We start from the raw sequence: 230,686 nt of genomic DNA, 5'->3' as shown, positions 1-230,686 counted from the left end.
CAATTAGCTTGTTTGCGCCCTCAACACCAGAGTCAAAAGAGTACTTACCATCTAAAATCCATTCCTGATGTACATCAAGATTATTATTACTTAATGCGTGTTTAAAGCCTTGAAGTCGCTCTTTAGTGGATTCATGTTGTTGGTCTCCACTTAAAAAACCGATGTGCTTGTGACCCAAATCAATTAAATGTTGGGTAATTTCCACAGCGCCATGACGGTCATTAACCAATACAGTTAGGCCGTTGTTATTGGTGATTTCATCTCCTGCGATAATGCGAACATAGTTTGCATTTATGCGGTCAAGTGCGGCCAGTATTGCAGGGTTTTCAGACATGGGTGGCGTTAACACTAATCCGGCCAAACGTGAATGCTGAACCATAGTAGTGAGTTCATCACAAATAGTGGTTGATTTGGCGTTACAAGGGTGAATAAGTAATTCAAAGCCCTTTTCTTTACATGCAGACAAAATACCATTTTGCATATCAATTATGTAGTAGGCATTCGGGTTGTCATAAATAAAGCCAATAACATAGGAGCTTGTGCTTGCAAGATTGCGCGCAGCAACATTAGGTTGGTAGTTTAATGCAGCAATGGCTTGGTTAACCTTATCTATGGTTGCTTGTTTTACCGATGGCTCTTTATTGGTCACACGGGATACAGTTTTTATCGACACGCCAGCATATTTGGCTACGTCATTTATGGTTACTTTCATTTAAAAAGCTCTTTTCAGGCGAAACTACCTTAGATGATCCCCCAATTTGGATCATTTAAGGTGGCGATTTGTATGCTAATAGTGCGAGTTTTTCGTTTAATAGGCAATCATCAATTTAACAACAGGTAAGATGTGTGTGATTTTTAGATAAAATTAATATTTGTTTTATTTTTGTTAAATTAATTTAAGTTGTTGTTTTAGCATATTTTTATGAAGTGTTTGTTTTGGTTGAGAGAATATTTCGGTTAAAAATATCGCGTTATTAGTTATTTTGTTGTGGCGTCACTGTTAAATATTGTGTAATGTTTGTTCTAGACATGACAGCGTTGTCATTCCTTCTGGAATGGTTATGTAAACTAAAAACATAATAAAGTTATGAAAGGGAAACGAAGATGCGACCATCAACCTTTAAAAGAAATGTACTAGCGACTAACATCGCAATCCTACTTGGCAGTGTTGTTTCTGTTGGCGCTATCGCTGCAGATGAAGTTGTTGTTGACGACAACATTGAAAAAATTGAAGTTCGCGGTATGCGTGCGTCAATGAAAGCTTCTGTGAATGAGAAGCGTTTTTCAAACTCAGTTGTTGATGCAGTCACTGCAGAAGACATCGGTAAATTTCCTGATGGTGACGTTGGGGAGTCATTAGGCCGTATTCCTGGTGTTGCGGTAAGCCGTCAATTTGGCCAAGGTCAAGGTGTATCAATTCGTGGGGCTTCAAGCAGTCTAACGCGTACACTACTTAATGGCCACACAGTTGCATCTACCGGTTGGTATGATCAGCAAGCGATTGACCGCAGCTTTAACTACAGCTTATTACCATCTGAAATGGTTGGCGGTATTGAAATTTACAAGTCATCTCAAGCTGATCTTCCTGAAGGCGGCGTTGGCGGAACCGTGATTGTAAAAACACGTAAGCCACTTGATTTAGATGCTAACTCATTATTTTTAAGTGCTAAAGGCGACTATGGCACAATTTCAGAAGAGACTGATCCTGAGCTTTCTGGCTTATATAGCTGGAAAAATGAAGAAGAAAATTTTGGCTTCCTTCTTTCTGGTGCTTATTCAGAAACCGCTTACCAACGTAATGGCATTGAGTCATTAATTGGTTGGGGTGAAATTGTACCTACCACATTTGAACAAGAGCGTGAGCGCACAGCAATCAATGGCTCATTCCAATATAGCCCAACTGATAACTTAAGTTTTGGTCTAGACATTATGAGTCTAGATATGAAAGCGAACAATGCTAACACTTCTTTGTTTGTAATGTTCCCAGATGATAAAGACCAAGCGTGTGAAAAGCGTAACTCTTTAGGTACCTGTACTTTTTATCGTCGTGACGGAAATGGCGCTAACCCTGGTTGGGCACAAACTTGGGCTCGTCAAGCCAGCATGGACTCAAATACTTACGACTTCAATTTTGAATACGAAAACGACAACTTTACTCTTGAAGGTCGTGTAGGTAACACCAAGTCTGAAGGTGGTACAGATTTAACTGCTAACTATGGTTTCTGGTTAGGTACAGCTGCTGATTATGCTGGTACTTATGATGCAACTGGCAAAATCATTAAAATTGATATTGCTAATAAAAACTTCACTGCAGATGACTTTGGTGATCAATTATCACCAGCGGGTTGGGCATTGAAAAAGCAACCAAACTCTGATGAAGAAACTTATGCACAATTCGATTTCACCATTCCAGCAGATTTAGGCGCGATAACCTCATTTAAAACCGGTATCCGTTATGCTGATCATGACGTTAGCACCTTAACTCTGCCAGCTAATGTGAGATCAGATATTGTTGCTAAAGACGCATCAGCTTACTATGGCGGTCAAGTTTCATCTGGTGCAGGTTTTACACTACCTAAGCCTAAAATGGATGCCATGTTACGTGATGCTAAAGCGGCAATTGATGGTTTCTCTAAAGATGGAGCTGTTTACAAGTCTGGTTACGGCACCATCAATGAAGAAAACTTATCATTATATTTAATGGCGAATTTCGAAGCAGAAGGCATGCGTGGTAACTTCGGTTTGCGTTACATTTCAACAGATGCATCATCTGATTACTATGAATTACAAGCCGATGGCACTTATGCTGATGAGTTAAGTACTAAGAAAGCCAGTTACGATGATGTGTTACCAAGCATTAACATTGCCTTTGATGTTGCCCCTGATGTAATTATTCGTACTTCAGCTTCGCAAGTCATTTCACGCGCCAACTATGCTGATATGTTTGCTTCATCTGCACTTGTTGGTTACAGCGATGGCACAGCCGGTAACGAGGTTGTCAACACAGGTAACATTGCTCTTGAGCCATTTAAAGCCACTCAAGCAGATTTAGGGGTTGAATGGTACTTTAGCCCAGACGGATTAATGGGGATTTCTTACTTCATTAAAGATGTGAGCTCATTTGTAACATCTTCGCAAACCTTAAATGAAAGTATTGGTATTATTGACCCTGATTCAGGTGAAGATAACTGGACTGTTTCGGGTAAAAAGAATGGTACAGGTGGAAAAATACAAGGTTTCGAACTGCAAATTCAAGATGGTTTTGACAACGGTTTAGGTTACTCTGCTAACTACACCTTTGCTGATTCAGATGCGGCAGCAGAAAACTACCCAGATCAAGTAAGTGTTTTCTCAGATTCTTCTAAGCACACAGTTAACTTAGTAGGCTACTATGAGATGAATGATTTCTCAGCTCGTGTTGCTTATAACTGGCGTAGTGAGTACATGATGCGTGAGTTACCAGGCTTCTATGGTAACCGTCAACACCAAGATTTTGGTACCTTAGATTTAAGTGCTAGCTACAACATTACTGATTACTTAGGTATCACATTTGAAGTGGTTAACTTACTTGAAGAAGACAGCGTTCAATTAGGTGTTGCACCAGATGATGCTGAAGTTAAACCTGAGCTAAAAGGTGGCTACCCAGCTTGGAGCTTTGAAGGTGAGGCGCGTTACAAGTTAGGTGTTAACTTACGCTTCTAATCTGTTAGAGATAATTAAAGCCCAGCCTATGCTGGGCTTTTTTATATGGCAATAATTTTTACTACCAAGCATAGTCGGTATTTGGTCATAAAATTATTTTCGATAAGCGGATGTTATTAATAAAATAAGCTGCCATTTTCGAATTTTTTATAAACTAGCATGTCCTTCTATTTACTCAATTTGGTATAAGATAGGTAACCGTATGACAATTAAATCAATCGCAATTGTGGGCGGCGGCACGGCCGGATGGCTGGCTGCTAATCATTTAGGCAAACGTTTGGCGAATTGCGGCTTTCAAATTACTTTAATTGAATCACCTGACATTCCTACCATTGGCGTGGGTGAAGGTACGGTTCCCGCTATTCGTAAAACGCTGCAAAGTTTTGGCATTAGTGAAACAGAATTTATTAAGCGTTGTGATGTCACCTTTAAGCAGTCAATTCGATTTCAAAATTGGTTAGATAAAAATCGCCATGGCAAAGATAATTTTTATCACCACTTATTTGACCCACCATCTGCTTTTGGTGATGATTTAACCGACTACTGGTTGAACGACTCGACCTGCGCCTATGCTCAAATGGTGTCGAGCCAATTCTCTGTATGCGAAGCAGGACTTGCACCAAAACTTATCACCACACCAGAATATCAAGCCGTACAAGGTTATGCTTATCATCTAAATGCAGCCAAATTTGCTCTTCTTTTGGCTGATAATGCCCAAGACAAATTTCAAGTTAAACATATTAAAGCCAATGTTATCGATACCAAATTGCACCTTGATGGCAGTATTAAGTCGTTAGTGCTAGATACCTTGGGTGAGCAACAATATGATTTTTATATTGATTGTAGTGGCTTTGAGTCAATCTTATTAGCTAAGGCACTCAAGGTGCCGTTTGTTGATAAATCAAAGCAGCTATTTGTTGATAAAGCGATTGTGGTCCAAGTACCAACTGGGGTAGAGGCAGATATTCCGCCATTTACTAAAGCTACCGCCCATCAAGCGGGCTGGATTTGGGATATTGCATTAACTGAACGACGAGGTGTGGGGTTAGTCTATTCACATGCTCACATGGATGATAGCAGTGCTGAGCAAGAGCTTAATCAGTACCTTGGCGGGCAGTTAGACAAATATAATTATCGTCAAATTCCGATGAATGTCGGTTATCGTCAACAATTTTGGGCTAAAAATTGTGTTGGATTAGGTTTGGCTCAAGGTTTTTTAGAACCGATTGAAGCTACATCTATAATGCTTACCGACTTCGCAGCAGGCTTTTTGGCCAATCGTTTTCCGACGGATAGAAATCAATGTGAAAGCCTTGCTAAGCGCTTTAATCAAACCATGGCCTACGCATGGGAGCGAGTAGTCGAGTTCGCAAAGTTACATTATTGTGCATCTGACAGAAATGATTCTGATTTTTGGCATGATAACCGCAACCCTAATACCATTCCTGAAGGTCTACAAACTAAATTAGCGTTATGGCGGTCATACACTCCATTGTCAGAAGACTTGTTCTCTAAATTCGAAGTGTTTAATTTAGAAAACTATCTGTATGTTTTATATGGAATGAAATTTAATACAAAAGTGTTAAAACTCGATGCTCAATCACTAACTAATGCCAAACACCATGCCGACAAAATTAGCCAACGTGCAGACCAATTAATAGGCCATTTGCCAAAGCATCGTGAGTTATTAAATAAAATTTATCGCTATGGATTACAAAAGGTCTGATGAAGATAACTGCGACTTTTGCCTGTTATTTAGTCAAGTAGTCGCTAAAAGTGTAAAAAATGACACTTGCAGCTTGAAAAAGCTGACTAACTTGGTAGTTTCAGATATCAAAATAGTAAGAAACACGATATAACAATAACTATCAACTGAATTAACAGTTATCACATTGAAAGAGAAGCGCCTCAAGGAGCCCAAATGTCAAGCCAGATCACGCTATTAGAACAAGCTAAACACGGTCAATTAAAGATTAAAGCCAGCGATTTTTCTCATATAGCCGACCAACATATAGTACCAGTAACGTTGCACGAAATTGGCCGTGCAGCCACTGAATACCCAATTGTATTTGTTAAAAACAATGAAACCGGTGAGTTTCAATCTGTTGCTATGTTAGGCCTAAAACCAGGTCAAAACCTTAGCGTTAAAGATGGTAAATGGGTTGGTTTATATATTCCTGCTGTTGTGCGCGATTATCCATTAGGTTTAGTACTAAACCCAGAAGTGAAAGACAAAGTGTGGATTGGCATTCGTGAAGGAGCTAATGAAGTTAGCAAAGAAGAAGGTGAAGCCTTATTTGATGGTGAAAAAGAAACTCCATATTTAGAAGCGCGTAAAAAAGCGTTAATCACCAACTTTGAGCAAGATCAAGCAACCCGTGGCATTTTGGGCTTCTTAGCAGAAAAAGAGCTGTTGATCAGCCAAACATTAACCGTTGATGTAGCGGGTGAAAAACGTAATATCAATGGTCTATATATTATTGATGAGCAAAAGCTTAACGCCTTGTCTGACGAAGACTTTTTAGCGTTAAAACAACGCGGTTTACTCGGCCCAATTTTTGGACACTTAGGCTCGTTAAACCAAGTTAATCGTTTAGCTCGTATGGAAGTATTAGGGCGCTAGTGAGTCGCTTAAATACTAAAGCTAATGGCGCCTTTCGGCGCCATTTTTGTATTTGAGGTTTAATGTTCTGTCTGCGTTTGTGTAATCAATCAAAGTAAATAAATGAACAGAGATGGCGAAAAGGAAATGGACGGGATGAGGCAGCCTTTGCGATAAGTAATTATTTTACAAAAAATAATGCTGTTGACAGGTTTTCGTAAACTTAAATGATGAGTTATTTATTACCATAGCTAGTAGCATCAATGTCATTATTCAATCTGATGTATCAAGATATACACCCATCATGCTCATTAGTTAATCACCAGCATCACACTGCCGGTAAAGATAATCCAAAATGAGAAAAACAATTTAAGTTTGGTTACCGAAAACAGTAGGGCAATTCTTTTCGCAATTAAACCGCCAATTAAAGCACCCGGGCCTGCAAATAATAGTACTTCAAAGTTAGCTAGTGACTGCTCACTTAAGGTTATCGGTGTTGCTGACCAAACGGTAATTGCGCTGACAACAACACCTGTAGCGATAGATAATTTGGTGCAGTAGCCTCGCAGCATTAAGTAAATAACAATAATCTCACCCACACCTACAGATAGCCAAGCCGTGATAATCCCACCGATAAAACTGACTCCGCTTAATGCTAGACCATCGATGATTAAGTGTTTTTTTGTGGGTTGTCTAGTTTGATTTATAGATCTTAAACTATTGAAAATAATGACTAAGCCTAGACTAATAGAAAATAAACTAAAACTAAGATGTAACGATACAGGAGCTGTAAAGTGGTTGATGTGACTAAACCATAACCCTGCTATTGAGAAGAGTGCACAACACAATACGAAGGGCACAAAGCCATGCCACTCACGATTTTTATGATGTTGTTTACGGTAATAGTGTATCCACGTTAGCGAGCCTGCGGTCATGCCAAAACATTGGATTAAAAAAGAGGTACTAATCGCTTCTTGTGGACTAAAAGCCAATGCAGAAAACGCCGGAATAAAAATAACTCCTCCACCTGCACCCGATGAATTGGCAAAAATAGCGCCGATAACACCGAGTAAAATAAAGCCGCCATGGCTAAAAACCAGTTGGGAAAAGTTATCTGTTTTTAATGCCCATTGCAGCCAAAGTATAAAAAGTAGACTGATGGCAACAATAATGCCAGGAGGGAAACGGGTAAAAAAATGCTTAGTTAAGGCCAGCATAAAGAGTAGTCATCGCATAAAAACTGTAAGTGGTGATTATCCTACCAGTGACTTGTTGGCTTGTCATGAGCATATTGTTAGCAGGTTGCGACTAAATGTGCGTGTAATGTAAGTATTAAGTCAATGAAATTAAAAGGTAAAAAATTAAGTTGATTATATAAAGTACTAAAAATGTCAAAAAGTTATAGATCTTAGTTGAAAACTTAGGTAAGTTAACAGATGACAGCGTTGTCATTGCTTGTGGAAATGTTGTTGTTAAGGTCAGTATAATGTGGAAGAGGTCTCTGCATTATGCATTTATAGTGAATGTGCGGTCGGGCGTACATTGGCTATTTTATATACTTTTATTCTCTCCCCAGATATGAGTATAGGCTGGGCACATTTTTAATGGCCCAGCTTTTTTTTACTTAAAATCCACAGACTTTGGTAACAGACCTCTTAGTCGCACTACTATTTAGATTGCAAGACTTAAGGATGAAATCAGATCCGTTTGATATAAAATCTCAACTGGTTGTCACAGTACGCTAGGGAATGAACAAACAAGTAAACCAGAATTACAACCCATATAAAAATAACAATATAAAGCCACTTCACAACAAGACTGAAAAGGAATAAGAGGACGTTATGAAAACAACTTGGGCACTCAGTGCCATTATGATGTCATTAACCATGGCGGCATGTTCTCCGGTGGATTCAAATTCATCCAATGGCTCTGTTCAAGCTAATGAGGTGGCCACATCTGAACACTGGTATGCTGAAAGTGTAAAGAAGTTCGCTGATACTGTTTTAATCAAATACCGCTTAGTGACAAATCTTCCCCAAGAAGCTTGCCCTGAAAATGCTAAACCTGACGAACGCTGCTTTATTGCTGAAATCGACTTTACCAGTAACAACGATATGCTGCTGGGAAATTGGGAAATCTATTTTAGCCAGATGCGACCTGTTCAAACCGTTTTATCTGATGAATTCAATATTGAGCGGGTTCAAGGTGATTTACATCGCATAACTCCAAGCGATAAGTTCAAGGGCTTTAAAGCTGGTATCACTAAAACATTGCGTTTTCGTGGCGAGTTATGGCAATTATCTGAAACAGATGCCATGCCTAATTACTATATTGTGGCCAAAAATCAGTATGGTGAAGCGTTAGCTCCGCAAATTATTGCCAGTACTCAATTACAAATCGATGCTGAAACGGGTATGGAAGTGCGACCTTATGTTGAAGATTTTGTTGATGCTAAAAGACAATATCAGCGCAGTGAAACAGATAAGTTAGCGTGGGCTAAGTCTAGTGTGTTGTATGCTAACAATCAGTCAGTCTCTCCAAATGCCGAATTAGCCATTAATTCCATTTTACCTACACCAACAAAACAACTTATTGCAGCCGACGGAGCCGCAGTGTCGTTGCAAGCAGGTATAGATATTGATGATACCAATTTCAGCCAGTTGGGCCTTGATCAACTGGGCATTCAAGCGGCAGTTGATCGCTTAGCTAAAATAGGTGTTAGCCAGCAAAAGGGCGGTGTTAAAGTCAGTTTTAATTCACTCGGTGGATCACAAGTTAACAAAGCGGGTTCATATGAGTTAGCCATTGACCAGAAGGGAATTGAGGTTAAAGCCAATGATGTGAGTGGTTTTAGCTACGCTATTGCTTCATTAACTTCGCTTATCAACCCAACTACCTTAACGGTTAATTCAATGAAGATTGAAGATGAGCCAAGGTATGATTTTCGTGGTATGCATGTGGATGTGTCACGTAACTTTCACAGTAAACAGTTTATGTTGGACTTAATTGATCAAATGGCAGCCTATAAGCTGAATAAACTGCATTTGCATATGGGGGATGATGAAGGCTGGCGATTAGAAATTGATGGTCTGCCAGAATTAACCAATGTGGGCAGTAAGCGTTGTCATGATTTGGCTGAAAACAGTTGCCTCTTACCTCAGCTTGGCAGTGGGCCATTTGCAGATAGTAAGGTGAATGGTTATTACAGCAAAGCAGATTATATTGAAATTATTAAATTTGCTGACGCACGCCAAATTCAGGTCATCCCGTCGATGGATATGCCTGGGCATTCTCGTGCAGCCATTAAATCAATGGATGTTCGCTACCGCAGTTTGATGGCCAAAGGCGAGGTCGAAGCCGCCAATGAGTATTTACTTACCGATGCTAATGATCCGACCGAGTATTCTTCTGTTCAGTATTACAATGACAACACATTAAATGTCTGCATGGAGTCGACTTATCATTTTGTCGATAAAGTGATTAGCGAAATTGCAGCCCTGCATCAACAAGCGGGCCAGCCATTAACAACTTATCATATTGGCGCTGACGAAACCGCCGGTGCTTGGCTTGAATCACCCATTTGTAAAGCGTTTATTGCGAATAACACTTATGGTGTAACTGATATCAAGCAAGTGGGTGCTTACTTTATCGAACGTGTCGCCAATATGTTAGCTGAAAAAGGCATTCAACCCGCTGGCTGGAGTGACGGTATGAGCCACACCAATGTGGCCAATATGCCGAAAAACTCACAAAGCAACGTTTGGGATGTGATTTCTCATAAAGGTTATCAGCGAGCTCACCAGCAAGCCAATAATGGCTGGACCACCATTTTGTCTAATCCTGAAGTGCTGTATTTTGATTTTCCTTACGAGGCTGATCCTAAAGAGCATGGTTATTATTGGGCAACTAGGGCATTAAATAGTCAGCATATATTTAGCTTTATGCCGGGTAATTTACCCGCTAATGCTGAACAGTGGTTGGATATTGAAGGCAATCCATTTGAAGCCGATGATAGACCGAAACTGGATGACAAGGGGCAGTTAATTAGCGGCCCGTTGACAAATGGTGCGCAGTTTAGTGGTATTCAAGGCCAACTTTGGAGCGAAACCTTAAGAAGTGACGAGCTGGTGGAATATATGATCTATCCTCGGTTATTAATGCTTGCCGAACGTGCTTGGCACAAACCAAGTTGGGAAGTGCCATACCAAGCGCAAGGTGCGGTTTATAATCAAACAACTCAACACTTTAGTGCTTCAATGCGTCAACAACAAGCAGAGCAATGGCAGCGTATTGCTAATCATCTAGGCCACAAAGAACTACTCAAGCTAGATAAGGCCGAAATTGCATATCGTGTGCCTACCGTTGGCGCCAAAATTGAGAATGGTCAGTTGTTTGCCAATATTGCTTTTCCTGGGTTACAAATTGAATATCAACAACAAGGCAAAGGGTGGCAGCCTTATCTGCAACCCGTTGCGGTAGACGGTGAAGTGCATGTGCGTGCTGTTTCTGCCGACGGCAAGCGCAAAGGCAGAAGCTTATTGGTTCAGTAAGCAATTGAACAGTTAACGATTTAAACCGCTAATGAGAGATTGTTAGCGGTTTTTTCGTTAGATAGATGAAATTATGAATATTTTTTAGTTGCAAGCTTATGTTATAAAAGAAGAAATATACAAATATTATAGCTGGGCATACTTTTACAAAAAAAGTAATGACAACGCTGTCATTTTAGGTGTAACATGGTTGCAACTTATTCATAGGCTTAATTAGAATCAACAAAAAATAAGCTTCAAACTGAATACTGAGAGGGAAGTCATGGGTACCACTCAACCTAGCAATTCACAGCTTTATATTGGTATTGATGGCGGCGGCAGTAAGTGTCGTGCCACCATCTATACAGCAGAACATCAACAGCTTGGTACCGGTGTGGCTGGGCGTGCTAACCCGCTTCATGGGCTAGAGCAAACTTTCCAATCCATTACTGAATCAACTCACCTTGCTCTTGCTGATGCGGGGTTAAGTGCCGACGACAGCGTAAAACTTATCGCAGGTTTAGGTTTGGCTGGGGTTAATGTTGGTCATTTTTATGAGCAAATTGCCAGTTGGCAACATCCTTTTAAGGCCATGTACCTTACCACCGATTTGCATACTGCTTGTATTGGGGCGCATAACGGTGAAGATGGGGCGGTGATTATCACCGGAACAGGCTCTTGTGGTTATGCCCATGTTGGAGACAAAAGTGTTAGCCTGGGTGGTCATGGTTTTGCTTTAGGTGATAAAGGTAGCGGCGCATGGTTAGGCTTAAAAGCTGCCGAACATGTGCTACTGCATTTAGATGGATTCGCTTGTGCAACCGCACTGACGCAGCAATTACTTAATCATTTTCAAGTCAATAATGCCATAGGCATTGTTGAGCAATTGGCCGGTAAATCATCCAGTGTTTATGCCAAATTAGCGCGTATTGTGCTTTTAGCGGCGAATGAAGGAGATGAGGTTGCCATTGCCATTGTTAAAGAAGGATCGCAGTACATCAGCGAGCTTGCTAGAAAACTCTTTGCGATTAACCCAACTCGATTCTCAATGATAGGTGGTTTAGCTGAGCCACTATTACCTTGGCTAGATAGTGATGTAGCAAGCAAGATTTCGCCATCATTGTCTCCACCAGAATTTGGCGCCTGCTTATTTGCTCAAAAACAACATATAGGTTAGTCAGTGGCTTAAACAAAAGTGATAAAAATATTTAAGTGACTGTTTATTAATTAATTACATTGAATTAAAGGTTTATTATGACAACAAATACGATTATGGAACAAGAAGCGCGAACTGCACCGCAAAAAATTGCTGAGCAACTTGCTGCTAACCTAACGGTGACTGAATCTTTAGGCGCTGTTTTACGTGATTTTAAGCCGAAGTTTGTGATGATTGTTGGCCGCGGCTCATCAGACCATGCTGGTGTGTTTGCTAAGTATTTGTTTGAAATTGAAGCGGGTATTCCTACTTTTGCCGCAGCGCCGTCAGTGGCATCTGTTTACGGTAAAACATTGCAGTTAGAAGGCGCGTTAGTGATTGTGATTTCACAATCAGGTCGTAGCCCAGACATTCTTGCACAAGCAAAAATGGCTAAAGAAGCTGGCGCATTTTGTGTAGCCCTAGTCAATGATGAAACTGCGCCCATTAAAGACATTGTTGATGTGATTGTTCCGTTACGTGCTGGCGAAGAAAAAGCGGTTGCTGCCACTAAAAGTTATCTTGCTACCCTATCGGCATTACTGCAAATTGCCGCTAAGTGGACTCAAAATGAATCATTAGAACAAGCTGTTAGCAGCTTACCACAAGCATTACAAACTGCTGTGGATGCTGAACCACAATTAACTGCTGAAGCGCTAGGTGAGGTGAAAAACCTTGTGGTGTTAGGCCGTGGTTTAGGCTATGCCGTATCAAAAGAAATTGCCCTTAAAATGAAAGAGGTTTGCTCAATTCATGCTGAAGCATTCAGTAGCGCAGAATTTTTACATGGCCCAGTAACGCTAGTTGAAAAGAAACTGTCAATTGTTGATGTGTGTATTGGTGATGAGTCTTATGCTAGTCACATTGAGCAGATTGAAAATGTTAAACAGCGTGGCGCAGATTTAGTACATTTAAATCAAACCTCAACCGATATTCATCCGCGTGTAGCACCACTTGCACTTTTACAACGTTTTTATATCGATGTAGCAGCGGTAGCGATTGCGCGTGGTATTAACCCAGATCAACCAGCGGGCTTGAAAAAAGTTACCCAAACCCTGTAGTCCTTGAGTTAACTGTTAAAGAACGAGAATACTATGACACAAACCCTAATCGTTGAGCGTTTATTTGATGGTGAGCAGTTTCATACTGATATGGCTGTCACGATTGAAGCAGGCCAAATCATCGCAGTTGAACATGCAGCCAATTTTGTTGCAAACCCAACGGCTGAAGTGATTAAACTTGCTGGCACCTTAACGCCAGGGTTTGTTGATGTTCAGGTTAACGGCGGCGGTGGGGCATTGTTTAATGCAGATCCTAGTGTTGAATGTATTGAAACTATTGGTCGTGCCCATGCTCAGTTTGGCACCAGTGGTTTTTTACCTACACTAATCACCGATGATGTGGCTGTTATGGCCAAAGCTGCTGATGCAGTTGCTCTGGCCATTTCACAGAAAAAAGCGGGCGTACTAGGGGTTCATTTTGAAGGGCCTCATTTAAGCGTACCTAAAAAGGGCGTTCATCCTCAACAGTTTATTCGTGAGATCTCAGATGCCGAAATGGCGATATTTCGTCGTCAAGATTTAGGGATCAAGGTGGTGACATTAGCACCTGAAAATGTCTCAACAGAGTTGATTAATAGTTTAGTTGAAGCTGGGGTGAAAGTTTGTTTAGGTCATTCCAATGCCGATTACCAAACTGTCGTTGCGGCGCTCAATGCGGGGGCAACCGGTTTTACCCATTTATTTAATGCAATGTCGGCATTGGGCTCGCGCGAGCCGGGGATGGTTGGTGCAGCGCTAGAAAGCCAACAAGCCTGGTGTGGGTTAATTGTTGATGGCCATCATGTTCATTCAGCCGCGGCTAAAATAGCAATTAATGCCAAACCACGAGGTAAAATCATGCTAGTAACCGATGCGATGCCGCCAGTCGGCATGGCTGAAGATGCTAGTTTTGAATTATTTGGTACCCAAGTTATTCGCTCTGGTGATCGCCTGAATGCAACCACAGGTGAGCTAGCAGGGTGCGTATTAGACATGGTTGGCGCAGTAAATAATAGTGTCGCTATGCTGGGTGTCTCACACGATGAGGCAATCAGAATGGCATCACTTTATCCTGCTCAATATCTTGGTTTAGCTGATAAGTTAGGCTTAGTTAAAGTGGGATATCAAGCCGACTTTGTGTTGCTTAATGATGCAAATCAAGTGAGTCACACTTATATTGCTGGCAAGTTGGTTTTTGGTCAGTAATATAGATGGCATAGATTACATATCATTTGGTGTTATCGATATTAACGTGTAAACAATAAGGATATCTATGTCAGTTAATGCGGTAACCGATGTGGATCAGAATCAACAATCTGACACATCACAGCCCAAATCCAAGCAAAGATTAAAATCCTTAGATGCCTTACGCGGCTTTGATATGTTTTGGATTATTGGTGGTGAAGGGTTGTTTGCTGCTTTATTTACCTTAACCGGCTGGGCAGGGTGGCAAGTTGCCAGCGCTCAAATGCAACATAGCCAATGGCATGGTTTTACCTTATACGATTTAATTTTTCCGTTATTTATTTTCCTCTCAGGCGTGGCTTTAGGGCTCTCGCCAAAACGCTTAGATAAACTCCCTTTTGCTATTAGACAACCCATTTATGTTCATGCGCTAAAGCGCTTACTACTACTAATTGCCCTTGGTGTTTTGTATAACCACGGCTGGGGGACAGGTGTACCAGCAGATATAGAGCAGGTTAGGTTTTCCAGTGTATTAGCCCGTATTGGTTTTGCATGGTTTTTTGCGGCTATGCTGGTATGGCATACCCGTTTAGCAACTCAAATTTACACCGCTTTAGCTATTACCGTGATATATGCTGCTATTCAATTATGGCTACCATACCCTAATGGCCAAGCAGGGCTGTTTACCCTTGATGGCAGTATTAATACTTACGTTGATCAACTGCTTCGCCCTGGTATTGCTTATCAACATCGGCCATTAGATCCTGAAGGCGTGTTATCAACCCTACCTGCAGTCGTCAATGCCTTAATAGGCGTATTTGTTGGCCAGTTTATTGTTAAACCACATCACAAGGGACATTGGGCAAAAGTCGTTATTTTGGGATTGGTGGGCTTGATGCTGATTGCGCTTGGTTGGTTACTGAATCCGATAATTCCAATCAATAAAGATTTATGGACTTCAAGTTTTGTGTTAGTTACCTCTGGTTGGAGCTTATGTTTTCTAGCTGTTTTTTACGCCATTATTGACGTGCTTAAATGGCAAAAGTGGTCCTTTGTCTTTGTGGTCATTGGTACCAATGCCATTATTATTTACTTAGGATCTAGCATAGTCGGTTGGGATTATATTACTCAAAGTGTGTTTGGTGGCATTATTCAAGCTTTTCCTAAAGCCGCACAACAGTTGTTAACTGTGATCGGTTTTGTCAGCATTCAGTGGCTTTTGTTGTGGTGGATGTATCGCCGAAAAATATTTATCAGTATTTAATTCTTTTTAAATCAATATAAATACAAGTTGTAACTTTTAACTATAAATGACAGCGTTGTCTTAATGATAAAATTGTTCTACTATCGAAGGTACTTCTTCTGTTGTGACTCAATTCACATCAAGTAGATGAAAACCGCTAAGACAATAATGACAATTAAATAAAAAGAGCAGGTTTATGGAAATGACGACTACACCCTCACAGACACAATCTAAGAGCAGCTTTGTGCCAATGGCCATTGTGGCAATTTTGTTTTTTATTCTTGGTTTTGCGACATGGTTAAATGGCTCGTTAATGCCATACCTCAAGCAAATTTTACAACTTACCCCTTTTCAAGCTTCGCTGATTTTATTCTCGTTTTATATTGCCGTGACCTTTACTGCATTACCCTCAGCTTGGGTTATTCGAAAAGTAGGTTACAAAAACGGTATGGCGTTAGGTATGGGCGTCATGATGATAGCGGGATTATTATTTATTCCTGCTGCGCAAACCCAAATTTTTGTGCTGTTTTTATTAGCGCAATTAGTGATGGGTACCGGACAAACTTTATTACAAACGGCAGTTAACCCATATGTGGTGCGTTTAGGCCCTGAAGAATCAGCTGCGGCACGTGTAAGTGTGATGGGTATATTGAATAAAGGGGCTGGTGTGATTGCGCCTATGGTGTTTACGGCGTTAATTCTAGATAGCTTTAAAGATCGCGTTGGCACTGAATTGACACAAATTCAAATTGATGAAATGGCAAATAGCTTAATTTATCCTTATTTAGGTATGGCTATCTTTATTGGTATTTTAGCCATTGCGGTTAAAAAGTCGCCTTTGCCTGAGTTAGAAAAAGAAGCCGATGCCGATGAGTCTGAAAAAGGTCAAGTGAAACAAGCCTTATCGCACCCTAATCTTGCTTTAGGTGTTGTCGCCCTGTTTGTTTATGTGGCAGTAGAGGTAATTGCAGGTGATACCATTGGTACCTTTGCACTTACTTTAGGTGTGGAAAACTACGGCGTGATGACCTCATACACTATGCTTTGTATGGTATTGGGTTACACCTTAGGTATCATTTGTATTCCACGTTTTATCTCACAGCCTAATGCGTTAATGGTCAGTGCCATTCTTGGTTTAATCTTAACTGCGGGTATTGTGTTTGGTGATAGCCAGTCTTATGTGATTGCCAACGCGATATTAGTGCCATTTGGTGGTGCTCAATTACCTGATACTCTGTTAATGATTGCCTTTTTAGGGTTAGCCAACGCGATTGTATGGCCTGCAGTGTGGCCTCTTGCTTTGTCGGGTATGGGTAAGCTTACAAGCACTGGCTCAGCGTTATTAATTATGGGTATTGCTGGTGGTGCCTTCGGGCCACTATTTTGGGGCTTAACCAGCTCGGCAACCTCGCTAGGTATGCAAGGCGGCTATATGGTGATGTTCCCTTGTTACTTGTTCATTTTGTTTTATGCCGTAAAAGGTTACAAAATGACTAGCTGGAAGTTACGCTAGCTATTTTTAAACAGATATTAATAAAACGAAAGAGCGCTTAGGCGCTCTTTTTGCGTTTAGGTGAAGTGTTACCTTGATGTCATGTGATCAGTCTTGTTTCATGCTGAGCTCTGCATCCATTAGTTTTTTAATCACATTGGGTATTGCGATTTTGGCAACGGGTTGAGCATATGCATCTATCACTTCAGTAATAGGGACTACGCCCTTAGGCCCCAAAAATGTTATTTTTGTTATTCCTACGGCTGTTATTCTGCCGTTTCTTTCAAATTTATGTTCAGTCCAAACCCACTCATCATCCCAATAAATTATCTTTGATTTTAATTGATACTTCTGAAAAATTTTAAGTGGATACCGATACCGGATTGTGGCAACTCTAGCGACAGGTACCCATTTATTTTTTAAAAAAATATTTAACAAACCAGCTTGAAGAATAATATTTATGCGCCCAAGATCCATGATGGGCAGGTATCTATCGCTGCTCATTCTTTTCACATCAACATCATTAAGAAACACCCGAAAGTGCAGGGTGTTTTCATCCATAACGCCGATGAATCGTTTGAAATAATGTGCCAATATCAAATACAAAAAACGAAATCTTAAAACCATTATCTTCCCTTATATATGCGTTATAGCTGATTAGGTGCTTGATTGGTTAAGGTTGAAATGTGTTAAGAGACTTGTACGGCTATCATCATCTCTTATCGCAGCCAGTGTGCCTCATTTAATGCCTGAAGATTGTTGTTTCCCTTACATACGTTAAACGATTAACCACATTTGCTGTGATAGTGATGTTAATCTGAAAAAAACGAACATTCTGGCTTACGAGAATACCTGATAACAATGTTAGATTATTATGATTGTAGAATAACTACCTATTAAAAGTCTGCCTTGCTACACCTGCATTTACCTACACTATCTCAGCTCACATTATTCTTGTGATTAATGGTATTAATCATGATAAGTGTTTGTGAACTTTAACAATATACGCATTTTGTGCGGGTGACTAGTTTTAATGGCAGCGTCACTTGATACCAAGATTATGCTGATTGAGGATCTTGGAGTTATTGATGGGGGCGGTAACTATGATAGCCACAAATTACAGATACAAAAAAGCCACTCAGCGAGTGGCTTTTTTGTTTTTATGGTGCCGGCACCAAGAGTCGAACTCGGGACCTACTGATTACAAGTCAGTTGCTCTACCAACTGAGCTATGCCGGCTAAAAATGGTGCCCGAACCCGGAATCGAACCAGGGACACGAGGATTTTCAATCCTCTGCTCTACCGACTGAGCTATTCGGGCGACTAACTTATCGTTAGCTTAAAACTCACAAAAAAACCACTCATAGAGTGGTTTCTCTGAATATGGTGCCGGCACCAAGAGTCGAACTCGGGACCTACTGATTACAAGTCAGTTGCTCTACCAACTGAGCTATGCCGGCTAAATATGGTGCCCGAACCCGGAATCGAACCAGGGACACGAGGATTTTCAATCCTCTGCTCTACCGACTGAGCTATTCGGGCAATTAAACTAAGCGTTTAATCATCTACTTCATTTGAAACTGTCTTACTATGTAAGGCCTGTCTCGTTTGGAGTGCGCACATAATATAGGGATGATTTTTATCGTGCAAGTGCTTTTTTAAACTTTTTATTTATTCGCTCACATTGCGTTCAATCTGGCGATTTTTCAGCTAATGAGCAGCTTGCTTTACCTGTGTTGATTATGAGCATTGGGTCAGCTATCACGAATGGTTTTATTCCTTATCACTTTGCTTAAGCTTAAGATAGTTGCAAATGCTTCTAATTTATCGAAAGGTTTTGGCGATATTTACACGTATTAAGTTAAATAAATAGTAATTAGAATGTTGTTAATGAAATCAACTTGGCTGTTAAATATTAAAGGATGTATATGCTGCGTAATTCTCAAAGCCGTTATGGACTGGTCACTATTTTAATTCACTGGCTATCTGCATTTGCCGTGTTAGGTTTATTTGCACTGGGGTTTTGGATGGTTGATTTGACCTATTACAGCAGTTGGTACAGAACTGCACCGCATATTCATAAAAGTATCGGTATTTTATTACTGATTTTAACCGGCTTTCGTATTTTGTGGCGCTTGATGTCGGTAAAACCCGACGCAATAAAAAGTCATAAATCGTGGGAGAAGCAATCGGCACATTGGGCTCACCGACTCATCTACACATTATTAGTGGCAATTATGGTGTCAGGTATTTTGATATCCACAGCCGATGGCCGCTCTATTGAAGTATTTGATTGGTTTGCTGTGCCTGGTTTTGGTGAGTTATTTAACAATCAAGCGGATTTAGCAGGTTTGTTCCATCAATATGCAGCTTATAGCTTAATTGCACTAGTGGTTATTCACGCTTTCGGCGCAATCAAGCATCACATTATAGATAAAGACAACACATTAACTCGCATCTTGTGGGTTAAAAAATAATTAAACGTAAATAGGAAGGAAATACCAATGAAGAAACACTTAATCGCCGCAGCATTTAGCACTGCAATGTTAGCACCAGCGTTTGTTACCACATCAGTTAATGCCGCTGATTATGTTATTGATACTCAAGGGGCTCATGCTTCAATCAACTTTAAAGTTAACCATCTAGGTTATAGCTTTGTGGTAGGGCGCTTTAATGATTTTTCAGGTGATTTTAGCTTTGATGCGAACAAGTTAGCTGACGCTAAAGTGAATGTGACCATTAACACTAATAGTGTTGATTCAAACCATGCTGAGCGTGATAAGCATTTACGTAGCCCAGACTTTTTAAACACAGGTAAATACCCTCAAGCAAGCTTCACATCAACTTCTGTAGAAGATAAGGGTGATGGCAAGTTTGTGTTAAACGGTGATTTTACTTTTAATGGCGTAACTAAGCCGTTAGCGATAGATGCAGTTGTGATTGGTGAAGGCAATGATCCTTGGGGTTCTTACCGTGCGGGCTTTACCGGTAGTACTCGCTTTAAAATGAAAGATTTTGGTGTACAAATGGATTTAGGCCCAGCATCAGCTTATGTTGATCTTGATTTAGTCGTAGAAGGCATTAAAAAGTAAGCTTAATTCTTAAGCTTCAATGACGAATAAAAAGCCGTGTCAGTCAGTACTGTCACGGCTTTTTGTTTACTTATTTATAATAAATAAGTAACTGAATTGATTACTTTACTAATTTGATTTTGCCAAATACATCGGCAGTTTTATAGCCTAGATTTTTATCGCCATTAATAGGGCGAATATTGTGTGAGCCAACAAAGCTTTCACGTTGTTTTGAGAAGTCGTTATCGCAATAAGCCAACATAAACCCCATGATGTCGTTTGCGGCTAATACTATAGGCTTCACTTGTTTTGGGTGGTCGCTGGCTAGGTTGTCGTTATAAGTTGCTGGGTAGATGTTAATTGCTAATTCCCAGTAGATCACTTTAGGGTTTGATTCATCTCGCATCCAGCGACTTTGCAGGTGTTGATTAAAGGTCATGGCAGTTTGATTACTACCGTAATCAGCCACTTGATTGTCTATCGCAACATGATAAGCAAACGCATTATGATTAAACTGATGTTCGCCACCAGACGCATCTTGGTCAATAAATACCTCTAAACAATCATCATCCCAATAGCGAACTGTGGGGTCAGCTGTTTGATCTAATATCACATCGTCAATTATTTCAGCTAGCAGATAGAGTTTGTCTTCCCGCCAGAGCAGTTTATAGCGCCCGCTAAAATCTTCTGCTGTTGGCGCTACCCCCAATATCAGTTTATCAAGTGGTTGCCATTGAGCCTGTTGCCATATTGGGTCAACTTTACCATCGATGACAATAGAGCTTGATGTATAAGTCACTGGCAATGGAGCTGGTGAAGCTAAGTCTGGTTCTAGGCTGGTTTTGGCTAAACATGACCCTGTTAATAAAGTGAATAAAAGCGCCATTGTGGTGATGCGTGTTACTGACGCCTTAGTGCTTTTAATAGAAGTTATTGTCATCCTTAATTACCTTTAATATTGCAAAAATATAACGCAGGCGACTACATATCCAATGCGTCTTTACTATAGAGAGCCTGTTACATCGCAAACTTAACGCTTAGCTGATAGTGTTGTCCGGCTTGAATGTTCTCAATGCAATTACCAGATAGTAATTGGCCATCCTACCATACTTCAAGCTTAGCAATTTCATGATGCTTGGTCATACTTATTGCAAAAGTCGCCCTTCTAAATCGTCTCGTGACTTGCAGAGATTGCTAATGCTTTGGCAATTTAGGGGAGATAACTGAACCTTTGCTACAACCTTTTAAGTCGCACAGTTCTAAAATCACACAGCGGGAAAACCATGCCACTGTGGCCGTATTAAATAGTTGGCTAGATTTACCGGCAGTATCAGGGAATTGAAAATAAGTACCGCGATAATAATTAGGAATAAACACATGTAATTGACCATGTTTAATAGAATGTCCTTTATTACGCGAGAAATACTGTTCTTTTAGGTCGGGGAGAATGTCAAGGACTCGAATCACTTGGGCGTGGTGGCCAGTTGCAAACATATCGTGGCTATTGATATTAATGCGAACAGCGGGTTTGGTTTGCCTATAACTGTGTTCGACTACAATATTGTTGACGAGCAAGTACAAGGGCGAGCAGGTGATTTACCGTATAGCGAAAAAGAAGTTTAAACGGGAATTAAAACCCGTTTAAACAATCGTATTTCAAAACCTAGTGAACTAATATTTTCAAAATCAAACGAACGCTAACTTTCAAAACTAAACGCCACCATTTTCAAACCAAGCGGCGCGCTTCAGTAAATAGGCTTTTAAAAAATGCTTCTAGCAAGGGGAAAACTACAGCAGGTTACTCTTCGCTTGGCGGCACATAGCCTTCAATTTCAACGTCTTTACCTTCAAATAAAAAGTTAACCATTTGCTCTTCTAAAAACTTACGGTCATCCACATTCATCATATTGAGCTTTTTCTCATTGATTAACATGGTTTGCTTTTTTTGCCATAAGCCCCAAGCTTCTTTACTGATATTGTCAAAAATACGCTTACCAAGATCACCAGGATAAAGCTGTAAATCTAAGCCATCAGCAGACTTGTTTAAATGTACACAATTAACTGTGCGAGCCATGTTTACTCCTTAACGTATTATGAGATCAGCTTAAATCGGATTGATTAATGCTGGCAGCAAGATTGGCTAAAATCTTTTCGGTTGCTGCAGCCAATCCTACTTTGGCTGGATGTTTGATGTTATACCAGAGTCGCGGCGTTTGTTCCATGACACAGCTTGAATCAAGTACGTTACTGCTGGCATTTTGTGCGTTTAGTTCAATAAGCACGGGTTGAATATCAAGATGAAAATGACTAAATGTATGCCTAAATCCTGCTAGCTCTATGTCTGATTGTTTAAGTCCTGTTTGATGTAAATATTGTTGCAACAAGGCTTGGTTATCAAATTGTGGAAAACACCACAACCCACCCCAAATGCCTGCTGGTGGACGTTGTATTAGCTGAACTTGGTTATCGCTATCGAGTATGACCAACATCCACGCTTGTTTCTCGGGAATGGTTTTTTTGGGCTTTTTTCCGGGGTAATCTGTTTGTCTCCCCGACAGTTGGCCTTGGCAGTCAATTGCTACAGGGCAAGAGGCACAATTAGGTTTGCTCCTGGTACAAATGGTTGCGCCCATGTCCATCATGGCTTGGTTGTATTTTTGTACATCTTGTTTAGGTGTTAACTCATTGGTTAATTGCCACAGTTGCTGCTCAACGGCTTTTTGGCCGGGCCAACCATCAATAGCACCATGGCGGGCTAAAACCCGTTTCACGTTACCATCCAAAATCGCATGATGTTGACCAAGAGATAAGGATAAAACCGCACCAGCCGTCGAGCGGCCAATACCAGGCAGTGCCAGTACTTGATCAAAATCAGTTGGAAAATCGCCGTTATATTCCTCACGAATTTGAATTGCCGCTTTGTGAAGGTTTCTTGCTCTGGCGTAATAACCAAGCCCAGTCCACAAATGCAGTACTTCATCTTGTGGTGCGTTGGCTAAATCTACCACGGTTGGAAAGCGTTCAATGAACTTGTAGTAATAAGGGATAACGGTAGCAACTTGAGTTTGTTGCAGCATTATTTCACTTATCCAAACTCGATAAGGTGTTTTATCTATTTGCCACGGTAATGACTTACGACCATGGTTATCGTACCAAGCGATAATGCGCTCAGCGAAAGAGGATATTGTTTTCATCGGCGCAGTGTAGCGATAGCTAATTAATCAGACAAGGTTTTAATAAACAACTTGTCACAGATTAGGTATACTAGAGGGCTGAAAATAAATTTTTAAGATTAACGATTACAGCGGCGAGTGAAAACTTGAAAACTGATTGTAATTAAAGAGGCAGAAATGAGCGACGTTACTACCGCTGAATTTAATGAAGAAGGTAAATACCTTCGTAAGATCAGAAGCTTTGTATTACGTGAGGGCCGATTAACCAAAGGCCAACAACAAGCTATTGAATCTTATTGGCCAACAATGGGCCTTGACTATAGCCCTGAAAATATTGATTTAACAAAGGTATTTGGCCGTGATGCGGATACCGTGCTAGAAATTGGTTTTGGTATGGGGGCATCCTTGGTGCAAATGGCGCAAGCAGCCCCTGATGTAAACTATATTGGTATTGAAGTTCATAAGCCGGGTATTGGCACATGTTTATCTGATGCTGGTGCGGCGGGTATCACTAATTTACGTGTTTATCATCATGATGCGATGGAAGTGTTAGAGCACAGTATTGCTGATGGTTCATTGGCGCGCGTTCAGCTATTTTTTCCTGATCCTTGGCACAAAAAACGTCACCATAAGCGCCGTATTGTTCAGCCAGAATTTGCTCAGTTAATTCGACGTAAGCTTAAAGTTGGTGGTGTATTCCACATGGCGACCGACTGGGAAAATTATAGTGAGCACATGCTAGAAGTGATGAGTGCAGCGCAGGGCTATAAAAATCTATCTACTACTGGTACGGTAGTTGAAAGACCCGAATATCGTCCATTAACTAAGTTTGAAGCCCGTGGACATCGTTTAGGGCATGGTGTTTGGGACATTATGTTCGAGCGCACAGAATAATAAAATACAACTGTTTTAAAATAAGTCATTAAGTCACTAGGAGACATATCATGGCAAAAGAACGCAGCCGTCGTTTACGTAAAAAATTACGTGTAGATGAGTTTCAAGAGTTAGGCTTTGATGTTCAATGGACATTTGAAGATTCAGTATCTGAAGCGGATATTGATGCAATTGTTGATCAATTTATTGATGAAGTTATTGAACCTCGTCTAATCGGTTTCCATGGCGGCGGGCATAAAGAGTGGCAAGGCATTATTGCTACACAAAAAATTGGTAAGTGTACCGACGAAGATATCGCTGCAGTTAAAGCATTTTGGCAAGGTAAGCCTGTTAAAGATGTTAAAACCACAGAGTTATACGATATTTGGTGGGGTTAATAACAATTGCTAACAACAGCATTGTTACAAGAAGCGGTCGACATAGTTCGGCCGCTTTTAGGTCAGGGCAAAGTTGCAGACTATATTCCTGCCCTAGCTAATATTGATAGCTCTAAGCTTGCTATTGCGGTGACAACGGTAGATGGTACAACCATTGGTGCAGGTGATTATCTTGAGCCATTCTCTATCCAAAGTATTTCTAAAGTTTTTAGCCTAACATTGGCGTTAAATCTTTATCGAGAAGATGAGATTTGGAGTCGAGTCGGAAAAGAACCCTCAGGTCACTCTTTTAATTCACTTGTTCAAGTTGAGCTTGAGCGCGGTAAACCACGAAACCCCTTTATTAATGCCGGCGCATTAATTATTGCCGACTTACTTTATGCCCGAAGCGGTGCCCCCAAACAGCGAATGCTAGAAGTGGTTCGAAAACTCAGCCTTAACCCTCATATTAGTTACGACAAACAAGTGGCTGATTCTGAATTTGCCTTTAGCGCGCGTAATGCTGCAATTGCTTATTTAATGAAATCATTTGGCAACTTTAATGGTGACGTTGAGAAGGTGCTTAAAACTTACTTTCATTATTGTGCATTAAAGATGAACTGTGCTGATTTGTCCAAGGCCATGCTGTATTTAGCGAATCGTGGCAAAACCTTAGCTGGTGAGCAGTTAGTTTCTGCGGTACAAACTCGTCAATTAAATGCTTTGCTGGCTACCTCAGGTTTATATGACGGTGCAGGGGAGTTTGCATATCGAGTGGGCATGCCGGGCAAAAGTGGCGTTGGCGGAGGGATTATTGCCGTTATTCCTGGCGATATGTCTATTTGTGTATGGTCGCCTGAATTAGACTCAAATGGCAACTCGCTTGCGGGAACCGCCATGCTTGAGCACCTTTGTCAGCAACTCGGACGGTCAATTTTTTAACCTCTGTTGCGCCTTTCTTACTTCTTCTGTTAGTAAAATAAACCAATTAGTGGTTTATTTTACTATTTTGCTTTTCTATCAATTAATTTCAATAAAATAAAAATGCTATTATCATTATGATTTTAAATGATTTATTAAAGTTGGCATGCACTGTGCTCTGTAGTGTCTATCAATGAGTTAGTAATACTCAGTCATACAAACCGTGTTTAAAAAGGATTTATCTGATGACTTATAAAACGACTACAACACAGAAATTACTTAGCGGTATTGCATTATCAGGGATAGTGTTTGCTGCCGGAGCATTAACTCCAGCAACGGCTAAAATGTCATTTAATGATCAAAGTTGTAATGTCACCCTCAACTACGATGTGACGGTTGAGCCAAAATCATTGAAGGTGAGCGAAAATGGTGATGAGAAATATCGCATTGAAATGGGCAAGTTATTTGTTGAAGGCAAGCAAGTTGCGTTAACTGCTGAACAACAAGCGCTATTAACCCAATATACTGATGAAGTTTCACGTCAAGTCCCTGAAGTGATCGACTTAGTGGGCGATGTTGTCGGGATGGCAACTCAAGCGGTATCGATGGCATTAACGCCTTTATTTGGGGATTCTGCAGGCTCTCAAATAGATAAGTTAATGGCGGCTATTCAACAGCGAGTTGACTCTATGGCTTATCAGCAGGGCGATTTATTTTATCTAGGTTCTACAGAGTCATCTCTTGAGGAAACCTTCAATGAAGAGTTTGAGCAAGAGATGGAACAGATGATCAGCAACTCTTTAGGCTCAATTATGATGACCATGGGTAGCCATATCATGTCGTCAGAAGGCGGATCATTTGAAGATAAAATGAATGCATTTGCTAGTAAGATGGAAAATGTGGGTAAAGACATTGAGCTGCAAATGGAGTCTCAATCACAAGAAATTGAATCTCGGGCTATCGAAATATGTGGTGATTTTGAGCAGTTGATGGTTTTAGAGAACAAAGTAAGACAACAAATTCCACAAATTGCACCTTACGCGTTAGCAAATATTAAAGATAAGCCCCTTACTGAATAAAACGTTTTATTGTGTGTCACCTGACCTTCCCCTGCAATACCTATGTTGCAGGGGCTTTTTGTTGCCTATCTCTCATTCCTTGCGACCATTGTTGCAAACGTCAGTATTTGATGCCAAGTTTGTTCTGATAAAAAAATTGTCAATTATAAATATAGAGCTATATGACATTTTTTTGTTATACTCATAAAAATTATAAGAAAATTACATTTAATTCTAAATTTAGATACTTTTCGGATAATTAGCGTAATTTTGCTACATAAATTGATAATTCAAGCTGATGTGTTGTTTTATTAATTAACCGCACGGTATAAAGTTGACAAAATTGTACAGTGTAAAGTAGCAATGACTTTGCCGAAAATCGTTTTCAATGTCGTAAACAGCTTAAGGCGACTTTCATGTTAGAACTGTTAGAACCAATAGCCATTTTTACCCATGTAGCTCGCGCGGGTAGTTTCAGCGCTGCAGCAAGACGTCTTGGTATTTCCAAGTCAAAAGTGAGTACTCAGGTTGCTGATCTAGAACACAAACTAGGTGTACAGCTTATTCAGAGAACAACTCGAAGCCTCAGTTTGACAGAAGCGGGCAACCTGCTTTATTTGCAAGGTGAAGAGTTGTTAAGGGATGCAGAGCAAGCCGTAGCCAGCGTGCACAACCTTAATGACGCAACTCGTGGTGTGCTCAAAGTGGGTATATCACAGTCATTTGGTACTATGCATCTTATTCCTGCTTTGCCAGACTTTATGGCTAAACACCCTGAGTTAGAACTTCAGGTGAGTTTGCTTGATCATAAAGTGGATGTGGTCAGCGAAGGTTTAGACTTATTGCTTACTATGTCTGAGCAATTACCTTTAGGTATGGTTGCTCGTCCTTTAATGAAATGCCAATTTTTACTGGTGGCGGCTCCATCATATATTGCTCAACGTGGCAATATTTCCCGTCCTGAACAGCTAGTAGAGCATAACTGTTTAGTTTATCAGGGTGAATGGCATGAACACAGTATGTGGCAGTTTAAGAAAGGCGAGGATTACTGCGAAATTGGTGTTTCAGGTAACTTCCGTGTAGATAATGCGCCTGCATTAAAATCAGCCGCGGTAAGTGGTTTAGGTATCGCCTACCTTGCAAGTTATTTGCTAGAGGATGAGATTGAGCAGGGGACTTTAGTGCCATTGTTGCCTGATTGGCAGTTAACGAATAACTTGCCATTACAAGCAGTCTATCCGCGTCGTAAGCATTTAGCACCTAAAGTCAGTGCCTTTATTGAGTTCATCAAGGGTCATATTGGTACATCACCATACTGGGATGCTAAGTTCGAACATTTATACAAATTACGCAAGTAATTACGATTGATTATTAAGTAATCAGATAGAATATTGGAAACATTGTTCTGTATTTAAAATAAAGCCGCATTTAACCCTGCGGCTTTTTTATTAGTTGTTTTTTATCAGTGGTTTAGTTGTGTTGATGTTAAGTTAAGCTGAAGCTAAATAACAATGGCTTAGCATTTTTTTTACAGCAGTGTATTGAAGTCTGTTCTGTTATCAATACAATGGATGACAGTGGATTCGAAATGATTTGAACCTAGCATGTTAACAAGAAATGACCCCTTCTTATTGATGTGTGCAAATCAGCAACTTCGCAAGTTTTGAATCTCGGCTGGCAGAAGTTTTCAAACTAAAACAATGTCAGCTTTCAAACCATCATCCTAGTTTATTTGGTTTACCCCAGACTTTGTCTGGGGTTATTTTTTTGTGCTGAAAGGATAAGTAACAGCAGCCATCAGGCTGCCGTTTTGTTATTTCACGCTGGTAATCCATTGCTGTACTTTGGTTTCAAGAACGTCTAGTGGCAATGGTCCATTTTTAAGCAGTAAGGTGTGAAAATCGCGAATGTCGAACTTATCGCCTAATTGCGTTTTCGCGTATTCACGTAGCTCAAGTATCTTGATCATTCCCACTTTGTAAGCCGTTGCTTGTGACGGCATAACCACATGACGCTCGACCATTTTTATTGCGTCAGATTCAGCATTAGGTGTGTTTTCTACGTAATAGGCAATGCCTTGTTCACGAGTCCACTTTTTAGTATGAATACCGGTATCAACCACTAAACGGCAAGCACGCCACAACTCCATTGCCAGACGACCAAAATCTGAGTACGGATCTGCATATAATCCCATCTCTTTCGGGAAATATTCAGTATATAAACCCCAACCTTCAACATACGCAGTATAGCCACCAAATTTACGGAATTTGGGGATACCTTGTAATTCTTGTGCTATGGCAATTTGCATGTGATGACCTGGGATCCCTTCATGATACGCCAAAGCTTCCATTTGATATTTTGGCATGGCATCCATTTGATAAAGGTTAGCGTAATAGGTACCAGGACGAGATCCATCTGGCGCCGGTTGATCATAAAATGCTTTTCCTGCTGATTTTTCTCTAAAGGCTTCAACCTGACGTACCACTAAATTGGCTTTAGGTTTGATTTTAAATACTTCATCTAAACGAGACTCCATATTGTCAATTAATGCTTTCGCTTCAGTTAAATAGGCTTGTCGACCTTCGTCAGTATCGGGATAGTAAAACTGTTTATCGTCACGCATGAAGGCAAAGAACTCTTGTAAACTACCTTCAAAATTCACTTTTTGCATAATTTGGCTCATTTCGTTATGAATGCGAGCCACTTCAGATAAGCCAAGTTGGTGAATTTGCTCTGACGTCATGGCTGTTGTGGTGGTTCTGGCTAACGCATTATTATAAAACGCATCGCCATCTGGGAGTTTCCAAGCGCCATCTCGGTTATCAGCTAATTCTTCTAGGCTTTTGGTGTATCTGATCAAGCTTTCATAGCCCGGCTTAACACTGTTAAGTAGGGCTGATTTTGCCTCAGCTAATAGCTGGTTTTTCTCATCTTCAGTAATCGCTAATTGCGTTACTTTGCGCTGAAAGTCTGCCCATAAAGCACTGTCTTCGCTATTATCAAAAGGCGCGCCAGTGATGATATTTTGACTATCCGATATGACGTAAGGAAATACAAATTTGGGGGCAATAATCTTTTTTTCTGCACGAAGGGCTAATTCAGCCTCTAATTGAGCAAGTAACGGCTTAATACCTTCTAAACGGCTGATATAAGCTTTGGCATCGCTAATGTCAGTAATTTGATGCTGGTTTATTAGAAATGAGGCCACCATTGAATGTATGCCGTACATTTGGTTAATAGGGTAAGTATGGTAACGCCATTTATCATCTGCGATGCTTTGTTCTAAACGTGCTTTAAGCAACTGATAACTTAATAGGCTTTGCTCATCTAATTGAGTGACATCTAAGGTTAATAGTTTAGCTAGGTGGGCTTTAGTCATGGCAAGGTTATCATCTAAACCTTTATCTGAAATATCGCTCCATTTGTCGTAGTCTTTTTTTATCCCTAAATAGGTTTGGTTCACTGGGCTCGCCATCACGTTTTCCATGAAAATCGCGTCAAACAGTGCATTGGCTTTCTCTGATTCAGTTTGTGCCTGTGTGCCCACAGTTGTGCTAGAGCTTTGGCTAGAGGTTTGGCTGTTATCAGACATCGAGTTTGCATGGGCATAGGTTGCGCCCGATATGAGGCTAGACAGCGTTAACGCTAGAAGAGTTGTTTTTGTTTTTATTAACATTACACACATTCCAATCAGATTTGCAAAAACGCTATCCTAATAAAGCTGAACTGAAAAGTGTGAATAGAAATGTTAGCAATTGTTTCGCAACCTAGTTTTAGGTGGGTATTGACCTTAAAGCTTGAGCGATGGTGAAGGTTTTTTACTAAACCAAATCAATTAAATAGATTTTGTTGACAGGATTAAGGCAGTTAATGGATTAACTGCCTTGATGTTAAATAGTTAAATAAATTGTGATAGCAGATCGTTGACGAACATATGGCCCTTATTCGTTAACTGCCAATGGCTTGGGGTTTCTGTTATCAATCCGCGCTCGATAGACTGGGCAATGCCTTGAGCAACAAGGGTGGCACTTTGGCCTGTTCGTGCTTCAAATTCAGCTTTAGGTATGGGCGTCATTAAGCGTAAACGGTTCATCAAATATTCCAATGGTCTGTCTTCTGATGGCACATCTGTCGTTTCAAAAGTGTAATCCGTTGCGGCTAAATAACCTTTAGGGTGTTTTATTTTTACTGTGCGAACGATGCGGTCTTGTGCCGGTAGGGTAATTTTACCATGTGCCCCACAGCCAATTCCCAGATAGTCACCAAATTGCCAGTAGTTCAGGTTATGGCGGCATTGATAGCCAGGTTTGGCATAAGCTGATATTTCATATTGTTGATAACCTAAAGCGGCTAACTTTTTTTGACCTTGTTCATAGATATGCCACAGCTTTTCATCATCTGGAAGCTGTGGCGGTTTTGAATGAAACAGGGTATTGGGCTCAATGGTGAGTTGATACCAAGATAAATGTGGTGGCATTAACGCTGCTGCAGTATCGATATCATGCATCGCCTCAGCAAAACTTTGATTCGGTAAGCCATGCATTAAATCCAAATTAAAACTTAAATAATCAGCATCTTTGGCTTTTTTAGCAGCGGTTATGGCTTCATCTTGATCGTGTATCCGGCCTAATAAGTTCAGCTTTTCTTTCGAGAAACTTTGCACACCAATAGACAGGCGGGTGATACCAGCTGCGCGATAAGCCGCAAAATCATCATGTTCTAAGGTGCCTGGATTGGCCTCCATGGTGATTTCAATATCTTGCTCAAACGGAATTAATTGTTCAACACCGTTGAGTAAACGTTTTATTTGCTGGGCATCAAAGAGCGAAGGAGTGCCACCGCCGATAAAAATAGTATGAATATGCCTACCTTGAACATAGGCTAAATCATGGCTGAGATCGGCAAGTAAGGCATCTACATATTGTAGCTGTGGTAATTCACCATGTTGACCATGGGAGTTAAAATCACAATACGGGCATTTTTGTACACACCAAGGGATGTGAATATATAAACTCAGCGGTGGTAACGTCAGCATCAAAGTTAACCTTAAATAGCAGTGGAGGTAATAATACCTTTGGCTTTCAAGGCATCAACCAATAGTGCTAATGCTTTACCGCGATGGCTATTGGCATTTTTTTCATCACTGGTGAGTTGCGCCGCTGTTTTGTCAAAACCTTCAGGAATAAAGATGGGGTCGTACCCATGACCTTCAGTGCCTTGTGGGGCATCGCTTAGGCTGCCTTCCCATGCTGCTTGGCAAATAATGGGTGTTGGGTCTTTGGCATGACGCATAAATACCAATACACATTGAAAGCGAGCACTGCGACTAGGTTGATCTTTCATCGCATCAAGCAGTTTTTCATAATTACTGACTTCAGTTGCGTTGGCGCCAGAATAACGTGCTGAATAAATGCCGGGTTGACCATTTAACGCATCTAATTCTATGCCTGAGTCATCTGCTATGGCTGGCAGCCCTGTAATTTCTGCTGCATGGCGTGCTTTTATAATGGCATTTTCAACAAAGGTTGTACCGGTTTCTGCGACTTCAGGCACCTCAAACTGGCTTTGCGCTAATACTTGAATGTTAAATTGAGCGAGCATTTGATCAAACTCGTTGAGCTTGCCTTTATTACCACTGGCTAAGACGATTTGTTGTGAGGCGATAGATTGCATTGGCAGGCCTGTATATCAATAGTGTATGAACAGAAATGAGTGCGATTGTACCTTATCTGTTAAGCCTAGTGCTAGTCGGGTCAGGTTTGAGAATGCTGTGCTGAGTTGCTCAGCACAAGAAACAATGTCGTTTAACAATGTTGTTTAACAAGGGGGGTAGCCTCGTTATGTGGCTAACACCTTAGTAACCAAGGTATCTATTTAATCAACGTAAAACTTTTGCTTAAATTTGATGGTGGTATTGAGTTTTTTGCCGTGTTTGATGCCAATGGCAAAGTTGATCAGTTGATCATCACGATAAGGTACCTGAGCTATGTAATAAATGGCATTGCCTTCACGAATTTCTTTAAAGTTTAGATTCATTTTGGCATCAAGTAGGTTATTTGCAATCCCAGATATATCAACGGCAACGGCAGGGTTACCTTCTTGGCTGGTATCTAACACAGTAATATTAACAATACCGTTATAGCTGCTGCGTTCTATGCCATAAGTTTTGGCTATCGATGGGGTAATAAACGTACTGCCAAGGGCCATATAATGAATGTCATAATTACCAATGCTTTGTTTTTGCTCAGCGTGGGCCGAAGTCAGTACTAACATCAGTATGGCGGGAGTGACACAAAGTAATTTTACTAACTTGCGAAACATTTTAAATTCCTTATTTATTCTCTGGTCTAGTCGGATTGCCGGGCTTGTGAGTTGTTGTATTGATTGTATATTTGAGCAATGTGGTGGATCTCCGCGGGGATAAGTTTTGCTGCAGATACCTGCAACTGCTTATGTCGGCCAAAATCACCTTTAAGTAAACTCACATCCGATTTTGCTACTTTAAAAAGCTTAGCAATAAATTTAATCAAATGAGCATTGGCTTTGCCATCAACGGGCGGTGCAGTGATGGCTACTTTAAGCTCATCACCATGTATACCAATTACTTGATCACGGCTTGCTTTAGGTTGTACATACACATTTAAAATCACATCGGGCAAGCTATTAGCAGCTTGCCCAGTATTAATGATGACCGCTGGCACTAAATCATGGCCCAGAATGGTATGTATTGTGAAAACAAAATATTGATGAAGTTCATTGCTATAAATAGCACTAAAACTGACAAATCTAATCCGCCAATAGGAGGGATTATTCGGCGAAGTGGTGCTAATAAAGGCTCAGTTAATTGGCCCATGATCATCACCACAGGGTTATAACCTTGGTTAAACCAGCTTAAAATGGCGCGAATTAAAAGCATCCAGAATAATAACACACCGGCATTTTTAAACACGGCCACCACAGAGAATAGCAATAAGGTGACAATATCAATTGCTGCGCCAGCAATGAGAGTAAGCACTAACATTTTGACGAGTACCACAGTAAAAGCCAGAACCACGGATGCGGTGTCGATACTGCCGATAGAGGGTAAAATGCGGCGCATTGGGGCCACAATTGGTTGAGTCGCTTTAACCACAAATTGGCTGAACGGGTTGTAAAAATCAGCACGAACTAACTGTAACCAAAATCGTAAAATAACCACCATTAGATACAAATCAAATAGTGTGTTAACTAAAAAACTCATCGCATTCATGATGTTGCCTTAGTATTTCAAAAAAAGTAAATGAAACGGGTATTCAAATAAAAGCTGATCCTAGCATTCTAATGTTGAATTAGACTTAAGCTTAATCAAGTTTGTTAAAACAATTTAGCCATTTCTTCAGCGCGGTCGACACAATTATTCATCGCTTGGTCCACTAAACCGCGTAAATCGCCTTGCTCAAATGTGGCAATCGCTTGTGCTGTGGTGCCACCTTTTGATGTTACGTTATTACGCAGCGTAGCAAGTGATAAATCCTGATTTTCAATCACCATTTGTGCAGCACCCAGCGCTGCCTGTTCTGCTAAGGCTCGGGCGTTGGCTGCATCCATACCCATTTTGATACCTGATTCAATCATAGCTTCAATAAATAAGAAGAAATAAGCCGGAGAACTGCCCGCTAAAGCAATCACTTGATTGAGATCTTCTTCTTTATCTACCCAAAGGACTTTGCCACCGGTTTGCATCAGCGTTTGGCAAATCGCTTTATGCTCTGCCGAGATTGACGCATCAGCATATAAACCTGTCATGCCAACACCTAATTGTGTTGGGGTATTGGGCATGGTACGAATAAGCTTGATAGGCTGGTTAAAATAATCACTGTAGCGCGATGCTGTAATACCTGCGGCGATAGTGATGATTAACTTATTGCTCAAATCCAAGTGCTGCATTTGCTCACAAACTTGCTGCATTAATTGTGGCTTTACGCTAAGCACAATCACATCGGCCTCCGCTGCCGCTTGGGTATTTTCGTTAGACACCTCAATCCCAAAATCCGCTTTTAAGGCATCGAGTTTGGCCTGACTTGGATTGGTAGCATGCACTAAATGGCTAGGGTAGCCACTTTTAACGATGCCGCTCACGATACTGCGAGTCATATTGCCAGCGCCGATAAAGCAAATTTTTGCTTGAGTCATATTTTTATTTCCATTAGGTTTAATTTTTTACATCAATATATAGCTATATAAGGGTGATTTTGGCGATTTCAAACGATTAGGCCAGAATCCACAGCTCTTAAGTGCCACGCTCACCAAAAATCGCACTGCCAATGCGCACCATGGTTGAGCCATTGGCAATCGCTTGGTCTAGGTCGCCGCTCATTCCCATAGATAAGGTATCAATACCATCAAAGCGTTGTTGTAAATCATGGTAGATGCGAGCAAGTGCGCTAAATTCAGCTTGTTGCACACTAATATCATCGGTCGCGGTTGGAATCGCCATCACACCACGTAAGCTCAGGTTAGGCATTAATTGAATTTGCTCGGCAAGCGCCATAACCTCTGTTGCATGTATTCCCGATTTACTGTCTTCGTGACTAATATTAACTTGAATACACACTTGCAGTGGGGCTTTATTCGCTGGTCGTTGATCATTTAAACGCTTGGCAATTTTGTCGCGGCTCAGGGTATGTAGCCAATCAAAATGCTCAGCAACCACTTTGGTTTTATTTGATTGCAGTGGTCCAATAAAATGCCACTCAATATCAGCATAATCATTTTGCAGTTGAATAATCTTAGCTTCGCCTTCCTGAACGTAGTTTTCACCAAATAATCGCTGCCCAGCCTGATAAGCTTCTATAATGTCTGATACAGGTTTAGTTTTACTCACCGCAAGCAGCTTTATCTCGCTTGGCATGCGTGAACATTTTTGCGCCGCTTGGTTAATTCTACTCTGGGCGATTGATAATCTGTCTGCTATTGTTGTCATCATGTTGATAAAATGGATGTCTCTATAATGGAAATCACTGAATTACTGGCCTTTAGTGTAAAGCATAAAGCTTCAGATCTACATCTTTCTGCAGGTGTATCACCCATGATCCGTGTTGACGGTGAAGTCAGAAAAATTAATTTACCCGCGTTAGATCATCAAGGCGTACATAGCTTAGTGTACGATATTATGAATGATAAACAGCGTAAAGATTTTGAAGAACATCTTGAAATCGACTTCTCATTTGAAGTGCCCAATTTAGCACGTTTTCGTGTGAACGCATTCAACCAGTCACGTGGTGCCGGTGCAGTATTCCGTACGATTCCATCTGAAATTTTATCGCTTGAGCAGCTTGGTGCGCCTGAAATCTTCAAAAAAATCGCCAGTTTTCCGCGTGGGTTAGTGTTAGTTACCGGGCCGACAGGTTCGGGTAAGTCAACAACGCTGGCGGCAATGGTCGATTACGTCAACGAAAACCGACACGAACATATTTTAACCATTGAAGACCCTATCGAATTCGTTCACCAAAATAAGCAATGTTTGATTAACCAGCGTGAAGTACATAAACATACCCACAGCTTTAATGCCGCGCTTCGAAGCGCACTACGTGAAGACCCCGACGTTATTCTGGTGGGTGAGATGCGTGACTTAGAAACCATTCGCTTAGCCATGACAGCCGCAGAAACAGGTCACTTAGTATTTGGTACCTTGCATACCACCTCAGCTGCAAAAACCATTGACCGTGTGGTTGACGTATTCCCTGAAGGTGAAAAGAGTATGGTGCGTACCATGTTATCTGAATCATTACAGGCCGTTATTTCACAAACCCTGATTAAAAAAATTGGTGGCGGCCGTGTTGCTGCACATGAAATCATGATGGGAACCCCAGCAATTCGTAACCTTATTCGTGAAGATAAAGTCGCGCAAATGTATTCAGCTATTCAAACTGGTATGGCACACGGCATGCAGACGCTTGATCAATGTTTACAAAATTTGGTTAACCGTGGATTAATTTCTCGTGAAGATGCAATGTCAAAAAGCTCTAATAAGCAAGCTAACTTCTAAGGAACTGTTGTAATGGATGTGCGTCCGTTTTTAAAAATAATGGTGGATAAAAAGGCGTCTGATTTATTTATCACCGCAGGTTTCCCGCCTAGTGCCAAAATTGATGGTGAGCTGCGGCCATTATCTGAAAATCGTTTTACACCTGAACAATCATTAGAGTTTGTTGAGTCACTTATGACCGACATTCAAAAAAAAGAATTTCATGAAACCAGTGAGTGTAACTTTGCATTTGCGGCCAAAGAGTTGGGTCGATTCCGTGTGAGTGCATTTTGGCAACGTGAATCGGCTGGCTGTGTCATGCGTCGTATCGAAACCCGTATTCCAGAAGTTGAAGAGCTAAAACTTCCGCCAATTCTTAAAGACTTGGTGATGAGTAAGCGCGGGTTGATGATCATGGTCGGTGGTACCGGTACAGGTAAGTCAACCTCATTGGCAGCGCTGGTGGGTTATCGCAACGCCCATGCTCGCGGCCATATTTTGACCATCGAAGACCCGGTTGAATTTGTTCATAATCACCGTAAAAGTATTATTACCCAACGTGAAGTCGGTATCGATACTGAATCATTTGATGCAGCACTGAAAAGCTCGCTACGCCAAGCGCCTGATGTCATCTTAATTGGTGAGATCCGTACCCAAGAAACCATGGAGTTTGCCTTATCTTTTGCTGAAACTGGCCACCTTTGCTTAGCAACATTGCACGCCAACAACGCTAACCAAGCATTAGACCGTATTATGCATTTGGTGCCAGAAAGCAAACATAATCAATTATTGTTCGACTTATCGTTAAACTTACGCGGTATTGTGGCGCAGCAATTAGTACCTAAATCAGATGGAACCGGACGACGCGCTGCAATTGAGGTATTAATTAATACCCCTCGTGTTGCCAGTTTGATTGCTAAAAATGAACTGCATTTACTCAAAGAAACCATGGCCAAATCCAATGAGCAAGGTATGCAGACATTTGACCAAGCACTCTTGGCACTCTATCAAGAAGGTGAAATTAGTTATGCCGATGCACTGCATCATGCTGATTCACCAAATGATCTACGCTTAATGATCAAGCTAAAAAGCAGTGATACCTCAACTGCAGGCTCGATGGAAGGTGTCACTTTAGATTTAGGCTAAATGACGCTATTCCTATTATTAAAATAAACCGTAACAGTCAGTTGTTACGGTTTTTCTTTATCGATTGATCAAGCGTTGACTGGCTGACGTATGATAGAGTTAGTCATTAACCTTATAGGGAGCTATCATGTCTACCTTAGCCGAATTAACCACAACTCAAACCCAAAGCAGACCTAGCCGTAACTTTATGACTTATTTGTCACTTATTGGTCTAGTTATGGTAGGTGGTGCTATTTACAGCGCCAATGCCAATGCCGCTTCTTGCCCTGATTATTTAAATGTTGAAGCGCGTAAATTACATTCACAAGAGAACATTAATCTTTGTGAATTAACCGAAGGTAAAACAGTATTAATTGTCAATACGGCATCAAATTGTGGTTTTACTCCTCAGTTTGAAGCTTTAGAGTCTGTGCATCAACAATACAAAGATAAAGGCTTAGTGGTGATCGGTTTCCCATCGGATGATTTTTTCCAAGAAGAAAAAGATGAAGCGAAAACTGCTGATGTTTGCTTTATTAATTATGGGGTGACCTTTACCATGGTGGCGACATCGGCGGTAAGAGGCAGTGATGTTAATTCGGTCTTTGCCTACCTGAATGAAAAAAGCGCAGCACCAAAATGGAATTTTTATAAGTATTTAGTATCAGCTGATGGTGAAACTGTGACTCAGTTCAATTCTCGGGTAAAACCTGATAGCGAACAGCTTAAAGAAGCGATAGAAAAAGAGCTAAACTTATAAAATATTTTTGAAAATTAATCTAAAAATAATAACTTGGGAGCACACATTGGCACGATTTTCAGGGTTAGATAAGCAAACAGGCCACAGTGCCCGTGGCAAAACCGGGGTACTGTTGGTTAACTTAGGCACACCAGATGAGCCAACACCATCCGCAGTTAGGCGTTACTTAGCCGAGTTTTTGGCAGATCCTCGGGTCGTCGAAATTCCCAAATTAGTGTGGATGCTTATTTTACATGGGATTATTTTACGGGTGCGTCCGGCCAAATCTGCTGCATTATACAAGCAAATATGGACAGACAAAGGCTCACCTTTACTGGCCATTAGCGAACAACAACAAACTAAGTTATCTGCTGTGTTACAGCAACATGGTCATGATGCTACTGTTCATTTAGCGATGCGTTATGGCAATCCCTCTGTTCCTGATACCCTGCAAGCAATGCACAAGCAAGGCATCGATAAATTAGTGGTGTTACCTTTATATCCGCAGTATGCCGCGCCCACAACAGCATCGGCATTTGACGCCATCGCAAAAGAGTTATGCAAATGGCGTTACCTACCTGCACTGCACTTTATTAATACCTATCATGATCATCCCGATCTCATCACTGCATTAGCTAATTCAATCGAAGCCGATTTTGCTAAAAATGGTAAACCGCAAAAATTAGTCATGTCTTATCATGGCATGCCTGAGCGTAATTTACATTTAGGCGATCCCTATTATTGTTTTTGTATGAAAACAAGCCGCTTAGTGGTTGAAAAGCTAGGTTTGGAAAAAGACGATTATGTGATTACTTTCCAATCTCGTTTTGGTAAAGCAAAGTGGTTACAACCTTATACTGATGCCACCATTGAAAGCTTACCCGCGCAAGGCATTAAAGATATTGCCGTGATTTGCCCTGCATTTAGTGCTGATTGCTTAGAAACACTTGAAGAAATTCAAGGCGAAAACCGCCATGTGTTTGAAGGGGCCGGCGGTGAAACCTTCCGCTACATTGCCGCGCTTAACGATAATGATGATCATATTAAAATGATGGCGAATATCGTAAAACCTTATTTATAACTAATTAATGTTTGCTCATCATCTTGATTTAGCATTATTCAAGATGATGAGTTAAAGCAATCTTACCTGCCAAGATGTTTTAAAATCAGCTTTAGTGACTCGCCTGCCGTTTTCGTATTTGTTAAACTTAAATTCAGTGATGAATAAGATGAAGTAATCTAATGAGAATTGATCCAAATATCGCCTTGGTTTTTAGCACTGACAAAGGCCGCATTGAGCCAGAAAAACCAGTGGAAGCTCCGCCTGAAGGTGACGGTATTGTGCGTATTCATAAAGACAGCAAAGGCCGCAAAGGTAAAGGCGTGAGTGTGATTAAAGGCTTAGGCTTAGACCAAGCCGAGTTAAAAGCGTTAGCACAAAAATTAAAAAAACAATGCGGTTGCGGTGGCACAGTAAAAGATTTTACTATCGAAGTGCAAACCGATAATCGTGAGCAGCTTAAAACGTTATTAGAGAAAATGAATTACACCGTAAAATTAGCGGGTGGATAATGAGTTTTTAACCGTTAATAACTCAGATATTCTTACCTCACTAGTTCTTGTTCAATAGGGGGCGACAATGGACAGTTTACAAGGCCATTTACTTATTGCTATGCCATCGCTTGAAGAAACCTTTTTTGAGCGAAGCGTGATTTATTTATGTGAACATGATGATAAAGGCGCAATGGGGCTAATAATCAATCGCCCAATCGGCCTAGAACTTGAAGACTTACTTGAGCAGATGGGCTTAAATCCACCGGCTGAGTTGGCATTTCAAATTAACTCTCAAGTATTGGTTGGCGGTCCTGTGGCACCAGACCGAGGTTTTGTATTGCATACGCCACAATCAGATTGGATAAACAGTCATAAAGTGAGTGACGATTGCATGTTAACCACCTCCCGCGATGTGTTATCTGCTATTGGTACCAAAAACTCGCCGAGCAATTATCTAGTGGCATTAGGTTATGCGGGGTGGGGCAAAGATCAACTAGAGCAAGAGTTAGCTGAAAATACCTGGCTAACCATTAAAGCCACGCCTGATCTGCTATATAACAAGAACCCTGAGCACTTGTGGGAAATCGCCTCTAAACAATTAGGTTTTGATATGTGGCAACTTTCTAATCAAGTTGGTCATGCTTAATAAGCACTGAAAAACACAACCTAGCACTTTTTAATGAGAAAACTATGCAACCACAAACCGTTTTAGGTTTTGACTATGGCACCAAAAGTATCGGCATTGCGATTGGGCAAGCGATAACCGGCAGTGCCAATCCATTAACCTCAATTAAAGCGGTTGATGGTATTCCAAACTGGGATGAGATTGAAAAGTTACTTAAAGAGTGGCAACCGGATTTAGTTGTGGTTGGCTTGCCATTAAATATGGATGGCACAGAACAAGAAATGACGAAACGGGCGCAAAAGTTTGCCAATCGAATAAATGGTCGATTTGGTGTGAAAGTGACAACCCAAGATGAACGATTAACCACAACTGATGCCAAAGCGCGCCTATTTGAATTAGGTGGTTTTAAAGCCTTAACCAAGGGGCAAGTTGATGCCATATCAGCGGTACTGATTATTGAAAGCTATTTTGAAAATCAGTATGGTTAGCCCATAAGTACCGGTTTAAAGTCAGCAATATACCTTTGAACATCTGAGCAGAAATGACACACCAATGCACCACAATGGTGCGCTTTTTGTATTTATCAACTTGCACTTATTAAGTGCAATCCAAATCTTAATGAAAGTATCGCTTTTATGATTAATCAACTTTTGTTAATTAATTTATGTGGTTAATGCTTTTTAAAAATATAATGAAAGCGCTATTTAAATTTTTATTCAATTTGGCACGCATAGTGAAACGTTAAATTTATCTTAGAGAGTTAGGTAAATTTGAAAAGGGATCCACTATGGCGACGCTACCACTTATTTTTACTGATATGGACGGCACACTGTTAGATCATTTCGACTACAGCTTTTCAAGTGCGATCAACGTCATCGAAGCGTTAAACGAACGCAAAATCCCCATCATTGCCAATACCAGCAAAACCTTTGCTGAAATGGAATCTATTCAACAAACTATTGGCTTTAATACGCCATTTATTTGTGAGAATGGCGCGGCTATCTATATCCCCAAAGGCTATTTTAAAACCCAGCCAGAAGATACTTTCTCGGAAGGTTATTACTGGGTTAAAACCTTCTGTCAGCCTCGTGAATACTGGCTTAAATTACTTAAAGATGAAGCAAAAGCGTTTGCTGATGATTACCTTGGTTTTGCTGAACTAAGCGCTGAAGCCTTATGTGAAATTACCGATCTGTCGCCAGAAAAAGCCAAACTGGCATTAGTGCGTCACTATTCAGAACCCCTTTTATGGCAAGGTGATGCTAAAGCAAAACAAGCATTTATTACCTTAATGCAAGATTGTGGCGCCACCATTTTACAAGGTGGTCGCTTTATTCATGTTGGTGGCGACAACGATAAAGGCAAAGCCATGAACTGGTTGGCTCAGCTTTATGCCGATGAGTACAACATCGCCGTACAAACCATTGCATTAGGTGATAGCGGCAACGACAACGCAATGCTTGAAGCTGCCGATATCGCAGTGCAAATTAAATCGCCAGCACATACCTTTCCACAACTTTCGGCCAAAAACAGCTGCATGAAAAGCACTGAGTTTGGCCCAAAAGGCTGGGCAGAATGTTTGCAAAACTTAATATTGTCAACGCAATCCAATTTAGCCCAAGCCAAAGCATCAATTTCACCAAAAACCATTAAGGAGGGATAAGATGGCTGATTTTTATCAAAATGGCATTGTCACCACATTACATAATCTTACCCAACGCACCCATGATGAGATGGAAAAAGACTTAATCAAGTTTTCTCAAACGCGTCCTTTAGGGTTAATTCTGCCATCGCTTTACTCTGAGTTAGAAGGCGAAGCATTACCGCAAATTATCAATAAACTGAAAGAGGTCCCTTATCTAAGTGAAATTGTCATTGGGTTAGACAGAGCTGATAAAGACCAGTATCAACAAGCGTTAGGCTTTTTTAATCAATTGCCACAACATCATCGCGTGCTATGGAATGATGGCCCACGCTTAAAAGCCCTTGATGCAGAGCTTAGCGAATTAGGGTTAGCCCCCCAAGAAATGGGTAAAGGACGTAATGTTTGGTATTGCATGGGGTATATTTTGGCATCGGGTAAAACAGAGTCAGTTGCACTGCATGATTGCGATATCGTTACCTATGAAAAATCATTATTAGCCCGACTGATTTACCCGGTAGCCAATCCACAATTTAATTATGAGTTCAGCAAAGGTTTTTATGCCCGTATATCGGAAGGCAAAATTAACGGTCGTGTATCACGCTTATTAGTTACCCCATTAATTAAAGCCTTGCAACGAGTCGTTGGTCATAATGAATATTTAGAATACATGGACAGTTTTCGTTACCCATTAGCGGGGGAGTTTTCTTTTCGCCGTGACGTACTTAATGACTTGCGTATTCCAAGCGATTGGGGGCTTGAAATTGGCGTCCTCAGTGAGATGCACCGCAATTATGCTCATAATCGCATTTGCCAAGTAGATATTGCTGATAATTATGATCATAAGCATCAAGACTTATCATTAGACAATGCCGAAGCTGGTTTATCAAAAATGTCGATAGATATTACCAAAGCGTTTTATCGCAAGTTGGCCACTCAAGGTGAAACCTTTAGCACCGAGGCATTTCGTACCTTAAAAGCCACTTATTATCGTATCGCTCTCGATTATGTTGAAACCTATCATAATGATGCCTTAATGAATGGCTTAACAACCGATATTCATCTAGAAGAAAAAGCTGTCGAAATGTTTGCTCAAAACATTGTGACCGCAGGGCAGCGCTTTTTAGATAACCCAATGGAAACCCCATTTATGCCAACATGGAGTCGAGTTGTAAGCGCCATGCCAGATGTGCTCGAAAGATTGAAAGCCGCAGTTGAAGCGGATAATGCGGAATTTAACTAGGTTGATGAATAGTGATTGATGATTGAGTCGTGACAAAGTTAGGGATACCCAATGGCAACAGTGATTGAAGCGTTACAGCAAAAGCTAACTCAGCAGCTTGATTGTATCTATCAAGGCATTGATATTGATATGCAAACCAGCGAACTTGCTGCCCAGTTAATTGAAATAATGCGCATTACCGAATACTGCCAAGTGGTGGAGCCATTTGCTAATCATTGGTCTGAAAAAGATATCATTATGATTACTTACGGTGACAGTATTCTTAAATCTAACGAAGCGCCATTAACCACGTTAGCAAAATTTATTGATAGCTACTTTAACTGCATTAATGGCGTACACATATTACCGTTTTTTCCTTATAGCTCAGATGATGGTTTTGCGGTTATCGACTATTCAAGTGTCAACGAAGGTCTAGGCAGTTGGGCCGATATCAGTGCCATAGCAAGCAAAAGAAGATTAATGGCAGATTTAGTGATCAATCATTGTTCTAGCCGCAGCCTTTGGTTTGAAAACTTCATAAAAGGTGAGGGCGTTGGTCACGATTACTTTTTTTGCGCCCAGCCTGATGATGACTTATCCCAAGTTGTGCGCCCCAGAACCTCACCCCTATTAAGACCAACAGAAACCGCCAATGGCCTCAAACATGTTTGGTGTACCTTTAGCCATGATCAAGTGGATTTTGACTTTAGCAACCCTAAAGTATTGCAAGAATTTGTGACGATTATTCGCCAGTATTTAGATGCTGGGGTGAATATCTTTCGCTTAGATGCAGTAGCATTTTTATGGAAAATTGTTGGGAGTAAATCAATCAATTTAGCGCAAACTCACGAAGTAGTGCGCCTGCTGCGTACATTAATCGAACATGCACAGCATGATGCAGTCATCATTACTGAAACTAATATACCAAACACTCAAAACTTAACTTATTTTGGCAATGCCAACGAAGCCCATGCTATCTACAATTTTTCGTTGCCTCCCTTATTAATCAATACTCTTATTACAGGGAGCTGTTTATATTTAAAGCGTTGGCTAATGAGCATGCCGCCAGCACAAGACGGGACAACTTACTTTAACTTTATTGCCTCACACGATGGGGTGGGTTTACGCCCAGCTGAAGGTTTGTTAGAAGAGGAAGAAATCAAAACCCTTGTTGATACCATGGAAATGTTTGGCGGTAAAATCTCTTGTCGCACCACCGAAACCGGCGAGCAAAAGCCCTACGAGATGAACATTGCGCTATTTGATGCCTTGCAAGGCACGACAAAGGGAAAAGATACTTGGGGTTTACAACGGTTTTTATGTGCCCACAGCATCATGTTGGCACTAGAGGGAATACCCGGTATTTATATTCATAGTTTGCTTGGTACTCGTAATGACTATGAAAAACTGGCTAATACTTCCCACAACCGTTCTATTAATCGTCATCGATGGGATTTTGATCAAATAACCGCCGAGTTATCTAATCATGCCAGTGAACATGCGCAAGTATTAACTGAAATGACTAAGTTAATAAACCTGCGCACACAGCAAGTGGCATTTAGTCCCAATGCGACACAATTTACACTTCATTTAGGCTTGCAACTATTTGGCTTTTGGCGTCAAAGCCGTAATCGTAAACAAAGTATATTTTGCATCAGTAACATATCTGATCAGGTAATGGATTTACCTATAAGTGAACTGAATTTAATTATTACAGAAACCTGGACAGATCTAATATCCGGACAAGAAATTACCGACTTAACAGAAACCATTGCATTGCAACCTTACCAAACTGTGTGGATTAGTAATTGTTGAGTCGGCATTTTGTTAAAGGCGCAGCTTATAAGTAAACGACGGTATTAAATTTACAAACACTAACAGCCATAAACCTTGACAAGCCACTAGCTGTCTATAAGCTATTGTTAATCAAAGTTGTGTTTTCGGAGTTTCTATGAAAAAGCTATTAGTGATTATTTCAGCACTTGCCTTAACGGCTTGTAGCTCGCTTAAAACCAGTACAGATTTTGACCCTGCAATCTCGTTTGACCAATACAAAACCTTTGCATGGGTAGAAAAGAAAAATGATGATGCAACTTATCACCTTGATGGCTTAATGGATCAACGTGTACGTGCCGCAGTGAATAATGAATTAACACAAAAAGGGATGACGGCTGCAGATCCCGAATCAGCGGATTTGCTAGTAAACTACATCACTAAAGTGGATAAAAAAATCAATGTTGATACTTTCAACACCAGTTTTGGTTATAACCCTTATTACGGCCCTCGTTGGGGCGTAGGTTGGGGAACTGGAATGCAAACCCAAACCACAGTGCGTGAATACGACGTTGGCACCTTAATGATTGACTTAGTCGATAACAAAACTGATAAGCTAATTTGGCGTGGTACCGTTGCTGATACAATTCGTGACAAAAATACACCAGCAGAACGCGTAGCCATTATTAATGAAGCCATTGCAGCTGTTATGGTTAATTATCCACCTAAAATGGATAAATAATCATTAATAACTAATTTGTTGTAGTGATTTAAATAAAGTGGAATAAAAATATTTTGAGTAAACAAGACAAAATAGGGAAATAAATATATTTATTTTTAAGAGCCTATTGGGACTGTTTTAAGAAAAAACATGAAATCTAGGCTCTACGAGGGATAGTGATGATATCGCTGTCTCAAAATGGAGAAAAAGTGTCTCACTCTGTTATTAAAGGCTGAGATGTAAAAGTGTAAAAACTCACCTTTTAGTCACGCTATGATAGTTCCAAAGACAGTTAAACTAAGCTGTTGTTATCATAGCATGACGTGTTTTTAAGTGAAAATCTGCCTCTAATTAACTTGAAATAATAGATCCCATAATCAATTTTTATGCTGTGTTATGATTATTTCAATTATTAATGACTCTTAATTTTGTTTAATTTTTTTGTTTTTAAGATAGCTTTTCGCTGTTCATTTTTATTAAGAAGGTATTTATGAAAGTTGTTATCCCTGTTGCAGGTCTAGGAACGCGTATGCTACCTGCAACCAAGGCTATCCCGAAAGAGATGTTGCCAATTGTTGATAAACCACTCATTCAGTATATTGTCAATGAATGCGTTTTGGCCGGAGCGAAAGAAATCGTGTTAGTTACTCATGCTAGTAAAAATGCGATCGAAAACCACTTTGATAAATCATATGAATTAGAATCTCAACTAGAAAAACGTGTTAAACGTCAGCTATTGGAAGAGGTACAATCCATTTGCCCTAAAGATGTGACGATTATGCATGTTCGTCAAGGTGAAGCAAAAGGTCTTGGACATGCAGTGCTTTGTGCAAAACCATGTATCGGAAATAACCCATTTGCAGTTGTGTTGCCTGATGTCATTTTAGATGAATTTACAGCCAATCAAAAAACAGAAAACCTTGCAGCTATGATAAAGCGCTATAAGGAAACGCAAGCAAGCCAAATTATGGTTGCGCCGGTTCCTGAAAGTGATGTCAACAAGTATGGTATTGCTGATTGTAATGGCGTGGATATTGCCCCAGGTGAATCAGCAAAAATTAATGCCATGATCGAAAAGCCTGCTGTTGATGAAGCACCTTCCAACTTAGCCGTAGTTGGCCGTTATGTACTATCTGAAAAAATTTGGCCGTTATTGGCAAAAACGCCTGCTGGCGCCGGTGATGAAATACAGCTAACGGATGCGATTGATATGTTAATCGAGCGCGATACCGTAGAAGCGTTCAATATGACAGGAAAATCACATGATTGTGGTGATAAGTTAGGTTATATGACTGCTTTTGTAGAGTATGGTCTTCGTAATGAAAAGCTTGGCAAAGCATTTGCGCAAAAGATTAAAGCATTAGTCTAAGTTTTTATTTATAATGTGCCAACAAACCAACCTTAGGGTTGGTTTTTGCTTTTTTGATTATGGTTAATTAGGTTTTTATGATGACACGTAAGTATTTTGGTACTGATGGCGTACGCGGCAAAGTGGGGATATTCCCTATCACGCCGGATTTTGCGATGAAACTGGGTTGGGCTGCGGGTAAAGTATTGGCATCTGTGGGCACTAAAGAAGTGCTAATTGGAAAAGATACGCGCAGCAGTGGCTATATGTTTGAATCAGCTATCGAAGCAGGCTTGTCGGCAGCGGGAATAAATGTAGCACTTATTGGTCCAATGCCTACTCCCGCGGTAGCCTATCTTGCTTCTACATTTAGAGCTGATGCGGGTGTCGTGATTAGCGCATCACATAATCCTTTTTACGATAACGGGATCAAGTTTTTCTCTAATTCAGGGACTAAACTGAACGATGAGCAAGAACAACAAATTGAAACATTATTAGACCAAGCACTCAACCATAATGCTATGGAATGCGTGTCTTCGGAATTACTGGGTAAAGTGCGTCGTATTAACGATGCAGCTGGTCGTTATGTCGAATATTGTAAAGGCACTTTCCCTAAGCACTTATCACTTGCAGGCTTAAAAATTGTGGTAGACAGTGCAAATGGCGCTGCTTACCAAGTTGCCCCTAATGTTTATCGTGAGCTTGGCGCAGAAGTCATTAGTATTAATGATTCACCGAATGGCACTAACATTAATGACCACTGTGGTGCGACGCATTTAGATAGCTTACAAACGGCGGTAATGGTACACGAAGCACATCTTGGTATTGCTCTTGATGGTGATGCTGATCGGGTTATGTTTGTTGATCATCATGGTCATATCGTTGATGGTGACGAAATTTTATTTATTTTGGCACAAGCGGCTCACGCCAAAGGCGAAATGCAAGGTGGAGTTGTGGGCACATTAATGTCTAACTTAGGTTTAGAGTTAGCTTTAAAGAAAATGGATATTCCCTTTATTCGTGCGAAAGTGGGTGATCGCTATGTGGTTGAACAACTTAAATCCACTGGCTGGATGTTAGGTGGTGAGGGCTCTGGTCATATTCTTGATATGAACCATGCAACGACTGGTGATGGTATTGTAGCATCACTTCAGGTTCTCAAGGCTGTGATTGAGTCTGGTCAAACACTTGCTGAAGTTAAATCTGGCATGACCAAGCTGCCTCAAGTGTTACTCAATATTCGCTTAACCGCAGATAGTGCCGATGAAATTATTGCTTCGGATGCAGTTAAACAAGCCGTCTTAGAAGCTGAAGCGATTTTAGCTGACAATGGTCGCGTTTTACTGCGTAAATCGGGTACTGAACCACTTATTCGTATAATGGTTGAATCAATAGAACCAGAGATGTCGCAAGCACAAGCCGAATATATCGCAAATGCCGTACGTGGCTACAGTTAATTGCTGTTTAATAATTATATTAATCTGTTTTAGCTTGTTTAAATCAGTTAAACCCATTTTAAATTCATGAACATAAGCACAGTTCGATAATTAGGCGAGCTGTGCTTATGTTCATATCCAATTAAAAAAAGTAGTCTTATCACCTCTTAAAATTCACATCGATATATTTAAAATGTCACATGTTTTTAAAATCTGTTTTTTTGAAATGGCACGCTGGTAGATAACAATACAATCAGTACCCTTATATTCGCACGTCCTTCGCGCGCTGTGTTAAGATCATCTCGTTTGGTTGGTATACTAGGGTCAGTTTATCTTTTGATGGATAGACAATTTTCAGACAAGTTCATGATTGGGGTTAGTTTTTTAGCTGACAGAGCTGAAAACAGGGATCTCGCAAAAATCTTATAAAAAATTCCCTTCTTATAAAGATAATTTCTAACACTACCCCTTGGTTTTTTATTTTTTGACCTTAATATATTTTATGTGGTTAGGTTGTCTGTGACAGAGATTTAATCACCATTAATTGTCTTTATTTTATGTTGCTTCCTATGGAGGATATATTATGAACTCAGTTGATTTAAGCCCACTATACCGCAGCAGTATTGGTTTCGATCGCTTAGCGTCCTTGATTGACAGCGCGTTAGCATCTGATGCCTCTTCAAGTGCTTATCCACCTTATAATATTGAAGTGCTTGATGAATCCCGTTATGCAATTTCGGTTGCCGTAGCTGGTTTTTCTCAAGATGATCTCGAAATCCAAGTCGAGAAGGGGGTACTCAGTGTGAAAGGGCATCGAGGCCAAAGTGATGAGCGCACTTATCTCTATCAGGGGATAGCCAATCGCAGTTTCGAACGTAAGTTCAATTTAGCGGATTACGTTGAAGTGACTGGCGCGGATTTATCTAATGGTTTATTGACAATCTCTTTGGTTAAAGAGGTGCCAGAAGCCATGAAGCCAAAGTCGATCCCAATTAACCAAACACAAAAGGCTTTATCGCATCAATCACAAGAAAAAGAAGTGAAAAATGATAAAGCCGCTTGATGCGGTATTGAAGGAGGGTGCTGATCACACCCTCCACTCAATATCATATCGCCCCTCAAAAACCGATTTCACTAAGTAGACGTCCTATATACTTTAATAGAGGGTATTTCAACTGCTTGATCTAGAAGCATTAGAGAGCAGTCCGCTCTTTATCTGACTTCTATATTGAAACATAAACTCACGCCGGCACCTAAGAGCTTGGATCACATAGTCAGACGCTACAGAAAGTTTCTAAAGAGTACATGACGGGCCGAAAATAATTTAAGAAGGAATAGCTTCGCTGGCGAAAATTTTGTGGTGCAAAATACTCGCTTGGTTTGAGCCTCATTAAATCTGATACAGCCAATTTCAAAACGGTCAGGTTTATTTTAGTAGGTAATCTTTTAAACTATGTGATAGCTACAAAATGTCTCGTTATAAATTTCAATCACCCTTCTTTACTGAAGATGCCAGAGGCCGCTGGTATCTTAATGTCATTGTTGAGATTGAGCCTGTCCAATCCACTGGCTTAGCCAGTTTAGGTAGCCATTTAGGTTGTGAAAGATGCGGCCACTGACTAAAACGGTGAAAGTGTCTTTAGAGGCGATTACCGCACGTTAGGATCTCAAGTAGGACTGTACCAACAAGCCGCTATGAAGCTGCTAGTAAAGGCAACTCATGCGAAAAGGAGAACCAACGCAAAAATAAATTACACAAATACGATCGCAAACTCTTAAATAAGAATGCAGCTATCTTCATAGATGATGTATCAAGCACTAAGTTGGCTAAAACAAAGATGCCAAAATCGGTCATAGATGCAGGTCGGATATGCTGGAATGCAAATGTGATCTCGTAGGTATAATGAAGCCTATATCGCCCAAACCTGTTAGTTCTATGGCTCCGCTATAGCTGACCGATAAGGCAGAGCTGGACTTGTCATGATCGTGGTAAACATAATGACCGCGACATTAATGTCGCAAAGAGCAATATTGCGCAGGGGCATAAGCGTTTCACAGGAGGTTTCTCCTTCCCTTAGCGTGGGGAAGGGTCAACCTGAACTTTACCCTTGATATACATTTTGTTAAAATTTTTTGGTGATAAGGAATGTCACTAATTCTTTTAATAGTGAGTCAATATGAAATCTTGGTATCTGCTTTACTGTAAGCCTCGTGAAGAATTGCGAGCTCAGCAAAATTTAATGCTTCAACAAATCGAAAGCTACTTACCAATGATTAAGGAAATTAAAAAATCCAAATCCACTTCTAAATTGGTTGAAACGCCTTTGTTTCCTAATTATCTGTTTATTCGATTTGATCCGAATGAGATAAGTGTTAGTCGTATACATTCAACAAGAGGTGCAAGCAGAATAGTGGGATGCAAGGAGGTTATGACGCCCATTGATGATCGTATTATTGCAGCATTAAAAATTCGAGTAAATGCTATCGAACCGACATCGGAACAGCCATTCCAAAAGGGCGATAGGGTCGCATTTGTTGGTGGGCCCTTTGCAGAGTTGGAGGCAATTTTTGAAGAACGAAATGCTGATAAACGCTGCTTTGTATTATTCAATATTATGGGACAGCAAAAGAGAATTTTAGTAGATGAGTCAACTATCACTAAATTATAACTCTCAAATCTGTTTTTTAGACCATTTCTTACAAATTAGAATCGTTATTGAAGAGAATTTCTGATGAAAATAACATAAATTGTCAGTGGTATTTGATTGGGTGAAATATATACACAAATATGACTGTTCTTCAGTTATACTGCGGAACAATTTTGAGTGCATCCTCTAATGATTAGATGCTTTCGATTTGTTGATCCCAAATTTGATTTCGCTATGCGAAGGGCATTATGGAAGCCGTAATCTATGGGCGGTAGCGTGCTCAGATTATATTAGATTAAGTGTTTGTCAAAAGACCCAAGTAAATTCTCAGAGCGATAAAGAGTCAATGGTGTAATGGCAAACCATGTCCTAGCGAAACGCAATATGCGGTATCAAAAATATTTGCTTGAATTAAGAAAGTTATAAAAAAACACAAAAAACAATTGTTTAGAAATGTTATATACTATTGGAGATAACTGGTGCGACTTAAAACCATTAAATTGCTAATAGCTGGATTATCAGCTTTTATTATTCTGGGAAGCTCTGCACAAGCGATCACTCCCTCACCGCAAATGATCGAACAATTCAAGAAATTACCTCCATCAGAGCAGCAAAGAATTGCTCAGCAATATGGCATTGATCCTTCCGTACTGAGTGGTTCTTCGAAACCGCAGGAGACAATGACGAATCCAGATCTGGTTAATCGAAAAAGGGTTGAACAAGATGTATCAACCTTAAACAGACAAGAAGAGGATTTAGCATTTGAAGAGGAAAATGAAAAACTTGAATTGAAACGCTTTGGTTATGACATGTTTGCTGGTGAACCCTCAACTTTTGCACCTATGTCGGATGTTCCTGTACCAAGTAGTTATATGGTAGGCCCTGGGGATTCATTCAAAGTACAACTTTATGGCAAAGAACATAAAGAACTCACTCTCACAATAAATCGTGATGGTACGCTTCAATTTCCTGATTTAGGACCTATTTCGCTTACAGGCTTAAGTTTTTCTGAAGCAAGAGATTTATTGCAACAGCGCATTAAACAACAAATGATTGGTATTGAGTCAAACATTACCATGGGAGAATTACGATCAATTCGTATTTTTGTTGCTGGTGATGCTTACAAGCCGGGTTCGTATACAGTATCGAGTCTATCTACGGTTACTCAAGCGCTTTTCGTTGCTGGTGGTGTAAATGAAATAGGAAGCCTTAGAGGTATTCAAGTTAAACGCAATGGTAAGTTAGTTGGGAAGTTTGATCTTTACAACCTGTTACTTCGCGGCGATGCATCAGGTGATATCAGTTTGCGTTCAGGTGATGTGGTATTTATTCCTGCTGTGGGTAGTTTAGTCAGTATCGCTGGAGAAGTGCGTCGCCCCGCAATCTATGAATTGATGCCAGGGGAGACTATTAGTGATGTTATCGATATGGCAGCAGGCATTGATAAAGATGGTTATGCTAAGTTAACGAGTGTTGAACGATACAATTCAAACGGGCTTAAAACAATTATTAATGTTGATGTTACAACGAGTAAAGGAAAGTCGGTCAAGGCCAAAGCTGGTGATTTTATTCATGTTAAAAGTGCATCATCTCAGTTTGAAGATGCAGTGACTTTGATTGGTGCTGTTGTTCGACCTGGCAAGTATCAGTGGACTTTAGGTCAGAAGGTAAACGATTTAATCCCTTCAATCTGGGGGATATGTCTGCAAATGCAGACTTAGAATATGCATTAATCGTGAGAGAAATAAATCAATATGGTGATATTGAAGTTTTACAATTCTCTCCAGGGAAAGCAATTAATGAACCTTTTTCAAAAGATAACCTTGTCCTTGAGCCTCGAGATAAAGTTATTGTTTTTAATTTTGATGATAAGACGCTTAATCGTTATGAGCTAAATCGTTTGGTTAAAAGTAGAGTTGAAAAAATATCTTCCTTGAAAGGGGAAAAGCTGGTTGGTGCTGATGCTTTTGAATCAGGTTTTAATGCGTTAAATAATAATTCATCAGGAAAATATACAAGTTCAATCGCAGGTGTCGCAATAACAGGAGCAATTGAAGTAAAGGATGATTTACTTCGTAATGAAGTTGAAAAAATGTTAGCGAACCTTTTTGATGATAAAGATTTGATAAACCTTAGTGGTGCAATGAAACGTAGTGAGTTGCTTTACCCTGTTTTAGGGAAATTAACACAACAGGTCAAAGGTGGTAGGGATGTTGCCGTTGTAGGGATTTCAGGAAAAGTTCGTCACCCTGGTATTTACCCGCTGACTAAAAATGCATACATTGCTGAACTTTTGAAGGCATCTGGCGGGTTACAAGAAGGCGCTTATACTGAAAGGGCTGAATTAACCCGCACAAGAAATTCGTCTGAAACAGCAGATGTTATTCATAAAAATATTAGTATCAATGGTGTATATCAGAACAACTCTGAAGATAATATTCAACTTAAAAGCCGTGACATGTTAACCATCATGACGACTCCTGAATGGCAAGAAAGGAAGATGGTAGAAATTCGTGGAGAAGTAAAATTCCCTGGTACTTATACTATTCGACGTGGTGAGACGTTATCAAATGTACTCGAACGGGCGGGTGGATTTACTAATTATGCTTATCCCAATGCAGCCGTATTTGTTCGTGAGTCAATTAAAAATCAAGAACAACTTGAGATTCAAAAATTAGCAGATCAATTACGTCGGGATATCGCTTCTCGAGGAGTATCAAAAGACGGCACGGTGGTTAATTACTCGGATGCTCAGTTAATGCTCGAGGATCTAGAGAGTATTAAAGCTGTTGGACGTTTGGTAGTTGATCTTAATGCTATTAAATTGGGAATACCTGAAGCTGATCTTCAACTTGAAAATAGTGATGTTCTTTATGTTCCATCAATAAGACAGACGATAGCCGTAATGGGAGAAGTTCAACATCAAGCGACACATCGCTTTAAAGAGGGGCTGGATTTTGAACAGTATCTTGCGATGTCTGGTGGTCCAAGGGAGCGTGCGGATGCCAGTCGGACATATATCATAAAAGCAGATGGTTCAGTAATGTTACCTAATAGAAGCTTATGGTTTAACAGTCATGCACAACTCTCTCCAGGAGATACGATTATTGTTCCGCTTGATACTGAATATAAAGATAATTTGACACTTTGGACTCAGATTACTCAAATTGTGTATAACTCAGCTGTTGCGCTAGCGACTATTTCAGGCTTATAGATTTATTAGGATGTAAGTTGTATGTTTAAAATTTTAAAAGTTAAAAAAACTAAAGGTTTTACATTAATTGAACTATTGATTGTGATTGTGATTTTGGGGCTATTAATGTCGCTCGTCGCGCCAACAATGTTTTCTAAAGTCGATTCATCTAAAATTAAGACTGCTCAAGCACAGATGGAAATGTTACAAACATCGCTTGATACTTATCGTTTAGATATTGGTTCATATCCAGAGAGTCTATCTGAGCTGAGAACATCTAATAAGCCTGGTTGGGATGGACCATATTTACCAAGAGATGTGCCTTTAGACCCTTGGGGTAATCCATACAATTATTCTCGTACAACGAATAATGGTGAGCCGTTTACTTTGTTTTCATATGGCCGTGATGGTCAAGAAGGCGGTGAAGGCGATGATGCGGATATTATCCATCGATGAGCAGATTGAATGAGCTATTAAAACAGGCAAAAGTCTCAGAAGCTGATATTGAAAAAGCTACTGTTTACCAGAAAAAATATGGTGGACGATTAGAGCAGTTACTTGTCAATATGGGAGCATTATCTGAGGATTCTGTTGTCGATATTTACTCTCAGTTATTGAATATTAAGATATGTGCTGCTGATGAGATAGACGCGGCTATTTTAAAAACGGAAAAGTTCAATTGCGACAGTGAATTTTTAGAAGCTAAAAAATGGTTTATCTATAGTGATGAGCCTCAATTGTCATTTGTTACAGCGACTCCGTATGATTTAGAAGTTAGGCAGTATCTACAAAAGCAGAACTTTGAATACAGTGTATTGCTTACTCATAATTCAGAGATCCAGACGTTAAGTAATCGCATTGATATATCAATGAGTCATTCAATGGATGATTTGAATGAACTTACGGATATTGAAGAAGATAAACTTCGAGAGCTTGCCAGTGAAGCGCCGGTTGTAAACCTACTGAACTCACTCATTACGCGTGCAGTAAAGGCTGGTGCCTCTGATATGCATCTAGAACCTTGGCAGGGCAGATACCGAGCACGTTTTCGAATAGATGGTGTTCTACATGAAGTCGAATCAATTTCAAGTCGATTACAATTACCCTTAGTGTCTAGATTGAAAATCCTTTCTGGTATGGATATTGCCGAGAAGCGTCGTCCGCAAGACGGTAAAATTGAGATGCGAATAGCAAATTCGGATCTTGATATACGTGTTTCTGCATTACCGCTAAATGAGTCAGAAAGTATTGTGCTGCGCTTCCTTAGAAAAGACTCGGTTACATATGACATGTCCGTATTAGGATTGTCTGAAGATATCCAATCTTATATTCGAGAAGATCTATTAAATACCGCCGGTGTTATTTTATTAACAGGACCAACCGGTAGTGGTAAAACTACAAGTCTATATACTTTCTTGAATGAGTTGAATACGCCTGAAGTTAAGATCATAACCTTGGAAGATCCTGTGGAATACCAACTCGATGGGATTAACCAGGTTCAAGTTAAACCTGAAATCGGCTTTGATTTCTCTGCAGGTATTCGTAGTATTGTAAGGCAAGATCCAGACATCATTATGGTTGGTGAAATTCGAGATCAAGAAACTGCGCGTATTGCGATGCAATCTTCTTTAACAGGGCATTTAGTATTCAGTACGGTTCATACAAATGATGCACCAAGTGCCTACACTCGTTTAATGGACTTAGGTGTTGAAGAGTTTCTACTGAATGCGGCAATTGTATCTATTGTCGCTCAACGACTTGCGAGAAAACTTTGCGTTCACTGTGCAAGACCACATAGCAATGCCCCAGCCCTTATTGAAAAATATAATCTTAAGAAAATTGCACAACAATCCGGTGTTGAGAAGATCAATCTTTTTGAATCTGTCGGTTGTGACAAGTGTTCTGGCAGTGGATATAAGGGGCGAACTGCCGTCATCGAGTACTTACGTTGTGATGATGAACTCAAAGCTATCCCAAAAGATACGCAGTTTGTATTAAAAGCCAAAGAGCATAATCGTAAGCTAGGAAGAAGAACCTTAATGGAAGATGGTTTATACAAAGCAATTATTGGCATTTCAACCGTTGAAGAAGTCATAAGGGTAGCAGGTTAATGGCGTCTTACACATATATCGCGTATGACTCTCATGGAGCAAAAATTAATGGCGAGTTAGATGCTGATAATCTTGAAAAAGCAAAACGGTTGTTAATTGCACAAAAGCTTAAGCCAATATCTATTAGTGAGAAGAAGTCGACCAATACTGGGATCTCATTAAATAAGCGCTCTGTAAACCTTGACGATCTGGAGTTTGTCACTTCTGAGTTGGCGCTACTTTTAAAAAGTGGAGTGAGAATTGATAGGGCGATAGGGCTTTTAGCTAAGAATAAGAGCCGTGGAGCCTTATCTGTTCTGCTAACGCAAATGCATACAGATATAAAGCGTGGTGAAGGAATTGCTGCTGTTTGTAGTAAGCACCCTAAAATTTTTGATAATTTGTATGTCAGTATGGTGAAGCTGGGCGAAGCAAGTGGTACCTTGGATCGGGTTTTTGCAAAGTTGTCTGAAGATTTACGTTTCAGGCGGGATCTCAAACGTAGCCTTATTCAAGCGTTGACTTACCCTTCAGTTATTTTGGTAGTGTGTGTCAGCTGTATCTTATTTGTGTTCAATTACATTGTTCCTCAAATGAGTGGATTATTTGAAGGAATGAAAAACCTCCCTTTTTATACGCAGTTATTACTAGACGTAAGTGATTGGGTACAAAATTATCAAATCTATGTCGGAATTGCGCTAATTGGTTTTATTGCTTTCCTTTACTATCAACGCGAATCTGATAAAGCTAAGTTTGATCATCTCATTGCTAAAGCGCCGCTAGTTAAAAAAGTCGTGGTAATGGTTGAGCGTATTCGATTTAATGCGGCCATGTCTATGATGATGAATGCTGGGATTAGTGTTGATAAGGCAATTGAATTAGCCACCGAAAGTGTTGGTCATAGCGAGATACGCAGTGGCTTACAAAGTGCCGGTAATGCGATAAGAAAAGGTTCTGGATTAACTGAATCTCTTTCTAAAAGTGTCATCTATCCAGACTTCTATGTCTCTTTATTAGAAGTTGGAGAGGAAAGCGGGCAGTTATCTCCTGTATTTGACGAGATCGCAGAGCGTTCTAGAGATGACTTTCAAAGCTGGGCGACTAAATTTACATCTTTACTTGAGCCTCTTCTCATTCTAGTGATGGGCGGTATTGTTGGTGGGGTGGTTGTTGTTATGTTATTAAGTATTGTCTCTGTCAACGATATTAGTTTCTAAATGACAAATAATGTAGGTCATTCATCCAGAGGCTTTACACTAATTGAGTTATTGGTGATCTTAGTCATTGTGGGAGTGGTGATGTCATTGATGGCCCCACCGCTAGTCAAAACAATTGAATCTTCTCAAGCAAGAAATGAGCAATTTAGGCTCGAAAGTCGTTTAAAGCTTTATTCATCAAAGGCATTTATTAATGAAACTAATGTTTTTTTGGATTTTAATGGTTCAAATTTAAAGATAGAAATGGGTAAACAAACAACAACATACCAATTCGAATTTATAAGCTTTCCTAAGCAACGTCTTGTTTATGGTCCTTTAGGTTTGCCAAATATTTCACAGTTAGAGCTTTTAGCCGGTTCTCAAAAACGCGTTCTTAATTTAGTTAAAGCAAGTCATGAAAAATAGACAGTCGGGCTTTACATTACTAGAAGTGTTACTTGCCTCTTTTATTTTGTTTATCGTATTGAGTGCGATGACAATGGTATATCGTGGCGCTTTGAACTCTAGTCGAGTGGCTGAGAGAAGTATTCAAATTCATCAAGTTGTAGGTTTAATAAAGACCGATATACAAAAGCAATTTGATAGCGGCCCTTCACTCTCTGAAGAAGGGTATAGCGGACAAGGTAGCATTGACCAGATTAAATATCATTGGAAAGCGGAAAAGTTGGCCGAAAGTAAAGGGCAGATTATTCTTGGACCTGATGGTGATTTTATTCGTCCTGACACATTATACCAAAATTGGGGTATAGCATTAACTCTTCAAATGGGAAACTTTCAAAAAGTTTTCAATTACAGGTTATTTAGATGGCAGGAAAAATAGATAGAGGCTTTTCATTGGTGGAGCTTCTTGTAGCATTAACAATTATGTCTCTAACCGTGTTGATAGGAAGCTACGCTTACTCAACATTCAGTAACAAATGGGGCCAAGATCTTGGCCGATTTAACCAGTCTTTTTATAAAGCTAAGCAAAACGCACTAATGCCAAGACTCATGCGTGGTATTTTCCCTTATGTGGTGGAAAATACCACTGGAAATGCCCGTATTTATTTTGAAGGTAATAGTGATGGCTTTGTTGGTGTCGTGCAAAATGCGATGTTTGATGTTTCTACTCCAGCAGTAGTACGATTTTCAGTAAACCAAGATCCAAATTTTTCCTACTCATTAACTTATGAAGAATGGTTAATGTATAGGGAAGTGTTCATTAGTTTAGAACAGGATTTTGATTTTACACATCAATTTATTGTTTTAGATGGTTATTCTGATATTCAATTTGAATACTTTGGTTGGTATTCAAATGAAGTGAAAGCAAGAGAAATTTCCGCTCCTATTGGTGAAAAAGATCGTGGGTGGTATCGAAACTACAACAGTCTTGAAAAAGGACTTTTACCTGAGAAAATAAAAGTCATTTTATCAAATGGGGATAAGAAAACTCATTGGGAGTTTGCGTTAGTCGATCAGCATCCAAAGTGGTTATTATGGAATGACGGGAGAAATGATGATATCTAAGCAAAAAGGTATCGCATTGCTACAAGCGCTATTAATCACATTACTTATTACTGTTATGGCAATTGGTTTTAGTTACAATGCAAGAGATCAAGTCGAGATTGCTAAGGGTTTTTCTGAAAGAATTGAAGCTGATTTAAAGCTTGATTCAGCTAAATCTGAGATTATGTATCTGCTAAGTGTCAGCGATATGAGTTCATCAAGGGCAATTGGCTTACCCAAAGGTTGGAACCTTTATAGTCAACCTTTTAAGTTAAGAGATGGGATCACTGTTGAAATACAAGATGTAGCAGGTTTGTACCCTGTTAATCTCATGGGGGAAGCTAGCCATAGACGTTGGTTGTCAGCGATTGGAATGTCGGATGAATTGGCCAGAGATGTGGCTGAAAAAATAAATAAATTACAGTACAAAAGTTCTAAATCTACAGAGTGGGATTCTGGAACTGATAAAATTAAAAGAAATCTGCTGTTTTTACAGCATGAGTATAGTTCTCTTGGGGTTCCACCTAAGATGATCTCAAAAATGGTTGCAACATCAACCATATACCCAACAACATTTATGAATCCACTTACGATTCCAAATGACTTGCTTCCGATAATGTACGATGTCAATGTTGTTAATGCAATTATTGAGCAGAGATTGGTTGGGCCGATGAGCAGAACATTATTGACAGAGTTAACTGGTAGACAAGATTATGATAGCTTTTTATTAAATGTGCAGATGTCACCAATTGGAATTTTTAGAGTGGATATACGAACAAAAGTGAATCAAATCGAAGTCAATCGTAGTTTAGATATAATGTTACAACCAAGAAGCAAACCATACACCATGTTGTTGCAAGAGAGAAATATCTAACAATTCCTATACGAAATGCTTTCATTAATTAACCTTACTACTTTAATTAGCTTAACGGTATCAAATTTGAAACTTAATCTATTTAATAAGCTCCTATCAAGGTTCGCATACGTTAGTAATACTGTTCAGACTATAATAGTAGAAACTGATAATAAACAAATATCATTTTCTGATGTTGATTCTAAACAAGCATTATTTGTTGTGCTAGGTCGGCAACATTATTCCGAGAACCATTATATCTACCCAATTGCAGATGGAAAAGAAGCAATTAAAGCTGCAAAGTTTGAGTTAGATAACAACGATGCACTTCAGTTCTTTAATTCATATCCTTTGGATGAGCAATCTTGTTCAGTTTCGGTTTGGACTGTAGATAAAAATACAATCGAATTGATGTGCAATAATGCATTATTTGTTGTACCCGAATCATACATTTTGGCTAAACGTGAAAGTCTAGTTAAACTTCAGTCAGCGAATAAACCCAATATATTCATCGCTCATAGTCGTAAAGGCCCTGTGTCATATATTGCAGACGATTTTGTCGTTGATGAAGAGTCATTTTGTCAGCTCGCTGAAATAGCGATGCCAGATTACGTATCAGTTATCAATGAAGAAAATCTTGCTAAGTCACTTATCAAAGGGGCAAAAGAGACTCTAGCTACTTCATTTTTCCGATTTTTTGTTGGGACTAGAGCGTCTTCAAAAGCGAAAAGTATTCCTTATCTTAGAATATTATTGACTTTTTTTAGTGTGATTACTCTTTACAATGTGCTGTTTAGTGGTTTTTTAGTTTTTCAAGAAACAAGTGTGTCTAAAAAGTTTGAGGAGAATAAATCTCAAGTTGAAATAGCGCTAAATGCACAGAATGATCTAAAAAATCAACTTGAATTAAATCAAATTCTCTTAAATCAAATTATTGTTGATGATACTCCTTGGAATGCCTTTGATGTATTAGCTATGGCTATAAACTCGGGGATGCAAATAACTAATGTATCATTTCAATCAGGACAATATCGAATTACAGGCGTTGCAGATAAGGCTACTGTGATACTTAGCGCATTATCCTCCCATCCATCTGTTGCAGAAGCAAACTTTTCTGGGGCCGTAAGAGAGTCTCGAACAGGTGAGCGTTTCAGCATTAGTTTTAAAACGAAGGTTGTTTAATGAGCGAATTTTCAAATAAAAAAAATCTGTTGATTATCGTGGGAATATTAGTGTTCGCTAAGTTCGTCGCGCTTCCAGTATGGGAGTGGCAAGATAGTAAAGTAACTAAAATTCAGCAGCTAAAGGATCGATTAGATAAAGCTGACTCATTGTCGGAGCAAGGTTCTGACTTTCAAAAAATATTATCTGAAGCTAAAGACCATAATCAAAACCTACTGGCTTCTATAAATGTTACGCAAGACATATCATCTTTAAAACTCAAGAAAATGGAAGAGTTAGATAAATTACTTGGTATTCATGATGTCAAGGTGACAACCTCTTCTTGGATGGCTGAGTCAGGTACTGATTTAACTATTCTTAACTTAAAGCTTGGCATTCGAGGTAAAACAAAGAATGTTATAAAGGCTCTTCTGAATATAAGACAAATGACGGAAGTCATCACTTTACAAGACTTGTCATTACGACTGGTTAAAATGGATGATAAAACATTAGGTGAAGCTGGCGGTACTATCGGAATCAGCTTTTATGTTTTAGGCCCTCAACTCGCTCAGAAATACCAAGTGGAGGCGGCTAATGCTTCTGAATGATCGCTGGATACAAGGCGCGGCAATCAGCGCATTACTTCTTAGCTTAATTGATTTTAATCAGCGTTATGATGTTTCATCTAAAAATAGAGATGATAAAGTGATAGCACAGGTAGAGTTGCGAACCAATTATACTCCTTATACAGAAGAGGAAATTGGCAAAGTAATGGCTAGTTTTGCTAAATATGACGTGCCACCAAAAAAACAAGCACAAAACAAAGACAAACCTAAACCTAAGCCGAAACCAAACCCAAAGCTTTCTAAAGAGTATCAAGATAAACAAAGTGGAAGTTTAGAACAGGTTTTTATTGGTGATTATGCTTACAGTCTTTTGGGCGTATTTGATGATGGTAAACAATTTGCCTTGTTGGAACAAAGGAACGTAAAAAATGGTCAATCTAAGCGACTAAAGGTTGTTAATGACCAGAATATTGAAAAATATCGAATTGAAAAAATCGAGCTTAATAGTGTCGTGTTATCTGTTAATGAACGTACTATCGTTCTTAGATTATTTGAAATCAAACAAAAGCGAAATAAGTGATGAAACAATCCAGTGATATCAAAGGCTTTAATCATACAGTACTGTTTTTATGTGTATTCACAGCTCTAAGTGGTTGTGCTTCAAACGACACAGCAGTCGAGAGTTCAAAAGCCAAACCTAAAATGTTTCAAATTCCTGATTCTTATTTAAATGAAGATAACTATGAAGAAGGAGAGAAAAAATCATTTAGTGAGGATTCTAGTGTTGTCACTAAAACACAGCGAGAGTTAGTAGAACCGTTAAAAGCACTACCTAGTAATCAGGTTTCTTTCGATGCTGGTCAGCAGTTAGCTGCAAATTTTTCTGAGAAAGACTTGATAAAGGTTGCTGCAGAAGACATGACGTTAAAAGACTTTATACATTATTCTTTTGGCGAATTGTTGGGTGTTAACTATGTAATTGATGAGTCGATTAAGACAGATAGTGTGCCAGTTACACTTAATATCACAGATGCGGTATCTAAAAGACGCTTATTCGAACTAGTTAATACACTTCTAGAGCAACGTGAAGCAAGCTTGGTTTTCGAAAATAATATATATTTCGTGCAAAAAACACCCCAAGGTTCGACTAATAAAGTTGTAACAGGAATAGGAAGAACACCTGATTCAGTACCAAACACGAAAGGTGAAGTTCTTCAGGTTGTTCCGTTGTTATATGGCGTTAAGATTTCAATCGAGAGAACGTTAAATCAAATTATTGAGGCAAGAATAACTGCTGATTATGAGCAAAGTACGATATTTATAAGAGGTTCTAGAAGTGAGATTATTCGTGCTTTGGAATTAGTTAATTTACTCGATGCGCCGGCTAATCGCGGAAAGCATATTGGATTGATTAATTTAACATTTATTGAGATAGCTGACTTCATAAGTGATGTCACTGCTTTATTGGAAAATGAAGGCGTGCCAATTTCAGCCATCAAGCCTGATAATAAGAATGCGGTTCTAGTACCAATTTCACAGATAGGCTCTGTAGCTGCTTTTACTTCAGATGAAATTATTTTAAATAGAATAAGGTATTGGGCACGTATTCTTGATAAACCTAAGGCTGGATCTGGACTGCGTTACTATACCTATCAGCCACAGTATGCGCGTGCATCAGATGTTGGAGATAGCCTATCTTCTCTACTAGGGGCTAAATCCGGTGCAGATAACTCTGCCGCACAACAGCGTGATTCTTCTGCCGACACAAGTTCTGTTCGTCTGGTGAATGATTCTACAGGGAAGGCTCCCGCTAAAAGCAAATCTAAAGTAGGGGCAACGGGTGATAACATTAGCTTTGTTGTTGATGAGCGTTCGAACCAGCTAATATTTTATACCACAGGTACAGAGTATCAAAATATTCTGCCTTTAATTGAACAATTGGATATTTTACCGAAGCAGGTAATGCTAGATATTGTTATTGCTGAAGTAAAAATGGAAGGCACTTTTCAATACGGTGTTGAGTGGGCCTTAAGTCAGGGAGATTTATCCTTAGGCGGCACACTTGGTAATGGAGGAGAAGGTTTTAAATTCGCTTTAGGCGGTACAGATGGTTCATTAGATGTAAATTTCTTTAAAAAGAACCAATTGGTTAATGTATTGTCGAATCCAACGTTACTTGTTCGTGATGGTGTTTCTGCAAGTATTGTAGTGGGAGATGATATTTCAATTATCGGGTCTACCACGGATGATCCAACCGGCGGAAATGGTTCAAAAACAACTGCATCTGCTTATAGAAAAACCGGTATTGATGTTTCGGTTACTCCTACAGTGAATGCTAAAGGGGTCGTAATTATGGAAATTACGCAATCAATTTCTAATGCAACAGAGTCCAGTGGCTCTGGTGGTAACCCGAATATCTCCGAAAGAAGGTTAAAAACTGAAGTTGTTGCCGATAGCGGTTCAACAATTATTCTCGGTGGGTTAATTAGTGAAAATGTTGATAATTCAAGCGATGAAACACCATGGGTTGCAGATATCCCTATTATTGGAAAGCTGTTTAAAGGTGAGAGAGAGTTCTCCAGTCGTACAGAACTCGTGATGCTTGTGACACCTAGGGTTATTGAACGCTCAGATCGTTGGGCAGAGATAAAACAATCGTTTGAATCAGGATATCAAAATATTACTTTCCCTAGAACACCTTCTCAAAATGTAATTCAATCAAGTAATTGATTAGTTAAAGAGTCAGAAGAGTAAGGTTAAGGGATTTGGTTGCAGTTGTTTAAATTATTAGTTTTGTAAAAAATTAGTATATGTATAAGAAGTGTTGCAATGAATTGGGTTGTTTATTAAATGAACAACATTGATAAATATCATTTTTTTTATAAATCTAGTTTGCAAATTTTAGTGTGACTAATTATCATCGTATTGGTTGATGATGGTTATCAAACTAAAAAACTCGGGAATGAACTTCCAGGGATTGTTTTGCTCGGTTGGGTGTAGAATACAGAACGTAGGTTTTAGCACTCAAAATCTAGTTTTTTTGATTTTATGTGTTACTAACGCAAACAAAGATGATATTATACGCTTCAACTGTTGACATGGTTCAGACTGTGTTTTAGAGTTCGTAATGGGTGCGGAAGAAAACTGCATCTTACTATTTTTAGGATAAAAAAGTATATGCGGAACAATGGCAAGCAATGCTTGTATTTCGTTCCCAATTTCATGAAATTGGAGATAAGAATGTCTTTTAAAAAAACTACGCTGGCACTTGCGCTAGCTTCCGTATGTAGTGCAGCGCTAGCTACACCTACTGTAACTGTTCCAAACAGCACGTTCTCTAAGCAGGGTTTAGAGCTTAAAGTTGGTACTGTTGATGGTGCGACTGTTGAAATTAAACATGGCGCAGCACTTCAGGTCGGCGACCGTATGTTAGTAGAAATCAGCGGTAACACCAGTGTTACTTGGCCTGCTTCTGTTGACATGGAAACTGTTATTCCTTCAGGAACTCCAGGTGCAACAGCTACTGGTGTTTGGGGTTTATTAGACAGCAATGGCGCTTCAGCTACTTACCGTTTAACTAACTTAGATACAGGTTCTGATCAGTTAAACACAATCGGCTCTATTACCAAGTTCACTGGTTATGAAGTTGATGTAGCAGATATTTTAGCTGGCGGCGTTAATTTCTCTGTAGATTTCAAATTAGTTGACGGTACAAACGTTGACGGTGACAAAGTAACCAAGCCTGTTGCTACTTCTGCAAATCAGTTCGGTGGTTCTTCTATCGATGCTTCTGGTCGTGCAGATCAAGTAGTTGATATTGAGCAAGAGCGTAAAGCTTTCGTTACTGGTACTACTGATGTTGTTACAATTACAGCTGCTACAGAAACTCCAGGTATCACATGGGCTGCGTCAACTGTTGGTGCAGACCCTGAAATTGCTACTGTTGAGAACCAAGTATTCGTACTTAAAGGTGACTTCTCTAACACTACTGTTGTAGCTAACGGTGATTCATTGAATACAGTTGTTGCTGCTGACAAAATGTCTGCAACATATACTTATAACGCTGCAGGTACACTAACTACAGCTGCTACCTTCGTGATCACCCCTACTGGCGCAGCAGCACTAAAAGCACCACAAAGCTTCACTGCTGATGTAAGCTATGAATACTACAATGCTCCAATCATGGGTTCTATCTTAACTGGTGGTATTTTAGCTACTGGCACTTTAGGTGAATTCGATGCAGGTTCAAACCTAAATGCAGGTGAGTGGACTCTAAACGGTTCTATTGTACATGTTCCTTACATGCCATACGGCCCAGGAATTACACAAATCGTTTATGTAGATAACCGTGGTTCTCAAACTGGTTCAATCTTTGTTGACTGGTATGATGAAAACGGCATGAGCGGTACATGTGATCTTTCTAGCGATTATGGTGTTATGGCTACAGCTGGTACTGTAACCAAGTTCACTGGTGAGCTAAAAGAGTGTATCTTAGGTGATGTAGAATCTGATGCGAAAACTAAAGTAGCATTTACTGTTACAGTTAACTCTCCAGAAAATGATATCACTATCTACTCTGCATACAATGTTAACGGTTCAGACCGTGGCATGGTTAACAACAGCCAATACAAAGGCATTAAATAACTAATAGTTAGTTAATGTTTTAAAAGGGTGACTTAGGTCGCCCTTTTTTTTTGAAAGGAAATGGTAAGTGGAATCTAATAAAATAAGCTTAATCTCTTTAATCGTGGCCTTAATGCTATGTTTTATTTGTTATTATCCAGCACTTTTCGCACCGTTTTATATAGATGACTTTGGTTCTATCGTTAATAATCAAAAATTATTTCAACTGAACTTGATGGAGTTATTTCAGGTTTATGGGATGAGATTTGTTGGTTATTTGAGTTTCGCCCTGAATGGTAATTTATTCGAGCAATTAGAACCTAGTCACTTCAGAGTTGTTAATCTTATAATCCATTTTTTGGTAAGCACTTTTGTTTTTTTTGTGATAAGAAAGTTAATTAGAATAAATAAGCATTTATCTAATACCGGTAATCAACAATTAATATTGTTTTATCTGCCATTTGTGCTATCAATACTGTATTTAATTCATCCATTAAATACTCAAGCTGTTACCTATGTAGTTCAACGACTAGCATCATTGGTAGCATTATTTTACATAAGTTCATTCTACTTTTACTTGCTTGCAAGAACTGCAATATCTAAAAAATCTATCGTATTTTATACTTTATTATCTGTCATTATGTTTGTGTTTGCGATGTTTACCAAACAGAATGCTGTCACATTACCGTTAATCATTATTCTAAGTGAATTTATTTTTTTTAGGCAAGGAAATGTATTAAAGCTTTCAAAGATTTTTAAGATTGTTATTGTAATAACATCAGTACTTTTTCTTTTATTCTTCTTGAAAGATCAAATTATCCAATTATTAATTTCAATAGATAATTTCACCAGAGAAACACAATTAATCAGTCGCTCTGATTATGCTGCAACTCAAACGTTAATGCTTTGGGATTATATCTGTAAATTTTTTATTCCTGTGGGTTTACAACTTAACTATTCAAATCAACTTCTGGGTACGTTTACAGAGCCCAAAATCATCATTGCTTTAGTTGGTCATGTTACTATGATTTTGATTGCTTTTAAGTTGAGAAGTAAGTCTCCTCTTGCAGCATTTGGGATTTTATTCTATTACGTTGCACATTTGGTTGAGTCATCAATTATACCCATTACAGATTTAGGATTTGAGCATCGTGCCTATCTGCCAAACATTGGTTTTATTATTGCTATTGCTGGTTTTATTATGATGTTAGCAGAGTCTTTCACATTGAAAGCCATTAAGTATGCACTTGCTTTCCTGACATTTGTAATTGTCATTTTTAGTATTACGACCATAAATCGAAACTCTTTATGGTCTGATAAATTGGCTTTTTCCAAAAATGAAATATTAGTGTCCCCACAATCTGTTAGGGCACTTACAATGTTGGCTGCTGAGTATCTCAACAGAGATGAAAGAGGTAATGCTTTACAGTATTATCAAGAGGCTATTAATCTTAGTGTTGCGAATAAAACTGTTAGCTTTGATCTGTTAAGGGATTATATTAAAACACTTTATTCATTAGGGCAGTATGAATCAGCAGGTCCACTAACCACCTTAGTAATGAAATATACCAATGCCCATAAACGGAAAGATAGAAGTGAATTATTAGCACTGATTGCTGTCAGTCACCGTGAAGCGGGACGTTTAGGCTTTGCAAAGGGATTGCTGTTGCAGGCAACGAAGCTAGATCCTGACAATGGTTATGCACATCACCAGCTTGCAACTGTTTTATGGAATATGGGACAACGTGAAGAAGCGATGGGTATCTTACGCCGTTTCCAAATTAAGCACTCAGACGATCCGAAGATAAGTTCACTTCTTGATCAAATGTTAACTATTGAAAATTAGCTAGCAGTTTTACGCATGTTTATTAATTTTGGTCAGGCAATATTACAGAAAAAAGGTAATGTTTTTGATATTTTTGATATAATGTCACGTCTTAAATTAAAGGTACAATAATAACTAAATCCAAAAGGGCAGTTAAGTTGACGATAAAGCAAGCTATAGTGGTACCCGCTTATAATGAGAGTAAAACGGTTGCGAAAATTCTACGCTCTCTTCAGAACTTAAATGGATTTGATATCATTGTCGTTGATGATGGAAGTACCGACGGTACCGCAGAAGAAGTAAGAAAGTTTGCCAATGTTATCCTCTTGTCCCTCGCTACAAATCTGGGGGCTTGGAAGGCGATGCAAACAGGGATCCGCTATTGTTATATTAATGGTTATGAGCGCGTCATTACGTTTGATGCAGATGGTCAACATTTACCTGATGCTATTGAGCCAATGATAGAATACCAAAATATACAAGGATGTGACGTTGTGATTGGTTCATGTACCCAAAGAGGGAGTATAGCGCGTCATATTGCTTGGCGGTTATTTAGAGTCCTTTCTGGTATTAAAGTTTTTGATATTACCTCTGGTTTACGGGTTTATAACCGCGCGGCTATTTCGGTACTGAGCACAAGGGAAGCCACAATGCTTGAATATCAAGATGTCGGTGTACTGCTAATGCTCAAAAGCTTTGGTCTCAAATTTAGCGAGCTTCAAGTTACTATGAATCCTCGAGAGGATGGCATATCTAGGATTTTTCATTCTTGGTGGGCTGTGGCTTACTATATGGCGCATACAAGTTTACTTTGTATTAGCAAAGCAAAGAAAAGTAATGAACTCCAATATCAATCATCTTTAAGTCAAACTGATTAGTGAGTTTATTTTGCAATATTATCAAATTTTTTCTGCCTTTGTAGCGATAATCTTCTTTATAACTGCGTTTCTTTTAGTTAGACGAGATACGATCTTACCTGGTTCAGCTATCCGTTGGACTGTATTGTCTGTGCTAATCTTGTTACTTGGTATCTTTCCGCAACTTTCTGATTATGCTGCCAAACTGCTTGGTATTGGTTATCCGCCTATCTTGCCGGTTTTATTCGCCTGTATGATTTTATTAATGAAAGCATTGTTAAATGATATTGAGCGTACTAAGGACAGAGTTAAAATTGATCGACTGATACAGCGTGTTGCACTTTTAGAGCAAAAAATTGAATCGGGAACCAGAGTGATTAGCTGCAAGGATGATATTCGCCAAGGGAGTGAGGAATAGTGGCATTCTTTCAGTATTTCCCCTTAATTCATTTGATGGCAAGAATGAAATTAAAATCTAAAGCAAACACATTAGTTTTGAGTTATTTATGGTGGGTGCTTGAACCGCTTTTGTTCGTTGCAATGTTTTATTTTGTTTTTAAATTTTTGCTACACAGGGGGCAAGAGGATTTCTTAATTTTCTTGATAATAGGTAAGATCCCTTTCTTATGGTTTTCTAAAAGTATTACATCAGCAGCAAATTCGTTGATTGAAAACAAAGGATTGATAAATCAACGTCCTATTCCTAAATTTGTTTTCCCTTTAGTGAATATTCATGAAGCCGCCTATCAACAAGTCGTCACATTTGCTGTGTTGTTGTCATTTGTCACATTTAATGGTTATACCGCTTTCTCGCTTTGGTGGCAGCTTGTGCCCTTGATAATAATACAATATTTACTTATTTGTGGTCTTGGAAGCATTTTTGCTTTTTGTGTAACTTACCTACCAGACTTCAGAATGATTATACAAATGTTCACTATGGGAATGATGTTTACTTCAGGGATCTTCTGGAGCGTTAGCGATATAGCTGACCCACAGTTGCAGTATTTAATACTCACTTTCAATCCTTTGGCTGCATTAATAGATGGTTATCGGCAAGTGCTAATGTATGGGCAACATCTTGATTGGGGAGTATTTGTGCCTGCTTTGACTATATCATGTTTATTAATGGTGCTAGGTTTTACCGGTCTTAAAAAGTTCGATGGTTTGCTAACTCGCCGAGTGTTCATGTAATGAGTGAAACAATTTTATCAGTTAATAACCTTACACTTGAATATAGAACCCGTTCAGGGTTATTTAAAATGTTCACTCACAAGGCTCTCGATAACATCAGTTTTAAGATTGCGAAAGGCGAAGTTTTTGGTGTACTTGGTAAAAATGGCTCAGGTAAATCGTCATTACTGCAATTGCTAGCTGGCACATTACAACCTGATTCGGGTACGGTTGATTGCTCTAAGGATATAACAAGGGCACTTTTAGCGTTAGGACTTGGGTTTAATGTTAATCTTACTGGGCGGGATAATGCACTCATCAGTTGTATGCTTGATGGTTATACAAAGAAACAAGCGCTAATTTTGGTTGAGCAAATAAACGAATTTGCTGAACTAGGACATTTTTTCGATCAACCAGTCAAAACCTATTCTTCAGGTATGAAAAGCCGTTTAGGTTTTGCTACGGCAATGATAACAGAAGTAGATATTTTACTTATCGATGAAGTTCTTAGTGTTGGTGATAATACCTTCAAAAAAAAAGCAGAATCAGCTTTGCAGAATAAAATCAATGGAGAGCAGACTGTTATATTTGTTTCACATAGTATTGAGCAAATTAAAAAAATTTGTGACCGTTGTATTTGGTTAGAAGAGGGAAAAATTATCGCAGAAGGGAACACTAAGGAAGTGATGGAGCACTATATTAGTAAACGACGTTAAGGTTGTAAGGTTAAGTTGTTATTTTTTAATGATTAAAGAGAGAAGATGCATGAGTAATCGTAAAGGTATTATTTTAGCGGGCGGGACTGGTTCTCGCTTATACCCCCTCACTAAAGTGGTAAGCAAACAATTAATGCCTGTTTATGACAAGCCTATGATCTATTACCCAATTTCAACTTTAATGGTTGCAGGCATCAAAGAGATACTCATTATTGCAACACCAGAAGAATTGCCCCGATTTAAGGAATTGCTCGGGATGGACATGATTGGGGGATCTCTTTTGAATATGTTGTTCAACATAGTCCGGATGGTTTAGCTCAAGCGTTCTTATTAGCTGAAGACTTTTTAGCAGGAGAAGGGGCAGCTTTAGTGCTCGGCGATAATTTATTTTATGGTCACGATCTTACTTTATCCTTAAAAAATGCCTCAAGTCGTAAAATTGGAGCAACCGTATTTGGTTACCATGTATCTAACCCAAAGTCCTATGGTGTGGTCGAGTTTGATGGTTCTGGTAAAGCCATTTCTATTGAAGAAAAGCCAAAAGCACCAAAGTCAAATTATGCTGTTCCAGGGTTATACTTTTTCGATAATCGTGTAGTTGAATTTGCAAAAAATGTTAAGCCATCAGCTCGGGGAGAACTAGAGATTACTGATGTTATTGAGCAATATCTTGTAAGAGAAGAGCTTAGTGTTGAAATCATGGGCAGGGGAACGGCATGGTTAGATACAGGTACTTTAGATGATTTACTTGATGCGGCGAATTTTATTCGAGCAATTGAAAAACGCCAAGGTTTAAAAATTAATTGCCCAGAGGAAATCGCATTTCGGATGGGATATATTAATGAATTACAATTACGAGATTTAGCTTTACCGCTTAAAAAATCAGGTTATGGGCAGTATTTGCTCGATATATTAGACCAAAAAGTATTTTAATTTTGTTATCATCTTTTAGGCTAGCAAAATGGCATTAGACTATTCTTAATATCCACTTATGAAGATTTTAAACAAATGAAGTTCATCGATACCGTAATACCTGACGTAAAAATAATTGAACCACAAGTATTTGGTGACCAACGTGGTTTTTTTATGGAAACATTTCGAACTAAATTGTTCAACGAACATTGTGGTGAAAGGGATTTTGTGCAAGAAAACCATAGTAAGTCATCTCATGGGATCCTTCGAGGTTTACATTATCAAACTGAAAATACGCAAGGGAAGTTAGTTCGAGTTATTAATGGTGAAGTTTTTGATGTTGCCGTTGATATGCGAAAAACCTCCCCCACATTTGGTCACTGGGTGGGTGTGTTATTATCTGCCGATAACAAACGTCAACTGTGGGTACCAGAGGGGTTTGCTCATGGATTTTATGTGATCTCAGCCGCAGCTGAATTTGTTTATAAATGCACCGATATCTATAACCCCAGTGCTGAAGTGTCCTTGAAGTGGAATGATCCTACAGTGAACATCCAGTGGCCATTAGTGAATGATATTACGCCTTTACTGTCAGCTAAAGATGAAGTGGGTTTACCTTTTGCAGATGCGCCTAAATTTTAAATTCCAGTCACTAATTAAAAAAATGAATAAAACTTTATGAAAATATTAATTACTGGAAAAGGTGGTCAACTAGCATCTGAGCTACAGGATACATTACCATCTAGCTATCAAGCCGTTTTTTTAGATTCTAACGAATTAGATATCACACTTTTTGACCAAGTAGCTTTAATGGTTGAAACTCATAAACCTGTAATAATTATTAACGCTGCTGCTTATACAGCTGTAGATAAAGCAGAAACTGAGCAAAAAGCTGCCTATGCAGTGAATGACATAGGAACAAAAAATCTGGCCCAAGTAGCGTCTGATAAGGGCATTGGTCTTATTCATGTGTCCACAGATTTTGTGTTCAATGGCAACCATTTCAAACCTTACACGCCGGAAGATGTCCCTTCACCTATTAGTGTTTATGGTGACTCGAAGTTAAAAGGTGAACAGAAGTTATTAACCTGCATGCCGACAAACGCCGTAATAGTTAGGACCGCTTGGGTTTATTCAAAGTACGGTAATAACTTTGTGAAAACAATGCTCGGATTAATGAATGATCGCGATGAACTTGGTATTGTTTATGACCAAGTTGGTACGCCTACCTGGGCTAGAGGCCTTGCATTAATGATTTGGGGGATTATTGACGAGTATTTCGCTAATAGTTCAGGTACGACTAAAGCAAGCCAAATTGTGCATTGGACAGATGCTGGTGTGACTTCATGGTATGATTTCGCTGTAGCTATTCACGAATATGCACATAAGCATGGACTATTAAATAAAAATGTCGTGATTAAACCGATAGAAGCGAAATCTTATCCTACACCAGCAAGTCGTCCTTGTTATAGTGTGTTAAATAAAAGCTCTGCTGAAAGCTTGTGCAAGATAGAGTCAAAGCACTGGCAGCAGCAACTTGAGTTAATGATAAAGTCACTAGCAAAGATATCGTAAATAAGAGTTCACTTGGAGCTTACCTCGATTTGCTAACAATACAGTAAACAGATTTATAGGAAATTTGAATGAACAAGCGGAACATCCTCGTGACCGGCGGTGCTGGTTTTATTGGAGCAAACTTCGTACATTATTGGTTGAAAACACATTGCAATGACAATGTTGTTGTTTTAGATGCATTAACCTATGCTGGTAATCGTGCAAGCTTGGCTCTAGTTGAAAATAACCCTAACTTTACATTTGTGCATGGTGATATTTGCGATACCCCTTTGGTGGAAAAACTTCTTAAAGATTATAGTATTGATACATTAGTGCATTTTGCTGCTGAGTCACATGTTGACCGTTCAATTACCAGCCCAGATGCTTTTATCGAAACAAATATAATCGGTACTTACAGCTTATTAAAAGCTGCTAAAAAAGTTTGGATTGACGAGCCAAAAGCAAAAGGTGAAGCGCCACTAAAGCATCGTTTCCATCATGTTTCAACCGACGAGGTTTATGGTACTTTAGGTCCTAGTGATCCTGCTTTTACCGAAGTTACCGCATATGCACCCAACTCACCTTATTCAGCCTCTAAAGCGGCCTCAGATCATTTAGTCAGAGCTTATCACCATACCTACGGTTTAGAAGTGACAACCTCAAATTGTTCAAATAACTATGGACCATTTCATTTTCCTGAAAAGTTAATTCCTTTAATCATTACTAATATCCTAGAAGATAAGCCATTACCAATTTATGGTGATGGTAAGCAGATTCGTGATTGGTTATATGTTGAAGATCATGCAAGAGGTATCGAGTTAATACTTAACAAAGGTAAAGTTGGAGAAAATTACAATATAGGTGGTCATAACGAATGGGCAAATATAGATATCGTTAAAGTTGTCTGTAATTTGATGGATGAAGCATTTAAAAGCGATGTCAAGTTGGCTAAACACTTTACAAGTGCAAAATCTGCTATCCTTGCTAATTCTGAAGAGTTGATTACCTATGTGAACGATAGGGCTGGTCATGATAGACGTTATGCCATTGATGCTACTAAAACTCAAGTGGAATTAGGTTATAAACCTGTTGAGTCTTTTGAAACTGGAATACGAAAAACGGTTTATTGGTTTTTAAATAATGAGAAATGGTGGGCAGAATTAAAATAATACTCTCCATATGAATGTTTATTTAATAAAGTAAGGTTTATTACCAGTGATGAATGAAATTAAAGTTTGTGTTCTCGGGGCAACAGGATTTGTTGGTTCAGCCATAACCACTGAACTAGACAAACGAAACATAGATTGGATTGGTGTGTCAAGAAGTGTTAACAAAGACACTAGGATCAAAACTTTATCATTACATGAGACAGAAAAATTTACAGCAATAATTAATGAGTATCCGCACGTAATAAATGCGATGGGTTCGTTTAAACCTGCTGACTTTGAGTCAAATACTAAAACTGTTTTTCAAACATTTTGGGATAATTTGCAACTGTTAAATTTAATTTTAATCAAAGCAAAAACAGAGAGTTTGTTACATATTTCTTCAGGTGGCACAGTGTATGGCGATTATAATGGCAGACCTTCTTTAGAAAGCGACTGGCTCAAGCCGAAATCTTGGTATGGCAAAGCAAAAGTTATCGAAGAATCCATTTTAGAAAAGGCTTCAATCCAAGGAAACTTTAACTATATTTGTGCACGAGTTGCTAATCCATACGGTAATCTAAAATTCACTCATCATGGGTTCATTGATGTTCTAATCAGTACTATTCGAAATGGAGGTAAATTCCATACGTTTAATAATGATACATATTCAAGGGATTTTATCCATTGCAGTGATATGGCTTATATAATTATTGAGCTACTGAAGCACTCTTTAAGTTCAGAAGCAGGAAACAGCGTATTTAATGTTGCAAGTGGAAAAAGCGTTACACTTAAAGGAATAATGCAATACGTTAAATCAATATCCCCTACTTTTGAAGGACATTTTGATCGTCTTCCTACAGATTATGATGTCATCACTAATGAATTAGATATAAACGCAATTAAATCTATTGGCATTAAAGTTGATGATTTTTTTGATGTTAAACAGTATCTTGCCGCAAAAATAAATAATGGAAAGGAATCTTAAATGTTAAAGGTCTGGCTTAATCCGAAGTTACGAAAAGAGTTAAGAGAGATAAAAAAACTAGGTATTGATTGGACTGATTTTTATAAGTTTAACAACATAGATTCAAAGTTAGAGCCTGAAGTTTATTTTGTACTAAATGTCAGGAAATTACCTTTAGTTATTAATGGTGTATTTGATGTTTCTTTCTATTTGAATCAATATAAAGATGTAAGAAATAGCAAAGTAAACCCGCTCTTACACTATTTTAAGTGTGGGATTGATGAAAATAGACTGCCATTTAGTGTGCCCACTCAAATGGATGAAAAAGCCGAAATGTCTTTAGTAGAAGAATTATCTGATGGTGCTGAGGTAATAAATGATGAAATTGACTATGACTTCTGCTTGTTAAAAGATTCAGGAATTAACTTTGAAGACTATATTAAAAATAATGGTTTAACTTCTAGAGATGAAGCTATTGCACATTACGTTAGGTATTGGAGAAAATATAAACCTGTGATTGAAGGTGTCTTTGATACTGGTTTTTATTTATCTGAAAACCTTGATGTACGTAAGAGTAATAAAAACCCACTTGTGCATTATATTCTTCATGGTAAAAAGGAAGGGCGTACAGGGCTAAGAATAAAAAAAATATCCAAAGATATAGGTAATAATTTAACTAAAGCTCATGATAAAAACGCGGAATTTTCAGAACTTTTAAAAAAGGAGGAAATTGATTGGTCTTTGTACAATATTGAAAATCACCTTGCTAATACGAATGATGAACCAATTGCACATTATCTTAAAAATGAGAATATAATGCCTTTAAAAATTCCAGGTTTTTTTGATTCGTCTCTCTACTTAGAGTTATATCCCGACATTAAAAAAGCAAAAATTAGTCCTTTACGTCATTATGTTATGCATGGTAAGGCCGAAGGAAGAATGGCCTACTTCAAGGCAGATAAATATTTTAAAAAAGGTAAAGTCGAGTTCGACAAAGCAAAGCCCACTTACATTATAGCCAATCATGAATCTTCGTCGACGGGAGCACCTTTAGTTGGCTTTAATTTAGGGTGTGAAATACTCAGCGAATGTAACCTAATAAACTTCATTTTGAACAAAAAACAACTACATGAAGCTTTTGAAAAAAACTGTGTTGCGAGCATGTCTGGTTTTGGATTTGTCGGTGCAACATTGGTTAAAAAAGCGATAGAGCATATTAGTAATCATTTTGGAGTAATTGATGGCATTGTTTGTAACTCTGTTGAAACAGTTAATGTATTGGAAGCTGCTAACGACATGGGGATACCATCCGTTGCTTTAGTCCATGAATTTGCCGAGTATAGTAAGCCTGTAGGTAAAATAAGTAATACTGTACTATTTGCTGATAGAGTTGTAGTTCCTGCACAGGTGCTTAAAGAATCAATGCTAAAAGAATTTAGCTCTCGAGTTGTAAAAGCTACACCAAACAATATACTTATCCAGCCACAAGGTGCTTTACCATTTATTCCAGAAGGACATGGTAATATAGATTCTGTTGAACAACTAAAAAATATTATTAACTTGAATGGTGATGAACATCTATTAATCGGTGCGGGTTATGTACAAGTAAGAAAAGGTGTTGATTTATTTATATCTGCAGCAAAAAGAATTAAAGAACTAACCAGTAAACCTTGTAAATTTGTTTGGGTAGGTGAAGGCTATAATCCGGATACTGATTTGAATTACTCTAATTGGATTCAGACTCAAATATCGTTGCAAGGTCTTGAAGATGATATAGTATTTTTAGGTCATCAAAGGAATTTGGATAACATACTTAAACTCACTGATGTGTTTTGTATGACTTCAAGGCTGGATCCTTTTCCTAATGTGGTGATTGATGCGTTAAAAGCGGATGTTCATATTGCTTGCTTTGATAAAAGTACTGGGTGCGCGGAGTTTTTAAAACATAATAACGCCAATGCTACAATAAGCCCTTATCTTGATATTGAAGCATTTTCTCAAGATGTATCTAAATATTTAAATAATATTAACTGTTTAAAAGGGCGTAATGTTACAATTTCTAAAGAAAAATTATGTTTTTATGATTATAAAGAATTTATTTTAAACCAATTGCAGGAAGCTAAAAAATTTCAGTCTAAAGTTGTGGAACAAATAGAAAAGCTTAAGGCCACTGGTGCTTTTCAACCAAAATTCTACAATCCTTATGTAAAAGTTGAAAGAGCTATTAATGAATATGTAACACGAGCATGTAAGGGGATACATCAATATAATCCTGCACCAGGTTTTAATGAAAATACTTGGGTTAATGAATCAAATGAACTTCAATCTGCACCATTATTAGAAGCCTTTAAGCGAGGTGATACAATCACACATATGGTCGTTAATTTAGACAAAGGTGATGTTGCCTCTGTGGTAGATTTTGTATATGCAGTGCATATTCATCTTTACTATACTGATTTAGTAGATGAGTTTGCCAAGTACTTAAGTAATTTACCGGGGCATTTTGATGTTTTTATTACACACATAAATAAGTGTGATGAAGCGAGTATTAAATTAGCTTTAAAAAATTGTGGTTGTAGGAAGCTCTCTTTATTTCAAGTGCCTAATCTAGGTCGTGATATTGCACCGTTTATCAAGTTGTTAAAAGAAAATATCTTATCAAGTCATTATAAGGTTGTTGGACACTTTCATTCCAAAAAGTCATCCGCAGTGAATGGTGATATGGGAGAACGATGGCGAATGTTCCTTTTAAATACGCTTATTGGTAAAAAGGAACATGCTCTAAAAACTTTAAGTCAATTTAATAATGAAAATGTTGGTTTAGTATTTGCTGAAGACCGGCATTGTGTTGATAATGGAGCCAATACGAATTTTATCGAAGATTTGCTAATAGCGCTTAATGTTAGCGAGTCACCATATTGCTTTAATTATCCATTAGGTACGATGTTTTGGGCTAAAACTGATTCGTTAGAACCTTTAACAAGGCTTGAAGAACGATTTTATAAGATTCCTGAACCAGTACCCTATGATGGCAGTTATCTACATGCAATTGAAAGAGTATTACCTAAGATTCTGAGTGTTAATAATACTAAATTTGTCACTGTTTTTACTGAAGCTGCTAATTGGTAGTTAATCTTTTTTTTAATTTAGGAAGTAAAATGAAAAAGTGTATATTGCATATCGGGATGCACAAGACTGGGTCATCTTCAATCCAAAAATGCCTCTTTGAAGGACGTAATGATTTAGGCGAAGGTATTGTTTACGCTGACCTCGGGACAAGTAATCATTCTGGGGCTTTCAGTTATGCATTTAAATCTGATATTCATACTCATCCGTACTATACTAAGCGTGGCCACAGTGACGTAGATTTTAAGAATTATAGGGCTATAAATTTAGAGCGAATCGAATCAGAGCTTAGTCGTGAATATTCTGTGATTATTTTTTCTGCGGAAGATTTATCCGGTTTAGAAAGTAATGATTTAATTAAAGTAAAAGAACTAATCAATAAGTATGTAAAACATGTTGAAGTCATAGCATATGTTAGAGAACCAATTTCTTTTGCTGAATCAGCTTTTCAACAGAAGTTGAAAACAGATTATATTTCACCTAGTACTTTATCATTATTTCCCAAGTATCGTAGCAGATTTGAAAAATTTGAAGAGATCTTTGGTAATGTCGTGTATGTTGATTATACGAGTTTAATTGCCGATGGTAAGAGTGTTGTGGAGGATTTTTGCAATCGATATAATTTACCATATACAGAGTCAAAATCTGTTAATAAATCTTTGAGTAGTGTTGCTGTTAAATTTCTCCATTCTTATCAGGCTGCTAGGAAAGATATAAAAATTAACAATGCCTATACTCTAAAATTAGAAAGAATATTATCTAATTTAAAGGGTAATAAATTTAAATTAAGTAAAAATATTGTAAATGTTGGTATCGAAGCTATTCAAGAAGATATATGTTGGATGTCTCAACGCCTGCCTCAACTTAAAAGTGTTCAATTAAGTTATAATGATTCGTGTTGCCTTAAGTTTACGGTTGATGATATCATTTCTATGAATAAACTCGCAGATTATGATGAACTTAATGCTTTAGTCAATGAAGAGTGTGGGTTTAGTCTTGCACACTTAATGGAAATAAATAAAGTGAATAATAAGAGAAAAATTGTAATACATTGTGGTTCACCAAAAACTGGAAGTAGTTTTATACAACACAATTTGAATGGTAAATCTAGTCTTCTTACAAGATATGGTATTGTTTTCCCAGGAATCGAAAATAACAGATATGTTTCAAAATCAAATGTCGATATAAATGGTCAATTACTAATGAGAGTTTTTCGACAGGCAACAAAGCCATATTCTGAATTGAATTTTGAAGTTGAATCTATTTTTAACAACTTACTTGAATTAAAGTGTGATACGGTTTTAATTTCTGATGAATCGCTTGGTGTTTTACATCATTCTGTTTGGAATATGTTTCAGCAAATTAGTGTGAAATTAAATTTTCAATTAGTTGTTTTTGGTTACTTTAGAAGACCTAAAACATATTATCCTTCTCACTGGGCGCAAGTTGTACGAAAGCATGGTGAATTTCGAACTTTAGAGGTTTTTGCAAGTCAAGAGGACTTACCTGTTTGGCGGAATTTAATTTATATGGCTTCTGCCGTAGAAAGTAATTATATATTTTCATACGAAGCGGAAATGAAAGTAAATTTACTTGTTTCAGTTGCTAAGGTACTTAATATTCCTTCACAAGTACTTGTTGATCAAGTTTCGCAAAATCAGACTGTCAACTCTTCACTATCGTTAAAAGCATTAAATAGCCTTAGGATTATAAATGAAGTGTATGGTGCGGTTGTTGGTAATAAGGTAAACGATATTTTGACAAGCGAAAAGCCTTGTAAAGAGTTTTCAAAGCCAAGTTTATCTAAATTAGAAACTGATTTAGTAAAAATAAGGCATGCTAGTGAGTTGGTTCAATGTGAGAAATTATATATTGATTCACAAAGAGGTTTAAAAGTTTTAGGTTAAATATTAATATTTTTAAGTTGTAAAGTTAGAATGTACATATACAAGGTTTTATTGTTAAAATCGCCTAAAAGTTTTGACTGATGAGTTGTAGATTAATCCCGTTTACATAGAAAATTTTTAATTTGTGTAAAATGAGGTTTGTTATTTGGTTTTCGCACCCAAACAAGCAATATTCAGAATGGTTTAGATTTGTTTATTTTATTAGGGTTAGATATTGGTAACTATATTTAATTTTAAATTGGAATGGTAATTTAATTTTATTCAGGTTTGTTAATGTTTTTTAAAAAATATAAGTTAGCACAAAAGTCATTGTTTATACATATTCCCAAAACAGCTGGGACTAGCTTTAGAAGTGCCATATCAATGCATGGCGTATACTCAGATTACGGTATCAACTCTAAAAGTACTAATTTTGAGATTAAGCGATTAATATATGAACATAATGATTTTTACCAATATAAATGTAATTTCTTAAATTCTAGGCAGCAATGGCTTTGTGGACATGTGCCATTGGTAAAATACATTGACTTTGTATCGGTTAGGAATATATTTACCTTTCTAAGGAATCCCGTATCACATTTACTTTCCCACTATAACCACTTTGTTAATCATAAGGGGTATGAGGGGGACTTAGATTCTTTTATTTTAAGTCGAAATGACGTAAATATACAAACAATATACTTAAACTATTTGCCATTGCCTTTAATCGGTTGTGTTGGTATTACCGAATATTATGCCGATTCGATTGATTTGATAAATAAGTGCAATAATCTTAAATTAAGCGTAGACCGTGAAAACGTAAATGTTTCAAAAAAATTGACTGAAAGTAATATTTCTTCCGAGGATATAGTTAAGTATACACAACTATTAAATCGAGATATTGAGTATTATCAACAAGCCTTGTCTTTGTTTCTACAAAGGAAAGAGTATTTTAAAAATGGTAAGGAATGGGTTTATGCTTATGCTGTAGTAAATAATCACTCCATAACTGGATGTGCATATTTCAATCGTTCTGACGAATATGTCGTACTTGATTTAATCAGGAATGGTAAATCTATTGCGAAACTAAATGCTAATAGTTATTTTTCGAGTTTTCCTAAAGCCGTCTTTCCTCGGTCACGTTACATTGGTTTTACTTACCCTCTAGAAAATTCATCGTCAGAGGATATATTTGATATAATTGTTGTATCTACAGGGCAAAAGATAAATTTGGAACCACTAAAGCTTTTGAGTCACAACTAGAGAGTATATTAGATGCCTATCTATGTTAACAAGGAGGGGGAAGAAGTTTTATTCATTCATATCCCCAAAAATGCTGGAACATCGATTGAGACTGTTTTAAGAGAAAATTGCCAGTTTGAGTTCCTTTATTCACCTAATGCAGGAGGTTTACCATGTACTCCTCAGCACTTTCATCGCCCTTACTTATCTTCTATTATCAATTTTAAGCAAATAAGAAACTTTGCTGTTGTTAGACATCCACTTTCTAGATTAGTGAGTGAATATCGCTGGCGCATTAATAAAAATATTCTACCCACAAATATTATAAGTTTTGATCAATTTATTATTCATTCTTTGAAGACCTTTCTTGTAAATCCTTTTTATCTCGACAATCATTTAAGGCCTCAATGTGATTTTTTATTAGATAATACTAAGATATTCAAGCTTGAGGATGATATTTCAAAAATTGAGAATTATTTAAGCGATTTTTTGAATACTCCTGTCAATCTATGTCATGCTAATGTATCTTCCGGGCAAGATGGGTACTCTTTGTCTAAATATGCACTGCGTCTAATAAAGCGAATTTATCAATTAGATTTTGAAAGGTTTGATTATTCATGTACTGATCTGAAACGATTTGGCCTTAACTTAGTCGTTGATAGTAATGAGCGTCTTTTTTCTATATTTGAAATGCCTAAGGAATCTTTAAGTTATAAAGCACCAAAAGAAAATGTGATTTGGTTTTTCTGGCATACTAATATTTCTGAAGCCCCACAATTAATAAAAGAATGTTATAAAAGTTGGGTAGAGAAAAACCCTGATTACAATGTTCAGTTACTGGATTTAAGTAATCTTGAACTAATTACTGGTTTCAAAATGTGCTATTTTGATGTTGTATCTGTTGAATGCAATTGGTCTATTAAGACAGAAATTATTCGCTTGTTTTTACTTTACCATTTCGGTGGAGTTTGGGCTGATGCTAGTACTTTGTGTATTCAGCCATTGATAACATGGTTACCAGACTCTCAAAAAAGTTCACTTTTTTATTTTGAGCAACCATCAAGTGTAATTGATAAAACTGTAATTACTTGGTTTTTATCCGCTAGTAAAGGTTGCAAGTATATTGAATTTGTTTTGCAAGCTGCAGATGATTTTTTCACTAAAGAACGGATGCAGTCATTAAAAATTGACTTTAAAGTGCCTTTAGCCTGTCAGACTGATGATTATGTTATCAGTAAGCATAAAACAGGTATAAATTATTTGACTCACAAAGAGATTGAAAACGAAATTCCCATTTTCTGGCTGTCATATTTATTTAATGATGCCTTTCTAAACCTTGATGGACGTTACAATAATTCGAATGTTAATATTACTAATTATGCTGGGCCAAATCGGGAAATATCATTCTTTAAAGGCTGTTATATATCAAAACAAACCTTGCAGTATGATTTAAGTAAATACTACGATCGCTTTCTTTTTTTGCAAAATTCTTTTCAAGATGAGATTAAGAATGTCGGTGATAAATGCTTACCAAGTGATGATATAAATTTTTTACGTGATACGGCCCTTCAATTAGAAAACTATGATTTAAATATTGCTTATCAATTAATGTCATTTACACAAAAATTTCGCCCTAATGGAAAATTTATCTCAAATAAAGTATCAGAATATCAAGAACAACTCCAATCACACCAATCTCTTGTAAAAAGTTATATATCAACGGCCATAGAAAATGATGATACAGATTCATTTTTTTTCAATTCTGATGACTCTCGATCACGTATTCAAGCTAAAGGTCATAGAGGATATGTCGGTGCGCCAACGAGTGAACTTTGGTATAGTATTGGTAAGCTTCAATATTATTTCCTAATATCTGAGGGTTTAAAGCCATCTGACGTATTCCTCGATATAGCATGTGGTTCACTAAGACTTGGACAATATATAATACCTTTTTTAGATACTAGTAATTATTATGGGATTGAAGCAGAACCAGAATTAGTTCAATTGGGGTTGGAGCGAGAGTTGGGCCTTAAAATGATGGATTTAAAGAAGCCGAACTTTAGTTTTAATATTAAATTTGATTTTGACATTTTGAATGCATTTGATATTGCAATGGCACAATCTCTTTTTACTCATCTGACGATTGAAGATATTCAGTTGTGTTTCAAAAAAATTAGAATGAAATCTAAAGTTACCAGTCGTTTTTATTTTACCTTTTTTGAAGGAGACTCAGCTCTTAATAAGGCAGAATTTTCTCACGCCCACCACAATTTTTCATATTCACAAAGCGAATTAAACAGTTTAGCAATAAAGGAAAGGTGTCAATTTCATTACATTGGAGGATGGAACCATCCTAGAGGCCAAATGATGGCATATTTGACTTTTGCAAGATAATTGATGTATTGAGCCAGTTATAATTTAACTGGCTTAATCTTGAACATATTTATTTTTGGGATTCAAGTGCTGCAATACGCTTTTCTAATTCGGATATTTTCTTATCTTTTTCATCCGATGCAAGTTTTAGGGCTTTAATGGATGCTAATGCAACCCCACTTATATCAGAAATAGAAATTGTTCCTTTTTCATCACCATTTAACCCAAAAGCTTCATGAAAATCTTCCGCCATTGGACCAATATGCAAAACTGTATCCGAGTCTTGTATATAGTTCCATTTGGTAATAGCTAAGTTTGCCACTTTTGTTAAAATTTCTGTTGCTGATATCAACGAAAAGTTTTCTTTAAGGGTCTGTGAGGAGGTGAAGTCAGAGCTAGTTGCTTTTATCTTTCCTTTTATTGTTAAGTCTCCAGAGGCTGTTAACTCAAATGGAGAGTTATATGTAAGATTATTCGTATCATTATAATTCTGTTTCGAAATTCTAAAATTTCCTAATGTATTATTATGCATAAGCCATCTAGAATTATCATTAATATTATCTAGGCCAAGATACGAAGGGCCATCGTTTGCCAAATTCAGCATTAACTCAGGAGAACCAGCAGAATTACTATCAACAATATTTACCACTGGAGTAGTTACACTGGTTGCAGAGGAGGAACTTGTAATTGTTAATTTCCCCTCTGTATTAGTAGCAAATTCTGTAAAAGTTGTAGTATCTTTCGACAATCTAAATTCAGGCCCAGAACTATCACGCACTTCAAGGTTAACAAGTGGGTTTGTTCCTGCACCAATACCAACTTGATCATCTCCATCTATAACTAGTGATTCTGACGATGCTCCAGGAAGTATTCTAAAAGGTAATGTCGAACCATTAGTTGCATCCCTTATGAAAAAGCCTGCTTCATTGCCTGCAACATCCCATGTTTGAGCAGTAAAGCCTGAACTGCCGTTTTGTTCTAAACGCAATGTTGGGCTATCGCCATTAACTACGTGCAGCTCAACCAAAGGGGAAGATGTTCCTACACCAACTCTTCCTCCATCATCAACATATAGTGAATGATTAGGAGCTCCAGCTTCCAAGGTAAAGGGGGTTCTTCCGCCGCTAATGTCATCAATTGAAAATTTATTCAGACCACCGTTACTGCTGTCATTGGCTGTTATTTGCCAATCATTACTAGGAAAACTGCCAGAGTTACTCGTATCATCAAATTTAATTCGCAAGTTGTTTTCTTTAAGTCTTAACGTGTCAAAACCAAATGATTCACCATTGACACAATCTTGCCCGATACAACTGCTGCCATCTATAATTAAGTCATCCAATATCACTTGATCTGCGTATAAGCTCGTTGTTACTGCTAATGGTAGTATCGCCAGTAAGTATTTTGAGTAAAGTTTCATAATTTTTTCCTATGTTCAGTACGTACGACTTACTGCTCGTCTTTGAATTCAGATTCAGTTTCGATTGAATCACTTGTAACAAATTCACTTTCATAAACATTAAAAAAGCCCGAGATAGTTTTTATCTTGCCAGTGTTTCTCGGAACTCCCTCTCGTCCTGTCTTGTTATCATTTATGTATTCAGTTTTGCCATGTTGAATGTATTGTATTTGGTAGGTGTAATTCCCATCTGGTAACTCACCTAAATCATCAATATCGATTTGAGTGTTATCCCCGTACAAGGTTATTGTTTGGTTGAAGTCACCGGGACCTGAGATGAGCATCTCTGCTTGATCAAATTTACTACCAGTCTCAATATCCAAGACGGTCGAGCTGGATACGATACCACTGGCGCAATATGCAGTTAGGGGTAGCAATGCGCTTAATGCACATATTGATGTCACAAAAAAAAGTTTTGGGAAACTTCTCATAGGAAATTCTTCTTTAAAATAGTTATCTGTATTTATTTTAACCTTTTGTTTACACATAGCAACTATCTAAAGTACCTTGTTTAAAGGTCAGATGTCTTTTGAATCTTAGTTTTAAAACAAGTGCACTATTTTAAGTTGTTGTTATAAATAATTTTTGTTTTGTTTTTTCTTTATTGTTTTCGGAGTAGGGAAGCATTTGAGGGCTATTAATTTATTTTTAAGATAACACTTTTGGTGACAAGTGTTATCATTATGTTGGCGCTTCGGTTGTATTTGGGCGGTGTTCGATTATTAAAGGGATTCAATGGTGCTTTTATGCTAACCACATACAATAAAAAATCTTATATATTTTTATCTTTATTTTTCTTAACAACTTGGTTTATGCCGAGCTTTGCTGTGTGGTCTGCGGGGACGGATTTATCCATTAGTGGAGCAGCCAGTAGTACTTCAGTTTCTGTTGGTAACTCTACTTCAATTACTTATACTCTGGCCAATAACTCAGCAGATACCAATGCAATAAACATCGGTTTCCAGAGCCATCTCCCTTCAGATGTTGTTGTTGCAGAACAAATTAATTTTTCTTCGACTTGTGCAGGTGGTAGCTCTAATATTTCTGCTGGCGCATCTTCAATTACTTTCAATGTTGATGATTTAGATTTTGGTACCGATTGCCAAATAGTTTTTGATGTGACAGTGTCTTCTGCGACTAATCCATTGCTAGAGATCACCACCGATAATTTAGTATCGTCTTTGGGCAATGGCAATAATAGCTCATTAACGTTTAATGTCTCCGCAGAGACAGTGTCCTTGAGCCTTAATTTAGCTGATACACTTCTAAAGGTTAATGACTCAACAACACTTACGATTGTGTTGCAAAATAATTCGTCAGCTTTTGCCTATGCATTAAATGGGCAAGTTCACTTACCGACAGGTTTGGTTTTTACTTCAGATATTAGTCAATCTGGGTGTGGTACTTATTTAACTGTTAATAAGCAAAGTGACACTATTTTAAATTTAACCTCTTTGGATTTTAACATTCTCGCTGCTGAGTTTTTGACTGATTTAAATGATATTTGTACCATTACTGTTGGTGTTGATGCCTCAAATATCCCTGGTGCATACGACATTATTAGTACTGATTTCACTTACAAATCATCAGCAACACTTAAATCAATAGGCAAGGCGGGTGAATCGATCACCTTAACAGGAATTGGTTTTGCCGATGCTGTGTTTGAACCTAAAATTGTCCAACCTGGTCAATCAACTAATTTACAGGTGACTTTAACTAATTTTGACAGAGGAAATGATGCTGTTGATGTTAGTTTTACCAATGATTTAGGTGCTACGCTGTCTGGTATGGTTGCCGACGGCTTACCCATAAGTGACATTTGTGGTATAGGCTCCTCGTTAACAGGAACCGATGTTGTCACATTAAATAATGGTTTCATAGCAGCTGGTGAAAAGTGTACTTTTACAATTCCAGTATCAGTACCCACTAATGCGAGTAATGGAAGTTATGTAAATACTATCTCTAATACTTCATCTTCATTAAATGCAAACTATGGTGATTTTTCTAACAGTTTACGCATCACTAATGCCGCAACGTTAACTATGGAAGTTGTTGAAAGTGGATTGTCTGCCTCTGAAGCTCTTACATTACGATATACATTAACTAATATTGATACTATTAATGAAGCAACATCAGTTGGTTTCGATACGTTAATAGGTTCACAAACGCTTGCTACTATTTCTACTTTGCCTGCTGCTAATTATTGTAATGGTACAGGTTCAGCAACATCGTCAGTTGCTAATGAGCTTTGGTCAGTTAATTTTTCAAGTATTACATTGGCTGCAGGTGCTAGCTGTAGTTTTGATGTGGGGTTAACGTTAAATAATAGTGTGGTGCCAAATCGTTACTCGTTTAGTTCAGGCTCAATTAGTAGTGTGATAAATGGGGTGAATGTTATTGGCGTGTCTACTTCCGCCATAGCCTACTTTGATGTAGATGCTGCGCCTACTTTGAACTTTTATTTTGATGAGCAGGTGCTTTTGCCTGGGCAAGATACCCATATTACTTTTGAGCTTTCGCACCACATTAATTCAAGTACTTCTGCTACAGATATTGCTTTTACACTCGACCTAAATGCTGGATTATCAGGGCTTGTTGCAACGGGAGCTGAGCTGAATGATATTTGTGGTACAGGTTCATTAGTTAGCGGTACTTCTGAGTTAGTCTTTACTGGAGGGAGCTTAACTGCAGGAGAGTCATGTAGTTTTGATGTGCCTGTTAAATTACCTGATAATACTGTTGGAAGTAATATTGTTTTCAGCAGTTCAGCCATTTCTGCAATTGTAAATTCCGATACCGTTTCAAATATTGCTAATACCGCTTCAATTGATATTAGTGGCCTTCGTTTTAGTAAACGTTTCAATACTGACTCGATCAGACTTAGTGGTACTGATAAGACTGTTGAACTTACATACTTAATTACTAATCAAGCGGGGGCTGGTGAAGCAACAGCTGCAGCATTCAGTGATAATTTTTCAAGTGACTTTATCACTGGTGCTCAAGTTATAAGTGCCGGATTAGCTGATTTTTGTGGTGTTGGAAGCCTGGCTATAGGTACAACTTCTCTAACTGTATCTAATGTTACGATTGCTGATGGTGGAGAGTGCTCTTTCACTGTTACTGTTAAGATACCGGGTAGTTCTTCTGTTGGAAGTTATACCAGCTTATCCTCTAATTTGGCCGCAACTGTTAATGGTAATTTTCAAGTAATTGCACCAGCCAGCGATACCATTTCAATTGATCAATTAACAGTTAGTACTCAAGTGGATGTTTCTAGTCCTACTTCTGAAACTTTAATTAATATGGCTATTTATTTTTCATCGCCAGTGGTTGATTTTAATGCTGATGATATAAGTGTCACAAATGCCACAAAAGGTGCATTTACGGGTGCAGGTACTGATTTTACTCTTGAGATTATTCCTACGGCTCCGGGAACTGTAACATTGGGTTTAGCTAATGGTGTCGCAATAGATGCAGCTGACAATACAATAACTAATTTAGCTGCTGCTGATATCGTTTTTGATTACACAGCCACACCTCAAACCCCCATCCCGAGTTTAGTCATTGGTGAACCGTCAATAGTCAAAGCAGGGACGGGTTTAACGAAAAATGAAGTTACTTTCACAATAGCATACAGTGATGTTAACGAAGTAAACTTATTAGTTTCAGATATTATACTCAATGACAGCGGGACAGGTGCTTCTGCTGATATCAGCGTTATTGGTGGTCATACGAGTACGCCAGTTGTTAAATTAAACAATCTTAGTGGTAATGGAACGCTCGCTATTTCGGTTGCAGAGGGAACTGCGCGTTATGCGACTAACAATGCCCCTGCTGCCGGCCCTAGTAGTTCGTTTATTGTTGATACCGTAAAACCGATTCCGACTTTAACCGCAGCGACAAATCAACTAGATGATTTTAGAGTTAATATCACATTTACAGAGAGTGTAAGTGGATTTGATATTACTGATATTGATGTGACAAATGCAACACTGTCAGATTTTCAAATGGTTAATGCTAGCAGTTATAGTGTTTTGGTAAGTGCTACAGATGAAACCTCATTAAGTTTGGAGATTCCAGCTGATGTCGCATTGGATCATGTAGACAATGGCAATACAGCTTCTAATGTTTTGAACATAACTTATGATGAAATTAAACCAACAGCAATTATTAGTGGCCCCACAGGAAGCGTAGACATTGGATTTACTGCTACGATTGACTTTTCAGAATTAATCGAAAATTTTGTTGAGAGTGATATTCAAGCTACTAATGCAACACTTTCTAGTTTTAATAAAGTAAATGACACTAAATATACTGTTATTGTTAATCCTATTAGTCAAGGTAATGTAGGTTTAGTTATCAATGCTGATGTTGCAAACGATCCTGTAGGCAATGGCAATGTTGTTTCTAATAGTTATTCTGTTATTTATGACATTAATGATTTACCTACTATTTCAGGAACGCCAGCAACCACTGTTAACGAAGATTCTCCTTATAATTTCTCACCATCTTATTTTGATGCGGATAGCGGTGATAGCTTAACCTTCAGTATTAGTAATAAACCGACGTGGGCGACCTTTAATAGCAGCAATGGTCAATTAAGCGGCACACCAACCAATGCTGATGTGGGAACAACCTCAGGGATTGTGATTTCAGTTAACGATGGCACGGAAACCGTGAGTTTATCGGCCTTTGATATTACGGTCACCAATACCAATGATGCGCCAGTGATATCAGGTTCTCCGGCGACCAGCGTGAATGAAGATGCAGTCTACAGTTTCACCCCAAGCGTCAGTGATGATGATACTGGTGATACCTTAACCTTCAGTATTAGCAATAAACCGACGTGGGCGAGCTTTAATAGCAGCAATGGTCAATTAAGCGGCACACCAACCAATGCTGATGTGGGAACAACCTCAGGGATTGTGATTTCAGTTAACGATGGCACGGAAACCGTGAGTTTATCGGCCTTTGATATTACGGTCACCAATACCAATGATGCGCCAGTGATATCAGGTTCTCCGGCGACCAGCGTGAATGAAGATGCCGTCTACAGTTTCACCCCAAGCGTCAGTGATGATGATACTGGTGATACCTTAACCTTCAGTATTAGCAATAAACCGACGTGGGCGAGCTTTAATAGCAGCAATGGTCAATTAAGCGGCACACCAACCAATGCTGATGTGGGAACAACCTCAGGAATTGTGATTTCAGTTAACGATGGCACGGAAACCGTGAGTTTATCGGCCTTTGATATTACGGTCACCAATACCAATGATGCGCCAGTGATATCAGGTTCTCCGGCGACCAGCGTGAATGAAGATGCCGTCTACAGTTTCACCCCAAGCGTCAGTGATGATGATACTGGTGATACCTTAACCTTCAGTATTAGCAATAAACCGACGTGGGCGAGCTTTAATAGCAGCAATGGTCAATTAAGCGGCACACCAACCAATGCTGATGTGGGAACAACCTCAGGAATTGTGATTTCAGTTAACGATGGCACGGAAACCGTGAGTTTATCGGCCTTTGATATTACGGTCACCAATACCAATGATGCGCCAGTGATATCAGGTTCTCCGGCGACCAGCGTGAATGAAGATGCCGTCTACAGTTTCACCCCAAGCGTCAGTGATGATGATACTGGTGATACCTTAACCTTCAGTATTAGTAATAAACCGACGTGGGCGAGCTTTAATAGCAGCAATGGTCAATTAAGCGGCACACCAACCAATGCTGATGTGGGAACAACCTCAGGAATTGTGATTTCAGTTAACGATGGCACGGAAACCGTGAGTTTATCGGCCTTTGATATTACGGTCACCAATACCAATGATGCGCCAGTGATATCAGGTTCTCCGGCGACCAGCGTGAATGAAGATGCCGTCTACAGTTTCACCCCAAGCGTCAGTGATGATGATACTGGTGATACCTTAACCTTCAGTATTAGCAATAAACCGACGTGGGCGAGCTTTAATAGCAGCAATGGTCAATTAAGCGGCACACCAACCAATGCTGATGTGGGAACAACCTCAGGAATTGTGATTTCAGTTAACGATGGCACGGAAACCGTGAGTTTATCGGCCTTTGATATTACGGTCACCAATACCAATGATGCGCCAGTGATATCAGGTTCTCCGGCGACCAGCGTGAATGAAGATGCCGTCTACAGTTTCACCCCAAGCGTCAGTGATGATGATACTGGTGATACCTTAACCTTCAGTATTAGCAATAAACCGACGTGGGCGAGCTTTAATAGCAGCAATGGTCAATTAAGCGGCACACCAACCAATGCTGATGTGGGAACAACCTCAGGAATTGTGATTTCAGTTAACGATGGCACGGAAACCGTGAGTTTATCGGCCTTTGATATTACGGTCACCAATACCAATGATGCGCCAGTGATATCAGGTTCTCCGGCGACCAGCGTGAATGAAGATGCCGTCTACAGTTTCACCCCAAGCGTCAGTGATGATGATACTGGTGATACCTTAACCTTCAGTATTAGCAATAAACCGACGTGGGCGACCTTTAATAGCAGCAATGGTCAATTAAGCGGCACACCAACCAATGCTGATGTGGGAACAACCTCAGGGATTGTGATTTCAGTTAACGATGGCACGGAAACCGTGAGTTTATCGGCCTTTGATATTACGGTCACCAATACCAATGATGCGCCAGTAATTAGTTCAACTGCCATCACGGCTGCGATACAGGATGTGCTCTACAGCTACACCCTAGTGGCAACGGATGCGGATGCAGATGATGTCTTAACCTTGAGTGCGGTTACCAAACCAAGTTGGTTAAGCTTTGATGTAGGCAGTGGTGTATTAAGTGGTACACCAACCAATGCGGATGTGGGCAGTCATGCGGTGACGCTAAAAGTGACCGATAAAGCAGGATTGAACGCAGAGCAAAGCTTTACTATCACGGTGTCTAACTCCAATGATGCGCCAGTAATTAGTTCAACTGCCATCACGGCTGCGACACAGGATGTACTCTACAGCTATACCCTAGTGGCAACGGATGTGGACGCCGATGATATTTTAACCTTGAGTGCGGTTACCAAACCAAGTTGGTTAAGCTTTGATGTAGGCAGTGGTGTATTAAGTGGTACACCAACCAGTGCGGATGTGGGCAGTCATCCGGTGACGCTAAAAGTGACCGATAAAGCAGGCTTGAGCGCAGAGCAAAGCTTTACTATCACAGTCAGCAATGTAAATGATGCTCCTGACATTACAGGTACTCCTGCAACTACAGTGAATCAGGATGAGACATATAGCTTTACTCCAACAGTATTGGATGCTGACGAAGAAGATGTCTTGACATTTATCGTAGCGAACAAACCAACTTGGGCATTATTTAATACCACCAATGGTACGTTAAGTGGTACTCCTAGTAATGATGATGTAGGTATTTCCAAAGGCGTGATGATATCGGTTTCTGATGGTACTATTCAGGTAGATTTACCTGCATTTGATATTGAAGTTATTAATGTCAATGATGCGCCTGTCTTTGAATCCCTCCCGGTTTTAGAAGCAAATGTCTTTGTACCTTATCAATACAATGTTGTTGCTTCTGATGTCGATATTGACTCTGAGCTGATGATATCGATCGTTACAGCGCCAGATTGGCTGTCACTTAATAGTGCTAACCAGTTAGTGGGTATCCCTCCATTAGAGGCAAGCGGTATCAATGTGCTTGTTGAGTTAAGTGTCACTGACGGTATCGTAGATACTCCCGTGTTACAAAGCTTTAATATTGATGTGCAGCAACCTACTGAAACAGAGTTGGATGTGAGTATTTACTTTTCTCCAGCTCCTGCAATAGCTGAACAGACTGTAAATTTAGTTGTTGATGTTTTAAATAATGGTTACACAGCTGCAAAAGCTGTGAAATACAACATCACCTTTGACGACGCTCTTGTCTTAACAACTTTACCAACTGAGTGTGCAACAAGCAGTGAAACCACAATTGATTGTGCTTTCACTGAAGATCTCACTATTGAAGGTAAGTTCACTCGTATTTTTGAGTTTACCGTTGCTAATGTCGATACAGGCTTCAGCTCTGCTCATATTATTGCCAGAGCTGAGAATATTAATGATGAAGTGATCAATGAAAGTGCCAGTATCTTATTAGCTAGCACCTTGTCGGTGTTACCTGGTGAAGTATTAACCAGTGTTCCTGCCGAATTGGGATATGCGGTCGATATGAATAATGACATGCTTATTGATTTACTTGTTTATTTGCCTAATGAAATGTCGATTCAAGTGATGCTTAACAATGGATTCGGTCAATTACAACCTGCTGGTAAAATTGAACTTGAACAAATGGTGACGGCACTGACGGCAACAGATTTAAATCAAGATGGATTTGTGGATCTTGTTACTACTGGTGGCAGCTCCAGTGGAAATCGTGCATATATACTTGATGGTGATTATTCTCCTGTTAGCACTGAGTCATTAGATGATGTGCAAGCTGATCTCATTCTAATCGCTGACTTAGATTCAGATGGCAATCCAGAGGTGGCTTTAGCAGGTATTTATCAGCCTAAAATCGCTATTTATACAGGTATTGGCTCTGAACAAACTAGTGTCTCACTATTATCAATCCCTTCAGCGTTGCTTCCATTAGTCGATAATAAAGGAGCTAGTCATGTGACTGCTGTGATGAATGCCCCTGCTGGTGAGGATGCTGGAGTAACATCTCTCTCATCGATTACTGTTGATGGTATGACTTCATTGCTGGTTGGTTTGGATAATCAAGCTCCAGTGCTGTTTACCCTTGATAATGAAGTTTGGTTAGTAACTAGCGTTCCAGCTCTATCAAAGAGGACACAACAGGTCATCACTGGTGATGTTAACAATGATGGTTATATGGATGCGTTTATACGCCAAGATGACGGTTGGCATTTAGTGCTTAATGCATTCAATACTAATTTTATTAAAACCAGTATTGTATTCCCTCAAGTTGAAGACGTTATTATTACTGATTTAGAGTCTGACGGAATTGTTGAGTTGTTATTAGTGATGCCTCAAGGTGTAAGTATATGGCATTATTACAGCGTTGATGATGTCCGCCCAAATCAGTCTGCGATTCGTGCGAATATATTAGAATCGGTAATGGTTTTTGATGTTAATAATGATGGCTTATTAGATATTGTCACTTTTGATAGTCAAGACGGTATTTCAGTTTGGTTTGTAAGTGCAGGTGGGGCCATCGGGCCTCAAGATGTGGATTTATCATTGAAGGGTAACGTGCCAAGTTCCGTTCAATATAATCAACCTGCTTCAATGACTTGGTCTATTGTGAACCGCAGCCGATCTACTACAACTGAAGTTGTGTTTTCTGTCAGTTTTGATTCCAAATTGTCAATAACAGATACTCCTAATAATTGTATCGTTTCTGATCAAAGTATTACCTGTAATTTTGAGTCTTTAGCTGCGGAAGAAACAATCGAACTGGTGTTTTCTTTTATACCTGAGAATGCTGGCGTTACCGTATTATCCGGCTCTTTGACAAGTTATGAGTTCGATGTTGATATGACGAATAATCAAAGCGATGTAAGCTTTACCGTCATTGAGCCAGAAAAACCGAAAAAGAAAAGTAGCGGTGGTAGTCTTCCGTTATCGATTGTTTTACTGTTAATACTCTGTACATTCATTAGACTAAAAAGTTTGCGAAAACCTTATTAAGATTGTTAGTGAATGATATAAAAAGATGCTAGATTAAAAAACTAGCATCTTTTTTATATAGGTTATTGAACATCAATAATTTTTAACTTGATTATGTATTTTTAGGGATGATTTTGATGGTAAGTTTTCGTTTATCTCCATTGTTTTTAGGAACAAGTCTTCTAATTGGTTGTGGAATATTCAATCTTCATGCAGCAGAGCCTCAACTTGTACTTGATCCCTTACCGCAAAATGACGCTTTGCTTAAATTGATGGGGAATCTTGAATCGAAAAGAGATCCCAAATGCCATGCAACAGCCACTCGCCTAGAAGGTTTGATTTATGGAACGCCTTTAACAGACGATGCTCGATATTTGAAAGCAGAATTACAACAGACATTAATTCGTCAAATATGGGTAGAAGCCGCTGAAAAAAGTCCATCGCTGGAAACGTTATCACTCGAGCAGGTAAAACCTGTCACCGATAAACTATTCAAAACGGTGCAGCAAGATAACAGTTGGAGAGTTATAACCCCATCATCTTCAATTGATATCGATAAGCGTGATCAAGAGCATTATGGATCAATCGCATATAGTTTTAGGGCTATGTTAGCTGTTCAGCAAGAAGCGTTGTTAGATTTTGATGCTGACTTACCCATGTTAAGTGATGATGCCGCTCAATATATTATCAGCCAAATTGATTTGGTAACTTTATCCTTATTAAAGCAGGCTGATACTTTTGCAAGAGTGAACAACCAATACCAAGTTTCTAAAGCGACCTTGTCTGAAAGCTGGAAAAGCTTATTTACAGACTCAACTGTTCAACTCATTGCAGGTAATGAGAGAAAAGTTGGCAATCCGACAGTTTCAAAGGTGCAATCTACAGGTTTACTTGATAAGTTAATTGATCAAAAAATTACTGCTTTTGAACAATATAATCAAGTCAATCAGACCTTATTTGCAAGGAATCTTCAAGTCTATTTTGCTAAGTTAGCACTTCCCCAGAATGAAGAGCAGTCAGCGGAGTTTAAACGTTACTTTACTGAAGCGATGATTGCTTTTAGTGCTAACTTCTATTTGCAATCACAAGCTCAAGCGCAAATTCAACAAGGTACTGTGATTAAAGAAGCTGATGTCGCAATCGCGATGGATCACCTTTTACCACACAGTGTTAATGAATATGAAGATGTCATATTTTATCCAAAATATCCCCAGGATAAACAATTGGTTATTGAATCTTATGATATGGATTCGTTCAGAGATTCTGGACTGCACTGGCTTTATTTAAAAGAAGCACTATCAGATTTAGGTGAACGTGTAACATTAGAAGCAGACCCTTTTGCTGCCGAGTTACTGACTGAAGCTATTGCTCATTACGGTGTGTTGTTGCTTCGTACATCTGGTGAACAAGGAAAAGCAAAAAATCAACCCGAACTTTCTGCTTCATTAGTCACTAGTGCCTATGAAAAAATACATAATGAAATAAATGTTTATCATCAATATCAGCCTGAACCGATTTCAGCTCCGGTTATTGTTTCTGCAAATAATCAAGATAACCCAACAATCCGTTACTTTGATAATGTCACCGTTCAGCAAGGGGTTAACGTAGAACATCGCTCTTCAGACTGGTTAAGTCGTCAATTACGTAGTTACTTAAACAAGGATGCTAATACTGGTATTTCTACTATTCCACCGGCATTCGGCGGAAGTGGAGTGGCGACAGAAGATATCAATGGTGATGGCCTAGTTGATATTTTTATTCTTAGTGGGCTGGGTAATAAGCTTTATTTAAATCGTGGAAATGGTTTTGAAGATGTGACTGTAAAGTCGGGTTTAAATAATGTGAGTCAACGTAATGCGAAGGGCTCTACTCAAATGCTTGCTGGAGAGCCTCGTCAACCTCTTATTGCTGATTGGGATAATGATGGTGATCAAGATTTGATGATAACTTACGTGGATGAACCACATCGTATTTACAGTAATAATGGTGATGGCACATTTACAGAAGTAACGGCTAAAGCAAATCTTGGTGGAGCTAGTAAAGTTGGGGGGCCAGCAACAACGTTTGATTTTAATAATGATGGGCTGCTTGACATCTATATTGAATACTTTGGTAATTATCTTAAAGGTGACTTACCCACTCTTAAGCGTAGAAATGATAATGGTGGCGTGAATGAGCTTTATATTAACAAGGGCAATTTTGTTTTTGAGAAAGCTAAAGATGCACTAGGAGCTGATAATTCAGGTTGGGGACAAGCTGTCACGCATACCGATTTAAATATGGACGGTTGGCAAGATCTCATTGTTGGTAATGATTTTGGAATAAATGCCTATTACATAAACCAAAAAGGTAAAGGCTTTATTGACTACGCAGAAAGATTGGGTACCGCGAAACCCTCTTACACGATGAATATTGGCTTGAGTGACCTTAATCAAGATGGGATTGCTGATGTTTATATTTCTAACATTGTGACCATGAATAAAGATCAGAAATATGTATTACCTAGTGAAGATACGCCTGCACAATTTAACCCAGACAAACTTGCTAACATGCGCGTTGTGGAAGGTAATGATCTATTTATTAGTGGTTTTACAGCAAATGGTGCGTTGAAATATCAAGCGAGTGGCAAAGTGGGAAGGGGATATTCATCAACTGGTTGGGCGTGGGATGCTGACTTTTTTGATGTCGATAACGATGGTGACGATGATCTATATGTTTTAAATGGTATGAACGATTATTATGTTTACTCAACGAATAATCCTTACTATGCGGATCCAAATACTGGAGAAAGCATTAATGCCCATTTTCCAGATGCATCAAAGGCAAGTAATGTATTCTTTCTTAATAATGCAGGAAGATTAACTAATGCCTCTGCTCAAAGTGGACTCGATTTTGTAGGTAATTCTCGTTCAGCAAGCTATTTTGATTTAGATAATGATGGCGATTTAGATGTCATTGTGAATAACTATCATGATAAAGCGCAGCTATTTGAGAATAAAGCAGAAACGTTAAACAATAACTGGTTGAAGATCCGTTTACAGGGCTCGCCTAAAGATGGTGTTAACCTTGATGGCATCGGCGCACAAGTTATTATAGGTTTTGGTGAAGCGGGCTATGGCTGGCGTCAAGTTAGCGGAAGCCAAGGTTATATGTCTGTGCATCCAAAAGAGCAAGTTTTTGGCTTAGGCAAAGATAAAAAAGCTAAAGTTACCGTGATATGGCCCAATGGAAAGCGTCAATTTTTCGATGAAGTTGATGCTAATCGTAGTTACACAATTACATATCCACAATAGTACTTTCAATAGTGAGTGCTTTGCTTATTTTGGGGAGTGACTTAGAGCGATGAGAACCATTATTATTTTTTTCGCTTTACTAATCTTTAATGGTTCTGTTGTAAACGCTTTGCCTAGTTCATTTAAGGTAATCGATGAAAAACGTTTAAATGCTTTTGAAAGTCAGCGTGACTGGTTAATTCAGCAACAAGTGGTGTCTGAAAACATTATTGAGCCAGAGTATATTAACTCACTTATTTTTGCGACCTCGCCATATTTGATCAGTCATGCATTACAACCTATTGATTGGCAAGAATGGCAACATCAATATCAAGATGGTAGTGGTACTGATAAGTTATTATTTATTTCTATTGGTTATTCAACCTGTCATTGGTGTCATGTTATGGCACAAGAGAGCTTTAGTGATCCGGAAATTGGTAAATTACTCAATGCTGATTATGTGAGTGTTAAAGTAGATAGAGAGCAATGGCCGCTAGTGGATAATCGTTTTAAATCGGCATTAGAAATACTCAAAGGTGATGCTGGCTGGCCAATTAACGTCATATTAACTCCGAATGGACAGTTGATTTGGATTGATTCTTATTTATCGAAACAAGAGTTTGCAAAAGTATTGAGCGGATTTGCTAAGCGCTGGAAAATCAAACCAAAGGCAATAGAAGCTTTGGCTAACCAAATTGAGCAAAAGTTATTGCTCGACTCTGCTCCAATAAGTAGCCTCAAACATAAGCCATTGCCTCGCTCTACTTGGGATGCTTTGTTACCAGAGTTACAAACAGAAATTAAACAGACTTTAATTAAAGAGCAAACAGCAACTGGACCTCGTTTTTTTAGAGCTTATTGGGTATTGGGGTTGCTAGATGAGTATCTTCGTACTGATGACAGTTCGCTATTAGATGCAGTACAACAGCATGTCGATGATATTTTATTGAGTCCGACATATGATGCGATCGAAGGGGGCTTTCATCGCTATGCCGTTGATGGAAAATGGCAAATACCTCATTATGAAAAAATGCTTTATACCCAAGCGAATATGATCCAGGTGCTTGTAAAGCTGTATGCCATCACAAAAGAGCAAAGATACCTTGTGACAATAGAGCAAACTCATAAGTGGGTGAATGATTGGTTAACTCAACAGCAAGGAATCGGATCTGCGGTATCTGCGATGTCAGGTGGAGTTGAAGGAGGTTATTATCAGCTTGATGACCGTCATTCAGAGTTAGTAGATTTTAATCTCGATTGGACAAAATCATCAATTGTTAAACAAGCATTTCAAAATCGGAAAAAACTGACTAAACCCCTCGTCGATGAGAAAGTATTGCTTAACTGGAACAGTCTATACGTTGTATCGCTACTGGCATCATATTCTGTTACGAATGATGAGAGATATCTATTACAGTCTAATCAAATTTTGGATGGGCTATGGCACACGTTTGTTATTGATAATCGTGTTTACCGAAGTGCTTTTAATAAGCGAGTAAGCATAGATGCCGAAGCTGAAGATCTTGCATGGTTTGCTGTGGCTAATTTGATGAGGAGTTTTTACGAACCTTGGTTACACAGTGAAACAAAAGATCTAGTTAATAATAAAGCAGTTAGTGGATTAGAACAAAGTATATGGCTACTCGATAAACTAATCGAAAAATTAACTGATATGAATGAGTTAGATAAAGTTCTTAAGCTTAATCGTGATGGTGAACTGCCTTCTACTAGAGGCGTTGTATTTGCAGCATTATCTCTAGGTTATGACGTAACGGGAAATCGTAAATATCTTGAGTTTGCCAATAGACTAAATCATCTTGATGATACAAAAATAAATTCGCTCATAAATGAATACACTTTTGCAGCAGTTCAAGCTAAGCGAACAAAAAATATAGAAACAAATCATGCCTTATTTGCAAAGGGTAACGGTAAAGTCAGTGCAAGGTTAACGAATGGAAAGGTTGAGCTTATTTTTTCAATGCGTCCAGGCTGGCACATTAACGCAAATGAAGTATCTAATCAAAAGTTGATCCCCACTGTAGTCAAATTTCAAAACGTGGAGGCCGATATCACATATCCTCCTATGATAGAGAAAAAACTGGGATTTAATAACAGTGTATTAGAGCTCTATGAGGGTGATTTTCGTGTGCTCTTGCAAGCGAATATCCCCGATACTGATGGGCGAAAAGTGATAATTAATACGCAGGCCTGTTCGAATAAGTTATGTCTGTTGCCTGAATCTCTAACTATTTTCTTATCAGAAGGATAAATTTGTATTCGTTACATCGTTAAAACGATATTCGATAGAAATATCGATATTCGCTACAAATATCGATTTGATATCTCTTTTTGTTATATATTTTGCTTCTATTATAACTTTAAAATGAATCATAAGATGATATGATGTGAAGCGGATTTGAGGGAGCACCTCGAGAATTTATCTTTGTCTAGTTAGATACGGAACTCTATATGTCAGTTAACCTTACTCATTTGAAACAGTTAGAAGCAGAATCTATTCAGATTATGCGAGAAGTTGCCGCAGAATTTGATAATCCAGTGATGCTTTATTCGGTTGGTAAAGACTCATCAGTGTTACTTCACCTAGCAAGAAAAGCGTTTTATCCTGGTAAAATTCCATTTCCTTTAATGCACATCGACACGACTTGGAAATTTAAAGAGATGATTGCATTCCGAGATAAAATGGCTGAAAAATATGGTTTCGAGCTTATTGTTCATAAAAATCCTCGTGGTTTAGCGATGAATATTAGTCCATTTACTCATGGTAGTGCTAAACACACTGATATCATGAAGACGGAGGGCTTGAAGCAAGCTCTAGATAAGCATGGTTTTGATGCTGCTTTTGGTGGCGCGCGACGTGATGAAGAGAAATCTCGTGCAAAAGAACGTGTCTACTCTTTCCGTGACAGCAAACACCGCTGGGATCCTAAGAATCAACGTCCAGAATTATGGAATATCTATAACGGAAAAGTTGACAAGGGTGAAAGTATCCGTGTATTCCCGTTGTCAAACTGGACCGAGCTTGATATTTGGCAATATATTTATTTAGAGAACATCGAAATTCCATCGCTTTATTTTGCTAAACCTCGTCCTGTAGTTGAGCGTGACGGTACATTGATAATGGTTGATGATGAGCGCATGCCGCTTGATGAAAATGATGTAGTTGAAGATAAAATGGTTCGCTTCAGAACATTAGGCTGTTACCCATTGACTGGTGCGGTTGAATCCCAAGCCACTACATTGCCTGAAATTATTCAAGAAATGTTGCTTTGTACAACTTCTGAACGCCAGGGGCGTGTTATTGATAACGACTCCGCAGGCTCGATGGAGAAAAAGAAAATAGAAGGCTACTTCTAGGTCGTTTGTATTTTCTTTAACCGAACATAAGTCAATCTATATTAAAAGATAAAGTACGAGTTATTTATACAATAGCTTGAGCGATAGAGGAACAGACATGAGCGCGAGCGCTAATTTAATTGCTTCAGATATTGAAGCATATTTAAAAGTTCACGAAAACAAAGATATGTTACGCGTTTTGACATGCGGAAGCGTGGATGATGGTAAGTCAACGTTAATTGGACGTTTACTATACGATAGCAAAATGATTTTTGAAGATCAGATGGCTGCGATTGAAAAGGATTCAAAGCGTTTTAATACAACGGATGATGCTTTCGATTTAGCCTTATTAGTCGATGGTTTGCAGTCTGAGCGTGAGCAAGGCATTACTATCGATGTCGCTTACCGCTACTTTGCTACAGAGCAACGCAAATTTATTATTGCAGATACGCCCGGCCATGAGCAATATACTCGTAATATGGCAACGGGTGCTTCAACTTCTGATTTAGCCATTATTTTGATTGATGCAAGACATGGTGTACAAGTACAGACTCGTCGTCATAGTTTTATTTGTTCGCAATTAGGCATTAAGCATGTGGTTATTGCAATCAACAAAATGGACGCGGTTGATTATGACCAATCGGTATATCAAAAAATTAAACAAGATTACCGAGAGTTTGCTGAAGCTTTAGATTTTGAAGATGTTCGTTTTGTACCTATCTCAGCTCTTAAGGGAGATAATGTTGTCAATGAAAGTGACAACATGAAGTGGTACCCAGGTTCTACATTATTGAAACTTCTCAATACTGTATCTGTAGCTAAAGATGCAAATGCTTCTTTCCGTTTTCAGGTGCAATATGTCAATCGTCCAAACCTTGATTTTCGTGGTTTTTGCGGAACGGTTTCTTCGGGCGAAATTCGTGTTGGAGATACCGTCGTTTCTTTACCCTCAGGTAAAGAAAGTAAAATTAAGTCAATTGTAACTTTTGATGGTAATCTTGAAAAAGCTTCGGTAGGCATGGCTGTTACCCTAACACTTACAGATGAAATAGACGTGAGTCGTGGTGATATGCTCGTTAGACCGCATGATCAACCATCATCGTCAAGTCATTTAGAGGCCGATGTCGTTTGGATGGCAGAAGAGCCACTTCAATTGGATCGTGAATATGCGATTAAAGTGGGTAGTAAATCCGTTTATGGTTATGTCGATGCAATTAACTATAAAGTTGATGTAAATACTTTAGATAAGCATCCTGCACAACAATTAGCATTAAATGAAATGGGAAACTGTAACTTCACCGTTACTGCTCCTGTTCAGTTTGATGCCTATAATGTAAATCGAGCAACAGGTGCTTTTATCATTATAGATAGGTTAACTAATGTCACTGTTGGTGCAGGCATGATCCGCGGCGCTATTGATGGTGTTCAAAAGAAGACTCATGAATATTCAGAGTTTGAAATTGAAATGAATGCATTAGTTCGTAAACATTTCCCACACTGGGGTGCCAAAGATATTTCAAGGGGCTAATTTTTATTGTAAGGAAAGTTCACTTCTTTTCAATTTGAGTTGCACTATGAAAGTTGAAGTCGCTTATAGTAATCTTAGGATATATTATGTGCGGCTTCATTTTTATCTAAACCTATAAAGAATCTGCACCTTTTCAGGTTCATAAGAAATATATGCCATCAGAAACATTCTTAACGATAGTCATTTTTGTATTATCCATTGCTGGCCTGATACGTTTTCAGCGAAAACCTGCCGCGGTACTCGGGCTTGCATTATTGGCTTTATCTTTATTCGGGCTAGTTAGCCAGCAACAGCTGCTAAGCAGTATGGTCAATCCAGGATTGGTCACCCTCATTTTATTATTGTTATGCTCTTTCGCACTTGAAAAAACCCGTTTATTGCGAATTATTTCTGCAAAGGTCATTGTGTCTAAGTATGCTTCAACGTGGTTTCGTTTATTTGGCATTACAGCCCTTTGCTCAGCTTTTCTGAACAACACTGCGGTGGTCGCGACACTGATATCCCCAATTCGGAATAATCCACACCATAGTGCTAGTAAATTATTATTACCTTTATCATATGCTGCTATTTTAGGTGGCACACTCACGTTGGTTGGCACCTCAACAAATTTGATCGTCAATAGTTTATACATTGAGGCGACAGGCGAGAGCCTTGCATTCTTTTCATTTACACTTTTGGGTTTAGCATTAGTTGTTGGATGTGGGCTTACTTTAGCATTTACGTCCAGATGGCTGCCTGATGTAGATACTAAAGAGCTCGATTACAAAGGTTATTTTATTGATGCTAAAGTCAAGAAGGGCTCCGAGCTGATTGGGCGCTCTGTCGAATCAAATGGCCTGCGCCATCTAGAGTCACTTTTTTTGGTTGAAGTGGTCAGGAAGGGGCACCTTATTTCCCCTGTTAGTCCGAGTGAAGTTCTGCAAGAAGACGACCGTTTAGTCTTTAGTGGTGATATCACTAAAGTCATGCAGATAAGTCAATTTTCGGGTTTAGAGTTGTTTGCAGACAAAAACGGGCTGTTAGGGACAAATTTGAATGAGGTTGTTGTTAAAGATGAGAGTGTTTTAGTTGGGAAAACACTGAAGTCTGCAGGTTTTAGAGCTTTATTTGATGCAGCCGTTGTTGCAATTAGCAGAGATGGTTCGCAGATTTCGGGTAAATTGGGTGATGTAAAAATAAAAGCGGGTGATTTCTTGGTACTCGCCGTTGGGGATGATTTCAATACCAGACGAAATTTGGCTAAAAATTTTATTATTCTCAGTGGTGTTGAACCTGAGGTTAAAATAAGTGGACCTAAAGCTTGGTTATCAATATTGGGGTTTGTTACCGTCATAGGGTTGAGCGCTCTAGGTGTTATGAATATGCTGCTCGGTTTGCTTGCTTTATTTGGCGTGCTTATTTTTAGTTCTATTATAACGTCAAATGAAGTTATTAGACGTTTCCCTGTCGATATCTGGGTGGTTGTTACCTCAGCCATTTTGATGTCGCAAGCATTGGTGAATGCTGGGGTTGATGTCATGATTGCACAATGGGTGTCTGGCTTTACCAGTTTAGGTTATGTTTATTTTGCGTTAATTCTGATTTATTTTTTGACTTGGATTTTAACAGAGTTAGTCACTAATAATGCTGCAGCAGCGTTAATGTTTCCTATCGGGTATAGTGTCGCATTAGGCTTGGGTGTTGATGTAATGCCATTTGTTATGACCGTAGCATTTGCTGCCAGTGGCAGTTTTGTAAGTCCCTATGGATACCAAACAAATTTGATGGTTTTTAATGCGGGTCAATATAGGTTAATTGATTTTCTTAAAGTTGGTGTACCAGTCAGTGTTGTTTATGCTCTCATCGTTATCATTGGTGTACCTATTTTATTCCCTTTTTAGTTTGATTAAGGATTGTTATGTCTAATAGCCCTATATAGAAATGGACAGCGCAACAGCTAAGTCTTCAGATGTTGTGTGGCATAAAGCTGAAGTGACTTCAGAGGAACGAGCAAAGCTTAAAAAACAAAAGCCGGTTGTGTTGTGGTATACCGGATTAAGTGGTTCTGGTAAATCTACAGTCGCAAATGCAGTAGATAAAATGCTTTTTGAACAAGGTCGTCACACCTACGTATTAGATGGTGATAATGTTCGGCATGGTTTAAACAATGATTTAGGTTTTAGCGATATAGACCGAATTGAGAATATTCGTCGAATAGGGGAAGTCGCGAAATTATTTGTTGATGCTGGCTTGATTGTTTCTACTGCATTTATTTCTCCTTTCCTTGCTGATAGGGAAATGGTGAAAGCATTGTTGTCTGAAGGGCAGTTTATCGAAGTGTATATCGATACTCCACTCGAAGTGTGTGAAAGTCGCGATCCTAAGGGCTTATATAAAAAAGCAAGAGCGGGTGAAATTAAGCATTTTACTGGCATCGACTCTGCTTATGAAGCGCCGATAAAAGCAGATATCCACGTAGAAACTGCAAATAAAGACGTTAAAGATTGTGCAATTCAGATTGTTGAATTTTTAGCGCATAATAAATATATCTAATATTGATGAGTTTGATACAAAAGATATTCAAAGGAATTTAAATGATTTACGACGTGTTTAATGGTGATGCTGATGGCATTTTATCGCTTTTGCAATTAAGAAAAGCAAAACCTTCTGAGACGACATTAATCACTGGCGTGAAACGTGATATTGCATTGGTAAAAAATGTACCACTAAAGTCAGCAAAAAAAGTGAATGTGCTAGATATTTCCTTAGAAAAAAACATTGACCAAGTTAATCTATTACTCGCTGAAGGAGTCGATATTTTATATGCAGATCACCATCGTAGCGGTGATTTGCCAGATTCTAGATTTTTTTCTGCATTAATCGATACAGACCCCAATACGTGTACTGCACTTATCATTGACCAAATGCTGAACGGTCAATATCGTGAATGGGCAATAACGGCTGCTTTTGGCGATAATTTGAACGCACGGGCAAGCCAATTGGCTGAGCAACAAGGATTGAATACACAGCAGGCAGCAGAGTTAAAAGAGCTTGGTGTATTGATTAATTATAATGGTTACGGAGCGGCCATTGAAGATTTACATTATCATCCTGCTGATTTGTATAAACAACTTTTGCAATATGATTCCCCTTTTGATGTGATATCAGACAAGTCATCTCCTTTTAGTTACTTACAGAATGCTTATGCTGAAGACATATCAAAAGCGAAAGCTATACAACCCAGTTATATCTCAGATAGCCTTTTGGTCGTTGAACTACCAAATAGTGCTTGGTCGCGTCGAGTGAGTGGTGTGTTTGGTAATCTTTTGGCGAATGAGGCTCCAAATCGTGCTCATGCAGTGTTAACCACTAATCTTGATCAAATAACGTATACTTTGTCATTAAGAGCACCTATGTTAAATAAACAAGGTGCGGGTGATATTTGTGCTCAATTTGAGACTGGGGAGGAAGAGGCGCTGCAGCCGGAATTAACGCATTGCCTAAAAGTGAGTTAGCGCATTTTATTTCTATAGTTGAAGCAACTTATCAAACCAATGGTGATAAGCAAGTGGAAAGCGTTAATGTTAATTAGCGATGTTGAGGATGCACTATCTTCTATTGTTGAGTTGATGATAACTGCGCGTCGTCAAAGCTTAACTGAACCTGAGTTTGAAGAATTATTTAATGAAGTCGTTATCGAAAAACTCTCGCAGTTATCATATGAGTACCCGATTAACACAGCTCAAATTAGCAAATTAGAAAAGCAACGTTGGAGTGTCTATTGGGATATAATTTTAAATAAACCAATATTTGATGACATGTCATTTTCGATTAATTTATGTGCCGTTGATGGTGTCTTGCTTCAAGCAAGCTATTCTGAACCAGAGAATAAAATATTAGTAATAAAATTAAGATAACTATAAATGGAAAAAGTTCAGGTTTTACTTGCCTCTTATAATGGCGGCTCATTCATCGAAGAGCAGATAGAGAGTATTTTATCACAAGAAAACGTTATCATATCGTTGATGATTCGAGATGATGGTTCAAATGATGGTTCTATTGAACGTATACAGGATTTGTATAAGTCGGATGACCGTATAGTCGTAGTACAAAATAGAACAACTAAAAAAGGACATTTGAACAACTTCAGTGCTTTGTGTGATTTAGGTGTAGGATCAGATGCAGACTATTTTGCATTTAGTGATCAAGATGACCGTTGGCACGTAAATAAGCTCTCAAAATGTCTTAGCCGCTTAAAAGAAATAGAGTTAAAGCAATCTAAAGAAACTCCAGTGCTTATCCATTCGGACTTGAGGGTTGTTGATCAAGATTTAAAAGAAATAGCTCCCTCTTTCATTCGTTATCAAGGAATTCCAGAACCTGATAGACATCAACATGAAACATTTTTACATCAGAATGTCGCTACTGGATGTACCTTTTTATTTAATCGTGCTTTGTTATCGTTAGCTGCACCAGTGCCGTTCGATGCGGTAATACATGATTGGTGGTTCGCGTTGGTTGCTAAGTTTTACGGGGTAATTGAATTTATTGATACCCCCCTTATTGACTATCGGCAACATGAAAGTAATTCGATAGGAGCAATATCTGCCAGTGAACAGCGTAATTTATTCAATGGAAAATTAATTAAAGCGCTTTTAAAGTACCCATCTCATTTAGCTGCCTCAGTAGAACAAGCAAAACAGTTATTATCACTGTCGCAAGTTAAACCTAATATCGACATTGATACTCTTTATCTAAAGAAAATTTCACAGTTTAGTACTTTAAAGGAACAAAGTTTTATTGAACGAGTCAAGTATGTTAATGCCACCTTGGCAGGGCATAAACCGATTGAGGAAAGACTTTATTTCTATGTAGTTTTATTTATTATTCCTTGGATTAAGGACTAATTATAAGTCTATGATAATTTCAATATGCATCCCGCTTTATAAGTCAAATATGATTTATCTTAAAGCCGCAATAGAGAGTGTGCTAAATCAAACTTCAAATAGCTGGAAGCTGATTTTAGTCGATGGCAATGAATTACCAAGTAATGAAGTTAAGAGCTATATAGATAGTATTAATAATCCAAATATTCATTATGTTATCAACTCGGGAGACCGAAGTATCGCAGGTAATTGGAACTATTGCTTGCAGGTTGTTGATACCGACTTAGTGACTCTACTTCATGATGATGATTACTTAGCCTGTAATTACGTTGAAGAAATGCACATACTTTCGAGTCAATATCCCGATGCCGCTGCATTTTTTTCTAATGTCAAAACGATCAATTCTCAAGGCAAAACATGCTTAACTGTTGCGGATTTTGTAAAGACCTTATTTAGACCCAATAAAGTTCATCTAGATCTCTTTGGTGATAACGGATTAGCATCGCTTTTATTAGCTAATCATATTTTTTGCCCAACCCTATGTTATAGATTTAGTAAGCTGCCTGAAGGTCTCTTTGATACTCGATGGAAAATGGTTGTTGACTTTGATCTCTACTGGCGAATTTTAAAAGAAGGGCACCACCTTATTGGCACTAGCCATAAACTTTACGTTTACAGGCGGCATGCTGAAAATCAGACAAGTAAATTAACTCAATCTATGGTGAGATTTGAAGAAGAAAGGGATTTGTATAATGAAATATCCTGCTCCATAGACCCAATAAAGTGGCCGAAGGCAGTTAAAGCCGCCAACTCAAAGTTGATGATCAAACTTCATGTTATGTTTAAACTGTTGACTTCAATTTTCACATTAGACTTCGTTTATGCTAAATCACTATTTAAATTTTTTTTGTTAATGTGGCGATGAAATTGTCATTTACTTTTCGTGTTTCAAGTTAGCTCTATACCTCACGATTGCAAGGTTGTGAGTATAACCATTATTATTAACTTATCTTTTAAGTTACAATGTCCTACTCAATATTTTCTCTGTTAATTCAATGGTAACTAATAGACTTTCTAAAATCAGTGACTTTATAACAACATCTCAGGCTGTGCGGAACGTCGTTTGGTTGTTAATTGAAAAAGGATTGTTATTAGGGAGTAGCTTTTTATTTGCTATCGTATTAACTCGTTATTGGTCTGTCACCCAGCTAGGTGAATACCATTACATTATTGCTTTGTTAGCCTTATTGGCCCCTTTTTCCAATTTAGGCCTTAATTCACTTGTTAGTAGAGAACTCGTCAATCGCCCTGAGCATACTGCTGAAATTATAGGGACGGCCATTATTATGAGGCTAGGTGGAGCTTTCACCGGTGCGGTAATTTTCAGCATATTATCTTTTTGGCTTATTCTTCCTTCATTACAACCACTGTTTTTTGCTCTTCTATCCGCTCAAATAACTCATGCCTTAGGTGTTATCGATTATTATTTTGAGGCCAAAGTTCAATCAAAGGTTTCCGCAATCATTCGAACCACTGTAGGTTTGGGGTTTATGCTACTGAAACTGTTTTTTGTCATCAATGGGGCTAACTTGTCTACCGTGCTCGTTTTGACGATTATTGAGTGGGTATTATTAGCCGCTATGTGGCTATTGGTTTATCAAATTTATCATCGTGGTTTACTCCATTTAACTTGGAACACTAACCAAGCCCGATTTTATTTAAGACGTTGTGGTTGGCTTATAATGTCTAGTATTGCAGCCGTCGTATATTTAAAGATTGATCAAGTGATGTTAGGTATGATGGTCTCAATAGAACAGGTGGCTTTTTATAGTCTAGCAAGTCGGCTGTCTGAAGTTTGGTATTTAGTACCCGGAATAGTTGTTGCTTCATTTTATCCAGCGTTAATTAAACTTAAAAGCAGTGAGGAAAACGGTGCATATAGCACTATGCTACAACGTATGTGTGATTATTTGTGTTGGGGGCTGTTGTTATTGCGTTATTAATGACTTTAGTTGCTCCAGTATTGGTGCCCTTTCTGTTTGGTCATGATTATTTATCCGTGATTGCTATTTTACAAATCCACATTTGGGCTGGCGTGTTTATATTCATGAGGGCACTCTTCAGTAAATGGTTGTTGATCGAGGATATTCCCAAATACTCTTTAGTGACTCATGGTAGTGGCGCGGTGATAAATTTAGTGCTTAATATTTTACTAATCCCGAGTTTTGGTGCATTAGGTGCGGCATGGGCGACATTAATTTCTTATTCTATGGCGTCTTATTTGGGGTTGTTCATTTCACCTAAAACACGCTCTATGGGAATTTTGATGTCCCGCTCACTATTATTACCAATACGTAAATACTTAGGCTGATAACTGTGGCGGATGAAGTGGTATTTTTACCCCTGATCAAGTAACATTCTTCTTCTTTTTTAAATTCGCAAAATACCTTTTCATGAAGACTATCGCTCGTAAGCTTCTCCCAACCAATTTGAAAAATACAATCAGAAGCATATTGGAGAGCTTTGACGCTTTTTTATTGAATCTTCTTTCAATGCCATTTTTTCTTGCTCATCCTAGAATATCTAACAGTCTTTATCGGATTTTTAGCACGAAATTTGATCGTGAACAGCAAGCTGTTTTAGCTGGTAGATTAGCTTATCGAGCAAATGTTGGCATCGGATATAGAAGTAGTGCTTTACTGCGTCGTAACACTCACCGACTTGAAAAAGGCTTAAGCATGCAGCCACGAAGAGCGGTATTTGCAGAAGATTTTATCATTGAAACGGTAAGGTGCTATGCACAATGTGTTTCTGCCGAAAAAGTGTGTAACCAGGAGCTAAAGTGGGCAGGGGACGTGCTGAATTGCTATTTTAGTGTAGTGAGTCATACCACTAATATAGCCGATGCTTATCAAATATTTAGTCAGGCAAGTGGGTATTGCAAATCATCTGATATTAATAAAGCGGCACTCAGTATTCCTTATCAATACCAGCAGATAAATCAAGCTCAAATCAATACGGATTCTTTTACTGATCTATGTTTGCAGCGTCGTGCAGTTCGTTGGTTTACTCAGCAATTAGTGCAAGATAGTGATATTAACAGAGCGATTGAGATAGCATCGCTTGCACCAAGTGCATGTAATCGGCAACCATTTGAATTTTTTGTGGCTAATGATAAAACGCTTGCACCATCTATTGCGAAATATGCAGGCGGTACAGCGGGTTTTGCCGACAATATTCCTTGTGTCATTGTTGTAGTTGGTGATTTGAGTGCTTATCCTGAAGAGCGGGACCGCCATGTTATTTATATTGATGGCTCATTGGCGGCCATGCAGTTAATGCTCGCCTTAGAAACAATGGGGCTGAGTAGTTGCCCGATTAATTGGCCTGATTTAGATGTACCTGAGCAGAAAATGGCAAAGCGCCTAGGACTAAAGTCATACGAGCGTCCAATTATGTTAATCGCGGTGGGCTATGCCAAGCCTGATGGAATGATCCCTTTTTCACAGAAAAAACCTGCAAACGTATTACGAAAAGATATTAAATTATGATTATAGAAATTAAGGGGGTTCAGTTCGTCAATAAAGGCGCTGAATTGATGCTGTATGCCGTTTTACAGCAAATTGAAAAACTATGGCCCTATGCAGAAATCGCACTCAGAGCGTGTCCAAATTCTCCTTATCTTAAGCGTGCCCGACTGGGTGCCTGGCAAAAAGTCAGTATAAGAAAGCACATTATCGATCTAAATACTTTAACTTATTCACTTCCATATAGATTAAGTTCTTCATTAAAGCGCTTAGGCATTGTAACTGAGGCTGATATTGACTTAGTACTGGATGCGTCTGGCTTTGCTTATGGTGATCAATGGCCTATTAGACAGTTGACTCATGTGAGTCATGAAATAAGTCGTTATCATGTGAATAAAAAGCCTTATATATTTTTACCTCAAGCATTTGGCCCTTTTTCAAACAAAACCTTGCAATCATCAATAAAAGCACATTGGGGGAAATCAGCATTAATCTTCGCTCGAGATAAAGTTTCAGAGTCTCATTTAAGTGAGTGTTTGGGAAAGGACAACCAGACCGAGAAGAAATTACATCTAATGCCTGATTTTACGAATCTTGTAACAGGTAATCCAATTGGGCTAAAAAATGCAGATAAAACCGTGTTGTTCATTCCAAATGGCAAAATGATCAGTCATCGAAACGGTAGAAAATCTTGGATTTCAAACTACACCCAACTCATGTCGAGAATGTGTCGTGAAGTAAATGATGCAGGATTTACGCCTGTGCTACTGAATCATGACGGAGCCAAAGATGCGAAATTGTGTGAACAGATCATTGCCGGAAGTGGGTTGGAACTCCAAACAGTTACGTTGGATAACCCTTTAGATGTTAAAGGGGCAATAGGTGAAGTAGCAGCCGTTGTTAGCTCCCGTTTTCATGGGTGTGTGAGTGCTCTATGTCAAGGGATACCTTGTATTGGTACAAGTTGGAGTCATAAATATGAGGAGTTGTTTGCTGATTATGGGCAACAAAAAATGTTAATCACCACTCCTGAGAATGACAAATTAAGCACTAATATTAAATTACTGCTGAGTGACGATTATGCCAATGAATGTAGAGATAACCCTGCTATAGCACTGCAAAAAGCGCAATCTGAAAGAATGTGGTCGCTTGTTTTTGAAAAAGTGGGTGAGTTTTATGACTAGTGATAAAGTCATGATGACCGACTCAATTCAGAGTGTAGTAAACAGCTCACCATTAGTGAGCATTTACATGCCAACGCATAATCGTTTGCATTTGTTAAAACGTGCGATTGCTTCAGTTCAAAATCAGACCTATGAAAATTTTGAATTATTAATTGTGAATGATGCTTCCAGTGACGGTACAAAGGAATATTTAGAGGCTCTTGTTAAAAGTGACAAAAGGATCAGATGTTTTCACCATACAGCCTCTAAAGGCGCTTGTGTTGCTCGTAATTTGGCGATTTTTGAAGCCAAAGGTGAATACATCACAGGTTTAGATGATGATGATGAGTTTACCGCTGATAGGTTAAAGACATTGATAGCTGAGTATGATGATAGCTATGCCTTTATATGTCATGGTTTCTTTTGGCATTATGGTGCAAAGGTACGAAAAGTCGATTATAAACCTATGGTTATATCACTTGAATCTATCTTTGATTATAACTTTGCCACAAATCAAATTTTTACAAAAACGAGTAAGTTGCAAAAAATAGGTGGATTCAACCCAGAGTTTGTTGCCTGTCAAGATTATGATACCTGGACGCGAATGCTTATTGAGTATGGTGACGGTTTGCGAGTATCGGGTGCATCTTACATTATTCATCAAGGCCATGAAGGTCCGAGGGTTACAGCTCGTGAAAATAAGTTGCTAGGGTATGATTTGTTTTTTGTTAAGTATCAGAAATATATGTCTCCACGTAATATAGCTAATCAACAATTTCTTGTTTTGATGGCTGGGCGTAAACAGTTACCATTTTTAAAATTGTTATCACTTTTAAGATATGGTTTTTGGAAGCGTAAAATTAGATACTTTTTGTCAAGTCAACTTCGTACAGTAGCATTGTTACGTCAACAGTATTTAAAAGGTAGATGACAATCAGTATGTGTCAACATTGTTGGAGCTCACACTGCTTAAACCTAACTGAGGTAACTGTTCCGGTTTAGCTAATTATCAAGTCGATAATAGTAGCTCTCTGGTTAATAAATGGTTTTAAGGGGAGCTTGAACAATGAAACAGCGCAATCTCGGTACTTTAGTGCAGAGTAGTTTGCTTTTTCTAAGTCTTAGTCGCTACAGCCTTAAATGAATGTTCCTGTACGCCCTTGTAAATGTTAATATTATGAATGATTTACGAAATTTTATACTCAATGAGCGGTCATGAAAAATAAATTGATAATTGTAGCTACCCATAGTGTAAATAGCCGAGGTGGTATTAGTGCTGCATTAGAAGGGTTCGAACAGGGTTTTGAACAGTTAAATGTTGAGTTTATCAGGGTTAATTCTCATAGTGATGGACAAGGTAAGTTAGTCACATGGTTTTCTGCTTGGTGGCAAATATTGTTAATAGCAATTAGCGAACGCTCTAACGCAACTTTTTGGTTTCATTGTGGCCCATGGTTTTCTATGCTCCGTAAGTTTAGTTTTGCGCTAACTGCAAGATGTTTTGGTTGTAAAACTGTCGCACATATGCACTCACCAACGTTATATGATTATATAAATCATTCAGTTGGACGCCATATTTTAAAAATCTTTTTTCTTCCATTCTGCTCCGCTATTGCGCTCACTCCTTGGTGGCGTTCGCAGTTAGTTAACTTTGGTTTTAAAAAGCCAATTTCTGTTTGTCAAAATCCCGTATCTAAGCAAATCTTGCAAGCTGCTGAAGTGTCTATGGGGCAACAATCGCCCAAGACCAGCAACAATGAAAGTATCGTTACTATATTGTCTATGGCTAGGTTGGTAACAGGTAAGGGCATAGAAGATGTAATAAAGGCACTTGCATTTTTACCCGAGAAATTTGTTTTAAAAATTGCTGGAGAAGGTTCATTGAAAATGCAACTTATTGAGCAAGTAAAGCAACTAGGGCTGCAAGATAGAGTCGATTTTGTAGGTTGGGTTGATAGCGAAAAAAAGTGTACCTTACTTGAGCAAGCTGACATATTTTGTTTGCCCTCTAGATATGATTCTTTTGGGGTCGTATTTATTGAGGCAATGGCGTTTAATCTGCCTGTCATTGCTTGTGATTGGGGGCCAATAGCAGATGTCGTTACGCCTAATGTTGGAGAGTTGGTTGAGTATGGTCACAGCGAAAAAGTTGCGGAATTGATTGTACAGTTGATTAAAAATAAACAGCAATACTGGTCAGAAGGACCGGCTAAAGTAATTGCTAATTACTCTCCTAGTATCTGTGCTCAAACAGTTATAGATGCTTTACGTATTTAACGTAAGTATACTTTTTAAAGCCACACTTTACAGGCGTGGTTATGGTGATTTGGATTGTATTATATTACAATGCCGCTCCAATTTTAGGTGGTTTTTATGTTTTTTATTTGTGTAACTGGATGCGGTTGGCAGTATGTCTGAAAAAGTGATTTTGATTATATATGGCCGTGGTGGTCACCGTGAGCAGATGCGTCGATTATTAGAACAACTAAAAATCAAAGAGCCAGCATTAAAGTTTGTTTCCATCGCAGATGTTAAGGATGGTTTTGGTGCAATTGAGCACCTTTATTGTCCAGAGCCTAGGGATAAATTTTCTCGTATTAAAGGACCTTTCCAGTTAGCTTACTCTGGATTGGTGAGTTTAATACAGTGCATTAAACTAACGATTAAACATTCTCCATCTGGTATTTTATCTACAGGTCCTGGAATGGCAGTGGTCCCATCAATACTCTACCGTTTAATGGGAAAGAATGTGGTTTATATTGAATCGTGGTCCCGTTTTTATTCTGGTTCCTTAACGGGTCATGTAATGTACTATATTTCTAATAAATTTTATGTTCAGAATAAAAGTATGAAAGATATTTTTCCTAAAGCGAAATATGCAGGGCGCTTATGAATATCTTCGTTACTGTTGGGCATACAAGATTTGACTCTCTATTCAGATGCTTAGACTCATTCTGTCGAAATGATTGGCATTTTGTTTCACAAATGTCTGATGGCAAGTATTTACCAAAATCTGGCCCTTATTTTAATTACACATCTGATATTTCAAAATATTATACACAAGCGGATCTTGTTATATCCCATGCAGGTGCGGGGACGGTCTTTACACTTTTAGAAATGGCAAAACCAACAATCGTGGTAGCTAATACAGATCGTGTTGATACGCATCAGAATGATTTGCTTAAATTTGTTGAGCAAAATAAATTTGCTCAAGTTTGCAGAGATCTAAATCAAATGGAGTCAATGATTGCAAATGCTGCAAACTTCCAAGCGGCCCCTTATTGGAGTGACCCGTTTTTTGTTACAGATGAGATTGCAAGTTTTTTAAAGGTAACTCCTTAACTTTATTGATATTAATTGGCTTTGATGCCATTTAGCCGTTATAAGTGCAAAGCTAATAGTAAACTCTAGGAAAAGAGATGACAGTAGAAATAAAACAACTTGAAGATAATATTGATGTGATTTCAATTAAATCTATTCTGGAAATGCTATGGCGAGGTAAAGTATTTATTATTGCATTTACCGGTTTTTTTTCATTGTGTGCGCTACTTTATGCTCTCACTTTGCCTAATATTTACAAATCTTCAGCGATATATTTACCAGTGAGTGCTGAAAGCGGAGGTGGCGGACTCGCTAAATTGGCCTCACAATTCGGCGGGCTCGCAAGCATGGCAGGGATAAACATCGATGGTGCAAGTGAAGATAAAACTGAAGTCGTTTTAACTTATTTAAAATCGCGGGCATTTTTGCAGTATTTTATCGAAAAAAGAGACCTCCTAATTCCTTTAATGGCATCAGAGGGGTGGGATAAAGAAACAAATAAACTAATTATAGATCAGGATATTTTTGATGAAAAATCAGGTCAGTGGGTTAGGGATGCACCGCCAGGCTTCAATGTTATTCCTACTGCTTGGGAAGCATACGAAACGCTAAGAACGAGCATTAATGCTGCTTATATTTCTAAGCAAGGTTATGTTTCCATTGAAGTCTTTACCTATTCACCGGAAACGGCTGTACAGTGGCATAAATGGCTCATTGAAGACCTAAATCTATTTTGGAAGCAAAGAGAGTCTGATAAATTAACTAAGCGCATTGATTATTTATTAAAGCAAGCTCAAGAAGCACAGTTAAGTGAACTTAAGACCGTATACTTTCAATTAGCTGCAGATCAAATTAAAAATAATACCCTCGCTCAAGTCTCTGATGAGGTATTGCTAGAGTCACTTGGCACCATGGTTGTGCCAGAATATAAAGACTCTCCCTCAAGAGCTATACTCTGTATCGTTGCATTTTTGATCGCATTTGTTCTCTCGAGTTTGATATCACTAATCTATTTTACCTTATCAAAAAAACACCTAATTTCAGTGGGTAAATAACGATTGTGGCACTAGTAGATCATAATGGCAAGATGATAAGCCGAGGTGTTTATCTTCATAAGTTAGCTATGTGGATGATGGCTTTATATTTGCTTGCTGATATGGCTTCCGGCTTTTCGGTGATTTACATTGGCATGGATTTAAAAATATCACTGCTTTATAAAATGCCATTATTTATCCTTTTAATGATACTTATTGCGCGCTTTAATCTCGGTTCCTCACTGTTTATATTGGCCACGTTACTATTTTTTTTACTTGGTCCGTTAGTCATCTTTTTTAAGAAAGTAAATGTTGGACATCTGTTCTTAGATTTTGGTTACGCAGTCAAAATTATGATGCCAGCTGTTGTGATGACTTATTTTTTTCATTTGTATCAGCGTGCACCTAACTTGGCATTTCATTTTGGAAAGAAAATAATGCAGTTTTCTTTCCTTATTTTGTCTTTCAACTTTATATTGGCGGCATCTGGAGTTGGTAAAGCAACTTACCAACTAGTCGAAGATGACACGGCAGGTTCCACAGGGTTAATTTATGCTGGAAATGAGTTAGGCCCAGCATTTTTACTTGTTTTTGGTTATGTACTTCATCATGTGTGGAATGGTAACTCTCGAATTCAATACCTGTTGTTGAGTTTATTTACCTTACTTTGCGGTGTGACAGTTGCAACTAAAACTACCATGTTAGCTTCTATCTTGTTGGTGTTTTTCATTCCAATAATGAATGAAAGAAAGCATTTATTTAACTTAACTTGGCTTAAATTAAAGCTTTTTCTGCCTTTAATTGTCTTTTGCGTTGGTTTGGTTATCGTGATTGCTGACCTTCTTGAAACGCTTGGTTTATACGATAGAATTATGTGGTTTTATGAGCAGAAAGGGCTGATTGGGGTTATTTGGTCTGGGCGTAATGAGTTTATAGCGCAAATGTTTGTTATTTTTAAAGAGCAAACTACTCTATTTCATCAAGTTTTCGGACAAGGCTTCTTCATCGAAACATTACATCCACGCGGAAAAGGTGCGGTGGAAGTGGATGTTGTTGATACAATAATTTATTTTGGTTTTTTTGGTGCATTGGTGACTTCGCTTTTTTATTTGCTCACTTTTTATTTTGCACTTAAAAAGGTAAGGGAAATAAATACTTACCTGATACCTTGTATTGTTTTAGTTGACTTTTTATTGCTTATCTTAAGTGTTATGAGCGGCCATATTTGGATGTCGGGAACAGTAGGCATTCTTTTTGGTGTATTTAATAGTTTTTTATTTTATGAATATGCTGTCGGCAAGAATGGATCTACCGAAGCGCAACGGAGTTACCGATGAAAATAATGTTAGTTTTTGGAACAAGGCCGGAGGCAATAAAAATGGCGCCTTTGGTGTTGGCTATGAGGAAACATAAAGCTATTGAACTATCGGTATGCGTTACAGCACAACATAGGGAAATGTTGGATCAGGTGTTAAATTTATTCGAGATAGTACCTGATTTTGACTTAGATATTATGATGCCAGGTCAAGGGCTTACAGAGATTACTTCTCGTATTCTTACCGGTTTAAAGCCCATTTATGAACAAGTGAAACCTGACGTTGTTTTGGTGCATGGCGATACCTCTACAACCTTGGCTGCAACGCTTGGAGCCTTTTATCAACAGATACCAGTAGGGCACGTTGAGGCTGGTTTGCGAACTGGCAATATTTTATCACCATGGCCTGAAGAGGGAAATCGCAAACTCACAGGAGCCATTGCGAGTTATCACTTTGCGCCGACAGAAACCTCTGAGCGTAATTTATTAGATGAATCTATTCCCAGATCAAAAATTTGTGTTACTGGCAATACAGTTATTGACGCACTATTCACCGTCAAAGATAAAGTTGCTCAAGACAAAGCTTTGCAAGCTACCTTAAATACGCAGTTTGCATGGCGAAATCCTCAGCAGCGTATGGTGTTAATTACTGGACATCGTAGAGAGAGTTTTGGGGACGGTTTTGAACAAATTTGTCAAGCGATAGCTGCATCAGCGAATGAATTTCCAGATGTGCAATTTGTTTATCCTATGCATCTTAACCCTAATGTTCGTGGTCCAGTGAATCAACATTTATCCGATATAAACAATGTAATTCTAATAGAGCCTTTAGATTATCTTCCGTTTGTGTACTTAATGACACAAGCAGATATTATTTTAACTGACTCTGGCGGGATTCAAGAGGAGGCTCCCTCCCTTGGTATTCCTGTATTGGTTATGCGCGATACCACAGAAAGACCTGAAGCAGTTGCTGCGGGAACAGTTAAATTGGTGGGGACAAATGCTAAGGTTATCAGTAGCAGCATCTCAGACTTGCTTAGAGATAAAACTTTATATACTACAATGAGTACTGCTCATAACCCATATGGTGATGGTCAAGCTTGTGGAAGAATTATTGATTACTTGTTGAGAATAAAGTAATGAATAATATTGCTTCAGAAACAGTATTGGGCTTTCGTATTAACGCTTATCATTCGATTGAGCATGCGGTACAAGACATTATAAATAACCATTTAGAGCAGGGGCATATGGCCATTGCAATGAACCCTGAAAAAGTGATTGCTTCAATAGAAGACAAAGGGTTAGAGCAAACATTGAATGACGCAGATATATTGTATGCTGACGGTGTGGGTGTGACTAAAGTACTATCACGCAAATTAGCGCAGAAAGTTGCTCGTATTCCGGGCTGTGAACTCTGGGAAGCACTAATGAAAACAGCTGGTGCTAAGAAGTTGCCAGTGTTTATTCTTGGTGGTTCTGATGCCGTTAACCAAGAGACATGCAGTAAACTCAAAGCTCAATACGATGTAGTTATTGCAGGGGCGCACAATGGATATTTTGATGATGAGCAAGCAATCATACGAAATATGATTGAATCCGGTGCGCAAATTGTCACAGTTGCACTGGGTTCCCCCAAACAGGAGTTATTGATCAAAAAAGCCAAAGCCGCTGGATGTAACGCATTTTTTATGGGAGTCGGTGGCACATATGATGTATTCACCGGTAATGTACAGCGTGCTCCTGCTGGTTTTCGTCGCTTAGGTTTAGAGTGGTTATTTAGGTTGTTAAAACAGCCAAGTCGAGTTTTTCGGCAGCAAAGACTGGTGAAGTATACATTAATGGCGTTTTTCAATAAGTTGTAACATTTCATCAAAGGATAAACAATGTTTGGTTTTTTCTTGAATTGCTTGGATGATAAAGCGGTTAAATTACATGCTGGAGTAGGTTATCTAGAAATTCCGGCTCAGTATACTACTTCATCAAGTGCTGTTTTTTATCATGAACATGAATGGGCTAAAAAGCCTGAGTATAGTTCACTAGGTCACTATTTTTGTGTTTCGGGTTGGTTTATCTATAAGGGTAGCCGAAATAATTTAGCGCAATTGGCTGAAGACTTGATTTTGTTTGGCGAGTCGGTATTAGCTGAAATGAAAATGGGCTCATTTGTTATATACTGGTATAATAGTGATACTCAAGTTCCGAAGGTTATTAGTGATCCATTTGGCCTTTCAAGCCATTATATTGATACCACTTGTGAATATTTAAAATTGAGCCCTAGCGCTTTTTTTTTATATGATGAAACACGTCATAATATTAATCTGCTTCATCAGGAAATACTCAATCATAAACAACATTTGTTTGGTAATGTGACTCTATATGATGGCATAGTGCGATTAGATCCTGGTTGCATTATTGATATCTGCAAATCAGTAAAGTATCACCAAATACAACCTATTAAGCATAAAATTGAAGATATAGGTGAGGTGTTCATCGAGATTAATAGCTATTGGCCACAAAAATTAAAAATATTACCCATTAGTTCAGGTTTGGATTCGCGTTTTATTTTAGCGCATGGACAATTTGAGTACGGTTTTACTTATGGGCCACTAGATTCGCCAGAGATCCTTACCGGGGAAAGCTATAGCAAGGAATTTTCCCATTATTATAGCTATGATTTTTCTTCTGTATCAGTACACGAAGAGGAACGCGATATATTAGATATGCTTTCAACAGGGGTATTAGTTCCAATTAAATTGCTTTACTCTAATTACCGCCATGTTAGTGATCATTTTTCCCATGCAAAGGTATTTTTTGATGGCTATCTAGGCGACGTTTTGCAACGAGCTACTTACATAAATCCCAAAGGTGTGATCGGTGAATTATTTAAATTGTTTCCTATATGTTTTAAGTTGGTTAAATTCCGAGCTAAAACATTATTAAAACTTAAGTATAGATCTTTGTCATCTGCTGCCTTTGAACTTGTTTACCAAGACTTTTTAGCACGTACCCATGGCTTACCTTTGGATGACCTACAAAAGGTAACTTACTATGAGTTCATTTATGCACGAGGCGGACGTTATACTGTGTTTGGCAGTAATGTATTAGCAGCCCAGTTTTTTACGGTAGTATCACCATTTGCTCACATAGATGTATTTAATACATTTATTCAACAAGATTTTAGTGACGGAGCGCAATATAAAATAATGCGCTCTCTTTGGTCTAAGGTTGATAAACGTTTTTTAACCCGTGCAGTTGAGTCAGGGTATAAACCAACAACACCAATAATATTAATTCCTTTTATTCAACTGTGGTATAGGTTGTTATTTCATTTTATTCCTTCTAGAGCAAATTATGGTGTTAAGCTAAAGCGAGAATTGAAAAGCAATGACAGAAGGTGAGATAAAAAATAACGTTTTTTTGAGGATTGAAAATTTTAGGTTAAATAAATGTGATATTTATAAATATTTTTAATAAGGTTAGTTAATGAAAAAGATAATATTTGGTTTTTTATTTATAAGTCACTCCGTTTTCGGTGTCAATTTATCAAGCTATTGCACTAATGCAAATTTAGATTGTTCAGATGAATTCAATCAGGCAGTAGAAGACAGTATTAGTCGTAATGAAGTCCTGTTTGTTGATCTTCCAGAGGTGATCATTGAAAATGCCTATTTCTATGGTGATTCCTATGATGGTTTGTCAATTACAGGTAAAGATTCTAGTTTTGTCATAAAAACAAATGGTTTGAAGTTTGAAGAAGTTAATAATCTATCTATTTCTAATATTTCAATAGAAGGGCTGGATTATGACATTGGTTCAACAGAGCAAGGTTCTTCGTTGGTCTTTTTTGGCTCTAATCATGGTGAAGAGTCTGAGAATTTATCTTTAATGAATATCTCCGTGTCAAAAAGTGCAGCCGATTTAGTATCTATCTTCAATGTAAATAATGTAACTGTGACCAATTCACAATTTGAAAAATCTGGTCTAGCATTGAGAATCGAAGATCAGAGTTCACCAGATGACCCTAGACCAATTGGCAGTGGGATTGGTTTTAAGAATGTAAAGAACTTAAATTTTACTCACAATAAAGTTAGTGAGATAAAAAAGGTTGGTTTGTATTTTGCTTTATCAGATTCATTTTTAGGGGAAAGTAAACATAATTTATTTAAAAATGAATTTGATTTACAAAATTTTGAAAGACCGACCGAGCGTTATGGCTTATTAGGTGCAACAGCCATATATTATGATCAAGATGAACGTTTCTCTATAATTAATATATTGCACAATAGGATTAATAACTTTAAACAAGGTGCAATTAGAGCTAATGGTAGTAATTTTAACATAACATCAAATTACATAAATTCTTCTGGTTACACTTGTAAACGAGAGGCTCTGAAGGATTTTAATGGTCATAAATATGGAGTAGCTTTTAAATCTCATTACTTAAAAGATTCGGTTATTTCACAGAATTGTGCTTCTAGAGTTGGCTCAGGTATTCTTTTAGAAAGTTGGGAGCATATTGCAAATATTAAGTTAAATGATAACTTTATATTTGAGAGTATTAGCGGAATTGCTGTAGAAAATACAACGTCAGGAACATATGGTTCAATTTCTATTTTAAACAACTTAGTTATTGGCACAGAGAAGAGTGCGCTAGCACTGAGAACCCGGCAGACATCAGAAGATTTTCTTGTAGATAGTAATACATTCAGTAACGGAGATCCTTCTCGGCTAGATAAACAGTTTGATGAGCGTAAGTTTGGTTCTGGTTTTGTTGTCGTTAAAAATCAGAAATATTTAACTTTTACAAACAACTGGATTGAAGGAGAGGCTACAAGTATTAATTGGACTCACTTGTCATTATCTGCGATTGATAATTCCAACTTTTCAAGAAATGGAATACAAAGTAGAAATAAGCGAGATAGCAGTTTTGGCGGAATCACTTTCCATGGTGATGTAAGTAATAGCGTATTTCATAACTTTAATATTTATGGTTTAAATCCAGGCCTACATTATTTTGGCGGAGAGAGTATTAACAATGATCTTTCAAAATTAAATTTATATCCATAATAGATAAGTGTAATAGATAATATGGGCAGGTCATTATTTTTATGACCTGTCGTAACTTTATCGTTTTCTTATAAATTTTGCTGGATTTCCGCCTACAATACTATATTCAGGGACATCTTTGGTTACAATACTTCCTGCTGCAATGATAGATCCTTTGTTAATAGTTACTCCTGGCATGATCATAGCTCTCTGACCAATCCATACGTCATCATGAATCCGAACAGGCCTAGGCGCGAGATTTCCTTGTTTAATTAGTGGTATATCTGTTCTGTCATGTGCGTGATTTACAGAAAATATCACAACTTCAGGCGCCATCATCACGTTGTCGCCACACTCAAGGTCATTGGCTATTTGACAGTAGTTTCCAAAGCTGGAGTTTTCTCCTAGTTTTATATTAGCACCTGAACCAAAATCTACATATTTATTAATATTGATGTTTTTTTTAGTTTCTTTAAATATTTTTTTACAAGCAAAACCTCTGATTCTTCTACTTATTTTTCCAATTTTACCTCTATCATTATCTGGTAATTTATTGAGAATTGTATAATAAAGTACTAGGTATATTTTTTTCATTTTAACCTCTTTTTGATAGCATATTTTATCTCGGGTCTAAACAATATACTTAACCCTATATATGCAAACATACCAATTGTAATAGACATTATCAGTTTCAGTAGCTCCGAGTCCGTTAATGTTTGTATCTCTGTGCTGATGACGATAAGGCTCATACATGATGCAATTAAAAAAGGTTTAGCAATAGTGATTATCATCTCAATGAAACTTGTGTCGATGATTTTGTTCACAATTTGACGGTACCAAAGAAAAACTAAACCTAATTGTGTGATACACAAGCCTTGAGCTACGGTAAGTAAGTCACCAACTTGAGTTGCAATTAATACCGTAATAGTTGTTGTCACTGCTGTAATGATATTCCATCTGAATACAAGGTGTGATTGCCCTGACGCTATAACAAAACTGATACCTGAGAAGAAAATTGAATAAAAGAAAGCGTAAATACAGAGAGTTTGCAGTATTGGCGTTACTTGAAGCCACTGAGGACCAATTACTACAGGGATTAACATAGAAGCTGTAGCTAAAACGCCAAGAAACACAGGGGCATTAAAGCTGCAAATGATATCTAATAAGGTGAAATACCCTTGTTTTAAAGCTTGTTTGTCTGTACGCAGTTGCGACATGATAGGTAAAGCGACTCGAGTAATAATTGGGTTAAGTTTTAAAATAGGTTGGATTATAAGGTTAAATGCCATGCTGTAATAGCCTAAGGCTTGCGCACCCAGAAATAGGCCCACTAGCATTTGGTCAACTCGGGACGTCAAGAAATTTAATAAATTTCCTCCAAGTAAATTCAATGCAAATTTAAGTTGGTTTCTTATTGCTGCTAAACTAAATTCTGCAGAAATTTTGAACTGATTTTTAAACCCAAAAATAATTAAGGTTAGGCTTAACACGGTGCAACGCGCAATATAGGCAAGAATTAAAGACCAAATACCGTAGTCATTAATAGCTAAAGTAATTGCAGTAATAACACCTGTCACTGCACCAATTACCTCTGTTTGGGCATACTGCTTGAATTTAAAGTTTTTTTGTAGCTGAGCTGAAAACTGCCCGCCTAAAGGCAAGATGATGAACGCTAATGTTATGGTTTCCAAATAGCCATGAAGTTGAGGATCATAAAAGAATAACCCCCCGATGAAGTAGCCTACATTAATTATTATGTACATGATTATTCCAAGGGAGATGGAAAGCCAGTACAGAGAAGATGTTTGAGTTTGAGTTAAATGTTGGTCTTGGATGATGACTTGATGAAGTCCCAATTGGGTTTGGAGGTCGGCTAACCCTATTACTATCATTAAAAGAGCGATGGTGCCAAATGCTTCTGGAGTAAGAAGACGAGCTAACACTACCATTTGCGTCATTTGTAATGCAGTGACAATAACCATAGAAAGCGTCATCCACTTTGCACCACTAATGGCGTGTTTTTTATGAGACATAAATTTTTATAATCCTGTTAGGTGAGATGATTCATAACCTCACCTAACATTATATGATGTTTGTATTGTATTAACCCCATATACCTTTGGTATCAATAACCAAATTATGATTGAGTTTGTCAGTATGTATCGTTTTGAATTCATCATGATCAACCAGCATAACCAAAATATCTGCATTAAGTGCATCTTCCATTGTGCTTAATGTGAGTGCTGGCGCTTTTTTAGACGTAAATGATTCTACATTGGGCTCTACAGCAATTACTTTACTTGGTAATGTATTAGCCAATGTCTCAGTGATAAATAACGCAGGGCTTTCTCTCAGATCATCAATATTAGGTTTAAATGCTAAACCAAAACAGGCGACAGTGAGATCAGCTGCAGATTTGGATGGATTGTTGATCAAAAATTCACCCATTAGTTTTTTCACTTTTTCAATGACCCACAAAGGCTTGCTGTCATTGACTTCTCGAGCTGTGCGAATCAGTCGAGCAACGTCAGGGGTTTTGGAAACAATAAACCAAGGGTCAACGGCAATACAATGCCCACCCACACCTGGTCCTGGTTGCAAAATATTAACTCTTGGATGACGATTTGCTAAGGATATTAATTCCCAAACATTAATATCTAATTCGTCACAAATTAACGATAATTCATTAGCGAAAGCGATGCTAACATCGCGTGAAGAGTTTTCAGTCAATTTTGCCATTTCCGCAGTTCTGGCATTAGTAACAATACAATCACCTTCTACGAAAATTTTGTATAACTCAACACTTCTTTGAGAGCATTTATCGGTTAATCCACCAATAACTCTATCATTAGCAACTAATTCCCTTACCACATGGCCAGGAAGAACTCGTTCTGGACAATGTGCAATGTTAATATCACAAGACTCACCAGCCTGCTGTGGGAAAGATAAATCTGGTCTCAGTTCAGCTAACCATTCAGCCATTAATTCTGTTGCACCAACCGGTGAAGTTGATTCAAGTATAACCAAGTTGCCTTTTTGAAGAACGGGTCCGATAGATTCACACGCAGACTTTATGTATGTCAGATCGGGTTGATGTTCTTCTTTAAATGGAGTAGGTACAGCTACTAAAAATGCATCTGCAGGTTTTGCTTCGAGTGAAGCCGTTAAATATCCATCCTGTACAGCCTTGAAAACAATGGCATCTAATTCAGGTTCAATAATGTGAATTTTACCCTGATTAATGGTATTTACAGCATGCTGGTTAACATCTACACCAATTACATTTACTTTTCTTGAAGCAAACATTGCTGCGGTAGGTAAGCCTATGTAACCTAAACCAATAACTGAAACAGTTTTAAAAGACATCGGTAATCCTAATTAAGGTGTTCGTTGCTAAATTATGCAATAAATTTCATATGATGATCCGTGGAACACCTAGTGTATAAATTTAAGTGCCCGCATTTTAGCTAAATAGTAAATCTTCTACAATAGCGCGATGTCTAACTTCCATGATTACAGTAAGGGCTAATATCACTCATATAATATAAGGTTAATCTATTATTTAATTTTACATTTTAACGATATTTCACTGTAGAATGCAGTTTTATATTACGTAGTTCCAAGATGTTATTGATATGAAAATTACAGTTGTAGGCACAGGTTACGTAGGTTTGTCTAATGCTTTGCTGTTGGCACAGTTCAATGAGGTGATAGCTTTAGATATCATTCCAGAAAGAGTCAATCTGCTTCAAAGCAAAAAATCTCCCATTGTTGATGAGTATATTGAAGAGTATTTGATGAAGTCTTCAATACATTTTTCTGCAACATTAGATAAAAAGCATGCATATGAAAATGCAGACTTTGTTTTGATTGCAACTTCGACTGACTATGATGAAGATACTCAGTACTTTAATACTTCATCAGTTGAGTCGGTTATAAAAGATGTTATTGAGATTAACCCTGCTGCAGTCATGGTTATAAAATCAACTGTACCGGTCGGCTTTACTGCTCGCATCAAACAAGAACTTGATTGCAATAATATAATATTCTCACCTGAGTTTTTACGGGAAGGTCATGCGCTTTATGATAATTTATATCCATCACGGATCATAATTGGAGAGCGCTCATCTCGTGCGAAGGTGTTGGCAGAGCTCTTGCTGCAGGGTGCTCTTAAAGAAAATGTTGAGGTCTTGTTTACCAATTCAACAGAAGCCGAAGCGGTAAAGTTATTCTCTAATACTTATCTCGCTTTGCGTATTGCTTATTTTAATGAACTGGATACATATGCTGAAACACATGGCTTAGATACTCTGCAAATTATTCAAGGTGTCTGTTCTGATCCTCGAATTGGTTCTCATTACAATAATCCTTCATTCGGTTATGGGGGGTATTGTTTACCAAAAGATACTAAGCAGTTAAGAGCAAATTATAAAGATGTGCCCAATGACTTAATTAGCGCAATTGTTGATGCAAATGCAACGAGAAAAGATTTTATTGCTCAAGCAATTTTAAAGCGAAGGCCTAAGCGTGTTGGTATTTACCGCTTGATCATGAAGACTGGTTCTGATAATTTTCGCGCTTCGAGTATTCAAGGTATAATGAAGCGTATCAAGGCAAGTGGGGTTGAAGTTGTCGTTTATGAGCCGATATTGAAAGAAAATACATTTTTTCAATCACTTGTATATAGGGATCTTGAGAAGTTCAAATTAGATTGTGATGTAATTGTATCTAATCGGATGGTCAGCGAACTTCAAGATGTCGTTAATAAAGTATATACTCGAGATATTTTTGGAGCAGATTAACATTGAATCTTGCATCAAAGCGATGATTTGTGCATCCGTTACCAAACTATGATTGTTACGCTTTTTTGTTAAAATGAGAGTGACCACAAAGATCATTTTTTCAAATGGTTATGTCACTTTCTAAATGACATTATAAAATTGAGTATATATGTCTATTATTTTATTTGTTTTTTTCCTTTCATTTTTTAGCCTTTTCGTTTTTCGTAAAGTAGCTAAGCGAATTGGATTAGTCGATAAACCTAATGAGCGAAAGCAACATGTAGGTCAGATCCCTTTAATTGGAGGAATTTCAATTTTCTCTACTTTATTGATCACTTTGGCTATATTTTTCCCTGTCAGTGATTCTTTGCTATTGTATTGTTTTTGTTCATTTATTTTAGTTTTTGTTGGTGTGGTAGATGACAAAGTTGATTTAAGTTTTAAGTTACGCTTATTTATCCAAGTCGGTATCTCATTGACCATGATTATCATTGGCCACAAGAGTCTGAATTATCTAGGTTTTATTTTTTCTGGTGAGGCTCTACATCTTCCATTGTATATAAGTTATGTATTAACTGTTTTTGCTGTAATAGGTGCGATTAATGCGTTCAATATGGTTGACGGAATTGATGGACTATTAGGTGGATTATCATCTGTAACTTTTGCAGCTTTAGGCTACATGTTTTACCTTTCAGGAAAATCTGATTTAGCTATATTCTGTATGCTATTCATAGCAGCAATTGTACCTTATGTTTTATTAAACTTGGGTTTGCCTTTCGGGAAGCGTTTTAAAGTATTTATGGGAGATGCTGGAAGCATGTTTATTGGTTTTACTGTTATTTGGTTGCTGATTGAAGCAAGTCAAGACGACGTAAGTTTAACAATTAGCCCTGTGACTGCGCTTTGGTTTATCTCCATTCCATTAATGGACATGGTTAGCATTATGATTAGGCGGATTAAGAAAGGTCAGTCTCCATTTAAACCTGATAGAGAGCATTTGCATCATATTTGTCAACGTTTAGGAATGTCTTCAAGAGCTTCTCTATTTTTTATCTGCCTGATGTCTGCCATTATGGCTTGTGTGGGAATTTGGTCAGAACTGCATGGGATTGATGAGTCGATTATGTTCCTGATATTTATACTGATCTTTTCAGTGTATTTATATGTAATTAGTCATATTTGGCGTATTACTACTTTTTTACATAAGCACTTAAAATTTACATTGCCTTGATGTAATAAACTGGAACTTAGGCACTTCTTGCATAAATTGCATTTAAGGTTATGTCTTTATTTTGTCTCTTACTGTTAATTTTTTTGTCTTATTACATAAATTGACAGGTCTTCGTTTATTCTCATTCTTTCTGTAATCCACATGATCTTTGTTTAGTAAAAATACTACTTAATTGGCGGTAACGTGAGCAATGCTGTGGCGGTTACCTTTGCTCAGAGCTGAAACTCTGCTAGGAAGCTGCGTCTTGGATTTGATAGACCTATTTTGCTGAAAAATCACCATTAATTTCATCAGATATCTCGCCATTTCATAAAACAATGTTACTATTCATATCTATTGAAAGGTGTCGTTTTTTATGGCAAGGTATTGCCGTTCATTATTGGGCTCTTAAGGAAAAAGAGGATGGATTTTCTAATTCCGTTTTTAACTGCTTTTACTCTTAGTTTCGCGGCTATATTAGCCGTAAATCCATTAGCTGAAAAATTAGGTTTACTTGATTTACCTAACGAAAGGAAATGTCATGATGGCGCGGTACCACTGATTGGTGGCATTGCAATATTTGTAGGCGTTCTGTTTACCTCAAGTATTTTTGTTGAACATAGTCAAACACTTAATTTATATCTAATTTCATCTGCATTAATATTATTTATTGGTGTGCTGGATGACCGCTATGATTTATCAGTTAGAGTTCGTTTGGTAGCGCAAGTTATTACTGCTTCTATTCTAATATTTGGTGCGGAACTTTATCTTAAGTCGCTTGGTAGTATTTTTTATTTCTTTGAGTTCAATTTAGGGTATTTAGGGATAATTGTAACAATATTTGCTGTGATTGGTTGTATTAACGCTTTCAACATGGTTGATGGTATTGATGGATTAGCAGGTATGTTAAGTTTGGTTACGTTTAGCTCATTAACCATTCTATTTTACAGAGCTGGCAATAATTGGTACTTGATCCCGTTGTTATTTGATGCTGCAATTATTGCTTATCTGGTGTTCAATCTGCGTTGGCCTTTCGAAGATCTTAATAAAATATTCATGGGTGATGCTGGTAGTATGTTAATCGGTTTGACAGTCGTCTGGCTGTTGGTTTTAGGTACGCAAACATACAGTTTAGTTATGCCAATTGATGATCAAGCTATTGTATTTTCACCAGTTACTGCTCTATACCTTATCGCTATTCCATTAATGGATATGGCTGCGATTATGTACCGACGACTAAAGAAAGGGATATCGCCCTTTAAGCCTGACAGAGATCATTTACATCATATTTTTGAACGGGCAGGTTATAATCGGAAACAGACTCTGATTCGAATCACTGCATTTTCAGCTTTACTCGCTCTGATAGGACTAATAGGAGAGTTCAGTAACGTACCTGAATGGATTATGTTTATTGGGTTCATTATTATGTTTTTATGCTATAACTGGGCTTTAGCGCATGTATGGCAAATCATTACTTGGCTAAATAGTCGTTCTAACTAAGTAGTTAGCTATTTATTGAGTTGTTTTAATTTGACTTGTATCAATCTATCTATTCTTTATTACTTTGAAAATTAAATGCTAATAATAAATTAAAAATAAGCATGAGATGTATATCGTAATTTAATTTGCTTAATTTACTAATTTAAGAAGCAATTAAATGTAAGTAATGATAATGAAGTAACTCCAAAATGGTGAGTTCCTTTTAATTTGCTTATGCAAGATTTGAACAGTGTTATTATCAGAGATTTTAGACTCTATCTCAGAAGGTTTTATTACTTTATTATCGATATCTAATCTATAATTATTTTAAAATACGCAGCAACTCGCTTCGTAAATACTAAATCAAATGTTGTGTATTTAAGGACGAATGATGCTAAATATATTACTAAAGGTTCTAGGCTATATTCTTTTTACCGCTAGTTTGTTATTTAATTACTTTGCTTATGCACAAGCCCCACACCATGATCTTTTGTCAAAACTCAATACCCATGAAACCAAAGGTGCCGCTAGTGGCTTTGTTGATGATATAGCTTGTTCCACATGTCATAATCAGATTTATCAAAGTTATCAAAATGTTGGTATGGCACGTTCCTTTTCATCTCCAGCTAACACTGCCTTCATTGAACGATTCGGTGAAGAATTTTACCAAACTGAATCACAAAGGTATTACAGAATTGATCAACAAGGTACTGAACTCACATTTTTTCGATATCAAAAAGATAGTGATGGTAAAATCATTAATCAAATAAGCCTCAATATAGAATGGGTATTGGGATCAGGCTATCGAGCTAGAAGCTATTTATATCGAAACGATAGTGGTGAGTTATTTATGTTACCAATTGGCTGGTATTCTCAATCACAGGAGTGGGGAATGTCACCAGGATTTGAAGACGCTGAGCACTTTGGAATACAGAGGCAAATTAAACGTGAATGTTTATTTTGTCACAATGCTTATCCTGAGGTTCCAATTAACAGCGATCACCACCTAGCAGGCCATTATTTTCCAAAAGAACTCCCACAAGGAACGGGTTGTCAACGTTGCCATGGACCGGGTGCAGAACATGTCCGAACTGCTTTGTCGGTAGCGTCTAAAGCCGAGATTATTGCTAAAATCATTAACCCAAGAAAGTTACCACCTGAAGAAAGAGACAGTATTTGCTTTCAGTGCCATATGTTACCTGCGGTAAGTATGATTGGGATCCGTGATTTCAATCAATCTACTTACAGTTTCCGCGCTGGTCAAAAACTAACGAACTATATAAATCATGTAGAAGTCACACAAGAGAATGTCGAAAAAGATGAACAATTTGAAATAAATCACCATGGATATCGATTTTGGCAGAGTAAGTGCTATCAACAGAGTGAAGCAGAGCTTGCGTGCATTACCTGTCATAACCCCCATGAAAAGCCAAATTCAGCACAATTTAGAGCGAGTGTGTCGAATAAATGCCAAAATTGCCATTCTCAGATTGTAACCCTCCATCCTAACTTATCCTCCACAACACAAATGAATGAGGCTAATAAAGGAACTAAGTCTGATGTTGAGCCAATCACAGCTGATAGCGACTGCGTGACCTGCCATATGCCAACACGACGAACTCAGGATGTAATTAAAGTAACTATGACTGATCACCTTATTTCTCGTGGCCCTTTTGATTTAGACGCCATACTGAAACCGAGAGAAAGGGACGATCCCATCATAACTGACGTTAATCTGTTGCCTTGGGGAGAACTACCCAATGAACGTGATACAGAGCTGTTACGTGCAGTTACTGTTTTACGCACAAGAGCAAATAAAGATGCTACTAACGCGTTGAAAAATTTGTTAATAAATAATCCGATTAGGTCTCCTATTCCTTATATAGACTTATTAAATGCTGAAATAACACTCGGTAAATATGGAGATGCAGAAAATACTGCTCATCATGTGCTTAATCAACCTAATGCGCCAACATTCGAAGTGTTATCCCAGCTTGCTTTAGCGCAACTAGGGTTAAATAAAACACAATCTGCTATTGATACGTTGACCTATGCAATATCGTTAAGAAATAATCCCGTAAATAATTACAATTTGGGAGTGATTTTGTTCAATCAAGGTCAATTTGAACAAGCTGAGATTCAATTTGATCTAGCTATAAAGCTAAGACCCAATATGCACGCGGCTTGGTTGTATAGGGGGCGTATTCTAGCCCAAAATGCACAATTCGATGAAGCAATAGAGGCGATGAAACAGTCATTAGCCATAGCTCCAAGCTATGAAAATGCCTATGTGGATTTGATTAATTTACTTGAACAACAACAGCATCATGATGAAGCTCGGCGATATCTAGAAGTTGGCTTAAGAGTAGCTAGTTCAACAGGACAGTTAACTGCATTAGAAAGTAAACGGTAAATAAACCCCCACATACTCAATCAAAAAATATTTGTCATAGTACCTCACGAATTTAAGGAGATTCTATGAACACACAAGAAAAACACCAGTATTGGTCTTCATTAATCGAGCAGCAAAAACAAAGTGATATCAGTATCACTCAGTTTTGTGCTGAGCAGAACATAAGCTATCAAACCTTTTATACATGGGCCAAAAAACTTCGAACACAGCCAGAGCCTCAACGATTGCAACCCATTCTTGTGACAGATGCATCCGTCGAGAATGTAAATGTTGTCACGCTAGTCCTTGCAAATGGTTTGCGTGCTCACTTGCCAATTCATTTAAGCGCTAGCTAGCCAAATCCAGCATTGGGTTGCAGCACTACACAATGACACCATCGGCTCAAGTTTATCTCGTCACCGGTATCACCGATATGCGTAAATCTATCGATGGACTTTCACTTATCGTTGGACAACATCTTGAAATGGACCCGTTTAGCGAGGCCTGATTTATTTTTTGTAATCGTCATCGGGATAAACTCAAAATCTTGTTTTGGGACACTAATGGCTTTTGGTTTTATTATCGGCGGTTAGAAAAAGGCACATTTAAATAGCCAACACCCACGCAAGATGGCGCTGTCACAATAAAGAGAAATTAACACATTTCCCACTAGGGCGTGTTGCTCTTTGCTGTACACATTTTATTCAGCAATACATCGGCAGCCACATTATAGTAAACGCCAGTGATACCATGCTGCTCAAAAAGTCATCATGAAAGCTAAACACGCCCTAGAAACTGATAAAACTTTTATATCGTCGTACAAGCGCCAAGGAACTGGCTGCTTTCGCCTAAGAGAATACCTATCTAGCTAACAAGTATCTGGTACTTCGCCCACCCGCCTCAGACTTCACTAGACACCCACCATGGACCAGTGCCGATAAGTGTCTAGTGGCAGTTGCCTTACTTACCTTCGCAACTTTGTGATATTGACTAGTATTAATCCCATCTTCAAAATCTCCATCTAACATTCGGTTAAGCACTTTGACTTGCTCAGATGTTAATTTAGTCTGGTCAATTCTAAGCCAATAATTGGTTTTGAATAATGTTTCGTCTATTCCACAGAGAACATCTGCAAACGTTTCATTCAATATTTCAAGAAACCAAGACAACCAAGGGGTTATATCTAAACCTCCTTTTTGAGTTGTTTCTAGTACCTCGTAATAACGTTTACGGTTAGCTAATATACCCACTGACATAGCATAAAAACGGACTGATTGTTGTTCAGCCTGCGCCAATGCTAAGTCTGTTAATAAGCGTGTAATTCGACCGTTCCCATCATCTAAAGGGTGCAAGGTGACAAACCAAAGATGGCATATTGCTGCTCTAATTAACGGGTCAAGTGCCGTATCTTCTTTAGAGTCATTAAACCAAGTTATAAATGCGCCTAATTCTACATCGAGTATTTCCCTTCCTGGGGCTTCAAAGTGAATTACTGGCCTGTCTATTCGCCCCGAAACCACTTGCATTGGATGACTCCCCCTAAGTTGTCCTCCAATAACTGGATTTAATAAAGTATAACCATCAGGAAATAAGCAAGAATGCCAATGAAGTATCCGCTTTTGACTTAAGGGCTCCTCAAGGTTTTCAATCGCATCTAGCATTATTTCAGCAAGACCGTCAGTTTGTATGGTGGTGGGAAACGGCTTATCTTCTGACAACCCCAATTTATTAGCTAAAGATGAACGAACCGAAAAAGCGTCTAACTTCTCGCCTTCAATGGCACTTGAATGAACGATATTGGAAATCAGGGTATCTAGTAGACTTTGATTTTGGTCATTACATTGACTCGCCATTTTACCTAACAAAATACCTTGGTTTAGCCGAGTTTGCCTTACTAATGGTGCTATTATTTTTTGGTTCCATGTAAAAGCAGGCCAACTGTCCTGTTGCCATAACCACATAATTAGCCCCTTTGATTAGTTTATTCATCTAATCAGATTATGATTTATTTAGTGCCCTTATTCAACTCAACCCATGATGTGAATAAGGTTTTATTCACATCAAAGCATTGTTTTAAACAATATCTGGGTAAAGTGGGAATATAGTCCCTTTTGTTGGTGATATGGCTAAGCATGACTTACCCGATCTGAGCAAGCCATGAAAAAATCTGCGTTTAACGTTTAATGAGTCAGTGAAATTATATTTTCATTTTTCAGTGTATAAAGAAGTTGTAGTTTCACTTTTATCGAATCTGTGGATAAACACCCGTGATCAGAGCGGAGCGATGTCGCGGGGGACTTCATTTTAAATCAACTGTTAGCGTATGTTTTTGATGTGGTTTTTACTTTTACCCATCACTTTACCCGCCAGCTAAAACATTGATTAAGGGCTTGTTGCTTGATTAATCAAGCTTATTGCTCATAAAAGCTTTGTATATTTTCTATTCTAAAGTAGTATTTGAGTAACTTGTTACTCATTAGTGGTCTTTTTTGGGTTTAATGAGTAAAGTATTACTCATTATTTGTCCGGGAGCGATTATGGAGCATTTGACCATTCAAGCATTCATCAATGGCGAATGGAGAGATATTGCACAGCTTTCTTTTCCAGAGAGCGAACAAGGCAATTATCGACTTACCTCGCTAGATTACGAGCAAGATTATGCTGTAGCTGAGTTAGGTAAAGATGACATTCACGCAGTTTCTATAAACCACCCTGTCAGCTTATTTTTTGATACCCCTGCATGGCTGCACTTCCTTGATGACATCATGCCTAGTGGTGCAAGCCGCCGTTATTGGCTTAAGTATCTTGATATCGCTGATCTAAGTGTTGATGAGCAAAATTTTGTCTTGTTGAAATATGGCACTATTGCGCCCATTGGCAATTTGCGGGTAAAGGAATCATTACCAGAGCGCTTGGCTATTTCAGATGAGCTGATGTTCACCGTAGAGGACGTAAAAAATAGAGCGTCTGACTTCTTAGATTATGCACAGCATCGAGGTGCTGCCGCTGGCGGTGCTACTGGGGCAGGTGGAGAAGCGCCAAAGCTGCTGTTACGTTGCGACGATGAACAAAATATCTGGATTGATAGTTATCAAGACGAGCCACAAAACCAAGACCTTTATTATTTGGTGAAATATCCGCGAGGCTCTCGCTCACCTATTGATTGCGATATCCTGCGTGCTGAATACCACTTCTATCATGAGTTGGCCGAGATGGGGTTTGAGACAATCCCAATAGCCAATATGCTGCTTGAAGAAGGCCATTCCTACCCATCGTTATGGCTGCCTCGGTTTGATGTGTATTTCAATGAGCGAGGCCAGCAAAGGTATTCGATGGAATCTGTCTATTCGATGCTTGGCAAAGGTGCGGGCGTTACGCTAGACCACGAACAAACTATCAGAGCGCTGATAGACAAAATCACTCAAAGTTATATGGTGATAGAGCAAGGCTATCAGTTTGATTTGCGCGCGTTTGTGATTGAGTGGGTGCAGAGAGACTTACTCAATATCCTATTTGGAAACAGTGATAACCATGGGCGCAATACAGCATTTCTTAGAGGGGATGGTTGGATTAAGCTTGCGCCTATCTATGATTTTGCACCCATGAAAGCTGATCCTGAAGGAGTAGCCAGAACCACAAAATGGCAAGCGCCGCTAGAAGTGGGCGGTGTCTATGACTTTCCGGGCATCGCTGAGGCATTAGCTGATTTGGTGCCTGCTAAAGAGCTAATGACAGAATTAAAGCTGACTGCTCAGCAATGCCTCGATTTGAAGCAACGCTTAATTGCGCGGAGTGTGCCTAAGCAGATTATTAACATGCCTTCAATTGGTTTTACTTACATCGAAGACAAGCTAACACGTTGGGGATTACTATGAGTGATAAGTCAACTATTACTGAAACGGCCAAAGAAACCATTGCCCGTCTTAGAGCTAATCGCCAGCAAAGAAGCGAGCTTGAGAAGGAAAAGTCGCAGCCTCATCAAACTAGAGGTGTTGAAGAAGCTCAAACAAAGCAAGGTGCTAAACGAGCATCAAAGCAAGCCAGGGGCGTTAGCACGGTTCAGCGTAAAAAAGCGATTTCTGCAATCGCACAAAAGCTTCTTCATGGTGAGTTAACCCAAGGACAAGCGCTTAAAGCCCTGAGAGTTGAGGTGTTAGGGCTCACGCAGGATGAGTACGCAAGCTTAGCTAAAGTATCCCGCAAGACTCTATCTGACGTTGAGAATGACCGTGGTAGCTTTAAGACAGATATTCTTGATAGATTGTTTAAGCCTTTTGCCCTTAAGGTGGGGATAGTGCCAATCACAATTGGTGTGACAACTAGGATTCTATAATTTCTGACACTCCCCGCCCTAAGCAGCTACGCTGCCACAGGCGAGGGTTCTTGGCGGCTCTCTTGAGTGTTCGACAAGCGCACACTCAAGCCTCCCCGCAGATAATTTTAGCGCGAACGGCTCTCTTGAAAAACGCCGGGACGGAACTCAGTTCCTTTAGTCCCAAGGATGCGGGCATAGCCCGACAACTTGCCATTTCAATCGCCTGTATCACCGCAGCTTCAAGTGAGTGTCTGACACTTGACCAATGCTCAATGGCATCAGTTCGTGATACAAGGTGTTTTTTCTCATCAATACACATGGCCAAATACGCCGAATAAAGATCGCGTTGAACGATATCATCGTCTTTACCGCCGACTTTGTGCGTGCGCTCATTGAGAGATTTTTTGGTGTAGCTGTCCAGTACATGATCGTACTGACTCAGCCTGGCTTTCCATGTGTTAATCTCAATCAACTGTCCATCAGCATTTTCAGCTTTATGTTTAAGTGTTGCGATTAATTGACCTGGTGCAGACGCACCAATTGTCACCAAAGAGCGGCGAGAGTAGTGCATTTTGCAGCGATACCGCCGCAATGGTTGATGGACCGATATCGAGTCCAACTCGCTTGCCCTTGGCGGCTTTACGCTTTTCAAGGTTTTTCGCCTTAACAAACGCATTGCCAGCCATCACAATCTGCACATAAACCTTGGTCTTGCCATGTGCTTTGCGCGTAACAACGCGGGAGAATTTCCATTGCCCTTTTTCAATTAGAGTAAGAGCAGCCGCCTCAAAGCCGTGATTGTCCTTATCGCTCAGCACCAACGGCATTTCCAGTCCATTCCAGGTAAAGCGCGTCGGCTTCTTATCGTTTCCTAACAGCACGCGAAGACAGCTTTTTGCCTTGCCTTCGGCAGAGCGAATACCGCGTTTCCAGGACTTAAAGCGAGGCTTGCCGCCATTGCCATAGCGCCATTTAGCAAACGCCTCAAAAGCGCGTGTGGCTATCTTCTGAGTTGAATGCGCATCCAGATGATTGGTAAAGCAACAAGCGTTCTTGTTAGCCGTGGTGTAAGACTGAATGGATCCATCCGTCACGCCGTAGGCTTTATCGAATCTGTCGAGAAAACCCCATGATCCGAGCGAAGCGAAAGTCGCGGGGATGAATCGATAAACTAAACTTTCTCTTGGATATATTTTCGAATTGTTGAGTTTATGCATTTTTGGTCACTTGAGTTTTTGACTTCTCCCCCTTGCTTAAGCTGGGGAGAAGTCAAGTTAGATAATACCATCCGCTATTTGGGTGTAGAATTAGAAGACGCTTTAAATATTTCAGAGGATACTGATTCATAAAAGTAACTTGTGTAAATATGTAAAAAAAAGTATTTTAATTCCGTAAAAACAAGTATTTCAATTTCGTAAAAACAAGTTTTTAATGTATCAAATAAAACTATTTATAAGAAGTATTCAGGCATGGCAAAGACTGGTAATGCAAAATTAGTGGATGCACTTAGAGAAGCGGCGATGATAAGAGCTGGAAATATCGTCAATAGTCGGAACCTTAAACCAACGTCGCGAACGCTTTTGGTCAGAGAAGGTTATCTAAAACCAATTATTCGTGGATGGTACCTGTTCGACGCCGACGTCTCAGTGGTGAAAACAGGAGAATCCGCTTTATGGTATCAATCAATTTGGCAGTTTATTGGACAATATTTAAATGAGTCATACGGTGATGACTACTGGCTAAATCCCGAGGCTTCTATAGATATCCACACTGCCAACAATTCTTTGCCAAGACAATTGGTCGTGTTTACTAGTCAAGGAAAGACAAGGAACATTCTTTTACCGAATGATATGAGTTTGATGGTCATTAAAACCTCAGAAAAGCCGAGTGAAATTATGGAACTTAATGGCGTGCAGGTTCTAAAGCTAGAGTTTGCACTCGCAGGTCTGGCACCAAGTATATATCGTTCAAACCCGCTGGCCGTACAAATTGCACTCGGTCAATCTGATGTTAATACTGTGGCAAGTAGTTTGCTTATTACTAAAAATGTTCAATCGGCTAACCGCTTGGTTGGAGCCTACCTAGAAATTGGGCGTAAAGCTGATTCTCGAAATCTGACAAGTATGATTGATGCTGTTGGTTTAGGTCCGCTTAAAGGTGAGAATCCATTTGAAATACCAGTGGTTAAGATTGGTAATAAACGTCAAGAATCAGCGGCAGCAGTACGTGTAAAATTACTTTGGCAAAAGCTCCGTGGCGATGTTGAAGCAATATTTAACGACCATGTTGTTTTTGATTTTTTTCAACGATCACTTGATGATTTACTTGATTCTGTGGATAAGGTATACGTTTCTGATGCTTATCACTCTCTATCAATTGAAGGGTATGTTGTTACGGAAGATCTGATTAATCGTGTCGCGAGCGGAAAGTGGGATATCAATCAAATTGAATCGGACAAACAACAAAAGGACGCACTGGCTGCAAGAGGCTACTATGAAGCGTTTCAAGCGCTACGTGGGTTGATTAAAGAGGCGCATGATGAAGGTGCCACTAATTTGGATCTTGCCTATTTGCTTGATGTCAGCATCACGCAGATATATACATCGTTATTTAAGCCTTGTGTTAGTGCCGGCATCATTAAAGATCAAGATTTAGCTGGCTATCGTAAAGGCCCAATCATGATCAGAACATCAAGGCATATGCCACCACAGAGTGAGCACCTTGTGGACTGCATGGCAGCCTTAAAAGATCTCATTGTGAATGAACCTAATTTTGCAATTAAAGCTGTACTTGGGCATTTCTTTTTGGGTTATATTCATCCCTTCCCGGATGGAAATGGCAGGACGAGTCGATTTTTGATGAATTTTATGTTTCTGCTAGGTGGTTATAATTGGGTAGTAGTACCCGTTACAGAACGCACAACCTACCTTGATGGATTAGAACAAGCATCGATTGATGGTAACGTTATTCCATTTGCTAAGTTCATACATAAAACCATGCCAGTTTAAGCATATTTAAATTAGAGTCGTTGACTTCTTCCCCAGCTAAAGCAAGTGGATTCTGAGAGCTATTACAGCTCAGCGGGGAGAAGTCAGTGGGTACCTGATAATAATATTGGCGGCTTTTCTTGTGAAAGGGGATCTGTCATCTCACCCGATAGACGATGATTTTTCGATATCGCAGATCCTTGCCATGAGTACTAAAGGATCAAACGTTGATTCTTTGAAGCCAAATTTCTTGTAGAATATTTGCGCACTATTATCAATAGCATGGACTAAGATTCCTGCTCCACAGACAGCGTTCATCGCTTGCACTGAGCGAATGATACAATCTTTTAAAAGACCGGCTGCAATGCCTTGACCTTGATAGGCTTTATCCACCCCAAGCCTAGCTAGAATCACCATGGGAATGGGTTCAGGGCTATTTCTTCTTAATGAACTGAATGCATGCTCTCTGGAAACTGATCCCATGGCAATGGCATAATACCCAACCACTTGATGGGAGTCAGTGTCATTGACCACATACACTCTCGCGGTTCCCCGCTTTTGACTCTTTAACGCCTGTTTTCTTAACCAAGTATCGAGTTCTGCGATGCCACATTGAAAGGTGTCAATCTGGTGCTCATCAGTTAATAGGGTTGGTGCACTTATTCCCAAGGCGCTTTCCTTTTAAACAGATCTTTCATGCCCTTAAGGGGCTGTGGTTCTGCACGAAGTTCTTGATCAAACGCTTCAAAAGCCTTTGCTTCTAGAGCAAAATCCCGCTGCTCGGCCAGTATGCTATGCGCTTCATTGAGTGCTGCTTGCTGAATGAACACGGTTCTATCGACTTTTTTTAAGCTTGCAGCTGCATCGATAATGTCTCTTACCGATGGTAATACTCTCATGTTGATTGGCGCTGTTTTCGTAGCCATGACATTATCCTCTGTATATCTATTTAATACACAGTCTAAATGGTTTTTGTGTGTAGTCAATAGGTATACGAGATGTTGGGTGTGAAACTTTGAGAGTAGGTCAGTTGGATTTCGGCAGTATCTTCGGGCAAACTATTTGCTCTATATTTTGGCTGTATTTGGGCTGTATTTAGAAAATGGTGGAGTGGTTGACGTGCTTGCGAGCTAAAAAAAGCCCATTGAGCATACGCTAATGGGCAAAATGGTGAATGATATGGGTCACCGAGAGGCAAAGGAGTAAATCCTGTCAGTTAGCTAAGATTAGTATCGAATTTTGATTAGCAAGTCACCGTATCTTTATTCAGTATGAAATATTGTTAATATTCCAGAGTGAAAAATATGACATCATGTGACTTAACAAAATTTGACGTTATTCTATAAGAAATCACTTTCAGATTAACTTCTCATTACGCATTAGTTGGTCAAAGGCATTACCATCATTTCGTGCAGCGTTAGCCACATAGGGTGCATACACATCAAATAATAAACGAGTATCACTGTGACCCAGCATTTGAGAAATATAGATTGGGTTTTCTAATGCTGCGATATGCAGCACCGCTGCAGTATGGCGAGTTTCATAAGCGCGTCGACGTTTCAAGCCGGCTTTGATTAATGTTGGGTACCATATTTTTTTACTGACAAAATGGGTATCCAGTGGCAAACCATGCTTACCTGTAAATATAAAGCCAGTTCCAGCATCGGATGAGTCATAAAGGCGTTTAAAGGCGTCATAAACCGTGTCACACATTTTTAGATCGCGTCTGGATTTTGGGGTTTTTACATCACAGACCTCACCATTGACCCAGTTTTGACGAATACGAATTAAGCGATGTGCAAAATCAATATGACACCAATCAAGGCCATGCACCTCACAACTTCGCATGCCTGTCCAAAATCGAATGATGAAATAATCTTTCCATTCAGGCGCAACTTGAGAAAGAAATACTTTGACCTCTTTGATAGTCATGGGGTTTGATTCCGCTTTTTCTTCTTTGAGTGCCTTGTATCGCCTCAGTGGGTATTCAAATTTAAACTCTTCCGCAGCTAAGCTGAGGATTGAAATTAATGGCCAAAGCAAGCTATTAATACGACGATTGGATAGCTGACGTTGTTCATTATCTTTCATTATTTCCATTAAGTCCTGACGATAGTAATCAATTTGCGATAGGGTGATTTCATTGACCAAGGTATTACCGAATTCAGGGATAAGGTATTTGTCTAGTATGTTGCGGATGGTATCAGTGTAACTGTTTTTCCAGGTGCCTTTTTTGCGAGCAAACCATTGATTTGCAAAGTCGTTGAAAAATGGGTATTCACGATCTGGATGCTTTTCACGTTGCAGCATTTCAAATTGAGAGACTTTTTTGCTTTTCGGAAAATAGTCACGATATTGAAAGCTGCCCAAATCGATTTCAGCATTCATTTTTTTGAGTATGGTTTTGGCTTGGGCTAAGTTTTTAGGCGTGGCCATCATTTTGGTGCCTTCACGAAAGCGGCAGCCATAAAGATGCATGTCGAACTGAATGCGCCCGTTTGGACGTATGCGAATATGAGCCATAGTGGCCTCCATTGATTTGCGATCATTAAATAGATCTGTCCCTTACCAATGGAATTCGTTAGAATTTGGCCATCGGCTGGGGTGGTTTAATAGTCAATGCAGCCGGTACGGGGTAGGGTGGTTGCAGCCACTCTGCCCCAACTGCTTCTTTTTTCGGTTTCTTTAGGTTAACAAGGCTTTTAAAACGCGCAAGTTAACTCATTACTGTCTACTTTTTACTGCTTAGCTTACGTCTTAAATATTACCTTCCTATCTTTCATTTTGTATTTTCTCCCAATAGCATTCAATTGAGTACTATTGGTTAAAAATACACCTATCACTATAATCGATACTGGTTATTTGTCCAGTGCTTTATTGTTTAAGCTTTCGACTTTAACATTTTCACTAACTATGCGAGAACAATACAACGGGTGCTGAACACTAGCCCATTTGCGGCTCGTTTAAATATCATCAAACCCTAACATGTCGCCCTGTTGCTCAGGTCCCCCTCGATTCTTTTTCATTTTTGATTCGAGTGCTTTTTTAGCTTCTAGCACCTCGGCCATTTTCTCTGGTGCGAGCTCAATATCGTAAACACTTTCATAAGGATGTGTTGAATCTTTATCGTTATAGAAGCCCAGTTTTCGTTTACCATCTTGACCAAGTAGCAATTGCACCTTGATTTGATAGGCTGTTGTGACGTCTTTAACTTTTACCTTTGCAAGTGCACTTAAGTTAATGCGGTAAACCGCAGGCTGTGTTTCACTGATGTGATCTGCTGACAAAAATCGATTACCACCGGTTTCCTTTGTTAATCCGGCTAGCATCACGTTAGTATTATCGATGTATAGTAGTGCTTCGTTTGCTTTTTTTACGATGGCCATATTGCGATAACTTTCAATTTCGTCTTTTAAGGTATAGGTATTGATCACAAGCTTTTGCTCAACGGTATAAGACGTTTCCTTTTTATGAGCATAATCTCGTAAAGAAAGTAACGAACTTGACACGACGCGATTGCCATCACTAAATATCGCTCGTTCATCATCGGTATAGATAGACAGTGTGTCAGATCGAGTTGAATCGCATAGACGACTCAAGTTTTCGACGCTTTCTTTATTTAATAGCAAGTCGAATTCTGGGATTAATGCTTGGGGAAGTGCATATGGAATAATTTCATTGTCACGCTCAATACGAATTTTTGATTGTGCTTTATTAATTTCGAAAGCATCAAAAGGCGTGTGTGTTTCCGCAGCTTTGATAATTGATTTGATTGAGGTCGTCGATACTATGTGCTGTTTTGCTTGTTCTGAAAGCAGTAGAAAATCAAGGTGTTCTGTTACTGGCTCCTGGGCATAAATATAAATTCGTGACTCGCCATTAATCAAGGTATCAACATATGGAAAGGTTTTTTTGGAGTCATATTCGATGACGATTTCAAAGTCTTCTTTCTGGGAAGTGTACTCGTGCTGATGACACCAACATTGTTTAAAGCTACTTGCAGATAGGCTCCATTCTCCTTTTTTTAATCGCCAAGATTTTTCTAAATAAAGGCTGATGATCTGAATGTCATCACCTGATCCGTTAATTATTTTGCATGTTTCATCATTGATAATGAATGAGATCCGGGCTTCTGCATCTGATTTACTGACTTTTTCTAAAAGGTAGTTCATGGGTTGTCGATGTTCCGGCTTAAAAATTAATTTTGGCATAGTTAGTTATCCTTTTTGTGATATTAAATGTGTGAAATATTCTTCTAGGGCTTGCTGTAGCAGCGTGGACGGAATGAGGGTTTCTAACGTGATGGTTAATTGAGTATTTCCCGTAGGGATTATGTGTTGGCGAGCCTCATCACCTTTTCGCAAAAATTGCTGTTTAACCATATTTAATTTATTGCTTTTAAGGATTTTTCTGTTTTGTTCAAGTACAAAAATTGCTTTGTAACGCTTTAACGCACCTTCGTGACACAGGGTCTTAAAAGCTTGCAATATTTTTTGATTGCATGGGCATTTAAAATGAAGGTCAAGTGTTTCTATGCATGCTCTAGCCTTTGGTTTGTGGGGAATGATTCTTGGGACCCCTAGTGTTTTGAGTGCGGTTAGTTCTTTATTGGTAAAGTTTAAATATTGCCCTTGTGTCAATTGCCGCCATTGAGTACTGACGGTATTGAAGTCTAAGGTTTCATTATTCAGTGATATAAATGACTTTTTGCAAAAGTAATGAAATGAGGATGTATGTTTATCGACAAAGTCTTTAGGTAATGAACTTATCCAAAGAGATGCAAAATCATCATTGCCATAAGTGTGAGGTTGTTTATTGTTTGCAGAACTTTTTTCCCCCATAAAATGACTAAGTTTCATTTTTTTGAGAATTTGGCTTTCTGCCAATTGGGGTTGAAACTGCTTTTTATCCTTGTTGCTCAGTAATGAATACTCAGGGGAAAGTGAGCTTAAAATACGTGATATATCATTTGAACTGACGGGAATATTCAGTAAATAGCGCAGTTCTGCTCTTGAGTATTGGCGATAAGTTGGTTTGAGTATTTCAACGGTTTTATCCATGCCATGTAGGTAATGGCGCCGTGTAGTTGAATAGCTGGAGTGGCCTAATTGTTTTGAAATAATGTCGAGGAGTAACCCGACATTCAGTTCGTTAAGTGGGCGGCCTTCTAACCAAAAATCAAATCGCGCTATGCAACTTTCGTTACACAGCATTGCTTCTGTTGCTTCATCTTGAAGGATGCTGGATAGATGGCATCCTTGACGCTGATACGCAAGGTGCAATCCCTGTAAGTAAAGTAACTCTGCTCCGCCATGCCGTAAATGATGGAAACGTATTTGGGGGCCGAAAAGGGCTTTTAGCGCCTGAGTCGCAGGGTAAATGTAATGACTGGAACGGAAATGTATAGATTCGTGTTGAAACCCAAGAAAAGGCTGAGTTTCATCACTGCCAGCTTTGATTTTTAGTAATATTCGGATCAGTTTCGCTGCTGATTCAGGCATAAATGCACTGACGATTCTTGTCTTGCCGTTTTTGGTGCTCCCCTCAGGAGTTTTTGTTATCACGATATTGAAAAGCTGTTTGTTTTGAGGGCTTAACGATATGTGGCCAAGGCGCAGCCTTAACACTTCACCTCTTCGCATTGCTCCATAGTAACCAAGAATGACCGCTATGCTGGCAAATAGCCGTTGCATGGCATCACCATTTTGTGACGAGAGTAATAGTGCTACAGCATTATTGACTTGAGAAACATTGAGGCAAAATGGATCAACAAGAGAAGGGAGTTCAGGGCGCTCAAATTGACCTAAATCTAACTGGTCAGTGAGCTCTTGATGTGCTGCACTTCGAAGAAAATTATATAAATGCCAAGGTGTGGTTTTATCATCTAAACGCTCAAATTCTGTATGTGCCCAAAGATGCAACTTCTCTGAGTCGCAGGCATCATCAAAGCTCAATGGACTTAAACTCTTATAAAAGTTTGTGTAGCGGTCGATACTTTGTGGCGGCAGGGTTTTCTTTTTAACCCCACCCTCATTAAATAGTTCCTCAGTAAAGAGGAAGAACAGTTTTGGGAGTACATTTTGTTGCTCCCAAGCAGGCGTAACTGGCCTTAGATGTTTCTTGTTAGGTGATTGTTTATGAAATTTTATGAGCGCTTTATGGGGCCATTGTGGGTTTCTAGTGCCGAGTTCTTTATTTTCATCAACGAAATTTGTTTGCTTCAATGGTGGTATGAATAATGACTTTTCCTTTATGGCATCAACAAAGCTAGACTTTGTGGGTTCAAGTGTTGCGACATGACGCATAGGATCACTCAAGTCTCGCAATAAAACTGGCGGCACAACATAGTGATGATGCCAAAAAGATTGAAATGTGCGCAGCCACTTTGATGATGTCATTGGTGCGAAATAATAGGGTTTATTATCTACCCACCGATTAATCGCATCCAATAATGATTTAATAGTTAACCCATTTTCAGTGGTTGATTTGTAAAAATCTTGCAAAACCCTCAAAGGAAAAGCTGGCAGTGTATAACGGGTAAAGCTCATCGTTTTCTCATTAGCATATGAGGCAATAGGCTTAGAGTGGGGCACTTTGAGTGTAAATTGTCCTTCAAAAAACTCGATAGAAGTCGGCGTTGATAATATCTTTTGCCAGTATGATAAGTGTAGCGGGGCGACTTCAAAGTTCAGAACGAGTAATGTCCAACCTAAGTTATGCCATCGTTCATTCATAAATGATTCACGTTGCGACTTATATTTGGCAAAACATTCACCTGCCAGTTGATTATTTTTTAAAATACCAAGTAGCCACATCATCGATTCATCACGAAAAACTTGCTCTTTAACTTCAGGTAACCTCCAGTTACATATTTCTTTTAAGTAGAACAAGACTTGATTAAGTGCTTTGAATAATGTTCTTTGTCGACCAGTAGGAATGCTTCCAATGTGTTTATTGATCTCTAAAAGCTGCTGTTGAGATAATGCTCGTTCCTTAATATTTAATGAGTTAAGCATATTGCATACCCATTGAATATCTCTGCTTTGTTCACAATCCATGCCCTGATCTACACGGTAGTTGACAATCATCTGAGCTGTTAGTGTTCCCTTAGCCATGATGAGCCCCTTCTATTTTGGCTAAATTTAAAAACTCAGGGATTTTATTTAAAAAGGAAGTCAGTTTGTTTTGTGCGACAGGAAAGAGCATGTCACTACCCAGTTGCTCGCCCCAATTAGCATGCCCCATCAGTCTGTCTATGTCTTGTGAGGTGAGTGTAGGGGATGATGATGTTAACGCGTGCTGAGCAAAAAAATGGCGTAATTGATAGGGCACAGCAATTTCTCCTGAGTTAGCTTTAGCCCACCATTTCGCCGTAAATTGACGCAATGATTTTGCTGATAATGGTTTTACAGTTAGATGGTTATCAACTAAAAACCACATTAAGGGAGTATCAAATGTGGTTGATGAATGACGACGCAAGTTTTGCTGCAAAAATTCGTAGCGAGATAATGCGTGACGAAAATATTCACATAACCAAATAGATCGATAGCACCCTTTATCAAAGACGATGACAGACTGCTTATCAAAGCAATACTCTTTCAGAAATGTGATTTCGTGTGTGGGGCGTGTACTTGTTAATACGATAAACAACAGTGCGAGTTCAAATACTCTAAAGTTATAGAGCTCTAGCAAGGTTTCTTGAGTATGTTTACTTCGCTCAAGCTTTTGACCCTGAAGGTGAAGTTCGTGAAAAAAACGACGTACAGAGTCAACTTTGACTTGTCGTAGTGAACCTAGATAAATCGGTGGGGATTGAATATAGGTTCGCAAAGCTGTTGATACATCATAATGTAAGGAGGGGATTCTTCCAGGGGTGCATAAGTAATCTTGTTGTTTAGCTGAAAAGTGAATGATCTGAGAATCTGTATGAGTAATAGGTTTTGGGGCACTAAATAATGATATTAATGCTGGTTCTGTGATGGCTTGACGTAGTCGATCCAAGTAGTGTGTTTGTGCTTTGAAAATATCATATCTTATTTGTTCGCTATCTCGTCTTTGATAATTTAAAGCGCTAAAGTGATGTAACTTATTGACCCCAAGCAAAACTGCTTTTGCCGGTGTTGGCAGGTTAGGATCACATTGAGCCATTTTATTAAAGTAATTGAACAGTGCGTCCTTTCGAGTCAGATATTTACCTTTTAATGCTGTAGGAGTGCGCCATTTGTCATTGATAAAGGAAAAGAATTTTTCTTTTTCTTTTTTTTCCAATATCCAGCATTTCTCAGTTTGCTTTGTTTTTGTTATTGCGTCAGAGAACCAATGGTTTAACCCGTTTGGGATCGGTTGCCATTGCCAATTAACGCCATGTTTAGTTGGAACAGCGATAGCGTATTCGATCCAAGAAGGAGCACTCTTACGAATGCTTCTTAGGCTATTTGGCTGACAGGGGTGGCTACCACTGACTATAGTGATGTCTGGAATATCTTCGATTGATTTACATGATGCTAGTGATCCTGTTAACCATAGATATAAGAAGTTAAAAAGTGCTCGGTCAAATGGCGTTACAGTTTCTATGTGTAATGGAGGGTATCGTTTTTTCAACCTTAATAATGCTGCTATTAGCTTAAACCCGTAAAATTGAGCATTAGGAAATGGCGCCCCACTATTTTTGTATCGCTCTTTTGACTTTATGGCTTCATTATTCATCACTTACTCACTTCAGCTTTTTTTTTACGATATCAAAATAATTCAACTTAAAAGTTAAATAAGGAGGCTAATTTGGGCCCACTAATTATTATTTTTTGAGATATGGGTAATATTTAATCAATAAGGTCAGTTTATTGAATTAAGTTTTGCTCAAGGTTTATTTACTCTCTCTAATACAAGAAGGGGACATTTGAGCTAAATGACTAAGCTGTTTTTTGCTAGGTATGGCTAAGTTAAGTAATTTTGCTTTCCCTAGTCGACTGTGCAATCGCTGTGGTAAATATTTGAATTCAGGAATAAGTAATGCTGGCTTGATGAGCGCAAGAGTAGACATGATTGGTTCAGCTTCTTCATAAATAATGAGCGATGCATTTAACTTTAATGATGCATCATGGCTGAGAATACTTTCAATAATAGGCATTGCTGCCAATATAAAATACTGTCCTTCTTTTTCGTGTTTCAATACAGGTATGGGACATGAATCAAGCACACATTGAAGTTGTTCAACTGAAAGAAATTGAATATCTGGAAGTTTTGACTGCGTTAATCTGTCACCTGATAGTAAAGTAACCAGATTCGGATGGAGGTGCAATTGAAGCGAGTTTAGCGGCAACTTTTTTGTCTTTGGCATAACGATATTTTCCTAAATCATCCCATTTCCCTATTTATAGATGCGTGTATTTAGTCATTAATTTGCACTACTGTTTATTTGTACAGTTAATTGCTGTATAAATCAACGGTCATGGTTGTTTTTTCTTCTATTCAGCTTTTTAGTCAGTATGATTTTAGATGTTTAGTGATTACGTTTCTTTATTAAGATTATGATTTTAAATGTTTATTGTGGTTATTAGGAGGTTTGTATGGCGCTTACACAGAAAGAATTTAAAATTGGACTCAAGGGGGTTTTAAAGATTCTTGGTAAATGGGGGTGTAATGAAAATCAAATATCAGTCTTACTTTGCTTTAAGAATAAGGACGACTTGAGCACCGCTAATCAAAATGACTTAACTCAAGATCAAGTCAAACGTATAAATCTGCTTCCTATATTCTCTTAACTGCAGTTTTGTAAACATGATTGCGCTCGCGCTTTCCAACCGCAACAACCGAGATAACTAGCTCATTATCTCTAACCTGATATACAAGCCTGTATCCTGCGCTACGCAATTTAATCTTGTAACAATCTTCCATTCCGCTAAGTCGAGCTGATTCGACTCTGGGATTCTCTAGGCGCTCCAGCAGCTTCTTTTTAAACTGTTCCCGAATTGGGGAATCAAGCTTTCGCCATTCTTTCTCCGCATCGCGCTTGAAAACGAGCTTATAGGTCGTCAAGGCTTACCTCTACCTCATCTTGCTCAAGTCGTTCTTTAACGAGTTGAGTCAACTCAATATCTTCCAGTTTATCCAGCATCGCCTCATAAGCATCCGCTGGAACACAATAGAATTCAGGCTTATTTCTATTCAATACAGCTACCGGAAACCCATCGGCCTGCTCAACAACAGCCATTGGATTTTTCTTTAACTCGGAAATACTCGTTGTGTTATCAGCAAGTATCGGTCTTATGATTTGCATATATTCACCTTTAGTGACTTGTTTATAGTGCTTATGATAGGTCATTTAAAATTTTTGGCAAATAAAAAGACCTTAAAACGGACTTAGCCATTTTAGTCTTTAGCCATGCCTAAATAATTAACGTTACCAACGAAAATAGCCGCATTACTATCTACTAGATGGTGGCTGTGCTTGTGCAAATCATCAGACCTGCGATTTTTAATTTTGGCATGAATTGCCTTAACTCGGTGCTTATTTCTAGCCCGTTGAGCGATACCGAGCTTAGACTCCAACTTTCGGTATTGACGACCAACAACTCGACCACCATCGCTATCTGTAGCAGCCTCCTTGCAGCCTAAGTCAATACCGATAGCACTTGTGCCTTTGCTCTGTTCGACTTTTACCTCAACCACAACATTGAAGTACCAGCGACCGCGAGAATCTTCATTGAAAGAGCCTGATTTGAACTTATACTGTGATAAACCGTAACTATCCCATACCTTGAAATGCTGGCGATTAAAGTAAACCTGACCGTCTTTGAAGCTTGCCGCGCCTGTCTTAAAAGGTATCCAGCCCAGAGAGCGCTTTGCGCCCTGAGACTTACGCCAGTTTAAGCGACAACTACCTTGAAAAACGCTGCCTTACAAGGCAGGGCAAAAGCTCAGCCCTATGGTCTCGATCATACTTTGCTTGCACTGCTGGCGGTGCAACAATTGAAACATTAAAAGCCTATGTAGAGAGTCAATCGACTCCAGAATAAGACGCTATCGCGTCTTATTCCTTATATCCCCGCCCTCATCGGGCGAGGGTTTACGGCGAAATTGCTAAGGTTAAAAATTATCTATTTAAGGCGTGAGTGAGCGATATAAAAACTAATAGTCTATATTGAGTACTACTAACTGGGTATTTGAATGTCTATTTTCAAATATTCCGCACCTTAAAATTGGATGACATTTATGACGCAAAATTTCAATGGTTTATCCTTAAAATCAAAGCTTTTAGTTGGTTTCAGTTTGCCTGTCATTGCAATACTTCTTATCTCGATATTTGTCAATATCAATGTTAATGCTTTGAATCATGCTAATTTCTGGGTAGATCATACTCATAAGGTGATGGCAAGAGGTAAGTTATTAATGAGTAGTATGGTGGATATGGAAACTGGAATGAGAGGTTTTCTGGTTGCCGGCGATAAAATATATCTAGAACCATACTTTAAGGGGCAAGAATTATTTAATGATGAGATAGTGAAATTACGAGAATTGGTTAGTGATAATCCTGCGCAAGTTTCAAGATTACAAACTATCGATGGTATGAAACGTAAATGGATTGAAGAAGCGGCGGAACCCCAAATAAATATTCGAAAGGAAATAGTTAAGGGCGAACAAGCTGAAGCTGAGTTTAAGCGAGTATCAGCTCGATTAGTTGGTAAACAAAAATTTGATGCTTTTAGGAGTGTTGTTGCAGATTTAGATGCAACCATGAAACAAAACCGCGACTCATATGGGCAATTTTTAGTGCTTAATTTATTAAATGACATGATAAATCAAGAAACTGGTCAACGAGGTTTTTTGTTGTCGGGTAAAGAAGAATCATTAGAACCTTATAAACAGGGAAGAATAGATTTCGTTAAACGCCTTGAGTTATTTGAACAACATTTAGCAACGGTCACTTATTCGGTTGTAAATATTAAACAGCAGTTAGTAACAGCTAAACAATTTGCTGATGAATGGTCTACAGAAGCAGCACTGCCTGAAATTGAAGCACGCAGAAAAATGAATGAAGTCACCATGACTATGGCCGATATCACGGCATTCATTGAAAAAGGTTTAGGTAAAAAATATATGGATGCGATCCGAGGTGAAATCGCTGACTTTGTAAATGCAGAAGAAAAATTGATTGTTAGCAGATCGGCAGACGCGGAATCAACAGCAAAAAATACTATAACCATTTTATTTTTTAGTGCTGTTATTGGAATTATTCTGGCGATTATAGCCGCAATTTATATTGTTAAAGACGTGATGAAACTTGTTGGTTTGGAACCTTCAATACTCGCGAGTATTTCTCGTAAAATTGCAGACGGTGATTTAACTCAGTCATATTCGAATATTGGCAATGAAACAGGTGTCTATGCCGCAATGCTCGATATGTCACGCAACTTGAAGAGCTTGATTAAAAACGTGGCTGATTCATCTAGAGTTCAGCAAACATCTTCTCAGCGGTTGTTAACCGTGGCAGAGCAAACGTCTAAGAATGTTGCGTTACAAAACTCTTCAACAGATCAGATAGCGACAGCTATGGAAGAGTTACGAGCAACTGCAGCTGAGGTGGCATCAAATTCATCTTTTGCTGCAGACTCAGCCAGTGAAGCCCACAAATTAGTTAATCATGGCAATAAAGATGTCGCATCAGTGACTAAAGATATTCATCAATTAGCAGAAAGTTTGAGAGATACTAATCTAATGATCACTGATTTATCAAATAGTGCTGAAAATATTGCCAGTATTTTGGATGTTATAAAGAAAATTGCCGATCAAACTAATTTATTAGCTTTAAATGCTGCAATTGAAGCGGCAAGAGCGGGTGAATTAGGTAGAGGATTTGCTGTGGTTGCTGATGAAGTTAGGTCTTTGGCGCAAAATACGCAAAATTCTACAACAGAAATCGAGTCTATGATTAAGCAGGTCCAGCAAAGCGCAAGTGTATCTCAAAAGTCGATGAATAATGGTTTATCTAAAGTTGAGCAAATTGTTGGTCAGACTGAAAGTGTCACGGAAGTATTCAACAATATTCTGACTTCAGTATTAAAGATAACTGATATTAGTACTCAAATTGCTACAGCGGCAGAAGAACAAGCTTATACAACAGACGATATTAGTAAGCGTATTGTAGAAATTAGAGAGTTATCCAATCAAACGGCTAATGATTCTATTGAAATGAATGAAAGTGCTGAACAAATGGTTAAATTGTCTAATAACTTAAATAATGAACTGAATCGGTTTAGTTTATAATTTTATTTAGAAACGACAGAGATAATTTTTATTAATCAAAATTTTATTTATGGCACCCCTTGTTGTGTATGCGTTTTAAAATCATCGCTGATGAATAATTAAAATTCATGGAGGATGTTCTTTGTCCCAAATTTTGGAGTTACAGCATGTCAATTTTTTATGCGATATTAATCAAGATGCGAGAAAGTTTAACGATTATGAAAAATTTGGGATCGAAACATAAAGACTTCGCTCAGCTGAAAATTGACCTTTGCGGTTTCGGTCGGACTAGACAGTCTTGTAGAAGAAAAGGTAGCAGTTAAACACTAGACTTGTCTTTGTGCTGTAATAGCTCTTAGGATCCCCTTGCTTTAGCTGGGGGATAAGTCAATAAGTGATAAACATTATTCTTTTTCATTTCTTATGACTACATTAATTGGCGATGTAAAACAGTATTCCACTCGCTACCGCTAAAATCACAGACACTATATTACCGAGGATAACTTGTCGGCTAATTTCATCGTTAGATTTTTTGATATGTTGGAGGGTTCCAGGTTTAAGAGTTGAATAAATGAGCGGCTGTTCTAGATAGAGGTTTCTAAAAAATGCGTTACAAATGCAGTATATAGACAAACATACAAATATCGCTACGACCACGATTAGGTCGCTGCTCATCACTGCTATGAAATTCATTATCAATTGCATATAACCATTCCTTAGTTATTTGTTCGCATCTTAATAAGTTTAAAATATTTATGACAGCGTTATCAACTTATTTCTTTAATGTGAATACAAAGTCATTGTGATCAAAATCAATAATTAACTAAGATATATTTCCGCTAAAGGATAGTGTGAACATAATGGAAGCATTCGCATGTTGCCATCAATGAAAACGGTAGAAAGACTTTTAACCAATGAGCGAGTATTTTAATGAGTATTAGGCGCCAATGAGGTTAGTCGGTTTTTAAGAAGGAACAATAATGAAGCTCGGTCGTAACGATCCTTGCCACTGTGGTAGTGGTAAAAAGTTTAAACGTTGTTGTATGAGCAGTGTCTCCAAGCAACATGCGCAAATCTTTGATGATGCTGAAGGCATGTTGGCAATGAATCCTCATTTAAGTCTTGATGAACTTAACGTTGCTTTACAGCACAAAGTGCAGGCTCGAAATAATCAGCCTCATCCCGATTTTTGTGGTTTGTCGCCAACACAAATGACCAATTGGCTTTATGCTCCTTTTGATCAATTACAGTGGGTGAACATCAAAAGTCCAGACGAGTTGATAGCCTGTCCTGTCATGCGTTATTTAGCGTTAATTCTAGATGAGGCTATCACGCAAGATGGCTCATTTAAAGCCACGAGCAAAGGCAATTTGCCTACTAAGCTAGTCAAATCTGCGAGTGAATTACTACCTGAATTTGCCGTTTCACAGTTTAATGTCAATATCAGTATCAGTGAATTTGCGGGCAGTAACGAAGACAAATTCAATGCCTTGCACTACACCAGAGTACTAGCCGAAATGAGTGGTATTATTTATCAACATAGCGGGCGCTACCATGTAAAAAAAACAGCGCAAAAGCAGTATCACGCCTTAGGCATACAGGCATTTTTTAAACCTATGTTAGAAGCCGCAATTGGTAAATATAATTGGGGGTATTTGGACGGTTTTGAATACGATTTTGACCTGCGTACCTTTTGGGTGTTTATGTTGTGGCGTATCCAAATCCACGGCAATGTTGATCAGCTCGTTAAAGATGTGCAGACCGCTTTTCCCGATTTGCTGAAGCTATTGCCTATAGATGATTACTTTCCACCGGAAAAAAGCTTAAGCATGCTCATCGAAACTAGGTTTATTGAGCGATTTTTGCAGTTTTGGGGATTTGTGATCATCGATCCAAGGCGTTATATCAATGCTGAACCTGTCTCCAGAGTGGTTCAGGTGCAGCCTTTGTTAAACCAAACATTCCAATTCACCATTCACTCATAAACTGGCTGTCCACAGCTATCAACAACAAGGTGAATTTTAGCAATTTCGCCTTATATCCCCCCTTATCGGGCGAGGTTTTACGTAGAAGTGGCTAAGTCACACTTTTACGCGCATAAAAGTGCGTTTTTTTACATTTTTATGCGCATAAAAGTGTAATTTAGTGGCCTTAGACATTCAGGGATTCACATCATCGTGTTAATTTGCATTCAAATAGTCATCCGAATTTAGTACTCATTTGCATTTGAAAATGATCCATGATTATAGCGAATAATGATAAGACTATTAATTGGTTAAAATTGTTTCAGTGGGGCAAAAAATCATGCAATTAGTGGATCAAATATTTATGCAAATTCACAGCCATAGCATTGTATGCAGGTAATCGCTTGGTTAGAACTTAAAGTCATCAATAATGCCGCTTTAGCGACAATTTTTATGCGTAGAATTCACATTTTAGTCTCAGGAAAAGGCGAAGGTTAATTGTCTCAAATTGCCATTATCAGACAAAAAATGTCTCAGGGTTAGTAGGTTTTTGCTGTAAGTGATTGAATATATTGGTTAATAGTGAGTGTGATATAAAAACCGAATAGAGATAACTCTTCGCAAAACCTTGACAGGGTATCAATTGACTAGTTTACAGCGCAATTACCCCTGTGACAAACATGAGAAAAATGAACTTTATCAAGAGGATGCGTTAAAAAATAATTTTCATAAATACGGTCATATTCAGACGTGCGCTTGAAGGCTTTCAAGGTATCGGAAAACCGATTGACAAATTGTTCAGAAATACGTTGTTTATTAAAAATAACATATAATTCTGTCTTGTAAACAGGCTGAGTTAACAAGGGCATTAACTCATCACTTAGTCCCAGCTTTTTCAATATCGTTAACGCATTGGCATATTCTGCAATGACATAATCAATGCGTCCAGAGCGCAATTTGATAAAATTTTGCTCATCATTACTGACAGTTTCATAATTGTTTTCTTTTTTTAAAAACGCCCAGAACGCCGGAGTATAGGCATATTGCCTGACAACACCGATGGTTTTGCCTTTTAAGTCATCTAACGTGGAAAACCTTAGCCTATTTTTATCCTCCTGACGGATAAATAGGACCCATTTAGAATCAATTAAGGGTTCCGCTGGAAAATAACATTGTTTTTGTCGTTCTGTATTGGAACTCAGACTGAATGCTGCATCAATGTGACCGTGTAAAATATGATGCTCTAATCGTGCAAAGGGATAGAGCTGGATCTTGCCTTCGATCTGCATATTCATACGCTTTAAAACCGCTTCGACGACTTGAGTACTGAAACCATTGGTTACAAAATCCTTTTCGGCCAGTTCATAGGGCGGCCAATGATCGCTTCCGATAGTCAGTCTGATCTCCCCGGAAACAGAAGTCGGCATAAAAAGTAGCGTTATATTGCATGCTATTAATAAAATTGCATATTTCATCATTGCCTCTTAAAAAATACCTAAAAGGAAGTCGTAACATGTTGGTTATGATCACAATTTTGCTTACTGACGTTACTTGTCATATAGAACAGTTTGAGGAGATCTGCCAACTCAGGTGTTAGCTTAACTTGTGAGTGGACCTTATTCACAAAAGGTTAAGGTTGACGTTAACGCCTGGTCGTACCCTTGAACTCGCAAAGAAAAATGGTCAAGTAGAGATATGCTCATATCAGGGTTACTTTCATGCACTTTTCCCATCCAAGCCCAATATCGACAAGCTGTTATCTTGGAATGTTAACCACGAAGCGCAGCTACCTGACGGATATGCACAAACGAGTTAATTATCTTTTTGATGACTTTGATGCTTTTTTGAAATATTGAACTAAACTTATCGTTATTGGTGGAATTAACTCCTTTTTCCATCAACTTCTCAGTTTATCCAACCTTTTGCCTATTCAGCTGAAGCTAGATAGGCATTTTTTTACTTATTACAATCAATTGGTGTTCCTACCGAAGCCATCTGTATTGCGAACCTCGTAAGTTTGCACCGTTGAACGGAATTGGGTCACCCTAGATAAGCCCGTCAATCGACTTTGTTCAATGCCGGTGTAATACGGTCAAATTCATTCAACCGATGGAAGACCGAGACGCTGCTTTTTTGTCAAAACCTCGATGATTACCAAGCCACGATAGGTTCCCTTTGACAAATTCTTAGTTAGATAGTTGGCCAGCCAGCACAACCTGAATCGATTTCGGCTAAAACAAGAAAATGATTATCTATTAAATCATGGTCGAGATGATGTAAGAGCGATGGAGCGATAAGTTTCAAGTGTTCAAATATGGACATGGATTAAGTTCAGGAGAATTACATGATCAATCAAGTCATGCCGATACGCAAATCCGTACTGTTACATGTTAACAAAATATGAACTCGCCCTGTCTTTTAGGGCTAATTCAAGGCCATCTTCTTCAGCACCAGACCTCTTTATTGACGAATTGGTCTTTCTTTAATGTTATGTACTAAGCTTTATTTATGGTGTTAACGTAAAAGTTTGCTAGATAAAAAAGGAGTAAAGGTTTTGATCATCACGCCTCCTCAGCTACTTTCTTTTTTACATAAAATATTTTGTGTTGTCTTGATTTTATGTGGTCTGCTCATAAGCTCTCCTGCCATTTCAGCAATAGTGACAATTGATTTGTCTACATTAGGGATAACTACTCAAAATAATCGTATTAATAAAAATGCCTTTGACGAAGGTATAGATTCTCGAATGTACGAAAAAGAAGGATTTTTGATTTTTGGCGATGAGAATAATGATGGTTTTCCAGAAGTTCCTCACGACGAAGAAAGCGTTGATAGGAATATCATTTATATCAGTCCTGAACAATTGGGTATCGGAACACCATATGGGGGAGTGTACTATCAGGCTGATGGAGTTTTTTTCGGGACAGGTGTTCGTTTTATCGTTAAAAAAGCTGATGGTCAAGAGTTCGATTTTCAAAGTGTTATTGTGACTGAGTTAGGAGGCGATACTACTTCTTTATTTGTTGAGGGATTTAGAGATGGTGTCTCTGTTGCAACTCAAAGTATTCCTTTTAGTATTAATGAGCAAAAAGTTGTTGCACTAGATAACGGTTTTGATGATGTAGATGAAGTTCGTTTTTATTCTGTTATAGCTTTCAAGTATGGGGAACAATTTTTATTCGATAAATTCGTTTTTGAGGTCGCATCTGCAGGGATCCCATCAATTACTAGCGCCACTTACGATGCTGATACTGGCCTATTGTCAGTAACTGCAGAGAATATAACTTCTGGAGATGATATTGATGTTAGCAATCTAACTCTGACGGGAAACAATGGGGGCTTGTATGCACTAACAAGTGCTGATGTAAAGGCTAGCAGTGCCACAGCTTTTACTGTGATTTTAAATGCAGAAGACAAATTGGCTATCAATGGTTTATTAAATAAAAATGGCACAAGTTCCACCAATGCAACTACATATAACTTAGCTGCAGCTGCAAATTGGAATTCAACTGCTTCTGCACCAGAAGATTTAACGGGTAATGGAATTACGGTTTCAAATATCGCAGCACCGACCATAACATCAGCTGCTTATGATAGTAGTACACATACTTTGACTGTAACTGGAACTAACTTTGTTTCAGTACTAGGGGCTAATAATGATATTGATGTGAGTCAATTGACAATGACAGGAGAAGGTGGTTTCACTTATACCCTTACGTCACCTGATGTCGAAGTGTTGAGCCAAACTTCATTTTCAGTACCCCTTAACGCCACTGATTATGACATTATCGAGACTATTTTTAATAAAAATGGTAGCAGTTCAACCAGCGGCACGACTTATAACCTAGCTGCAGCGGATGATTGGAATTCTGACGTGACAGGCGCGGATATTGAGGATTTAACCAATACTCTTACTGTATCGAACGTTCCATCACCAGCGATATCGAGTGCAACGTATGATGCAATTTCGGGAGTGCTTGTGGTTTCGGGAACAGGCTTGCTTAAATACGCTGGGGGGATGAATGACATCAATGTGGCTAAATTCACTATAAGTGGTGATTCGAGTAGTTACACGCTGACGTCCCCTGACGTTGAAATCACATCTGGTACTAGCTTTTCAATCACACTAAATGCGACAGATAAAAGCGCCTTAATTAGTCGGCTCAATCAAAATGGTACGAGTTCGGTGGGCGCAACAACCTATAATTTCGCTGCTGCTGAAGATTGGAACCTTGGCGCAGATCCAAGCTTATCGATTGAAGATGTGACTGGAAATCCTATTACAGTAAGTAATATTGTTGCTCCTAGTGCCCCAACCATAGGCATTGCAACCGCTGGAGATGCACAAGCAAGCGTGACTTTTACTGCTTCTGCCAGTAATGGCGGCTCAGCGATTACAGGTTATACCGTGACAGCTAGTTTCGGTGACATAACCGCGACGGGCACCAGTTCGCCCATTACCGTGACAGGATTAACCAATGGCACGACCTATAGCTTCAGTGTCACCGCCACCAATGCCGCAGGGACAAGCAGTAGCTCAAGCGCATCCAATGAAGTGACGCCACAGGGCAGTCAAACCATTAGCTTTAATCATCCTGGCTCGCAAGATTTTGGAACATCACCGACATTATCTGCCACTGCTAGCTCAGGGTTAATCCCGGTATTTACGTCATCAACCCCCAGCGTCTGTACCATCACCAGTGGTGGCGCGGTAACCTTTGTCGCAACCGGCACGTGTACCATTAATGCCAATCAATCGGGTAATGCTGCTTATGCCGCTGCCTCCGAGGTGACCCAAAGCTTTGCCGTTAATGGGGTGAAGCCAGATGCGCCCACCATCGGCACGGCAACGGCAGGTGATGGTGAAGCGACAGTGACATTCAGCGCCCCGAGCAATAATGGCGGGGCGTCCATCAGCAGTTATACGGTGACCTCCAATCCCGGCGGCTTGACTGCCACCGGCACAGGTTCGCCATTGACCGTGACCGGATTAACCAACGGCACGACCTATACCTTCAGTGTCACCGCCACCAATGCCGCAGGGGAAAGTGATAGCTCAAGTGCATCAAACAGCGTGACGCCACAGGGCAGTCAAACCATTAGCTTTAATCATCCTGGCTCGCAAGATTTTGGTACATCACCGACATTATCTGCCACTGCTAGCTCAGGGTTAATCCCAGTATTTACCTCCACGACCACTGGGGTGTGTACTATCACCAGCGGTGGCGCGTTAACCTTTGTCGCAACCGGCACGTGTACCATTAATGCCAATCAAGCGGGTAATGCTGCTTATGCCGCTGCCCCCGAGGTGACCCAAAGCTTTGCCGTTAATGGCGTCGCAGCATCAGCCCCCACCATCGGCACGGCAACGGCAGGTGATGGTGAAGCGACAGTGACATTCAGCGCCCCGAGCAATAATGGCGGGGCGTCCATCAGCAGTTATACGGTGACCTCCAATCCCGGCGGCTTGACTGCCACCGGCACAGGTTCGCCATTGACCGTGACCGGATTAACCAACGGCACGACCTATACCTTCAGTGTCACCGCCACCAATGCCGCAGGGACAAGCAGTAGCTCAAGCGCATCCAATGAAGTGACGCCACAGGGCAGTCAAACCATTAGCTTTAATCATCCTGGCTCGCAAGATTTTGGAACATCACCGACATTATCTGCCACTGCTAGCTCAGGGTTAATCCCGGTATTTACGTCATCAACCCCCAGCGTCTGTACCATCACCAGTGGTGGCGCGGTAACCTTTGTCGCAACTGGTACGTGTACCATTAATGCCAATCAATCGGGTAATGCTGCTTATGCCGCTGCCCCCGAGGTGACCCAAAGCTTTGCCGTTAATGGGGTGAAGCCAGATGCGCCCACCATCGGCACGGCAACGGCAGGTGATGGTGAAGCGACAGTGACATTCAGCGCCCCGAGCAATAATGGCGGGGCGTCCATCAGCAGTTATACGGTGACCTCCAATCCCGGCGGCTTGACTGCCACCGGCACAGGTTCGCCATTGACCGTGACCGGATTAACCAACGGCACGACCTATACCTTCAGTGTCACCGCCACCAATGCCGCAGGGACAAGCAGTAGCTCAAGCGCATCCAATGAAGTGACGCCACAGGGCAGTCAAACCATTAGCTTTAATCATCCTGGCTCGCAAGATTTTGGAACATCACCGACATTATCTGCCACTGCTAGCTCAGGGTTAATCCCGGTATTTACGTCATCAACCCCCAGCGTCTGTACCATCACCAGTGGTGGCGCGGTAACCTTTGTCGCAACTGGTACGTGTACCATTAATGCCAATCAATCGGGTAATGCTGCTTATGCCGCTGCCCCCGAGGTGACCCAAAGCTTTGCCGTTAATGGCGTCGCAGCATCAGCCCCCACCATCGGCACGGCAACGGCAGGTGATGGTGAAGCGACAGTGACATTCAGCGCCCCGAGCAATAATGGCGGGGCGTCCATCAGCAGTTATACGGTGACCTCCAATCCCGGCGGCTTGACTGCCACCGGCACAGGTTCGCCATTGACCGTGACCGGATTAACCAACGGCACGACCTATACCTTCAGTGTCACCGCCACCAATGCCGCAGGGGAAAGTGATAGCTCAAGTGCATCAAACAGCGTGACGCCACAGGGCAGTCAAACCATTAGCTTTAATCATCCTGGCTCGCAAGATTTTGGTACATCACCGACATTATCTGCCACTGCTAGCTCAGGGTTAATCCCAGTATTTACCTCCACGACCACTGGGGTGTGTACTATCACCAGCGGTGGCGCGTTAACCTTTGTCGCAACCGGCACGTGTACCATTAATGCCAATCAATCGGGTAATACGGCTTATGCCGCTGCCCCCGAGGTGACCCAAAGCTTTGCCGTTAATGGCGTCGCAGCATCAGCCCCCACCATCGGCACGGCAACGGCAGGTGATGGTGAAGCGACAGTGACATTCAGCGCCCCGAGCAATAATGGCGGGGCGTCCATCAGCAGTTATACGGTGACCTCCAATCCCGGCGGCTTGACTGCCACCGGCACAGGTTCGCCATTGACCGTGACCGGATTAACCAACGGCACGACCTATACCTTCAGTGTCACCGCCACCAATGCCGCAGGGACAAGCAGTAGCTCAAGCGCATCCAATGAAGTGACGCCACAGGGCAGTCAAACCATTAGCTTTAATCATCCTGGCTCGCAAGATTTTGGAACATCACCGACATTATCTGCCACTGCTAGCTCAGGGTTAATCCCGGTATTTACGTCATCAACCCCCAGCGTCTGTACCATCACCAGTGGTGGCGCGTTAACCTTTGTCGCAACCGGCACGTGTACCATTAATGCCAATCAAGCGGGTAATGCTGCTTATGCCGCTGCCCCCGAGGTGACCCAAAGCTTTGCCGTTAATGGCGTCGCAGCATCAGCCCCCACCATCGGCACGGCAACGGCAGGTGATGGTGAAGCGACAGTGACATTCAGCGCCCCGAGCAATAATGGCGGGGCGTCCATCAGCAGTTATACGGTGACCTCCAATCCCGGCGGCTTGACTGCCACCGGCACAGGTTCGCCATTGACCGTGACCGGATTAACCAACGGCACGACCTATACCTTCAGTGTCACCGCCACCAATGCCGCAGGGACAAGCAGTAGCTCAAGCGCATCCAATGAAGTGACGCCACAGGGCAGTCAAACCATTAGCTTTAATCATCCTGGCTCGCAAGATTTTGGAACATCACCGACATTATCTGCCACTGCTAGCTCAGGGTTAATCCCGGTATTTACGTCATCAACCCCCAGCGTCTGTACCATCACCAGTGGTGGCGCGGTAACCTTTGTCGCAACTGGTACGTGTACCATTAATGCCAATCAATCGGGTAATGCTGCTTATGCCGCTGCCCCCGAGGTGACCCAAAGCTTTGCCGTTAATGGCGTCGCAGCATCAGCCCCCACCATCGGCACGGCAACGGCAGGTGATGGTGAAGCGACAGTGACATTCAGCGCCCCGAGCAATAATGGCGGGGCGTCCATCAGCAGTTATACGGTGACCTCCAATCCCGGCGGCTTGACTGCCACCGGCACAGGTTCGCCATTGACCGTGACCGGATTAACCAACGGCACGACCTATACCTTCAGTGTCACCGCCACCAATGCCGCAGGGACAAGCAGTAGCTCAAGCGCATCCAATGAAGTGACGCCACAGGGCAGTCAAACCATTAGCTTTAATCATCCTGGCTCGCAAGATTTTGGTACATCACCGACATTATCTGCCACTGCTAGCTCAGGGTTAATCCCAGTATTTACCTCCACGACCACTGGGGTGTGTACTATCACCAGCGGTGGCGCGTTAACCTTTGTCGCAACCGGCACGTGTACCATTAATGCCAATCAATCGGGTAATACGGCTTATGCCGCTGCCCCCGAGGTGACCCAAAGCTTTGCCGTTAATGGCGTCGCAGCATCAGCCCCCACCATCGGCACGGCAACGGCAGGTGATGGTGAAGCGACAGTGACATTCAGCGCCCCGAGCAATAATGGCGGGGCGTCCATCAGCAGTTATACGGTGACCTCCAATCCCGGCGGCTTGACTGCCACCGGCACAGGTTCGCCATTGACCGTGACCGGATTAACCAACGGCACGACCTATACCTTCAGTGTCACCGCCACCAATGCCGCAGGGACAAGCAGTAGCTCAAGCGCATCCAATGAAGTGACGCCACAGGGCAGTCAAACCATTAGCTTTAATCATCCTGGCTCGCAAGATTTTGGAACATCACCGACATTATCTGCCACTGCTAGCTCAGGGTTAATCCCGGTATTTACGTCATCAACCCCCAGCGTCTGTACCATCACCAGTGGTGGCGCGTTAACCTTTGTCGCAACCGGCACGTGTACCATTAATGCCAATCAAGCGGGTAATGCTGCTTATGCCGCTGCCCCCGAGGTGACCCAAAGCTTTGCCGTTAATGGCGTCGCAGCATCAGCCCCCACCATCGGCACGGCAACGGCAGGTGATGGTGAAGCGACAGTGACATTCAGCGCCCCGAGCAATAATGGCGGGGCGTCCATCAGCAGTTATACGGTGACCTCCAATCCCGGCGGCTTGACTGCCACCGGCACAGGTTCGCCATTGACCGTGACCGGATTAACCAACGGCACGACCTATACCTTCAGTGTCACCGCCACCAATGCCGCAGGGACAAGCAGTAGCTCAAGCGCATCCAATGAAGTGACGCCACAGGGCAGTCAAACCATTAGCTTTAATCATCCTGGCTCGCAAGATTTTGGAACATCACCGACATTATCTGCCACTGCTAGCTCAGGGTTAACCCCGGTATTTACGTCATCAACCCCCAGCGTCTGTACCATCACCAGTGGTGGCGCGTTAACCTTTGTCGCAACCGGCACGTGTACCATTAATGCCAATCAAGCGGGTAATGCTGCTTATGCCGCTGCCCCCGAGGTGACCCAAAGCTTTGCCGTTAATGGCGTCGCAGCATCAGCCCCCACCATCGGCACGGCAACGGCAGGTGATGGTGAAGCGACAGTGACATTCAGCGCCCCGAGCAATAATGGCGGGGCGTCCATCAGCAGTTATACGGTGACCTCCAATCCCGGCGGCTTGACTGCCACCGGCACAGGTTCGCCATTGACCGTGACCGGATTAACCAACGGCACGACCTATACCTTCAGTGTCACCGCCACCAATGCCGCAGGGGAAAGTGATAGCTCAAGTGCATCAAATGATGTGACGCCAAATGGTGCACCTGTAATAATTTCTACCCCTATATTAAATACTGAGCAGAATGCGAGTTACTTCTATACATTAAAGGCTAAAGATAATATTGGGGATACACTCACATACAGTGCTGAAAAGCATCCCAATTGGTTAATCTTTAATTCAGTGACTGGAGAGTTAACTGGTGTACCTAAACGCGAAAATGTTGGAGAGCATTATATTGAGTTAAGGGTTACTGATGAAGCTGGCTTATATGACACTCAAACATTCACGCTCACTGTTGTTGCAGTAAATTCGGCTCCTTTAGCTAGTGATGCCGTTATCACTTTAGAAGAAGATTCTTCTGCGCTAATTAGCTTTACTGCTTTAGATGAAGATGGCGATGAAGTTACTTTTGAAATAGTGGAAAAACCTGTATATGGAATATTAGAACAACATGGTTCAATGTGGTTATATACGCCAGATGCCAACTTTAATGGTAGTGATAGTGTCAGGTTTATTGCCAAGGATGCAGAGTTTAGCTCTAATGTTGGAGTGATTAGTATTCGAGTTACAGCAATTAATGATGCCCCAGAAGCGATAGATGATGAATACATTATGGAGGTATCTGAAAGTGGTTATAATTTTGCAGTACTAGATAATGATCTTGATGTCGATGGTGATCCTTTGCAGATTGAGGGGGTTGCTACCGAGCTTGGGGTAGTTCAAATAGAAGGTTCACTGATAAAGTATCTGGCTCCTAAGGGATTTGTGGGCCCCGTTGCTATGAGATATTCGATCTCAGACGGCCATAAAAGTAGAAGTCATGCCAGAGTGCAATTATTAATTACTGGTGTAAGCTCCAGTGATGCTCCAGTTATAACGGTTCCACCAGAAGTGATAGCAAATGCAACAGGACTTAAAACAAAGTTAAATCTTGGTGTTGCAACGGCTGTCGACAAAGACGGAAATCAACTTTCAGTTTCACTTATTAACCCGGATCAATTGTTTTCTCCGGGTCAGCATTTTGCTTATTGGAAAGCAACAGATAGCCAGGGACTTACTTCAATTAAGGCACAAAAGGTAACTGTTAACCCTTTAGTGTCAGTTATAAGCCGTGACGGCATTTTAGCCGAAGGCAATGAGGCTGAAATATCTGTTCTTTTAAATGGTGAAGCTCCTCAATATCCGTTGAGTATTCCATTTACTCTTGGGGGCTCTGCTGATGCTAATGATCATGATTTGGTTGAAGGGGAATTTATTATTGATACAGGGCTTACTGCTAGCCTAGTTTTCAATATTATTGATGAAGGGGCAGCTGAATCAGATGAGGAGTTGATCGTTAGTTTAGCTCCAACCCTAAACCTCGCTGCGAATAATGTTGCAAGATTTAAGATTACTGATACCAATATAGCGCCCAATGCCAAGATTTTAGTGACCCAAGCTGGTGAGGCGAGAAGTCAAATCAGTAAGCAAGATGGTAAAGTGTATATAGACGCACAAATCTATGATTTAAATGCTCAAGATAATCTTGATGAAGAGTGGTTGCTAAAACCTCTAGTTATGGAAACGGACGAGCAAGGTAATTATTTTGAACCACATCTTTTTGATGAAGGAAGTTATATAATTAACCTCATTGTAACCGATGATGGTGAACCACAATTATCCACATCTGTACAGATGACACTATTGTTAAAAGATGAGTTTTCTTCACTTACTGACAATGACTCTGATGGCGATTTAATTCCAGATATTGAAGAAGGTTTTGCCGATAACGGTGGTAATGGTATTCCCGATTATCTTGAAATTGCTAATACCTGTAATGTCATACAACTTAATCCTCCTATAAATGGTATGACAGCCATTTTAGCTGAAAGTGAACCAGGTACTTGTTTAGGGTTAGGGAATACTGCGATAAGAGAGGGGAATGACGGAATTGAAATTTCTTTAGATGCCGTCCCACATGATGAAGAAGTGATATTTTTAAAAGGACTCTTTGATTTCAATATAACCAGCTTGCCGAGTAAGGGCGAATCCGTTTCTGTCGTTCTTCCTCAGCAATTGCCCTTACCAACCAATGCTGTATATCGTAAATTCAATCAAGGAATATGGGCTACTTTTATTGAAAATAGCAACAACTTATTGAGTTCTAGTTTGGGATCTCTTGGCAATTGTCCACCACCATTATCTGCAGAATGGCAACCGGGATTAACTGAAGGTCACTGGTGTGTACAACTAACAATAGAGGATGGTGGTCCAAATGATGCTGACGGCTTGCTTAATGGGACTATTGTTGATTTAGGCGGTGTTGCTGTGATGCTTAATAACAATCATGCCCCCATAGCGATTGCTGATGCGGTAATTGTGCCGATGAATCAGTACACAGACATTGATGTATTAGCTAATGACATAGATGCTGATGATGACCCTCTATCAATTAAGCAAGTGATTAGTCAGTTTGGTAGCGTTATTGTGCAAGATAATCAGGTCATTACTTATATTCCTGCAGATGATTTTATTGGTGTAGATGAATTGTTTTATACCATCAGTGATAGTAATGGTGGTAGCTCCTTTACTGAACTTGTTGTAACTGTCGTCGGAAACCGTGCTCCTTTTGCTATAGATGATATTGCAAGCACAGATGATAAGACTGTTTTAATACTTGATGTGCTGAGTAATGATACAGATCCAGATCACCAAGAATTGACTTTGATTGAGGCGAGTGCTGAACAGGGGGACGTAATGATTCAAAATAATTTACTACATTATTCCCCTAAATCTGGTTTTGAAGGGGTAGACATTGTGAATTATACCATTACTGATGGTGAGGGCGGGGAAGCTACTGCGAATGTCACGATTAATGTGAAGGCATTTAAAACTCTTGTCTTGGACAACGGTTCTGGTGGTGGAAGTGTACATTGGTTATGGATATGTTTATTAATCCCTATCCTATTAGTACGTCACAAATTAAGTATGTTGGTTAATTTTGAATTTGCTCTACTACGCAGAACTTGGTTTACTATTTGTTCGTGTTTTCTCGTTCTACTTCTCGGGCTTAACTCCTCACAAGCAAAGGAAGTCGCTTCTCCTTGGTACTTAGATGTTAATATCAGTTTTAACAAAGCAGATATATCTAAAATGGATCTTCAGCAGCGGGTAACACAAGGATATATCAATAGCTTTGATAACTCAGACATCGGTTTTGGTATTCATGTTGGATATCGAGTTAATTCATTGTTCACATTTGAAATAGGATATTTAGATCTTGGCGAAGGAGAGGCAACAATAATTGGAGAAACCATAGATTCGGGTAAGTTTCATGAGTCCATGAAAACAGTGTCTCCAGTGTTACCTGACGGAGCTTCAATCGGTGCCAGATTAACTTTAACAGAATCTCAGAACTGGCGGTTTTCTTTACCTTTGGGTGTGATTTTTTGGGAGTCAGAGTTATATAGTGACTTGCAAGACGAAAGCTTAACTACTGAGCTTGATGGTATTGATTGGTACGCAGGTTTGCGCTTAGATTATAAAATTTTTGAAAATTGGTCGATGGGGCTAGAGTTTAATTATTACGCAATAGCACCTAACGATATCCTAAGCTACCAATTTCATTTTCTTTATCAGTTTTGATTTTTGACATCCTCAGGCAGGAGCTAACTGAGGATTACTCTTGAATATCAATGCACTACAACGTTAATGCCGCAATGTGACATCCGCGTCGCGCAGTATGGATTCTTTATCTTTGGGAGAAGAGGATGCCAAAATAGCATTTTCAAACTGTTCAATAGGAACAGGCTTGCCAAACAAGTATCCTTGAAACTTATTACAACCTTCTGTTTTCAATATCTCTAGTTGTTCATTCGTTTCGACACCTTCAGCAATAATGCCTATGTTAAAGTTATTAGCCATCGCGATGATTGTTCGCACAATTGTTCTGTCATTTTCATCTTCAACAATATCTCTTACAAATGATTGATCTATTTTGAGTTGATCGAGTGGTAGAATTTTGAGGTATTGTAATGAGGAATAGCCAGTTCCAAAATCATCCAAGGAGAACTTCACTCCTAGTTTTTTTATAGCGTTAATGATGTTAATTGTGCTTGCTAGATTATCCAGCAACATACTTTCTGTTAGTTCAAACTTCAGTAACTCAGGGTTAATATCAAACATCCGAATTAATGATTCAACCTTTTCAGCAAAATTAGCTTGATGTAGCTGTTTGGCACTGACGTTGATAGATAAAACAAAATCCTTTAGCTTTTCTTGTTGTTGCCATAACTTTAATTGAGAACAAGCTGAATGAATAACCCAATCCCCAATTGGAATTATAAGTCCTGATTTTTCTGCGACAGGTATAAATTTATTTGGCGAAATCAGGCCTTGTGTTGGGTGAATCCAACGGATCAGAGCTTCTGCAGCATATGGTTTTTTTGAATGATCAACTTGCATTTGGTAATACAATTGGAACTGTTTTTTTTCAAAGGCTCTGAGCAGTTCTTGTTCTAATTTCGAGTACTCATTGAGTTCATATTGCATTTGGGGATCAAAAATACATATTGAATTTCGTCCATTATTTTTAGCTTGATACATCGCGATATCGCCATGACTCAGTAATATATCTGGTGCGGTCTCATCATCAATGATGGTCATACCTATACTCGTACCGCATTGATATTTGTTTTTTCCTAATTGATAAGGCTTATTCAGAGCTGATAAAATTTTGTTTGCTATATTTTTTGAATCTTCAAGGGCCTCATTTTTATCTTTACTCAAGTTTTCTAACAAAACAACAAACTCATCACCACCGAATCGAGAAACAGTGTCATGTTCTCGCAAATTCTCTTTAATTCTTAAAGCGACTTGTTGTAATAATTGGTCACCAAATTGATGCCCAAGAGTATCATTCAGAGTTTTAAAGTGGTCGATATCAAGGAAGAATAACGCCCCTTTATTTTGTGTTCTTGCAATTAAATCAATTGCATGAGTTAGACGTTCCATGAATAAACTTCTGTTGGGTAATTTGGTTAGGGGATCATAAAATGCCAAGGAGTGTATTTCAGCTTCAGCTGCCTTTTTATTGGTGATATCAGTTAAGTTAGCTACATAATGCGTAATTGTTTCATTAGCATTCATTACTGCTGTGATTGTTAGCTGCTCTGGATATAGTTCACCATTCTTGCGCTTGTTCCATATTTCACCTTGCCAAGAACCGGTTTTATTTACTGACTTCCAAATCGAATCATAGAAGTTAGCATCATGTATTCCTGAACTTAAAATACGCGGGTTTTCCCCGATAACCTCATCGCTGGTGTAGCCAGTGATAAGCGTAAATGCATCGTTTACTCGCAGAATGTTACCGCTGGCATCGGTTACAAACATGCCATTTTGAGACTGAAAGGCAATTGCGGATATGCGCATTTCTTGCGCCATTTTTTCTCGCTCGGTGATATCAGCAAGAACACAATGCGCTTTTACTAAATTGTCTTCTGTGTCTTTTTGGATTCTGCCACTTAACAATACGATAATGAGTTTATTATCTTTCTTTTTTAGCGTGAGTTCGGTGTTTATCTGACCAACATCGTTAAATGCCTTAAATATACTTTCATATTCAGTTCTAGTTTCATCAAACCACACATCTGAAAAGTTCTGATGTAGCAATTCTTCTTGTGAATAACCTAACATTTCACAAAGCTGTTGATTAACATCAATAAACATTCCTTCTGGACTTAAGCAAAGATATGCAATTGGCGTATATTTGAATAACTCGCTAAAGCGTGCTTCACTTTCTACTAGTTGTTGATAGATTTTTTTACGTTCAGTAATGTCATGGGAGAATCCAATTGTTCCTCTGAGATTTCCGTAATGATCAAATAGTGGGCTTTTGTACGTTTCTGTAAATCGCAATTGATTTCCATCGAGTATTGGCTCTTCTGGAATATATTTTGTTGTTTTATACAATAAGACTTCTTGATCATCGCTAAAATAGCCTTCAGCGATTTCTCTTGGCCAAATATCAAAGTCTGTTTTATTTATGACCTTATTTATTCCCTGTGATGCTAGTGTATCTGCGTATTTTTTATTGATGTTGAGATAGCGTCCTTTCTGGTCCTTTTGCCATATCAAAAAAGGGGAGTTATCTAATATTGACTGCAAGTCAGATTCACTTTGTTCTAGAGCAGTCTTAGCGAGATAGTGTTGTCCAGTAATACCAAGTAATAGTATCTGCAACAAGCTAGTTATAATTAACCCTATTAACAATATTTGCCAGGCAAATAAAGGGATATAGGACTCGATATACTCGACATCGGGGAAAATGGCTAATTGCCAAGTTCTATTACCTAAATCAATATCAGTCTTCCATAGGAATTTATTATTATGATAAGGATTAGAAATATTCTTACGATATAGCGGTGTGCCAGTAGTGTTACCCTCTTTGTCCTGAAGTTCAAATCCAATGTCTTGCATTTCAATATGATCATTTAAATGATTCATCATTTTATCGATCTGCAGCATCGCTACCGCAAAGCCGGATATGTCATTATTTTGATTATTATCAGTTGTTTTTTTTATAGGGGATATGAATATTGTTGAAATACTGGAACCCCCTCCATCCTTTTGAAGTATGGGCGACGTGATTGACATTTCTCCAGTTTCAAGCACCTTTTTTATAGCATCAAACTGGAGAGTATTTGATGCAATGTCGAAACCCAATACATCGTTGTTATCGTTAAACGAAGAAATATATGCAACAGGAACGTAGTAATCACGTTTTTGTGCACGAATGAATCTATCCTGATGGCCCAGTTCTTTGATTTCATACTGGCCAAATATTTTAGCCATTTCTGATTCGAAGTGATTTCTTTCGGAGTTTGAAACGTAAGGATTCCAACTGACCAGATGTAAATCTGGACTTAAGGTTAATAAACTTTGAGTAAATTTATTAAATTGAGTGAAAGTAAGATCAGGAGAAATATTTATCAAATTACTGAGTGTTGTTAAGGCTGTAACATACTCTTTTAACTCTTTTTGAATATGGTGTTTTATCATTGAGCCTGTTTTTTCTAACTGTCTATTTATCTGAACATTTTCATTATGAGCAAAGTAAAAATAAGAAATAGAAACGACTATTAGCGCTAAGAGAGTAGGAAGTCCTACTGTTTTGATACGATATTGACCTAGAGAATGCTTTCTAAATAGTAGCAGTAGCGTAATAGGAGCAAATAAGATTACGCCAAGAGTATCCCCAATCCACCAACTGAACCAAACTGAAGGAATGAGGTTAGTATTTATAACATCAAATATGTAAAACGCCATATTTGACCAAGTTGCTGAGATCAGACTCGCGATAGGTCCTGCTAATAGAACGAATACAGTGATATCACGAAGCTTCGCTAGTTCTTTCCATTTTATTCCTGATCGTTTTACGAGGAGGTGGGCGATATAGGCTTGAGCTGTTGCACCGACAGCAATCACAAGTACAAGAAAAACAGATTTTAAATCGATAGTCTGTAATCTGTATGTTATCCAAAAATTAATTGCTATTGAACCCAAGAAAATTAAGGGAAGCAATCTTACTCCACCATACAAGACGAGTGCGACAGCGAGGCCAGCTGCAGGAAATATGACAGTTCCGTAACCAGCAGAAGTAGTAAGCTCTAGACCTGCAATACCTAATATTAGGTATACCGCAGCAAGGGCAACGATTTGATGAGAAGAATTCCAAAAATAACTGTGATTCATTTACCCCTAAACCCTAAACCCTAAAGGCTAAACCCTATAATAAATAGTATTGCATAATCCACAGTTAATATATTTACATTTTTATTATTGAATTTGAGCAACAATAAAAATAATCCTTAATGCTCTTTACCAAAACCATTAACTATAGAAAATTATTAACCTATTGTTTAAAATTTATTGACTCTGTAGAAATAGTCTAATAAATATAAATTTCATTACTTAAAGTTAGCATATAGGTTGGAATTGTTTAAAGGTTTTATCAATCTTTTAACCCTAAACTGGCGAAATACATAGCGAATGCCCCATAGCATGGATTTGCTATTAAGCTGGAGTAAAAAGCTAAGGTGCAAGGTAAGCACTTAGTGAAATTCGAACCGCTGTGCACCAAGTTGCTGACTTGTCGTAGTTGCTGTCATGAAAAGAAAAATATGCCTTTTTAGATTTGTGAGTTGGATTGTCTCTGTTGTCGCAGTAAAGATTTATGTCCGGCTCCAAACCCCGTCCGTGATAAAGATAAGTTATTAGGGCGGCTGGACGACGCCCTCTGCTAATGGGTGTTGAGGAGTCATTTCTGTTTTTTCAGTATACTTTTTTAACCTATGCAAACAGTATCATTAGTGTCAGCCTCTTGCTTACTCGATTCTTTTTGCAAAGAATATTATGTATTTTTTGACATCTTGAGCTAGGCTTAACTTTGTCGGTGGGGTTGACTCCTTTCCACATCGATTTTTCGCTAGTCCACATTTTTTGCCTGTCAGCCAGAGCTAGATAGGCATTTTTTTATGACAAGCTTTTTATTAGCTTGTATCGGTTTTATAATCCAACGTAAGTGAATATTATTAAAGGTGATAATCACGGTTAAACCTTGGGATAAGAGTTATCTATTTCTTTAAGCAAGACCAATAATCTTATCTTGCTCATCAATATCAACATCTAAATATCCCGGACGTAAACCAAGTCCTGGCATTGTCATGACTTTACCGGCTAATGCGGTAATAAAACCAGCACCGGCATTGAGTTTAAATTCTGAAATTGGAAAGTCATAACCTCTTGGAATACCTTTTAATTTTGGATCATGGCTTAATGACATAGGCGTTTTAGAGACGCAAATGGGTAAATGTTCATAGCCATGTTGTTTCAGCCAGCTTAATTGCTGTTGTGCTTTATCAGATAGCGTCATATTCGCCGCGCCATACATTAATTCTGTTAATGTCATCAGTTTTGATTCGATGCTGTCATCATTTGAATATAAAGGTTTAAAATGACTTTGCTGTTGCGTCGCCAAGTTAACAATCTCTGCTAAATGCGTTGCGCCAGCGGCGCCTTTTGCGAACGCTTCACTGATCGACGAACCAAATGCCTTTGTCTGAGTTATTTTCTGTTGCAGCCAAGTTAATTCGTCATCGGTATCTTCAGGGTAACGGTTAATGGCGACAACAACAGGGATCCCATAACGAGATACATTATCAATATGCCATTCAAGGTTCTTAAAACCGGCTTTGAGTCTTTTTAAATCTGGTTCATTGACGCATTTTTCTGATCCAATTCCGCTATTGGCTTTTAGGGCTTTTAAAGTAACAACCACAACACTCGCATCTGGCGTCACTCCTGAATTGTTAACTTTAATATTGCAGAATTTTTCAAATCCCATATCTGAACCAAATCCACCTTCGGTTATCACCACATCAGCCAATCTGAGTGCAATATCATCAGCAATTATTGATGAATTACCGTGAGCAATATTTGCAAAGGGACCAGCATGAATAAAACAAGGAGCTCCTGAAAGGGTTTGCATTAAGGTTGGCTCAATTGCGTCGTGCATGATCACGGCCATCGCACCTGCAACACCTAACTGCTCGGCTGTGATTGGCTGGCCATCTTTGTTTAAAGCCAATACAATCCGGCCAATACGAGACCTTAAATCTTTCATATTCTTGCTTAATGCAAGAATCGCCATTAACTCTGATGCCGCAGTAATATCAAATCCTGAGGTATGAATAGGTCCATTCATCTCGCCAAATCCAACTTCAATTTGCCGCAAGCTTCTTTCATTATGATCAACCACTCTTTTCCATAAAATATTCTGGGGATCAATATTGAGTGGTGCTAACCCTGATTGTTCGGCAAAGGCTTCAATGCCAAGTCGCTCTTCATGATAAAGTCTGGCATCAATCGCTGCAGCGGCTAGGTTGTGAGCGCTACTGACAGCATGGATATCACCTGTGAGATGTAAATTGAGTTCTTCCATTGGCACGACTTGGGCATATCCGCCCCCCGCAGCACCTCCTTTGGTGCCAAATACGGGCCCCATACTGGGTTGACGAATGCAGGCACAGCTATTTATCCCAATGGCTTTCATAGCTTGCGTTAGTCCAATTGTTGTGACGGTTTTACCTTCACCATAGGGCGTTGGTGTGACGGCGGTAACTATGACCAGTTTTGCATGTGTTTTTTTAGCTAGTCGATTAAGGATGGATAAAGATACTTTGGCTTTAGTGTTACCAAATAAGGTTAATTCACTCGCATTAATCCCTAGATCGGTAGCGATATTTGTAATGGGTAAGCAGAGATGTTGATTTGATATTTGAATGTCAGATTGCATTAACGTTATACCTACTTAATTTTAGTTTTATCGGCTTAATATGCATTTTATTGTTGAATACATAGTGGCAAATTTAATGATGTTGACCAAGATATGTGTCTATGAAAAAGGAAAGGTAGGAAAAAGTTTTTGGAAAGAATTTGTTCCAGAAAATTAATTTGTGAATGGTTGTCGCTTTAGTTTAGTTTTTCTAGCTATTTGCTTACTTTTATTATGAAAAATGATTAAAATACACAGTCATTTCCTCCCGAACAAAAGAGCTGTCTAATGAAATTCATACCAATCGCTGGGATTGCATTATTTGCGAGTTTTAGTGCTCAATCGGCCTGGTGGGTAGAGCCTACAGATCTTTCTTTACGCGCAGATATCCAGCATTTATCAGATATCGGTGTTATTGTACAACCTGTGAATACCTATCCATTAATGTGGGCGGGTCTCAAGCAAGACCTTGATAGCACAGAATTACAATCACTCACATTAGTACAACAACAAACTTATACTCGTGTGATCAATGCTTATGAAAAAGCTCACCAAAGAACTAATGTTTCATTAGAGGTTAATAGTGCAAATGAACAAGCACGTTTCATTGGTTTTGGTAACGATTATCGAGATAAGGCTGAATTGAAAGTCAGTGTAGAAATGACACAAGATTGGTTTAGTGGCAAAGTCAATGCTAGTTATCATTATGATGCTATTGATGGTAATGAATCTCGATTAGATAATAGTTTTGCAGCTTTTAAACTAGGTAATTGGATTGTTACCGGTGGTGCAGTGCAAAAATACTGGGGGCCAGGCTGGGACAGTAGTTTAATTCAAACGACTAATGCTAGGCCAATGCCTGGAGTCACATTTTCGCGCAATAATAGTTATGCTTTTGAAACGCCTTGGCTAAATTGGATTGGACCTTGGACTTTTACCACTAGCTTTAGCCAAATGGAAAGTGATCGATACGTTCCCGATACAAAACATTGGGGGGCAAGGGGAACACTTCGTCCGATACCTAAACTCGAAATTGGTTTTTCATGGACCATGCAATGGGGTGGGGAAGGTTACGGAAATAGTTTATCTGATTGGTGGAATGGTTTATTCAATGGTGGTGAAACTGAAGGTGAAGTTAAAAACGGTCAAGAGAATATGCTGGCGGGATACGATTTTAGATGGTCTGATACCGCATGGGGCGTACCATATGGAATATACTATGAACGAATTCATGAAGATTACCATAATGAAAAGCATAAACTGATTAACGCCTCGAATATGGGCGGGGTAGATGTGTTTATATCAAGTGTAAACACGCGGTTCTTTGCTGAGTATTCTGACACAGCTGCAGCTTGTGGCATTCAATCAGATGTTTACAATTGTATGTATGAACACGGTTTTTATAAAAGTGGTTATCGGTATTATGGACGCAGTTTAGGTAGTACATATGATAATGATTCTAGAGTGATTGTCATTGGTACAATTACTCAGTTGGGCGATGCTCAAAGCTTTAATAACAAAGTACGTATTGCAAAATTAAACTTTGATGGTAGTGATGTTAATGTTGGAATTGGTGGAAATCCAGTTTCGCCAGGACGCTTTGAGCAGCTATATCAATTTGATTCTAGTTATCACCGCCCATTATTTAACGGTATGTTAAAGCTAGGTGGCACTGTTGGTTATAGCGCCTATCCTGATACCAATGAAGATCATGATTGGGAAACGACGATTTATGCAGGCTGGAAAAGAGACTTCTAGTTTTTAATTCAGTTTAAGCGCTACTAAGTGCCATGTATTTCAGTTTAATTCGTAAGCGCCAAAATTGTTAGATAAATCTGAGAGTGATACAGCCTGTCATTACCATTCACTCTTATGTATTAATTTAATGATAATTAGACATTTACATCGAGGTTAGTGTTGAAAATACTGGTAACAGGTGGGGCAGGCTTTATTGGATCGGCGGTTATTCGTCATCTTATTCATCAAACTCACCATAGTGTGGTGAATGTGGATAAGTTAACCTATGCGGGTAATTTATTGTCATTAACGTCAGTTGAGCAAGATAGTCGCTACTGTTTTGAACGGCTTGATATATGTGAACAAGCGTTGTTACAACAAGTCTTTGAGCGGCATCAGCCTGATGCGGTGATGCATTTAGCCGCCGAAAGTCACGTTGACCGTTCAATCACTGGTCCGAGTGATTTTATTCAAACCAACATTGTGGGTACATATAGTTTATTAGAGGTTAGTCGTCAGTATTGGCAAAGATTATCCGATGAAAAGCAGAAGCAATTTCGATTGCATCATATTTCGACTGATGAAGTATATGGTGATTTAGCGCATCCAGATGATGTTGAGCAAGCAGTTTTGCCGCTGTTTACCGAACAAACTGCCTATGCCCCCAGTAGCCCTTATTCCGCATCAAAAGCGGCGAGTGATCATCTGGTACGTGCTTGGCATCGCACTTATGGGCTGCCAACCTTGGTGTCAAATTGTTCAAATAATTATGGCCCTTATCATTTTCCTGAAAAGCTTATTCCCTTGGTCATTTTAAATGCGCTGGAAGGTAAACCGTTACCCATTTATGGTAAGGGGGATCAGATCCGTGATTGGTTATATGTCGAGGACCATGCCCGTGCATTAGTGAAAGTGTTAACCGAGGGCGAGGTAGGGGAGACCTATAATATTGGTGGCCATAACGAAAGACGTAACATTGAAGTCGTGACTGAAATTTGTAATGTGCTGGATGAGCTCATGCCTAAATCAACATCCTATGCAGAACAAATTGATTATGTTACCGATAGACCGGGACATGACAGACGCTATGCAATTGATGCCGCTAAAATTGCCCGAACCCTTAATTGGTCGCCACAAGAGACCTTTGAGTCAGGTATACGCAAAACCGTTCAATGGTATTTAGCGAATACCCATTGGTGTAAACAGGTGCAAGATGGCAGTTATCAACGCGAACGCTTAGGTCTTTCGGTATAATAGCAAGCGGGATTGCGTTTTTGTTTTGATGGATTGAGGTTATATGAAAGGTATTATTCTTGCTGGCGGCTCAGGGACACGTCTTTACCCATTAACTCGGGGTGTATCGAAGCAGTTATTGCCTATTTATGATAAACCGATGATTTATTATCCGTTATCCGTATTGATGCTTGCTGGTATTCGTGATGTGTTGATTATTACTACCCCAGAAGACCAAGCAAGCTTTGTACGTTTATTGGGTGACGGCAGTGATTTTGGTATTTCGTTAACCTATTCAGTGCAAGCATCACCTGATGGTTTGGCGCAGGCTTTTATTATTGGCGAGCAATTTATTGCTGATAGTTCAGTGTGCTTAGTGTTAGGTGATAACATTTTTTATGGTCAATATTTTAGCCATTCATTATTTAGCGCAATGAATAAAGGTCATGGTGCGACAATTTTTGCCCATCAAGTCAAAGATCCACAGCGTTTTGGTGTTGTTGAATTTGATAAAGCGTTGAACGTATTATCCATTGAAGAAAAACCACTAAAACCTAAATCAAATTATGCGGTTACTGGATTATATTTTTATGATAATCGAGTGGTAGAGTTTGCCAAAGCGCTAACGCCCTCCTCTCGAGGTGAGCTTGAAATATCAGACATTAATAATCGCTATTTAGCTGAGAAGAGCTTAAATCTTGAGATATTAGGGCGAGGGTTTGCGTGGCTAGATACCGGCACCCATGAAAGTTTGCATGAGGCATCAGGCTTTGTGCAAACCATTGAAAATGTACAAGGTTTAAAAGTGGCCTGTTTAGAAGAGATTGCTTGGCGAAAAGGTTGGCTAACGAATGAACGATTATCCACAATCGCCCACTCGATGCAAAACAACGCTTATGGGCAATATTTGGCTAAGTTGCTTAACCAATGACAAATAAAGTTGTAAATCCTTGCTCAGAGCCAAATACATCTAGCAGCAGGTTTTATACCTCTATCAAAAGTAACAAGACTAGCAAGACGGTTAAAGTCCTGCTAACGGGCGCTGCTGGCGCAGTGGGTATATCGATTGCTCAGCACTTGGCTGAGCAGGTTAATTTATTTAGCTATACCCATGAACAACTTGATATTACTCATGCTGACTCAGTTTTTACTGTTATTGATAAACTTAAGCCGGATATCATTATCAATGCTGCGGGTTATACCGCAGTGGATAATGCACAAGTTGATGAAGCTCAAGCCAGATTGGTTAATTGTAATGGCGCTAAAAATCTCGCTTTAGCTGCTGAAAGAATCGATGCGATTTTGATCCACCTTTCCACCGATTACGTTTTTTCAGGCGAGTCTGACTCCGCCTATACCGAACAAGATTTACCTCATCCCATCAATGTTTATGGACACTCTAAGCTAGCGGGTGAATTAGCCATACAACAACATTGTGCCAAACACATTATTATCAGAACCGCTTGGGTTTTTGCTGAACATGGGCATAATTTTGTGAAAACCATTGTAGAGTTAATTAAAACTCACCCCGTGCTGACTATCGTCGACGATCAAATTGGCGGCCCAACGTATGCCGGTGATATTGCGAAAGTGATTGGCACTGTTGTTGATAGAATAACCCATACCGATTTTTCAGCTGATAATTATGGCGTATACCATTATTGCGGTATGCCTTATGTGAGCTGGAAAGGCTTTGCTGATTCGATCATCTTGGCGGCGAAGCAAGCTGAGCTTATCGCCGTATCCCCCAAGGTTAATGGTACAGTATCTGAAAATTACCCAAGACCGGCTAAAAGGCCGAAAAATTCACGTTTAGATTGTGGTAAAATACAGCAAATTTTTAATGTGTCACTTTCAGACTGGCAAACTGCATTAACCTTTGTAGTGGGTTCGAATAACAAGGATCTTGAGCCAAAATGAAAGTCATTAAAACCAGTATTCCTGATGTTAAAATTATCGAGCCAACCGTGTTTGCCGATGAGCGTGGTTTTTTTATGGAAAGCTGGAACCAACAACGCTTTGAGCAATGTGTGACGGGCCACTCAACGGTGTTTGTACAAGATAACCACTCTCGTTCGACTAAAGGCACCTTGCGTGGATTACATTATCAAGAGCAGCATACCCAAGGTAAGTTAGTTTGGGTGACCTCAGGTGAGGTATTTGATGTTGCGGTGGATATTCGTCAAGGTTCAGCCACTTATGGGCAATGGGTGGGAGAATATTTATCTGCAAAGAATAAACGTCAAATTTGGATCCCCGCGGGTTTTGCTCATGGATTTTATGTGTTGAGCGACCATGCCGATTTTGTTTATAAATGCACGGATTATTATGATGCATCATCTGAAAAAGCGATTTTATGGAATGATGCGGATTTGAATATCGACTGGCCATTAACTGCAGCACCGTTATTGTCCGATAAAGATCAGCAAGCTGGCGTTTTTGCAGAAATTAAACCCCTGGGTTGGTAAATTTTAGCAATTCAAGCATCATTAGTCATTGGTTTGCTTGCTCATTCCTTTACGTGAATGACACACTTTTACATTTACTAATTATTTTGCGCTAAGCGCCAAGAGTTAACTTACATGCCCATCGAATATAAAGAATTAGAAGCTTTAGCTGCAACTCAAAGTGAAGTAGTAACATTGTGGTTGTATGGTTCTCAAGCGAAAGGAACTGCGAGTGAGCATAGTGACTGGGATTTAGCGGTGGCCTTTGAGCCTGTAAAATTAGACGATACACTCGACAACCGTTTGAGAGCGGAATTGTTGGCGATGGATTGGCAACGAGCTCTAGGACTACCTGAAGGCAAACTTTCAATTATCGATATCAATTTAGCACCAATTCCACTTGCTTTTGGTATTATTGAGGCGAATAAAGTGTTGTATAGTCGAGATGAAGGGCGCAGGATGCGTGAAGAAGCGCGAATTATGTCGCAGATGGAACTTGATTATCAGTATCATCTTTAAATCTGAGGTATCTAATGTCTGATAATGCTTATATCACTTCCTTGCGTTTGAGTTTGAATCGCTATCAATCTGAAATATACGAGCTTAAAACATTACTTGGTCAGCGAGCTCTAACAAATCTTGAATATCGTGCAGCAGAACGAACCTTGCAGGTTTCTATTGAAGCTTGTATCGGGATTGCTAAACATTGGGCTAAGGCGTTAGTTGGACATACACCACAAGATGCGTACCAAGCCTTTGAGATCCTTTGTCAGCAAGGGTTACAACCGGTAGAAGAACTTGTTTCTTGGCGTAAAGTGGTCGGGCTTCGCAATGCACTTGTTCATGATTATCTTAATATTAATCCTGAAATTATTCGAAGTGTCATTTCACAAGGCTATAGTGATAATTTATTTATTTTTGCTGAGCAAGGTCTAAATTGGCTCGAGGTTGAGCTCCCCCGTTGTCAGCGCGGGAGCTGCAATTCCCAGTCTTAATCAATCCCTAAAAATCCACCTGTTTGATGTGCCCATAGCTGGCTATAGATACCATCGGATGCTATCAGTTGTTGGTGAGTGCCTTGCTCAATAATTCGGCCTTGGTCAAGAACGATTAATCTATCCATGGCGGCAATGGTCGATAAGCGGTGGGCAATTGCGATAACCGTTTTACCTTCCATCAATTCATATAACGACTCCTGAATAGCGGCTTCAACTTCAGAATCAAGTGCCGATGTGGCTTCATCTAAAATTAAAATTGGGGCATTTTTAAGTAGCACCCTAGCAATTGCTATTCGTTGTCTTTGTCCACCAGACAGTTTTACTCCGCGCTCGCCCACTTGGGCATCTAGACCAACATTGCCGTGGGGATCGGTGAGCGATTCAATAAAATCATAGGCTTGTGCTTGTTTAATGGCCGACATGAGTTGTTCTTCAGTGGCATGAGGATCGCCATACAAGATATTTTCACGAATAGAGCGATGTAGCAGGGAGGTATCTTGAGTGACCATACCAATATGCGCCCGAAGTGAGTCTTGGGTAACATCAGTTAATGGTTGATCATCAATTAATATCTGCCCTTTTTCGACATCGTGAAAACGCATCAACAGATTGACAAGTGTTGATTTGCCCGCGCCTGAGCGACCTACTAAACCCACTTTTTCACCTGGTTTGATGTGTAATGCCAGGTTATCAATCACGCCGGCTTTTTCGCCGTAATGAAAGCTCACTTGGTTAAAATCAATCTTGCCTTGGCTCACATTAAGGGCTTTTGCTTCAGGCTTGTCTTTAATCGCAATGGGTTTTGATAAGGTATTCATGCCATCGGCAACGGTGCCTATGTTTTCAAACAATGAACTAATTTCCCACATGATCCACTGTGACATGCCGTTTAAACGCAGTGCTAGACTCACTGCAATAGCAATCGCTCCTACGGTGATGGCGTTGTCAGCCCACAACCAAATAGAGACGGCGGCAATGGTGAATGCCAACAGGTAATTAATAATTTGTACTAGCACGCTGATCACCGTGACTAAACGCATCTGGCCATATACGGTTTTTAAAAAGGCCATCATGCTATCTTGGGCGTAATCGGCTTCTTGCTTGGTGTGTGAAAACAATTTAACGGTTGATATGTTGGTGTAACTATCAACAATTCTACCGGTCATGCTTGAACGGGCGTCGGCCTGCTCGGCAGAAATCGCTTTTAGTTTTGGCACTAACTTCCATTGAATGGTCACATATGCGACAAGCCAGATCAGCATAGGCAACATCAAGCGTACATCTGCGCTAGCAATCATGACTAACATTGAGGTGAAGTAAATCAAGATATACATCAACACATCTAGCAACTTCATCACGGTTTCACGTACGGCAAGAGCGGTTTGCATTACCTTGGTAGCTACTCGTCCGGCAAAGTCATCTTGATAGAATGAAATGCTTTGTTTGAGTAAATATCGATGTGCTAACCAGCGGATGGCCATCGGGTAATTACCTAGTAGAGTTTGATGCACAATTAACGAGTGCAATAACACCAACAATGGAATGATCACCAATACAATCACCGACATGGTAATTAAGGTGGTATTTTCTTCTTGCCATAATGTATCTGGATTTTTGGTGACCAACCAATCCACAAGCTGGCCCATAAAGCCAAATAGAGACACTTCAAGCATGGCCAATAACGCTGTGAGCACTGACATCACAATTAATGGGGCGCCAAACCCTTTTGTGTAATGACGACAAAACGCATACAAGCCTTTAGGCGGTTGGGTTGGTTCTTCAGGTGGTAATGGCTGAACAAGTGACTCGAAAAATTTAAACATGGACAACTCAAATGATAATCAAACAATATTCGCTTTTACTTAGGATACCTTAACCAATTTGTAACCCAAGTGTTATTTATCGAATTCCCAAAATAGGCGCTCAGTCAATGAGTGACATTAAGTTGGTCTATTGAAAATACATCAATAGGTTAAATGATAAATGGCTTAGCCAAATATTTGGCAATTCACCATCGGTAAGATATTTGATTCATTTACAATTTATTTATCGAATCTGTCGAGAAAACCCCGTGATGCGAGTGAAGCGAAAGTCGCGGGGATGAATCGATAAACTAAACTTTCTCTTGGATATATTTTCGAATTGTATCAACGGAAATATTGCCTACTGAGCAAACGAAATATCCGTCAGACCAGAAAGAGTTCTCTGTCCAACTGCGTTACAAATTCTCCGGCATCACCCTAAGAAGTTATTTTCAATATTTAACGACTAAAATCAAATGTAGAGTGATTAGATATTTACAATGTGAGTTGGTTTGGAATTCCACTTGACACCCCCTGATTATACAGTAGTCTATACAGTATCCTGCGCAGTGGTATATACAGTGTATGAAAAAAACACTCAGATACAACTTTAGGCTTAAGCCGACACTAGAGCAAGAAGCCAAACTCGCTGAGTTTGGGGCATGCGCCCGTGGCGTATGGAACTTGTTGTTATCTGAAAATGTGCGTCGATATAGATATGATAAAACGTTTTTGTTTTACGACGAAATGGCTGGGCTGCTCCGTGACTTGAAAAAGTTCGATGAGTTTTCATGGCTTAAAGCTTTTGATTCTGCGGCTTCTCAGCAGGTAGCTCGTGACCTTGATACAGCACTAAAAAATTCCTCTAACAAAGGCCGAGCTCAGCAATTTCCGACTTTCAAAATTAGCTTTAAACTGAAAAGACTTCACGACGATAGCTTTCGATGTGTCAATAATAACGACTGCATCCGCATTGAAAAAGGCGCGATTAGCATTCCGAAAGTTGGCAAAATACCAATAGTTTTGCACCGAAAATTAGCCAGCAAAATTAAGACGGCAACTGTCAAAATGCGCCACGGAAACTGGTATGTATCACTGACTCAAGAAGTTGAGTGTAAGAGCGCAAAGCAAGTGTTATCAACGCTTGTGGGATATGACATTAATAGCCAATACACTGTTGTTGGCTCAAACGGTTGGTACGTTAAAAACCCGAAAGCTTTCAAGAAAGCATCCTCAAAATTAAAACAAATTCAAGTCCAGTTGAGTCGCCGAACGAAAGGCTCAAATCGCTGGCAAAAAAGCAAATCTCGTTTAAATAAACTTCACGGAAAAATCTCTCGCCAGCGCTTAGCGTTTGCTCACGAAGTATCATGTTCGATAGCCAAGAGCAGTGATATTATAGTGTTTGAGGATTTGAACGTGAAAGGAATGCAGCAATTTAACGGTCAGATGGTTAACGATAATGTGATGGGGTTAATCACGGAGTTAACCAAATACAAGGCTGAATTGAATGGCGCTGTTTACCATGAAATAGGTCGATACGTGAAATCATCAGGCATTTGTTGCGAATGTGGACACGAACATAAATTCGATTTAAGTGTGCGAGAATTTTCCTGTGAAAGATGCAAAGCAATGCAGTGTAGAGATTTGGCCGCTGCTAAATCTGTTGCAGATACAGGCGAAAAAGATTTAATGGCGAGTGGGATACTTGTCAGGGCGCTGCCCAAATCTCAGCAGAAATCACCTCCTAAAACGAAAGTCTTTGAGTGATCAGAGTTTGGTGTGGGAACTGAGAAAAAAGAAGCAACCTAGTCGTCAAAAAACTAGATTGCAGAAGCCACGTGTTCAAAGCGAAGCGATGTCGCAGGGTAGTTCACGAACTCTTTTAACCAGCAGCGGATATCGACAGTCTGACATCTTGGAGTGTCAAAATGCAGGTCTGGCTATCCATTGCATACACAAAACGAAAATTTTGACGAGTTTGATCCATCAAAGAGGATTATGATAGTTGTCATGTATTAATTATTATTATTGCCATGAAGGAGATAATTAATCCATAACACCTAATTACCTCCATAAAGTCACTCAAGACTATCTTTATGCAAGATTACTATTCAAAGGAGAATACTATGCAACATATTAACCAAGGTATCGCCCAGAAGCTTGAAGCGCTATCAAAAGGTTTGGTTGGCAGTATAGGTATAGCGGCACAGGAAATGAGTACTGGTGAGTGCATTACAGTAAACGGTGATGAATCGTTCGTGATGGCAAGTACTTATAAAGTGGCCATTGCAGTCACAGTTCTTCGTCAAGTAGACGAAGGAAAGCTAAAACTCACGGATTTAGTTGATTGCCCAGCAGAGAAGATGGTCGCAGGACCCAATCCATTGGCAACGTATTTGTTTCATCCTGGGGTCAAGTTATCTGTAGCCAATTTAATAGAGCCGATGATCACGGATAGCGACAATTCAGCAACAGACTTTTTGCTTGAATTAGTTGGTGGTCCAGAAGTAGTCACGCAGATGTTGCGCAGTCTTGGCATCACAGATTTTCGTGTTGACCGCTATGTTTCCGAAATTTTAAGAGATTTCTATGGTTTGGAAGAGAAGGTTTACCTACCTTATGCTGCAGTGGCTGCTACCAAACATCCCGAAGTTTTCTTGAAGATAGCAGATAGAAACCTTGATTACGAAAAAGATCCCCGTGATCAAACTACGCCTAATGCCATGTTGCAATTGCTTCTGGCGATTGATAACGGAACAGCCCTGAGTGAGGAGAGCCGTGAATTTCTGCTTGGTGTTATGTCTCGAACCACAACAGGTAAGGCACGTTTACAAGGTTTATTACCAAAAGGAACCCCTGTTGCTGACAAAACAGGCACGATTGGCGGTGTTGCTAATGATGTTGGCTATGTAACGCTACCTGATGGGCGTCGGTTTGCTATTGCAGTATTCACTAAGAGCAGTGCAACTTCTGAAGCTCAGCGTGAGTGCGCTATTGCCGAAGTTACCCGCTCCTTATACGACTTTTATTACTTAAAGTCATAAGGATAACACTTGTATCTACCATTGACTCACAAAAATTGCACAACTTATCAGATAAGGAAATATTATGACAGAAAAACAACAGCCTAATATAATGACAAAAGAAGAGGGCCAAGCAACCTTTGACTCTGTTATTACCGAAGTTGCAGAACTTATCAAAGAATTGCGCATTCCTGGACTTGCAGTGGGAGTGATCCACGGAAATAACAGTTATAGTACTGGTTTGGGTGTTGCCAAGGTAGGCACCGATGAGGCCGTCACCCCTGATACACAATTTCAAATTGGCTCTGTGACAAAAACCTTCCTTTCGACGGTGGCCATGCAGCTGTCCGAACAGGGCATGCTGGATTTGAATGCGCGTGTCGTGGATATTTTGCCGTGGTGGAGGGTTTCGGATCCCGATGCGACGTCAAAAGCGCGGGTAGTTGACCTGTTCCACCATCACGCAGGCTGGTATGGCGACCATGGTTTCCTTCCTGTTCCTCCGGGAGGGTCGATCAGTGAGAAGGTCATGCTCCAGGCGGCTTACGTCGAGCAGCTCTATCCGTTTGGTCAAACCTGGATGTACAACAACACCAGTATTACCTTCGCAACCCATGTGGTGTCACATGTCGGCGGAAAACCGATCGAGAACCTTATCGAGGAGCATTTGCTAGCCCCGCTAGGCATGGATTCGTCATCCTTTAATTACGACGCCACTCCTCCTGCTAAAAATTACGCATGGGGTCATCCGCCGATCTACGGCGAAGGCAGCATCAGTGATCTCAAACCTTACTACATTCCGTTGATTAGAGAGTCCGCAGCCTCCGGTGGAATCCGATCTACGGTTACCGACATGCTGAAATACGCCCGTTTCCAGCTGGATGGCAAGGACGCATCTGGGAACCAACTTTTGTCCCAAAAAGCACTGGACTATGCCCACGCTCCGGCAGTCGAGGCTGAGGCCGGTGACTTTACCGGACTAACATGGTTTGTACACGACTACGACGGGGTTACCAGCCCCAGTCACGGAGGAAATTGGCCCGGCACACGTTCTTTTCTGCAGCTGGTGCCGAAGCACGACTTTGCTGTGGTGGTTTTGGTCCATAGTGATCGCGGAGTGGAGGCTTACAAAAAAGTTGCAAATGCGATGGTCAAAGCCTTCACTAAAATTGAGGCCAAGCCTTTAGTCGCAGTTGGCGAGGATCCGGCTGTGCTAGACCCCTTTGTCGGCGTCTTCAAGGGCAATTCTCAAAACATTGAGATCCGCAAAGAGGGTGACAAATATGTGTTTGTCCAGTTCTCCGCATTAACTAAGGGAGCGGATCCAGCGCCGGCCAAAGTTGCCAACACTGCCGAGGGCTATTTCATCATCACCGAAGGCCCAAACGAGGGATCTCTTGGCGAATTGATCAAAGATCCGTCTGGCGAACTCAACTACGTTCGATTTAACCATCGGATCTTTATTCGGGGCGAAGGGGCGGTCGACGAATTCTCGCTCTCCGGATCGGTATTCGACAAATAACCGGGAAGCTAGAGGATATATCAATTAACGTCTAAATTAAGTTAATGTTATTAAAGCGTTCTTAGTTACCCTAAACATTGCCAATGTGGTTTTTTTGCTTCAAAGTAGATGACCACATTGGTGAATTATGCCAGGCAGGTGAAGTTTAGCTGAGGTACTTAAGGCTTAAAGGCAAAATTGTTGATTCTGGTATCTCAGCGTTTTTAGCGTGCTAGTTTCTATGGAAACCTTAAAACTTTATTTTATTCTAGAACATGTAATAGGGTTATTAATACACATAAAATAAGAACTTAACTTATATAAAAGAAAGATACAGTTAAAAGGATTTGAACATGATGGCAGAAAATGTAAGTAAATTTTTAAACAGTTTTTTGATTTCATTATTTTGTGCGCTTCCCGTCTATGCAGATAACTCACCTTCTCAAACTTTGTTGAAAAATGTACACGTTTTTGATGGCGTGAGTGCAAAGCGTATTGAGAATGCAAATGTCCTCATTGAAGGCAACATTATAAAAAATATTTCGACCGATCCTATCGATGCGACGGGGGCAACGGTGATTGATGGTGGTGGACGCACATTGATGCCGGGGCTGACAGACACTCATGTTCATCTTGCTTACACATCGATTGATCAAATGAGCATGGTTACAGGGCATGCGAGTTATGGTTACGTGCGATCAACCGTTGACGCCAAAGACATGTTAATGCGGGGTATCACCAGTGTGCGTGATATGGGGGCAACGTATTCGGCCTTAAGAGGGCTATTGATGAAGGCCTAATTGAAGGGCCAAGAATTTATCCATCAGGCGCCTTAATTTGTCAAACTGCTGGGCACTTCGACTTCCGCTTTGGCAACGAAAATCCGATGCTGTACGGTGGTGGGCTCCCTGATTGGCAATATCAAGGCCATGCTTACATTGCTGACGGTGTAGAACAAGTGCTTACAGCAGTTCGTGAAAACCTTCGTAAAGGTGCATCGCAGATCAAATTAGCCGCCGGTGGCGGTTATGCCTCTCCCGCCGACCCACTATTGGGCAATCAATACACATTTGATGAAATCAAGGCGGCGGTTGATACAGCGGGTGATTGGGGAACCTACGTGACTATTCACTCTTACCACCCTTCGGCTATCAATCGTGCAATTGATGCAGGTATCAAAGATGTTGGTCACGGTCAGTTACTAGACAAACCGACTCTACAGCGTATGGCAAAAGAAGGTGTTTTTCTAAGTACTCAACCGTTTACCGTTTGTAACGAACCACAATTAGATGATTTCTCAAATGCCAAGCTGGCTAAGGTGTGTGAGGGAACCGAGCGAGTTTACAAAGACATTAAAGCGATACCTAAACTGAAAGTGACCTTCGGAACCGATATGTTCTTTCTTCCTCAAGAAGAGGTGGCCAAACAAATGCAACAGATGGAGCGTCTGTTACCTTGGTTTAAACCTGTTGAAATCTTGCGGATGGCAACAAGCACTGCCGGTGAATTATTTGCTTTGAGTGGTGAAATGCGAAACCCTTACCAAGAGGGAACCTTGGGCAAGGTTTCAGTAGGTGGCTATGCAGATGTTCTTTTGGTAGAGGGGAATCCGCTTGAAGATCTAGGGGCTGTCACCAATACAGACAATCTTAAAATTATCATGAAAGATGGCGTGATCTACAAGAATACACTTTGATAATTAATTTAAGAGTAGTCTCTCAGATAACACCAAATTTAATGAGGCTAAAGATCCTAAACATTGGTCATCTGGAAGTTAGTCATAATACGTAAGAGGTTCAAATGAAAGATTCAAATGATAAGAAAACAAATATTACGGATGTGGTATACGATGTTGTTATTACGAATGGCAGGGTAATCGACCCTGAAACGTATACCGATGGTATTTTTAATGTAGGCATATCCGGCGACAGGATTGCTGCAATTTCAACAGAACCATTGACGGGTAAAGATGTAATCGATGCAACGGCAAAAATAGTATCACCCGGTTTTATTGATTTACATGCACATTCGCAAAATATTGGCAGTAATCGTATTCAGGCTTTTGATGGTTTGACGACTGCATTAGATCTCGAATCTGGTGTTTTACCTGTAAGTGAGTTCTACGATAAATGTGCAGCTGAAGGTCGACCAATTAACTACGGTGCTTCTTCGGCTTGGGGCGGGGCTAGAATTGTCACCTTTAGCCCTCAAAAAGCTGTGAATGGAAAACCAGTTCCTTCCATAGAATGGTTTTTGCAAGCTTTTGATGCTACTGAATGGGTAATGTCTGTGGCTGAAGGTGAGACCCTTCAGAAGATCCTTGATATGACTGAAGAAGGTCTAAAAGAGGGGGGATTGGCATCGGTGTACCATGGGGCTATGCACCAGGTACTGGAACGAAAGAATTGTTAGGTATTTGGAAACTGGCAAAAAAATATAATGTACCTACATATACGCATATCCAAAACCTTTCAATGCTTGAACCAAACAGTGGTACTAAAAACATCATTGAAATGATTGGTCTTGCCGCCGCCACGGGAGCCAAAACGCATATCTGTCATCTTAACAGCGTCAGTTTACGAGATATTCCTCTTATCAGTAACCTGGTAAAAACTGCACAGTCTTCCGGAATTCCTATTACCACTGAAGCTTATGCTTATGGGGCTGGAAATGGTCCAATAGGCGCTCACGAATTTGATCCTACCGATGTTAGAGAACGTCTTCATATTGATTGGAGTGACCTAACAGCAATTAAAACGATGAAAAACTTCGAAAGTAAAGAAGAAGTGGTTAACGCAAGAAAAGAAGACCCTAATTTATCGACGATAATTCATTATTTGAGAGAAGATGAAAATACGCATGATGCTTCTTTGCTTGATATGTCCGTTTTATTACCCGGAGGGGCAATTGTAACCGATGGTTTACCTTATATAACCAGTGATGGTAAATTTTTTAATACCGATGAATGGCCATTGCCAGAAGGCTTAAGTAACCACCCAAGAGCAGCAGGAAACTATTGTCGATTTTTGAGAAAATGGGTGCGTGAACGTGGCGTTATCAGTTGGATGGCTGCGATCCGCCAAGCGTCATTGAATGCCGCTTTAATACTTGAAGATTCTATTCCTGAGATGAAACGTAAAGGAAGGTTACAAGTAGGTGCAGATGCTGATATTTTAGTTTTTGATCCAAATACTGTATCTGAACAGGCTGATTTCCGAAATCCAGCTAGGTTATCGACAGGTATGCATCATGTACTTGTTAATGGCAAATTTTTAATTCGAGATGAAGAGTTAGATACTAATGCTCTGCCTGGTAAACCTATACGTGGCAAAATAACAGCTTAATTAGTCATCCCCCAAAATTCCGGAAAATCGTTAATGAGGACGAAATATTGTGTAGTTTAAAAAATGAAAATACATCCCTGCCAATTCCTGTAACTATTTTATCCGGTTTTTTGGGGGCAGGTAAAACCACACTTTTGAATCATATTCTTACGGCTGATCATGGCAGAAGAATTGCGGTAATCGTAAATGATTTTGGTGCCATCAACATTGATGCAGACTTGGTTACCGATGTCACTGATGGTGTGATTAGTTTGGCTAATGGATGTGTTTGCTGTGCAATACGTGCAGATCTGATCACTGCAGTATTAAAGTTATCGGATCTAGCAGAAAGACCTAATCAGATTGTCATTGAATCTAGTGGCGTCGCGGATCCAGAAGGTATTTATAGATCCTTTCTTCAACCTGAGATAAGAAATGACGTCTTAGTCGATGGGATTTTAACCGTGGTTGATGCAGAACAAGTACTGAATATTCCTGAGCAAGAAATGAAACTGGCAAAACTTCAGGTAAGTGCAGCAGATCTCGTTATCCTTAATAAAATTGATTTGGTCAATGATGAGACAGTATCTGAGGTAGAAAGTTGGATTGGCAGTTTGAATAGAAGAGCACAAATTCTTTATGCTGAAAAATGTAAGTTACCGATAGACGTGTTATTAGGTGTTGAAGCGGGAAAAGCATTAAATATAAATAACCAAACTGAGAAGTTATCTCATGCACATCATCATGATGTTACTTTTGAATCTTGGAGTTACGAAAGTCATAGCCCGTTTAAACTTTCACTTCTGAATCAATTATTGAATCACCTTCCATCTGAACTTTTCAGAGCGAAAGGCTTTATTTATGCAAAGGAGAATCAAACAAAACGATTATTACTTCAAATGGTTGGACGGCGAACCATTCTCTCAGAAGAAAAAGACTGGGGTGAAATGACTCCTGCTAGTCAACTTGTTTTTATCGCAAGAAAAGGAACTTGTAATATTGAAGGCATTAAAAATGCACTCGATAAGTGTCTGGCTTGAACAATTGACCTGCACAATCTCGTTATTTAGTGCCGAGTCATTCATGTAGATAATCTATTTGAGAACAAGTTTTAAAAGGCTTTGATTTTTACTGGTTAAGGTGTAGATTTTCTTTTATTTATTTAGCAGGTTGTATGAAAACAAAAACTGACACTAAATCGCTTGGTGTGCCTTCTGTCGTTTCCTTCGATGAAGCTTGGCATTTCATCGTTAAGGTTGGGCTTGCATTTCATCGTTATGGTTCTACAGCAGGACGTTTAGAGTTTTTTTTACGGCAACTCTCTGAGAAGTTTGGATATGAAGGTGTGTTTAAGTCGACTCCATCAGAGATTATTTTTGGCTTGAGGGAGACGCCCAATTCACCTCAACGTTTAGAGTTCATCACTACCCCAGGTTCTGGTGTTGATCTTGATAAGTTAGCCCAATTAGGTGACTTGTTAACTGAATTTGATGCAGGTCATTTGTCTCTTGACGACTTTCACGCTCGACTCAACAGTATTGATAAGACGCCTCCTCCTTGGGGGCCATTTGCTACTTTGTTAAGTTATGCAATTGTGGGGGCTGGATTAGCCCCTCTTTTAGGTGGGGGATGGGCTGATAGCATATTTGCGACACTATTCAGTATTCTTGTTTATGGTGTGGTAGTGGTTTCGGGACGATTAGGGCCTGTTGCATCTTCTTGGTTACCATTTTCTTCAGCCTTTATCGTTGGAGTCCTGGCGACGGTTGTGAAACTTTGGGTGCCCGAGTTAAATCTCGTTCTCGTCATTTTATCTGCAGTCGCAATTATCATTCCTGGTTATACCATAAGCCTTGGCGTGGGAGAGCTAGTAGGGCAGCATATCGCTTCGGGAATAGCGAACCTCATGGCAGGTCTTATTTGTCTTTCAAAACAAGTTTTGGGGGGCTGGTTTGGCATTATTGTGGTCAGTAAAGTCTTTCCTATGGTGACCTCTGAGCCTTCTGTGCCTGTAGCTCAAATATGGATGTGGCTATTTGTCCCTCTCATTCTCATTGGACTTTGCCTCGCGTTTCAAACCTCTCGCAGAGATTTGCTTTGGGCTGTATTGGTTTCAGGTATCGCGTATCTTGGCATTATGCTCGGCAGTGTGTTTCTTAATACTAATCTTGGTAATTTACTGGGTACTATCTTCGCCGTTGTTCTTGCAAATTTGTGGGCTGAAAAAACGGGGCGTCCAGGTTTAATCGTACTGATCCCCGCTATTGTTTTACTGGTTAGTGGTAGTATTGGGTTTCGTGGTCTCATTGCGATGGTAGATGGTAATTTATTGTTGGGTGTTGAACAATTTCTACAGATGTTTGTTGTCGCACTGACAATATTTGTCGGAATTATAATTGGTTATACGATTTCTCGTCCTAATCGCTGGCTTTAAATATGTCGGCATAGGTGGGATTGATGAGTGTTGGCTCCGTAAATCTATGATCCTTATAAGGATGAATTCAAATGTTGATTAAACCTTTGCCATTAACTGACAACACTGAAGCAAAACAAATGATTGACCACATACCCGTTATGCAAAGCTGGTTAACCACTCCAGTAGGTATGGTGACGATAAAGGCATCTTCGCAAGGTATCACTCATTTAACCGTAGAAGATTTATCCCTTAAAGCAGATATGGTGACACAGCTTGACATCAAAGCCATTAACTCAAATCACACTAGCGAGTTAATATCTCAAGCCAATGAGCATCTTCAACAAGCGGGTCTTCAATTAGCTGAGTATTTTCAGGGTAAACGCCAAGGTTTTTGTTTACCTCTTGCTCCGAAAGGCACCGAATTTCAACGCCAAGTGTGGCAAGCATTATCGGATATGGCCTTTGGTGAAGTATGCAGTTATGGCGATATTGCCAATCTAATTGGACGCCCAAAAGCGGTGAGGGCCGTTGGGGCTGCCAATGGTGCAAACCCAATTGCCATCGTGGTGCCTTGTCATCGGGTGATAGGCAAAAACGGTAAACTGACTGGATATGCTTATGGGTTAGAAATGAAACAGTTTTTGCTCAACTTAGAAGCTTCGGCTAGCTAGAAGTTAATCGATATGATGCGATTTATAACAAACGATCATTGAGATTATGACGTTTGTTGTTAGGATGACATTTGCAATACTGTGGTAATTTTAATTCTGACGTCAGTAACAATTTAAGGTAAAATTGTGGATTAATTATTATTGATTGACTGAACACATGACCCAAACTGTGACATTTGCTGAATTTGGTTTATCTACGCCTTTAGTTGCAAGATTAACCGAGCTTCAATATACCCATCCAACTCCAGTACAAGCAGCTACCATTCCGGCTTTACTTCAAGGCAAAGATATTTTAGCTGGCGCCAATACTGGCTCAGGTAAAACCGCAGCGTTTGCGTTACCTATCATTCAGCAGTTAATTGATGCGAAAACGCTTTCCCAGACTAAATCAGCCACTAAATCAGCCACTAAATCGAGCACTAAACAAAACGATGTGAGTTGTTTAGTCTTGGTGCCAACCCGAGAGTTAGCTAAGCAGGTTGCTGATAGTTTCTTGTCATATTCGAGTCATTTAAACGGGCAATTAAAAACGCTTGCTGTATTTGGTGGCGTGTCAGTGAATACTCAAATGCTCGCTTTACGTGGTGGCGCAGATATTGTGGTTGCCACTCCCGGGCGTTTACTCGACTTGGTGTCTTCTAATGCCATCAAGTTGAATCGAGTAAAGCATTTAGTGCTTGATGAAGCTGATCGCATGTTAAACCTTGGTTTTACTGATGAGTTGGATCAAGTACTGAATTTGATGCCAAAACAAAAGCAAACTTTGTTATTTTCTGCGACATTCCCAGAAGAAGTGAAGTCACTTGCTGCAGGTTTATTGACTAATCCCATCGAATTTCAATTACAAAATGCAGATGAAAGTACCTTGGTTCAGCGAGCCATTACCGTTAACCGTGAAAATAAAACCGCCTTATTAGCGCATTTAATTAAACAGCATCAATGGCGCCAAGTGCTTATTTTTGCGAGTGCAAAAAATACCTGTAATCATCTTGCACAAAAATTATCTAAGCGCGGTATTAAAGCTGAAGTTTTTCATGGTGATAAAGCACAAGGCGCTAGAAATCGTGTGCTAGATGGTTTTAAAAATGGTGAAATTGATGTATTAATAGCAACCGATATCGCCGCAAGGGGCATAGATATCGATAAGCTGCCTGTGGTGATTAATTTTGATTTACCAAGAAGCCCTGCAGATTATATGCACCGTATAGGGCGCAGCGGTCGTGCTGGCGAGATTGGTCTTGCCATCAGTTTATTGTGTCATGATGATTATCATCATTTCACTGTGATAGAAAAAAAGAACAAAATCCGGCTTGAACGTGAGCAGATAGCGGGTTTTGAAGCGGACGAACAAATGCCATTGAGTGCACAAGATACCAAGCCAATGGCTAAACCCGAAGGTATGGGTAAGAAAAAACGTAAACAACTTCCTCCAGAAAATATAGCTATTTGGTCTAGAAAACCAAATTAAGTAGTAGGTATATGAAACAGGTTTTTTGGTTAATTGAAGGGAAAATTGCTGGACGCAGTGGCCCAAATATAGATGCATGGGATTTAGCAGAGTTAAAAGCTGCTGGTTTTGGTGCCATCGCATCTCTGAATGACGGTGCGGGTTGTGATCCGCAAATGATTAAGCCATTGGGACTTGATCATCAAGTATTTAATTTACCCGATAACATTCCCCCTAAGCCTGAAGATGTGCATGTTTGTGCAGAAATCATGCCTAAGGTGCTTGAGTTTATTCGACAAGCAGAAGCTCAAAATAAAGCTGTGTTATTACACTGTCGCTCGGGTATTAACCGTACTGAATTAATGATGGCTTACTATTTAATGGAAAATGGCGCAGCACCTGTACACGCTGTAAGCCAAGTACGTAATGCCAGTGGCTTAGCGTTTGACGCTGATGGTTGGGATCAATTTGTTTATGATGTGCTTTATACATTGCAACGCCCGGTGAATTAACTCGGCTTATACAGTCTTGATAACATGAGCTAATAGACAAAAGGTAAACTGAGTCATTAGCTCATTTTTTTGAAGGAGTAAACTATGTTTGTCAACAGGATGTTAAAGGCATCATTTTCTGTTTATGGGTCCATTTTGTTATTGCTCGTATTGGTAAGTGGATGTTCATCCCATCATGTTTACCCAACAGCACCACTTGAATATCAACTTTCCAAACCTGATGACACGCTATTAGCTCAGTATTTACAGCAACTTCCGGAACTTGAAACCCATAATGGTATCTATCCTTTGTATGACGGACTGGATGCTTTTACGTCTCGCTTGCTAATGATTGGCTCAGCCAGTGTATCAATTGATTTGCAATATTATCTTTATCATGATGATGAAACAGGCAAACTATTAACGTTATACCTTTATAATGCCGCTGAGCGAGGGGTAAGAGTGAGGTTACTCGTTGATGACATGACGACCAAAGGGCGAGATTTAAGCATATTGAACCTTGCCGCTCATCCTAATATTAGTATTCGAATTTTTAATCCTGCTAATGAGCGTACTTTTCGTAATCTAGCGTTTTTAAACAATTTTTCACGCTTAAATCATCGTATGCATAATAAATCACTCACGATTGATAACTTAGTGAGTGTCGTCGGCGGCCGAAATATTGGTGATGAATATTACTCAGCTAGTCATAGTGTAGAGTTTGGTGATTTCGATGTAGTAATGATAGGCGAGGTGGTTAGCAAGGTTTCTGAGCAATTTGATTTGTACTGGAACTCCTCTCAAGTAAGACCGATTGAACAATTATTTTCTAGTAACACCGATATACTTACCGCTTCTGAAATACAGCAGTATTTTAGTGACTATCATCAATCGATGCTCGAACATCCATATCTGATCCGTCTCACCCAATCAGAGTTTTTACATCAAATGCTCAATGATCAGCTGGTTTGGTATTGGTCTGATGCTGAGTTAATTTATGATCTGCCCAATAAATTAAATCAACTTGATGAACCAACATTACTGGATGATTTAAATCTATTGTTTAAAAAAACGAATGATGAGATGGTCATACTGTCTCCCTATTTTGTACCCACCGACAAAGGTACAGAGGCGTTGATCTCTGCGGTTAAGCAAGGTAAAAAAGTGACAATTATTACTAACTCACTTGCCGCTACCGATGTACTTGCTGTGCATGCCGGCTATATTAATTATCGTGAACGTTTAGTGAAAGCTGGGGTGACAATTTATGAGATGAAAGCTTTTCTACACAAGGATAAAGCCAAGACGAAAAAGAGCATGTTAACGGGCAGTTCACGCAGTAGTTTGCATGCAAAAATGGTTGCGATTGATAAACAGCATTTATTTGTGGGCTCATTCAACTTTGACCCGCGTTCAGCTTGGTTGAATACTGAAATGGGGGTGATTATTGATAACTCTGAATTAACCCAATCAATAGTTGAAGGTATCGATAACAGCATCGCTAAATGGGCTTATTTACTTAAATATAAAGATGAACAATTACAGTGGTGGGACATTCAACAGAACATTTATTATCAACAGGAGCCTGAAGCAAACTGGTGGCAACGATTTTCTGCTAAGTTTCTTTCTTTTTTGCCTATAGAATCACAGCTTTAAAGTGTTGTGATGCACTTGAATAACCCTTCATATCTGCGGTAATGGATTAAACCAAAACACCCATATCCTTATGGTGTGTTTTGGTGTTTTCATTAAAGATAGTCATATTGCTGGCAATTGTGGTGTAAGTAACAGTTGTCAGCGTGAATTAATATCTTCTACTCATCCTGCTTATCGAATACTGATCCGGATAAGTCGAACTCGTTGACTGCACCTTCACCACGAATAAAGATCCTGTGGTTAAAGCGAACATAGTTGAGTTCACCAGACGGATCTTTCAACAATTCACCAAGCGCTCCCTTATTCGGCCCTTCGGTAACGATAAAATAGCCCTCGGCAGTGTTGGCCACATTGGCCGGCGCAGGATCTGCACCATTGGTCAATGCTGAGAACTGGACAAACACATATTTGTCGCCCTCTTTGCGGATCTCGATGTTTTGAGAATTCCCTTTAAAGACGCCAACGAAGGGGTCGAGTACAGTCGAATCAACGCCCGCAGCGACCGGAGAATTAGACTCGATTTTCGTGAACGCTTTGACCATTGCGTTAGCCACTTTTTTGTAAGCCTCGGCTCCGCGATCGCTGTGGACCAAAACCACCACGGCAAAGTCATGATCTGGGATCAGCTGCAGAAAAGAACGCGTACCGGGCCAATTGCCACCGTGGCTAGGACTGGTGACTCCGTCGTAGTCGTGTACAAACCAAGTTAGTCCGGTAAAGTCACCGGTTTCAGCCTCGACTGCAGGTGCATGAGCGTAGTCCAGTGCTTTTTTCGACAACAGTTGCTTGCCGGAAGCATCCTTACCGTCTAGTTGAAAGCGGGCATATTTAAGCATATCGCTCACCGTAGACCGGAGTGCGCCTGAGGCTGCGGACTCTCTAATCAACGGAATGTAGTAAGGCTTGAGATCATTGATGCTGCCTTCGCCGTAGATCGGCGGATGACCCCATGCGTAATCTTTGGCCGGCGGGGTGGAGTCGTAATTAAAGGATGACGAATCCATGCCAAGCGGAGTTAACAGATTCTCTTCTATTAGGGTCTCGATCGGCTTTCCGCCAGTATGCGACACTACATGGGTCGCAAAGGTGATACTAGTGTTGTTGTACATCCAGGTTTGATCGAACGGATAGAGCTGTTGAACGTAAGCCCCTTGAAGCATAACCTTCTCAGATATCGAGCCTCCTGGAGGAACACGAAGGAACCCATGGTCGCCATACCAGCCTGCACGATGGTGGAAAAGGTCAACAACACGCGCTTTAGAGGTTGCCACGGGATCTGAAACCCTCCACCACGGCAGAATATCAACGACACGTGCATTTAAATCCAGAATGCCCTGTTCGGACTGCTGCATGGCCAGTGTTGAAAGGAAGGTTTTGGTCACAGAACCAATTTGAAATTGTGTATCAGGGGTAACGGCTTCGTCAGTGCCTACCTTGGTGACACCGAGTCCGGCGCTGTAGGAGTTGGCTCCATGGATGACACCGACAGCAAGTCCCGGTATGCGCATTTCTTTGATCAGTTTATCGACATCGGCAACGACTGCATTAAAGGTTGCTTGGCCCTCTTCCTGTGTCATTTTATGGTGTTGGTTTTTCTGTGCACAGGCTGGCTGCAACACAAATAATGATGAAATCAGTACAGTGAGTAATGCTTTCTTTTTCTTGCGCGTGGGCAGATTCATATTTATTCCTTTTTTAATTTTTGCAATCAAATTTCATTTAAGACTTTAAGTAATAAAAGTCGAATAAAATTCGAGTGACTTCTGCAATGGCACGATCACGTTCCGCTTCAGAGGTTGTGCTACTTTTAGTATAAACCACAATCGCAAAACGTCTGCCATCGGGTAATGTGATAAATCCTACGTCATTGGCTACACCGCCAATGGTGCCTGTTTTGTGGGCAACGGGCGTGCCTTTGGGTAACAGAGCTTTTAACCTTCCAGCACCAGTGCGTGTGCGTGACATGACATCAATTAGAAATTCACTGCTTTGTGCACTTAACACTTTGCCGCTGTCAATTGCTAGAAGTAATTCCAACATGGCATTAGGCGAGCTTTGGTCACGTAGGTCTTCTTGTTCGAATTTAAGGTTTCTAAGTGGTTGTTTTGCCGCGAGCGATGGATCTTCTGCAAGAGCCTTTGCAAGTACAGATGAGTAAGCCTTGTCAGGTAATCCATAGAAATCCCTTAAAATTTCACTGGTATATCTATCAACGCGTAAATCGGTAATTCCAATATTTCGCATCACTTTAGTTACGGCTTCAGGCCCTCCTGCAAGTTTTAGACAAATGTCTGTCGCTGTATTGTCACTTAACGTTATCATTGGCTCGATTAAATTAGCGATAGATAACTTTATACCTGGGTGCACGAAGTTTACCGCGATAGCACCGTCACCTGTCACCATGGTTTCTTGTGGGACATCAATTAAATCGGAAAGTTTAAGTTCACCTTTATCAATTCTTTCCAGTAGGGCAACGGCAATTGCTACCTTGTAGGTACTCGCCATCACAAACTTCTCATCGCCGTTAACTGTGATCCTCTCATCAGAGCCAATTTCTTGGGCAGCTAATCCTAAGCGGCCAACTAGTTTCTGTGAAATTGTTTCAAGTTTTGCAGAAACATCTTTTGAATTATGATCATTAGCAAATGCTGGTTGACCTGCCATAAGCGATGAAATAAATATAGTAGAACAGAGTGCTAGATTTATTTTCATGAATTTCTCCAAGTTTATTTTCAATCTAAATCTTAGTCATTAGAATGTTTTGGGGCAACTTAAACTTACTCATTTTTTACAAGTATTTACAACATTTGGTGGTAACCCTACCTTTAGATGAGGGAGTTATCATTAATCACAATCGCTTGTAATTTTTTACGCATCATATCCATATTTAATCCTCCTTTAGGGCCGATGAAAACAAGTCGAGTCGCTCGTTTTTCGCCTTCTAGCCATGGTTCGCCAATAGTCACTTGTGCACGTTGTCCTGTGCATTGGAAAATACATCGGTGATCGGGTTTATCATCAAGGTTTAAGATGCCTTTCATGCGATACGCATCAACAGAAAACTGCTGCAATACAGGGTACAAGGCTTGCAGTGAAAGGGGACGCTCTGTTTCAAAACTGAATGTTTCAAACTGATGGTTAACGTGATCACAATGGTCATCATGACAGTGATGGTGCTCGCCACCATGTTCTCTGTTATTGGCTGAAACCTGAAGCCTCTCTGGTACTTCAAATAAAATAGGTAAATCGACTTTACCAAACTCAATTTCAACCAGCTTTGCAAATGGCGCTTGTACTTGACACCAATGTTTAACTTTTGCTAGCTTTCCTGGCTCTACTAGATCGACTTTATTGACCAAAACAATATCAGCGACTTGAATTTGCTGTTCAGCTAATGTTGCCATGTGTTTTTCAAGCGTGAGTACATTTTTGGCGTCAATAGTGGTGATAATCGCATTGAGGGGCGCATGCTGTTGCAGTTCAGGATCTTCAAAATTTAGCGCCACCTCTTTGGGTTCTGAAATACCAGAGGTTTCTACTACAATGTGGTCTGGACGCTCTTCGAGTGCTAATAAACGCATCACTGAAACCACTAAACCTTCAGCGAGATTACAACAAACACAACCATTTTCGAGGCTGATCATATTGTCGCTTTCAGATTTTACCAGTTCAGCATCAACGTTAATCGAACCAAAGTCGTTGACGATAACGGCCATGCGCATTCCATTGGCATTGGTCAGAATATGATTGAGCAGGGTGGTTTTACCTGCCCCTAAAAATCCGGCTAAGATAGTGACTGGTATTGGCTTTTTACTCATCGACATTTCTCTATATCATTTCATGAAAAAGCTCGACTTGCGCCGAGCTTAATTATATTGAGAGTTAATTATGCAATAACAGGGTTGCGAATAGGTTCACCCGGATTGACGCCTAACTGTAATTCACCATTTGCAATGATGGGCGTACCGTTAACGATGACATGATGCATACCTTCAGACAGTGCATTAGGGGCTTCGAAAGTCGCAAGCACTTTGATATCTTCAAGTTTGAATATCACTAAATCGGCATCTTTACCTACTTGAACACGGCCTTTGTTTTTCATTTGTGGGACGCTGTTTTCTATAATGCGACAAGCGTTTAAGCTACAACGCTCCATTGCCTCAATAAGCGTAACCGCTTTGTATTCGTTAACATATTTACTAATGAAACGGGTAAAACAAGCCAGTGATCTTGGGTGAGCGATGGCATCACTAGGGAGTGGCCAAATATCACCTTCAATGACTTTTCCTTTTGAGTCCATCCAAGGCATAGCATCTGAAGCAATTGCTGCACCAGGAAACAGAACTGAACGATCCATTTTTTGACGATCGGATGGATTATCATCAGGTTTTAAGAAATGCATTACTACCACTTTGCCTGGGTCATTTGCTTGAAGCTCTGTGATCTTTTCTTGTGTTAATGGTTTCCCATTGGCTTCCATGTAACTTGCACTTGGTACTCCCCAGCGCGCTAACCAATCATCACCACGGAAAACTTCTGCGCCAATCAGTGACGAACCGGCACCGTAAGGGTAAGCTTCGGCAGTTACATTCAAACCTCTATCAATCGCTGATTGCACTAAGTCCGCACAATCATCAATATCTTGCACAGAGGTACTATTAAGGTGACAAATGTGCATGTGTGCACCAGTCGTCGCTGATAAACTGATCAGTTCTTGATAGGCTTCAAAGCTGGATTTTGGTTCTGCACTGTTTAAGTAACGAACGTGCGTATAGGTTGGCATATTATAGCGTTTGGCGAGCTTCGCGAGCTCGTAATACTCTTTATGGCCATAACCCGGTGCATAACCTGCGTTAATGCCAATGCCTAAACCACCTTCTTTCAGACCTTGTTCGATATCACTGAGGATCTGTTTTAGTTCATCTGGCGTTGCTAATGTATTTTGCCAATTGTTGTATGAAAATGCTTTTTGGAACCAAACAATCGAACCATCAGCCGCCGGCATTGTTGGCTCTTTTGCCATCACACGCGCGTAGGTCCAAGCAACCGATGCGCCGTAGTTAAGTGGTCGACCTTCTTTTGCTGTATCTTCATAGAATTTAGAGATGGGTAATAAACCCGATTCCATTTCCAGTTGCGTAGTTACCCCATCAAATGCTTGAGCGCGTGCCGCAGGAAGCTGTTGACCATGTGCATGTAAATCAACAAAGCCTGGAGCAACGACCAAACCTTCAGCATTAATTACTTTGGCCCCTTTTAAGGTATTTTTTGAAATAGCAGCAATACGCTTACCTTTGATCCCTACATTACGAATCGCATCTAAGCCTGTTTCAGGATCGACCACACGACCATTTTCGATAACAATGTCAAAAGGGCCTTTTTCATTCGGCATTAGGGTAACCTTCTGTTCTGCTAATTTGTCAGATGCAGCATGTAGAACCGAAGCAAATGGAAGTGTTGCCGCACCAACGGCTAATTTGGTTAGCGTAGAACGCTTAGTTTGATCTACTCCATTAGAATTAGAGTGAGGCTTTTCTGTCAAAGTGTCATCTTTCATTTTCATTCCCTCGTGTTATTCAGTTGTTGGCAATGGTTTAGTATATGCGGTTTTGTGAATTATTTTGGTTAACCAAATCGATATCTTTTTATTTAATAAAAAAATTAACCTGTTTTGACATAGGTAGATTTTAAGCAATGTATCGAGTTTAAGTATTTTAGCTATTGTCAATTAGCTTAGCATTTTGAGCATAAGGTTAATGTTATCAATTTGGTCACTTTAAATTTTTAGGTTTAGGAGTCAAGAGGTCTGATTCATTGATGTTTTTTTCCGGATTTTTTGATTAATAACACCGCTATTATTGGGGCTTGATGCTATAGTCAATCTATACCATTATGTCGTTAACTATATATTATAAGTATCGTTAATCGTTAATCGTTAATCGTTAATCGTTAATCGTTTAGGTTTGTGATAATTAAGTGGCTTAAGCCGCATCATATGAGTGTAGATATTGTTAGAGGAAGTTTAATGACGTCCAAGCAGAGTAAAGCCAGTCAATCACAAGGGTTGTTATTATTTCATTTGAATCATTCGCAACTCTTTGCTTTGGGCACGCTAAAAATACGTGAACTAGTCCCCTTTACCACACTCACAAAAATTCCAAACTCGCATCCTGCCATTATGGGCGCTGCAACCGTAAGAGGCGGTACTATCCCGGTGATTGATATGGCCGCAGGTATTGGTTTTCGACCAATAGATGAACAGGAGTTAAAACACTGCTATATCATTATTACTGACTGTCAACGTATGTTGATTGGTTTTGTTGTTCGTAAAATTGATAAAATTATTGAGTGTAATTGGCGTGATATTGAAGCACCATCGAATACATTAGGTAAAAATGCATTTTTAACTGGGGTAACTCGTTATGAGGATCAACTAGTACAACTACTTGATGTTGAACTGTTATTATCTAAAATATTCCCTAATGATCCCGCCACTAATCGCGCCATTTTGACTGACGTTCAACGAGAAAAGTTAAAGCCATTAAATATCTTAATTGTGGACGACTCAAAAGTGGCTCGTAAACAATTGTCGGACGCATTGGATTCTATCAACATACCCTATCAGGTAACGTCAGACGGACGAGAAGCACTACAAATAATGGTCGATGCGGCTAAAAATAAACAGCCCGTTGATTTGTTAGTCAGTGATATTGAGATGCCAGGATTAGATGGTTACGAGTTAGCGTTTGAAGTCAAAGATAACCCTAGTATTGCTCATGCCTATATTATTCTCCATACCTCTTTATCAAGCGAAATTAGCTTGAGTCAAGCCAAGCAAGTCGGGGCCAATGAAGCCTTGACCAAATTTGATGCCAAAGAGCTTATTGAAGCCATGTTACGCGGCGCCGATATGTTATCTGGCAAAGCGTGATCTTCTCGCGCTAAATATCAGAAAATGTTTAATAAATGTGGCATCCTTGAGGCGGGATAGTAAATTTTAACGCTATTTCCCTCACAAACTAGACTTCACCCCGCTCATACTGATATATACACTGCAGGCTTAGCAAATCTATACATACAGCAAAAAAGCCATATAAAAATCATAATTGAAGGTCAAGCAATGAATCAAAACACTTCTCTATTAGCTCGTGTAGCTAATGGTAGCCTTGTGCTACAAATTATTGTCGGGATTATCCTCGGCGTTGTTATCGCTAGTATTTCAACTTCTGCTGCAGGTAATGTCGCTTTTTTAGGTGATTTATTTGTTGGCGCATTAAAAGCCATTGCACCAGTGTTGGTTTTTGTATTGGTTGCCTCATCTATTGCCAATCAAAAAGTGGGTAGTCATACCAATATGCGCCCAATTATTACATTGTATTTAATTGGAACTTTCGCAGCGGCAATCACTGCGGTGATCTTTAGCTTTTTATTTCCAACGACATTATTACTGGCTACCGGCATTGAGGGCTCAAATCCACCGCAAGGCATTGGTGAAGTATTAAATACATTGTTATTTAAAGTGGTCGATAACCCCGTTAACGCATTAATGACCGGTAACTACATTGGTATTTTAGTTTGGGGTGTGGGGTTAGGCTTAGCCATGCACCGTGCAAGCGATGCGAGTAAAGCGATGTTATCTGACCTTAGTGATGCCGTATCAAGCATAGTACGTTTTGTTATTCGTTTAGCGCCTATTGGTATTTTCGGTTTAGTGGCTGCCACGTTTGCAACGACAGGGTTTTCAGCGCTATCTGGTTATGCTCAGTTACTGGCCGTGTTAGTCGGCGCCATGTTATTTATCGCTTTAGTGGTTAACCCATTAATTGTGTATCTAAAAATTAAACGCAATCCTTATCCGTTGGTGTTCAAGTGTTTACGTCAAAGTGGTGTAACTGCATTCTTTACTCGTTCAAGTGCGGCGAATATTCCAGTGAATATGTCGTTATGTGAAGAGTTAAAATTGCATAAAGATACATATTCTGTATCCATTCCATTAGGTGCGACTATCAACATGGGCGGCGCAGCGATTACCATCACGGTACTGACTTTAGCGGCGGCGCATACTTTAGGGATCCATGTTGATTTTATGACGGCCATTTTATTAAGCGTGGTTGCTGCCGTATCAGCGTGTGGTGCCTCTGGTGTTGCTGGTGGATCATTATTATTAATTCCTTTGGCTTGTAGCTTATTTGGTATTTCAAATGATGTTGCAATGCAAGTGGTGGCCGTTGGCTTTATTATTGGAGTTATTCAGGACTCTGCAGAAACGGCTTTAAATAGCTCTACTGACGTGGTATTCACTGCTGCGGCGTGTGAAGCGGCTGAAAACGCTGAACAAAAAGAGAGTTAATGAATCTGTTATTAGTCATTTTTTGACTCATTAAAAAGCCGATACCTGTAACAGGTATCGGCTTTATTTTTTCTTGCATAAGGCATTTTCCTGAAAAGTTTATTGTTGTGACAACAGTTGATTTAGCGCTATATACATCAAGGAGCAATTGCTGGAAGAGGGATTATAGCGTCGCTGCAAGCAAATGATTGTTCACAAGAGAAATAAGATAATCTATGGAGAGATAAGCAAATTTCTGAATAAAAATAAAGTATGTATGTTATAAATTACACTTTGATTTTTTTGAATAAAAATGTTGTTGATGTCGTGTTTCTGCTTGGTCATACATGACATCGTTGAGTTAATTTATTTTGCTGTTTAGTGGAGAGTCGAATGGGGCTTGAAAAGTTACTGTATCTTCAAGGTGTAGGAGCTGAATTTGTTGATTGTCATGGTCAACAGACTCACATACCACCTAGGGATAGGTTAGGTATTTTGAAGTCGATGATATCTGCCGAGACTAGTGATGCTGTGATAGATAATAAACTAGTAGATGATGCTATTTTTTCAATCGATGTTGCTCCATGGCTCAAACTCATTCCCTCTTTTCAGTTCAGTTACCTTTCGCATCCAACCATGGTGATTCATTTAGCGGAACAGGTTTGTGAATTAAAAATCAATTTGTCGTTAGAAAAAGCGTCCAACTCTAACTCCAATACCGAAATTACTGATTTTGAATGGACGGTATCAACCCAAAATTTAGCCATTATCGGTGAGTATTATTATGACAATATTCGCTATTGTCGCTACCAAATTGTACTAGCTGACTTTGTGCACCAAAAACTGCCTTATGGTTATCACAACATTAAAGTGACCCAATCTATACAGCCTGAGTTAAACATTGCAGAGGGAATCTTGATGATTGCCCCTGAAGATTGTTACCAAGGGGCGTTAAGTCATACAGCGAATGAGCCTGAAAGTCGATTTTGGGGTACGAGTGTGCAACTTTATTGCTTGAAGAGTCAGCAGGCAGTAAGTGATGGTATTGGTGATTTTAACGCATTAAAACAAGCCATCGAGCACAGCGCGGCGATGGGGGCGGATTTTTTGATGTTAAATCCATTGCATGCTCTCGATATTGCCTTACCAGAGAACTGTAGCCCTTATAGTCCCAGTGACCGTCGCCGTTTAAACCCGCTTTATATTGACGTTAACACGATTAAAGGCTGTGATAAAAATCTTCTCACTTCATTTTTAGATGACTGTAAAGAGAATTTAAATCATACAACCTTAATTGATTATAAGAAGGTTTTTGAGTTTAAATATAAAGTATTCAAATTTTGCTATAAATTATTTTGCGAAGAAAGAAGCAACCAGAAATCATCTGTTCATGAGGAGTTTGAATTATTCAAACAGCAACAAGGGCAGAGTTTACAGTCGTTTAGCTTGCATGAAGCTAACAATGCCCCTGCATGGTTAGCGATGCCGAGTGACTTTTACTGTTACCTACAGTTTATTGCGAGTCAACAACTACAAGAATGCCAACAGTATTGCCAAAAATTAGGCATGAAAATCGGTTTAGTCGGTGATTTGGCGATTGGGGCGATTTTAAACGGTAACGAAGTGCAAAGTGAAAGGAGACAATTTTGCACTCAAGCGACCATTGGTGCTCCACCTGATAGGTTTTCTGCCAGTGGGCAGAATTGGGGTGTAATACCGCTAGACCCGGTAAAGTTGAAGCAAGCTAACTATCAGCATTTTATTCATTTAATGCGCGCTAATATGGAATTATATGGTGCGTTAAGAATTGACCATGTAATGGGATTGTTACGTTTATGGTGGTGGCCTGCACAAAAAGAACTCGGCAATGGAGCCTATGTGTTTTATCCGTTTGATACGCTGTTAGCCATTTTATGTTTAGAAAGCCATCGAGCGAATTGCATCATCATTGGTGAAGATTTGGGTATTGTTCCGCCGGAGATGACTTCAGCAATGCAGCAGACAAAAATGCTTTCAAATCAATTATTCTATTTTACCCAACAACATAATGCTTTTCCTTCGCCGCAAACCCACAAACCAGATAGTCTGATGATGCTGGCTAATCACGATGTCGCACCTTTAAAAAGTTGGTGGTTAGATGATGATTTGAGCATCCGGCATTCTTTGGGATTATTCGATTCTGATGAACAATTTCACAATGAAAAGCAGGGGCGAGCTTATGAAAAGTATCAACTGCTGCAATGGCTTGTTGCAGGTTTAACCTCGCTGAATAGTCAACACGATGATTTGGCTGAAGAGGTGGATTTATTAATTCAAAAGATGACCGAGTTACTTGCTTGCAACCCTCAGCACTCATTGCCTATTAGTATGGTTTCATCGATACCATATTCAAAATTACTAGATGGCTGGATGATGGTTGCGGCTCAAAGTCGTTCGCGGTTGTTTTGTGTGCAGTTAGCGGATCTTATTGGCGATAAACATAGTGTGAATATTCCAGGAACTTGGAAAAACTATCCCAACTGGCAACGACGATTTACTGAAACCATGACCCAAATAAAGCACGACAAAGAGGTTAACCACCGTTGTCAATTAATTGCAAAGATACGTGCACATTATTAGGGTCTACTTATTTAAATATTTGGTTTAACAGACCGTTTTGTATTTTATGGAAGACATTATAATGACAAAGATTGCCCCCTTTATTGACAATGACACAGCCGATGCAATTAGTTTTGGTCATTTTAGTGACAGCTTTTCATTATTAGGAATGCACCGACACCCTAACTCAAATGGGTTAGTGGTCAGTTGTTTTCTTCCTGAAGCGCTTCATGTTGATGTGGTCGATTTAAAAACTGCTAGAAAAGTCGCGACCCTTGAAAAGATGAATCCCCATGGTTTATTTTCAGCTTCAATCCCGCGTCGAAAAAATATTTTTAAGTATGTACTGAGAGTGACCTACCCGCTGAGTGTCGAACACATTATTGACCCATATCAATTTAGCTCGGTATTAGATGAGCAAGATGTTTACTTATTCAATGAAGGCACTCAACTGCAAACCTACCGATTTCAGGGGGCTAACTGGACGAGCATTGACGGTGTAGAAGGGGTGCACTTTTGTGTTTGGGCTCCGAATGCACAACAGATTTCTTTAGTCGGTGACATGAATCATTGGGATACACGTCGTCATAACTTAAGAGCGCATCCTGCGAGTGGCCTTTGGGATATTTTTATACCCGATGTTGAAGCGGGAATGCATTATAAATTTAGTATAAAAGGCGCCGACGGCACACGTTATGAAAAATCAGATCCCTATTCTAGTATGATGCAACCTGCGCCGGGTAATGCTTCAATTATTCGTTCTAAAGATCAATATCAATGGCAAGACCAAGCATGGTTACAACAACGCGCCAGTAAAATACAGGATACCGCCCTACAAAGTCATGCACAGCCTATGTCGATTTACGAAGTGCATTTGGCATCTTGGCGTCGTCGTGGTGAAGGTGGTCAAGAATATTATGATTATCAACAACTGATTGATGAGTTAATTCCATACGTGTTAGAGATGGGCTTTACCCATTTACAACTAATGCCAATCAGTGAATATCCGTTTGATGGCTCTTGGGGATATCAACCCGTGGGGTTATTTGCCCCCAGCTACCGTTTTGGTGACGCGAATGGTTTAAGGGCGTTTATAGATCATTGTCATCAGCAAGACTTAGCCGTTTTGCTTGACTGGGTTCCAGCTCATTTCCCCAAAGATCCCCATGGTTTAGCAAAGTTTGATGGGACTCATTTATACGAACACGCTGATCCACGATTAGGAGAACATCCTGATTGGAACACGTTAATTTACAATTACGGCCGAGCAGAAGTGCAAAGCTTTTTACTCAGTAATGCCTATTACTGGTTAAGTGAGTTTCACTTTGATGGCCTAAGATTAGATGCCGTTTCCTCGATGTTATATTTGGATTATTCACGTCAACATGGTCAATGGTTGCCAAATGAACACGGTGGCAGAGAGAATTTAGCCGCGATTCAATTCTTAACTCGTTTAAATGCTGATATGTATCAGGCATTTCCGGGAATCGATATGGTCGCTGAAGAATCTACGTCATGGGAAGGCGTAACCAAACCGACTGATTCTGGTGGCTTAGGGTTTGGTTATAAATGGAACATGGGCTGGATGAACGACACATTACGCTATGTCAGTCGTGATCCTATATATCGTAAATATCATCATGATCAGCTCACGTTTGGACTCGTGTATGCGTTTACTGAGCAATTTATTCTTGCTCTTAGTCATGATGAAGTTGTCCATGGTAAAGGCTCACTGATTAATAAAATCCCCGGTGATGATTGGCAACAATTTGCCACTTTACGCGCCTACTTAGGTTTTATGTGGGGACATCCAGGAAAAAAACTTATTTTTATGGGGTGTGAGTTTGGCCAACGCAATGAGTGGAATCACAATCAAAGTTTAGATTGGCATTTACTTGAACATGGCTCTCATCAAGGGATGCAAGATTGGGTAAGGGATTTGAATCATTTTTATCAGCAAACACCTGCATTATTTACCCATGATCATAGTGCTTCAGGTTTTCGCTGGCTAGATTGTCATAATCATGATGACAGTATTTTAGTGTTTGCACGTTTCGGTGATTCTGAAGCTGATAATGCGGTTGTGATTATTAATATGACGCCTATGGTTCATCACGGTTTTCGTGTCGGTTTACCTTACAAATTGAGTTATCAAGAGTCTCTTAATAGTGATAATACCTGCTATGGCGGTTCGAATGTGGTTAATGACAATGTAATTGTTGCACAAGACATTCCATGGCAAGAGCAACCTTTTAGTGGGGTGATCAGCGTCGGTCCTTTGTCTTGTATTATCTTAACGCCGACGGCAGTTGAGTAAGCAACAACCTATGACAACAGCAAATGGATTAAGTCAACAATGGACACATCGGTGTCGTGCCAAGGGGAGTTGGCTTGAATAATTTACCTCCAATGAACGAAGTCAATGAGCGAAATGTGATTAATGAGTTTCAACTTAGCGAAGGTACTCCTTATCCACTTGGGGCAAATATCACTGATGATGGTGTTAATTTTTCAATCTTTTCGGCAAACGCGACTAAAGTTGTCTTGTGTATCTTTGATCCACAAAGCCATATAGAAATTGCGCAATATGTTCTAAGTCAAAAAACGCATCATATATGGCATGGATTATTAATCGGCGCAAAAGCAGACTTACTATATGGCTACCGCGTTTTTGGTCCTTATCAACCCGAATTAGGGCATCGTTTTAATCATCACAAACTGTTACTAGACCCTTATGCAAGAAAATTGGTAGGACAATTACAGTATGATGATGCTATTTATACTTTTGACACTCAAAGTAAAGACATCGATTTATCATTTGATCAGCAAGATAATGCCGCATTTATACCTAAATGTGCCGTGGTCGACATTGATGCAATTAAACAAATTCCAATAGCGCCAATTACACGAAAATTAAATCAAAGCATCATATATGAAACCCATGTCAAAGGTTTTACTCAACTTCATCCTGAGCTAGATGAGTCGATTCGGGGTAAATTTTCCGGATTATCTAGCCCTGCGGTAATTGATTATTTAACCCAATTGGGCGTGACAACTTTAGAGTTATTACCTGTGCAATCGTTCTTTGATGAAGCTTTTTTAGTCAAAAAGGAATTGCATAATTACTGGGGATATAACACCGTCGGCTTTTTTGCTCCCCATCCTAATTACCTTGCCAGCGATGACATTGGTGAGTTTAGACAAATGGTTTCTACTCTGCATCAGGCGGGTATCGAGGTCATTTTAGATGTGGTTTATAACCACACAGCTGAAGGTAATCACCTTGGTCCAAGCTACCATTTTAAAGGTATCGATAATGCTAGCTACTATCGATTATTGCCAGATGATCCGCGTTTTTATATCAATGACACAGGTTGTGGCAATACTTTAAACGTTAATCATCCGCAGGTACTGATGCTGGTGATGGATTCATTACGCTACTGGGTAGAAGTGATGGGCGTTGATGGGTTTAGGTTTGATTTGGCCAGCTGTTTAGCAAGAGAGCCCCATGGTTTTGATCCTCGAAGCCGCTTTTTTGATGTATTAATGCAAGACCCTATTTTATGCCAAGTCAAGCTGATTGCAGAACCGTGGGATATCGGGCCTGGAGGTTATCAGTTGGGTAATTATCCAGTGGTATTCAGTGAATGGAATGATCGCTATAGAGATACCATGCGACGTTTCTGGCGTGGTGACGATGCTATGTTGTCGGAATTTGCCAAAAGGTTTCATGGTTCAAGTGACTTTTTTGAGCACAATGGCAGAGGACCTTCAGCAAGTATTAATTTTATAACCAGTCATGATGGTTTTACGTTACATGATCTTGTTTCCTACGAGATGAAGCATAACTTAGCCAACGGTGAAGATAATCGAGATGGCCATCAACAAAACTATAGCCGTAACTATGGTGTTGAAGGTGAAACCGATGATGCTGAAATAAATCAGCTCCGTCAGCGTCAAAAACGTAATTTACTCGCGACCTTATTATTGTCCCAAGGAGTGCCGATGCTACTCGCGGGTGATGAAGCAGGGCATAGCCAACAAGGTAACAATAATGCTTATTGCCAAGACACGGCAGATAATTGGTTTAATTGGCAAACCATCGATTGGGATCTTGTTAAGTTTACCCGCGATCTAATTACCCTACGCAAACAATATCCATTGTTGTGTCATCAGCAATTTATACATTATCCAGAAGCCAAATTTGATAACGGTATTGCCTGGTTTGATAAATTGGGCGAGCCGATGACCAAAGAGCTTTGGGCTGATGATAGCTGCCACACCTTAAGTGTCATCGTAACGGGCAATTTATTATTAAATAAAATTGGTGCCGCCCCAGAAAACACCCAAGCGTTATTACTATTAATCAATACTGATGAGGTTTCTCAGCAATTTTGTTTACCAAAACAAAATAACTTTGATTCGTGGCAATGTTTAATCCACACCCAAAAAATTGATGACGAACAAGAATTTGCCATAAATAAGTCGTCTGAAACCTATACTCTACAAGCACATAGCTTGATGATATTTCATAGTTATTTTCAAGGAGTCGAGCATGAGCTCAACTAAAATCAAAAAAAATGATAGTTCTAACTCGTCTAAATTGTTAACGGGCACGGATCAGAACACCCAATTATGTGCGCCTTGTGAAACCTTAGCTGCCGGAGTCAGACGCCAGATACGCTATGGCTTAGGCTACAGCGAGCTGCAAGAGCCAGCTCTTTTTGATGCATTATCATTTGGGGTTAAAGAGCAAATGTTAGATGCATGGCGTAATACTCGTCTAAATGATAATAAATTCGAGAAAAAGCAAGTTGCCTATTTGTCATTAGAGTTTTTGATGGGGCGTACTTTAGGTAATGCTCTGTTAAATCTGGATTTAACCGATGATACTCGAAAATTATTAGCTGACTATGCATCAGATTTAGAAACCATTGAAGAATATGAGCACGATGCCGGTTTAGGTAATGGTGGCTTAGGTCGACTTGCTGCTTGTTTTCTTGATAGTTGCGCCAGTTTAGATTTAGCTGTCACTGGTTATGGTATTCGTTATCAATACGGCATGTTTGCGCAAAAGATTGTTAATGGTTATCAGGTAGAAAAGCCGGATCGCTGGTTACGCCAAGGTAATCCGTGGGAAGTACGAATGGCTCATCGTATTGTCTCTGTGCCATTTTTTGGTCAATGCACTAGCTATATTGATAAAGACGGTAAGACTCATCATGTGTGGCAAAACTGTCAGCATGTACTTGCTGTTCCCTATGATATGCCGATCCCTGGGTTTCAAAATGGCCGCATTAATACATTAAGATTATGGCGAGCAGAAGCCAACGATGATTTTGATTTAGCCGAGTTTAATGAGGGGATTATGCTGAGGCGGTGGCGAATAAAAATCTAGCCGAACAAATTACCATGGTTCTGTATCCGAACGATGCCAGTGAAAATGGTAAAGAATTGCGTTTGAGACAGCAATACTTTCTGAGTTCAGCCAGTTTACAAGATTTACTTAATCGCTATGTGGCCGTTTATGGTAATGATTTTAGTCAGTTTAGTGCCAAAAATGCCATTCAACTTAATGATACCCATCCGAGCATTGCAGCACCTGAATTGATGCGTTTATTAATGGATGAGCACGGGTTATCGTGGGATGACGCTTGGGAAATAACCTCAAACACCATGGCATATACTAACCATACTTTGTTGCCAGAAGCGCTGGAGCGTTGGCCTGTGCCACTGATGGAGCACATGCTACCGCGTATCATGCAAATTATTTATGAGATTAATGCGCGATTCTTACACCAAGTGGCTCAAAAGTGGTCAGGCGATTCAGGTAAATTATCGGCTATGTCGATTATTGAAGAGGGCCCAGTAAAACATATTCGTATGGCTTATCTTGCAATTGTTGCCAGTTTCTCAGTCAACGGCGTAGCAGGTTTACACACTCAGTTGCTTAAAGCTGGGCTATTCAATGACTTTTATCAATTGTGGCCTGAAAAGTTCAATAATAGAACCAATGGCGTTACCCCAAGACGTTGGATGATCAATTGTAATCCGAAACTAACCGAGTTAATCAGCCGTCATTTAGGCAATGAATGGATTAATGATTTAGATGCTCTACAAGGACTAAGAGCGCTATCATCTGATAAAGCCTTTGTAAAAGACTGGGGAGACATCAAACTGGCAAATAAGCAAGTGCTAGCTGATTTTGTATTCAAGCAAACTGGCGTCCGCTTTGAAACTCACATGATGTTTGATGTGCAAGTTAAACGTATTCATGAATATAAACGTCAATTACTCAACGTAATGCATGTGATCCATTTATACCAACGCATATTAAATGGCGACACTGAGAATATGGTGCCACGTTGTGTATTGATCGGTGGTAAAGCTGCACCAGGTTATGCAATGGCCAAGCAAATTATTAAGTTAATCAATAATGTTGCTCACATGATTAATAACAATCCTAAGGTTACCCCTTATTTAAGGTTGGCGTTTTTACCGAATTACAATGTCAGCGCAATGGAAAAAATCTGTCCGGGTACCGATTTATCAGAACAAATTTCTACCGCAGGTAAAGAAGCATCTGGCACTGGTAATATGAAGTTTATGATGAATGGTGCTCTAACCATTGGAACCTTAGACGGTGCTAACGTTGAGATGATTGAGGAAGTGGGTCAAGACAACTTCTTTTTATTTGGCTTAACGGCTGAGCAAGTTCGTCAATCAAAGTATGACTATCAGCCGCAAAAATATATAAATGAATCACCGGCACTACAAGGGGTTATCGATATGCTTAAGGGCGGTCACTTTAACCTTGTTGAGCCTGGCATATTTGACAACATCGTCAATGCAATTTGCGATCCTCATGATCAATGGATGTTAGCTGCAGATTTTGACGATTATTGCCGAGCTCAAAATGAAGTGTCAGCACTTTATGCTAATCAGGATGAATGGCAACGAACCAGTATTTTAAATACTGCTGCAAGTGGTCGTTTCTCAAGTGATAAAACAATTGCTGGATATAGAGACAACATTTGGTATAAAAATTCACAACCTTAATCAAACCAATGAAATAACTTAAATTAAATCAATAAACTACTTGACGTAAGTGTAGTCATATGGAGTCGGAAATGAGTAAAAGTGTTCGTTATATTAGTAATTTAACAAGAGATACCTATGCACTTATTTTAGCCGGTGGACGAGGTTCACGATTACATGAATTAACGGATTGGCGCGCCAAGCCTGCTGTTTATTTTGGTGGTAAATTTAGAATTATTGATTTCCCTTTATCTAATTGTGTTAATTCAGGTATCAGACGTATTGGCGTAGTAACCCAATATAAATCACATTCGCTTATCCGCCACGTTTCTCGAGGCTGGGGACATTTTAAGAAAGAACTTGGCGAATCGATTGAAATTTTACCCGCATCTCAACAAACATCAGGTAATTGGTATGAAGGTACTGCCGATGCTGTTTTTCAAAATATCGATATTATCCGTCATGAGATCCCCAAATATGTGATGATTTTGTCTGGTGATCATATTTATAGAATGGATTATGCCGGATTACTGGCCTCTCATGCTGAATTAGGAGCCGATATGACCGTATGTTGTTTAGAGGTTTCTTTAGAAGAAGCGGCTGGCGCATTCGGCGTCATGGAAGTTGATGAACAAAATCGTATTATTGGTTTTGAAGAAAAACCTAAGCATCCTAAGTCTATCCCAGGTAAACCTGATAAGTGTTTAGCCTCAATGGGTAATTATGTTTTTAATACTAAGTTTTTATTCGATCAATTACGCAAAGACTCTGTCAATGAAAAGTCAGAACGTGATTTTGGTAAAGATATTATTCCTAATATCATTAAAGATCATAATGTTTATGCATTCCCATTTGTGAGTTCGATTGAGAATGAACCGGCATATTGGCGAGATGTGGGTACCTTAGACTCATTCTTTCAAGCCAATATGGAATTATTATCACCAACCCCAGCGTTAAATCTTTATGATGCAAAATGGCCTATTTGGACTTATCAGCAACAATTGCCACCGGCTAAATTTGTTTTTGATGATGAGGACAGACGGGGTATGGCAATTGATTCAATTGTCTCTGGTGGCTGTATTATTTCTGGGGCTAAAGTTAAGCGCAGTGTGTTATTTGATGAAGTGCATATTTGTTCATATTCCACAGTAAAAGACTCTGTGGTATTGCCTGATGTGGTGGTATTGAAAAATTGTAAAATTAAGAATGCAATCATAGACCGCGGTTGTATCATTCCTGAAGGTATGGTGATTGGTTATAACCATGACCATGACCGAGCCAAAGGATTTAGAGTAACAGAAAAAGGCATCACACTGGTTACGCGTGAAATGCTTGGTCTTGGTGTCGGTTTTGAAGAAGGCATTTAAATGAAAAAAGTATTATTGGTTGCGGCTGAAAATGATGCATTAATTAATACTAAAGTTGGCGGGATGGGAGATGTAATACGTGATCTTCCTACCGCACTAGCGACTTGTCAGGTTTCGGCTGATGTTGCCATGCCTGAATATGGCTTTTTAAAAGATTATTATAATGCAGAAAAAGTTGCCGACGTGTTAGTGCCTTATGGTAACAACAATGAGTCGGTGACAATATATAAAATGCTAAGACCTGCAACTAAACAACAGGTTAAACCAAGTTCTACTGCAAATGATGATAGCCAGTGGGTATATTTATTTGCTCACTCTTTGTTTAATCAAGCCGATGGTAGTATCTATACCCAAGGTTCTGCCGATCAGCCATTTGCAGATGATGCAAACAAATTTGCATTATTTTGTTTAGCGGTAGCACAAGCGTTAGTTGAAGGGAAACTGGGTCGTTATGAAGTGATGCATTTGCATGACTGGCATACAGCCATGCTGGCGATGCTAAGACATTGTCTGGCTGATTTTTCTGCATTAAAGCAACTAAAATGTGTGTTCACTATCCATAATTTGGCTATTCAAGGAATTAGGCCATATTCCGGTATGGAATCTTCATTTTGTCATTGGTTTAGTCAATGGTTTTCTGCAGAGTTTGTCTATCATCATAATCGTTTGCCTCATGGCATCATGGATCCCAGATATCCAAATTGTGTGAATCCTATGCGGATGGGCATTGTGATGAGCGATACCGTTCATGTGGTTTCGCCGACTTATGCGACAGAAATTTTACGCGCGTCAGATCCTGCTAAAGGTTTTTTTGGCGGCGAAGGTCTTGAGCATGATTTGCAAGAAAAGGCAGATAAACAGCAACTTGTGGGCATTATCAATGGTTGTAACTACCCAGTTGAGCCTGTTGTTGACGCCAAGACAGCTAGCGCGGTAAGTGATCGATTAGCGCTCTTAAACGATGCTCAAGAAGCGTTAATAAAATGGCAAGGCAACAAAGCATCCGTCAATGCGACTGACTTTGTCGCCAGTCAAAGGGTATTGCAGCAACTATTCAAATGTGGTCAGTTAACTAAAAAAGACAAGCCTGGGTTATTGGTTACCTCAGTAGGGCGGTTAACGGCGCAAAAGGTCATGTTGTTTTTACAACCACTTGCTAATGGTAAAACGGCATTAGCAAGTATTTTGACGTTAATGAAACAACACCAACCTGATGGATTGTTGATTATTGCTGGCAGTGGTGATGAACAATTGTCGTTGCAAATAAAAAAAATAGTCACCCAATATGACAATTGCATCTTTTTAAATGGCTATGATGAAGAGGTTGCAGATAAAATTTACCAATTAGGTGATTTATTTCTGATGCCGAGCTCTTTTGAGCCTTGTGGTATTAGCCAAATGCTTGCCATGAAACAAGGCCAGCCTTGTTTAGTTCATGGGGTTGGTGGCTTAAAAGATACAGTATTGCATCAACAAAATGGTTGGGTATTTGTAGGCGATGATGCGTTACAGCAGGCTGAAAATTTTGTTGAACAATTTAGTAAATGCCTCAATGATTATGGTACTAAGTCCTGGTCAGCCATCAAAAAAGCCGCTGCTGAAGCTAGGTTTGATTGGGAAAGCGTAGCTGTACAATACAATCATCTACTGTATTAACATTTGACCTCATCCCACATCTACACTTTGCTTGTAGGTGTGGGATGAGGTCAAAATACATATTTAAAATTGGGTCCGGCTGGTAAAGGTGAGCTGTTTTTGACTAAAAGGGTGGATAATTGTTAACGATTGAGCATGCAGTTTTAAGCGCGAGCTAGCAGCTTTGGCTTGTTCATCAGCGTAAAATTCATCGCCTAATATGGCATGTCCTAGTGCGAGCATATGAACTCGCAGTTGGTGTGTTCTCCCAGTTTGAGGTCGTAATTCGACTAACGTGCTGTTTGTTCTATGCTCAAGCACGCGGTAGTCAGTGATGGCTGCTTTGCCTTCTGCAGTGACTTGCTGAAAAGGCGGATTATCTTTTTCTGGCCCGAGTGGTAAATCAATTTGCCCGGTTAAAGGCTGCAACAGTCCCGATACCTCTGCAATATACATTTTCTTAGCTTGTCGATTTTGAAACTGGGTTTTTAAGTGGGATTCGGCTTTTTTGTTGCGAGCAAAAATTACAATACCTGATGTGTCACAGTCTAACCGATGCACTAAAATGGCATCTTTATAACGCTGCAATACACGCGAAATCGCACAATCATGAGTATCAGGTGCTATGCCGGGATTAGACAGTAATCCTGATGGTTTATTGATGACAATGATGTCGCGATCGATATAGCGAATGTCTAACCATGGAATACTTGGTGGTCGGTAGGTAAAAACTAGCATCTGATCTCACAGCAGGCAAAAATATAATAATGGGTGATTGTAGCAAAATTGACTGTTAACCCAAATAGGCGCTGGAGAGTCTTATTCTGTATTTTATCCAATCCCATTAAGCATACCTCCATATCTCTTTGATGTGATGTAAGTGCTCACCTATTTGTCTTACCGGTTTCACCAAAGTTTGATTTAAATCAACTTTCTTAATAATTGTTATCTTTGTTAAGTGCTCGATAACACAAATGTATTGATTTTTACATTTTGCTAACTAGTATAACTAAATGTAAGCGCTTTCTTTTTGCTTTTAAAAAGTCAAAAATCAGAATAATTACGGTATTAAATTTATTAATCATTAATAAACAGTAGGTTGGGCTTGATGATGAAAAAAAGTTCTGGAACGACCAAATATCTATCTCTTGGTATCATTGCGTTGGCCATTCAGGGATGTGGAGATACCAATACTTCAACGAATTTGGATAAAGTAGACATTTCTGGCCCCTCTCCAGGGTGGGAAATGGTGTGGAATGATGAATTTGATGGCACAAGTATCGATGACGCTAAATGGAGCCATGAAGTCGACTGCGCCGGTGGCGGAAATCAGGAATCACAATGCTATACAGATTCTCCTGAAAACTCTTGGGTTGAAGATGGTGTGCTTAACATTGTAGCTTTAAAAGCTGACGAAGGCGCTGAAAAGCCATTTACTTCAGCAAGACTTACAACAAAAGGAAAGGCTGACTTCCTGTATGGTCGTATCGAGATGCGTGCTAAATTGCCAATTGGGCAGGGCAGTTGGCCGGCATTTTGGATGTTGCCTACTGACAATGTTTATGGAATTTGGCCGAGAAGTGGCGAGATAGATATTGTTGAAGCGGTTAACCTGAAGGCTAAAAATGCTGAGGGTAATCCTGAGGCACACGTATACGGAACAATTCATTACGGCCGCGAATGGCCTAACAATGAGCAATCAGGTAAAGCTTACCTTTTACCCAACGATATGAATCCTGCTGATGATTTTCATACTTATGCAATCGAATGGCAGCAAGGTGAGATACGCTGGTATGTGGATGATTATTTGTATGCCACTCAACGTCGCTCAGAGTTGAGATATAACGCTCAAGGTCAACCGGTCGGTTTGGCTTACAAAGGATGGTTTACAGAATATTACGACCAATCAACTGGAAAGTTAAATTTAACGTGGGGTAATCAGCCTTTTGATGAAAAGTTTCATTTGATGTTGAACTTTGCTGTCGGTGGTAACTGGCCAACAAATGTAAATGAAACCGGTATTGATGAGGCTGCTTTTAATACTGAAAACAGATACATAGTAGATTATGTTAGGGTGTACGAATGTACTGCGAACCCTGACACAGGTAAAGGTTGTGAAACTGTCCGCCCAGGTTATGACAAGTTAGATGATGCATTGGTTGAAGGTAAGGCGCCAGCACCGACACCACCATCTGATGGTATAGCAAAAGATTTACTCATATTTGACAGCACGCCAAATCCGAGTTGGCCAGCGTGGGATTGCTGTGGTGGTTCAACGCCTGACTTAGTCGCAGATGCCGAGAAAGGTGATGTCTATCGCTTTGTGGTGGGAGAAAGCCCAACAGTTAATGGGTTTATCAGTCGGTCAGCGTTTATTACTGATCCAGAAGGCGTAGCAAGTCCATTTGATGCTTCACCGATAGAGTCCACAGGTGTTCTGAGTTTTGCGATGAAGGTGGTTAGTGCACCAGTTTCTCCAGATTCCACTTGGTTAGTGAAGTTGGAGAGTAATGAAGGCGCGACTGCGGTGGAGTTACCTATTTCTGATAGCACAGAAGGACTCGCTCCAACAGTAGGTCAATGGCAAACTTATAGCTTTCCTCTCTCAATGTTAGCGTCTAAAGGTTTGGACCTATCTGCTATTGATGTGGTGATGGTGTTCCCTGCATGGGGAACTGGCAATGGCGCAGAATACCTGATGGATGAAGTTAATATTGCTCGCCCAAATGCAAGCCTACCTTCATTGGTGATATTTACCGATAACGAAAATCCTGATTGGCCAATGTGGGATTGTTGTGGTGGTTCTACGCCTGCTGTTGTGTCTGATGATGCGGAACACGGCATCGTTTCTGAATTCTCCATTGGCAGCAGTCCTACTGTGATGGGATATATCAATCGTACCGAATTTGGCGGCTCAGGGGCGAATTTTGATGCTACAGCGATACTTGAAAAAGGCTTAATACAGTTCGATCTTAAAGTCGTCAATTCCCCAAATACACCGGATGCACCATGGTTACTTAAGGTGGAGTCTAACTTAGGTGAGACTGCTGTTGAACTGGCATTGACTGAGAGTGTGGAAGGGCAAGCTCCTAGTGCAGAGTGGCAAACATTCAGTTTCCCATTAGCGGATCTTTCTGCTGCAGGCCTTGATGTTAGTGCGATTGATGTGTTGATGATGTTTCCTGCATGGGGACAAGGCGAAGGGGCAGTATATCGTATTGATAATGTCAAAATTTCACAACCCGGTACAGATGCTTCTTCTGTCGATAGGTTAACCTTGTTTGTCGATCAAGTTGCCGATAGTTGGTCTATCTGGGATTGTTGTGCTGGTAGCACACCTGCAGTCGTGTCGGACGATAATGACCATGGAGCAGTCGCAGAATATGTCATCGGTGAACAACCAACCGTCGTCGGTTTCTTCGCAGATGATGGCGTCTACTATGATGCGAGCGCAGCGGTTCCTTCAGGAGTGGTTCGCTTTGATATGAAAGTTGTGAGCGCACCAAGTGATTCTAGCTCGAAATGGCTATTTAAGATCGAGTCTGGTGATGCGAGTACCGCCGTTGAACTTAACTTGTCTGACAGTGTAGAGAGTGTCGAACCGGTAGTAGGCCAATGGCAAACTTACACATTTCCACTTCAAACGTTAGCGGACGCTGGACTTGATGCAAGTGCAATTGATGTCTTAATGGTTTTTCCATCATGGGGAACAGGTAACGGAGCGGTATTCAGACTTGATAACGCGATCATCGGTACGCCTTAGAGATATGAGACGTGACTCTGTCATCTTGATTATGATTACTGAGATGACAGAGATATCAAATAAAATCAATGTAATAAGACTGTTTCTATTCGAAGAATAATGAGGCAATTATGTGCGAACAAAAATTTAGACTCAATAGATTGTCAGCCACTCTGGCTGCGGTAATGGGCATCGCAATCATTCCAAATGCTTTTGCTGCAGAGGTTGTTCCTGAGATTGATGAATCTGCAATCGAAGTGATTGAGGTTCGAGGAATAAGGGGAAGCCTCTTCCGCTCCATGGATCTTAAACGTGGCTCAAATGGTGTGGTAGACGCAATATCTTCTGAAGAGTTAGGTAAATTTCCTGATACTAACCTTGCAGAATCATTACAGCGTATTACAGGTGTCACTGTCAGTCGTGCTAATGGTGAAGGTAGTCAGATAACCGTGCGTGGTTTTGGACCTGAATATAACCTAATCACAGTCAATGGCAGACAGATGCCTGGTACTGGTTATACCCGTTCATACAATCTAGAAAATCTGTCATCTGAAGGGGTTAAAACTCTTGAAGTGGTTAAAACGGCTCGAGCTGAAACACCAACTGGTGGGCTTGGTGCTACAGTCAACATTGTTACTCAAAAGCCGTTAAGTAACCCTGGTCAATCTTTTAATTTATCTTTAAAAGGGATTTATGATGAATCCAATGAGCTCGGGGATGATGTTACTCCAGAGGTAGCTGCTGTTTACACTAATACGTTTCTTGATGACGATCTAGGCTTCATGGTGTCAGTTTCTCAGCAAGAACGTGATTTTCGTCAGCAAGCATCTAGTGTTCAGGGCTGGGTTGCCCAAACTGACAATAGCCGCTTGCCGATTCTTTCTGGTAGTAAGGGGTAGATCACCGTCAAACTGATGCAGATGGCAATCCTATTGCGCGTTTCAAAGATGCTGAAGGCAATGATATTGCACCATTTTTTATGCCAAGAGACTTGAATTTCAGTATCACAGATGTTGAGCGTGAGCGAACCAATGGCATGGTATCAGTGCAATATAGCCCAATTGATAGCTTGGTTATTACCGCGGATTATATTGGGACTCGGGCATTGACTGCGAGCAATGGTTTTGGCTGGGGTATTTGGAACTCTTCAACAGATGGTTCCCCTGTCATGGGCTATGAAATCGATGAGAATGGCACTGCTCTTTATGCGCAGATACGTGGAGGTGATGGTTCATTTACTGCCGACCGTAATACCACAGAAGTAAAAGCTGAAAGTATTGGTCTAAATCTTGATTGGACAGCTAATGACAGTTGGCGCTTTTCCTTCGATTATCATGATTCATCTAACAAGATCGATAATGGTGCTGACGACGGATTAGGCAGTGCCGGTCAAATTATATTAGGTTCAGATCAGTTGAACTCTAAGGTTTATGATTACCGTACCGGTGAGATTCCACATTATTTAATTAACTGGAAAAATGGGACTAATCAACTAACTCCAGGTGAGATAGATTCTAATTTTAGTCAGTTTATTCATTCTCCTGGTGAAAGTGAGATTCAACAGGCCCAGTTCAATACTGAGTGGTATCCTGAATTTATTGATGCTTTGATTCAAGTTGATTTTGGTGCCTCTTATACTGATCAATCGATGTCGGGCACGACTGCTTGGAGTGGCCTGCGTGGTGGGCCTGGTTTTAATCCTTCATACACAGAGATTTTTCCTGATGTTATGTTTAAGCTTCATGATGCATCAGATTTATTGGACGCTCTAAGTGGCGGCGGCGGGGGTATAAATCCTAGCTATTATTATACGTTTAATTTTGATGAGGCCATTGTCCGTCAACTAGCTTATATCACACCAGAAATCGCAGGTGATAACTATTACTCTATCGACCCATACATTGATGGTATTGATAGTTCTAGTCTAGTGGAAGAGGAAACGCTTGCTTTATATTTGAACACTAAATGGGGTTTTGACATTGGTGATGTCGGTGTGAACGTGAATTTAGGTGTGAGATATGAGCAAACTGATACATCAAGCACAGTTAAACAAAGAGTTGAAGAGCAAGTTGTCTGGGCAAGTCCTACCGAGTGGATCATGAAATATGTTGACGGTGGAGATGATAACTATCTCACCCAAACTGGCAATTATGATGTTTGGTTACCGATGTTAGACATTGATGCCGAAGTGATTGACGACGTCATTGTTCGATTTTCTGCAGGCAAAACAATTGCTCGCCCATTATTGGGTGATATGGTTGCAGGCAGAAGCTTAAGTGGTAGTCCTAAAATTGGTGCTCGTAGAGGAGGAAGCGGCAATCCTGGGCTTCTACCTCTTGAGTCATTCAACTTAGATTTGTCGTTGGAATATTACTATGCAGATGCAAGTTATGCTGCGATTGGTTTATTCCACAAGGATGTAGATAACTTTGTTTCACGATCAACATCGCAATCAACCATTGACGGTCTACATGATGTTTATAACAGTCCACGTTACCTCGAGGCTATTTCACAGCTTGAGACAGCAGGTACTGCAGTCAATGAAAATACCATTTTCGCACAAATGATTGCTAATGGTCATGGTAATGCTGATGGGCAAATTGTTCCACTTGACTCTGATCCTCTTATTGTCTGGGATCTAACAAGTCCAGTAAACAGCAATAAAAAGTCAGTGCAGGGGATAGAGTTAGCGTTGCAACATGTGTTTGGCGAGTCAGGATTTGGCGTTGGTGCTAATGGCACATTTGTCGATGGAGATGTTGAGTTTGACCCATACAGCTTAGCGCAACAGCAACCTCTAGAAGGTTTGGGGAATTCAGCTAATTTCCAAGTATTCTATGAAAAAGATGGATTATCAGTGAAGTTCACTTATGCTTGGCGTGATAGTTACCTAATAGGTGTAGGTCAATCTCAGGGTTCTGCAGATGCGCCACCTCAGTATGCTAAGGATTTTGGCCAGCTTGATGCTAGTATCAACTATGATATTAACGATCATATTACGGTCTTTCTTGAGGGGATAAATCTTAATAATGAAGTTGAACAAGGTTATGGTCGATTTGAAGAGCAGTTCCTATTTGCTCGTCAGTACGGTAGTCGCTATGCATTAGGTGCGCGAATGTCCTTTTAATATCCATTAAGTGGGTCAATATAAATTAAAAAACGCTGAGCACCCCACTCAGCGTTTTTAATTATATCGTATTTAGTTTTTCTTCCCCCAGATTCAGTCCATTCACTGACTTCTCAGGGCTCTATTGGGGAAGAATTTAAGGCTAATTTTCTACCTTTATCAATTTTTTATAAACGTGTTGGGTTGGGTTGGGTTATAACCTTCAGTTTCCAACCCTGCTGTTGCTGAATAGTTCACAACGTTAATCTGAAAAATCAATAAAATGACGTTAACCACAATCTAAATTTGAGTCCCCAGCTGAATGTGACGCCCGAGGTAACAAAACGGATCTGCTGTTTATCATCAATGATATAAATTGAGGGTAAGGCATGAGCGCCCCATTGATTTGATAAATCTTGTGTTGGTTGATTTTGATTAATAACAGCAAAGTGCAAATCATTTGCGGCCATATAGGTTTGTATATCGGTATCGCTGCCTGATGCAACCGCAATGCTGATCACTCGGTAGTCATCACTTGTCGCTACACTATTCACCATAGGAGAGGTGATTTTACAGACACCACACCATGTTCCCCAAAAATACACCAATGTGGGTTTATTGATGTTTGATATATCAAAACCTTGTTGGCTTAACGTAATTCCCTTTAACGGCGGTGCACTTCCAGAAACCATATTGCGCTGTAGATAGCTGCTAATAACAAACAGAACAATAAGCAGAATGCTAAGATCACGCAGTTGAACCCACCAAAATGCTTTGGTTTTTATTCGTTGTGCTAAGGGCTGCTTTTTTTGCATATATTATAAATATTGCTCAGGGGTTTTGCGGCTGAAAATACGGCTGTAGGCCATGAGTTGTGGGTAGAAGGTACGGAAGGCTATTTCAATTTCAACATACAGTTTATCGATATCCTTAATGGCGCTATTAAATAACTCAGGTTTAGATAAACGTTGGCTAACCCCTTTAATCGCTTGGTTTAGACCTTCACGAGTTTGATAGCTCATTAGCCAGTCTTGCTGAATAATTTTGGGGACTATGGCTTGCAAAGGTTCAGGCAATTCTGGGGTGGTTTGCATACAGTGATAAGCCTTTTGGCTAAACTCAGCTAAAGTTTGGTGGTGATACTCATCCCAGTAATAAGCTAAATAATGATCAAAGGTTAAGTCGACTAAAATAGGCGCGACTCGACGAGATGCTTTTGGGAATTGCTGCAATAAATCAGTAATGATTTCATGGCTGTCGGTAATGGTATCAATTTGACGATGCAGCCAAATACCCTGTTGCAGGTGTTTAGGGTGGTGTTCTATGTTGCCTTTTGCAAAATCACCAGCAAGATTAGCTGACATATGGGTGTCGCTGATATCAGCAAGATGAAGGTGAGCGAGAAAGTTCATGATTTAATACTTCTTTTTATTTAATTTTACAGTATGATGCTTTAATTGCATTTGATTAACATTTTTGCTACAACATGTGGCGTTTTAAAATAGGCTTTAAAAAACGCATAAAAAATACAATACATACTGAGGTTAACCCAAGGCTTACTGTATCACATAATAAAGTCAACACTTAGCCTCAACAAGGCTAGGTGTGACCATAAAAATATAAAACACTAAAGTCGCGTTAACTTTAAACTATATTAAATAAAATGTAAGCATTACCTGATTAACACTGTTTTGGGATCATGGAAGATGAAAAACTGGCTGTATAAATTGTTAGGCAAAGAACCTAAACCCATTCGAAAAAAGGTTCAAATTGATATGAAATTTGAAACCAGCGTTTTTAAAGCAGGTCCTCATCAAATGTTCAAGCAAGAGACGACTGAACAAACGAAAGAAATCTGCAAATCAGAGGATGAAACCGTTCAAGATAAAACCTAGTCTTGGGCAGAAAATAAACTTCTCATCTTGATCTTACCTGCTGGTCAACATAGACTATCGGCCGTTTTTCATTTGTTGAGAATTTATTTATGCGCGTTGCTGATTTTTCATTTGAACTGCCTGATGAGCTGATTGCTCGCTATCCTACTGCGCAACGCAATGCTTCGCGTTTGTTAACCTTAAATGGTGAAGATGGTGCATTAGCGGATAAGCAGTTCACTGATTTGCTGTCATTAATCAACCCCGGTGACTTGATGGTGTTTAATAACACCCGAGTGATCCCTGCTAGGTTATTTGGCCAAAAATCAACCGGTGGCAAATTAGAAATTCTTGTTGAACGCATGTTAGATGATAAACGCATTCTTGCACATGTTCGCAGTTCCAAGTCGCCTAAAGTTGATAGCTTGATTGACTTAGATGCTGGCTATCAAATGAAAATGCTCGCGCGCCATGATGCTTTATTTGAACTTGAGTTATTGTCAGACAAAACCATCTTGGAAGTGTTAGAGCAAATTGGTCATATGCCATTACCGCCTTACATTGATCGTCCAGATGAAGATGCCGATAAAGAACGCTATCAAACGGTTTATAATCAAAAACCGGGTGCGGTAGCAGCCCCTACCGCGGGGTTGCATTTTGATGATGCCATGTTAGCAGCCTTAAAAGATAAAGGTGTTAATATTGCTTTTGTCACCCTACATGTCGGTGCTGGCACTTTTCAACCGGTCAGAGTGGATAATGTGCTAGAGCATAAAATGCACTCTGAATGGGCTGACGTTCCACAAGATGTAGTTGATTTAATTGCCCAAACTAAGGCTGCGGGCAATCGAGTTGTTGCCGTGGGAACCACCTCTGTACGCTCATTAGAAAGTGCCGCAAAAGCGTCGGCTAATGCACCCTTAAGAGCCTTTTCTGGCGATACTGATATTTTTATCTACCCAGGTTTTAATTTCAAAGTTGTTGATGCGATGGTGACTAATTTCCATTTACCAGAGTCAACCCTTATCATGCTACTCAGTGCTTTTGCTGGATATGATGAAGTAATGGCTGCATATCAGCATGCAATTGCTCAAAAATACCGCTTTTTTAGCTATGGCGATGCAATGTTTGTGACAAAGAAAGCTTTGTGACGAAAAAAGCCCCCAAAACGGCTTTTTTGATTTAAAATACCTGCCCACAAATGTGGGCATTTTTTTAGGCTTATTTTTTATAGGCCTTGAAGCTGAGACATTTGCCCCTATGTCTACTTAACAACTACGCGTCAGACTGTTTATCTGGCAAGGTGATTTATGAAATTTGAATTAGATACCACTGATGGTCGCGCACGTCGCGGGCGTTTGGTGTTCGAACGTGGCACCGTTGAAACACCGGCATTTATGCCAGTTGGCACTTACGGTACCGTGAAAGGGATGACACCTGAAGAAGTGCGCGCTACCGGTGCGGATATTTTATTAGGTAACACCTTCCACCTATGGTTACGTCCAGGTGAGGAAATCATGCGTAAGCATGGCGACTTGCATGACTTTATGAATTGGCAACGTCCAATTTTAACTGACTCAGGCGGATTTCAAGTATTTAGCTTGGGTGATATTCGTAAAATTACTGAAGAAGGTGTGCATTTCCGTTCACCCATTAATGGTGAAAAGATTTTCTTAGATCCTGAAAAGTCGATGCAAATTCAAAACTCACTTGGCAGCGATGTTGTGATGATTTTTGATGAGTGTACGCCTTATCCTGCCACTCATGATGAAGCGCGTAAATCAATGCAAATGTCTTTACGTTGGGCAAAACGTTCACGTGATGAGTTTGACCGCTTAGAAAATCCAAATTCGCTGTTTGGTATTATCCAAGGCGGGGTTTATGAAGACTTACGTGACGAAAGCATTCAAGGCCTAACAGACATTGGTTTTGACGGATATGCTGTTGGCGGCTTAGCCGTAGGCGAGCCGAAAGAAGATATGCACCGCATTTTAGAGCATGTTTGTCCGCAGTTACCTGCTGAC

168 protein-coding genes, 4 tRNA genes and 10 pseudogenes (2 of these 182 cut by a window edge) are annotated in these 230,686 nt (G+C 39.6%); 132 read left to right on the top strand and 50 right to left on the bottom strand.

What is annotated here, in order from left to right; all coding sequences use genetic code 11:
• Positions 1-712, bottom strand: partial view of a LacI family DNA-binding transcriptional regulator gene (locus HBH39_RS12440; RefSeq protein WP_167678732.1) — the 5' portion only. Its footprint begins 305 nt before the window's first position; the window shows 712 of its 1,017 coding nt (coding positions 1-712); it begins with the start codon at positions 710-712; its stop codon lies off the left edge, out of view.
• 392 nt (positions 713-1,104) lie between these two features.
• Here HBH39_RS12440 and HBH39_RS12435 point away from each other — a divergent pair, with 392 nt between their 5' ends.
• From HBH39_RS12435 to HBH39_RS12425, 3 genes are all read left to right on the top strand, one after another.
• Positions 1,105-3,702 (top strand): TonB-dependent receptor, encoded by a 2,598-nt coding sequence (locus HBH39_RS12435; RefSeq protein ID WP_167678730.1) that lies wholly within the window; start codon positions 1,105-1,107, stop codon positions 3,700-3,702.
• Positions 3,703-3,904: 202 nt separating this feature from the next.
• Positions 3,905-5,428 (top strand): tryptophan halogenase family protein, encoded by a 1,524-nt coding sequence (locus HBH39_RS12430; RefSeq protein ID WP_167678728.1) that lies wholly within the window; start codon positions 3,905-3,907, stop codon positions 5,426-5,428.
• A gap of 195 nt (positions 5,429-5,623) precedes the next feature.
• On the top strand, positions 5,624-6,325 hold the full coding sequence (locus HBH39_RS12425) for a SapC family protein (protein ID WP_167678726.1): 702 nt from the start codon (positions 5,624-5,626) through the stop codon (positions 6,323-6,325).
• A gap of 290 nt (positions 6,326-6,615) precedes the next feature.
• Here HBH39_RS12425 and HBH39_RS12420 read toward each other — a convergent pair whose 3' ends face one another.
• Positions 6,616-7,521, bottom strand: coding sequence for a sulfite exporter TauE/SafE family protein (locus HBH39_RS12420; protein ID WP_167678724.1), 906 nt, complete (start codon positions 7,519-7,521; stop codon positions 6,616-6,618).
• Positions 7,522-8,145: 624 nt separating this feature from the next.
• Here HBH39_RS12420 and HBH39_RS12415 point away from each other — a divergent pair.
• The 6 genes from HBH39_RS12415 (at position 8,146) to nagP (ending at position 17,009) form a co-directional block, all read left to right on the top strand.
• Positions 8,146-10,854 carry a family 20 glycosylhydrolase gene (locus tag HBH39_RS12415; protein WP_167678722.1) on the top strand — a complete coding sequence of 903 codons (2,709 nt, stop codon included), beginning with the start codon at positions 8,146-8,148 and terminating at the stop codon, positions 10,852-10,854.
• 262 nt (positions 10,855-11,116) lie between these two features.
• Positions 11,117-12,010, top strand: a complete 894-nt coding sequence (gene nagK, locus HBH39_RS12410; RefSeq protein ID WP_167678720.1) for an N-acetylglucosamine kinase — start codon at positions 11,117-11,119, stop codon at positions 12,008-12,010.
• A gap of 77 nt (positions 12,011-12,087) precedes the next feature.
• The gene (gene nagB-II / locus HBH39_RS12405) at positions 12,088-13,089 is read left to right on the top strand and encodes a glucosamine-6-phosphate deaminase NagB-II (protein WP_167678718.1); all 1,002 of its coding nucleotides are present in this window, start codon (positions 12,088-12,090) and stop codon (positions 13,087-13,089) included.
• A 33-nt stretch (positions 13,090-13,122) separates the two neighbouring features.
• Entirely contained in the window at positions 13,123-14,274 is a 1,152-nt protein-coding gene (gene nagA, locus HBH39_RS12400) for an N-acetylglucosamine-6-phosphate deacetylase (RefSeq protein WP_167678716.1), read from the top strand.
• Between the two features lie 67 nt (positions 14,275-14,341).
• Complete coding sequence (nagX, locus tag HBH39_RS12395) at positions 14,342-15,517, top strand: transmembrane glucosamine N-acetyltransferase NagX (RefSeq protein ID WP_167678714.1); 1,176 nt, start codon at positions 14,342-14,344, stop codon at positions 15,515-15,517.
• A gap of 181 nt (positions 15,518-15,698) precedes the next feature.
• Positions 15,699-17,009: an N-acetylglucosamine MFS transporter NagP gene (gene nagP / locus HBH39_RS12390; RefSeq protein WP_432280156.1), complete on the top strand. Its 1,311-nt coding sequence runs from the start codon at positions 15,699-15,701 to the stop codon at positions 17,007-17,009.
• An 87-nt stretch (positions 17,010-17,096) separates the two neighbouring features.
• Here the strand turns inward: nagP and HBH39_RS12385 are convergent, their stop codons facing one another.
• The 5 genes from HBH39_RS12385 to HBH39_RS12365 all read right to left on the bottom strand — a co-directional run bounded on the left by HBH39_RS12385 (position 17,097) and on the right by HBH39_RS12365 (position 18,530).
• On the bottom strand, positions 17,097-17,615 hold the full coding sequence (locus HBH39_RS12385) for a thioesterase family protein (RefSeq protein WP_167678710.1): 519 nt from the start codon (positions 17,613-17,615) through the stop codon (positions 17,097-17,099).
• 536 nt (positions 17,616-18,151) lie between these two features.
• Positions 18,152-18,227 (bottom strand) — tRNA-Thr (locus HBH39_RS12380).
• A 6-nt stretch (positions 18,228-18,233) separates the two neighbouring features.
• Positions 18,234-18,309 (bottom strand) — tRNA-Phe (locus tag HBH39_RS12375).
• Positions 18,310-18,372: 63 nt separating this feature from the next.
• Positions 18,373-18,448 (bottom strand) — tRNA-Thr (locus tag HBH39_RS12370).
• A gap of 6 nt (positions 18,449-18,454) precedes the next feature.
• Positions 18,455-18,530 (bottom strand) — tRNA-Phe (locus HBH39_RS12365).
• 386 nt (positions 18,531-18,916) lie between these two features.
• Between HBH39_RS12365 and HBH39_RS12360 the strand changes: the two genes are divergently transcribed.
• Positions 18,917-19,465 carry a cytochrome b gene (locus tag HBH39_RS12360; RefSeq protein ID WP_167678709.1) on the top strand — a complete coding sequence of 183 codons (549 nt, stop codon included), beginning with the start codon at positions 18,917-18,919 and terminating at the stop codon, positions 19,463-19,465.
• A gap of 27 nt (positions 19,466-19,492) precedes the next feature.
• Positions 19,493-20,080 carry a YceI family protein gene (locus HBH39_RS12355; RefSeq protein WP_167678707.1) on the top strand — a complete coding sequence of 196 codons (588 nt, stop codon included), beginning with the start codon at positions 19,493-19,495 and terminating at the stop codon, positions 20,078-20,080.
• Positions 20,081-20,180: 100 nt separating this feature from the next.
• On the opposite strand, the gene HBH39_RS12350 is transcribed toward HBH39_RS12355, so the two are convergent.
• From HBH39_RS12350 to mutY, 4 genes are all read right to left on the bottom strand, one after another.
• Positions 20,181-20,999 carry a CBM9 family sugar-binding protein gene (locus HBH39_RS12350; RefSeq protein WP_244325649.1) on the bottom strand — a complete coding sequence of 273 codons (819 nt, stop codon included), beginning with the start codon at positions 20,997-20,999 and terminating at the stop codon, positions 20,181-20,183.
• Between the two features lie 254 nt (positions 21,000-21,253).
• Positions 21,254-21,553, bottom strand: a complete 300-nt coding sequence (locus HBH39_RS12345; RefSeq protein ID WP_167678705.1) for a hypothetical protein — start codon at positions 21,551-21,553, stop codon at positions 21,254-21,256.
• 304 nt (positions 21,554-21,857) lie between these two features.
• Complete coding sequence (locus HBH39_RS12340) at positions 21,858-22,133, bottom strand: oxidative damage protection protein (protein ID WP_167678703.1); 276 nt, start codon at positions 22,131-22,133, stop codon at positions 21,858-21,860.
• Between the two features lie 25 nt (positions 22,134-22,158).
• Positions 22,159-23,253, bottom strand: a complete 1,095-nt coding sequence (gene mutY, locus HBH39_RS12335) for an A/G-specific adenine glycosylase (protein WP_167678701.1) — start codon at positions 23,251-23,253, stop codon at positions 22,159-22,161.
• Between the two features lie 156 nt (positions 23,254-23,409).
• Between mutY and trmB the strand changes: the two genes are divergently transcribed.
• From trmB to HBH39_RS12310, 5 genes are all read left to right on the top strand, one after another.
• Positions 23,410-24,126 (top strand): tRNA (guanosine(46)-N7)-methyltransferase TrmB, encoded by a 717-nt coding sequence (trmB, locus tag HBH39_RS12330; protein ID WP_167678699.1) that lies wholly within the window; start codon positions 23,410-23,412, stop codon positions 24,124-24,126.
• Between the two features lie 50 nt (positions 24,127-24,176).
• Positions 24,177-24,503, top strand: coding sequence for a 50S ribosome-binding protein YggL (locus HBH39_RS12325; protein ID WP_167678696.1), 327 nt, complete (start codon positions 24,177-24,179; stop codon positions 24,501-24,503).
• 6 nt (positions 24,504-24,509) lie between these two features.
• The gene (glsB, locus tag HBH39_RS12320) at positions 24,510-25,424 is read left to right on the top strand and encodes a glutaminase B (RefSeq protein ID WP_167678694.1); all 915 of its coding nucleotides are present in this window, start codon (positions 24,510-24,512) and stop codon (positions 25,422-25,424) included.
• 224 nt (positions 25,425-25,648) lie between these two features.
• Positions 25,649-26,482, top strand: coding sequence for a YggN family protein (locus HBH39_RS12315; protein WP_167678692.1), 834 nt, complete (start codon positions 25,649-25,651; stop codon positions 26,480-26,482).
• A gap of 395 nt (positions 26,483-26,877) precedes the next feature.
• Positions 26,878-27,819, top strand: coding sequence for a LysR family transcriptional regulator (locus HBH39_RS12310; RefSeq protein WP_167678690.1), 942 nt, complete (start codon positions 26,878-26,880; stop codon positions 27,817-27,819).
• Between the two features lie 455 nt (positions 27,820-28,274).
• Here HBH39_RS12310 and HBH39_RS12305 read toward each other — a convergent pair whose 3' ends face one another.
• The 8 genes from HBH39_RS12305 to HBH39_RS12270 form a co-directional block, all read right to left on the bottom strand.
• The gene (locus HBH39_RS12305) at positions 28,275-30,137 is read right to left on the bottom strand and encodes a DUF885 domain-containing protein (RefSeq protein ID WP_167678688.1); all 1,863 of its coding nucleotides are present in this window, start codon (positions 30,135-30,137) and stop codon (positions 28,275-28,277) included.
• A 222-nt stretch (positions 30,138-30,359) separates the two neighbouring features.
• Entirely contained in the window at positions 30,360-31,496 is a 1,137-nt protein-coding gene (hemW, locus tag HBH39_RS12300; RefSeq protein WP_167678686.1) for a radical SAM family heme chaperone HemW, read from the bottom strand.
• Between the two features lie 11 nt (positions 31,497-31,507).
• A complete protein-coding gene (rdgB, locus tag HBH39_RS12295; RefSeq protein WP_167678684.1) occupies positions 31,508-32,134 on the bottom strand; it encodes an RdgB/HAM1 family non-canonical purine NTP pyrophosphatase in 627 nt (208 codons plus the stop codon).
• 201 nt (positions 32,135-32,335) lie between these two features.
• The gene (locus tag HBH39_RS12290; RefSeq protein ID WP_432280155.1) at positions 32,336-32,734 is read right to left on the bottom strand and encodes a DUF4426 domain-containing protein; all 399 of its coding nucleotides are present in this window, start codon (positions 32,732-32,734) and stop codon (positions 32,336-32,338) included.
• A 74-nt stretch (positions 32,735-32,808) separates the two neighbouring features.
• Positions 32,809-33,162: a DUF167 family protein gene (locus tag HBH39_RS12285; RefSeq protein WP_432280114.1), complete on the bottom strand. Its 354-nt coding sequence runs from the start codon at positions 33,160-33,162 to the stop codon at positions 32,809-32,811.
• Complete coding sequence (locus tag HBH39_RS12280; RefSeq protein WP_167678680.1) at positions 33,162-33,710, bottom strand: YggT family protein; 549 nt, start codon at positions 33,708-33,710, stop codon at positions 33,162-33,164. The genes HBH39_RS12285 and HBH39_RS12280 overlap by 1 nt, the downstream gene beginning before the upstream one ends.
• Positions 33,711-33,814: 104 nt before the next feature.
• The gene (proC, locus tag HBH39_RS12275; RefSeq protein ID WP_167678679.1) at positions 33,815-34,633 is read right to left on the bottom strand and encodes a pyrroline-5-carboxylate reductase; all 819 of its coding nucleotides are present in this window, start codon (positions 34,631-34,633) and stop codon (positions 33,815-33,817) included.
• Positions 34,634-34,730: 97 nt separating this feature from the next.
• Positions 34,731-35,423, bottom strand: coding sequence for a YggS family pyridoxal phosphate-dependent enzyme (locus HBH39_RS12270; protein ID WP_167680069.1), 693 nt, complete (start codon positions 35,421-35,423; stop codon positions 34,731-34,733).
• Between the two features lie 27 nt (positions 35,424-35,450).
• Between HBH39_RS12270 and HBH39_RS12265 the strand changes: the two genes are divergently transcribed.
• The 43 genes and pseudogenes from HBH39_RS12265 to HBH39_RS12055 all read left to right on the top strand — a co-directional run bounded on the left by HBH39_RS12265 (position 35,451) and on the right by HBH39_RS12055 (position 84,282).
• On the top strand, positions 35,451-36,488 hold the full coding sequence (locus tag HBH39_RS12265; RefSeq protein WP_167678677.1) for a type IV pilus twitching motility protein PilT: 1,038 nt from the start codon (positions 35,451-35,453) through the stop codon (positions 36,486-36,488).
• Between the two features lie 12 nt (positions 36,489-36,500).
• Entirely contained in the window at positions 36,501-37,613 is a 1,113-nt protein-coding gene (locus HBH39_RS12260; protein ID WP_167678675.1) for a PilT/PilU family type 4a pilus ATPase, read from the top strand.
• A 217-nt stretch (positions 37,614-37,830) separates the two neighbouring features.
• Positions 37,831-38,352, top strand: coding sequence for a glutathione peroxidase (locus HBH39_RS12255; protein WP_244325800.1), 522 nt, complete (start codon positions 37,831-37,833; stop codon positions 38,350-38,352).
• Positions 38,353-38,398: 46 nt separating this feature from the next.
• Complete coding sequence (hemH, locus tag HBH39_RS12250; RefSeq protein ID WP_167678671.1) at positions 38,399-39,412, top strand: ferrochelatase; 1,014 nt, start codon at positions 38,399-38,401, stop codon at positions 39,410-39,412.
• A 161-nt stretch (positions 39,413-39,573) separates the two neighbouring features.
• A complete protein-coding gene (gene yciH, locus HBH39_RS12245; protein WP_167678669.1) occupies positions 39,574-39,903 on the top strand; it encodes a stress response translation initiation inhibitor YciH in 330 nt (109 codons plus the stop codon).
• Between the two features lie 67 nt (positions 39,904-39,970).
• On the top strand, positions 39,971-40,531 hold the full coding sequence (locus HBH39_RS12240) for a YqgE/AlgH family protein (protein ID WP_167678667.1): 561 nt from the start codon (positions 39,971-39,973) through the stop codon (positions 40,529-40,531).
• 44 nt (positions 40,532-40,575) lie between these two features.
• Positions 40,576-40,998: a Holliday junction resolvase RuvX gene (gene ruvX / locus HBH39_RS12235; protein ID WP_167678665.1), complete on the top strand. Its 423-nt coding sequence runs from the start codon at positions 40,576-40,578 to the stop codon at positions 40,996-40,998.
• 299 nt (positions 40,999-41,297) lie between these two features.
• Complete coding sequence (locus tag HBH39_RS12230; RefSeq protein ID WP_167678663.1) at positions 41,298-42,173, top strand: HAD-IIB family hydrolase; 876 nt, start codon at positions 41,298-41,300, stop codon at positions 42,171-42,173.
• A gap of 1 nt (position 42,174) precedes the next feature.
• Positions 42,175-43,395, top strand: a complete 1,221-nt coding sequence (locus tag HBH39_RS12225; RefSeq protein ID WP_167678661.1) for a glycosyl transferase — start codon at positions 42,175-42,177, stop codon at positions 43,393-43,395.
• A gap of 51 nt (positions 43,396-43,446) precedes the next feature.
• Entirely contained in the window at positions 43,447-45,189 is a 1,743-nt protein-coding gene (locus HBH39_RS12220) for a sugar phosphorylase (protein WP_167678659.1), read from the top strand.
• A 136-nt stretch (positions 45,190-45,325) separates the two neighbouring features.
• Positions 45,326-45,889, top strand: coding sequence for a DUF4136 domain-containing protein (locus HBH39_RS12215; protein WP_167678656.1), 564 nt, complete (start codon positions 45,326-45,328; stop codon positions 45,887-45,889).
• Between the two features lie 469 nt (positions 45,890-46,358).
• On the top strand, positions 46,359-47,237 hold the full coding sequence (galU, locus tag HBH39_RS12210; protein ID WP_167678654.1) for a UTP--glucose-1-phosphate uridylyltransferase GalU: 879 nt from the start codon (positions 46,359-46,361) through the stop codon (positions 47,235-47,237).
• A gap of 80 nt (positions 47,238-47,317) precedes the next feature.
• A complete protein-coding gene (gene glmM / locus HBH39_RS12205; protein WP_167680068.1) occupies positions 47,318-48,673 on the top strand; it encodes a phosphoglucosamine mutase in 1,356 nt (451 codons plus the stop codon).
• A 562-nt stretch (positions 48,674-49,235) separates the two neighbouring features.
• Entirely contained in the window at positions 49,236-49,715 is a 480-nt protein-coding gene (locus HBH39_RS12200) for an Hsp20 family protein (protein ID WP_167678652.1), read from the top strand.
• A gap of 406 nt (positions 49,716-50,121) precedes the next feature.
• The gene (locus HBH39_RS12195; RefSeq protein WP_167678650.1) at positions 50,122-50,271 is read left to right on the top strand and encodes a hypothetical protein; all 150 of its coding nucleotides are present in this window, start codon (positions 50,122-50,124) and stop codon (positions 50,269-50,271) included.
• Between the two features lie 558 nt (positions 50,272-50,829).
• Positions 50,830-51,321 (top strand): transcription/translation regulatory transformer protein RfaH, encoded by a 492-nt coding sequence (gene rfaH, locus HBH39_RS12190; protein WP_167678647.1) that lies wholly within the window; start codon positions 50,830-50,832, stop codon positions 51,319-51,321.
• 458 nt (positions 51,322-51,779) lie between these two features.
• A pseudogene (locus HBH39_RS12185) lies at positions 51,780-54,514 on the top strand (SLBB domain-containing protein).
• Between the two features lie 21 nt (positions 54,515-54,535).
• Positions 54,536-54,949: a type II secretion system major pseudopilin GspG gene (gene gspG / locus HBH39_RS12180; protein ID WP_167678645.1), complete on the top strand. Its 414-nt coding sequence runs from the start codon at positions 54,536-54,538 to the stop codon at positions 54,947-54,949.
• Positions 54,946-56,604 carry a GspE/PulE family protein gene (locus HBH39_RS12175; protein WP_167678643.1) on the top strand — a complete coding sequence of 553 codons (1,659 nt, stop codon included), beginning with the start codon at positions 54,946-54,948 and terminating at the stop codon, positions 56,602-56,604. The genes gspG and HBH39_RS12175 overlap by 4 nt, the downstream gene beginning before the upstream one ends.
• On the top strand, positions 56,604-57,800 hold the full coding sequence (locus tag HBH39_RS12170) for a type II secretion system F family protein (protein ID WP_167678641.1): 1,197 nt from the start codon (positions 56,604-56,606) through the stop codon (positions 57,798-57,800). The genes HBH39_RS12175 and HBH39_RS12170 overlap by 1 nt, the downstream gene beginning before the upstream one ends.
• The gene (locus HBH39_RS12165) at positions 57,801-58,205 is read left to right on the top strand and encodes a prepilin-type N-terminal cleavage/methylation domain-containing protein (RefSeq protein ID WP_167678639.1); all 405 of its coding nucleotides are present in this window, start codon (positions 57,801-57,803) and stop codon (positions 58,203-58,205) included.
• Positions 58,195-58,620 carry a PulJ/GspJ family protein gene (locus tag HBH39_RS12160; RefSeq protein ID WP_167678637.1) on the top strand — a complete coding sequence of 142 codons (426 nt, stop codon included), beginning with the start codon at positions 58,195-58,197 and terminating at the stop codon, positions 58,618-58,620. The genes HBH39_RS12165 and HBH39_RS12160 overlap by 11 nt, the downstream gene beginning before the upstream one ends.
• The gene (locus HBH39_RS12155) at positions 58,605-59,306 is read left to right on the top strand and encodes a PilW family protein (RefSeq protein WP_167678635.1); all 702 of its coding nucleotides are present in this window, start codon (positions 58,605-58,607) and stop codon (positions 59,304-59,306) included. Before HBH39_RS12160 ends, HBH39_RS12155 begins: the two co-directional genes overlap by 16 nt.
• Positions 59,281-60,159, top strand: coding sequence for a hypothetical protein (locus HBH39_RS12150; protein WP_167678633.1), 879 nt, complete (start codon positions 59,281-59,283; stop codon positions 60,157-60,159). The genes HBH39_RS12155 and HBH39_RS12150 overlap by 26 nt, the downstream gene beginning before the upstream one ends.
• Before the next feature lie 66 nt (positions 60,160-60,225).
• Complete coding sequence (locus HBH39_RS12145) at positions 60,226-61,320, top strand: PilN domain-containing protein (RefSeq protein ID WP_167678631.1); 1,095 nt, start codon at positions 60,226-60,228, stop codon at positions 61,318-61,320.
• The gene (locus tag HBH39_RS12140) at positions 61,320-61,907 is read left to right on the top strand and encodes a hypothetical protein (RefSeq protein WP_167678629.1); all 588 of its coding nucleotides are present in this window, start codon (positions 61,320-61,322) and stop codon (positions 61,905-61,907) included. Before HBH39_RS12145 ends, HBH39_RS12140 begins: the two co-directional genes overlap by 1 nt.
• Positions 61,894-62,445, top strand: a complete 552-nt coding sequence (locus HBH39_RS12135) for a hypothetical protein (RefSeq protein ID WP_167678627.1) — start codon at positions 61,894-61,896, stop codon at positions 62,443-62,445. Before HBH39_RS12140 ends, HBH39_RS12135 begins: the two co-directional genes overlap by 14 nt.
• On the top strand, positions 62,445-64,595 hold the full coding sequence (locus tag HBH39_RS12130; RefSeq protein WP_167678625.1) for a secretin N-terminal domain-containing protein: 2,151 nt from the start codon (positions 62,445-62,447) through the stop codon (positions 64,593-64,595). The genes HBH39_RS12135 and HBH39_RS12130 overlap by 1 nt, the downstream gene beginning before the upstream one ends.
• A gap of 510 nt (positions 64,596-65,105) precedes the next feature.
• Complete coding sequence (locus HBH39_RS12125; protein ID WP_167678623.1) at positions 65,106-66,509, top strand: hypothetical protein; 1,404 nt, start codon at positions 65,106-65,108, stop codon at positions 66,507-66,509.
• Positions 66,510-66,576: 67 nt separating this feature from the next.
• Complete coding sequence (locus HBH39_RS12120) at positions 66,577-68,334, top strand: tetratricopeptide repeat protein (RefSeq protein WP_167678621.1); 1,758 nt, start codon at positions 66,577-66,579, stop codon at positions 68,332-68,334.
• A 137-nt stretch (positions 68,335-68,471) separates the two neighbouring features.
• Positions 68,472-69,191 carry a glycosyltransferase family 2 protein gene (locus tag HBH39_RS12115; protein ID WP_244325648.1) on the top strand — a complete coding sequence of 240 codons (720 nt, stop codon included), beginning with the start codon at positions 68,472-68,474 and terminating at the stop codon, positions 69,189-69,191.
• 10 nt (positions 69,192-69,201) lie between these two features.
• On the top strand, positions 69,202-69,588 hold the full coding sequence (locus tag HBH39_RS12110) for a DUF2304 domain-containing protein (RefSeq protein WP_167678619.1): 387 nt from the start codon (positions 69,202-69,204) through the stop codon (positions 69,586-69,588).
• Positions 69,588-70,361 (top strand): ABC transporter permease, encoded by a 774-nt coding sequence (locus HBH39_RS12105; RefSeq protein ID WP_167678617.1) that lies wholly within the window; start codon positions 69,588-69,590, stop codon positions 70,359-70,361. The genes HBH39_RS12110 and HBH39_RS12105 overlap by 1 nt, the downstream gene beginning before the upstream one ends.
• Positions 70,361-71,056, top strand: a complete 696-nt coding sequence (locus HBH39_RS12100) for an ABC transporter ATP-binding protein (RefSeq protein WP_167678615.1) — start codon at positions 70,361-70,363, stop codon at positions 71,054-71,056. The genes HBH39_RS12105 and HBH39_RS12100 overlap by 1 nt, the downstream gene beginning before the upstream one ends.
• Before the next feature lie 49 nt (positions 71,057-71,105).
• Positions 71,106-71,989 (top strand): annotated as a pseudogene (gene rfbA / locus HBH39_RS12095) (glucose-1-phosphate thymidylyltransferase RfbA).
• A gap of 75 nt (positions 71,990-72,064) precedes the next feature.
• The gene (gene rfbC / locus HBH39_RS12090; protein WP_167678613.1) at positions 72,065-72,610 is read left to right on the top strand and encodes a dTDP-4-dehydrorhamnose 3,5-epimerase; all 546 of its coding nucleotides are present in this window, start codon (positions 72,065-72,067) and stop codon (positions 72,608-72,610) included.
• Between the two features lie 36 nt (positions 72,611-72,646).
• On the top strand, positions 72,647-73,543 hold the full coding sequence (gene rfbD / locus HBH39_RS12085) for a dTDP-4-dehydrorhamnose reductase (RefSeq protein WP_167678611.1): 897 nt from the start codon (positions 72,647-72,649) through the stop codon (positions 73,541-73,543).
• A gap of 68 nt (positions 73,544-73,611) precedes the next feature.
• Entirely contained in the window at positions 73,612-74,691 is a 1,080-nt protein-coding gene (gene rfbB / locus HBH39_RS12080; protein WP_167678609.1) for a dTDP-glucose 4,6-dehydratase, read from the top strand.
• A 49-nt stretch (positions 74,692-74,740) separates the two neighbouring features.
• Positions 74,741-75,655: an NAD-dependent epimerase/dehydratase family protein gene (locus HBH39_RS12075; RefSeq protein ID WP_167678606.1), complete on the top strand. Its 915-nt coding sequence runs from the start codon at positions 74,741-74,743 to the stop codon at positions 75,653-75,655.
• Positions 75,656-78,763 carry a rhamnan synthesis F family protein gene (locus HBH39_RS12070; RefSeq protein WP_167678604.1) on the top strand — a complete coding sequence of 1,036 codons (3,108 nt, stop codon included), beginning with the start codon at positions 75,656-75,658 and terminating at the stop codon, positions 78,761-78,763. It abuts the gene before it with no gap.
• Between the two features lie 29 nt (positions 78,764-78,792).
• Positions 78,793-80,667 carry a hypothetical protein gene (locus HBH39_RS12065; RefSeq protein ID WP_167678602.1) on the top strand — a complete coding sequence of 625 codons (1,875 nt, stop codon included), beginning with the start codon at positions 78,793-78,795 and terminating at the stop codon, positions 80,665-80,667.
• 273 nt (positions 80,668-80,940) lie between these two features.
• The gene (locus HBH39_RS12060; RefSeq protein WP_167678600.1) at positions 80,941-81,909 is read left to right on the top strand and encodes a sulfotransferase family 2 domain-containing protein; all 969 of its coding nucleotides are present in this window, start codon (positions 80,941-80,943) and stop codon (positions 81,907-81,909) included.
• A 12-nt stretch (positions 81,910-81,921) separates the two neighbouring features.
• Positions 81,922-84,282: a capsular polysaccharide synthesis protein gene (locus HBH39_RS12055; protein WP_167678598.1), complete on the top strand. Its 2,361-nt coding sequence runs from the start codon at positions 81,922-81,924 to the stop codon at positions 84,280-84,282.
• A 49-nt stretch (positions 84,283-84,331) separates the two neighbouring features.
• Here HBH39_RS12055 and HBH39_RS12050 read toward each other — a convergent pair whose 3' ends face one another.
• The gene (locus tag HBH39_RS12050) at positions 84,332-85,681 is read right to left on the bottom strand and encodes a tail fiber domain-containing protein (protein ID WP_167678596.1); all 1,350 of its coding nucleotides are present in this window, start codon (positions 85,679-85,681) and stop codon (positions 84,332-84,334) included.
• A 29-nt stretch (positions 85,682-85,710) separates the two neighbouring features.
• The gene (locus tag HBH39_RS12045) at positions 85,711-86,208 is read right to left on the bottom strand and encodes a hypothetical protein (RefSeq protein WP_167678594.1); all 498 of its coding nucleotides are present in this window, start codon (positions 86,206-86,208) and stop codon (positions 85,711-85,713) included.
• Positions 86,209-86,466: 258 nt separating this feature from the next.
• Here HBH39_RS12045 and HBH39_RS12040 point away from each other — a divergent pair, with 258 nt between their 5' ends.
• The 25 genes from HBH39_RS12040 (at position 86,467) to HBH39_RS11920 (ending at position 123,840) form a co-directional block, all read left to right on the top strand.
• Positions 86,467-95,415 (top strand): putative Ig domain-containing protein, encoded by an 8,949-nt coding sequence (locus HBH39_RS12040; protein WP_167678592.1) that lies wholly within the window; start codon positions 86,467-86,469, stop codon positions 95,413-95,415.
• 116 nt (positions 95,416-95,531) lie between these two features.
• Complete coding sequence (locus HBH39_RS12035; RefSeq protein WP_167678590.1) at positions 95,532-98,687, top strand: CRTAC1 family protein; 3,156 nt, start codon at positions 95,532-95,534, stop codon at positions 98,685-98,687.
• 49 nt (positions 98,688-98,736) lie between these two features.
• Positions 98,737-100,935, top strand: a complete 2,199-nt coding sequence (locus tag HBH39_RS12030; protein WP_167678588.1) for a DUF255 domain-containing protein — start codon at positions 98,737-98,739, stop codon at positions 100,933-100,935.
• A 200-nt stretch (positions 100,936-101,135) separates the two neighbouring features.
• Positions 101,136-102,041 (top strand): sulfate adenylyltransferase subunit CysD, encoded by a 906-nt coding sequence (gene cysD / locus HBH39_RS12025; RefSeq protein ID WP_167678586.1) that lies wholly within the window; start codon positions 101,136-101,138, stop codon positions 102,039-102,041.
• A gap of 97 nt (positions 102,042-102,138) precedes the next feature.
• Positions 102,139-103,548 carry a sulfate adenylyltransferase subunit CysN gene (cysN, locus tag HBH39_RS12020; protein WP_167678584.1) on the top strand — a complete coding sequence of 470 codons (1,410 nt, stop codon included), beginning with the start codon at positions 102,139-102,141 and terminating at the stop codon, positions 103,546-103,548.
• A 152-nt stretch (positions 103,549-103,700) separates the two neighbouring features.
• Positions 103,701-105,428: an SLC13 family permease gene (locus tag HBH39_RS12015; protein ID WP_167678582.1), complete on the top strand. Its 1,728-nt coding sequence runs from the start codon at positions 103,701-103,703 to the stop codon at positions 105,426-105,428.
• Positions 105,429-105,468: 40 nt separating this feature from the next.
• Entirely contained in the window at positions 105,469-106,080 is a 612-nt protein-coding gene (gene cysC / locus HBH39_RS12010; RefSeq protein ID WP_167678580.1) for an adenylyl-sulfate kinase, read from the top strand.
• 41 nt (positions 106,081-106,121) lie between these two features.
• On the top strand, positions 106,122-107,042 hold the full coding sequence (locus HBH39_RS12005; protein ID WP_348272996.1) for a DHH family phosphoesterase: 921 nt from the start codon (positions 106,122-106,124) through the stop codon (positions 107,040-107,042).
• A gap of 66 nt (positions 107,043-107,108) precedes the next feature.
• Complete coding sequence (locus tag HBH39_RS12000) at positions 107,109-107,444, top strand: hypothetical protein (RefSeq protein ID WP_167678578.1); 336 nt, start codon at positions 107,109-107,111, stop codon at positions 107,442-107,444.
• 6 nt (positions 107,445-107,450) lie between these two features.
• Positions 107,451-108,434 carry a glycosyltransferase family 2 protein gene (locus HBH39_RS11995; protein WP_167678575.1) on the top strand — a complete coding sequence of 328 codons (984 nt, stop codon included), beginning with the start codon at positions 107,451-107,453 and terminating at the stop codon, positions 108,432-108,434.
• Positions 108,435-108,444: 10 nt separating this feature from the next.
• Positions 108,445-109,338 (top strand): glycosyltransferase, encoded by an 894-nt coding sequence (locus HBH39_RS11990; protein WP_280117328.1) that lies wholly within the window; start codon positions 108,445-108,447, stop codon positions 109,336-109,338.
• A 130-nt stretch (positions 109,339-109,468) separates the two neighbouring features.
• Entirely contained in the window at positions 109,469-110,416 is a 948-nt protein-coding gene (locus tag HBH39_RS11985; protein WP_280117327.1) for an oligosaccharide flippase family protein, read from the top strand.
• Entirely contained in the window at positions 110,416-110,784 is a 369-nt protein-coding gene (locus HBH39_RS11980; RefSeq protein WP_167678569.1) for a polysaccharide biosynthesis C-terminal domain-containing protein, read from the top strand. Before HBH39_RS11985 ends, HBH39_RS11980 begins: the two co-directional genes overlap by 1 nt.
• A 367-nt stretch (positions 110,785-111,151) precedes the next feature.
• Positions 111,152-111,964 carry a nitroreductase family protein gene (locus tag HBH39_RS11975; protein WP_244325647.1) on the top strand — a complete coding sequence of 271 codons (813 nt, stop codon included), beginning with the start codon at positions 111,152-111,154 and terminating at the stop codon, positions 111,962-111,964.
• On the top strand, positions 111,961-113,124 hold the full coding sequence (locus tag HBH39_RS11970; RefSeq protein ID WP_167678565.1) for a polysaccharide pyruvyl transferase family protein: 1,164 nt from the start codon (positions 111,961-111,963) through the stop codon (positions 113,122-113,124). The genes HBH39_RS11975 and HBH39_RS11970 overlap by 4 nt, the downstream gene beginning before the upstream one ends.
• Complete coding sequence (locus tag HBH39_RS11965; protein WP_167678563.1) at positions 113,117-114,034, top strand: glycosyltransferase; 918 nt, start codon at positions 113,117-113,119, stop codon at positions 114,032-114,034. The genes HBH39_RS11970 and HBH39_RS11965 overlap by 8 nt, the downstream gene beginning before the upstream one ends.
• A gap of 284 nt (positions 114,035-114,318) precedes the next feature.
• Positions 114,319-115,380 carry a glycosyltransferase gene (locus HBH39_RS11960; RefSeq protein WP_167678561.1) on the top strand — a complete coding sequence of 354 codons (1,062 nt, stop codon included), beginning with the start codon at positions 114,319-114,321 and terminating at the stop codon, positions 115,378-115,380.
• Between the two features lie 133 nt (positions 115,381-115,513).
• Positions 115,514-115,996, top strand: coding sequence for a PssD/Cps14F family polysaccharide biosynthesis glycosyltransferase (gene pssD, locus HBH39_RS11955; RefSeq protein ID WP_167678559.1), 483 nt, complete (start codon positions 115,514-115,516; stop codon positions 115,994-115,996).
• A complete protein-coding gene (pssE, locus tag HBH39_RS11950) occupies positions 115,993-116,445 on the top strand; it encodes a PssE/Cps14G family polysaccharide biosynthesis glycosyltransferase (RefSeq protein WP_167678557.1) in 453 nt (150 codons plus the stop codon). The genes pssD and pssE overlap by 4 nt, the downstream gene beginning before the upstream one ends.
• A 77-nt stretch (positions 116,446-116,522) precedes the next feature.
• A complete protein-coding gene (locus tag HBH39_RS11945) occupies positions 116,523-117,479 on the top strand; it encodes a Wzz/FepE/Etk N-terminal domain-containing protein (protein ID WP_167678555.1) in 957 nt (318 codons plus the stop codon).
• Positions 117,480-117,484: 5 nt separating this feature from the next.
• Positions 117,485-118,795, top strand: a complete 1,311-nt coding sequence (locus HBH39_RS11940) for an O-antigen ligase family protein (RefSeq protein ID WP_167678553.1) — start codon at positions 117,485-117,487, stop codon at positions 118,793-118,795.
• Positions 118,792-119,913 (top strand): non-hydrolyzing UDP-N-acetylglucosamine 2-epimerase, encoded by a 1,122-nt coding sequence (gene wecB / locus HBH39_RS11935; protein ID WP_167678551.1) that lies wholly within the window; start codon positions 118,792-118,794, stop codon positions 119,911-119,913. Before HBH39_RS11940 ends, wecB begins: the two co-directional genes overlap by 4 nt.
• Positions 119,913-120,635 carry a WecB/TagA/CpsF family glycosyltransferase gene (locus HBH39_RS11930; RefSeq protein ID WP_167678548.1) on the top strand — a complete coding sequence of 241 codons (723 nt, stop codon included), beginning with the start codon at positions 119,913-119,915 and terminating at the stop codon, positions 120,633-120,635. Before wecB ends, HBH39_RS11930 begins: the two co-directional genes overlap by 1 nt.
• A gap of 21 nt (positions 120,636-120,656) precedes the next feature.
• The gene (locus HBH39_RS11925; RefSeq protein WP_167678546.1) at positions 120,657-122,171 is read left to right on the top strand and encodes a hypothetical protein; all 1,515 of its coding nucleotides are present in this window, start codon (positions 120,657-120,659) and stop codon (positions 122,169-122,171) included.
• Positions 122,172-122,256: 85 nt separating this feature from the next.
• Entirely contained in the window at positions 122,257-123,840 is a 1,584-nt protein-coding gene (locus tag HBH39_RS11920) for a hypothetical protein (protein WP_167678544.1), read from the top strand.
• A gap of 60 nt (positions 123,841-123,900) precedes the next feature.
• Here the strand turns inward: HBH39_RS11920 and HBH39_RS20125 are convergent.
• From HBH39_RS20125 to wecC, 3 genes and pseudogenes are all read right to left on the bottom strand, one after another.
• Positions 123,901-124,056 (bottom strand): annotated as a pseudogene (locus HBH39_RS20125) (hypothetical protein); the annotation flags it as partial.
• Positions 124,057-124,409: 353 nt separating this feature from the next.
• The gene (locus tag HBH39_RS11910; protein WP_167678540.1) at positions 124,410-125,852 is read right to left on the bottom strand and encodes an MOP flippase family protein; all 1,443 of its coding nucleotides are present in this window, start codon (positions 125,850-125,852) and stop codon (positions 124,410-124,412) included.
• A 70-nt stretch (positions 125,853-125,922) separates the two neighbouring features.
• Positions 125,923-127,185, bottom strand: a complete 1,263-nt coding sequence (wecC, locus tag HBH39_RS11905) for a UDP-N-acetyl-D-mannosamine dehydrogenase (protein WP_167678538.1) — start codon at positions 127,183-127,185, stop codon at positions 125,923-125,925.
• A 269-nt stretch (positions 127,186-127,454) separates the two neighbouring features.
• Between wecC and HBH39_RS11900 the strand changes: the two genes are divergently transcribed.
• The 6 genes and pseudogenes from HBH39_RS11900 (at position 127,455) to tnpB (ending at position 134,294) form a co-directional block, all read left to right on the top strand.
• Positions 127,455-128,621, top strand: a complete 1,167-nt coding sequence (locus tag HBH39_RS11900; protein ID WP_167678536.1) for a nucleotide sugar dehydrogenase — start codon at positions 127,455-127,457, stop codon at positions 128,619-128,621.
• Between the two features lie 148 nt (positions 128,622-128,769).
• Positions 128,770-129,831 carry a UDP-N-acetylglucosamine--undecaprenyl-phosphate N-acetylglucosaminephosphotransferase gene (gene wecA / locus HBH39_RS11895; protein ID WP_167678527.1) on the top strand — a complete coding sequence of 354 codons (1,062 nt, stop codon included), beginning with the start codon at positions 128,770-128,772 and terminating at the stop codon, positions 129,829-129,831.
• Positions 129,832-130,233: 402 nt separating this feature from the next.
• Positions 130,234-131,310 carry a UDP-N-acetylglucosamine--undecaprenyl-phosphate N-acetylglucosaminephosphotransferase gene (gene wecA / locus HBH39_RS11890; RefSeq protein ID WP_167678524.1) on the top strand — a complete coding sequence of 359 codons (1,077 nt, stop codon included), beginning with the start codon at positions 130,234-130,236 and terminating at the stop codon, positions 131,308-131,310.
• Positions 131,311-131,680: 370 nt separating this feature from the next.
• The gene (locus tag HBH39_RS11885) at positions 131,681-133,702 is read left to right on the top strand and encodes a tetratricopeptide repeat protein (RefSeq protein WP_167678521.1); all 2,022 of its coding nucleotides are present in this window, start codon (positions 131,681-131,683) and stop codon (positions 133,700-133,702) included.
• A 65-nt stretch (positions 133,703-133,767) separates the two neighbouring features.
• Complete coding sequence (tnpA, locus tag HBH39_RS11880) at positions 133,768-134,037, top strand: IS66 family insertion sequence element accessory protein TnpA (RefSeq protein ID WP_244325646.1); 270 nt, start codon at positions 133,768-133,770, stop codon at positions 134,035-134,037.
• Between the two features lie 32 nt (positions 134,038-134,069).
• A pseudogene (gene tnpB / locus HBH39_RS19815) lies at positions 134,070-134,294 on the top strand (IS66 family insertion sequence element accessory protein TnpB).
• A gap of 247 nt (positions 134,295-134,541) precedes the next feature.
• On the opposite strand, the gene HBH39_RS11865 reads toward tnpB, so the two are convergent.
• Positions 134,542-135,642, bottom strand: coding sequence for a Fic family protein (locus tag HBH39_RS11865; protein ID WP_167678517.1), 1,101 nt, complete (start codon positions 135,640-135,642; stop codon positions 134,542-134,544).
• A gap of 537 nt (positions 135,643-136,179) precedes the next feature.
• On the opposite strand from HBH39_RS11865, the gene HBH39_RS11860 reads away from it, so the two are divergent.
• Positions 136,180-137,556, top strand: a complete 1,377-nt coding sequence (locus HBH39_RS11860; protein ID WP_244325645.1) for a type II toxin-antitoxin system HipA family toxin — start codon at positions 136,180-136,182, stop codon at positions 137,554-137,556.
• Positions 137,553-138,014 (top strand): helix-turn-helix transcriptional regulator, encoded by a 462-nt coding sequence (locus HBH39_RS11855; protein WP_167678515.1) that lies wholly within the window; start codon positions 137,553-137,555, stop codon positions 138,012-138,014. Before HBH39_RS11860 ends, HBH39_RS11855 begins: the two co-directional genes overlap by 4 nt.
• An 85-nt stretch (positions 138,015-138,099) precedes the next feature.
• Here the strand turns inward: HBH39_RS11855 and HBH39_RS11850 are convergent, their stop codons facing one another.
• On the bottom strand, positions 138,100-138,543 hold the full coding sequence (locus tag HBH39_RS11850) for a hypothetical protein (protein WP_167678514.1): 444 nt from the start codon (positions 138,541-138,543) through the stop codon (positions 138,100-138,102).
• Positions 138,497-139,213, bottom strand: coding sequence for a hypothetical protein (locus tag HBH39_RS11845; RefSeq protein WP_167678512.1), 717 nt, complete (start codon positions 139,211-139,213; stop codon positions 138,497-138,499). Before HBH39_RS11845 ends, HBH39_RS11850 begins: the two co-directional genes overlap by 47 nt.
• A 45-nt stretch (positions 139,214-139,258) precedes the next feature.
• On the opposite strand from HBH39_RS11845, the pseudogene HBH39_RS11840 reads away from it, so the two are divergent.
• Positions 139,259-139,345, top strand: a pseudogene (locus tag HBH39_RS11840) (integrase); the annotation flags it as partial.
• A gap of 120 nt (positions 139,346-139,465) precedes the next feature.
• On the top strand, positions 139,466-141,004 hold the full coding sequence (locus HBH39_RS11835; protein WP_167678510.1) for a Fic family protein: 1,539 nt from the start codon (positions 139,466-139,468) through the stop codon (positions 141,002-141,004).
• 141 nt (positions 141,005-141,145) lie between these two features.
• Here the strand turns inward: HBH39_RS11835 and HBH39_RS11830 are convergent, their stop codons facing one another.
• From HBH39_RS11830 to HBH39_RS11800, 7 genes are all read right to left on the bottom strand, one after another.
• Positions 141,146-141,652 carry a GNAT family N-acetyltransferase gene (locus HBH39_RS11830; RefSeq protein ID WP_167678508.1) on the bottom strand — a complete coding sequence of 169 codons (507 nt, stop codon included), beginning with the start codon at positions 141,650-141,652 and terminating at the stop codon, positions 141,146-141,148.
• Positions 141,643-141,909 carry a DUF1778 domain-containing protein gene (locus tag HBH39_RS11825; RefSeq protein ID WP_167678506.1) on the bottom strand — a complete coding sequence of 89 codons (267 nt, stop codon included), beginning with the start codon at positions 141,907-141,909 and terminating at the stop codon, positions 141,643-141,645. Before HBH39_RS11825 ends, HBH39_RS11830 begins: the two co-directional genes overlap by 10 nt.
• Before the next feature lie 430 nt (positions 141,910-142,339).
• On the bottom strand, positions 142,340-143,506 hold the full coding sequence (locus HBH39_RS11820; RefSeq protein ID WP_167678504.1) for an Arm DNA-binding domain-containing protein: 1,167 nt from the start codon (positions 143,504-143,506) through the stop codon (positions 142,340-142,342).
• A 440-nt stretch (positions 143,507-143,946) separates the two neighbouring features.
• A complete protein-coding gene (locus HBH39_RS11815) occupies positions 143,947-145,194 on the bottom strand; it encodes a hypothetical protein (RefSeq protein WP_167678502.1) in 1,248 nt (415 codons plus the stop codon).
• A gap of 6 nt (positions 145,195-145,200) precedes the next feature.
• Complete coding sequence (locus HBH39_RS11810) at positions 145,201-148,098, bottom strand: site-specific integrase (RefSeq protein ID WP_167678501.1); 2,898 nt, start codon at positions 148,096-148,098, stop codon at positions 145,201-145,203.
• A complete protein-coding gene (locus HBH39_RS11805; RefSeq protein WP_167678499.1) occupies positions 148,091-149,689 on the bottom strand; it encodes a site-specific integrase in 1,599 nt (532 codons plus the stop codon). The genes HBH39_RS11810 and HBH39_RS11805 overlap by 8 nt, the downstream gene beginning before the upstream one ends.
• Before the next feature lie 157 nt (positions 149,690-149,846).
• Positions 149,847-150,320, bottom strand: a complete 474-nt coding sequence (locus HBH39_RS11800; RefSeq protein WP_167678497.1) for a hypothetical protein — start codon at positions 150,318-150,320, stop codon at positions 149,847-149,849.
• A 229-nt stretch (positions 150,321-150,549) separates the two neighbouring features.
• Here HBH39_RS11800 and HBH39_RS11795 point away from each other — a divergent pair, with 229 nt between their 5' ends.
• The gene (locus tag HBH39_RS11795) at positions 150,550-150,744 is read left to right on the top strand and encodes a hypothetical protein (RefSeq protein WP_167674520.1); all 195 of its coding nucleotides are present in this window, start codon (positions 150,550-150,552) and stop codon (positions 150,742-150,744) included.
• Here HBH39_RS11795 and HBH39_RS11790 read toward each other — a convergent pair.
• The 3 genes from HBH39_RS11790 to HBH39_RS11780 form a co-directional block, all read right to left on the bottom strand.
• Positions 150,731-151,018 carry a type II toxin-antitoxin system RelE family toxin gene (locus HBH39_RS11790; RefSeq protein WP_167678495.1) on the bottom strand — a complete coding sequence of 96 codons (288 nt, stop codon included), beginning with the start codon at positions 151,016-151,018 and terminating at the stop codon, positions 150,731-150,733. The genes HBH39_RS11795 and HBH39_RS11790 overlap by 14 nt on opposite strands.
• Positions 151,005-151,259, bottom strand: coding sequence for a type II toxin-antitoxin system Phd/YefM family antitoxin (locus HBH39_RS11785; RefSeq protein WP_167678493.1), 255 nt, complete (start codon positions 151,257-151,259; stop codon positions 151,005-151,007). The genes HBH39_RS11790 and HBH39_RS11785 overlap by 14 nt, the downstream gene beginning before the upstream one ends.
• A 92-nt stretch (positions 151,260-151,351) precedes the next feature.
• Positions 151,352-151,651, bottom strand: coding sequence for a transposase (locus HBH39_RS11780; protein WP_167678491.1), 300 nt, complete (start codon positions 151,649-151,651; stop codon positions 151,352-151,354).
• Between the two features lie 173 nt (positions 151,652-151,824).
• Here HBH39_RS11780 and HBH39_RS20055 point away from each other — a divergent pair, with 173 nt between their 5' ends.
• The 3 genes from HBH39_RS20055 (at position 151,825) to HBH39_RS11765 (ending at position 156,210) form a co-directional block, all read left to right on the top strand.
• Positions 151,825-151,998: a transposase gene (locus HBH39_RS20055; protein WP_348272995.1), complete on the top strand. Its 174-nt coding sequence runs from the start codon at positions 151,825-151,827 to the stop codon at positions 151,996-151,998.
• 187 nt (positions 151,999-152,185) lie between these two features.
• The gene (locus tag HBH39_RS11770; RefSeq protein ID WP_167678489.1) at positions 152,186-154,246 is read left to right on the top strand and encodes a CHASE3 domain-containing protein; all 2,061 of its coding nucleotides are present in this window, start codon (positions 152,186-152,188) and stop codon (positions 154,244-154,246) included.
• 959 nt (positions 154,247-155,205) lie between these two features.
• Entirely contained in the window at positions 155,206-156,210 is a 1,005-nt protein-coding gene (locus HBH39_RS11765) for a YecA family protein (RefSeq protein ID WP_167678487.1), read from the top strand.
• A 626-nt stretch (positions 156,211-156,836) separates the two neighbouring features.
• Here the strand turns inward: HBH39_RS11765 and HBH39_RS11760 are convergent.
• Positions 156,837-157,667: a substrate-binding periplasmic protein gene (locus tag HBH39_RS11760; RefSeq protein WP_167678485.1), complete on the bottom strand. Its 831-nt coding sequence runs from the start codon at positions 157,665-157,667 to the stop codon at positions 156,837-156,839.
• A 158-nt stretch (positions 157,668-157,825) separates the two neighbouring features.
• On the opposite strand from HBH39_RS11760, the gene HBH39_RS11755 reads away from it, so the two are divergent.
• The gene (locus HBH39_RS11755) at positions 157,826-158,005 is read left to right on the top strand and encodes a hypothetical protein (protein WP_167678483.1); all 180 of its coding nucleotides are present in this window, start codon (positions 157,826-157,828) and stop codon (positions 158,003-158,005) included.
• A gap of 292 nt (positions 158,006-158,297) precedes the next feature.
• On the opposite strand, the pseudogene HBH39_RS19810 reads toward HBH39_RS11755, so the two are convergent.
• Positions 158,298-158,511, bottom strand: a pseudogene (locus HBH39_RS19810) (ISAs1-like element ISSba1 family transposase); the annotation flags it as partial.
• Positions 158,512-158,743: 232 nt separating this feature from the next.
• Between HBH39_RS19810 and HBH39_RS11750 the strand changes: the two are divergent.
• A complete protein-coding gene (locus HBH39_RS11750) occupies positions 158,744-169,534 on the top strand; it encodes a fibronectin type III domain-containing protein (RefSeq protein WP_167678481.1) in 10,791 nt (3,596 codons plus the stop codon).
• A 63-nt stretch (positions 169,535-169,597) separates the two neighbouring features.
• On the opposite strand, the gene HBH39_RS11745 is transcribed toward HBH39_RS11750, so the two are convergent.
• Positions 169,598-173,644: an EAL domain-containing protein gene (locus tag HBH39_RS11745; protein WP_167678479.1), complete on the bottom strand. Its 4,047-nt coding sequence runs from the start codon at positions 173,642-173,644 to the stop codon at positions 169,598-169,600.
• 889 nt (positions 173,645-174,533) lie between these two features.
• Positions 174,534-176,246, bottom strand: a complete 1,713-nt coding sequence (locus tag HBH39_RS11740) for a formate--tetrahydrofolate ligase (RefSeq protein WP_167678477.1) — start codon at positions 176,244-176,246, stop codon at positions 174,534-174,536.
• 267 nt (positions 176,247-176,513) lie between these two features.
• Between HBH39_RS11740 and HBH39_RS11735 the strand changes: the two genes are divergently transcribed.
• From HBH39_RS11735 to hepT, 7 genes are all read left to right on the top strand, one after another.
• Complete coding sequence (locus HBH39_RS11735) at positions 176,514-177,983, top strand: capsule assembly Wzi family protein (protein ID WP_167678475.1); 1,470 nt, start codon at positions 176,514-176,516, stop codon at positions 177,981-177,983.
• Positions 177,984-178,142: 159 nt separating this feature from the next.
• A complete protein-coding gene (gene rfbB / locus HBH39_RS11730; protein WP_167678473.1) occupies positions 178,143-179,216 on the top strand; it encodes a dTDP-glucose 4,6-dehydratase in 1,074 nt (357 codons plus the stop codon).
• 43 nt (positions 179,217-179,259) lie between these two features.
• Complete coding sequence (gene rfbA / locus HBH39_RS11725; protein ID WP_167678471.1) at positions 179,260-180,126, top strand: glucose-1-phosphate thymidylyltransferase RfbA; 867 nt, start codon at positions 179,260-179,262, stop codon at positions 180,124-180,126.
• Positions 180,123-181,115, top strand: coding sequence for a dTDP-4-dehydrorhamnose reductase (gene rfbD / locus HBH39_RS11720; RefSeq protein WP_167678469.1), 993 nt, complete (start codon positions 180,123-180,125; stop codon positions 181,113-181,115). The genes rfbA (HBH39_RS11725) and rfbD (HBH39_RS11720) overlap by 4 nt, the downstream gene beginning before the upstream one ends.
• Complete coding sequence (rfbC, locus tag HBH39_RS11715; RefSeq protein ID WP_167678467.1) at positions 181,112-181,663, top strand: dTDP-4-dehydrorhamnose 3,5-epimerase; 552 nt, start codon at positions 181,112-181,114, stop codon at positions 181,661-181,663. Before rfbD (HBH39_RS11720) ends, rfbC (HBH39_RS11715) begins: the two co-directional genes overlap by 4 nt.
• A gap of 114 nt (positions 181,664-181,777) precedes the next feature.
• Positions 181,778-182,161 (top strand): type VII toxin-antitoxin system MntA family adenylyltransferase antitoxin, encoded by a 384-nt coding sequence (gene mntA / locus HBH39_RS19805; RefSeq protein ID WP_167678465.1) that lies wholly within the window; start codon positions 181,778-181,780, stop codon positions 182,159-182,161.
• A 14-nt stretch (positions 182,162-182,175) separates the two neighbouring features.
• Positions 182,176-182,637: a type VII toxin-antitoxin system HepT family RNase toxin gene (gene hepT / locus HBH39_RS19800; protein WP_167678463.1), complete on the top strand. Its 462-nt coding sequence runs from the start codon at positions 182,176-182,178 to the stop codon at positions 182,635-182,637.
• Here hepT and HBH39_RS11700 read toward each other — a convergent pair.
• On the bottom strand, positions 182,634-184,463 hold the full coding sequence (locus HBH39_RS11700; protein WP_167678461.1) for an ABC transporter ATP-binding protein: 1,830 nt from the start codon (positions 184,461-184,463) through the stop codon (positions 182,634-182,636). The genes hepT and HBH39_RS11700 overlap by 4 nt on opposite strands.
• Positions 184,464-184,753: 290 nt before the next feature.
• A pseudogene (locus tag HBH39_RS20120) lies at positions 184,754-184,840 on the bottom strand (transposase); the annotation flags it as partial.
• Between the two features lie 187 nt (positions 184,841-185,027).
• Here HBH39_RS20120 and HBH39_RS11690 point away from each other — a divergent pair.
• From HBH39_RS11690 to HBH39_RS11635, 12 genes and pseudogenes are all read left to right on the top strand, one after another.
• Positions 185,028-186,212, top strand: a complete 1,185-nt coding sequence (locus HBH39_RS11690) for an RNA-guided endonuclease InsQ/TnpB family protein (protein WP_167678459.1) — start codon at positions 185,028-185,030, stop codon at positions 186,210-186,212.
• 359 nt (positions 186,213-186,571) lie between these two features.
• Positions 186,572-187,489, top strand: coding sequence for a class A beta-lactamase (gene bla / locus HBH39_RS11685; protein ID WP_208764156.1), 918 nt, complete (start codon positions 186,572-186,574; stop codon positions 187,487-187,489).
• 64 nt (positions 187,490-187,553) lie between these two features.
• Positions 187,554-188,990, top strand: a complete 1,437-nt coding sequence (locus tag HBH39_RS11680) for a serine hydrolase domain-containing protein (protein ID WP_167678454.1) — start codon at positions 187,554-187,556, stop codon at positions 188,988-188,990.
• 332 nt (positions 188,991-189,322) lie between these two features.
• Positions 189,323-190,665: pseudogene (locus HBH39_RS11675) on the top strand (amidohydrolase family protein).
• A gap of 104 nt (positions 190,666-190,769) precedes the next feature.
• On the top strand, positions 190,770-191,381 hold the full coding sequence (locus tag HBH39_RS11670) for a hypothetical protein (protein WP_167678452.1): 612 nt from the start codon (positions 190,770-190,772) through the stop codon (positions 191,379-191,381).
• On the top strand, positions 191,324-192,313 hold the full coding sequence (locus HBH39_RS11665) for an amidohydrolase family protein (RefSeq protein ID WP_167680064.1): 990 nt from the start codon (positions 191,324-191,326) through the stop codon (positions 192,311-192,313). Before HBH39_RS11670 ends, HBH39_RS11665 begins: the two co-directional genes overlap by 58 nt.
• A 47-nt stretch (positions 192,314-192,360) precedes the next feature.
• Positions 192,361-193,332 (top strand): CobW family GTP-binding protein, encoded by a 972-nt coding sequence (locus HBH39_RS11660; protein ID WP_167678450.1) that lies wholly within the window; start codon positions 192,361-192,363, stop codon positions 193,330-193,332.
• A 134-nt stretch (positions 193,333-193,466) separates the two neighbouring features.
• Positions 193,467-194,726 carry a threonine/serine ThrE exporter family protein gene (locus tag HBH39_RS11655; RefSeq protein ID WP_167678448.1) on the top strand — a complete coding sequence of 420 codons (1,260 nt, stop codon included), beginning with the start codon at positions 193,467-193,469 and terminating at the stop codon, positions 194,724-194,726.
• Positions 194,727-194,797: 71 nt separating this feature from the next.
• The gene (locus HBH39_RS11650) at positions 194,798-195,379 is read left to right on the top strand and encodes a methylated-DNA--[protein]-cysteine S-methyltransferase (protein WP_432280113.1); all 582 of its coding nucleotides are present in this window, start codon (positions 194,798-194,800) and stop codon (positions 195,377-195,379) included.
• A gap of 145 nt (positions 195,380-195,524) precedes the next feature.
• Complete coding sequence (locus HBH39_RS11645) at positions 195,525-196,847, top strand: DEAD/DEAH box helicase (protein WP_432280112.1); 1,323 nt, start codon at positions 195,525-195,527, stop codon at positions 196,845-196,847.
• Positions 196,848-196,858: 11 nt separating this feature from the next.
• On the top strand, positions 196,859-197,338 hold the full coding sequence (locus tag HBH39_RS11640; RefSeq protein WP_167678444.1) for a dual specificity protein phosphatase family protein: 480 nt from the start codon (positions 196,859-196,861) through the stop codon (positions 197,336-197,338).
• An 84-nt stretch (positions 197,339-197,422) separates the two neighbouring features.
• A complete protein-coding gene (locus HBH39_RS11635) occupies positions 197,423-198,973 on the top strand; it encodes a phospholipase D family protein (protein ID WP_167678441.1) in 1,551 nt (516 codons plus the stop codon).
• A gap of 158 nt (positions 198,974-199,131) precedes the next feature.
• Here the strand turns inward: HBH39_RS11635 and HBH39_RS11630 are convergent, their stop codons facing one another.
• From HBH39_RS11630 to HBH39_RS11615, 4 genes are all read right to left on the bottom strand, one after another.
• The gene (locus tag HBH39_RS11630; RefSeq protein ID WP_167678439.1) at positions 199,132-200,655 is read right to left on the bottom strand and encodes a serine hydrolase domain-containing protein; all 1,524 of its coding nucleotides are present in this window, start codon (positions 200,653-200,655) and stop codon (positions 199,132-199,134) included.
• 37 nt (positions 200,656-200,692) lie between these two features.
• Positions 200,693-201,685, bottom strand: a complete 993-nt coding sequence (bla, locus tag HBH39_RS11625; protein WP_208764154.1) for a class A beta-lactamase — start codon at positions 201,683-201,685, stop codon at positions 200,693-200,695.
• A gap of 113 nt (positions 201,686-201,798) precedes the next feature.
• Entirely contained in the window at positions 201,799-202,791 is a 993-nt protein-coding gene (locus tag HBH39_RS11620) for a CobW family GTP-binding protein (RefSeq protein ID WP_167678437.1), read from the bottom strand.
• Positions 202,792-202,859: 68 nt separating this feature from the next.
• Positions 202,860-204,530 (bottom strand): amidohydrolase family protein, encoded by a 1,671-nt coding sequence (locus HBH39_RS11615; protein ID WP_167678435.1) that lies wholly within the window; start codon positions 204,528-204,530, stop codon positions 202,860-202,862.
• Positions 204,531-204,998: 468 nt separating this feature from the next.
• Between HBH39_RS11615 and HBH39_RS11610 the strand changes: the two genes are divergently transcribed.
• From HBH39_RS11610 to HBH39_RS11575, 8 genes and pseudogenes are all read left to right on the top strand, one after another.
• Positions 204,999-205,904, top strand: a complete 906-nt coding sequence (locus tag HBH39_RS11610) for a chemotaxis protein (RefSeq protein WP_167678433.1) — start codon at positions 204,999-205,001, stop codon at positions 205,902-205,904.
• Positions 205,905-206,093: 189 nt separating this feature from the next.
• Positions 206,094-207,323, top strand: coding sequence for a serine/threonine transporter SstT (gene sstT, locus HBH39_RS11605; protein WP_167678431.1), 1,230 nt, complete (start codon positions 206,094-206,096; stop codon positions 207,321-207,323).
• Positions 207,324-207,695: 372 nt separating this feature from the next.
• Positions 207,696-209,921: a 4-alpha-glucanotransferase gene (malQ, locus tag HBH39_RS11600; RefSeq protein ID WP_167678428.1), complete on the top strand. Its 2,226-nt coding sequence runs from the start codon at positions 207,696-207,698 to the stop codon at positions 209,919-209,921.
• Between the two features lie 58 nt (positions 209,922-209,979).
• Positions 209,980-212,217: a 1,4-alpha-glucan branching protein GlgB gene (glgB, locus tag HBH39_RS11595; RefSeq protein WP_432280154.1), complete on the top strand. Its 2,238-nt coding sequence runs from the start codon at positions 209,980-209,982 to the stop codon at positions 212,215-212,217.
• 92 nt (positions 212,218-212,309) lie between these two features.
• Complete coding sequence (gene glgX, locus HBH39_RS11590) at positions 212,310-214,469, top strand: glycogen debranching protein GlgX (RefSeq protein ID WP_167680061.1); 2,160 nt, start codon at positions 212,310-212,312, stop codon at positions 214,467-214,469.
• Positions 214,456-216,959 (top strand): annotated as a pseudogene (locus HBH39_RS11585) (glycogen/starch/alpha-glucan phosphorylase). Before glgX ends, HBH39_RS11585 begins: the two are co-directional and overlap by 14 nt.
• 71 nt (positions 216,960-217,030) lie before the next feature.
• The gene (gene glgC, locus HBH39_RS11580) at positions 217,031-218,305 is read left to right on the top strand and encodes a glucose-1-phosphate adenylyltransferase (RefSeq protein ID WP_167678424.1); all 1,275 of its coding nucleotides are present in this window, start codon (positions 217,031-217,033) and stop codon (positions 218,303-218,305) included.
• The gene (locus tag HBH39_RS11575; RefSeq protein ID WP_167678422.1) at positions 218,306-219,961 is read left to right on the top strand and encodes a glycogen synthase; all 1,656 of its coding nucleotides are present in this window, start codon (positions 218,306-218,308) and stop codon (positions 219,959-219,961) included.
• Between the two features lie 63 nt (positions 219,962-220,024).
• On the opposite strand, the gene HBH39_RS11570 is transcribed toward HBH39_RS11575, so the two are convergent.
• The gene (locus HBH39_RS11570) at positions 220,025-220,678 is read right to left on the bottom strand and encodes an RluA family pseudouridine synthase (protein WP_167678420.1); all 654 of its coding nucleotides are present in this window, start codon (positions 220,676-220,678) and stop codon (positions 220,025-220,027) included.
• Between the two features lie 370 nt (positions 220,679-221,048).
• Between HBH39_RS11570 and HBH39_RS11565 the strand changes: the two genes are divergently transcribed.
• Both HBH39_RS11565 and HBH39_RS11555 read left to right on the top strand, forming a co-directional pair.
• Positions 221,049-223,703, top strand: coding sequence for a glycoside hydrolase family 16 protein (locus HBH39_RS11565; protein WP_167678418.1), 2,655 nt, complete (start codon positions 221,049-221,051; stop codon positions 223,701-223,703).
• 110 nt (positions 223,704-223,813) lie between these two features.
• Positions 223,814-226,809: pseudogene (locus HBH39_RS11555) on the top strand (TonB-dependent receptor).
• Positions 226,810-227,063: 254 nt separating this feature from the next.
• On the opposite strand, the gene HBH39_RS11550 reads toward HBH39_RS11555, so the two are convergent.
• On the bottom strand, positions 227,064-227,603 hold the full coding sequence (locus tag HBH39_RS11550; RefSeq protein ID WP_167678412.1) for a protein disulfide oxidoreductase: 540 nt from the start codon (positions 227,601-227,603) through the stop codon (positions 227,064-227,066).
• A 3-nt stretch (positions 227,604-227,606) separates the two neighbouring features.
• A complete protein-coding gene (locus HBH39_RS11545; RefSeq protein WP_167678410.1) occupies positions 227,607-228,200 on the bottom strand; it encodes an ACP phosphodiesterase in 594 nt (197 codons plus the stop codon).
• Between the two features lie 294 nt (positions 228,201-228,494).
• Here HBH39_RS11545 and HBH39_RS11540 point away from each other — a divergent pair, with 294 nt between their 5' ends.
• The 3 genes from HBH39_RS11540 to tgt form a co-directional block, all read left to right on the top strand.
• Positions 228,495-228,683, top strand: coding sequence for a hypothetical protein (locus tag HBH39_RS11540; protein WP_167678408.1), 189 nt, complete (start codon positions 228,495-228,497; stop codon positions 228,681-228,683).
• Positions 228,684-228,772: 89 nt separating this feature from the next.
• Entirely contained in the window at positions 228,773-229,813 is a 1,041-nt protein-coding gene (queA, locus tag HBH39_RS11535) for a tRNA preQ1(34) S-adenosylmethionine ribosyltransferase-isomerase QueA (RefSeq protein ID WP_167678406.1), read from the top strand.
• Between the two features lie 159 nt (positions 229,814-229,972).
• On the top strand, positions 229,973-230,686 hold the 5' portion of the coding sequence (tgt, locus tag HBH39_RS11530) for a tRNA guanosine(34) transglycosylase Tgt (protein WP_167678404.1). It continues 420 nt past the right edge of the window; 714 of the gene's 1,134 nt are visible here — the first part of the coding sequence; its start codon is at positions 229,973-229,975; its stop codon lies beyond the right edge, outside the window.

The sequence above is a fragment of the Shewanella aestuarii genome (assembly GCF_011765625.1).
Classification (GTDB): Bacteria; Pseudomonadota; Gammaproteobacteria; order Enterobacterales; family Shewanellaceae; genus Shewanella; species Shewanella aestuarii_A.
Note: the sequence above shows the minus strand (reverse complement) of the source record. Positions and strands in the feature narration are given on the sequence as shown.

What these genes read in the sequence shown, in the direction of transcription:
- HBH39_RS12325 (WP_167678696.1), top strand. Translation starts at nt 24,177, where the DNA reads ATGGCAAAAGAACGCAGCCGTCGTTTACGTAAAAAATTACGTGTAGAT.
- rfbC (WP_167678467.1), top strand. Translation starts at nt 181,112, where the DNA reads ATGAAAGTCATTAAAACCAGTATTCCTGATGTTAAAATTATCGAGCCA.
- sstT (WP_167678431.1), top strand. Translation starts at nt 206,094, where the DNA reads ATGAATCAAAACACTTCTCTATTAGCTCGTGTAGCTAATGGTAGCCTT.
- proC (WP_167678679.1), bottom strand. Translation starts at nt 34,633, where the DNA reads ATGACTCAAGCAAAAATTTGCTTTATCGGCGCTGGCAATATGACTCGC.
- nagB-II (WP_167678718.1), top strand. Translation starts at nt 12,088, where the DNA reads ATGACAACAAATACGATTATGGAACAAGAAGCGCGAACTGCACCGCAA.
- HBH39_RS12160 (WP_167678637.1), top strand. Translation starts at nt 58,195, where the DNA reads ATGAAAAATAGACAGTCGGGCTTTACATTACTAGAAGTGTTACTTGCC.
- HBH39_RS12310 (WP_167678690.1), top strand. Translation starts at nt 26,878, where the DNA reads ATGTTAGAACTGTTAGAACCAATAGCCATTTTTACCCATGTAGCTCGC.
- HBH39_RS11765 (WP_167678487.1), top strand. Translation starts at nt 155,206, where the DNA reads ATGAAGCTCGGTCGTAACGATCCTTGCCACTGTGGTAGTGGTAAAAAG.
- HBH39_RS12135 (WP_167678627.1), top strand. Translation starts at nt 61,894, where the DNA reads ATGCTTCTGAATGATCGCTGGATACAAGGCGCGGCAATCAGCGCATTA.
- HBH39_RS11965 (WP_167678563.1), top strand. Translation starts at nt 113,117, where the DNA reads ATGACTAGTGATAAAGTCATGATGACCGACTCAATTCAGAGTGTAGTA.
- HBH39_RS11835 (WP_167678510.1), top strand. Translation starts at nt 139,466, where the DNA reads ATGGCAAAGACTGGTAATGCAAAATTAGTGGATGCACTTAGAGAAGCG.
- HBH39_RS11740 (WP_167678477.1), bottom strand. Translation starts at nt 176,246, where the DNA reads ATGCAATCTGACATTCAAATATCAAATCAACATCTCTGCTTACCCATT.
- HBH39_RS11540 (WP_167678408.1), top strand. Translation starts at nt 228,495, where the DNA reads ATGAAAAACTGGCTGTATAAATTGTTAGGCAAAGAACCTAAACCCATT.
- HBH39_RS12260 (WP_167678675.1), top strand. Translation starts at nt 36,501, where the DNA reads ATGGATGTGCGTCCGTTTTTAAAAATAATGGTGGATAAAAAGGCGTCT.
- malQ (WP_167678428.1), top strand. Translation starts at nt 207,696, where the DNA reads ATGGGGCTTGAAAAGTTACTGTATCTTCAAGGTGTAGGAGCTGAATTT.
- cysD (WP_167678586.1), top strand. Translation starts at nt 101,136, where the DNA reads ATGTCAGTTAACCTTACTCATTTGAAACAGTTAGAAGCAGAATCTATT.
- HBH39_RS12040 (WP_167678592.1), top strand. Translation starts at nt 86,467, where the DNA reads ATGCTAACCACATACAATAAAAAATCTTATATATTTTTATCTTTATTT.
- hepT (WP_167678463.1), top strand. Translation starts at nt 182,176, where the DNA reads ATGTCTGATAATGCTTATATCACTTCCTTGCGTTTGAGTTTGAATCGC.
- HBH39_RS11975 (WP_244325647.1), top strand. Translation starts at nt 111,152, where the DNA reads ATGCAGCCACGAAGAGCGGTATTTGCAGAAGATTTTATCATTGAAACG.
- HBH39_RS11910 (WP_167678540.1), bottom strand. Translation starts at nt 125,852, where the DNA reads ATGTCTCATAAAAAACACGCCATTAGTGGTGCAAAGTGGATGACGCTT.
- HBH39_RS11575 (WP_167678422.1), top strand. Translation starts at nt 218,306, where the DNA reads ATGAAAAAAGTATTATTGGTTGCGGCTGAAAATGATGCATTAATTAAT.
- glgC (WP_167678424.1), top strand. Translation starts at nt 217,031, where the DNA reads ATGAGTAAAAGTGTTCGTTATATTAGTAATTTAACAAGAGATACCTAT.
- HBH39_RS11610 (WP_167678433.1), top strand. Translation starts at nt 204,999, where the DNA reads ATGACGTCCAAGCAGAGTAAAGCCAGTCAATCACAAGGGTTGTTATTA.
- mutY (WP_167678701.1), bottom strand. Translation starts at nt 23,253, where the DNA reads ATGAAAACAATATCCTCTTTCGCTGAGCGCATTATCGCTTGGTACGAT.
- HBH39_RS11960 (WP_167678561.1), top strand. Translation starts at nt 114,319, where the DNA reads ATGAAAAATAAATTGATAATTGTAGCTACCCATAGTGTAAATAGCCGA.
- HBH39_RS12220 (WP_167678659.1), top strand. Translation starts at nt 43,447, where the DNA reads ATGGCAACAGTGATTGAAGCGTTACAGCAAAAGCTAACTCAGCAGCTT.
- HBH39_RS11860 (WP_244325645.1), top strand. Translation starts at nt 136,180, where the DNA reads ATGAGTAAAGTATTACTCATTATTTGTCCGGGAGCGATTATGGAGCAT.
- HBH39_RS11945 (WP_167678555.1), top strand. Translation starts at nt 116,523, where the DNA reads ATGACAGTAGAAATAAAACAACTTGAAGATAATATTGATGTGATTTCA.
- rfbD (WP_167678469.1), top strand. Translation starts at nt 180,123, where the DNA reads ATGACAAATAAAGTTGTAAATCCTTGCTCAGAGCCAAATACATCTAGC.
- HBH39_RS11825 (WP_167678506.1), bottom strand. Translation starts at nt 141,909, where the DNA reads ATGGCTACGAAAACAGCGCCAATCAACATGAGAGTATTACCATCGGTA.
- HBH39_RS12075 (WP_167678606.1), top strand. Translation starts at nt 74,741, where the DNA reads ATGAATGAAATTAAAGTTTGTGTTCTCGGGGCAACAGGATTTGTTGGT.
- bla (WP_208764156.1), top strand. Translation starts at nt 186,572, where the DNA reads ATGCAACATATTAACCAAGGTATCGCCCAGAAGCTTGAAGCGCTATCA.
- HBH39_RS12270 (WP_167680069.1), bottom strand. Translation starts at nt 35,423, where the DNA reads ATGACAACAATAGCAGACAGATTATCAATCGCCCAGAGTAGAATTAAC.
- HBH39_RS11620 (WP_167678437.1), bottom strand. Translation starts at nt 202,791, where the DNA reads ATGAGTAAAAAGCCAATACCAGTCACTATCTTAGCCGGATTTTTAGGG.
- HBH39_RS12385 (WP_167678710.1), bottom strand. Translation starts at nt 17,615, where the DNA reads ATGGTTTTAAGATTTCGTTTTTTGTATTTGATATTGGCACATTATTTC.
- HBH39_RS11925 (WP_167678546.1), top strand. Translation starts at nt 120,657, where the DNA reads ATGTTTGGTTTTTTCTTGAATTGCTTGGATGATAAAGCGGTTAAATTA.
- HBH39_RS12045 (WP_167678594.1), bottom strand. Translation starts at nt 86,208, where the DNA reads ATGTGTAAACAAAAGGTTAAAATAAATACAGATAACTATTTTAAAGAA.
- HBH39_RS12350 (WP_244325649.1), bottom strand. Translation starts at nt 20,999, where the DNA reads ATGACAATAACTTCTATTAAAAGCACTAAGGCGTCAGTAACACGCATC.
- galU (WP_167678654.1), top strand. Translation starts at nt 46,359, where the DNA reads ATGAAAGTTGTTATCCCTGTTGCAGGTCTAGGAACGCGTATGCTACCT.
- HBH39_RS12315 (WP_167678692.1), top strand. Translation starts at nt 25,649, where the DNA reads ATGACTTATAAAACGACTACAACACAGAAATTACTTAGCGGTATTGCA.
- wecA (WP_167678527.1), top strand. Translation starts at nt 128,770, where the DNA reads ATGTCTATTATTTTATTTGTTTTTTTCCTTTCATTTTTTAGCCTTTTC.
- HBH39_RS12165 (WP_167678639.1), top strand. Translation starts at nt 57,801, where the DNA reads ATGACAAATAATGTAGGTCATTCATCCAGAGGCTTTACACTAATTGAG.
- hemW (WP_167678686.1), bottom strand. Translation starts at nt 31,496, where the DNA reads ATGCTGACGTTACCACCGCTGAGTTTATATATTCACATCCCTTGGTGT.
- HBH39_RS12195 (WP_167678650.1), top strand. Translation starts at nt 50,122, where the DNA reads ATGTCTCGTTATAAATTTCAATCACCCTTCTTTACTGAAGATGCCAGA.
- HBH39_RS12170 (WP_167678641.1), top strand. Translation starts at nt 56,604, where the DNA reads ATGGCGTCTTACACATATATCGCGTATGACTCTCATGGAGCAAAAATT.
- HBH39_RS12225 (WP_167678661.1), top strand. Translation starts at nt 42,175, where the DNA reads ATGGCTGATTTTTATCAAAATGGCATTGTCACCACATTACATAATCTT.
- HBH39_RS12000 (WP_167678578.1), top strand. Translation starts at nt 107,109, where the DNA reads ATGTTAATTAGCGATGTTGAGGATGCACTATCTTCTATTGTTGAGTTG.
- HBH39_RS12030 (WP_167678588.1), top strand. Translation starts at nt 98,737, where the DNA reads ATGAGAACCATTATTATTTTTTTCGCTTTACTAATCTTTAATGGTTCT.
- HBH39_RS12425 (WP_167678726.1), top strand. Translation starts at nt 5,624, where the DNA reads ATGTCAAGCCAGATCACGCTATTAGAACAAGCTAAACACGGTCAATTA.
- HBH39_RS12050 (WP_167678596.1), bottom strand. Translation starts at nt 85,681, where the DNA reads ATGAAACTTTACTCAAAATACTTACTGGCGATACTACCATTAGCAGTA.
- rfbD (WP_167678611.1), top strand. Translation starts at nt 72,647, where the DNA reads ATGAAAATATTAATTACTGGAAAAGGTGGTCAACTAGCATCTGAGCTA.
- rdgB (WP_167678684.1), bottom strand. Translation starts at nt 32,134, where the DNA reads ATGCAATCTATCGCCTCACAACAAATCGTCTTAGCCAGTGGTAATAAA.
- nagP (WP_432280156.1), top strand. Translation starts at nt 15,699, where the DNA reads ATGACGACTACACCCTCACAGACACAATCTAAGAGCAGCTTTGTGCCA.
- HBH39_RS12215 (WP_167678656.1), top strand. Translation starts at nt 45,326, where the DNA reads ATGAAAAAGCTATTAGTGATTATTTCAGCACTTGCCTTAACGGCTTGT.
- HBH39_RS11630 (WP_167678439.1), bottom strand. Translation starts at nt 200,655, where the DNA reads ATGAATCTGCCCACGCGCAAGAAAAAGAAAGCATTACTCACTGTACTG.
- HBH39_RS11735 (WP_167678475.1), top strand. Translation starts at nt 176,514, where the DNA reads ATGAAATTCATACCAATCGCTGGGATTGCATTATTTGCGAGTTTTAGT.
- HBH39_RS11760 (WP_167678485.1), bottom strand. Translation starts at nt 157,667, where the DNA reads ATGATGAAATATGCAATTTTATTAATAGCATGCAATATAACGCTACTT.
- HBH39_RS11980 (WP_167678569.1), top strand. Translation starts at nt 110,416, where the DNA reads ATGACTTTAGTTGCTCCAGTATTGGTGCCCTTTCTGTTTGGTCATGAT.
- HBH39_RS11550 (WP_167678412.1), bottom strand. Translation starts at nt 227,603, where the DNA reads ATGCAAAAAAAGCAGCCCTTAGCACAACGAATAAAAACCAAAGCATTT.
- HBH39_RS12150 (WP_167678633.1), top strand. Translation starts at nt 59,281, where the DNA reads ATGACGGGAGAAATGATGATATCTAAGCAAAAAGGTATCGCATTGCTA.
- HBH39_RS12175 (WP_167678643.1), top strand. Translation starts at nt 54,946, where the DNA reads ATGAGCAGATTGAATGAGCTATTAAAACAGGCAAAAGTCTCAGAAGCT.
- HBH39_RS12240 (WP_167678667.1), top strand. Translation starts at nt 39,971, where the DNA reads ATGGACAGTTTACAAGGCCATTTACTTATTGCTATGCCATCGCTTGAA.
- HBH39_RS11680 (WP_167678454.1), top strand. Translation starts at nt 187,554, where the DNA reads ATGACAGAAAAACAACAGCCTAATATAATGACAAAAGAAGAGGGCCAA.
- HBH39_RS11640 (WP_167678444.1), top strand. Translation starts at nt 196,859, where the DNA reads ATGAAACAGGTTTTTTGGTTAATTGAAGGGAAAATTGCTGGACGCAGT.
- ruvX (WP_167678665.1), top strand. Translation starts at nt 40,576, where the DNA reads ATGCAACCACAAACCGTTTTAGGTTTTGACTATGGCACCAAAAGTATC.
- HBH39_RS12355 (WP_167678707.1), top strand. Translation starts at nt 19,493, where the DNA reads ATGAAGAAACACTTAATCGCCGCAGCATTTAGCACTGCAATGTTAGCA.
- rfbC (WP_167678613.1), top strand. Translation starts at nt 72,065, where the DNA reads ATGAAGTTCATCGATACCGTAATACCTGACGTAAAAATAATTGAACCA.
- wecB (WP_167678551.1), top strand. Translation starts at nt 118,792, where the DNA reads ATGAAAATAATGTTAGTTTTTGGAACAAGGCCGGAGGCAATAAAAATG.
- HBH39_RS12200 (WP_167678652.1), top strand. Translation starts at nt 49,236, where the DNA reads ATGAACTCAGTTGATTTAAGCCCACTATACCGCAGCAGTATTGGTTTC.
- HBH39_RS12435 (WP_167678730.1), top strand. Translation starts at nt 1,105, where the DNA reads ATGCGACCATCAACCTTTAAAAGAAATGTACTAGCGACTAACATCGCA.
- pssE (WP_167678557.1), top strand. Translation starts at nt 115,993, where the DNA reads ATGAATATCTTCGTTACTGTTGGGCATACAAGATTTGACTCTCTATTC.
- HBH39_RS11690 (WP_167678459.1), top strand. Translation starts at nt 185,028, where the DNA reads ATGAAAAAAACACTCAGATACAACTTTAGGCTTAAGCCGACACTAGAG.
- HBH39_RS11990 (WP_280117328.1), top strand. Translation starts at nt 108,445, where the DNA reads ATGATAATTTCAATATGCATCCCGCTTTATAAGTCAAATATGATTTAT.
- glmM (WP_167680068.1), top strand. Translation starts at nt 47,318, where the DNA reads ATGACACGTAAGTATTTTGGTACTGATGGCGTACGCGGCAAAGTGGGG.
- HBH39_RS11785 (WP_167678493.1), bottom strand. Translation starts at nt 151,259, where the DNA reads ATGCAAATCATAAGACCGATACTTGCTGATAACACAACGAGTATTTCC.
- nagK (WP_167678720.1), top strand. Translation starts at nt 11,117, where the DNA reads ATGGGTACCACTCAACCTAGCAATTCACAGCTTTATATTGGTATTGAT.
- HBH39_RS11885 (WP_167678521.1), top strand. Translation starts at nt 131,681, where the DNA reads ATGCTAAATATATTACTAAAGGTTCTAGGCTATATTCTTTTTACCGCT.
- HBH39_RS11800 (WP_167678497.1), bottom strand. Translation starts at nt 150,320, where the DNA reads ATGCCAAAGACAAAAAAGTTGCCGCTAAACTCGCTTCAATTGCACCTC.
- HBH39_RS12100 (WP_167678615.1), top strand. Translation starts at nt 70,361, where the DNA reads ATGAGTGAAACAATTTTATCAGTTAATAACCTTACACTTGAATATAGA.
- HBH39_RS12430 (WP_167678728.1), top strand. Translation starts at nt 3,905, where the DNA reads ATGACAATTAAATCAATCGCAATTGTGGGCGGCGGCACGGCCGGATGG.
- HBH39_RS11815 (WP_167678502.1), bottom strand. Translation starts at nt 145,194, where the DNA reads ATGCCAAAATTAATTTTTAAGCCGGAACATCGACAACCCATGAACTAC.
- HBH39_RS11700 (WP_167678461.1), bottom strand. Translation starts at nt 184,463, where the DNA reads ATGTTTAAATTTTTCGAGTCACTTGTTCAGCCATTACCACCTGAAGAA.
- HBH39_RS12125 (WP_167678623.1), top strand. Translation starts at nt 65,106, where the DNA reads ATGTCTTTTAAAAAAACTACGCTGGCACTTGCGCTAGCTTCCGTATGT.
- HBH39_RS11985 (WP_280117327.1), top strand. Translation starts at nt 109,469, where the DNA reads ATGGTAACTAATAGACTTTCTAAAATCAGTGACTTTATAACAACATCT.
- HBH39_RS12155 (WP_167678635.1), top strand. Translation starts at nt 58,605, where the DNA reads ATGGCAGGAAAAATAGATAGAGGCTTTTCATTGGTGGAGCTTCTTGTA.
- HBH39_RS12035 (WP_167678590.1), top strand. Translation starts at nt 95,532, where the DNA reads ATGGTAAGTTTTCGTTTATCTCCATTGTTTTTAGGAACAAGTCTTCTA.
- HBH39_RS11900 (WP_167678536.1), top strand. Translation starts at nt 127,455, where the DNA reads ATGAAAATTACAGTTGTAGGCACAGGTTACGTAGGTTTGTCTAATGCT.
- cysN (WP_167678584.1), top strand. Translation starts at nt 102,139, where the DNA reads ATGAGCGCGAGCGCTAATTTAATTGCTTCAGATATTGAAGCATATTTA.
- HBH39_RS11570 (WP_167678420.1), bottom strand. Translation starts at nt 220,678, where the DNA reads ATGCTAGTTTTTACCTACCGACCACCAAGTATTCCATGGTTAGACATT.
- HBH39_RS12305 (WP_167678688.1), bottom strand. Translation starts at nt 30,137, where the DNA reads ATGTTAATAAAAACAAAAACAACTCTTCTAGCGTTAACGCTGTCTAGC.
- HBH39_RS12290 (WP_432280155.1), bottom strand. Translation starts at nt 32,734, where the DNA reads ATGTTAGTACTGACTTCGGCCCACGCTGAGCAAAAACAAAGCATTGGT.
- HBH39_RS12140 (WP_167678629.1), top strand. Translation starts at nt 61,320, where the DNA reads ATGAGCGAATTTTCAAATAAAAAAAATCTGTTGATTATCGTGGGAATA.
- HBH39_RS11650 (WP_432280113.1), top strand. Translation starts at nt 194,798, where the DNA reads ATGTTGATTAAACCTTTGCCATTAACTGACAACACTGAAGCAAAACAA.
- HBH39_RS11670 (WP_167678452.1), top strand. Translation starts at nt 190,770, where the DNA reads ATGAAAGATTCAAATGATAAGAAAACAAATATTACGGATGTGGTATAC.
- HBH39_RS12340 (WP_167678703.1), bottom strand. Translation starts at nt 22,133, where the DNA reads ATGGCTCGCACAGTTAATTGTGTACATTTAAACAAGTCTGCTGATGGC.
- HBH39_RS12055 (WP_167678598.1), top strand. Translation starts at nt 81,922, where the DNA reads ATGCCTATCTATGTTAACAAGGAGGGGGAAGAAGTTTTATTCATTCAT.
- HBH39_RS12255 (WP_244325800.1), top strand. Translation starts at nt 37,831, where the DNA reads ATGGTAGGTGGTGCTATTTACAGCGCCAATGCCAATGCCGCTTCTTGC.
- HBH39_RS12060 (WP_167678600.1), top strand. Translation starts at nt 80,941, where the DNA reads ATGTTTTTTAAAAAATATAAGTTAGCACAAAAGTCATTGTTTATACAT.
- HBH39_RS11970 (WP_167678565.1), top strand. Translation starts at nt 111,961, where the DNA reads ATGATTATAGAAATTAAGGGGGTTCAGTTCGTCAATAAAGGCGCTGAA.
- HBH39_RS11820 (WP_167678504.1), bottom strand. Translation starts at nt 143,506, where the DNA reads ATGGCTCATATTCGCATACGTCCAAACGGGCGCATTCAGTTCGACATG.
- HBH39_RS11615 (WP_167678435.1), bottom strand. Translation starts at nt 204,530, where the DNA reads ATGAAAGATGACACTTTGACAGAAAAGCCTCACTCTAATTCTAATGGA.
- HBH39_RS12130 (WP_167678625.1), top strand. Translation starts at nt 62,445, where the DNA reads ATGAAACAATCCAGTGATATCAAAGGCTTTAATCATACAGTACTGTTT.
- HBH39_RS11865 (WP_167678517.1), bottom strand. Translation starts at nt 135,642, where the DNA reads ATGTGGTTATGGCAACAGGACAGTTGGCCTGCTTTTACATGGAACCAA.
- HBH39_RS11795 (WP_167674520.1), top strand. Translation starts at nt 150,550, where the DNA reads ATGGCGCTTACACAGAAAGAATTTAAAATTGGACTCAAGGGGGTTTTA.
- HBH39_RS12280 (WP_167678680.1), bottom strand. Translation starts at nt 33,710, where the DNA reads ATGAATGCGATGAGTTTTTTAGTTAACACACTATTTGATTTGTATCTA.
- HBH39_RS11845 (WP_167678512.1), bottom strand. Translation starts at nt 139,213, where the DNA reads ATGCATAAACTCAACAATTCGAAAATATATCCAAGAGAAAGTTTAGTT.
- HBH39_RS12015 (WP_167678582.1), top strand. Translation starts at nt 103,701, where the DNA reads ATGCCATCAGAAACATTCTTAACGATAGTCATTTTTGTATTATCCATT.
- glgX (WP_167680061.1), top strand. Translation starts at nt 212,310, where the DNA reads ATGAACGAAGTCAATGAGCGAAATGTGATTAATGAGTTTCAACTTAGC.
- HBH39_RS11565 (WP_167678418.1), top strand. Translation starts at nt 221,049, where the DNA reads ATGATGAAAAAAAGTTCTGGAACGACCAAATATCTATCTCTTGGTATC.
- HBH39_RS12070 (WP_167678604.1), top strand. Translation starts at nt 75,656, where the DNA reads ATGTTAAAGGTCTGGCTTAATCCGAAGTTACGAAAAGAGTTAAGAGAG.
- mntA (WP_167678465.1), top strand. Translation starts at nt 181,778, where the DNA reads ATGCCCATCGAATATAAAGAATTAGAAGCTTTAGCTGCAACTCAAAGT.
- HBH39_RS12360 (WP_167678709.1), top strand. Translation starts at nt 18,917, where the DNA reads ATGCTGCGTAATTCTCAAAGCCGTTATGGACTGGTCACTATTTTAATT.
- nagX (WP_167678714.1), top strand. Translation starts at nt 14,342, where the DNA reads ATGTCAGTTAATGCGGTAACCGATGTGGATCAGAATCAACAATCTGAC.
- cysC (WP_167678580.1), top strand. Translation starts at nt 105,469, where the DNA reads ATGGACAGCGCAACAGCTAAGTCTTCAGATGTTGTGTGGCATAAAGCT.
- wecC (WP_167678538.1), bottom strand. Translation starts at nt 127,185, where the DNA reads ATGTCTTTTAAAACTGTTTCAGTTATTGGTTTAGGTTACATAGGCTTA.
- gspG (WP_167678645.1), top strand. Translation starts at nt 54,536, where the DNA reads ATGTTTAAAATTTTAAAAGTTAAAAAAACTAAAGGTTTTACATTAATT.
- queA (WP_167678406.1), top strand. Translation starts at nt 228,773, where the DNA reads ATGCGCGTTGCTGATTTTTCATTTGAACTGCCTGATGAGCTGATTGCT.
- rfaH (WP_167678647.1), top strand. Translation starts at nt 50,830, where the DNA reads ATGAAATCTTGGTATCTGCTTTACTGTAAGCCTCGTGAAGAATTGCGA.
- rfbA (WP_167678471.1), top strand. Translation starts at nt 179,260, where the DNA reads ATGAAAGGTATTATTCTTGCTGGCGGCTCAGGGACACGTCTTTACCCA.
- HBH39_RS11635 (WP_167678441.1), top strand. Translation starts at nt 197,423, where the DNA reads ATGTTTGTCAACAGGATGTTAAAGGCATCATTTTCTGTTTATGGGTCC.
- HBH39_RS12345 (WP_167678705.1), bottom strand. Translation starts at nt 21,553, where the DNA reads ATGTTTGCAACTGGCCACCACGCCCAAGTGATTCGAGTCCTTGACATT.
- HBH39_RS11805 (WP_167678499.1), bottom strand. Translation starts at nt 149,689, where the DNA reads ATGAATAATGAAGCCATAAAGTCAAAAGAGCGATACAAAAATAGTGGG.
- HBH39_RS12065 (WP_167678602.1), top strand. Translation starts at nt 78,793, where the DNA reads ATGAAAAAGTGTATATTGCATATCGGGATGCACAAGACTGGGTCATCT.
- yciH (WP_167678669.1), top strand. Translation starts at nt 39,574, where the DNA reads ATGAGAATTGATCCAAATATCGCCTTGGTTTTTAGCACTGACAAAGGC.
- tnpA (WP_244325646.1), top strand. Translation starts at nt 133,768, where the DNA reads ATGAACACACAAGAAAAACACCAGTATTGGTCTTCATTAATCGAGCAG.
- HBH39_RS11545 (WP_167678410.1), bottom strand. Translation starts at nt 228,200, where the DNA reads ATGAACTTTCTCGCTCACCTTCATCTTGCTGATATCAGCGACACCCAT.
- HBH39_RS11810 (WP_167678501.1), bottom strand. Translation starts at nt 148,098, where the DNA reads ATGGCTAAGGGAACACTAACAGCTCAGATGATTGTCAACTACCGTGTA.
- pssD (WP_167678559.1), top strand. Translation starts at nt 115,514, where the DNA reads ATGTCTGAAAAAGTGATTTTGATTATATATGGCCGTGGTGGTCACCGT.
- wecA (WP_167678524.1), top strand. Translation starts at nt 130,234, where the DNA reads ATGGATTTTCTAATTCCGTTTTTAACTGCTTTTACTCTTAGTTTCGCG.
- trmB (WP_167678699.1), top strand. Translation starts at nt 23,410, where the DNA reads ATGAGCGACGTTACTACCGCTGAATTTAATGAAGAAGGTAAATACCTT.
- rfbB (WP_167678609.1), top strand. Translation starts at nt 73,612, where the DNA reads ATGAACAAGCGGAACATCCTCGTGACCGGCGGTGCTGGTTTTATTGGA.
- HBH39_RS12265 (WP_167678677.1), top strand. Translation starts at nt 35,451, where the DNA reads ATGGAAATCACTGAATTACTGGCCTTTAGTGTAAAGCATAAAGCTTCA.
- HBH39_RS12415 (WP_167678722.1), top strand. Translation starts at nt 8,146, where the DNA reads ATGAAAACAACTTGGGCACTCAGTGCCATTATGATGTCATTAACCATG.
- HBH39_RS11655 (WP_167678448.1), top strand. Translation starts at nt 193,467, where the DNA reads ATGAAAACAAAAACTGACACTAAATCGCTTGGTGTGCCTTCTGTCGTT.
- HBH39_RS11770 (WP_167678489.1), top strand. Translation starts at nt 152,186, where the DNA reads ATGACATTTATGACGCAAAATTTCAATGGTTTATCCTTAAAATCAAAG.
- HBH39_RS11920 (WP_167678544.1), top strand. Translation starts at nt 122,257, where the DNA reads ATGAAAAAGATAATATTTGGTTTTTTATTTATAAGTCACTCCGTTTTC.
- HBH39_RS11855 (WP_167678515.1), top strand. Translation starts at nt 137,553, where the DNA reads ATGAGTGATAAGTCAACTATTACTGAAACGGCCAAAGAAACCATTGCC.
- HBH39_RS12005 (WP_348272996.1), top strand. Translation starts at nt 106,122, where the DNA reads ATGATTTACGACGTGTTTAATGGTGATGCTGATGGCATTTTATCGCTT.
- HBH39_RS12420 (WP_167678724.1), bottom strand. Translation starts at nt 7,521, where the DNA reads ATGCTGGCCTTAACTAAGCATTTTTTTACCCGTTTCCCTCCTGGCATT.
- HBH39_RS11930 (WP_167678548.1), top strand. Translation starts at nt 119,913, where the DNA reads ATGAATAATATTGCTTCAGAAACAGTATTGGGCTTTCGTATTAACGCT.
- bla (WP_208764154.1), bottom strand. Translation starts at nt 201,685, where the DNA reads ATGAAAATAAATCTAGCACTCTGTTCTACTATATTTATTTCATCGCTT.
- HBH39_RS12230 (WP_167678663.1), top strand. Translation starts at nt 41,298, where the DNA reads ATGGCGACGCTACCACTTATTTTTACTGATATGGACGGCACACTGTTA.
- HBH39_RS11745 (WP_167678479.1), bottom strand. Translation starts at nt 173,644, where the DNA reads ATGAATCACAGTTATTTTTGGAATTCTTCTCATCAAATCGTTGCCCTT.
- HBH39_RS11995 (WP_167678575.1), top strand. Translation starts at nt 107,451, where the DNA reads ATGGAAAAAGTTCAGGTTTTACTTGCCTCTTATAATGGCGGCTCATTC.
- nagA (WP_167678716.1), top strand. Translation starts at nt 13,123, where the DNA reads ATGACACAAACCCTAATCGTTGAGCGTTTATTTGATGGTGAGCAGTTT.